This window comes from Streptomyces axinellae (genome assembly GCF_039532135.1).
Classification (GTDB): Bacteria; Actinomycetota; Actinomycetes; order Streptomycetales; family Streptomycetaceae; genus Streptomyces; species Streptomyces axinellae.
The window spans coordinates 1-230,686 of the sequence record NZ_BAAARJ010000010.1; the positions used below are offsets into that span (position 1 = coordinate 1).

The 230,686-nt window shown below is 72.2% G+C and carries 163 protein-coding genes and 6 pseudogenes (1 of these 169 cut by a window edge); 85 read left to right on the forward strand and 84 right to left on the reverse strand.

Annotation, left to right across the window (positions count from 1 at the left end; translation table 11 throughout):
• Together ABD339_RS16375 and ABD339_RS16380 are read right to left on the reverse strand one after the other, a co-directional pair.
• Positions 1-988, reverse strand: a 988-nt coding sequence (locus ABD339_RS16375; protein WP_344566701.1) for an MFS transporter, incomplete at its 3' end; no start/stop codon positions are given.
• Between the two features lie 153 nt (positions 989-1,141).
• Positions 1,142-2,599, reverse strand: a complete 1,458-nt coding sequence (locus ABD339_RS16380) for a lipase maturation factor family protein (RefSeq protein ID WP_425576010.1) — start codon at positions 2,597-2,599, stop codon at positions 1,142-1,144.
• A gap of 76 nt (positions 2,600-2,675) precedes the next feature.
• Here ABD339_RS16380 and ABD339_RS16385 point away from each other — a divergent pair, with 76 nt between their 5' ends.
• From ABD339_RS16385 to ABD339_RS16400, 4 genes are all read left to right on the forward strand, one after another.
• Positions 2,676-5,486, forward strand: coding sequence for an excinuclease ABC subunit UvrA (locus ABD339_RS16385; protein ID WP_344566703.1), 2,811 nt, complete (start codon positions 2,676-2,678; stop codon positions 5,484-5,486).
• On the forward strand, positions 5,483-6,880 hold the full coding sequence (locus ABD339_RS16390; RefSeq protein ID WP_344566705.1) for an FAD-dependent monooxygenase: 1,398 nt from the start codon (positions 5,483-5,485) through the stop codon (positions 6,878-6,880). Before ABD339_RS16385 ends, ABD339_RS16390 begins: the two co-directional genes overlap by 4 nt.
• 182 nt (positions 6,881-7,062) lie before the next feature.
• Positions 7,063-7,740 carry a response regulator gene (locus ABD339_RS16395; protein ID WP_344566708.1) on the forward strand — a complete coding sequence of 226 codons (678 nt, stop codon included), beginning with the start codon at positions 7,063-7,065 and terminating at the stop codon, positions 7,738-7,740.
• A gap of 166 nt (positions 7,741-7,906) precedes the next feature.
• Positions 7,907-8,962, forward strand: a complete 1,056-nt coding sequence (locus ABD339_RS16400; protein WP_344566711.1) for an LLM class flavin-dependent oxidoreductase — start codon at positions 7,907-7,909, stop codon at positions 8,960-8,962.
• A gap of 78 nt (positions 8,963-9,040) precedes the next feature.
• On the opposite strand, the gene ABD339_RS16405 is transcribed toward ABD339_RS16400, so the two are convergent.
• From ABD339_RS16405 to xylB, 7 genes are all read right to left on the reverse strand, one after another.
• The gene (locus ABD339_RS16405; RefSeq protein WP_344566713.1) at positions 9,041-9,811 is read right to left on the reverse strand and encodes a DUF4232 domain-containing protein; all 771 of its coding nucleotides are present in this window, start codon (positions 9,809-9,811) and stop codon (positions 9,041-9,043) included.
• Positions 9,812-10,116: 305 nt separating this feature from the next.
• Positions 10,117-11,571 carry an acyl-CoA synthetase gene (locus ABD339_RS16410; RefSeq protein WP_344566715.1) on the reverse strand — a complete coding sequence of 485 codons (1,455 nt, stop codon included), beginning with the start codon at positions 11,569-11,571 and terminating at the stop codon, positions 10,117-10,119.
• A gap of 619 nt (positions 11,572-12,190) precedes the next feature.
• Positions 12,191-12,958: a bestrophin-like domain gene (locus tag ABD339_RS16415; RefSeq protein ID WP_344566717.1), complete on the reverse strand. Its 768-nt coding sequence runs from the start codon at positions 12,956-12,958 to the stop codon at positions 12,191-12,193.
• 279 nt (positions 12,959-13,237) lie between these two features.
• Positions 13,238-13,669, reverse strand: coding sequence for a hypothetical protein (locus ABD339_RS16420; RefSeq protein ID WP_344566719.1), 432 nt, complete (start codon positions 13,667-13,669; stop codon positions 13,238-13,240).
• A gap of 730 nt (positions 13,670-14,399) precedes the next feature.
• Positions 14,400-15,080 carry an N-acetylmuramoyl-L-alanine amidase gene (locus ABD339_RS16425; protein WP_344566721.1) on the reverse strand — a complete coding sequence of 227 codons (681 nt, stop codon included), beginning with the start codon at positions 15,078-15,080 and terminating at the stop codon, positions 14,400-14,402.
• A 411-nt stretch (positions 15,081-15,491) separates the two neighbouring features.
• Entirely contained in the window at positions 15,492-16,799 is a 1,308-nt protein-coding gene (locus tag ABD339_RS16430) for an ROK family protein (RefSeq protein ID WP_344566723.1), read from the reverse strand.
• A gap of 163 nt (positions 16,800-16,962) precedes the next feature.
• Complete coding sequence (xylB, locus tag ABD339_RS16435) at positions 16,963-18,414, reverse strand: xylulokinase (protein WP_344566725.1); 1,452 nt, start codon at positions 18,412-18,414, stop codon at positions 16,963-16,965.
• A gap of 116 nt (positions 18,415-18,530) precedes the next feature.
• Between xylB and xylA the strand changes: the two genes are divergently transcribed.
• Positions 18,531-19,697 carry a xylose isomerase gene (gene xylA / locus ABD339_RS16440; protein ID WP_344566727.1) on the forward strand — a complete coding sequence of 389 codons (1,167 nt, stop codon included), beginning with the start codon at positions 18,531-18,533 and terminating at the stop codon, positions 19,695-19,697.
• 285 nt (positions 19,698-19,982) lie between these two features.
• Here the strand turns inward: xylA and ABD339_RS16445 are convergent, their stop codons facing one another.
• From ABD339_RS16445 to ABD339_RS16465, 5 genes are all read right to left on the reverse strand, one after another.
• A complete protein-coding gene (locus tag ABD339_RS16445) occupies positions 19,983-21,050 on the reverse strand; it encodes a sigma-70 family RNA polymerase sigma factor (RefSeq protein WP_344566729.1) in 1,068 nt (355 codons plus the stop codon).
• A gap of 168 nt (positions 21,051-21,218) precedes the next feature.
• Entirely contained in the window at positions 21,219-22,055 is an 837-nt protein-coding gene (locus ABD339_RS16450) for an amino acid ABC transporter ATP-binding protein (protein WP_344566731.1), read from the reverse strand.
• Between the two features lie 5 nt (positions 22,056-22,060).
• Positions 22,061-22,840: an amino acid ABC transporter permease gene (locus ABD339_RS16455; protein WP_344566733.1), complete on the reverse strand. Its 780-nt coding sequence runs from the start codon at positions 22,838-22,840 to the stop codon at positions 22,061-22,063.
• Positions 22,837-23,655: a transporter substrate-binding domain-containing protein gene (locus ABD339_RS16460; protein WP_344566735.1), complete on the reverse strand. Its 819-nt coding sequence runs from the start codon at positions 23,653-23,655 to the stop codon at positions 22,837-22,839. The genes ABD339_RS16455 and ABD339_RS16460 overlap by 4 nt, the downstream gene beginning before the upstream one ends.
• Before the next feature lie 85 nt (positions 23,656-23,740).
• Positions 23,741-24,217: an ATP-binding protein gene (locus tag ABD339_RS16465; RefSeq protein ID WP_425576016.1), complete on the reverse strand. Its 477-nt coding sequence runs from the start codon at positions 24,215-24,217 to the stop codon at positions 23,741-23,743.
• A gap of 203 nt (positions 24,218-24,420) precedes the next feature.
• Between ABD339_RS16465 and ABD339_RS16470 the strand changes: the two genes are divergently transcribed.
• The 3 genes from ABD339_RS16470 to ABD339_RS16480 all read left to right on the forward strand — a co-directional run bounded on the left by ABD339_RS16470 (position 24,421) and on the right by ABD339_RS16480 (position 26,446).
• On the forward strand, positions 24,421-25,248 hold the full coding sequence (locus ABD339_RS16470; protein WP_425576011.1) for a helix-turn-helix domain-containing protein: 828 nt from the start codon (positions 24,421-24,423) through the stop codon (positions 25,246-25,248).
• 3 nt (positions 25,249-25,251) lie between these two features.
• Positions 25,252-25,488 (forward strand): DUF397 domain-containing protein, encoded by a 237-nt coding sequence (locus ABD339_RS16475; RefSeq protein WP_344566739.1) that lies wholly within the window; start codon positions 25,252-25,254, stop codon positions 25,486-25,488.
• A gap of 112 nt (positions 25,489-25,600) precedes the next feature.
• Positions 25,601-26,446: an SAM-dependent methyltransferase gene (locus ABD339_RS16480; protein ID WP_344566741.1), complete on the forward strand. Its 846-nt coding sequence runs from the start codon at positions 25,601-25,603 to the stop codon at positions 26,444-26,446.
• Between the two features lie 99 nt (positions 26,447-26,545).
• Here ABD339_RS16480 and ABD339_RS16485 read toward each other — a convergent pair whose 3' ends face one another.
• Positions 26,546-29,581, reverse strand: coding sequence for a glycoside hydrolase family 2 TIM barrel-domain containing protein (locus ABD339_RS16485; protein ID WP_344566743.1), 3,036 nt, complete (start codon positions 29,579-29,581; stop codon positions 26,546-26,548).
• A gap of 302 nt (positions 29,582-29,883) precedes the next feature.
• Here ABD339_RS16485 and ABD339_RS16490 point away from each other — a divergent pair, with 302 nt between their 5' ends.
• Both ABD339_RS16490 and ABD339_RS16495 read left to right on the forward strand, forming a co-directional pair.
• Entirely contained in the window at positions 29,884-30,471 is a 588-nt protein-coding gene (locus ABD339_RS16490; RefSeq protein WP_344566745.1) for a hypothetical protein, read from the forward strand.
• Between the two features lie 397 nt (positions 30,472-30,868).
• The gene (locus ABD339_RS16495) at positions 30,869-31,669 is read left to right on the forward strand and encodes an SGNH/GDSL hydrolase family protein (protein WP_344566747.1); all 801 of its coding nucleotides are present in this window, start codon (positions 30,869-30,871) and stop codon (positions 31,667-31,669) included.
• Between the two features lie 137 nt (positions 31,670-31,806).
• On the opposite strand, the gene ABD339_RS16500 is transcribed toward ABD339_RS16495, so the two are convergent.
• Together ABD339_RS16500 and ABD339_RS16505 are read right to left on the reverse strand one after the other, a co-directional pair.
• Positions 31,807-33,297, reverse strand: a complete 1,491-nt coding sequence (locus tag ABD339_RS16500; RefSeq protein ID WP_344566749.1) for an SWIM zinc finger family protein — start codon at positions 33,295-33,297, stop codon at positions 31,807-31,809.
• Positions 33,294-36,332, reverse strand: a complete 3,039-nt coding sequence (locus tag ABD339_RS16505; protein WP_344566751.1) for a DEAD/DEAH box helicase — start codon at positions 36,330-36,332, stop codon at positions 33,294-33,296. Before ABD339_RS16505 ends, ABD339_RS16500 begins: the two co-directional genes overlap by 4 nt.
• A gap of 166 nt (positions 36,333-36,498) precedes the next feature.
• Between ABD339_RS16505 and ABD339_RS16510 the strand changes: the two genes are divergently transcribed.
• Positions 36,499-36,681: a hypothetical protein gene (locus tag ABD339_RS16510; protein ID WP_326686033.1), complete on the forward strand. Its 183-nt coding sequence runs from the start codon at positions 36,499-36,501 to the stop codon at positions 36,679-36,681.
• Between the two features lie 40 nt (positions 36,682-36,721).
• On the opposite strand, the gene ABD339_RS16515 is transcribed toward ABD339_RS16510, so the two are convergent.
• Complete coding sequence (locus ABD339_RS16515) at positions 36,722-37,507, reverse strand: hypothetical protein (protein ID WP_344566756.1); 786 nt, start codon at positions 37,505-37,507, stop codon at positions 36,722-36,724.
• Positions 37,508-37,656: 149 nt separating this feature from the next.
• Entirely contained in the window at positions 37,657-38,265 is a 609-nt protein-coding gene (locus ABD339_RS16520) for a class I SAM-dependent methyltransferase (protein ID WP_344566758.1), read from the reverse strand.
• Positions 38,266-39,125: 860 nt separating this feature from the next.
• Between ABD339_RS16520 and ABD339_RS16525 the strand changes: the two genes are divergently transcribed.
• Entirely contained in the window at positions 39,126-39,518 is a 393-nt protein-coding gene (locus tag ABD339_RS16525; protein WP_344566759.1) for a roadblock/LC7 domain-containing protein, read from the forward strand.
• Positions 39,519-39,617: 99 nt separating this feature from the next.
• Positions 39,618-40,607: a DUF6397 family protein gene (locus tag ABD339_RS16530; RefSeq protein ID WP_344566760.1), complete on the forward strand. Its 990-nt coding sequence runs from the start codon at positions 39,618-39,620 to the stop codon at positions 40,605-40,607.
• A 99-nt stretch (positions 40,608-40,706) separates the two neighbouring features.
• Here the strand turns inward: ABD339_RS16530 and tesB are convergent, their stop codons facing one another.
• Together tesB and ABD339_RS16540 are read right to left on the reverse strand one after the other, a co-directional pair.
• Entirely contained in the window at positions 40,707-41,615 is a 909-nt protein-coding gene (tesB, locus tag ABD339_RS16535) for an acyl-CoA thioesterase II (RefSeq protein ID WP_344566762.1), read from the reverse strand.
• A 52-nt stretch (positions 41,616-41,667) separates the two neighbouring features.
• On the reverse strand, positions 41,668-44,196 hold the full coding sequence (locus tag ABD339_RS16540; protein ID WP_344566764.1) for a DEAD/DEAH box helicase: 2,529 nt from the start codon (positions 44,194-44,196) through the stop codon (positions 41,668-41,670).
• A gap of 208 nt (positions 44,197-44,404) precedes the next feature.
• On the opposite strand from ABD339_RS16540, the gene ABD339_RS16545 reads away from it, so the two are divergent.
• The gene (locus ABD339_RS16545) at positions 44,405-45,202 is read left to right on the forward strand and encodes a metal-dependent hydrolase (protein ID WP_344566766.1); all 798 of its coding nucleotides are present in this window, start codon (positions 44,405-44,407) and stop codon (positions 45,200-45,202) included.
• A 14-nt stretch (positions 45,203-45,216) separates the two neighbouring features.
• Here ABD339_RS16545 and ABD339_RS16550 read toward each other — a convergent pair whose 3' ends face one another.
• Together ABD339_RS16550 and ABD339_RS16555 are read right to left on the reverse strand one after the other, a co-directional pair.
• A complete protein-coding gene (locus ABD339_RS16550; protein WP_344566768.1) occupies positions 45,217-47,070 on the reverse strand; it encodes an ABC transporter ATP-binding protein in 1,854 nt (617 codons plus the stop codon).
• Complete coding sequence (locus tag ABD339_RS16555; protein WP_344566770.1) at positions 47,039-48,997, reverse strand: ABC transporter transmembrane domain-containing protein; 1,959 nt, start codon at positions 48,995-48,997, stop codon at positions 47,039-47,041. The genes ABD339_RS16550 and ABD339_RS16555 overlap by 32 nt, the downstream gene beginning before the upstream one ends.
• Positions 48,998-49,224: 227 nt before the next feature.
• Here ABD339_RS16555 and ABD339_RS16560 point away from each other — a divergent pair, with 227 nt between their 5' ends.
• Positions 49,225-49,986: a L,D-transpeptidase family protein gene (locus ABD339_RS16560; RefSeq protein WP_425576017.1), complete on the forward strand. Its 762-nt coding sequence runs from the start codon at positions 49,225-49,227 to the stop codon at positions 49,984-49,986.
• Between the two features lie 103 nt (positions 49,987-50,089).
• On the opposite strand, the pseudogene ABD339_RS16565 reads toward ABD339_RS16560, so the two are convergent.
• Positions 50,090-51,491, reverse strand: a pseudogene (locus ABD339_RS16565) (Gfo/Idh/MocA family protein).
• 110 nt (positions 51,492-51,601) lie between these two features.
• Between ABD339_RS16565 and ABD339_RS16570 the strand changes: the two are divergent.
• Positions 51,602-52,101: pseudogene (locus ABD339_RS16570) on the forward strand (IS701 family transposase); the annotation flags it as partial.
• A pseudogene (locus ABD339_RS16575) lies at positions 52,070-52,632 on the forward strand (alpha amylase C-terminal domain-containing protein); the annotation flags it as partial. The pseudogenes ABD339_RS16570 and ABD339_RS16575, both read left to right, overlap by 32 nt.
• A 105-nt stretch (positions 52,633-52,737) precedes the next feature.
• Here ABD339_RS16575 and ABD339_RS16580 read toward each other — a convergent pair.
• Both ABD339_RS16580 and ABD339_RS16585 read right to left on the reverse strand, forming a co-directional pair.
• A complete protein-coding gene (locus ABD339_RS16580; protein ID WP_344566772.1) occupies positions 52,738-55,710 on the reverse strand; it encodes an FAD-binding and (Fe-S)-binding domain-containing protein in 2,973 nt (990 codons plus the stop codon).
• Positions 55,711-56,121: 411 nt separating this feature from the next.
• Positions 56,122-56,559 carry a MarR family winged helix-turn-helix transcriptional regulator gene (locus tag ABD339_RS16585; protein WP_344566774.1) on the reverse strand — a complete coding sequence of 146 codons (438 nt, stop codon included), beginning with the start codon at positions 56,557-56,559 and terminating at the stop codon, positions 56,122-56,124.
• Positions 56,560-56,774: 215 nt separating this feature from the next.
• On the opposite strand from ABD339_RS16585, the gene ABD339_RS16590 reads away from it, so the two are divergent.
• Positions 56,775-58,736, forward strand: a complete 1,962-nt coding sequence (locus ABD339_RS16590) for an ABC transporter ATP-binding protein (RefSeq protein ID WP_425576012.1) — start codon at positions 56,775-56,777, stop codon at positions 58,734-58,736.
• Positions 58,737-59,141: 405 nt separating this feature from the next.
• On the opposite strand, the gene ABD339_RS16595 is transcribed toward ABD339_RS16590, so the two are convergent.
• Positions 59,142-60,443, reverse strand: coding sequence for an exo-beta-N-acetylmuramidase NamZ family protein (locus ABD339_RS16595; protein ID WP_344566776.1), 1,302 nt, complete (start codon positions 60,441-60,443; stop codon positions 59,142-59,144).
• A gap of 179 nt (positions 60,444-60,622) precedes the next feature.
• Between ABD339_RS16595 and ABD339_RS16600 the strand changes: the two genes are divergently transcribed.
• Positions 60,623-61,138 carry an O-acetyl-ADP-ribose deacetylase gene (locus tag ABD339_RS16600; protein WP_344566777.1) on the forward strand — a complete coding sequence of 172 codons (516 nt, stop codon included), beginning with the start codon at positions 60,623-60,625 and terminating at the stop codon, positions 61,136-61,138.
• A gap of 41 nt (positions 61,139-61,179) precedes the next feature.
• Here the strand turns inward: ABD339_RS16600 and ABD339_RS16605 are convergent, their stop codons facing one another.
• Positions 61,180-61,986 (reverse strand): ABC transporter ATP-binding protein, encoded by an 807-nt coding sequence (locus tag ABD339_RS16605; RefSeq protein ID WP_344566778.1) that lies wholly within the window; start codon positions 61,984-61,986, stop codon positions 61,180-61,182.
• Positions 61,987-62,362: 376 nt separating this feature from the next.
• Here ABD339_RS16605 and ABD339_RS16610 point away from each other — a divergent pair, with 376 nt between their 5' ends.
• The gene (locus ABD339_RS16610; protein WP_344566780.1) at positions 62,363-62,617 is read left to right on the forward strand and encodes a hypothetical protein; all 255 of its coding nucleotides are present in this window, start codon (positions 62,363-62,365) and stop codon (positions 62,615-62,617) included.
• A 524-nt stretch (positions 62,618-63,141) separates the two neighbouring features.
• Here ABD339_RS16610 and ABD339_RS16615 read toward each other — a convergent pair.
• The 6 genes from ABD339_RS16615 to rhaI all read right to left on the reverse strand — a co-directional run bounded on the left by ABD339_RS16615 (position 63,142) and on the right by rhaI (position 71,186).
• The gene (locus tag ABD339_RS16615) at positions 63,142-63,834 is read right to left on the reverse strand and encodes a LutC/YkgG family protein (RefSeq protein WP_344566782.1); all 693 of its coding nucleotides are present in this window, start codon (positions 63,832-63,834) and stop codon (positions 63,142-63,144) included.
• Positions 63,831-65,330: a LutB/LldF family L-lactate oxidation iron-sulfur protein gene (locus ABD339_RS16620; RefSeq protein WP_344567037.1), complete on the reverse strand. Its 1,500-nt coding sequence runs from the start codon at positions 65,328-65,330 to the stop codon at positions 63,831-63,833. Before ABD339_RS16620 ends, ABD339_RS16615 begins: the two co-directional genes overlap by 4 nt.
• A gap of 20 nt (positions 65,331-65,350) precedes the next feature.
• Entirely contained in the window at positions 65,351-66,103 is a 753-nt protein-coding gene (locus tag ABD339_RS16625; protein ID WP_344566784.1) for a (Fe-S)-binding protein, read from the reverse strand.
• On the reverse strand, positions 66,094-67,623 hold the full coding sequence (locus ABD339_RS16630; RefSeq protein WP_344566786.1) for a rhamnulokinase: 1,530 nt from the start codon (positions 67,621-67,623) through the stop codon (positions 66,094-66,096). Before ABD339_RS16630 ends, ABD339_RS16625 begins: the two co-directional genes overlap by 10 nt.
• Positions 67,624-67,854: 231 nt before the next feature.
• A complete protein-coding gene (locus ABD339_RS16635; protein ID WP_344567038.1) occupies positions 67,855-69,876 on the reverse strand; it encodes a bifunctional aldolase/short-chain dehydrogenase in 2,022 nt (673 codons plus the stop codon).
• 98 nt (positions 69,877-69,974) lie between these two features.
• Complete coding sequence (gene rhaI / locus ABD339_RS16640) at positions 69,975-71,186, reverse strand: L-rhamnose isomerase (protein ID WP_344566788.1); 1,212 nt, start codon at positions 71,184-71,186, stop codon at positions 69,975-69,977.
• Positions 71,187-71,742: 556 nt separating this feature from the next.
• Here rhaI and ABD339_RS16645 point away from each other — a divergent pair.
• From ABD339_RS16645 to ABD339_RS16665, 5 genes are all read left to right on the forward strand, one after another.
• The gene (locus tag ABD339_RS16645) at positions 71,743-73,281 is read left to right on the forward strand and encodes a sugar ABC transporter ATP-binding protein (RefSeq protein WP_344566792.1); all 1,539 of its coding nucleotides are present in this window, start codon (positions 71,743-71,745) and stop codon (positions 73,279-73,281) included.
• 71 nt (positions 73,282-73,352) lie between these two features.
• Positions 73,353-74,327 (forward strand): ABC transporter permease, encoded by a 975-nt coding sequence (locus tag ABD339_RS16650; protein WP_425576018.1) that lies wholly within the window; start codon positions 73,353-73,355, stop codon positions 74,325-74,327.
• Entirely contained in the window at positions 74,324-75,358 is a 1,035-nt protein-coding gene (locus ABD339_RS16655) for an ABC transporter permease (protein WP_344566794.1), read from the forward strand. Before ABD339_RS16650 ends, ABD339_RS16655 begins: the two co-directional genes overlap by 4 nt.
• Positions 75,359-75,451: 93 nt before the next feature.
• Entirely contained in the window at positions 75,452-76,540 is a 1,089-nt protein-coding gene (gene rhaS, locus ABD339_RS16660) for a rhamnose ABC transporter substrate-binding protein (protein ID WP_425576013.1), read from the forward strand.
• A gap of 68 nt (positions 76,541-76,608) precedes the next feature.
• Positions 76,609-77,628 (forward strand): LacI family DNA-binding transcriptional regulator, encoded by a 1,020-nt coding sequence (locus ABD339_RS16665; RefSeq protein WP_344566797.1) that lies wholly within the window; start codon positions 76,609-76,611, stop codon positions 77,626-77,628.
• A gap of 95 nt (positions 77,629-77,723) precedes the next feature.
• On the opposite strand, the gene ABD339_RS16670 is transcribed toward ABD339_RS16665, so the two are convergent.
• Positions 77,724-78,947 (reverse strand): NAD(P)-binding domain-containing protein, encoded by a 1,224-nt coding sequence (locus tag ABD339_RS16670; protein WP_344567041.1) that lies wholly within the window; start codon positions 78,945-78,947, stop codon positions 77,724-77,726.
• Positions 78,948-79,018: 71 nt separating this feature from the next.
• On the opposite strand from ABD339_RS16670, the gene ABD339_RS16675 reads away from it, so the two are divergent.
• Positions 79,019-79,441 carry a secondary thiamine-phosphate synthase enzyme YjbQ gene (locus ABD339_RS16675; protein ID WP_344566798.1) on the forward strand — a complete coding sequence of 141 codons (423 nt, stop codon included), beginning with the start codon at positions 79,019-79,021 and terminating at the stop codon, positions 79,439-79,441.
• A 144-nt stretch (positions 79,442-79,585) separates the two neighbouring features.
• Here the strand turns inward: ABD339_RS16675 and ABD339_RS16680 are convergent, their stop codons facing one another.
• Together ABD339_RS16680 and ABD339_RS16685 are read right to left on the reverse strand one after the other, a co-directional pair.
• Positions 79,586-81,028 (reverse strand): sensor histidine kinase, encoded by a 1,443-nt coding sequence (locus ABD339_RS16680; protein WP_344566799.1) that lies wholly within the window; start codon positions 81,026-81,028, stop codon positions 79,586-79,588.
• Positions 81,025-81,801 carry a response regulator transcription factor gene (locus ABD339_RS16685; RefSeq protein WP_344566801.1) on the reverse strand — a complete coding sequence of 259 codons (777 nt, stop codon included), beginning with the start codon at positions 81,799-81,801 and terminating at the stop codon, positions 81,025-81,027. The genes ABD339_RS16680 and ABD339_RS16685 overlap by 4 nt, the downstream gene beginning before the upstream one ends.
• A 174-nt stretch (positions 81,802-81,975) precedes the next feature.
• On the opposite strand from ABD339_RS16685, the gene ABD339_RS16690 reads away from it, so the two are divergent.
• From ABD339_RS16690 to ABD339_RS16700, 3 genes are read left to right on the forward strand one after another with little or no spacing between them, the layout of a single operon-like run.
• Positions 81,976-83,352: a ferredoxin reductase family protein gene (locus tag ABD339_RS16690; RefSeq protein WP_344567043.1), complete on the forward strand. Its 1,377-nt coding sequence runs from the start codon at positions 81,976-81,978 to the stop codon at positions 83,350-83,352.
• Between the two features lie 56 nt (positions 83,353-83,408).
• Positions 83,409-83,840 (forward strand): FMN-binding protein, encoded by a 432-nt coding sequence (locus ABD339_RS16695; protein WP_344566803.1) that lies wholly within the window; start codon positions 83,409-83,411, stop codon positions 83,838-83,840.
• Entirely contained in the window at positions 83,833-84,618 is a 786-nt protein-coding gene (locus ABD339_RS16700; RefSeq protein WP_344566805.1) for an FAD:protein FMN transferase, read from the forward strand. The genes ABD339_RS16695 and ABD339_RS16700 overlap by 8 nt, the downstream gene beginning before the upstream one ends.
• 141 nt (positions 84,619-84,759) lie before the next feature.
• Here ABD339_RS16700 and ABD339_RS16705 read toward each other — a convergent pair whose 3' ends face one another.
• On the reverse strand, positions 84,760-86,031 hold the full coding sequence (locus ABD339_RS16705) for an APC family permease (RefSeq protein ID WP_344566807.1): 1,272 nt from the start codon (positions 86,029-86,031) through the stop codon (positions 84,760-84,762).
• Between the two features lie 612 nt (positions 86,032-86,643).
• On the opposite strand from ABD339_RS16705, the gene ABD339_RS16710 reads away from it, so the two are divergent.
• The 6 genes from ABD339_RS16710 (at position 86,644) to ABD339_RS16735 (ending at position 93,556) form a co-directional block, all read left to right on the forward strand.
• On the forward strand, positions 86,644-87,897 hold the full coding sequence (locus ABD339_RS16710) for a glycosyltransferase family 4 protein (RefSeq protein ID WP_344566809.1): 1,254 nt from the start codon (positions 86,644-86,646) through the stop codon (positions 87,895-87,897).
• The gene (locus ABD339_RS16715) at positions 87,894-88,889 is read left to right on the forward strand and encodes a hypothetical protein (RefSeq protein WP_344566811.1); all 996 of its coding nucleotides are present in this window, start codon (positions 87,894-87,896) and stop codon (positions 88,887-88,889) included. The genes ABD339_RS16710 and ABD339_RS16715 overlap by 4 nt, the downstream gene beginning before the upstream one ends.
• A 358-nt stretch (positions 88,890-89,247) precedes the next feature.
• Positions 89,248-90,003, forward strand: coding sequence for a (5-formylfuran-3-yl)methyl phosphate synthase (locus ABD339_RS16720; RefSeq protein WP_344566815.1), 756 nt, complete (start codon positions 89,248-89,250; stop codon positions 90,001-90,003).
• A gap of 8 nt (positions 90,004-90,011) precedes the next feature.
• On the forward strand, positions 90,012-91,415 hold the full coding sequence (locus ABD339_RS16725; RefSeq protein ID WP_344566817.1) for an aldehyde dehydrogenase family protein: 1,404 nt from the start codon (positions 90,012-90,014) through the stop codon (positions 91,413-91,415).
• Positions 91,416-91,417: 2 nt separating this feature from the next.
• Positions 91,418-92,521 (forward strand): NAD(P)-dependent alcohol dehydrogenase, encoded by a 1,104-nt coding sequence (locus ABD339_RS16730; RefSeq protein ID WP_344567045.1) that lies wholly within the window; start codon positions 91,418-91,420, stop codon positions 92,519-92,521.
• 117 nt (positions 92,522-92,638) lie between these two features.
• Positions 92,639-93,556, forward strand: a complete 918-nt coding sequence (locus ABD339_RS16735) for a class I SAM-dependent methyltransferase (protein ID WP_344566819.1) — start codon at positions 92,639-92,641, stop codon at positions 93,554-93,556.
• 82 nt (positions 93,557-93,638) lie between these two features.
• Here the strand turns inward: ABD339_RS16735 and ABD339_RS16740 are convergent, their stop codons facing one another.
• On the reverse strand, positions 93,639-94,112 hold the full coding sequence (locus tag ABD339_RS16740; RefSeq protein ID WP_344566821.1) for an NUDIX hydrolase: 474 nt from the start codon (positions 94,110-94,112) through the stop codon (positions 93,639-93,641).
• A 545-nt stretch (positions 94,113-94,657) separates the two neighbouring features.
• Between ABD339_RS16740 and ABD339_RS16745 the strand changes: the two genes are divergently transcribed.
• From ABD339_RS16745 to ABD339_RS16755, 3 genes are all read left to right on the forward strand, one after another.
• A complete protein-coding gene (locus ABD339_RS16745; RefSeq protein ID WP_344566823.1) occupies positions 94,658-94,846 on the forward strand; it encodes an NAD-dependent epimerase/dehydratase family protein in 189 nt (62 codons plus the stop codon).
• Positions 94,801-95,256 carry an NAD-dependent epimerase/dehydratase family protein gene (locus tag ABD339_RS16750; protein WP_344566825.1) on the forward strand — a complete coding sequence of 152 codons (456 nt, stop codon included), beginning with the start codon at positions 94,801-94,803 and terminating at the stop codon, positions 95,254-95,256. Before ABD339_RS16745 ends, ABD339_RS16750 begins: the two co-directional genes overlap by 46 nt.
• A 157-nt stretch (positions 95,257-95,413) precedes the next feature.
• Positions 95,414-96,715 carry a cation:proton antiporter gene (locus ABD339_RS16755; RefSeq protein WP_344566827.1) on the forward strand — a complete coding sequence of 434 codons (1,302 nt, stop codon included), beginning with the start codon at positions 95,414-95,416 and terminating at the stop codon, positions 96,713-96,715.
• Between the two features lie 51 nt (positions 96,716-96,766).
• Here ABD339_RS16755 and ABD339_RS16760 read toward each other — a convergent pair whose 3' ends face one another.
• Complete coding sequence (locus ABD339_RS16760) at positions 96,767-97,465, reverse strand: response regulator transcription factor (protein WP_344566829.1); 699 nt, start codon at positions 97,463-97,465, stop codon at positions 96,767-96,769.
• Positions 97,462-99,555: a sensor histidine kinase gene (locus ABD339_RS16765; protein ID WP_344566831.1), complete on the reverse strand. Its 2,094-nt coding sequence runs from the start codon at positions 99,553-99,555 to the stop codon at positions 97,462-97,464. Before ABD339_RS16765 ends, ABD339_RS16760 begins: the two co-directional genes overlap by 4 nt.
• Positions 99,556-99,954: 399 nt before the next feature.
• Here ABD339_RS16765 and ABD339_RS16770 point away from each other — a divergent pair, with 399 nt between their 5' ends.
• Both ABD339_RS16770 and ABD339_RS16775 read left to right on the forward strand, forming a co-directional pair.
• Positions 99,955-101,379, forward strand: a complete 1,425-nt coding sequence (locus ABD339_RS16770; RefSeq protein ID WP_344566833.1) for a GntT/GntP/DsdX family permease — start codon at positions 99,955-99,957, stop codon at positions 101,377-101,379.
• Between the two features lie 312 nt (positions 101,380-101,691).
• The gene (locus ABD339_RS16775) at positions 101,692-103,179 is read left to right on the forward strand and encodes a class I adenylate-forming enzyme family protein (protein WP_344566835.1); all 1,488 of its coding nucleotides are present in this window, start codon (positions 101,692-101,694) and stop codon (positions 103,177-103,179) included.
• A gap of 131 nt (positions 103,180-103,310) precedes the next feature.
• Here the strand turns inward: ABD339_RS16775 and ABD339_RS16780 are convergent, their stop codons facing one another.
• A complete protein-coding gene (locus ABD339_RS16780) occupies positions 103,311-104,840 on the reverse strand; it encodes a glycosyl hydrolase (protein ID WP_344566837.1) in 1,530 nt (509 codons plus the stop codon).
• Positions 104,841-105,214: 374 nt separating this feature from the next.
• On the opposite strand from ABD339_RS16780, the gene ABD339_RS16785 reads away from it, so the two are divergent.
• Positions 105,215-107,848: an MFS transporter gene (locus ABD339_RS16785; protein ID WP_425576014.1), complete on the forward strand. Its 2,634-nt coding sequence runs from the start codon at positions 105,215-105,217 to the stop codon at positions 107,846-107,848.
• A gap of 9 nt (positions 107,849-107,857) precedes the next feature.
• On the opposite strand, the gene ABD339_RS16790 is transcribed toward ABD339_RS16785, so the two are convergent.
• Positions 107,858-108,841, reverse strand: coding sequence for an Lrp/AsnC family transcriptional regulator (locus tag ABD339_RS16790; protein WP_344566839.1), 984 nt, complete (start codon positions 108,839-108,841; stop codon positions 107,858-107,860).
• Positions 108,842-109,263: 422 nt separating this feature from the next.
• On the opposite strand from ABD339_RS16790, the gene ABD339_RS16795 reads away from it, so the two are divergent.
• Both ABD339_RS16795 and ABD339_RS16800 read left to right on the forward strand, forming a co-directional pair.
• Positions 109,264-110,451 carry a cytochrome P450 gene (locus tag ABD339_RS16795; RefSeq protein ID WP_344566840.1) on the forward strand — a complete coding sequence of 396 codons (1,188 nt, stop codon included), beginning with the start codon at positions 109,264-109,266 and terminating at the stop codon, positions 110,449-110,451.
• Positions 110,452-110,532: 81 nt separating this feature from the next.
• Positions 110,533-110,727, forward strand: coding sequence for a ferredoxin (locus ABD339_RS16800; protein ID WP_344566841.1), 195 nt, complete (start codon positions 110,533-110,535; stop codon positions 110,725-110,727).
• Between the two features lie 130 nt (positions 110,728-110,857).
• On the opposite strand, the gene ABD339_RS16805 is transcribed toward ABD339_RS16800, so the two are convergent.
• Positions 110,858-111,751, reverse strand: a complete 894-nt coding sequence (locus tag ABD339_RS16805; RefSeq protein WP_344566843.1) for a LysR family transcriptional regulator — start codon at positions 111,749-111,751, stop codon at positions 110,858-110,860.
• Between the two features lie 156 nt (positions 111,752-111,907).
• On the opposite strand from ABD339_RS16805, the gene ABD339_RS16810 reads away from it, so the two are divergent.
• The 8 genes from ABD339_RS16810 to ABD339_RS16845 all read left to right on the forward strand — a co-directional run bounded on the left by ABD339_RS16810 (position 111,908) and on the right by ABD339_RS16845 (position 121,474).
• Positions 111,908-112,996, forward strand: a complete 1,089-nt coding sequence (locus ABD339_RS16810; RefSeq protein ID WP_344566845.1) for an alcohol dehydrogenase catalytic domain-containing protein — start codon at positions 111,908-111,910, stop codon at positions 112,994-112,996.
• Between the two features lie 482 nt (positions 112,997-113,478).
• Positions 113,479-114,624: an ACP S-malonyltransferase gene (locus ABD339_RS16815; protein WP_344566847.1), complete on the forward strand. Its 1,146-nt coding sequence runs from the start codon at positions 113,479-113,481 to the stop codon at positions 114,622-114,624.
• On the forward strand, positions 114,621-116,618 hold the full coding sequence (locus ABD339_RS16820) for an acyl-CoA dehydrogenase family protein (protein WP_344566848.1): 1,998 nt from the start codon (positions 114,621-114,623) through the stop codon (positions 116,616-116,618). Before ABD339_RS16815 ends, ABD339_RS16820 begins: the two co-directional genes overlap by 4 nt.
• A gap of 122 nt (positions 116,619-116,740) precedes the next feature.
• Positions 116,741-117,775 (forward strand): 3-oxoacyl-ACP synthase III family protein, encoded by a 1,035-nt coding sequence (locus ABD339_RS16825; protein WP_344567049.1) that lies wholly within the window; start codon positions 116,741-116,743, stop codon positions 117,773-117,775.
• Between the two features lie 65 nt (positions 117,776-117,840).
• Complete coding sequence (locus tag ABD339_RS16830; protein ID WP_344567050.1) at positions 117,841-118,713, forward strand: SDR family NAD(P)-dependent oxidoreductase; 873 nt, start codon at positions 117,841-117,843, stop codon at positions 118,711-118,713.
• Positions 118,714-118,717: 4 nt separating this feature from the next.
• Positions 118,718-119,809 (forward strand): beta-ketoacyl-ACP synthase III, encoded by a 1,092-nt coding sequence (locus ABD339_RS16835; protein ID WP_344566850.1) that lies wholly within the window; start codon positions 118,718-118,720, stop codon positions 119,807-119,809.
• 151 nt (positions 119,810-119,960) lie between these two features.
• Complete coding sequence (locus ABD339_RS16840; RefSeq protein ID WP_344566852.1) at positions 119,961-120,230, forward strand: acyl carrier protein; 270 nt, start codon at positions 119,961-119,963, stop codon at positions 120,228-120,230.
• The gene (locus ABD339_RS16845) at positions 120,227-121,474 is read left to right on the forward strand and encodes a beta-ketoacyl-[acyl-carrier-protein] synthase family protein (protein WP_344566854.1); all 1,248 of its coding nucleotides are present in this window, start codon (positions 120,227-120,229) and stop codon (positions 121,472-121,474) included. Before ABD339_RS16840 ends, ABD339_RS16845 begins: the two co-directional genes overlap by 4 nt.
• Before the next feature lie 154 nt (positions 121,475-121,628).
• On the opposite strand, the gene ABD339_RS16850 is transcribed toward ABD339_RS16845, so the two are convergent.
• From ABD339_RS16850 to ABD339_RS16860, 3 genes and pseudogenes are all read right to left on the reverse strand, one after another.
• Positions 121,629-122,819 carry a hypothetical protein gene (locus ABD339_RS16850; protein WP_344566855.1) on the reverse strand — a complete coding sequence of 397 codons (1,191 nt, stop codon included), beginning with the start codon at positions 122,817-122,819 and terminating at the stop codon, positions 121,629-121,631.
• 1,190 nt (positions 122,820-124,009) lie between these two features.
• Positions 124,010-125,080, reverse strand: coding sequence for a hypothetical protein (locus ABD339_RS16855; RefSeq protein WP_344566856.1), 1,071 nt, complete (start codon positions 125,078-125,080; stop codon positions 124,010-124,012).
• Positions 125,081-125,315: 235 nt separating this feature from the next.
• Positions 125,316-125,540: pseudogene (locus ABD339_RS16860) on the reverse strand (hypothetical protein); the annotation flags it as partial.
• A gap of 24 nt (positions 125,541-125,564) precedes the next feature.
• Here ABD339_RS16860 and ABD339_RS16865 point away from each other — a divergent pair.
• From ABD339_RS16865 to ABD339_RS16875, 3 genes are read left to right on the forward strand one after another with little or no spacing between them, the layout of a single operon-like run.
• Complete coding sequence (locus ABD339_RS16865; RefSeq protein ID WP_344566857.1) at positions 125,565-127,493, forward strand: SDR family NAD(P)-dependent oxidoreductase; 1,929 nt, start codon at positions 125,565-125,567, stop codon at positions 127,491-127,493.
• A gap of 37 nt (positions 127,494-127,530) precedes the next feature.
• Positions 127,531-128,403 (forward strand): alpha/beta fold hydrolase, encoded by an 873-nt coding sequence (locus ABD339_RS16870; RefSeq protein WP_344566858.1) that lies wholly within the window; start codon positions 127,531-127,533, stop codon positions 128,401-128,403.
• On the forward strand, positions 128,379-128,723 hold the full coding sequence (locus tag ABD339_RS16875) for an acyl carrier protein (protein WP_344566860.1): 345 nt from the start codon (positions 128,379-128,381) through the stop codon (positions 128,721-128,723). Before ABD339_RS16870 ends, ABD339_RS16875 begins: the two co-directional genes overlap by 25 nt.
• Here the strand turns inward: ABD339_RS16875 and ABD339_RS16880 are convergent.
• The 4 genes and pseudogenes from ABD339_RS16880 to ABD339_RS16895 all read right to left on the reverse strand — a co-directional run bounded on the left by ABD339_RS16880 (position 128,720) and on the right by ABD339_RS16895 (position 132,959).
• Positions 128,720-129,640, reverse strand: coding sequence for a LysR family transcriptional regulator (locus ABD339_RS16880; protein WP_344566861.1), 921 nt, complete (start codon positions 129,638-129,640; stop codon positions 128,720-128,722). The two genes, ABD339_RS16875 and ABD339_RS16880, sit on opposite strands and share 4 nt — an antisense overlap.
• Before the next feature lie 4 nt (positions 129,641-129,644).
• Positions 129,645-130,844, reverse strand: coding sequence for a glycine C-acetyltransferase (locus ABD339_RS16885; RefSeq protein WP_344566862.1), 1,200 nt, complete (start codon positions 130,842-130,844; stop codon positions 129,645-129,647).
• An 80-nt stretch (positions 130,845-130,924) separates the two neighbouring features.
• Complete coding sequence (gene tdh / locus ABD339_RS16890) at positions 130,925-131,953, reverse strand: L-threonine 3-dehydrogenase (protein WP_344566863.1); 1,029 nt, start codon at positions 131,951-131,953, stop codon at positions 130,925-130,927.
• A gap of 200 nt (positions 131,954-132,153) precedes the next feature.
• A pseudogene (locus ABD339_RS16895) lies at positions 132,154-132,959 on the reverse strand (SAM-dependent methyltransferase).
• 452 nt (positions 132,960-133,411) lie between these two features.
• On the opposite strand from ABD339_RS16895, the gene ABD339_RS16900 reads away from it, so the two are divergent.
• The gene (locus tag ABD339_RS16900) at positions 133,412-133,696 is read left to right on the forward strand and encodes a hypothetical protein (protein WP_344566864.1); all 285 of its coding nucleotides are present in this window, start codon (positions 133,412-133,414) and stop codon (positions 133,694-133,696) included.
• A 221-nt stretch (positions 133,697-133,917) separates the two neighbouring features.
• Here ABD339_RS16900 and ABD339_RS16905 read toward each other — a convergent pair whose 3' ends face one another.
• Together ABD339_RS16905 and ABD339_RS16910 are read right to left on the reverse strand one after the other, a co-directional pair.
• Positions 133,918-134,262, reverse strand: coding sequence for a hypothetical protein (locus tag ABD339_RS16905; protein WP_344566865.1), 345 nt, complete (start codon positions 134,260-134,262; stop codon positions 133,918-133,920).
• 433 nt (positions 134,263-134,695) lie between these two features.
• Positions 134,696-135,100, reverse strand: a complete 405-nt coding sequence (locus ABD339_RS16910) for a DUF5997 family protein (RefSeq protein ID WP_344566866.1) — start codon at positions 135,098-135,100, stop codon at positions 134,696-134,698.
• Between the two features lie 143 nt (positions 135,101-135,243).
• Here ABD339_RS16910 and ABD339_RS16915 point away from each other — a divergent pair, with 143 nt between their 5' ends.
• Positions 135,244-136,077 carry a LysR substrate-binding domain-containing protein gene (locus ABD339_RS16915; protein ID WP_344566867.1) on the forward strand — a complete coding sequence of 278 codons (834 nt, stop codon included), beginning with the start codon at positions 135,244-135,246 and terminating at the stop codon, positions 136,075-136,077.
• A gap of 129 nt (positions 136,078-136,206) precedes the next feature.
• Entirely contained in the window at positions 136,207-137,550 is a 1,344-nt protein-coding gene (locus tag ABD339_RS16920) for a DUF2716 domain-containing protein (RefSeq protein WP_344566868.1), read from the forward strand.
• Between the two features lie 292 nt (positions 137,551-137,842).
• Here ABD339_RS16920 and ABD339_RS16925 read toward each other — a convergent pair whose 3' ends face one another.
• Positions 137,843-138,562, reverse strand: a complete 720-nt coding sequence (locus ABD339_RS16925; RefSeq protein ID WP_344566869.1) for an HAD family hydrolase — start codon at positions 138,560-138,562, stop codon at positions 137,843-137,845.
• Between the two features lie 442 nt (positions 138,563-139,004).
• On the opposite strand from ABD339_RS16925, the gene ABD339_RS16930 reads away from it, so the two are divergent.
• The 3 genes from ABD339_RS16930 to ABD339_RS16940 all read left to right on the forward strand — a co-directional run bounded on the left by ABD339_RS16930 (position 139,005) and on the right by ABD339_RS16940 (position 143,582).
• Complete coding sequence (locus ABD339_RS16930; RefSeq protein ID WP_344566871.1) at positions 139,005-141,050, forward strand: oxidoreductase; 2,046 nt, start codon at positions 139,005-139,007, stop codon at positions 141,048-141,050.
• A gap of 65 nt (positions 141,051-141,115) precedes the next feature.
• A complete protein-coding gene (locus ABD339_RS16935) occupies positions 141,116-142,387 on the forward strand; it encodes an aromatic ring-hydroxylating oxygenase subunit alpha (RefSeq protein ID WP_344566873.1) in 1,272 nt (423 codons plus the stop codon).
• Positions 142,380-143,582: an FAD-binding oxidoreductase gene (locus ABD339_RS16940; RefSeq protein WP_344566874.1), complete on the forward strand. Its 1,203-nt coding sequence runs from the start codon at positions 142,380-142,382 to the stop codon at positions 143,580-143,582. The genes ABD339_RS16935 and ABD339_RS16940 overlap by 8 nt, the downstream gene beginning before the upstream one ends.
• On the opposite strand, the gene ABD339_RS16945 is transcribed toward ABD339_RS16940, so the two are convergent.
• Entirely contained in the window at positions 143,547-144,248 is a 702-nt protein-coding gene (locus ABD339_RS16945) for a hypothetical protein (protein ID WP_344566876.1), read from the reverse strand. The two genes, ABD339_RS16940 and ABD339_RS16945, sit on opposite strands and share 36 nt — an antisense overlap.
• 332 nt (positions 144,249-144,580) lie before the next feature.
• Between ABD339_RS16945 and ABD339_RS16950 the strand changes: the two genes are divergently transcribed.
• The 3 genes from ABD339_RS16950 (at position 144,581) to ABD339_RS16960 (ending at position 148,540) form a co-directional block, all read left to right on the forward strand.
• A complete protein-coding gene (locus tag ABD339_RS16950; protein WP_344566878.1) occupies positions 144,581-145,495 on the forward strand; it encodes a LysR family transcriptional regulator in 915 nt (304 codons plus the stop codon).
• A gap of 234 nt (positions 145,496-145,729) precedes the next feature.
• Complete coding sequence (locus ABD339_RS16955) at positions 145,730-147,247, forward strand: FUSC family protein (protein ID WP_344566880.1); 1,518 nt, start codon at positions 145,730-145,732, stop codon at positions 147,245-147,247.
• A gap of 144 nt (positions 147,248-147,391) precedes the next feature.
• On the forward strand, positions 147,392-148,540 hold the full coding sequence (locus ABD339_RS16960) for a lactonase family protein (RefSeq protein ID WP_344566882.1): 1,149 nt from the start codon (positions 147,392-147,394) through the stop codon (positions 148,538-148,540).
• Positions 148,541-148,706: 166 nt separating this feature from the next.
• Here the strand turns inward: ABD339_RS16960 and ABD339_RS16965 are convergent, their stop codons facing one another.
• The 4 genes from ABD339_RS16965 to ABD339_RS16980 all read right to left on the reverse strand — a co-directional run bounded on the left by ABD339_RS16965 (position 148,707) and on the right by ABD339_RS16980 (position 153,092).
• The gene (locus ABD339_RS16965) at positions 148,707-149,714 is read right to left on the reverse strand and encodes a sirohydrochlorin chelatase family protein (RefSeq protein ID WP_344566884.1); all 1,008 of its coding nucleotides are present in this window, start codon (positions 149,712-149,714) and stop codon (positions 148,707-148,709) included.
• A gap of 423 nt (positions 149,715-150,137) precedes the next feature.
• The gene (locus ABD339_RS16970; RefSeq protein WP_344566887.1) at positions 150,138-151,247 is read right to left on the reverse strand and encodes an N-acetylglucosamine kinase; all 1,110 of its coding nucleotides are present in this window, start codon (positions 151,245-151,247) and stop codon (positions 150,138-150,140) included.
• On the reverse strand, positions 151,244-151,921 hold the full coding sequence (locus ABD339_RS16975) for a uracil-DNA glycosylase (protein WP_344566888.1): 678 nt from the start codon (positions 151,919-151,921) through the stop codon (positions 151,244-151,246). Before ABD339_RS16975 ends, ABD339_RS16970 begins: the two co-directional genes overlap by 4 nt.
• 61 nt (positions 151,922-151,982) lie before the next feature.
• Entirely contained in the window at positions 151,983-153,092 is a 1,110-nt protein-coding gene (locus ABD339_RS16980; RefSeq protein ID WP_344566890.1) for a WD40/YVTN/BNR-like repeat-containing protein, read from the reverse strand.
• A 290-nt stretch (positions 153,093-153,382) separates the two neighbouring features.
• Between ABD339_RS16980 and ABD339_RS16985 the strand changes: the two genes are divergently transcribed.
• A complete protein-coding gene (locus ABD339_RS16985; RefSeq protein WP_344566892.1) occupies positions 153,383-154,183 on the forward strand; it encodes a DUF6214 family protein in 801 nt (266 codons plus the stop codon).
• Between the two features lie 107 nt (positions 154,184-154,290).
• On the opposite strand, the gene ABD339_RS16990 is transcribed toward ABD339_RS16985, so the two are convergent.
• A complete protein-coding gene (locus ABD339_RS16990; RefSeq protein ID WP_344567052.1) occupies positions 154,291-155,046 on the reverse strand; it encodes a DUF305 domain-containing protein in 756 nt (251 codons plus the stop codon).
• Positions 155,047-155,381: 335 nt separating this feature from the next.
• On the opposite strand from ABD339_RS16990, the gene ABD339_RS16995 reads away from it, so the two are divergent.
• Complete coding sequence (locus ABD339_RS16995; RefSeq protein ID WP_344567054.1) at positions 155,382-156,800, forward strand: LVIVD repeat-containing protein; 1,419 nt, start codon at positions 155,382-155,384, stop codon at positions 156,798-156,800.
• Between the two features lie 185 nt (positions 156,801-156,985).
• On the opposite strand, the gene ABD339_RS17000 is transcribed toward ABD339_RS16995, so the two are convergent.
• Complete coding sequence (locus ABD339_RS17000) at positions 156,986-157,630, reverse strand: TetR/AcrR family transcriptional regulator (RefSeq protein ID WP_344566894.1); 645 nt, start codon at positions 157,628-157,630, stop codon at positions 156,986-156,988.
• A 193-nt stretch (positions 157,631-157,823) separates the two neighbouring features.
• Complete coding sequence (locus tag ABD339_RS17005; RefSeq protein ID WP_344566896.1) at positions 157,824-158,630, reverse strand: HAD family hydrolase; 807 nt, start codon at positions 158,628-158,630, stop codon at positions 157,824-157,826.
• Between the two features lie 96 nt (positions 158,631-158,726).
• Between ABD339_RS17005 and ABD339_RS17010 the strand changes: the two genes are divergently transcribed.
• Positions 158,727-159,533, forward strand: coding sequence for an SAM-dependent methyltransferase (locus ABD339_RS17010; protein WP_344566898.1), 807 nt, complete (start codon positions 158,727-158,729; stop codon positions 159,531-159,533).
• A gap of 33 nt (positions 159,534-159,566) precedes the next feature.
• Here ABD339_RS17010 and ABD339_RS17015 read toward each other — a convergent pair whose 3' ends face one another.
• The 4 genes from ABD339_RS17015 to ABD339_RS17030 all read right to left on the reverse strand — a co-directional run bounded on the left by ABD339_RS17015 (position 159,567) and on the right by ABD339_RS17030 (position 162,756).
• Positions 159,567-160,265: a phosphatase PAP2 family protein gene (locus ABD339_RS17015; RefSeq protein ID WP_344566899.1), complete on the reverse strand. Its 699-nt coding sequence runs from the start codon at positions 160,263-160,265 to the stop codon at positions 159,567-159,569.
• Positions 160,266-160,469: 204 nt separating this feature from the next.
• On the reverse strand, positions 160,470-161,408 hold the full coding sequence (locus ABD339_RS17020) for a M56 family metallopeptidase (RefSeq protein ID WP_344566901.1): 939 nt from the start codon (positions 161,406-161,408) through the stop codon (positions 160,470-160,472).
• A 113-nt stretch (positions 161,409-161,521) separates the two neighbouring features.
• Positions 161,522-162,250: a DUF5134 domain-containing protein gene (locus tag ABD339_RS17025; RefSeq protein WP_344566902.1), complete on the reverse strand. Its 729-nt coding sequence runs from the start codon at positions 162,248-162,250 to the stop codon at positions 161,522-161,524.
• Between the two features lie 113 nt (positions 162,251-162,363).
• Complete coding sequence (locus ABD339_RS17030) at positions 162,364-162,756, reverse strand: VOC family protein (RefSeq protein WP_344566903.1); 393 nt, start codon at positions 162,754-162,756, stop codon at positions 162,364-162,366.
• A gap of 43 nt (positions 162,757-162,799) precedes the next feature.
• Here ABD339_RS17030 and ABD339_RS17035 point away from each other — a divergent pair, with 43 nt between their 5' ends.
• The gene (locus ABD339_RS17035) at positions 162,800-163,351 is read left to right on the forward strand and encodes a GNAT family N-acetyltransferase (protein ID WP_344566904.1); all 552 of its coding nucleotides are present in this window, start codon (positions 162,800-162,802) and stop codon (positions 163,349-163,351) included.
• Positions 163,352-163,385: 34 nt separating this feature from the next.
• Here ABD339_RS17035 and ABD339_RS17040 read toward each other — a convergent pair whose 3' ends face one another.
• Positions 163,386-164,066, reverse strand: coding sequence for a glycerophosphodiester phosphodiesterase (locus ABD339_RS17040; RefSeq protein WP_344566905.1), 681 nt, complete (start codon positions 164,064-164,066; stop codon positions 163,386-163,388).
• A gap of 565 nt (positions 164,067-164,631) precedes the next feature.
• On the opposite strand from ABD339_RS17040, the gene ABD339_RS17045 reads away from it, so the two are divergent.
• Genes ABD339_RS17045 through ABD339_RS17055 form a run of 3 tightly spaced genes read left to right on the forward strand, consistent with a single transcriptional unit; the run spans position 164,632 to position 167,980 of the window.
• Positions 164,632-166,035 (forward strand): DUF6421 family protein, encoded by a 1,404-nt coding sequence (locus ABD339_RS17045; RefSeq protein ID WP_344566906.1) that lies wholly within the window; start codon positions 164,632-164,634, stop codon positions 166,033-166,035.
• Positions 166,036-166,085: 50 nt separating this feature from the next.
• Complete coding sequence (locus tag ABD339_RS17050) at positions 166,086-166,868, forward strand: SDR family NAD(P)-dependent oxidoreductase (RefSeq protein ID WP_344566908.1); 783 nt, start codon at positions 166,086-166,088, stop codon at positions 166,866-166,868.
• The gene (locus ABD339_RS17055) at positions 166,865-167,980 is read left to right on the forward strand and encodes a threonine aldolase family protein (RefSeq protein WP_344567056.1); all 1,116 of its coding nucleotides are present in this window, start codon (positions 166,865-166,867) and stop codon (positions 167,978-167,980) included. Before ABD339_RS17050 ends, ABD339_RS17055 begins: the two co-directional genes overlap by 4 nt.
• A gap of 4 nt (positions 167,981-167,984) precedes the next feature.
• Here ABD339_RS17055 and ABD339_RS17060 read toward each other — a convergent pair whose 3' ends face one another.
• Positions 167,985-169,781 (reverse strand): protein kinase domain-containing protein, encoded by a 1,797-nt coding sequence (locus ABD339_RS17060; RefSeq protein ID WP_344566910.1) that lies wholly within the window; start codon positions 169,779-169,781, stop codon positions 167,985-167,987.
• A gap of 433 nt (positions 169,782-170,214) precedes the next feature.
• Between ABD339_RS17060 and asnB the strand changes: the two genes are divergently transcribed.
• Together asnB and ABD339_RS17070 are read left to right on the forward strand one after the other, a co-directional pair.
• Positions 170,215-172,056, forward strand: a complete 1,842-nt coding sequence (gene asnB / locus ABD339_RS17065; protein ID WP_344566912.1) for an asparagine synthase (glutamine-hydrolyzing) — start codon at positions 170,215-170,217, stop codon at positions 172,054-172,056.
• A gap of 30 nt (positions 172,057-172,086) precedes the next feature.
• Positions 172,087-172,521: a MarR family winged helix-turn-helix transcriptional regulator gene (locus ABD339_RS17070; RefSeq protein ID WP_344566914.1), complete on the forward strand. Its 435-nt coding sequence runs from the start codon at positions 172,087-172,089 to the stop codon at positions 172,519-172,521.
• Between the two features lie 28 nt (positions 172,522-172,549).
• On the opposite strand, the gene ABD339_RS17075 is transcribed toward ABD339_RS17070, so the two are convergent.
• Positions 172,550-173,269: a lysophospholipid acyltransferase family protein gene (locus ABD339_RS17075; protein WP_344566916.1), complete on the reverse strand. Its 720-nt coding sequence runs from the start codon at positions 173,267-173,269 to the stop codon at positions 172,550-172,552.
• A gap of 276 nt (positions 173,270-173,545) precedes the next feature.
• Between ABD339_RS17075 and ABD339_RS17080 the strand changes: the two genes are divergently transcribed.
• From ABD339_RS17080 to ABD339_RS17090, 3 genes are all read left to right on the forward strand, one after another.
• Positions 173,546-173,839 (forward strand): TlpA family protein disulfide reductase, encoded by a 294-nt coding sequence (locus ABD339_RS17080; RefSeq protein WP_344567057.1) that lies wholly within the window; start codon positions 173,546-173,548, stop codon positions 173,837-173,839.
• Positions 173,840-174,071: 232 nt separating this feature from the next.
• The gene (locus ABD339_RS17085) at positions 174,072-174,863 is read left to right on the forward strand and encodes an electron transfer flavoprotein subunit beta/FixA family protein (RefSeq protein ID WP_344566918.1); all 792 of its coding nucleotides are present in this window, start codon (positions 174,072-174,074) and stop codon (positions 174,861-174,863) included.
• 90 nt (positions 174,864-174,953) lie between these two features.
• Positions 174,954-175,916 (forward strand): electron transfer flavoprotein subunit alpha/FixB family protein, encoded by a 963-nt coding sequence (locus ABD339_RS17090; RefSeq protein WP_344566920.1) that lies wholly within the window; start codon positions 174,954-174,956, stop codon positions 175,914-175,916.
• A gap of 149 nt (positions 175,917-176,065) precedes the next feature.
• Here ABD339_RS17090 and ABD339_RS17095 read toward each other — a convergent pair whose 3' ends face one another.
• Positions 176,066-176,539, reverse strand: coding sequence for a subtilase-type protease inhibitor (locus ABD339_RS17095; protein WP_344566922.1), 474 nt, complete (start codon positions 176,537-176,539; stop codon positions 176,066-176,068).
• Positions 176,540-176,917: 378 nt separating this feature from the next.
• Here ABD339_RS17095 and ABD339_RS17100 point away from each other — a divergent pair, with 378 nt between their 5' ends.
• Positions 176,918-178,201, forward strand: a complete 1,284-nt coding sequence (locus ABD339_RS17100) for a DUF6986 family protein (protein WP_344566924.1) — start codon at positions 176,918-176,920, stop codon at positions 178,199-178,201.
• A gap of 63 nt (positions 178,202-178,264) precedes the next feature.
• Here ABD339_RS17100 and egtD read toward each other — a convergent pair whose 3' ends face one another.
• The 4 genes from egtD to egtA all read right to left on the reverse strand — a co-directional run bounded on the left by egtD (position 178,265) and on the right by egtA (position 183,132).
• On the reverse strand, positions 178,265-179,236 hold the full coding sequence (gene egtD / locus ABD339_RS17105) for an L-histidine N(alpha)-methyltransferase (protein WP_344566926.1): 972 nt from the start codon (positions 179,234-179,236) through the stop codon (positions 178,265-178,267).
• On the reverse strand, positions 179,233-179,985 hold the full coding sequence (gene egtC, locus ABD339_RS17110) for an ergothioneine biosynthesis protein EgtC (RefSeq protein ID WP_344566928.1): 753 nt from the start codon (positions 179,983-179,985) through the stop codon (positions 179,233-179,235). Before egtC ends, egtD begins: the two co-directional genes overlap by 4 nt.
• Before the next feature lie 67 nt (positions 179,986-180,052).
• Entirely contained in the window at positions 180,053-181,396 is a 1,344-nt protein-coding gene (gene egtB / locus ABD339_RS17115; RefSeq protein WP_344567059.1) for an ergothioneine biosynthesis protein EgtB, read from the reverse strand.
• Positions 181,393-183,132, reverse strand: coding sequence for an ergothioneine biosynthesis glutamate--cysteine ligase EgtA (gene egtA, locus ABD339_RS17120; protein WP_344566930.1), 1,740 nt, complete (start codon positions 183,130-183,132; stop codon positions 181,393-181,395). The genes egtB and egtA overlap by 4 nt, the downstream gene beginning before the upstream one ends.
• 454 nt (positions 183,133-183,586) lie before the next feature.
• Here egtA and ABD339_RS17125 point away from each other — a divergent pair, with 454 nt between their 5' ends.
• Positions 183,587-184,762 (forward strand): MFS transporter, encoded by a 1,176-nt coding sequence (locus tag ABD339_RS17125; RefSeq protein WP_344566931.1) that lies wholly within the window; start codon positions 183,587-183,589, stop codon positions 184,760-184,762.
• 47 nt (positions 184,763-184,809) lie between these two features.
• Here ABD339_RS17125 and ABD339_RS17130 read toward each other — a convergent pair whose 3' ends face one another.
• Positions 184,810-185,337, reverse strand: a complete 528-nt coding sequence (locus ABD339_RS17130; RefSeq protein ID WP_344566932.1) for a MarR family winged helix-turn-helix transcriptional regulator — start codon at positions 185,335-185,337, stop codon at positions 184,810-184,812.
• Positions 185,338-185,607: 270 nt separating this feature from the next.
• On the opposite strand from ABD339_RS17130, the gene aroA reads away from it, so the two are divergent.
• From aroA to ABD339_RS17150, 4 genes are read left to right on the forward strand one after another with little or no spacing between them, the layout of a single operon-like run.
• Positions 185,608-188,640 (forward strand): 3-phosphoshikimate 1-carboxyvinyltransferase, encoded by a 3,033-nt coding sequence (aroA, locus tag ABD339_RS17135; RefSeq protein WP_344566934.1) that lies wholly within the window; start codon positions 185,608-185,610, stop codon positions 188,638-188,640.
• A 41-nt stretch (positions 188,641-188,681) separates the two neighbouring features.
• Complete coding sequence (locus ABD339_RS17140) at positions 188,682-189,893, forward strand: acyl-CoA dehydrogenase family protein (protein WP_344566935.1); 1,212 nt, start codon at positions 188,682-188,684, stop codon at positions 189,891-189,893.
• Positions 189,890-190,726 (forward strand): 1-cyclohexenylcarbonyl-CoA reductase, encoded by an 837-nt coding sequence (gene chcA / locus ABD339_RS17145; RefSeq protein WP_344566937.1) that lies wholly within the window; start codon positions 189,890-189,892, stop codon positions 190,724-190,726. The genes ABD339_RS17140 and chcA overlap by 4 nt, the downstream gene beginning before the upstream one ends.
• A 15-nt stretch (positions 190,727-190,741) precedes the next feature.
• Positions 190,742-192,790, forward strand: a complete 2,049-nt coding sequence (locus ABD339_RS17150) for an oxidoreductase (RefSeq protein WP_344566939.1) — start codon at positions 190,742-190,744, stop codon at positions 192,788-192,790.
• 51 nt (positions 192,791-192,841) lie between these two features.
• On the opposite strand, the gene ABD339_RS17155 is transcribed toward ABD339_RS17150, so the two are convergent.
• The 3 genes from ABD339_RS17155 to ccrA form a co-directional block, all read right to left on the reverse strand.
• Complete coding sequence (locus ABD339_RS17155) at positions 192,842-193,228, reverse strand: hypothetical protein (RefSeq protein WP_344566941.1); 387 nt, start codon at positions 193,226-193,228, stop codon at positions 192,842-192,844.
• A gap of 162 nt (positions 193,229-193,390) precedes the next feature.
• Positions 193,391-196,261 (reverse strand): helix-turn-helix transcriptional regulator, encoded by a 2,871-nt coding sequence (locus ABD339_RS17160; protein ID WP_344566943.1) that lies wholly within the window; start codon positions 196,259-196,261, stop codon positions 193,391-193,393.
• 497 nt (positions 196,262-196,758) lie between these two features.
• Entirely contained in the window at positions 196,759-198,126 is a 1,368-nt protein-coding gene (gene ccrA / locus ABD339_RS17165) for a crotonyl-CoA carboxylase/reductase (RefSeq protein ID WP_344566945.1), read from the reverse strand.
• Between the two features lie 503 nt (positions 198,127-198,629).
• Between ccrA and ABD339_RS17170 the strand changes: the two genes are divergently transcribed.
• Positions 198,630-199,382 (forward strand): thioesterase II family protein, encoded by a 753-nt coding sequence (locus ABD339_RS17170; protein WP_344566947.1) that lies wholly within the window; start codon positions 198,630-198,632, stop codon positions 199,380-199,382.
• Here the strand turns inward: ABD339_RS17170 and ABD339_RS17175 are convergent.
• Both ABD339_RS17175 and ABD339_RS17180 read right to left on the reverse strand, forming a co-directional pair.
• The gene (locus ABD339_RS17175) at positions 199,370-200,716 is read right to left on the reverse strand and encodes an MFS transporter (protein ID WP_344566948.1); all 1,347 of its coding nucleotides are present in this window, start codon (positions 200,714-200,716) and stop codon (positions 199,370-199,372) included. The genes ABD339_RS17170 and ABD339_RS17175 overlap by 13 nt on opposite strands.
• Before the next feature lie 158 nt (positions 200,717-200,874).
• A complete protein-coding gene (locus tag ABD339_RS17180; RefSeq protein WP_344566949.1) occupies positions 200,875-202,071 on the reverse strand; it encodes a cytochrome P450 in 1,197 nt (398 codons plus the stop codon).
• 115 nt (positions 202,072-202,186) lie between these two features.
• On the opposite strand from ABD339_RS17180, the gene ABD339_RS17185 reads away from it, so the two are divergent.
• The 3 genes from ABD339_RS17185 (at position 202,187) to ABD339_RS17195 (ending at position 208,613) form a co-directional block, all read left to right on the forward strand.
• Complete coding sequence (locus tag ABD339_RS17185; protein ID WP_344566951.1) at positions 202,187-202,873, forward strand: NAD(P)H-binding protein; 687 nt, start codon at positions 202,187-202,189, stop codon at positions 202,871-202,873.
• Positions 202,874-202,983: 110 nt separating this feature from the next.
• Entirely contained in the window at positions 202,984-203,187 is a 204-nt protein-coding gene (locus ABD339_RS17190; protein WP_344566953.1) for a ferredoxin, read from the forward strand.
• Between the two features lie 248 nt (positions 203,188-203,435).
• Positions 203,436-208,613 carry a type I polyketide synthase gene (locus ABD339_RS17195; protein WP_344566954.1) on the forward strand — a complete coding sequence of 1,726 codons (5,178 nt, stop codon included), beginning with the start codon at positions 203,436-203,438 and terminating at the stop codon, positions 208,611-208,613.
• 134 nt (positions 208,614-208,747) lie between these two features.
• Here the strand turns inward: ABD339_RS17195 and ABD339_RS17200 are convergent.
• The 4 genes and pseudogenes from ABD339_RS17200 to ABD339_RS17215 all read right to left on the reverse strand — a co-directional run.
• Positions 208,748-215,338 (reverse strand): annotated as a pseudogene (locus ABD339_RS17200) (SDR family NAD(P)-dependent oxidoreductase); the annotation flags it as partial.
• 33 nt (positions 215,339-215,371) lie between these two features.
• The gene (locus ABD339_RS17205) at positions 215,372-220,903 is read right to left on the reverse strand and encodes an SDR family NAD(P)-dependent oxidoreductase (RefSeq protein ID WP_344566958.1); all 5,532 of its coding nucleotides are present in this window, start codon (positions 220,901-220,903) and stop codon (positions 215,372-215,374) included.
• Positions 220,904-221,020: 117 nt separating this feature from the next.
• The gene (locus ABD339_RS17210; protein ID WP_344566960.1) at positions 221,021-226,138 is read right to left on the reverse strand and encodes an SDR family NAD(P)-dependent oxidoreductase; all 5,118 of its coding nucleotides are present in this window, start codon (positions 226,136-226,138) and stop codon (positions 221,021-221,023) included.
• Between the two features lie 73 nt (positions 226,139-226,211).
• Positions 226,212-230,686, reverse strand: partial view of a type I polyketide synthase gene (locus tag ABD339_RS17215; protein WP_344566962.1) — the 3' end only. 5,719 nt of this gene lie beyond the right edge of the window; the window shows 4,475 of its 10,194 coding nt (coding positions 5,720-10,194); the start codon falls outside the window, past its right edge; its stop codon occupies positions 226,212-226,214.

Sequence of the window (230,686 nt, forward strand, 5' to 3'; positions counted from 1 at the left end):
TGAGCTTTCCGCCCAGTGGCGAGACGAGCATCATCATGATGCCGCCGGGCGCCATCCACAGCCCGGCCTCGACCATGGACTGGCCGAGCCCGTAGCCGGTTGCTGCGGGGAACTGGAGCAACTGCGGGATCACCAGCATGCTCGCGTACATGCCGAAGCCGACGAAGACCGAGGCGACGTTGGTGAGCAGCACCCGTGGCCGCGCTGTGGTGCGCAGGTCGATGAGTGGGTCGCGAGTGCGTATCTCCCAAGCGCCCCAGACGAGCAGCACCACGATCGCGGCAGCGAACAGACCCAGGATCGTTCCCGAAGTCCAGCCCCAGTCGCCGCCTTTGGAGACCGCCAGGAGCAGAGCCCCAAGTCCCGCCGCCAGCCCGAGTGCCCCGGGCGCATCGAAGCGCTGGCCCTTGGCGGCGGGAGGCACATCCGGGATGCAGAACCAGAGCAGGACGGCGATCACCGCGGCCAGTGCGGCGGAACCCCAGAACAGCGCGCGCCAGTTGGCGTACTGGGCGACCGCGGCGGCGATGGGCAGGCCCAGTCCGCCGCCGATGCCCATGGAGGCGCTGACCAGGGCGATGGAGGAGCTGAGCTTCTCCTGGGGCACCACGTCACGCAGCAGGGCGATGCCCAGCGGCACCATGCCCATACCCATGCCCTGCATCCCGCGCCCGACGATCATCGGGACGACGGAGGAGGAGAGCGCGCACACCACGGAGCCGGCGATCAGCGGCACCGAGCACGCGAGCAGCATCCGGCGCTTGCCGAACAGGTCGCCGAGACGGCCGAAGACCGGAACGCAGACGGCGCCCATCACGAGGGTCGCGGTGATCACCCAGGCGGCGTTCGAGGGGGTGGTGTGCAGCAACTTCGGGAGGTCGGCGAGGAGCGGGGTGACCAGCGTCTGCATGATCGCCGCGGTGATGCCGGCGAAGGCCAGCGTGATGACCACGCTGCCCGCGCGGGCTGCGGGTTGGGGAGCGTCCATGAAGGGCTTCCTCAGATCTGTTGCGGGACGGATGTGCATCGTACATGCCTCATGTATGAAGCATGATGTGTGGTGGATGCATATTTATGAGGAGGGTGCGCAAAAAGTGTCTGGTGCAAATGGCTGGTGCTATAGGGGAGTGCTGCCGGTGGCTCAGGGGCGTCCCGCGTCGTGGTCCGAGCCCGATACGACGTGCACCGGTGGCAGGAACTCCCGCACCCAAGTGCGGTGCCACCACGCCCCGTTCGCCTTTCGCTCCGCCCACGTGGTGAAGCGGTAGCTGTAGAGCACAGCGCGCACATGTGTCGGCGGCCGGTCCGGGAACGGGTTGGTGCGCAGCAGCCGCAAGGCTGCCCGGTCGTTCTCCAGCAGCCGGGCGACGAGCGGTTCGAACCAGCCGCGAGTGTAGGCGGGGGAGAGCGCGGCGAACCACATCTGCCAGTCCAGCCGCAGGTGGTAGGGCGCGAACTGCCGTGGCAGCCGCCGCACATCGCCCGGCTTGCCCTTGAACTCGTACTCCCGCCACACCGTCTCGGGGCCGACCCGCTCCGCGTCGGTGCCCTCCAGCACGATCTCCTGCCGGACCCGGGAGATGCTGCCGAAGGCACCGTAGGTGTTGACCAGATGGAGGGAGTTGAACGAGCGGTTCATCTGCTGCGTACGGCTGAGCAGATTGCGGGCCGGCCAGTAACTGAGCACCAGGATGAGGACGGAAGCCGCGCATACGACCACGGCGAACCACAGCGGCGTCGGATCGTAGGAACGGGTACCGGCGACGGGGGAGAGGTCGAGGGCGGCGAGGGCGAAGACGATCGTCAGCCAGTTCAGCCAGGCGAAGTTGCCCGAAAGGACCAGCCAGAGCTGGGTGATGACGACGATCCCCGCCGCGACGGTGGCCACGGGCTGCGGGAAGAACAACCCGAAGGGGACAACGAGCTGGGCGAAGTGGTTGGCGGCTGTTTCCGCACGGTGCAGCGGCTTGGGCAGATGGTGGAAATACCAGCTCAGCGGGCCGGGCATCGGCTGGGTCTCGTGGTGGTAGTAGAGGCAGGTGAGATCGCGCCAGCAACGGTCGCCGCGCCACTTGATCAGACCGGCTCCGAACTCCACCCGGAACAGCAGCCAGCGCATCAGCCACAGCGCCGGCACGGGCGGGGCGGTGTGCGCGTTGCCCAGAAAGATCGCGAGGAAGCCGGCTTCGAGCAGCAGGGACTCCCAGCCGAAGCCGTAGAAGATCTGGCCCACGTTCACGAACGAGAGGTAGAGGAACCACAGCAGCGCCCACATCATCATCGCGGCCCACAGCGGCACGGCGTCCGCCGCGCCCCCCACCACCGCAGCGGCGAGCGCGGCCCCCACCCAGGCACAGCCCCCGGTGAAACGATCCGAGCAGCGCCAGTGGAACAGGCTCGGCGTGGCACGGAAGGGCACGCGCCGAACGAATGCCGCCGCCGGCAGCAGCCCGCGCTCGCCCAGCAGCGCCCGGAACTGGAACGCCGCCGAGAGGAAGGCGATGAGATAGACACCGGCGAGCGCACGCTGCAGCACCAGTCGGCTCAGCCCGTACCCGGGTGCGGAGAACCACGGTGTGAACCACTCCATGGCGGCCATGGGTACCACCCGCTGCCCTCTCCCACGCACCCACCCGCTGATGCGAGCCGCCGGGCCGGTGGCCGATCATGGACGAATGAGCGATGACGGTTATGTGAGGGTGCGCGGCGCCCGCGAGCACAATCTGCGGGGCGCCGACGTGGACATCCCACGGGACGCACTGGTCGTCTTCACCGGCGTCTCCGGCTCCGGCAAGTCCTCGCTCGCCTTCGGGACGCTGTACGCGGAGGCGCAGCGCCGCTACTTCGAATCCGTCGCCCCGTACGCCCGGCGGCTGATCCACCAGGTCGGAGCGCCCAAGGTGGAGGAGGTCACGGGACTGCCGCCGGCAGTGGCCCTGGAACAGCGGCGGTCCGCGCCCACGGGCCGCTCGTCGGTCGGCACCGTCACGACTCTCTCGAATTCACTGCGCATGCTCTTCTCCCGCGCCGGAAGCTACCCGGCAGGCGCGCAGCGACTGGATTCCGACGCGTTCTCGCCGAACACCGCGGCCGGCGCCTGCCCCGAGTGCCACGGACTGGGGACGGTCCACCGCGTCACCGAGGACTCGCTGGTGCCCGATCCCTCCCTCACGATCCGGGAGGGCGCCATCGCGGCCTGGCCCGGAGCCTGGCTGGGCAAGAATCTGCGGGACATCACGGCCACCCTGGGCTACGACATCGACCGGCCCTGGCGGGAGCTGCCGAGCGAGGAGCGGGAGTGGCTCCTGTTCACCGATGAGCAGCCCGTGGTGACCGTCCATCCCGTGCGGGAGGCCGGACGGATCCACCGGCCGTACCAGGGCACCTATCAGAGCGCGAAGCGCTACGTCCTGCACACCTTCGCCGACACGAAGAGCGCGACCCTGCGGCAGCGGGTGCGGCGCTTCTTGGTGAGCGCGGACTGTCCGGTGTGCGGTGGCAGGCGCCTGCGGCCCGAAGCGCTGGCGGTCACTTTCGCGGGCCGGGACATCGCCGAGCTGGCCGCACTCCCGCTGGAGCGGCTCGCCGGGGTCCTGCGCCCCAGCGCGGAGGCAGGAGGGCCGGATCCTGGAGGGGAGGGAGGCAAGGGCGGCAAGGGAGGCGAAGGGGAGAGGCTTCGCGGGGAGGAGAGCCGGGAGATCGGGATCCAGGAGAGCGTGGCCGCCACTCTCTCCCGCGACCTCGTCTCCCGGATCGAGATCCTCACCGAAATGGGTCTCGGCTACCTGAGCACGGACCGGCCCACCCCCACCCTCTCCGCGGGCGAGCTGCAACGGCTGCGGCTGGCGACGCAGTTGCGCTCGGGTCTCTTCCGCGTCGTCTACGTCCTCGACGAGCCCTCGGCCGGTCTCCATCCGGCCGATACGGAGGCGCTGTTGACGGTGCTGGACCGGCTCAAGGCGGCGGGCAACTCGCTGTTCGTCGTCGAACACGACATGGCGGTGGTGCGGCGGGCCGACTGGGTCGTGGACGTGGGCCCGCTGGCAGGCGAGAACGGGGGAGAGGTGCTCTTCAGCGGGCCCGTGCCAGGGCTGGCCCACGTCGCGGAGTCGGCCACCCGGCGCTATCTCTTTCCCGAGCCGGCCCAGCCTGCGCCCAGGACGGCTGGGCGGGGCGCTGGGTCGGAGGAGGCCGAGGGTGCGGGCGGACCGGAAGGTTCGAACGGGTCGGAAGGGGCTGAGGGGCCGGGCGGTGCGGCACACGGGGGACCTCGGAGAGCGGAGCGCCGGCTGACCCTGGAGGGGGTGTCGCGGCACAACCTCAAGGGACTGGACGTCGAGATTCCGCTCGGGGTCTTCACGGCGGTCACCGGAGTCTCCGGTTCCGGAAAGTCCACCCTGGTCAGCCAGGTACTGGCCGGTCTCGTCGCCGATCACACCGGAACCGGAGCGAGCACCGGCACCGGCCGGGCAGGTGCCGCCCTCCGCGTGGGCGCCGGGGTGGAGGAGGACGAGGAGGCCGAGGGCGGGGCGGGACCCGGTTCGGCCGAGGACCGCGAGACGGGGACCGCCGTTGCCAAGGGACTGGAGGCGGTGGACCGGCTCGTCCGTGTCGATCAGAAGCCCATCGGCCGCACGCCGCGATCGAATCTGGCCACCTACACGGGATTGTTCGATGCGGTACGGAAGGTCTTCGCCGCCACCGACGAGGCCAAGGCGCGCGGCTTTGGCGCGGGCCGCTTCTCCTTCAACGTCGCCGAGGGCCGCTGCCCCACCTGCCAGGGCGAGGGCTACATCGCCGTCGAACTGCTGTTCCTGCCGGGCACCTACGCCCCCTGCACCGACTGTCACGGGGCCCGCTACAACCCCGAGACCCTCCAGATCACCTACCGGGGCGCGACCATCGCGGACGTACTGGAGATGACGGTGGACAGGGCGGCCGAGTTCCTCACGGACGTCCCCGCCGCCGTGCGCGGGCTGACGGCTCTGCGGCGGGTCGGGCTCGGCTATCTGCGGCTGGGACAGCCCGCGACAGAGCTGTCCGGCGGCGAGGCCCAGCGGATCAAGCTGGCCGGGGAACTCCAGCGGACCCGGCGCGGACACACCCTCTACCTCCTGGACGAGCCCACCACCGGACTGCATCCGGCCGATACCGCCGTGCTGCTGCGGCAGTTGCACGGTCTGGTGCGGGCCGGGCACAGCGTCGTGGTCGTCGAGCACGATCTGACGGTCATCGCGGGAGCCGACTGGGTCATCGACCTCGGGCCCGGGGGAGGGGGGGCGCGGCGGGCGGATTGTCGCCGCCGGGACGCCCGCCGAGGTGGCCCGCTCCACCACCAGTGCCACCGCGCCCTATCTCCGAGCCGCCCTGGGCGAAGCCTGCCGGAAAGAGTGAGCCGGGCGAACACGGGCAACCTCAGAGCTTCGAGTGAGGTCCGTAAGGTCGGACGGATCGGCAACGGCAAGGCACAGCTGGAGGCGGAATGACCCATGCCCTCATCGTCGGCGGAGGCATCGCGGGCGCGGTGACGGCGATGTCCCTGCACAAGGCGGGCATCGGCTCGACCGTCTACGAGTCCTATCCGACGGGCGCGGACGACGTGGGCGCATTCCTCGTGCTCTTCCACAACGGACTGGAGGCGCTGCGCACCATCGACGCGCACCGGCCCGTGCTGGATGTGTCCTTCCCGGCCGAGCGCGTCGAAATGCTCTCGCACACCGGAGACAGTCTCGGTATCCGGCCCGTCTCCGGCCGGGAATCCTCGCCCGGAAAGGCCGGCAAGGCGGACAAGAGAGGCGGGGCGGGCAGGGCGGACGAGGCGGGCGCGACAGATGAGGGGCGGAGTTCGGCCGGGGGCGAGGTTCTCGGACCGCGCACTCTGCGGCGGGCCGCTCTCCACCGCGCGCTGCACGACGAGGCGGCCCGCCGGGGCATCCGCATCGAGCACGCCAAGCGCCTCGTCTCCGCGCAGACGGCTTCGGACGGCCGGGTCACCGCGCGGTTCGCCGACGGCAGCAGCGCCGGGGGCGATCTGCTGATCGGGGCGGACGGCATCCACTCCGTGACCCGTGGCCTCATCGACTCCCAGGCGCCCAGACCGCGCCACACCGGCCAGACCACGGTGTGCGGCTACGCCGCGAACGTCCAGCCCGAAGCCGCTCCGGCACCGGGCACCTACCGGATGATCCAGGGAACGCGCGCCTTCCTCGGCTGCACGATGGCACCGGGAGGAGAGGTCTGGTGGTTCGCGAACACCCCGGGCCCGGAACTGGATCGCGGACAACTGGCGACGGAGACACCCCTACAGAAGGCGCGGTGGCGGGAACACGTCGCGGGCCTGTTCGCGGATGACGCCTCGCCGGCGGCCGACATCGTCCGGGCCACGGGGGACGAGATCGTCGCCAGCAACGCCTACGACATCGCCAGCACCCCGGTGTGGTCCCGGGGCCCGCTGATCATCCTGGGCGATGCCGCGCACGCCGCCGCGCCGAACGCTGCCCAGGGCGCCTCCATGGCGATCGAGGACAGCGTGGTGCTCGCCAAATGCCTGCGCGATCTGCCCGGCCCGGGCGAGGCTTTCGCGGAGTTCGAACGACTGCGCAGAGAGCGGGTGGAGGCCGTGGTCGAGCGCAGCGCCCAGTTGAACAACCGCGTGGTTCCCGGCACGCGGACCGGCCGCGAGCAAGCAGAACCAGGGAGCGCGGGCCCGGAAGCCTCCGACCCCGGCGGCTCGCCCAGCTCTGACCGCGCTTCCGAGGCTGCCTCCCAGGGCGCCCCGACGCGCGTCCCCGTGGCGGGCACCCCTCGGACCGGTGACGCCAACTGGCTGCTCCACTACCGCATCGACTGGGAGACACCGGCCGGGGCCGGCCACCCGTGAGACGCGCCCCGTTTCACGCCCGGTGCGGCGACCTGGCAGGGCCGAACCGGTCAGGACCCCGGCCGGGAGCCTGACCTCGGCTCTGGCCCCTGCCCCGGCCGTGGCCCCGCCTGGTCCGACCGGGCCGGGGGCTGAACATCCCTCCGTGGCCGGCGGTCCGCATGGCTGGCTACCGTGTGCGCATGACCCTTCGCGTGCTCCTTGTCGACGACGATGCGCTGGTACGGGCCGGGCTCCGGCTGATGCTGGACGGAGCCTCCGACATCGAGATCGCAGGAGAGGCGGCGGACGGCAGCGAGGTGTTGCCGTTGGTCGAGGAGCACCGGCCAGGCGTGATCCTCATGGACATCCGGATGCCCACCATGGACGGCCTGGCCGCGACGGAGGTGCTGCGTGCGCGCGACCAGTCGCCCGAGGTCATTGTCTTGACGACCTTCCACGCCGACGCGCAGGTGCTGCGGGCCCTTCGTGCTGGAGCTGCGGGCTTCCTGCTCAAGGACACCCCGCCCGCTGAGATTCTCGCCGCCGTACGCAAGGTCGCGGCGGGCGAGCCCGTGCTCTCACCCGCGGTGACCCGCCAGCTCATCGAGCACGTCACCCCGGCGGGCCAGGACAGCCGCCGGGCCCGCGCCCGGGAGGCCCTCGGCCGGCTCGGCGAGCGCGAGCGGGAGGTCGCGGTGGCGGTCGGCTCGGGCAGTGCGAACGCCGAGATCGCCGCGACGCTCTACATGAGCCTGCCGACGGTCAAGACGCACGTCTCCCGCATCCTGACCAAACTCGGCCTGAACAACCGCGTCCAGATCGCGCTGCTCGTCCACGACGCCGGACTCCAGGAGGACGCCGAGGCCGGAGAGAGCTGAGGGCGCGGGCGGGAGGCGGGCCCGGAACCGGCCAGGGACGCGGGCCGGAGCCGGCCCGAGCCGGAGCCCGCGTCGGGATCGGGAGCGCGGGCCGGAATCCGGAGGCCGAGGGAGCGGAAGCCCACCGGGGCGGGAATCCTGAGCGGGCTCGTTTGTTGTCACAAAGGTGACTCCACTACAAGGGCTCCCGGTGCACCTGTCGGTCCTCGACCGCTCACTCACCCGTGAGGGCGAGCATCCGGCCCAGGCGTTGCGCGAGACGGTGCGGTTCGCGCAGCAGGCCGAAGAGCTGGGATTCCTGCGCTTCTGGGTCTCCGAGCATCACGCGGTCCCAGGTATCGCGGGCTCGGCCCCGACCGTGTTGGCCTCAGCCATTGCCTCCGCGACCGCACACATCCGCGTCGGCACCGGCGGAGTCATGCTGCCCAACCATCAGCCGCTGGTGGTCGCCGAACAGTTCGGGGTGCTGGAGTCGCTCTTCCCCGGCCGCATCGACATGGGCCTGGGGCGCTCGGTCGGCTTCACCGACGGCATACGCAAGGCACTCCGTGTCGGTAAGGAGGCGGCAGACGGCTTCGGCGAGCAGATCTCCGAGCTGCTCGGCTACTTCGAAGGGACCGGCCTTGTGCGGGCCCGGCCCGCCGAGGGCTTGCGAGTGCCGCCCTTTGTCCTCGCGGTCGGCTCCGGAGCGGCCATCGCGGCGGAACACGGGCTGCCGCTGGTCATCGGGGCCTCCCGCGACGAGGAGCGCACCCGCGAGGCGGTCCGCGCCTACCGCGAGGACTTCCGCCCGCGCGAGGAAGGTTCCGCACCCTACGTCATCGTCGCGGTGAACGCCGCGGTCGCCGACACCCGCGAAGAGGCGGCACGGCTGCAGATCCCCGAGGCATGGTCCGCTGCCGTCTCCAGAACACGGGGTTCCTTCGCCCCGCTCATCCCGGCGGACGAGGTGCTGGCCCGCACGATGACGCCGAGGGAGCGCGGAGCCTTCGAGGAGGCGCGCCTCTCCCAACTCCACGGCACCGGCCCCGAAGTGACCGAAGCCCTGGCCGCGCTCGCTAAGCGCACGGGCGCTGATGAGATTCTGCTGACCCTCAACACCTACGACCCGGCCGACCGGCTCGACTCCTACCGCCGCCTCGCCCACGCGGTCGGTAGGGGAGAACAGCGAGCCGGGGCGCCAGCCCCCTCCGGCGGGAGCTGGACAGCGGCCCGGGCGTGATCGCCGCACCCGTCACGGCCCTCCCCGGAGGTGGAAGCCGCGGCCCGTCCGGCGAAACTCCTGATCCGGGCGGAACGGTCAGCCCGCGCTGACGGGATCGACCGTGACGGAGGAGCTGTCATTGTCGGCGACGGCGAGGTTGACGCTGACGGGCAGGGTCTGCGAATGCGTTTCGTTCGGCGGGGTGACCACGACGCTGTCGAACGTCACACCGCTGCCGCCGGACTCGTTGGGCGTGTAGTTCAGGCTGAAATGGGCTGACTGGCCGGGTTTGACGCTGACGGGCGTTGCCGGAAGGTCGGTGCGGCTGGCGTTGAGGGTGCCGTCGGCACCGCTGAGGTCGGCTCCGGGGAAGCCGTTGAGGGTGCAGGCGGCGGAGCCGGTGTTCTTCATGTTGACGAGGATGCTGCCCTGGCCCGCACCGTTGGAGGTGCTGAAGGCGAGTTGGGAGGTCTTGCAGGCCCCGGAACCGGACGGCCCCTCTCCGGAGCCGCCCGTTTCTCCTCCGGAGGAGCTTCCCCCGGCCTTGTCCTCCGTCGGACCGGTCGACGACGTGTCATCCCCGGCACTGCCGCCGCCGGAGGATTTCGCCGGCGAAGAGGGAGAGGCGCCGTTCTTCTTCGCCGCGTCCTTGGAGGCATCCCCGACCACGGGTGCTGCCTTTCCGACCACCTTCTTGGGTGCGGACGCTTCCGCTCCTTGTCCGCTGCATCCGGTCAACAGCGTCGCCGCTGCCAGCCCTGTGGCAGCGACTGCTGCCAGGCGCGTGTTCCTGGTGAGGCGCCGTGGGCCGGTTCGGGTCTCCTCGGATCGTCCGGTTGCCTGTGCCGCGCGCTGCTGCTGTGTCACTGCCGCCACTCTGCTCTGTTCATTTCCTCGGTCCTGTACGCCGATTGCCAGGGGGGAGCCGGGGGTGTTGGCTCGCTCGCTTCCCCTGAGCCGTACCCCGTTCGATGACCGGTCCTGCGGAAAAGTTCACGACGGATTCCGGTGGGCGGTCCGGTATGCGGCAGCCCGGTGCACCGACAGGCCCAGGCGAACGCCGCCTGCGCGCCCGGCGAATCACGAGAATGCCGAACAGGGGCGAAACACGTCCGCCTCTTGCCTTCGAACTTTGGCCTCCGGCCTCTGATCTCTGAGTTCTGACGGGAAGCTCAGCCCTGCCCCGGCAGCTCCCGCTTCTTCACCTTGCCCATGTCGTTGCGCGGCAGCGCGTCCAGGAAGCGGACCTCCCGGGGCCTCTTGTGCGGCGCGAGCTGCCGGGCGACGAGGTCGGCCAGCTCTCTCTCGTCCGGCCGCTGCTGGGCGTCGGCGGGCACGATCCAGGCGACGATGCGCTCTCCCAGGTCCTCGTCCGGTTCGCCGGTGACGGCCGCCTCCGCAACCGCCGGGTGGCCCAGGAGCACGTTCTCGATCTCACCCGCGCCGATCTTGTATCCGCCGCTTTTGATCAGGTCGGTGGCCTTGCGGCCGACAATGCGCACGTACCCGTCGGCGTCCCGTGTGGCCATGTCGCCGGTGCGGAACCAGCCGCCGTCGAAGGCTTCGGTGGTCGCGTCCGGGCGGTTGAGGTACTCGGTGAACAGGTTGGGTCCGCGTACCTGCAGCTCGCCGACGGTTTCGGTGTCCTCGGCGGGCACGCGGCTGCCCGCCTCGTCCACCGTGCGGACATCGACACCGCGCAATGGCACCCCCACCGTGCCCGGACGGGGCACTCCGTCGGCCCGCACGGTGGTGTTCATGAGTGTCTCGGTCATGCCGTAGCGCTCGATGATCCGCTTGCCGGTCGCCGCCGTGAGGCGGTCGTGGTCATGCAGGGGCAGCGCGGCGGAGCCGGAGACCAGCAGCCGCGCCCCGGCCAGCGAGGCCACCAGGTCAGGGTCGCTCTCGCACGCGTTGGCGAGGCGGTGGTACATCGTCGGCACACCGAACAGCATGGTGCCGCCGCCCGCCAGGGCCTCCGTCACGCCCCGGGTGCTGAAGCCGCCCAGGTGGCGGAGGGTGCCGCCGCGCCGCAGGGGGCCGAGCACCCCCAGGATCAGCCCGTGCACATGGAAGAGCGGCAGGGCGTGCACCAGCACGTCGTCAGAGGTCCACTGCCAGGCTTCCTCCAGCGCGTCCAGATTGCTGGCGATCGCCCGCCGGGAGAGCACGACACCCTTGGGCGGCCCGGTCGTCCCCGACGTGTACACGATCAGCGCGGCCGACTCGGCGTTCGGCTCGGGCGGCAGCGCCCAGGTGGCCTGCGTGGCCTCCTCGCCTACGTCGACGTCGGTGCGCGGCAGCGCGGCCAGCGGTTCGGGAAGCTCGGCTTCCGGATCGGCCAGCACCATCCCCGGCGTGCTGTCGGCGATGATGTGCGCCAGCTCCCGCTCTCCGCTCTTCGGGTTCACCGGTACGACGGGCACGCCCGCCAGCAGCCCGGCCACCACACCCACGGCCGTCTCCAGGGTGGGAGTCGCCCAGACGGCCACCCTGGCCGCGCTGTCGAGTCTGGCGGCCGTACCGCCCGCCGCCGCGGCGAGCTGACGGAAGCTGAGGGCCCGGTCACCGAAGCGCAGCGCGGTGTGCGAGGACGCGGTGTGCAGGGCGGGGAAGAGCAGGGACACCCGGAACTCCTTCAAGATCTCTCGCCTTCGGGACCGCCAGCATCTCACCCGCCACCGCACGCCGGGCACCGGTTGGGGGTAGCGGGCATTCCGGATAGCGCGGGGAGGGGAGACGATCTCCCGCGGCCGGTCCGTCTCCGGGCTGCCGGTGGTCGAGGAGAACACATCGCCCACGGCGTGACCCCCCCCGGGGCCCGCCTGCGGCCTCTCCGCTCCTGCGGCGTCACGGCGCGCATCGGCCCCTCGTCCCGCCGCCTGTGCCGAGGCGCTGATCAAGCCCGCGGCGGCCGGGGGTCGCGGCGTCGGCGGTCGTGACCGCGGCGGTGCCGGGCACCGCCCTTCGTGGGAGGGGAGCGCGGGCGGCTGAGCGAACGACCTCCGGTCGCGTACGTGCCGGTGGTTCCGGTTGCTGTGAACCCCTCCGCACGCTGCAACCGCCCCAGCCGGACTGGAAGGTTCACCGCACCGCGAGAAGCGGACGTCAAAACGCCATCAGCCTCCGGAAGTCGCCCCCCCTGGAGGCTGATCCGCGTCGTGTCCCGGGCCTGAAATCGGATTCCGAGAACGGTCTTCCGGGCTGCCGCCGCCCTCCCGGGGACGGGCCCTCGTGGTTCCTCCATCAGGATCCCGATGCCTTGGGGAACAAGACGGTGAACGGACCCGCCGAGTCGTCCAGACCGTGGGCGAACGGGGAGTCGAAGTGCCACACCAAAAAGAGCAGGAAGGCGAGCAGGGCGGTGAAGATTCCCGCCAGCACCAATTCTCGTCCGGAGCGCTGGATCTGGAGCACGAAGAGCATTCCCACCGAGATCACGGCGCCCGCGATGAGCCCGAACCATACGACACCCGGCATGGTCGGCTCCGCGCTCGAAGCCCGGTCGCTGCGTGCCGTATCCGCCTCCGCGACCTGGTCCACGGCCGCCTGATATGCCTGTGCCTGTTGCGTGTTCGCCGGCTCGAAGGTCATCACGCTCTGCCGCACCTTGCCGAGCAGGCGGGTGCCCTCGTCGGTGAGGGCGTCGTGATCGACCATGTACGACCACTCTTTGTCGAGTGTGTAGCGGACATAGGCGTTGACGTCGTGGCGTACCCGCTCGCGCTCCTTGGCCGGGTAGACCTGCACCCGCTCACTGACCTCGTGCAGTGCCTGCGCTTCCTGGGAGACGGCCGCGTCGGCGGTGCTGCGGGCTTCCCAGACGCCCGCGATGGCCAGACCGAGGACGATCGCATAGACGACCCCGATCATCATGGACATGTACTCGATCACGTCCGGTGTCTCCGAGGGATCGTCGTCATCCCCGGGCCTGCGCCGTCTGAGCAGGACGACAGCGATGACCACCGCGCAGGCGGCAAGTACGCCGAGGGTCAATACGAGCCAGTCGGACAAGGTGAGCCTCCAGAGATCGCGAACTGGTGAGGAGGGACGGGCGGCGAGCCGGCGCACCAGGTGCGCCGGCATGGGCCGTCGAGCGGCGGCGGCCCGGCAGCGGGTCGGCCCGCCCATCGGCGTCCGGGTCCGGGCCAGGGCGCCCGGCGCGGGGCCGGTGGACAGAGCAGGGCATGGCCGGACGGCGCGGTGGAGAGTCAGGGGCCGCCGGGGCCACCAGGACTACTCGCACCGCCCGAGCCGGACGGTTCACCGGATGCTCCGCCCGACGCCCGCCCGCTACTGGAACGGGGCCGCAGAGCGGCAGCCGCCAGCACGGCAGGCGCGATCACCAGCAATGTACGGGTGACCATCGACATGCTCCCGTCGGGCCGTTGACGCGCCGGCACCGCCTGCGCGGGCGCTGCGAAGGCGCTGTGGGAGGGCGAGGGCTTCGCCGGCGAAGGAGCGGACGAGGACCTCCTCGGCGATTTCGGTTCCGGGGGCTGCGTTGCAGGGCGCAAGAGAGGCCGTACCGGAGCGATCCGGGGAGCCGGCGGAACGGGCCGCGCGGATACCGGACTCGACGGGGGGTGTGAGGACGGCACGGGAGCCGGCGGTTCCGCAGGGGGCGCAGGCGTCGGCGTCGCTGACGGAGGCGGCGAGCTGGGAGGAGTCGGCGGCGAACTGGGCGGAGGAGTGGGGGTGGGCGTGGGTGTGGGTGTGGGACACGGATGGTGCCAGCCGGAGGTCATCTCGACGGACACGCCCTGCCCGGCTGCGACATCGAGAAAAGCTCCCCGGCACCAGTGGCCATGACAGCACCAGTGGCCATGTCCCCATGAGGCGTGCACCCGGGCATCGCCCGCCACGACGGACAGCGACTGGCTCTTCGCGGGGCGGGATCTGTGAAGCGCCGCGCCCGGCCGCCTGCGAGCCGCGAAGTAGCCCGGCGCGGGCCGCGACGCGGGCCCGGATGCCTCAAGTCCGCCGGGGTGTCCTCCGGGCGGACTCTGTCCGGTGGTGCTCGGTCTGTCGGCGGCGCCGGGGAGTCCGGGCCCGGGGCGCGGCCCTGACCGCGGCCCCAGGGGCTGTCCCCCGGCAGGTGTCTCCTCCGACGCCGCCGGTACGGCTGCGGCGAGCTTCGCCGGCAGCCGCGTCGGGGCTGCTTCCGTGGGATCCGACGGCTCTGCGCACAGAGCGGTCGTCGTACCCCCGGCCAGCCCGAAAGCCGTGCAGGCCAGTGCTGCCGCTGTCAGCCACTCGCGTCGCTTGCGTCCCCTCACAAGCTGAGCATGGGGGCGGCCGGTGTCCGGCAGAAGGCTTCCGGCCGGTAGTCACACGATGGGCTGAACGGGTCGAACGTACGGTTTGAGACCGGACTGAACTATAGGCCCGCAAAAGGCGGTTGGCCCCGACAGCTGATCTCCTGGGAACTGCCGGAGGGATGGGCCTCGGCCCGCTAGCGGCTCTGGACCAACTCGATGTAGCGGCTCCAGTCCCAGTACTGGCCCGGATCGGTGTGATCGGCTCCAGGGACCTCGTTGTGGCCGATGATGTGCGCGCGGTCCACGGGGATGCCGTGCCGGGCGCAGATGTTCGCCGTCAGCGCCGCCGAGGCTTCGTACATGGCGTCCGTGAACCACTTGTCCGGCTCGTCGATCCAGCCCTCGTGCTCGACTCCGATGCTTCGGGTGTTGTAGTTCCAGTTGCCCGCGTGCCAGGCCACGTCCTTCTCCCGCACCACTTGGGCGACATGCCCGTCGGCGGAGCGCACTACGTAGTGCGAGGAGACCTGCTTGGCGGGGTTCTGGAAGATGGCAAGCGCGTCCTCGTACGTCTCCTGGGTGACGTGGACGACCACGAACTCCACCGGATACTCGGAGGGACGGTCCGCGACGGTGAAGTTGCCCGAGGCCGCGGGCACCCATTCCGCCTCGGGGTAGTCAACGCCGTTGATGCGCGCACCCTTGGCGTGCGCCGGTCTGGGACGGGCCGCTGCGGCACCCGTGGGCAGCAGAGAGGCCCCGGCGAAGCCCGCCGCGACGGCGAGACCCACACCGCCGCCCCGCAGCAGCGTGCGGCGCGATGGCAGGCTCGGGCGTGCGCGGTGGTCCGAGGAGTTCTGGCGTGCTGAGTCCATCGTGTCTCCCGGTGGGGGAAGGGCGAGGGGGAGTGGAGGCAATGGGGCACGTGCGCGGTGAGTTGACGCGCGTTGATGATGGCAGCCCGGCCAGGGGCTGCCAAGACACGCACCCGCGTGCCATTGGGTTGACCAGTGAACGCTTCAACCATCCGGAGAAGCAGCGTACGCGTGGTGCGCCGCGCCCGGCGGGAAGCAGCCCGCAGTGACACCCGCAGCCGCACCGTCCCCGGTGCCGCATCCGTCACTGTCGCCGCGCAGGCACGCCGTAGCCGCTTCCCGGTCCCGGACACCGTCCCCGTCCCGGCTCTGGATCGGCTCTGGATCGGACCCGGGGCGGACCTGGGCGGGCTCCGGGGCGGGCCTGGTGATGGCGGGAGGGCAGGGGCACCGGCCCCCTCCCACCCGGGCTCAGCGACGCATCGCGTAGGCAGGCGGGTCGTCGAGGACCGCCCGTACGGCGGTGTGAGCGGCTCCCAGCAACGGGCCCTCGGCGCCCAATTGGGACACCAACAGCTCCGGTAGCGAGCCGGGCGCGGCTGTTCGGCACGTCAGCTGCTCTTTGAGGGAGGGCAGCAGCCAGGGGGCGAAGCGGGCCAGCGTGCCGCCGAGCACCACCGCGCCCGGGTCGAGAAGATTGACTGTCCCCGCCAAGGCGATGCCGAGCGCTTCACCCGCGCCGCCCAGAGCCCGCAGCGCTTGCGGCTCACCGGATGCCGCACGTTCCGCGAGCGCGGCGAGGGCGGTCTCCCTGGAACCCGCCTCCCTGGAGCCGGCCTCCTTGATGCCCGAGGCGCGCAGGATCGCTCTCTCTCCGGCGTACTGTTCCAAGCAGCCTTGCCCTCCGCAGGCGCAGCGTGGCCCGTCCGGGCGCACCGGAGTGTGGCCCAGTTCGCCGGCGAAGCCCCGACTGCCGCACAGAAGTTCGCCGTCGAGGACGACAGCGGCGCCTATTCCTACCTCGGCGGAGACATGGACGAAATCGCGCGGCATCCGGGCACCGCCCCGCCACAGTTCCGCCAGAGCCGCCAGGTTCGCTTCGTTGTCCACGGTGAGAGACGGCGCGGGGGCTGCTCGTGCGGCTTTCGCCTCCAGGAATCCGGCTCCGGCGTCCGGGAGCCCGGCTCCCCTGCCGGGCGGTCCGGCTTGCGTCTTGTTGACCGCCTGGGCGAGTACGGGTGCGATGTCGATGTCGTGCCAGCCGAGGTTGGGTGCGTGGACGACGGTCGAGGTCCCCCGGGCCACCAGGCCGGGGACGGCCACCCCGAGGCCGGAGGGACGCAGTTCCACCGCACGGGCGGCGCTTGCCACTTCTTCCACCAGCGCCCCCAGCCGGCCCAGTACCGCCTCGGAGCTGCTGTCACGGCTCCGGGACTCCACCCGGATGTGTGCGCGTACCTGTCCGCGCAGATCGACAGCGCACGCGGACAGGTGATCGACGCCGATCTCCGCCCCCAGCCCGCAGGGGCCGCTGTCGGTGAGCGCGAGCGCGGTTCCGGGGCGGCCCGGGCCCCCGCCGGGTGACTCGGGCCCCTGCTCGGCCAGCAGACCGCCGCGCAGCAGCTCGTCCACCAGCGTGGAGACGGCCGTCCGGGTCAGCCCCAGCCGGGCGGCGGCGGAGGCACGGGAGGAGGGCCCGTGTTCGGCGACCGAATACAGCACCCGCGACAGGTTGCGTCTGCGTATCTCCCGCTGAGAGCCGGGGGCCGGGACAGCCATGTGCGGATCCCTTCGACCGGATGGTCCGGATGATGGCCGGGAGCTGGGGCGCCGCACCGGATGGCGGGGATTTTCACCCGCCCCCCCCCACTTGGTGGCGGGCGCGGCCCTCATGCAGGGGAGCGGCGGCTGAGTGCTGCCGCTCCCCTGCGCAAGTGACGGCTCAGCGCGGCCGGTTGAGGAGTGTGTCCGCGTCGTCGAGCAGGCCCGTGAGCCGGGCGAGAGCGGCCTCGTCGCGCTCCACCGGATCGAAGGAGGGGCCTTCGGCGGTGTTCCAGCGGCGTGCGACGGCGGCCGGGTCCTCGCCCAGGAGCAGCCCGGCGGCCTGTGCGGCGGCGCCCAGCGCCACCAGCTCCTGCGCCTTCGGCACCTGGACGGGCCGGCCCGAGAGCCGGCGCACCGTCTCGCGCCAGGCGACGCCCTTGGCGCCGCCGCCGATCAGCAGCAGCGGCTCACCGGCCGGCCCTCGCGAGCCCTCCGGTTCCCCGTTCAGGACGAGTTCGAGGGCGCTCAGCAGGGCGAACACCGCTCCGTCGTAGGCGGCCTGGAGCACTTGTCCGCCGGTCGTGGAGTGCGAGAGGCCCGCCAACAGGCCCGTCGCATAGGGCAGGTTGGGAGTGCGTTCCCCATCCAGGAAGGGCAGCGCGGTGACTCCGCCGCCCGCCTCCACATCCTCCCGGTCACGGGAGAGCAGCGCGGCCATCCGGTCTACGGCCAGCGTGCAGTTGAGAGTGCAGGCCAGCGGGAGCCAGCCCGAGTGCGCGTCGGCGAATCCGGAGACCGTGCCCGAGGGGTCGGCGGGACGGCGCGTGGATACGGCGTAGACGGTGCCCGAGGTACCGAGGCTGAGCACCGGCTGCCCCGGGCGCAGTCCCAGGCCCAGCGCCGCGGCCATGTTGTCCCCGGTGCCGGTTGCGACCAGCGTCCCCGGCGTGAGGAAGCCGCCGTCGGCCTCCCGTACCGTCCCTGCCGCCTCGCCCGGCTCCAGCACCTGCGGAAGCAGTGTGTGATCCAGCTCGGCGAGCCGCAGGATCTCCTCGTCGTAGGACTGTGTGGCCGAGGCCCACCATCCGGTGCCGGAGGCGTCGCCCCTGTCCGTCGTGGCCCGGCCCGTGAGCCGTTCGGTGAGAAAGTCGTGCGGCAGACGCACCCCGGCAGCGGAACGTGCGGCATCCGGCTCGTTGTCCTTCAGCCACGCCCACTTGGTGACGGTGAAGGCCGGGGCCGGCACACTGCCGACGCGCTCGGCCCACGCTTTGGGGCCGCCCAGTTCGGCCACCAGGCGATCGCGCTGGGGTGCGGATCGCACGTCGTTCCACAACAGCGCGGGGCGCACCGGCTTTCCCGTGCCGTCCAGGGTGACGAGCCCGTGCTGCTGACCCGCCACCGAGACCGCGGCGGCCTCCAGCGCGGGGCGCCCGCACAGACCCACGGCTGTCTTGAGCGCCTGCCACCACTCCTCGGGGTCGGACTCGCGCCCCTCGCCCGTGGAGACGGTGTGCGGCGCCTGGCCCCGTGCGACGACCCTTCCGGTCGCCGAGTCCACGACGAGGGCCTTGGTGGACTGCGTGGAGCTGTCGACCCCGATGACGAGCGGCCCTTCCGGTGCGGTCATGCGGACCGTTCCCTTCCTTCGGTGCGGGTGCTGCGCGCATACTAATTTGTCAACGGCCATGACGAATAGCCTCGCGCCTGTCCGAACGGCTGTCGGCGCGGGGGAGAGGCGGCAGGATGAGCTACGAGCCGACACCCGCGGACAAGTTCAGCTTCGGATTGTGGACTGTGGGCTGGCAGGGCCGCGACCCGTTCGGCGAGGCGACCAGGGCGCCACTCGACCCGGTCGAATCGGTGCACCGCCTGTCCGAACTGGGCGCGTACGGTGTGACGTTCCACGATGACGACCTCATTCCCTCCGGTGCTTCGGAGGGGGAGCGCGACGCCCACGTCAAACGCTTCCGCCAGGCCCTGGACGCCACGGGGATGAGTGTCCCGATGGCGACCACCAACCTGTTCACCCACCCGGTGTTCAAGGACGGCGCCTTCACCGCCAACGACCGGGATGTGCGCCGCTACGCGCTGCGCAAGACGATGCGCAACATCGATCTCGCCGCCGAGCTGGGCGCGCACACCTATGTGGCCTGGGGAGGCCGCGAGGGGGCGGAATCCGGTGCGTCGAAGGACATACGGGCAGCGCTCGACCGGATGAAGGAAGCTTTCGACCTGCTGGCCGAGTACGTCACCGAGCAGGGCTACGGGCTGCGCTTCGCGGTGGAGCCGAAGCCCAACGAGCCCCGGGGCGACATCCTCCTGCCGACTGTCGGACATGCTCTCGCGTTCATCGAGCGTCTGGAGCGCTCCGAACTCTTCGGCGTCAATCCCGAAGTCGGGCACGAACAGATGGCCGGGCTCAACTACCCGCACGGCATCGCGCAGGCCATGTGGTCGGGCAAGCTCTTCCACCTCGACCTCAACGGGCAATCCGGCATCAAGTACGATCAGGACCTGCGCTTCGGCGCCGGTGACCTGCGCTCCGCCTTCTGGCTGGTGGACCTGCTGGAGACCGGGGGCTACGACGGCCCGAGGCACTTCGACTTCAAGCCGCCGCGCACCGAGGACACCGACGGCGTGTGGGCCTCGGCCGCGGGCTGTATGCGCAACTATCTGATTCTGCGCGAGCGGGCCGCCGCCTTCCGCGCCGACCCCGCCGTACGGGAGGCACTGCGCGTATCCGGTCTGGAGGAACTGTCCCGGCCCACACTTGCCCCGGAGGAGACGCCGAGGGCTCTGCTGGCCGACCGTACCGCGTACGAGGAGTTCGACATCGAGGCGGCGGCGGCGCGCGGGATGGCGTTCGAACATCTTGATCAGCTCGCCATGGACCACTTGCTGGGCGTGTGACGGCGTGTGACGCGGCGTGAGTTGCCCGGCCACCGCGTGAAGCGTCTCGTCGCGGCGGCACACCGTGCCTGGTTCCGGTCGGTGCCTCCGCTCATGGCGTGACGCGTTCGGTCAGGGTGCGGTGGTCGCGTCGGGGGAATGCGTGCGTGCTGCGCGAGTGCTGAACCCGGACCTCCGGCGTCTCTGCCCCGCCCCAGGTCCGGTCCGGCGCGTGCCCCGGCTCAGGGCACGCGCCGGACCTTCGGGAAGGAGCGCATGTCCTCGGTCCCGCAGCCGATACGGCGCTCAGCCGGGTCTGCCGGCCTTCGCGTCCTCGGCGCGCACCAGGGAGGGCAGCCCGAACTTCTCAAACAGCCTTTCGCCGAAGAACGCGCCCACATGAGAGACCTGTCCCTCGTGCAGGGTGAGCACCTGAATGTGGAACGGGCGGTAGATGCCGTCCGCATGGAGGCTGTAGAGCCCGAAAGCGGGCTGGCCGTTGGCCGAAGTGGGCAGCATAAGGCCCTCGTCGGCGCCGATCGGGCACTGAGCCGCGATGAGGCGCACGATGTTCTCCCGGCCGCGGAACCACTGCTCGAACGGAGGCATTTCCCAGACGGCGTCCTCCTTGAACAAGCCGATGATGGCGCTGACATCCGACTTCTCGAACGCGGTGGCATATCTGTCCAGCAGCTCTCTGGACGCCGCGTCCGTGGGCTCCGCAAGTTCATCCTCGACGGGGGCAACCTGTTCGAGCTGGGTACGCGCACGCTGGAGGGCGCTGTTCACACTCGCCGTACTCGTCCCCAGCAGTTCGGCGACCTCGGCGGCCCGCCACTTGAGGACGTCCCGTAGCAGCAGGACCACACGCTGGCGGGTGGGCAGGTGCTGGAGGGCGGCAACGAGCGCGAGCCGCATGGACGAGCGGGAGACCACGACGGACGCCGGGTCGGAGGGGCTCTCACCCGTGAACATCGTGTCCGGTATCGGCTCCAGCCAGGACACCTCGGGAGCTTCCGTCACGGGGCGCTCCGGGTCGTCGCTGGGGGCGCCGAGCCCCGAGGGCATGGGGCGCCGGCCCCGCTGTTCGAGGGCGGTGAGGCAGGCGTTGGTCGCGATGCGGTAGAGCCAGGTGCGCAGCGAGGACCTGCCCTCGAACCTGTCGCCGGCCCGCCAGGCCCGCAGATAGGTGTCCTGCACGAGGTCCTCGGCGTCGTGCACCGAGCCGAGCATCCGATAGCAGTGCGCCAGCAGTTCGTTGCGGTACGGCCTGGCCTGCTCCAGCAGTTCGTCCGGCGTGGATCCGCCGACCGGGGCGGATCCGCCCTCCGGGGCGCGTCCGGGTGCCTCTGCGGTGGGAGCCCTGTCAGCCATCGTCGTCGCCTTTCGTTCCGCACCGGCCATCGAGAGGTACCGATACGACACATCGATCCGATCAGGGCCCGAATGTAGACGAGGGGTCTGACAGCCGCCCCGGGGCACGGACCAGCTGCCTCGGGCCCTGACATCCGCCGCCCCGCCTCGCGCAGCCGGCCGGTCCCACTATTCCCGGCCCTGCTCCAGCACCTCGGCCGCCGCGGGATCCAGCACCCGCGACAGGAAGGCACGCGTCCGGGCCAGGCGCGGCTCGCCTATCAACTGCCGGGGCGGGCCTTCCTCCACGATCACCCCGTCGTCCATGAAGACCACCCGGTCGGCGACCTCCCGCGCGAAGCTCATCTCATGGGTGACGACCAGCATCGTCATCCCCTCATCCGCCAGCCGGCGCATCACCGCCAGCACGTCGCCGACCAACTCCGGGTCGAGCGCCGACGTCGGCTCGTCGAACAGCATCAGCTCCGGCCCCATGGACAGCGCCCGTGCGATGGCCACCCGCTGCTGCTGGCCTCCCGACAGCGGCGCCGGATAGCTGCCCTCCTTCTCGGTCAGCCCCACACGGCGCAGATTGCTCCGGGCGACATCCTCGGCCTCCTCCTTGCCGCGGCGCAGTACCCGCCGCTGAGCAATCGTCAGGTTGCCCAGCACGGTCAGATGCGGGAACAGGTTGAATGCCTGGAAGACCATGCCGATGCGGCGCCGCACCTGGTCGAGATCGACATCAGGGCCGGTGACCTCGGTGCCCGCTACCCGCACGGTTCCCGAGGTGGGCTCTTCCAGGAGGTTCACGCAGCGCAGCAGCGTCGATTTCCCCGAGCCGGAGGGCCCGATCACGCAGACCACCTCCCCGGCGCGCACCGTCAAGTCGATGCCTTTGAGCACCGCCAGTTCCCCGAAGGACTTGCGCAGTGCCGCCACCTCGATGGCCACAGTGCGGGCAGCGTGCGCCCGGTCGTCCGCATCCCCGGCGACCGGCGAGGTTTCACCGCCGTCCGTTGCCATAGTGCTCACCTCGCTCTCGCGGTACGGGACTCCAGGCGCCGCACCAGGTGGCCCAAGGGCAGCGTGATGGCCAGGTAGAACAGGCCGGCGATCAGGACCGGGGTGAGACTGCGGTGCTGGTTGAGCGCGTCCCGGCCGAACTTGGCCAACTCGTACTGATCCATGGACAGGCCGAGCAGGTAGACAAGGGACGAGTCTTTCGTGAGCAGGATCAGCTCGTTGGCCAGCGGCGGCAAAACGATGCGGAACGCCTGCGGGATGATGATGGAAACCATCGCACGCGGCTGCGACATCCCCAGTGAACGTGCCGCCTCTGTCTGGCCCTTGGGCACTGCGAGGATCCCCGCGCGAATCGTCTCCGCCATGTACGCGGCGCCCACAAGACCCAGGGCGAGCATCACCGTGACGTACTGATTGATGGACACCTGGAAGGCCAGCGGGACGCCGAAGCCGAGCGCGATGAACACCAGCAGCGCCGGGACGCCCCGGAAGAACTCGATGTAGGCGACGGCCAGCCACCGGTACGGCGGGACCTCCGAGAGCCGCATGAGGGCCAGCAGCAGGCCCAGCCCGAGCCCGAAGCCGAAGCCCAGGACGGTGTAGACGACGGTGTTGACCAAGGCCGTGGTGATGACCTCGGGGAACTGCTCCTTGGCGACATCCAGGTCGAAGAAGGCGCGGCGCAGCTCGCCCCAGTCGGCGGCCAGCGCGAACACGAGGACGGCGGCGCCGAGTACCCCGTACTGCGCGGTGCGGATGAGTCGGGTGCGGTTGCGTCGCGTCACTTCTTCGGCTCCGTACCGAACCACTTCTTGTAGAGCGTGTCGTAACGGCCGTCCGCCTTGGCCTTCTTGATGGTCCTGTCGATCTGTTTGCGCAGCGCGTCATTGCCCCGCCGGACGCCGATGCCGTAGCGCTCGCCCGTGTCGAACTCCTGCGTGACCTCGGTGTCCGGGTTCTTCTTCGCGTAGTCGTAGAGCACGCCGTTGTCGTTGATGCCGGCCCGTACCTGCCCGGTCTTCACCGCGGTCAGCAACAGGCCCAGATCCTCGAACTGGACGGCTGTCACGTCTTTGGCGTGCTTCCTCGCGTACTCCTCACCCGTGGTGGACTGCTGGACGCCCAGCTTCTCCCCCTCGAGGTCCTTGAGAGAGGTCACGCTCCTGCCCTTCTTGACGAGCAGGGCCTGGGTGGCGTCGCAGTAGGGGGCGGAGAAGTCGAGGTTCTTGGCGCGGACGGGGGTGATGGTCATTCCCGCCGCGGCCAGATCGCACTTGCCCGCGTTGAGGTCCTCGCCCGACTGGATGCCCTCGAAGGGCGTGTCCACGATCTCCTGGGTGACATCGAGGTCCTTGGCGACCAGATCCACCAGATCGACGTCGAAGCCGACGATCTTCTTTCCCTGTCTGAACTGGAAAGGCGTGTAGGGCAGATGGGTGCAGGTCTTGAGCTTGCCCGAGGTGACCAGCTCCACCTCGCCGCCGTCCCCACCGGAGGTCTTGGTGCTGGAACAGGCCGTGAGGGACACCAGGAGAGCGGCTGCGAGCGCCGCGGCCAGTGGTGTGGCGTGCTTGCGCTTGCGTGCGGATCGTGCGGACACGGCGCCTCCAGGAGGTGACAGGTCGGCAAGACAGCCCGATGAGGCTGGTAAGTGCCGTGCATCCTGCCATCGGCGAAGGGTGATGTCAGCGGGGCGTCCGATGGCATTCCAGCTCGGCCCACACCGCATGGCCCGTGATTCCTTCGGGGCCGTCGGTGCGGGCCGGGCGTATGCCCCAGTCATCTGCCAGCACGCTCACCAGCAGCAGTCCGCGTCCGCTTTCGCCTTCGCTGTCGCCAAGCGGAGTGTTCTCCACGCACTCGGCGCGTATCCGGTCGGACCCGCAGCCCTCGTCGGCCACCTCAAGTCGCAGCCGCACGCCGATGACCCACAGCTCGCAGGTGATCTTCTCGCTGTCGGTGTGCCGCACGGCGTTGGTGAACAGCTCGGACATCAGCAACTGGGCATCGGCGCTCGACTCGTCGTCCACGCACCATTCGCGCAATCGCTCCAGCACACGTGAACGTGCCGCAGCCACAGAGGTATCTCTGGCGGGAAGGTGAAAGGCGTCCCGTAGGGGACGGGTCGTCGGTGCACCGTCGAGCCGGTGGTCTAAAGGCAGGGCGTCATGGGGGGCAGCCACGAGTCCACTATGCGGTTCGCCACTCGCGTAAGGCAAGGATCAATCTGTGAATTGCAGAAGCGCGTGTGACAGGGTGTGCATGTGGATGCTGTCATGCCAAACTTCCCCTGCATAACGTCAGTTGGAGGGGAGCGACAGTGGTGGACTCGCGGACGGGCGGTGGGGCTCCCACCGTTTTGCGCATGGTGCTGGGCAAGAGGCTGCAGCACCTGCGTGAGAGCGCGGGTGTGACCTACGAGCAGGCCGGCCGGGCCCTCGACGTCACCCACGCGACCATCCGTCGGATGGAGAAGGCCGAGGTCGGCCTCAAAGTCCCGTATGTCGAGAAGCTGTTGCGCACCTACGGGGTGGAAGAGCCGGACGAGCTGGAAGCGTTCATCGCACTCGCCCGCGAGGCGAACCAGCCCGGCTGGTGGCACCGCTACCGTGACGTGCTGCCCGAGTGGTTCAGCGTTTTCGTGAGCCTGGAGAGCGAATCGCAGGTCATCCGCGCGTATGAGCCGCACTATGTGCCCGGACTGCTCCAGACCGAGAGCTACGCGCGAGCGGTGCTGCGCGCCGGGATGCCCCACGCTCCCGAGGGAGAGATCAAACGGGGCGTCGCGCTGCGCATGGAGAGGCAGTCGGTCCTCACGAGGGACGAGGATCCTCCCCTGCTGTGGGCCGTGGTGGACGAGACCGTCCTGCGCCGCCAGATCGGCGGCACGGAGGTGATGCGGGAGCAGATCGACCACCTCCTCCAGGTCACCGAGCGCACGAACGTCGCGCTGCAGGTCATGCCGTTCAGCGCCGGTCCGCATCCGGCGATGTACGGCCCCTTCCACCTCTTCCGGTTCCCGATCGACGAACTTCCGGACGTCGTCTGCTCCGAGAGCCTGGTGGGCGCGGTCTACCTCGACCAGCGCGACGACGTCTCCACGTTCTTGGAAGCGCTGGACCGGATGAGCGCCCAGGCCGTGCCGGTGGCACGGACCAGGGCGGTCCTCAGTGCATTGCGCAAGGAGTTTTGAACCATGGGCCGTATCTACAGCGGAATGCCCGCCAAGCAGCTGGGCGCCGAAGGCTGGCGCAAGCCCTGGAGCGGAGGCAACGGCGGCAGCTGCGTCGAAGCCCTCAAGCTCGCCGACGGGCGGGTCGCGCTGCGCCAGTCCACCGACCCGGACGGACCGGCCCTCATCTGGAGCCACAGCGACATCTCGCTCTTCATACAAGCCGCGAAGGCAGGCAAGGCCGACTTCCTGGTCGCCTGATCCGAGCCCGCTGCGGAACAGCACGTCCGCGGACCGGCGCCGGCGCCGCACCCGCACGAACCGGAACCACCCCACCCCCCACCAGACGCCTGGGCGTCCGCTCCTCGGACGAATGGGCGGCGATGAAACGAACGAGACGGAGAAGAGCGTGTCGGAGGCCGGCTTCACCCCGGAGCAGATTGACACCACCACCCCGCATCCCGCCCGGATGTACGACTACTACCTGGGCGGACGGGACAACTACGAAGCGGACCGGGACGCGGCCCGACGCGTGCTCAGCGCACTGCCCGATATCGGGATCACAGCGCGCAGCAACCGCGACTTCATGCACCGGGCTGTGCGGACCGCCGTAGCCGCCGGGGTACGCCAGATCATCGACATCGGCACCGGCATCCCCACCTCGCCCAACACCCACGAGGTGGCCAGGGAGGTACACCCCGACGTCCGCGTCGCGTACGTGGACAACGACCCGATCGTCGCCACCTACGCCGCGGCCAAGCTCACCAACTCCGGAAACGCCGGCATGGTGCTGGGCGACATCCGTGACCCCCAGTCGATCCTCGACAATCCGGTCATCCACAACCTGATCGACTTCGACGAGCCTGTCGCGTTGATGTTCTTGGCCGTCCTGCACTTCGTCACCGACGCCGAGGACGCGGAGGGCATTGTCAGGACCCTGACCGAGCGGCTCCCCGCCGGAAGCCACCTCATCCTGAGCCACGCCACCGACGACTTCAACAGCCACAAGGGCTTCGACCAAGTGGCCAAGGTCTACAACGAGGAGTCGACCGCCAGCGCCCAGTGGCGTTCGGGGGACGAGATCCGCCGCTTCTTCAAAGGCTTCGAACTACTGGAGCCCGGTCTCGTCCAGCTGCCCCTGTGGCGGCCGGACGGCCCGGTGCCCGCGGGTGAGGAACTCACCCACCACATGGGCTACGGCGGCGTCGGCGTCAAGTGAGCACGGGCGGGCCGGAATTGCTCCGGCCCGCCCCCCTGTCACGGCCGCCACCGGATACTGTCCTTCACCCCACCACCGGCGCTTTCGCCTCCGGATGCTTCATCCTTTCCCGGCCGGGGGAACGGCGAGGAAGGTGAAGGAGAACCGCGCCCCTGTCGCCTTGAGTCGATATTCCGGCAGCACACCCGGACCGCAGGACTGCGAGCCGATGCCGTGCATGCCGTGGTCGAGATTGACCCAGACGGTGTCGCCCGGCACCAGGTCCGTGGTGTGCTCCGCCGCATCCAGTTGCTCGCTCGTCCAGCGCCGCGCGGTGAACCAGCAGCGCTCGGCATCGGCCTCGGCGCGCAGTCCCGGCCCGCCCGGGCCCTGCGTCAGCTCGACCCACCGCACATCCGCACGGGCACCGTTTTCTTGCGGACGCACATAGGGCGTCTGGAGCGCGTCCACGGTGCTCCGCCACAGCCCGGCCCGCGCGGCGCACGTCGTGTCGGGGTAGGACTCCCCGGGGCCGCCGCCGAACCAGGTGGCATATCCGTACGCGGCGGGCAGGCCCAGGCGCAGACCCAGACGGGGCAGCGGGAAGTCCCAGACGCCCTCCGGCTCGACCGTTACGGTGAGCCGCAACCGTTCCGCGTCGCCGGTCCACCGGTAGTGCGTGCGCAAGCCGAGCGCCGAGGCGGCCGGGGCGACTCGTGAGCGGACCGTGAGGGCGTCCCCGGCGATCCGGACACCGTCGGCCCTGTGCCGCATCCGGTGCAGCCCGTGGCGGCGCCACAGCGGGCCCGTCCGGACATCGGGCTGAAAGGGCGCCCCGTCGTCGTTGTCGGTCGTCGCCCGCCACACATCCAGCTTCGGCCCTCGCAATGGGAGTGTGCCGAAGCTCAGCAGAGTGCCGTCGGCCGCGGAGAAGAGTCCGGGGCCGAGCCGGATGACCTGCCCGCTGTCCACCGCCGCCTGGGGAGCTCGGGAGGCTTCCACACGGCGGGGCGTCGCGGGGGCCGAGGGGAGCGCCCCGGCCGGAGCGCACTCGGGCTCTGGGGCGGGCAGTTGGCCCCAGGCGACCGGATGCCCCCTGCCCGCCCACGCGGTGTCGCCCGCGAGCACCGCCCGCACCGTCCACCACGCCTCGCCCGCCCTGCCGGTCTCGGGGGGTGAGGGCAGGGGCAGTTCGACGGAGCCTCCTGGCGGCACGGATGTCTCGGGCAGAGGCAGCATGCCGCCGCTCACCTGCTCCCCGCCGCTCTCGTAGGACCACTCGAAGGCGAGGTGGGACAGGTCGGCGAAGTCGTGGCCGTTGGTGACCAGCACGGTGCCCGGGGCCGTTCCGGGGGAGATCCGGACCGGCTCGATGACCTTCTTGTACTCCGTCAGGCCGGGGGAGGGGGTGCGGTCGGGGAAGAGCAGGCCGTCGCAGACGAAGTTCCCGTCGTGCAACTCCTCGCCGAAGTCGCCCCCGTAGGCGAAGAACGACCGGCCGTCCTCGGTACGCCGCGAGATCCCGTGGTCGATCCACTCCCACACGAAACCGCCCTGGCAGCGGTCATAGGTCTCGAACAGCCGCTGGTATTCGCTCAGCCCTCCGGGGCCGTTGCCCATGGCGTGGGCGTACTCGCACAGGATGAACGGCAGGGAACGGCGCCGCTCGTCCTGCGCAGGGCTCCCCATCGACGGCTCGCCCCGCCGGCCGATGGACTCGACCTGGTCATGGGGCAGGTACATGCGGGAGTAGAAATCGCTGTCCGGATACCCGTGGTCGTTCTCGTAGTGCAGGGGCCGTGAAGGGTCGCGCTCGCGGATCCAGTGCGCCATGGCCGTCAGCCCGGAACCCCCGCCGCACTCGTTGCCGAGCGACCAGATGACCACCGACGGATGGTTCTTGTCCCGTTCGACCATCCGGGCCGCACGGTCCACGAGGGCAGGAGTCCACCGTTCGTCGTCCACGGGATTTCTCGCACCATCCAGTGCGAGAAAACCGTGGGTCTCCAGGTCGCACTCGTCCACCACCCACACGCCCAGCTCGTCGCACAGGTCGAGGAAGGCGGGATGGGGCGGATAGTGGCTCGTCCTCACGGCGTTGATGTTGTGCCGCTTCATCAGCTCCAGGTCGCGGCGCATGGTGCCGGTGTCCAGCGTCCTGCCGGTCTCGGGGTGGAACTCGTGCCGGTTGACACCACGGAGCAGCACCCTGCGCCCGTTGACCCTGAAGAGGCCGTTCTCGACCGTCACGGTACGGAACCCGAGATGCAGCGGTATCCGCTCGCCCCCGGTCACGAGTTCGGCCTCGTACAGGTGTGGTGTCTCGGCGGTCCAGGGCTCCACCGGAAGGACTGCCTCCTGACCGGTGGCCAGGTCGAGGCCCAGTCCGGGCACGAGGACCCGGCCGGGTGGGTCGGATTCGACGCGGAGGGTGCCGCGGCCCGTCGTGTGGTCGTATCCGGCATGCACGGTGTGGTCCACGACGGAGCCGGGCGGCCGGTGTAGCAGGGTGACCTCGCGGAAGATCCCGGGCAGCCACCACATGTCCTGGTCCTCCAGGTAGCTGCCGGCCGACCACTGGTGGACGCGGACTGCCAGGACGTTGCCCTCGCGCCGCAGCAGGGAGCCCACGGCGAACTCATGGGGCAGCCGCGAGCCTTGAAAGGTGCCGAGTTCCCGGCCGTTGAGCCATACCCGCGCGCAGGACTCCACGCCCTCGAAGCGCAGCAGGGCCTCACCCTCGCCTCCTGCCCCACCGGCCTCCAGGGGCCAGGCATCCGGCAGACCGAATGCGTACCGGTGGTCCCCCGTGGGGTTCTCGTCCGGCGGATGCGGCGGGTCGACCGGGAACGGATAGCGCGTGTTGGTGTACGCGGGCGATCCATGCCCGTGCAGGACCCAGTGGGAGGGCACGGGAAGACCGGCCCATCCGGTGTCGTCGAAGTCCGGACGCGCGAAGTCCTCCCCGTGTCCGCCCGCGGTGGGGGATAGTCGGAACTTCCAGGCTGTCCCTGTGAGTTCCAGACGTGGTGCGTCGGAACGGGGTATCCAGGCACGCGGTGGCAGACAGCCGGTGCCGGGGGAGACATCGGCGTAGTAGGGAACGGGCGGAGCGGAGGTAGTCTGATGCGTGCCGCCCTGGTCGGGTGTGCTCATACTTCTCCTCGGTTGCGTCAGTTCCTGCTGCTTCTCTCCCACCATCCGGCACCGTGCCATGCATGAGCGGCGAGCCCAACTGCGGAGCGCGAGAATGACATGACAGGGGGGCGAACATGACGATGCCGCCGCCACCGGGTCGGCCCCCGTCGGGCACTCCGCCGCCTCCCGCGCAGCCGCCGGGGTTCGGACCGCCCGGCTCGGGTGGGTTCGGCGCGGGCGGATTCGGCCCGCCCGCGCCCGACAGCCGGCCCCCGCAGGTGCCTCCGCAGGGGCTGCGGCGGAGGAAGCTGATCGCTGCGGTGGTCGCTGCCGCGGTGGCCGCTCTCGCGCTGATCACGGCGAGCGTGGTCTTCTTGACCGGAGCGGAGGACGGGAAGGACAAGACCTCCGGCAAGGGCGGTCCGCCCGCGTCGAGCACGACGGCGGACGGTCCGGGCAAGGAGTCTTCCGACGAACCGGCGGATGACGGCGCGGCCACCGACTTTCCCGCCCCGGATCCGGGGGACGGGCTGCCTTCCCAGGAGTCCGGCGAAGGTGCTGGGGGCGCTTCGCTGCCCTCCTTCATGCTCCAGGTCGGTGACTGCTACGACCGCTCCGGCAAGGCGGGCTCGGTCGAGCCGCGCGAGTGCGACACCCCGCACGACGCGGAGGTTGTCAGCCGTAAGAAGATCACCGGCGATTACGCAACGGACAGCGCCGTGCGCCGGCAGGCCGGCTCGGTCTGCCGCAGCTCGCTGAAGAACAAGGCGGCCATGCAGCCGAGAGGCGCCGTCGGAGGCACGCTCGTCTCGTATCCCAAGGCCAAGAGCGTCAATTCCGGCATCAGTTCGGTCACATGCAGCCTGACGGCAGGCGAGGGCAAGAAGCTGTACAAACCATTGGTGTGACCTCTCGCGGGCCGCAGCTCACTTCGTGGACCTGGCGTGGGCGGCGGGTTCACGGGGCGGTGCCGGGAACGGGGCCCGGCGTCACCGGTCAGCGATCCGGTGCTGTGTTTGTGGCCCCGCGTTCGTGGAGGCGCGGTCGGCGGCGGTGCGCCGCGCTCCTGTGCGCCGTTGAGGGGCAACAAGTGGAGCGGTTCGTCCGGGGGACCGCGTGTGTAGGGATCTTATGGTTGCGGAAGATCCTCTTCGGCACGTCCCCCACTGGGCTTACCGGTGCCAACGCGGTGGTTTACGCGAGTAGTTGCGCTCCCTTTGTTTGGCATGGACACGTCCCCGGCGGGGTAAGTTGCGGTGACCGATGTGACAGGTGTTCCTTTCCATGCCATCCATGAGAGGTTCCATGAAGCTGCGCAGATGGGCGTCAACGGCCACCGCCGTCGTCGTCTTCCTCGGACTCTCGACCCTGACGGCAGCCACTTCAGCCGTCGCGGAGGAGACCACCGCCACCGGCTATGTGGCTCTGGGCGACTCCTACTCCTCCGGCGTGGGCGCCGGAGACTACGACTCCGGCGACTGCAAACGGAGCGCGAACGCGTACCCCAAGCTCTGGAGCGCCGCCAACTCGCCCTCCACCTTCGACTTCACGGCCTGCTCCGGCGCGCGCACCGGCGACGTGCTCTCCGGCCAGCTCGGCCCCCTCAACGGTTCGACCGGGCTCGTCAGCATCAGCATCGGCGGCAACGACGCAGGCTTCGCCGACGCGATGACCACCTGTGTACTCCAGGGCGAGAGCGCCTGCCTGACCCGCGTTCAGCAGGCCGAGGACTACATCTCGAACACCCTCCCGGGCAAGCTCGATTCCGTCTACGACGCCATCCGGAGCAAAGCTCCCTCGGCGAAGGTCGTCGTGCTCGGATACCCCCACATCTACAAGCTCGGTGGCGACTGCAGCGGCGGCATCAGTGAGAAGTCGCGGGAAGCCATCAACTCGGCCTCCGACGCGCTCAACGACGTCACCGCCAAGCGCGCGGCCGACCACGGCTACAGCTTCGGCGACGTGCGGCCCACCTTCAGCGGACACGAGATCTGCAGCGGCGACGAGTGGCTGCACAGCGTCACCCTGCCGGTGGACGAGTCCTACCACCCCACCGCTGCGGGACAGTCCGGCGGCTACCTTCCGGTGCTGAACGGACTCGCCTGACCTGAGCGGACATTCGAGCGCACAGTGTGCCGTCGCCCCCCGCCGGGAAGCGACGGCACACGTGCATGAAGCGACGGCACACGTGTGTTCAGGCCCCAGTCGGAAGTCTCGCGACCCCCGGATGGCAGGCGTGCCCTTCAGTGCGCTTCGGCCGGCCCCTCGTCTGCGTCGTCCTCCGCCGACGCGACAGCCCAGGAGGCCGCCGGGTCGCGCTCCGGGGCGCCGGCGGGCCACCAGGAGCGTCCCTGCTTGCGGAAGGGCCACCACAGGCCGTCCGGGCCGTAGCGCAGTTGCGCCCGCGCCCCCGGGGCCGTCCAGCGGGGGCCCGCCGCACGCAGCCGTGGACGCTCCTCGCCATCCGCCCACGCGGCGTCCAACTGGGCCGTGGCACGCGCCAGATCAGCCGACGAAGGCGACCACGTGCCATCGAGTACGACCAGCGCGTCCCGGCCCCCGAACTCCCATGCGCGCACCGCTGCCTCCAGCTCGCGCTCGCTGCGCCCGCACCCCTGTGCCAGCCGTGCTTTCATGACGTGCCCCGGATGTCCGGAGGCCAGCCGCACCGCGTCCTCCCAGAGCGTCAGCGGGCCCGGCGCGGGCCGGGAGGCGTGTCCGGGGGATTCCGCATCGATGAGGGCGCGGCGGGCTCGTGCCGCGGCATCCGAGGCGAGGAACGTGAGCGCGTCGATGTCCAGCCCCGGCGCGTCGGACGCGCCGACGTCCAATGCGGCGACCTCACCCGGCTCCCGGACCGGCGCCGGAGGGCCGGGCAGGGGAGGCAGCAACGTTTCCATGGCGAACGCCTCGGCGGCGTCCACTCCTGCCACCTCTTCGGCGCCGTCCGGGGCGGGGGACGAGCCGTGGGGATCAGGTACCGCGCGTGCGGCGCTGCGCTCTTGAAGGGCGTCCAGCAGCTCGCGCTCGCCTCTGCCGCGCATCAGCAGCAGCGCGAAGGGATCCTCGTCCAACAGCCGCGCCATCTGATAGCTCAGGGCGGCCGTGTGCGGGCAGTGGTCCCAGGCTTCGCACGCACACTCGGGATCCAGATCGCCGATACCGGGGAGCAGTTCGAGCCCGGCCCCGGCCGCGTCCTCCACCAGCCGTGGTGGCATGTCGCGGTCGAGCAGGGCCGCGATATGGCCCGCCTCGTCCACGATCAGGTCCAGCATCCGGTCCCACTCCTCCTCTTCCAGCTCGCGCAGCAGCACATCGGCGCGGTACGGCGTGCGGTCCGCCCCCAGGACGACGGCGGTGATACGGCCGGGGCGAACGGCGACGGCGCCGACCGCTCCCTGCCGCGCGAACTTTCGGCCCCGTTTGAGCTGTGCGCCGTCCAGTGCGGTGTCCTCAAGTGCCTTGAGCCACGTCTGGCCCCACCAGGTGCGCGCGAAGCCGCGGCCCTGGGCAGGTGGCAGGGGCGCGAACACCTTCTCTCGGGCCGTCAGGCCGCCCTCTCCCGCGTGCCCCGGAAGCCCGGAGTGCCCGCTGCCCTCCTCGCCGAATTCTCTGTCGGATTCGCCGTGTTCCTCCTGACCGCCGTATTCCTCGTACTCGCCGTACTCGGCATGGCGCGTTCCGGGCATCCGGTCGTCGTCATTTTCCGCGAGCATCCGGTCCTCGTCGCTCACCGCTCCACCTTCCGCAGCTCCACCAGTTCGGCCAGTTCCGCGTCGGACAACTCGGTCAGCGCGCCCTCGCCCGAGCCCAGCACGGCATCCGCGAGGGCTTGTTTGCGCCGCAACATCGCGGCGATACGGTCCTCGATCGTCCCCTCCGTGACGAGCCGGTGGACCTGCACGGGCCGGGTCTGGCCGATGCGGTACGCACGGTCGGTCGCCTGGGCCTCGACGGCGGGGTTCCACCAGCGGTCGTAATGGACGACATGAGCGGCCCGGGTCAGGTTGAGCCCCGTCCCGGCCGCCTTCAGCGAGAGCAGGAAGACAGGGACCGCGCCCTCCTGGAACCGGCGCACCATCTCCTCACGCCGGGCGACAGGCGTCCCGCCGTGCAGGCACTGCGTCGGCACGCCCCGGTCCGCCAAGTGCCGCTCCAGCAGGCGGGCCATCTGCACGTATTGAGTGAATACGAGCACACCGGAGTCTTCGGTGAGCATCGTGTCGAGCAACTCGTCCAGGAGTTCCAGCTTGCCCGAGCGGTCCGGCAGCCGTCCGTTCTCCTCCTTGAGGTATTGCGCCGGATGGTTGCAGATCTGCTTGAGCGAGGTGAGCAGCTTGACCACCAGGCCACGCCGGGCGAAGCCGTCGGTTCCGCTCAGCTCGGCGAGGCTCTCGCGCACCACCGCCTCATAGAGCCCGGCCTGTTCGGGTGTCAGCGCGACGGCGCGGTCGGTCTCGGTCTTCGCCGGCAGTTCGGGCGCGATGCCCGGGTCGGTCTTGAGACGGCGCAGCAGGAACGGCGCCACGAGCCGGGCCAGTTGTTCGGCGGCAGCGGGGTCGCCGCCTTCGGCTGCGTCGGCGTAGCGCCTGCGGAAGGAGCCGAGCCGGCCCAGGAGGCCGGGTGTCGTCCAGTCCAGGGCCGACCACAGCTCGGAGAGATTGTTCTCCACGGGTGTGCCGGTCAGCGCGACCCTGGCGCGTGCGGGCAGCGTACGCAGTGCCTTGGCCGTCGCGGCGAAGGGGTTCTTGACGTGCTGCGCCTCATCGGCGACGACCATGCCCCAGGAGCCGTCGACCGGGCTCGCCAGGCGCTCGGAATCCAGCCGCATCGTCCCGTATGTGGTCAGTACGAATTCGCCGCCGCGCAGCTCCTCCAGGCCGCGCGCCGCCCCGTGGTACCGGCGTACGGGAGTATCCGGTGCGAACCGTTGGATCTCGCGCTGCCAGTTGCCCATGAGGGAGGCGGGGCACACCACCAGGGTCGGTCCGGCTGTGGCCGGGGTGGCCTGGCGGCGCAGGTGCAGGGCGATCAGCGTGATGGTCTTGCCGAGTCCCATGTCGTCGGCGAGACAGGCGCCGAGGCCGAGTGAGGTCATCCGGTGCAGCCAGTCCAGGCCCCGCAGCTGGTAGTCCCGCAGCGTTGCTCTCAGCTGTGGTGGGGGCGGCAGCGGGGGCTCGTCGCGGCGCTCCGGGTCGGCGAGACGCTCGCGCAGCGTCTCCAGCCATCCGGTGGCCCGGATCTCGACTCGTTCACCGTCCTGCTCGGTGGCGCCGGTGAGGGCGGCCCCGAGCGCGTCCAGTGCGCGGACCTTGTGGTCCTTACGGCGGCCGGCCTTGCGGACCTCCTCGGGGTCGATGAGCACCCACTGGTCGCGCAGCCGGACCAGCGGACGGCCCGCTTCGGCCAACTGCTCCAGCTCCTGGCGGGAGATCTCCTGGTCGCCGACCGCGAACCGCCAATCGAAACTCAGGAGTGCGTCGGGCGAGAGCAGGGAGGGCAGCCCTGGGCCCTCGGCCCGACCGTCGAGGGACGCTGCTCCATCCCCCGTCTGAATGCTGCCAGGACCGACCACGGCACGGGAGCTCAGAGAGCGGGCGAACTCGCGTGGCCAGTGGACCCGCACTCCTGCTGCCGCCAGGGCCCGGGTGACCGAGCCGCTCAGCAGTTCGGCGATCTCCTCTTCGGCCAGCTCGATGGCATCGGGCACAGCGGCTGACAGCAGCGGGGCGAGCGCCTCCCAGGCCGCCGCCGCCCTGCGCAAGGTCAGCAGCGTCTCCGTGCGCACCCCCGGTCCGAAGCGTTCGGCGGTGTGCGACGTACCCGCCCAGACCTCGGCCGCATCGGCGACCAAGGTGCTGTCCGCCGCCGAGTGCAGTTGCAGTACGCCACGGAATCGGACCGGAGCATCCGCTTCTCGCTCCGCCTCCGGCGCTCCGCTTGTTTCCCTTCCCTCCTCCGGGATCGTTTCCGCCGAGGGCAGTCCGCTGACCTCGACACGGAGCGAGAGCCGTACGCCCGCGTCGATCCCGGCGGCCACATCGGCGGCCCACTCCCTCAGTTCCGAGATCTTCCGCGGCTGCTCGTCGGTGAACGCCGGGTTGCCCGCGGCCAGTGCCGCGGCGGGGGTGCGCGGCAGACCGTCGGCCACGGCATCCAGGAACGCGCGTACCAGCGGCCCGGGGGAGGGCATCCGCAGTGGACCGGGGCCGGGCAGGGGCACAGCGTGCGCATAGGGCGGCATCGCGGCGGCGAACTCCGCCAGCACGGAGTGATCCTCGGCACCGAGCGGCCCGAAGCGCCAGGCGTCGTGGCCCGACGGGCTCAGGCCGGGCAACAGCCTTCCCAGGGCGGCGAGCCGCAGCGCGTGCAAGGCCAGAGCACCCCAGAAGGCGCCGCTGCTGCCGGGGCCGCGGACACCGCCGTGACCGGCCGCGTGTGCCCGGGTGAGCAGGGGAAGAGCCTCGTGTACGGAAAGTGATACCGCGGGTACCGTGCGGAGATCGGGAGTGCCCCCGTCATCGGGGACCACAACGGTCAGCTCCTCGGGGATACCCGGGCGCCCGGATGCATGGAGTCTTTCGGGGGCGCCGGGCATCCGGCGGCTTTCCTCCTCGGCGACGGCAGACAACGGCGGCACACCGTCCGGGTGCCAGAAGGCGATCCGTGAGCTACGGGGCGGATCCGCGGGGAGGAGTACCGCCGCGCAGTGGATGAACTGCGATGACCAGGAGGGCGTTGCCAGGGTCTCTGCCACAGTCTGAAGCATTCCTCAAATTTGACTAGCGGAGCGAGCGGCCGAGGGTACCTCACACGCGGGGAGGTCGGGAAACGTGGAGGGAACCTATCCGGCCCCGATGGCGTTCAATGGAATGAGTGGTGCGAGTTGCTGTTCGAAGAGCGGCAGCCGCAGCCGCGCGGGAGGAGGGATCGAGATGACCAACCGAGGCAAGATCGCCGTCGGCGGAGTGGCCGTGGGGCTGCTGCTGTGGTGGCTGACGTCGTTCTGGATCGCGCTGCTGGTGATCGTCGGCGTGCCGGCAGTCGCCTATCTGACGCTGGACCCCTCACAGCGGCGCAGGCTGCGCAGGGTGGGCCGTAAGGAACTCGGGCGCTGAGCCCGGGGCGACTGCCTGCTCGGAGCCGCGAGAACCACTCTCACGCCGCGGGGCGTACCGCGATGTCGTCGAGGGCCGCGAGCAGCTGAGGCAGTTCGCGGCCCCGACCTACTGGCCGCACCTCGCCAGGCGCCTCGTCGAGCAGGACGAACGCGATGTCGTCCGTGCGCGCGACGACGCTCCATCCAGGGCCATCAGCACGCAGTGTGCGTGCCTCACCCGAGGCGAAGGCGGACCGGATCCGTCCGGGCGGCGGAGGGGCCTCGACATACGCGCGCACCTCCGCGAGGACGCGCCGCACCTCGCTGTCGGGTTCCTCACCCGCCTCCACGAACTCCACGCTGTCCTGAACCTGTGCCCGCCACCGCGTCCATTGGAGCGCGATCTCGTCGGCACCCAGCCGGCGCTGCGCGGGACCCCACCGGGATGTGTCCGGCGGGCAGAGCACCGTCCAGTCCCCGGTCTGTTCCCCATCGGGCGCGGGATCGTGCGGCTCGGGTAGGCCCGGTGCCGCCACCGCAAGGGACAGCGGCCACCCGGGCACGACCGCGACGACACTGTCGTCACCGGGGGACAGGTCGTAGCCCATCCCGCAGTCCCAGGCGGCGATGGCACAAGCCACCAGCGTCACATCCTCGCTCACCACGGTCCACCGCGCCCCCGCCCCGTCCTGCCCCAGGACAAGTCCGTATCCCTCGGCGAAGGGCTCCAGGCCCAGCACGGCGCAGACCTCCGGATAGTCATCGCCCAGCACACTGGGAAACTGCGCCGGGGTGAGCAGCACGGCGGTCAGCACATAGAGCGCGTCTTCCTCGTCGGCGGGCAACGATCTTCCCTTCGCATCGGATGCCGGTGACCATAGCTTCCTCAGCGGTTCCGCAACAGACTCGGGAAGCCGGACGCAATCCGGCGGGCGGGAGACAGCGTTGGGCCCAGGACCAGTCGAAGTGCCTCCCGGACCCGTTCCGCGGTGCGCTACGACTCCTGCGGCTCCCGCACAGCGAGCGCGAGATAGCGGTCGTCCTCGTCCACATACGACACCAGCCGCCACCCTGCCGCAGCCAGCAGCGGGCGCAGCACGGGCTCGGCCCGTACATCGTCCGGGGTGATCTGTCGGCCATGGCGCTCCGCGAGGGCGGCCCGGCCCACCGGGTGGAAGAGCGCGAGTTGTCCCTCGGAGCGTACGACGCGGGCGAGCTCCCGTAGTCCGCTGCCCGGACCCGGCAGGTGCGAGATGAGCCCGGCGCCGAAAACGGCGTCCAGCAGCCCGTCTCTCAGCGGAAGCTGGGAGACATCCGCCATGAGGAGGGCGGCGTCGCGGTCGCGCCCATTACCCACGGCCTCTTCCAGCATCGCCGGAGTGAGATCGGCACCCAGTACCGTGCCCTCGGATCCGACGGCTTCGCGCAGCGCGGGCAGCGCTCGCCCCGTGCCGCAGCCCGCATCCAGCACCGAGGCGCCCGGTGACAGGCCCAACTCCGCGACCGCCGCCGCGTAGGCCGGTCCGTCGTCGGGGAAGCGCGCCTCCCAGCGGGCCGCCCGCTCGGTGAAGAATTCCCGTACCGCTGCTCTGTCTTCTGCCATCCGCTGCACCATCCGGCCATCATCGTCCGCGAGGTCTTCATCTGCGAGGTGTTCACCCGTGAGGTCCAGGTAGGTAAGCACGGTGCCGGACGACGTATGTCACCCTGTCCACTTTTGACTGCTTCCGTAATGTTCTCGTCGTGCGCCCTACCGAGCCGGCGTCTCCCACCATGAGACGCCTGGCCGACTCGCATGGACGCAGAATGGCTTACGCCGGACGCGTTCTGAGGCGACAGCCATCCTCCTAGGGCAGCCTCGGCCCGGCTCGGAAAGGCGTGCCCCAAGGCTCGCCGCTTCCCCGCCGTCCTCCACCCACCCGGGCCGTTCTCGGCGCGGGGGACCGGATGCTGGCCGTCCGGTAACTCGGGGCACCCATGTATTGACACGCGGGGACCCGTCGCGATCGGCAGCTGTTCCGAGCGGTTTCGCTGGCGGTCGTCGTGTGTTCTGGCGGCCCACGCGCAGGGAGTGTTGATGCTCGTGAGGTCGGCATGGAGAGGCACATCCCGGCGATCGGCCACTTCGTGCACCGGGGGCACCCTTGGTGCTCCCGGTGAGTTACGGCGCCGGCTGCTTCCAACGGCCTGGAGGCATCGACGGTGTCTCGACGGTGTTCGGTATCGCTGCGGGACACCGTCGCTCTTGCTCCGGCGGCACGCCCCATCGCGATGCTGCCGAGGAGGTGGACGTCCGTGCGCCCGGGCAAGCTGTACGACCGCGAAGCGCGTCTCTTTTCCGACGTGACGGTGACAGAAGCGACAGGCGTGTAACCAGGCCCGGCCCAGGGATTCCAATGGTTGCTCACCGTGCTCTCGTGGGTAAGGGTGGCACGGCAGATGCCGAGGAATAGGGGGCAGCGGGTGGCACTGAACACGGGACTCGACTGGTTGCTGGACGACCTCACGAAGCGGATCTCGTCGGTCCGGCACGCGCTGGTCCTCTCGAACGATGGACTCGTCACGGGGAGCAGTCACGACCTCGACCGCGAGGACGCGGAGCACCTGGCTGCCGTCTCCTCCGGCCTCCACAGCCTGGCCAAGGGTTCAGGCCAGCATTTCAGAGCCGGCCGGGTACGCCAGACCATGATCGAGTTCGATGAAGGCGTGCTGTTCGTAACGGCGGCGGGGGACGGGAGCTGCCTGTGTGTGCTCGCTGGTGCCGAAGCCGACATCGGCCAGGTCGCCTACGAGATGACGCTGTTGGTCAACCGCGTTGGTGAACACTTGGGAGTGGGCGCGCGAAACAGCACCTGAGCTGGGCTCTACAGAGTTATCCACAGGCTCGGCGAGAGACGCCGGTGGCCCGCTATCGTCATTGCACAAGCCAGTTGGACGACAGCGGGGGATGACGAGATGCGAATGGAGTTCGCCCAGGACTGTGCCGGAAGCACCGTCGGGGACACACCGAATGTGGGGCTGCGCACGGCGGCCAAAGAGTTGGGGCTGCGCCCCAGGGAACTGGCGCTGGCGGTGCAGACGGGCGAGCTCCGTACTGTGCCGGGGGCCCCAGGAAGGCCACGTCGAGTGGCGCGGGAGGAACTCGACCGCGTGCGAGGGACAAAGGGCTTCCCCCAGAGGCTTCACGAGCGGTTGCGGGTTGTCGGGACGGGAGAGGGGTCAGCACTGCTGGGCATCAGCCCCTCCCGGTTCGTGCGCCTCGCGAGGGCCGGTTGTTTCGGTCCGGTGAAGCTCTACGTCAACCGCTATCGCACTATCGTCTGGCTCTATCTCGCCGAGGAACTGAGGGAGTTCGGGGAGAGGAACCCGGCACTGCTGGCGGGGCGCCTCCCCGAGGGGTTGCGAGCCGGGCTTGACAGCGGAGCCGATCACCGGGCGAGCCGCTGGCGCAGCCGCCGAGTCCAGCAGCTCACCTCCCAGGCGGACAGCCCGTGGGAGCGTGCGGCAGCGTGGGCCAGTGTGCTGGATGACGACACGCTGGCGCGGACCGTGCCCGATCCGGCCGAGCGCGCGCGGCTGGCGGCGCTGCGACCACCGCTGGTAGAGGGGCGCAGCGAGTCGGAGGCGACCAGGGACGCGCTGGACGAAGTCTGCTTCGCCGAAGAAGAGGACGAGATCCGCTGGTTCCGTCTGACGCTCCACGCCGCTCTGGAGGAGGCCCGCTCCGCGGACCCGTGTACGAAATCCCGGGTAAGGCCCGGCCCAGCCGCGGATGCTCCCGCACCGGTCGTCGCGGGCCACGCGCTGCCCGAGTCCGCACTCGGCGCCGGACGGCCTGACCCCGGCACACCCCATCCGGTGACGGGGCCCTCGGCAACCGGGCAGCGGCGACGCTGGTCCCTGCGAGGGCGAAGGGCGAAACCGACAGTACGCCCGGCCCGGTGACCGGTCCCGGCGTCGGGAGGGCAGCACGGGGTGTGACGCAGCGGCAGATGAAGGCGACGAGGACAGTGGCGTACCAGCAGGTCAGCCCAGGGCCCGGCCCTACTGCTGAGGCTGGCTCCGGGGATCTGTGGAGCGGCCGGGGGCGTGCGCGCGGAAGAGCCCTTCCTGCATCACGGAGACGATCAGCTTGCCCTCCCGGTCGTAGATCTGCCCCCGCGCCAGGCCGCGCGCGCCCGTCGCGATAGGCGATTCCTGCTGATAGAGGAACCACTCGTCGGCACGGAAGGGCCGGTGGAACCACATCGCGTGGTCCAACGAGGCCGTGTCGAAGCCCCTTGGTCCCCAAAGCGGCTCGATGGGGAGGCGCACCGCGTCCAGCAGTGTCATATCGCTCGCATAGGTCAGCGCGCAGGTGTGCACCAGCGGGTCGTCACCGAGTGAGCCGATGGCACGCATCCATACGGCGCTGCGGGGCTCGACGCCTTTCAGCTCGGCGGGGCTCCAGCGCAACCGCTCCACATAGCGCAGGTCGAAGGCTTGACGACGGGCCATGCGCTCCAACGGCACAGGAAGCGAGCCCAGATGCTCGCGGATCTCGTCCGCGAGCCTCGGCAGGCTCTCAGGTTCGGGCACCTGTGGCATCGGCAACTGATGCTCGAACCCGGGTTCGGAATGGTGGAAGGAAGCAGTCAGATTGAAGATGGTCCGGCCACGCTGGACGGCGATGACCCGGCGGGTGGTGAAAGACCTGCCGTCCCTGACCCGCTCCACCTGGTACACGATCGGAACACCCGGGATCCCCGGACGGAGAAAATACGCGTGGAGCGAGTGCACCGGCCTGCGGTCCTCCACCGTACGGCCCGCCGCCACGAGGGCCTGCCCCGCGACCTGTCCGCCGAAAACCCGCTGGAGGGATTCCTGGGGACTGTCGCCGCGGAAGATGTTGAGGTCGATCTCTTCAAGGTTCAGCAGGTCTACGAGGCGTTCGGCGGGACTGGGCCCGGTCATGTTGTCAGGTCCTCTCTCGCTTCAGACGCGTTCACCGCGTGCCCGCCCGTGCTCACAGCTGGCCCACGTCGGTCACCTTGACGACCGCGCGCCCCTCGTCGTCCGAGGCGACAAGGTCCACCTCGGCCGAGATGCCCCAGTCATGATCGCCGCGCGGGTCCGCGAAAGTCTGCCGGACGCGCCAGAGCCGGTCCTCCGGCACCTCCTCGATCCGCAGCAGCTTCGGCCCGCGGGCGTCGGGGCCCGTCCCCAGGTCGTCGTACTCGTCCCAGTAGGAGTCCATCGCCTCGGCCCAGGTGTCGGCGTCCCAGCCCGACTCGCCGTCCAGTTCGCCCAGCTCGGCCACCTTGTCGAGAGCGGCCAGCTCCACCCTGCGGAACATCGCGTTGCGTACCAGAACGCGGAAGGCACGCGGGTTGGCTGTGACCGGCTTGACCTGGTCGGCGCGCTCCTGGGCCTCCTCGGCCGTCTCGTCCTCCGGATTGGCCAGCTGCTCCCACTCGTCGAGAAGACTGGAGTCCACCTGCCGGACCATCTCGCCGAGCCACTCGATGATGTCCTGGAAGTCCTCCGACTTCAGGTCGTCCGGGACGGTGTGCTCCAGGGCCTTGTAGGCACTGGCCAGATAGCGCAGCACGATGCCCTCGGTACGAGCGAGATCGTAGAAGGAGACGAACTCGGTGAAGGTCATCGCCCGTTCGTACATGTCGCGGATGACCGACTTCGGCGACAGCGGGTGGTCCCCGACCCACGGATGGGACTTGCGGTACAACCCGAAGGCGTGGAAGAGCAGTTCCTCCAGCGGCTGGGGGTGGCTGATGTCCATCAGCCGCTCCATCCGCTCCTCGTATTCGATCCCGTCGGCCTTCATCTGCGCCACGGCCTCGCCCTTGGCCTTGTTCGTCTGTGCGGCCAGGATCTGACGCGGATCATCGAGGGTGGATTCCACGACGGAGACCATGTCCAGCGCGTAGGAGGGAGATTCGGGATCCAGCAGCTCGAAGGCGGCCAGCGCGAAGGTGGACAGCGGCTGGTTGAGGGCGAAGTCCTGCTGGAGATCCACGGTCAGCCGGATGGTGCGGCCCTCGGCGTCCGGCTCCTCCAGCCGCTCGACAATGCCGCCGTCCAGCAGGGAGCGGTAGATGGCGATGGCCCGCCGGATGTGGCGCAACTGCGAGCGGCGGTCCTCGTGGTTGTCCTCCAGCAGCTTCCGCATCTGGGTAAAGGCATCACCGGGCCGGGCGATCACGGACAGCAACATCGCGTGAGTCACCCGGAAGCGGGAGTTCAGTGGCTCCGGCTCGGACGCGATCAGTTTCTCGAACGTCTGCAGGCTCCAGTTGACGAAACCCTCGGGCGCCTTCTTTCGCACGACCTTGCGGCGCTTCTTGGGATCGTCTCCCGCTTTGGCGAGTGCCTTCTCGTTCTCCACCACGTGCTCGGGGGCCTGGGCGACGACGAAACCCGAGGTGTCGAATCCAGCGCGTCCAGCGCGCCCCGCGATCTGATGGAACTCGCGGGCTCGCAGCGTCCGCACCCGGCTGCCGTCGTACTTGGACAACGCGGTGAACAACACGGTGCGGATCGGGACGTTGACGCCGACGCCCAGTGTGTCCGTGCCGCAGATGACCTTCAGCAGCCCCGCCTGGGCGAGGCGCTCGACGAGGCGCCGGTATTTGGGCAGCATGCCCGCGTGGTGCACGCCGATGCCGTGCCTGACATAGCGCGACAGGTTGCGGCCGAACTTCGTCGTGAAGCGGAAGTTGCCGATGACCTTGGCGATTTCGTCCTTTTCCGCGCGGGTCGACATATTGATGCTCATGAGGGCCTGCGCTCGCTCGACCGCCTGCGCCTGGGTGAAGTGCACGATGTACACCGGAGCCTGATGGGTCTCCAAAAGCTCGGTCAGCGTTTCGGTCAGCGTCGTCGTACGGTATTCGTACGAGAGCGGCACCGGCCGGGTGGCGGACCGCACCACGGTGGTCGGCCTTCCTGTGCGCCGCTTCAGGTCCTCCTCGAAGCGGCTGACGTCGCCCAGCGTCGCCGACATGAGGACGAACTGCGCCTGGGGCAGCTCCAGCAGCGGGATCTGCCAGGCCCAGCCGCGGTCCGGCTCGGCGTAGAAGTGGAACTCGTCCATCACCACCTGGCCGATGTCGGCGTCGGCCCCGTCGCGCAGCGCGATGGAGGCCAGCACCTCGGCCGTGCAGCAGATGACGGGCGCATCGGCGTTGACCGAGGCGTCGCCCGTGAGCATGCCGACGTTCTCGGTGCCGAAGAGCTTGCACAGGTCGAAGAACTTCTCCGAGACCAGCGCCTTGATGGGCGCGGTATAGAAGGTGACCTTGTCCTGCGCGAGGGCGGTGTAGTGCGCCCCCGCGGCGACCAGACTCTTGCCGGATCCCGTCGGGGTCGACAAGATCACATTCGCCCCCGAGACCACCTCGATCAGTGCCTCCTCCTGGGCGGGGTACAGCGAGATACCGCGTTCCTCGGCCCAGCTGGAGAAGGTCTCGAAGAGCGCATCCGGATCGGCGTCGCTCGGCATCTGATCGATAAGGGTGGCTGTCACGCCCCCCATACTGCCTTCTGCGGTCGCCGATCAGGGAACCGGTGGGCTGAGCGTGATCATTCAGAGCTACGCTGTGTCGCCGACCGGGCGTCAGAATCAGCAATGCGCGGGACGCGTGTGGCGGGCGCCTCCCCCGTATCGGACGGTTCCCTGGCAGCAGCCGTACGCCCGGCGGAATCACGACAGAGGCGACATAAAGGACAGGGCGGGGATTCGCATGATGGGACCGGCGCACTCGTTGTCGGGAGCCGCTGCCTGGCTGGGGGTGGGGGCAGCGGCGGCGGCGCTGGATCATCCGATGCCGTGGCCTGTGGTGGTCGTGGGCGCGCTGATCTGCGCAGGCGCCGCCCTGGCTCCGGACCTGGACCAGAAGTCCGCGACGATCTCGCGCGCCTTCGGGCCGATCTCGCACGCGTTGTGCGGGGTGATCGACGCACTGTCCACCGCCGTCTACAACGGCACCCGCTCCAGAGGGGAGCGCCACCGCGCCGGAGGGCACCGCACGCTCACCCATACCTGGCCCTGGGCCGTTTTCATAGGCGCGGGCTTCTCGGCGGCGGCTGCTGTCTGGGACCGGTGGGCGGTGCTGATCATCCTCTTCATTCACATGGTGCTCGCCGTCGAGGGGCTGCTGTGGCGGATGGCCCGGGTCTCCAGCGACGTGCTGGTGTGGCTGCTCGGCGCCGCCAGCGCCTGGATCCTGGCAGGCGTGCTGGACAAGCCGGGCAACGGCTCGGACTGGCTGTTCACCGGGGACGGACAGGAGTACCTCTGGCTTGGCCTGCCGATCGTGCTCGGGGCGATGGTGCACAACATCGGCGACGCCCTCACCGTTTCGGGCTGTCCGATCCTGTGGCCGATACCGATAGCGGGCAAACGCTGGTACCCGCTGGGCACCCCCCGGTTCATGCGCTTCCGTGCGGGTGCCTGGGTGGAGAGCAACATACTGATGCCGGCCTTCATGCTGCTCGGCGGCGCGGGCAGCCTGGTCGCGCTGGGCCTCATAGGAGGCTGAGCCGGGCCGCCCGCTCACCCGTGCCAGGACCGCCACAAGGCGGCGTACGGTCCATCGGCGGCCACCAGATCCTCGTGGCTGCCGAGTTCGCTGATGCGGCCCTTCTCCACCACGGCGATCACGTCCGCATCGTGCGCGGTGTGCAGGCGGTGGGCGATGGCCACCACCGTCCGCCCTTCCAGGACCTGTGCGAGCGAGCGCTCCAAATGCCGTGCGGCACGAGGATCCAGCAACGATGTCGCCTCATCCAGCACCAAGGTGTGCGGGTCGGCCAGCACCAGCCGGGCCAACGCGATCTGCTGAGCCTGAGCCGGAGTGACGGCGAGTCCGCCCGAGCCCACCTCGCCGTCCAGCCCGCCTTCCAGCGCCCTGGCCCACCCGTCGGCGTCCACGGCGCCCAGAGCGGCCCACAATTCGGCGTCCCCGGCGTCCTGGCGGGCCAGGAGGAGGTTGTCGCGCAGGGAGCCGACGAAGACGTGGTGCTCCTGGTTGACCAGCGCCACATGTCGCCGGACCATCTCGGCCGGCATGCCGCTCAGCTCCGATCCGCCGAGCGTGACCTCCCCGCGCCGAGGGCCGTAGACCCCGGCCAGCAGTCGGCCCAGGGTGGACTTGCCCGCTCCCGAAGGGCCCACCAGCGCCACTCGCGAGCCCGGTGTGACCTCCAGGGTGACATCGTGCAGCACGTCGATGCCGTCGTGATAGCCGAACCGCACCTGGGAAGCACGCACCACCCTGCCCTCCGGAGAGCGCGCGCTGTCCCCGCAGTCCGGCTCGATCTCCCGCACCCCGACGAGGCGGGCCAGCGACACCTGGGCGACCTGGAGCTCGTCGTACCAGCGCAGAATGAGCCCGACCGGCTCCACGAGCATCTGGGCAAGCAGCGCGCCCGTGGTCAGCTGTCCGACGCCGAGCCACCCGTGGAGGACGAAGAAGCCACCGAGCATCAACACCCCGCCCATGATCAGCATGTTGCTGAGATTGACGACGGGGAACAGGACGCTGCGCAGCCACATCGTCCTGCGCTCCCACGCTGTCCACTCCGCGATCCGCCGCTCGGACAGGGCTGTTCGCCGACGGCCCAGCCGGTGCGCCTCCACCGTCCTGCCCGCATCGACGCTCTCCGCGAGGGCGGCGGCCACGGCCGCGTAGCCGGCGGCTTCGGCGCGGTAGGCGTGCGCTGCCCGGCGGAAGTACCAGTAGCAGCCGGGCACCAGCACGGGCAGGGCGAGCAGCACCGTCAGCGCCAGCGGTGGCGCGGTGACGCACAGGGCCGCGAGCAGCAGAGCCGTCCATACCACCGCGATGGCCAGCTGCGGTACAGCCTTGCGCATCGCCTCGCCCAGTCGGTCGATGTCGGTGGTGATGCGGGAGAGCAGGTCCCCTGTGCCTGCGCGCTCCAGCACTCCGAGCGGCAGGGACACCGAGCGGACGAGGAAGTCCTCGCGCAGATCGGCCAGCATCTCCTCGCCCAGCATCGCCCCGCGCAGCCGCACCTGCTGGGTGAAGACGGTCTGGACGAGCAGCGCCAAAGTGAACAGCAGTGTGACGCGGACCAGTTGGGGAGCGCGATGGCCGGCGGCGAGATCGTCGATCAGCCCGCCCAGCAGATACGGCCCCGCCATCGAGGCGATCACCGCGACACTGTTCACGAGGACAAGCAGTACGAACGTACGGCGGTGCCGCCGGAGCAGTTCGCGCGCATAGGAGCGCACCGTGGCGGGAGCGCCCACCGGGAGGATGGTGATGTCCTCCGGGGCGGAGGGGTCGTACTCGGGCGTGGGCACGCCGAACCAGCGGGGGCGGCGGCGTCGCGCTCGGGCCGGGCCCTGCCGCTCAGGTGCGTGCTGTGCGCTGTTCACGCTCATACGGACTCTGCTCCCTCAGACTGTGCTCCTCCCGCCCGCGACGCTCCGGGCCGGGGGATTCCGATACGTGGCTCTCCTCCGGCGCGCGGGTGACGACGGCCCGGTACGCCGCGTCCGAACGGAGCAGTTGGTGGTGGGTGCCGCTCGCCGCAGCCGCGCCGTCGAGGATGAGGACGACACGGTCGGCTCGATCCAGCAGCAGCGGACTGGAGGAGAAGACCACGGTGGTCCGGCCTGACCTGAGCCGGCCCAGCTCGCGCGCGATCCGGGCTTCGGTGTGGGAGTCGACGGCAGAGGTGGGCTCGTCCAGTACGAGTACCTCGGGGTCGGTGAGCAGCGACCGTGCGAGGGCCAGGCGTTGGCGCTGTCCGCCGGACAACGAGCGCCCCCGTTCGGTGATGCGCGCCCGCGCGGGGTCGCCCTCCGCGTCGGGGCTGCCTTGGGTGAGCGCCGTCAGGACGTCGGCGCACTGTGCCGCCTCCAGCGCCTGCTCGGCGGTCACGGTGCCGGAGGCGGGCACGTCGAACAGTTCGGCGAGCGTCCCGGAGAGCAGTACCGGTTCCTTGTCCTGGACGAGGACGTGGGTACGGGCCCGTTCCAGAGGCATCGAGTCCAAGGGTGCTCCGTCGAGCAGCACCGAGGTGCCGGTCTCCGGGGAGTGTGAGAGCGGGTGACCGCCGAGACGCTCGGCGAGGAGGCCCGCCGCGTCGGGGTCGCCGCACACCACAGCGGTGAGCCGTCCCGCCGGGGCGCGGAGACCCGTGACGGGGTCGTAGAGCCCCCTGCTGTCCCCGGCCTCCCTGTGCGCCGCCGCCTTGGTTCCGGGCGGCCCGTCAGGAGCAGGCGCTCGCCCGTCATGGTCAGGATCGGGCAGCCGCTCTTCACCGTCGGGTGACCGCGCCGCACCCTCGGATGCCTGCCCTTCGCTTCCCGGTCTGCGCAGCGCCAGTACCCGGGCCGCGCGGGCGGCGGACGGGCGGGAGAAGGAGTAGGACATGGCGAACTCGCTGAAGAGCTGGAGCGGCACCAGCAAGAAGGTCACCGCGCCGTAGACCGTGACCAACTCGCCGACGGCGACCCGCCCGTCCAGGGCCAGCCGTGTGCCGTACCACACCACCCCCACCAACAGCAGCCCAGGAAGGGCGACTTGCAGGGACTCTATGAACGACCACATGCGCGCCGTCCGCACGGCGGCGTGCCGCACCTGCTGGGAGATCGCGCGGTACCGCGCGAGGAAGAGGTCCTCGCCTCCGATGCCCCGCAGGACCCGTAGACCGGCGACCGTATCGGCGGCCAGTTCCGTCGCCCGGCCCGCCAGCTCCCGCTGTACATCGGCGCGCCGGGTGGCCCTGGGCAGCAGTGGCAGCACGGTCAGTGCCAGGGTCAGCATGCCGGCGCAGGCGAGAAGGCCCAGCAGCGGCTCGTAGACGGTCAGCGCCGCGCAGACACCGAGGGTCGTCAGCAGCGCCGCGCTGAACCGGGAGACGGCCTCGACGCACCATCCGATGCGCTCGATGTCGCCCGTGGAGACCGCGACCACTTCGCCCGCCGCCACCCGCCGGGTGAGCGTGGCGCCCAGCTCCGCCGTGCGCCGGGCGAGTAGCTGCTGGATCCGCGCGGCTGCGGTGATCCAGTTGGTCACCGCCACACGGTGCAGCATCGTCTCGCCCACCGTCATGGCCAAGGTGACGGCGAGCAGCAAAGCGCCCGCCAGCGCGAGCCGGTCGCCCGAGCGGGCCACCACCGCGTTCACCGCGAGCCCCGCCACCACCGGGAACGAGGCGATGGCGGCCAGGTGCAGCACACCCCAGGCAAGCGCTTTGAGCTGGCCGGCCAGCTGTCCGCGGCCCAGCCACAGCAGCAGCCGGAACCCCGACCGGACGTCCGGAACACCCGGATCGGGATAGGGGAGATCGCGAATCTGCATGAGGTTCCAGACCGTCTCGAAAGCGCCAGATGGTGACGTGAAAGGCTGACTTCGTGACGTGCCGAATATCAACGGGTTTTCCCGGCGTCGGCAAGCATCCGGCCAATGCGACGATGGAGGGCATGCGCATACCTGGGGCAGGACGGACAAGCGACAAGGCGGCGCCGTCTTCGGCGGCCATCGGCGAGGGCCGGGCAGCGGGAGCAGCACGCGGCGGGGCCGGTGCCATGGACGGAGGCAGGGCGAGCGCCCGGTCCAAGGCAAAGGCGGCCCTCATGGCGGGCGCGGCCGTGACGGCGCTGGCTGTGGTCCTTTCCGGCTGTGGCGCCGAAGACGGCGGCAGCGGCAGTGAGTCCTCGAGGTCGGGCGGCGACAAGTCGTCCGCGAAGGCGGAACGCGTCCAGGACCCGACGAAGATCCCCGGCGTGGGCGGCACCTACCAATCGAAGATCCCGGCCAAGAGCGACCAGGTCGTGGCCGTGGAAGGCCGGGGCAAGGATTCGGCCGACGCGACCGTGCGCCTGTACTCGCGGCAGGGCAAGAAGTGGAGCCAGGAGCGCAGCTGGTCGGCGCACAACGGCAAGAAGGGCTGGACACACAGCCACCACCAGGGGGACAAGCGCAGTCCGGTGGGTGTCTTCACGCTGTCCGACGCGGGAGGCGTACTCTCCGACCCGGGTGCCAAGCTGCCATACGCTCACACCGCGGCCTTCACACCGCCCACCTACTGGCCGAAGAAGACGCGGCACGATTTCGACCACGTCATCGCCATCGACTACAACCGCGTCAAGGGCACCAGCCCCCTCGACCCGACCCGTCCGCAGGGCCAGGCCAAGGGGGGCAGCATTTGGCTGCATATGGATCACGGCAGCGGCACATCAGGCTGCGTGAGCCTTTCCAAGTCCGGTATGACCACGCTCTTGCGCACGCTCGATCCGGCCAAGCATCCGGTGGTGGTGATGGGCGACAAGGCGTCGCTCACGGGATGAACCGTGCGGGGGCGCTCGCCGGATGAGCCCGAAGAGGCCGCTCAGTGGCTGAGCCCAAGCTCGGACCTGGAACTCTCCGGGCCCGGCACACGGCGCTCAGGGGTCATCCCTTCGGCCTGGGCGAATCCACCCCGTCGCGCTTCTTCTTCCACAGGCCCCTGGTGAAGTCCGGGATCTCCTGGGGTGCGCCGTGCGCCTTGATCGAGGCGTGGCTCAGTGGCACGGGTGAGGTCCAGGTCGCGGCGTCGTAGACGTCGAAGTACGGGACCAGCCCGAGCTGTATGCACCGCATCAGCCGGAACAGCATGATGTAGTCCATGCCGCCGTGTCCGCCGGGCGGATTGGCGTGCTCTTTCCAGAGCCAGTGGTCGAGGTCCTTGTACTTGTCGAAGTCGCCCCACTCGTCTCCGGATATCCCGGCTCCAGGTACATGCGGGGTGGGTAGTCCTCGAAGACACCCTTGGTGCCGCCGAGGACGTTGAGGCGGGAGTACGGGTGCGGGTTGGAGACGTCGTGCTCCAGTCGGATGACGCGGCCGTTGGCTGTCTGCACGAGACTTATCGACATGTCGCTCTTGATATATACGTCTCCTTCCAGCTCTCATGGTCCGGCGGCATGTTCTCCTTGCGGTAGGCGGCCGGCCCCAGGGAGGGGGAGCCGAACGTCGAGATGCGAACGGCCCGGTCGCCCCGGTTGACGTCCATGTAGTTGGCGGCCGGGCCGAAGCCGTGGTTCGGGTAGAGGTCGCCCCTCAGTCGGGTGTGCCACAGGCGGCGCCATGGGCCCTCGTAGTAGTCGGGGTCGAACATCAGCCCGCGCAGGTCGTGGAGGTAGGCGCCGGCGCTGTGCAGCAGGTCGCCGAAGAGGCCCTCGTGTGCCATGCGCGGCACGCGCATCTCGTTGTGCCCGTAGGCGCAGTTCTCCAGCCGCATGCAGTGCTTGCGGGTGCGTTCGGAGAGGTTGACCAGTTCCCACAACTGGTCCAGTTCCAGCGCGATGGGACACTCGACGCCCACGTGCTTGCCCGCCTCCATGGCCGCCTTGGCCATGGAGAAGTGCCAGTCCCACGGGGTGGCGACGTGGACGAAGTCCAAATCGCCGCGTGCGCACAGTTTCTCGAAGTCGTGTTCGTCCTTGGTGCAGACGGCGGGAGCGGGCTGGGCCGCTGCGGTGACCTTTTTCGCGGCTCGCTCGGTCTTCTCGCGCACCGGGTCGCACAGCGCTGTGACCCGTACGCCCTCCAGCGCGAGGAAGAGGTCGATCATGCTGCCGCCGCGCTGGCCCAGGCCGATGATGCCGACCCGGACGGTGCCGCGTCTCTCGAAGGGGACGCCGATCATCGTCTTGCCCTGTCGCGGCGGCACGGCGGGTGCGTGTTCCGCCTGTGGGCCGCTTGCGGGGCTGGTAGCGGCCTCGGCGGCTCCCGGCCCCAGTGCGCCGATGCCGAGCCCGGCGCCGGCCGTACGCAACGCCGAGCGGTGGCTGAATCCTTGGTCCTCGTTCATCGGGCCTCCCGCGGATCTCTGCATGCCGGAATGCGTGGAATTCCAGAACTCCGCCTAGTAGTGCTTCGTTACCTTGGGTGATCTTCCCTGCTTGTGGGCGCGCGTGGGGCATGAGGTTTGGGGAAGTCGAGCGGCTCCGCGGTGAGTTGGCCCAGTTTGTTGCCGATGTGTTCGGTTCGCTGCCCCGGAGAGGTCAGCGTCGTTGGGGCGAGTGCTATCTGCGGGGCTTGATGCTGGGAGGGCGGCGTCAGTCGGTCCAGCCGATGGCTGAGCGTCTGCCCGATGGTGACATGCAGGCGTTGCAGCGGTTCGTGAACCAGTCGCCGTGGGAGTGGGGGCCGGTGCGCCGCCGGATCGCCGAGCGGTTGTGCGAGGTGGTCCGGCCGCAGGTGTGGGTGATCGACGATGTCTCGTTCCCCAAGTGCGGCACCGCGTCGGTGGGGTGGCCCGCCAGTACTGCGGGGCGTTTGGGCAAGCGGGCGAACTGCCAGTCGCGGTGAGTGTGCATGCCGCAACCGATTCGGCGTCCTGCCCCCTGGAACGGGAGCTGTTCCTTCCCCGCGAATGGGCGGGGGATCGGCGGCGGGCTCGGCTCGCTCCAGAACATCGGGGGCGGCAAACTGGCGGGCGGCTCGGCCCGTACATTCGTCGACAACTGGGACACCGAGCGCAACGGTTCCACCCTCAGCTACAGGGACGGCGCCGCCTACGCGCTGGCGACCATCTTCATGCTGGCTCACCCTTACGGGTCGCCGAACGTGTACTCGGGCTATGAGTTCAGCGCCGGTGACGCCGGTCCGCCCAGCGGCGGCAGCGGCTGGACCGGCAACCATGCCAGGCCCGAGATCACGGCATGGTCGGCTTCCGCAACGCCGTCGGCGACGCCGGGTTGCGGGACTGGTGGTCGGAGGGGTCCGCACTCTCCTTCAGCCGGGGCGACCGGGGCTTCGTGGCGGTCAACAACGGCGACGCTGAGCTGAGCAGGACCTTCCAGACCTCACTGCCCGCCGGCACCTACTGCGACGTCGCCTCGGCGCAGGGCGGCTGCGGCCGGAAGGCGCAGGTGTCCGACAACGGCACGGCGCAACTGACGCTCCCCGCCCGCAGCGCCGTCGCGCTGTATGTGGAGGCCACCGGATAGCGAGCGGTACGCGTCGTCGCGGCGGGGCGGAAATGGCGGGGCCGCAGGCCCGGCAGCGCGCTCCGCCGCGACGGCCCCAGCAGCGCGCCTCGCCGTGACGTTGCCTCAGCGGGGCCTGGTCGCCCGCTCCAGCTCCTGAATGACGGAGTGGTAGCCGCGGTTGCCCGTCGCATGGTCGAGACCGATCTCGCAGGTGCGGTTGGCCGAGAGGTGGGCGTCGAAGGAGCGGGCGGTCACCTCCGCCGCTTCGCGAACCGTAGCGGCGGAGGTCAGCTCCTCGTGCAGCAGCCCCCGGTCGCCCGCGAAGGCGCAGCAGCCCGCATCCAGCGGGACGACGACTTCCTCCGCGCACGCCTCGGCGACCTGCCGCAGCTCCGCCTCGTCGCCCAGGTGCCGCATGGAGCACGTGGGGTGGAGGACGGCGGAGGCCACCCGCTGCTCGACCGTGAGCCGGGACAGCAGTTCCCGCGCGGCCCACACCAGGGAGTCGAAGATGGTCAGCCGCTCATGGAGCTTGCGATTGGCGGGCGTCAGATACGGGACGACCTCCTCCGCGATACCCAGGGTGCAGGAAGAGGCGTCCACGACCAACGGAAGATCACCGCCGTCCGTCCAGCGCCACGCGGCTTCGACCATCCGGTTGGCCATCAGCGTGTTGCCCGACACGTAGCCCTTGGAGTGCCAGATCGTCGCGCAGCAGGTGCCGGTGACATCGTCCGGGATCCACACCGGCCGCCCCGCGCGGGCCGAGACGATGACCATGGACTCGGGCAGCGAGAGCCCCTCGTAGCCCTCCGGATCGCCGAAGACGCGGTTGACACACGCCGGGTAGTAGACGGCGGCGGCCATCGTTCTCGCGGTCGCCGGCAGCCTCCTGGCAGCCGCTGCGGGGATTTCCGGCAGCCATGCCGGCACCAGGTCGGGGCGCAGGGCCCGGCGAGCCGCGCCCGTCATTTTGCCGAGCATCCGGTCGCCGAGATCGCCGCCCCGCCCGCGCAGGCGACCGCGCAGCTGGTCGGCGGCGGCCACCGCGAGGCGGGCCGAGCGCTCCACGCCCGCGAAGTGCCGCGCGGTGCGCTCGGCGGCGCGCTCCTCGCGCGGCGAGTGGCGGGCGTGCCGCAACTTCTTCATCAGCGCGCCCGTGTCGATGCCGACGGGGCAGTCCAGCTTGCAGGTGGAGTCGCCCGCACAGGTGTCCACCGCGTCGTACCCGTAGCTGTCCAGCAGGCTGTCGTTGACGGGGGAGCCGGGGGCCTGGCGCGTCATCTCGCGGCGCAGAACGATGCGCTGGCGCGGCGTGGTGGTCAGATCCTCGCTGGGGCAGGTCGGTTCGCAAAAGCCGCACTCGATGCACGGGTCGGCCGGCGCTTCGATGCCGGGGATGGACTTCAGGCCCTTCAGATGGGCCCTGGGATCCCGGTCCAGCAATACGCCCGGGGCCAGCACCCCGGCCGGGTCCAGCAGGCGCTTGATCCGCCACATCAGCTCCGTGGCCCGGGCACCCCACTCCAGCTCCAGGAAGGGCGCGATGTTGCGGCCCGTGGCGTGCTCGGCCTTCAAAGAGCCGTCGAAGCGTTCCACCGTCATCCGGCAGAACTCGTCCATGAAGGCGGCGTAGCGCTCGACATCGGCGGGCTCGGCCGCGTCGAAGGCCAGCAGGAAGTGCAGGTTGCCGTGTGCCGCGTGCCCCGCTACGGCCGCGTCGAAGCCGTGTGCGCGCTGGAGTTCCAAGAGGGCCTCGCACGCCTCGGCCAGACGGGAGGGCGGGACGGCGAAGTCCTCGGTGATCAGGGTCGTACCGGAGGGCCGTGAGCCGCCCACGGCGGTGACGAACGCCTTGCGCGCCTTCCAGTATCCGGCGATCGTCTTCGCATCCCGCGTCAGTTCGTTGGTGACGGACGCGACCGGCGCGACCAGCTCCAGCCCTGCGAGCACCTCGCGGACCGCCTGCTCGCACTCCTCACGCGACGAGTCGTCGGGAGAGCGGAACTCCACCAGCAGCGCGGTGGTCTCCTGGGGCAGCCGGGCCCAGTCCTGTGGCACCCCGGAGACGCTGACCGAGGCGCGCAGGGTGTTCCCGTCCATCAGCTCGACGGCCATCGCGCCCGCCTCGGTGAAGCGGGGCACGGCGGCAGCGGCGGCCGAAAGGGCGGGGAAGAAGAACAGCCCTGTCGAGGTGCGCCGGTACAGGGGCAGCGTGTCGAAGACAAGCTCCGCCAGGAAGCCCAGGGTCCCCTGGGAGCCCACCATGAGGCCGCGCAGAATCTCCACCGGCGTCGCGCCGTCGAGGAAGGCGTCCAGGCGGTATCCGTTGGTGTTCTTCAGCTCGTACTTGGCGCGGATACGGGCGACCAGCCCCTGGTCCGCCTCGACCTCGGCCTTGAGCGCCATCAGGCCCTCGCACAGCGCCGGTTCGGCCCGCGCCAGGTCCTCCTCGGCCGTCGGACTCGCCGTGTCCACGACCGTGCCGCTCGGCAGGACGGCGGTAAGGGAGGAGACCGTACGGTAGGAGTTGCGCGTGGTGCCCGCGGTCATGCCCGACGCGTTGTTGGCGACCACGCCGCCCACCGTGCAGGCGATGGCGCTCGCGGGGTCGGGCCCCAACAGCCTCCCGTACGGCGCCAGGGCGGCATTGGTGCGGAACACCGTCGTTCCGGGGCGGACCCGCACACGGCTGCCGTCGGGATCCAGGACCTCGGTGCCCGCCCAGTGGCGGCGTACGTCCACCAGGATGTCCTCGCCCTGCGCCTGCCCGTTCAGCGAGGTGCCGGCGGAGCGGAAGACAACGTCACGGCCGTTGCCTCGCGCGTAGGAGAGCACGGCCGAGATGTCCGCCACGTCCTCGGCCAGCACCACGGCCTGGGGTACGAAGCGGTAGGGGCTCGCGTCGGAGGCGTAGCGCACCAGGTCGGAAATCGTGGAGAGCACTTTGCCGGGGCCCAGCAGCCGCTCCAGATCACCCCGCAGCGGCTGGGCGGTGCCCTGGGCCCGTGCGTCGGGGACCCGGTCGGCGGCCGGGCGGTGCCCGGCGCCGGTCAGCGGGCGCAGGGTGCCCGGCTTCGGTTCGAACAGCGGCATGCCATCTCCTGGGCGCACGGCGGGACGGGGCCGGAAAACCCCGGGCGGGGGACCGGACCAGGTGTCCGCGCGCCGCACATGCTAGTGCCCCTCCCGGCAAGCTTTGCCCCGTCGCGCCGCCCGGCACGCCCGCTCGCGGCGTTGGCCGAAAGCCCTGGTAGCTCCTTCTCCAAGCTCTCGACTTCTCCCCCGGCCTTCGGCCGGGAGGGACCCCCAGAGCAGGGGAGACCCCGACCAAGGACTTCCGGCCGCCTTGCGATCGCACGCTGCCCCACGCTCGGCTCCGCTCGCGCGGGCGGTGCCCCCACGACGACGCTCCTCGACGGGCAAACATCGCCGGTCACGGCACTGGTTCGCCCCAGCGGCACGACACGGCAGCGGCCAACTGTTCCGCCAGGTCACCGGCCGGGGTCAGCGGCCCGCGTCCAGCAGCGTCAGCAGCCGGCTCAGATCTTCCCGCTGGCCGGGCGAGAGCGGCGCCAGCAGCTCCTCGGCCGCCGACCGGCGGGCCCGGCGCAGCTCCTTGAGCGCGCTGGTGCCTCCCTCGGTCAGCTCGATGCGGATCACCCGGCGGTTGGCCGTATCCGGCGCCCGGCGTACGAGGCCGCGCTCCTCCAGCGCGTCCACCAAGCTGGTCACCTGGCGGGGGACCACCCCCAGGCGCTCGGCGAGGTCGGCCATCCGGGGAGGTTCCGGGCTGTGCGAGAGGGTGCGCAGCAGCCGGGCCTGCGCGGGGGTGACGCCCACAGGGGCGAAGTTCTGCCGGTGCGCGTGGTTGATCCGCTTGGTCAGGCGCAGGAGCTGGTCCGCCAGGTCTCCGGCGGATTCGTCAGCGAGGGGATGAACCATGACCGAAGGCTATCAGGACCTGATTCATTGTGAATATAGGTAACGATGAACTATGCTCGCTCATCGTCGTCGGAAATGGGCGAGCGCCGGCGGCCCCCGCGCCTGCCTGCGTGCCGGGCTCGCGGCCACGGCACGCCGCACATGACCGCGAACCCCGCCACGTCCTGCGTACGCACACGCCTTCCCGCGTTTTCCCTCCCACCTCAAGGAGTCCCTTGCCTCATGAGAGCCCCGGCTGGACGCCGTCTCCCCCAGGCCGCACGTCCTCGACCCCACACCGCACCCCCTCACCCGGGGACCGGCCGACCACCGAGCGGCCGGCGGAGCAGCCGGCCCAGGTGCGCCGGATTCTCCGCCTCTTCCGCCCCTACCGCGCCCGCCTGACCCTGGTCGGCCTGCTCGTCGGCGCCTCCTCGCTGGTCTCTGTCGCCTCTCCCTTCCTGCTGCGCGAGATCCTCGATGTGGCCATCCCGCACCAGCGCACCGGCCTGCTCTCGCTGCTCGCGCTCGGCATGATCGCCACCGCCGTGATGACCAGCGTCTTCGGCGTGCTCCAGACGCTGATCAGCACGACCGTCGGCCAGCGCGTCATGCACGACCTGCGCACCGGTGTCTACGCCAAGCTCCAGCAGATGCCGCTGGCCTTCTTCACCCGTACGAGGACGGGCGAGGTCCAATCCCGTATCGCCAACGACATCGGCGGCATGCAGGCCACCGTCACCTCCACGGCGACCTCGCTGGTCTCCAACCTCACCAGCGTCGTCGCGACCGTCGTCGCCATGCTCGCCCTGGACTGGCGGCTGACCATCGCCTCGCTCGTGCTGCTGCCCTTCTTCGTGTGGGTGAGCCGGCGGGTGGGGCGTGAGCGCAAACGGATCACGACCGAGCGGCAGAAACAGATGGCCGCCATGTCCGCCATCGTCACCGAGTCCCTCTCCGTCAGCGGTGTCCTGCTCGGTCGCACCATGGGCCGGGCCGACTCCCTCACCACCACCTTCGCCGACGAGTCCGAACGACTGGTCGATCTCGAGGTCCGCTCCAGCATGGCGGGGCGCTGGCGGATGTCCACCATCGGCATCGTCATGGCCGCCATCCCCGCGCTGTTGTACTGGACCGCCGGAATGCTGATGGACTTCGGTGGCCCGGCCTTCTCGATCGGCACCCTCGTCGCCTTCGTCACCCTCCAGCAGGGGCTTCTGCGCCCCACCGTCTCCCTTCTGACCACCGGCGTGGAGATGCAGACCTCGCTCGCGCTCTTCCAGCGCATCTTCGAATACCTCGACCTGCCCGTGGACATCACCGAGCCGCGCCATCCGGTCGCCCTGCCGGAGGTGAAGGGTGAAGTCCGCTTCGAACACGTCGACTTCTCCTACGACTCCGGCGGCGCCACCGGGTCCGAGCAGCCCCGGGCCGTGCCGGAGAGCGGCGCCGGATACACGCTGCACGACATCGACCTGACCGTTCCGGCGGGCACCAGCTTGGCCGTCGTCGGCGCGACGGGCTCCGGCAAGAGCACCTTGAGCTACCTGGTCCCGCGTCTGTACGACGTGACCTCCGGACGGGTCACCCTCGACGGGGCCGACGTGCGCGACCTGGAGTTCGCCACGCTCTCGGACGCCGTGGGCGTGGTCTCCCAGGAGACCTACCTCTTCCACGCCACCGTCGCCGACAACCTCCGCTTCGCCAAACCGGACGCCTCCGACGAAGAGCTGCGCTCCGCCGCTCGTGCCGCCCAGATCCACGACCAGATCACCGCGCTGCCCGAGGGCTACGACACGCTCGTGGGGGAGCGCGGATACCGCTTCTCCGGTGGCGAGAAGCAGCGCCTGGCCCTCGCGCGCACCATCCTGCGCGATCCGCCCGTGCTGATCCTGGACGAGGCCACCAGCGCCCTCGACACCCGCACCGAACGCGCCGTACAGGAGGCCATCGACGCGCTCTCGGCCGGACGCACCACCTTGACCATCGCCCACCGCCTGTCCACAATCCGGGACGCCGACCAGATCGTCGTCCTGGACTCCGGCCGGATAGTGGAGCGCGGCACCCACGACGAACTCCTGGCCCTGGACGGCCGGTACGCGGCCCTGGTGCGGCGCGACAGCCGGACCGCCGACGCCGTGGCCGGTGCGGACGACGGCTTCGCGCAGCATCCGGAGGCGGGCGCCACGGTCGGGTGAGGGCGCGGCAGGATCCCTGAACGGGCCGCGGCGCTCACGGTTGGCAGCGATGTGGCGCGGACCGGATGGCGAGCCGCTGTGCCCTGCGTGCGGCTCGCCCGGCGCGAGGCTGCCTCGGTGTCGCTCGCGCTGGGACGCCGCTGCGAGTTCGCCGTCGGGGCCTGGCCCGTCCTGGTGTTCGCCGCCGCCGCCCGGCTGACCCCCACCCGCCCGACCGAGACCGCGATGGTGCTGCGGGAAGGGGAGGTCGCCGACAGGTTCGGACGGCTCGGCGGGGGTGCAAGCCCACCGAGAGCGAAAGGCCCTACAGCCTGGCCCGCGACCGCCGTACCTGGACCGGGCTGTGACGCTCGGCCACCGCTGTGCGCCGCCCCGTCGCCGGGTCAGCGGAGCCCAGCGGCCGGGTCAGCGGTAGAGCAGATACGGCCGGCGTGTCCGCTCGAAGTCGCGCACCTCTCCCCGCCACACGGCGGTGACCTCCGCCATGCCGCCCCCCGCGTCGATCATCTCGCGCAGCCGGGGTGAGCCGGACAGCTTGTCGATCCAGAACGGCCGCCCGGGGTCGGCGTCCTCGCGCCAGGCGAAGTCCTCGTATTTCCTGGCCTCCACCAGCATGGCGACGGCGGTCGGCACCGCCTCGTAGCGCGCCGGATCGGTCACCAGCAGCTGCACGCCGGCGCAGGTCCTGCCCTCGTGCTTGCTGAAGGTGGGCACGAAGTAGCCCTCCCTGAAGCGCACTCCGGGCAGCCGCAGGGCGTTGAGACGGTCGCTGTAGCGGTAGTCGAGAAACGGCGCGCCGACGAACTGGAACGGCTGCGTGGTGCCCCGGCCCTCGGAGAGGTTCGTTCCCTCGAAGTATCCGGTGCCCGCATAGGCCGTCGCCGTGTCCGGCGTCGGCATATTGGGGGAGGGCGGCACCCAGGGGAGTCCCGTCCGCTGGGCGGTCGCCTCCGGATCCCAGCCGCGCACGCGCACCACCTCCAGTTCAACCCTGCCGCCATCCCCCTCTGTCGGCAGCAGTTCGCCGTTGAAGTAGCGCGCCAGCTCTCCGACGGTCATACCGTGCTGCTGGATGATCGGCTTGAGCCCGACGCCGGATGCGAACTCCGGTCTCAGCAGCGGGCCGTCCGCTCTGCGGCCCAGCGGGTTGGGCCGGTCCAGGACGACGAAGGAGGCACCGTTGGAGCGGGCCGCCACCATGGCCTGGTACATCGTCCAGATGTAGGTGTAGAAGCGCACTCCCACGTCCTGGATGTCGAAGACCACCGTGTCCGCGCCCGCCTTCCGGAACAGAGCGGCCATCTTCCGCGCGTCGGCGCCGTACGCGTCGTAGACGGTGAGGCCGGTGCGCGGATCCTTGAACTCCGGCTCGGATTCCCCCGCCTGCGCGCTGCCCCGGAAACCGTGTTCCGGACCGAAGACCCCGACGATGTCCAGCTCCTTGTGCGCCGCCATCGAATCGACCACATGACGGGCGTCGCGCAGGATGCCTGTCGGATTGCTGATGACGCCCACCTTGCGGCCCCGCAGAATCCGCCACCCGCCGGCAGCCGCCGAGTCCGCACCCGGGGTGACCCCGTGCGACCCGCGCCCCTCCCGGCGCTGCCCCGGGGAGGCGGCAGCCGCGTCACGGGCGAGCAGCGGCGCCGTCAGAGCGGCGGCCGTACCGCCGGCCATCAGCGAACGGCGAGAGGGGGCGCTGGCCATGGCGGACCATCCTTCCGGGCGACACGGTACGGCCGCTGCCGGCGGAGACCGGCGCGGCCGGTGGGACCGGCTCCTGCGAACTGGTGGGCAAGCTAATACGAAGGTGTCACTGCCGACCAGGGTGCGTGCGGCGGGCAACCCGGGTGCGCACCGACACGCGCCGCGCGAGGATGGGCCGTATGCCGAAACCCCGTATCAATCCGGTCCAGGGCGACATCACCGAGCAGGACGTGGACGCCGTCGTGAACGCCGCCAACTCCTCGCTGCTGGGCGGGGGAGGTGTGGACGGTGCGATTCACCGCCGAGGCGGCCCGGACATCCTCGCCGAGTGCCGGAAGCTGCGTGCCGAGCGGTTCCCCGACGGGCTGCCCGCCGGTCAGGCGGCGGCCACCACCGCGGGCAGGCTGCCGGCCCGCTGGGTGATCCACACCGTCGGGCCCGTATGGAGCCGGCAGGAGGACCGGTCCGGACTGCTTGCCTCCTGCCACCGCGAGTCGCTGCGCGTCGCGCGCGAACTCGGCGCCCGCACCGTCGCGTTCCCCGCGATCTCCACCGGCGTCTACCGCTGGCCGCTCAAGGACGCGGCGCGCATCGCGGTCAGCACACTCCAGGAAGAGGGCGAGGGCTTCGCCGAACTGCGCCTCGTCCTGTTCGGCAAGGAGGCGTATGAAGCTTTCTGTGCTGCCGTGCTCTGAGGACGCGCGGGCTGCCCGGGGCCCGGCCCCGCCCGCGCCGTTCAGGAGTTGCGGCCCGAGCGGGCCAGCCAGCGGCCGTCCTGGGAGGTGACCTCGACCGGGCGTCCGAAGCACTGCGTCATCAGCTCTCCGGTGAGCACTTCGGCGGCGGGCCCGCGGGCGCACACCCTGCCCTCGCGCAGCAGCAGCGCGTGGGTGGTGCTCGGCGGCAGCTCCTCCAGATGGTGGGTGACCATGATCGTCGCCAGCGACGGGCGGTCGGCCGCCAGCCGGTGCAGCGCGTCGATCAGATCCTCGCGGGAGGGCAGGTCCAGCGCGTTGAACGGCTCGTCGAGCAGGAGCAGCGACGGGGAGGGCATCAGCGCGCGGGCGATCAGGATGCGGGCCCGCTGTCCTCCCGAGCACACTCCGAACGGCCGGTCGGCCAGTTCCTTGCACTCCAGCTCGGAGAGCAGATCGGTGGCCTGCTGCCGGGTCTCCTCGCCGTATTTGCGCCACAGCGGCTGCACGGTGCCCGTCGCGCCGGTCAGCACGACCGTGTGCGCCGTCGCGTCCTGCGGGACACGCTGGGAGCCGGAGACATGGCCGATGTGGGTCCGCAGCTCGCGCACATCCACCCGGCCGAGCCGGTTGCCCAGCACCTCGACGCTGCCGGCCGTGGGGAACATGACCGCGCCGACCAGCTTGAGCAGCGTCGTCTTGCCTGCCCCGTTGGCCCCCAGCAGGGCCCAGTGCTCACCGGCGCCCACCGACCAGTCGATTCCGTCGAGGATGACCTGGTCCGTGGTGACGCGGCGGACACCGGCCCCTTCGATCGACGCGACCTGACGGGGCGAGGGCTGGTTCATCACGGGCCTCCCGGGGACGTAGTGCGGACGGACACGGCACATGCGGAGCCACGGCGCGGCCGTGCGGGCGTACAGGTTAGCTGTATGTTGCACCGGTTCGCGCCGGCGTCTCACCACCGCCTCCGGCCGGCAGCACGGCGAAGCTCCGTGCCGTCCGGTCAGACACGGCGAGCACCCCGCCGCGAGGGCGGGGGATGTCCATGGGAGCGGAGGGAGCGGCCGGTGTCCGTCCGGATGCCTGGACGGCTGCCGTCGGCCCCCGCGGCCGACGGTCGCTGGACATCCGCATTTCCGCGTTTCCGCTCAGTGGTTCCTGAGCGCTTTCCGGCGACGACAAGCCCTCGTCTCCGGGGAGCGGCGGCATGGCCCCTGCCCCGTGCACGAGGACAGCATGGCGCTCGGTGCCGCCCGACTGCTCGGCCGCGAGCGATCCAGCGTTCAAAAGCAGCTCGACACGATGAACCGCAAGCTCGGTGAGCACTGCGGCGAGCCCCTGCCGCGCAAGCGGGTGCGTGGCGAGCGTGTGCAGTTCGCCGCCACCGGCGAGGAGTTGGCGCGGCTGGCGCGCGGCACCTCGACCAGTGGCGCGAGGGACTGGACGACGCCCGCGGACGCAGCGGTCGCAGCCTGAAGGTCGGCTCGCTCCGCTACACCCCCGGCTACCTCCTGGACGCGGTCGGACAGGTCAACGACCGGTTCGTGAGCGGGGGCGTGGAGCCGGGGATGGCGCACGTATGCAGCGGAACCCTCGTGGAGACGCTGCGCACACACGAACTCGGCCTGGTGTGCGGCGGCGTCCGCACCTCGGCGTCCGCGGGGGCCGCCGAGAACGAGGCACGCTTCGACGGCTACGAGGTCAAGGAGTGGCGGCGCAGCGGGCTGTCCCTGGTCACCGACCAGGACGACGCCGCGCTGCCCTGGGAGGGGGCCGGGGTGCGCTCCCTGGCCTCGACGCCGCCGGTGGTGTCGGCCGACGGACTGATCCGGCGACTTCCTGCGCGGCTGGTTCGGCCCGGACTACCGCCGCGGGATGCGCAGCGCAGCGGCCATGTCCTGACCCCGGTGACCGGTGCCTGTCGCAGCTCCCGACGACGGGTGCCGGTCCCGGGTGACAGACACACCGCCCGTCGTGCTCATCCGCTGCTGTCCCGGGTCCTACACGCCGGAGGTGTCCCGGTTCCCGGGTTCCTGGTCCTCGGTGACCAGGACGACATCGAGGGCGCGCGGCCCGTGCACGCCCTCCACCCGGTCGAGTTCGATGTCGCTGGTCGCCGAAGGGCCGGAGATCCAGGTCTGCGGGCGCCGGGCGTCGAGCCGTTCGAGGGCCTGCGGAACGGAGCCGACGACCTGTTCGGGCACCCGCACCACACAGATGTGGTGATCCGGTACGAGCGTGATGCGCCGGCGGCCTTGGTCCCCGGAGGCGTCCAGCACCAGGGTGCCCGTTTCCGCGATCGCCACCGCGCAGCCCGTCACCACGCTGTCGGCCCCGTCCAGGTCGCGCGCCGTCAGTTCGGCCGAGTCCGGCATGCGCCGTACTCCCCGGGGGAGCCAGGCATCCGGCACGCCGTCCGGGCTGACCACTGTGCGCGAGCCCCGTTCGGCGAGCAGCGCGGCGATGGTGGCCGGCAGTTCCCGGCGGGTGCTGTGATGAACCCGGGCGCGGTAGTCGGCCAGGTGCTCGGCCAGCAGCCGTGCCGTCTCCCCGGCGGTGCGCTCGCCGTGGACGCGCAGATAGCCGCGTGGCACCCCGGGCGCGTCCGGCTCGGGTGCGTCCGGCCGCTCCGTGCGCGGTACGTCGGTCAGTGCACGGCGCACCCGGCCGAGCACGATGTCACGGTGGTTCATCCGGCGGCCCCCTCGCGTCCGTCCGCGCCGCCCCGGCTCTGTGCGGCATCCCGCCCCGGGCCCCTCGTGCGGCGCCACCAGTCGCGGAAGGACTCCGGCGGCAGGGCGGGAAGATCCCGGGTGTCCGTCCAGGCGCGGCCCGGCCCCGGCACCCTGTGCGGCACCATCCGGCGGGCGCGCGAGGCGAGGCGCTCCCCGGCGCGCAGCACGCCCGGATGGTCGAAGGTCCAGGCCGCCGCGCGCATCGCGGCCCGTTCGGCGGCGTGGCCCCTGGCGGGCTTCACGGTAGTGCGCTGCCCGCGCACGGTGACCGTCCCGCCCTGCACCACCCGCTCGCGCAGATGCACCAGGACTTCGGGGATGTCGATGGCCACCGGGCACACCTCGTAGCAGGCGCCGCACAGCGAGGAGGCGTAGGGCAGCGAGGCGTCCAGGCCGGTCGCCATGCTGTCCAGCTGCGGGGTCAAGATCGCCCCGATCGGCCCCGGGTAGGGGGATCCGTAGGCGTGCCCCCCGGCGCGTTCGTAGACGGGGCAGACGTTGAGACAGGCGGAGCACCGGATGCAGCGCAGCGTCTGGCGGCCCACCTGGTCGGCGAGGATGTCGGTGCGGCCGTTGTCGAGCAGCACCAGATGGAAGTGGCGCGGGCCGTCGCCCTCGGTGGTGCCGGTCCACATCGAGGTGTAGGGGTTCATTCGCTCGGCCGTCGAGGAGCGGGGCAGCAGTTGGAGGAAGACTTCCAGGTCGCGCCAGGTGGGCACGATCTTCTCGATGCCCACGACCGAGATCAGTGTCTCGGGCAGCGACAGGCACATCCGGCCGTTGCCCTCGGACTCGACCACGACCAGGGTGCCGCTCTCGGCCACCATGAAATTCGCGCCGGATACTCCCACTTTGGCGTTCAGGAACTTCTCCCGCAGATGCAGCCGCGCCGCCTCCGCCAGGTCGGCCGGGTCATCGGTGAGACCCTCCGGTGCCGCGCGCCCCCAGTGGCCCATCCGGGTACGGAAGATCTCCCGGATCTCGCCCCGGTTGCGGTGGATGGCGGGGACCAGGATGTGGGACGGGTGGTCGTCACCGAGCTGCACGATCAGCTCCGCCAGGTCCGTCTCGCAGGCGGCGATCCCGGCCCGCTCCAGTGCCTCGTTGAGGCCGATCTCCTGGGTGGCCATGGACTTGACCTTGACGACCTCGCGCTCGCCGGTGTCGCGCACCAGCCGGGTGACGATCCGGTTGGCCTCCTCGGCGTCGGCCGCCCAGTGCACGGTGCCGCCGGCCGCTGTGACGGCCTCCTCCAACTGCTCCAGGTAGTGGTCGAGGTGGCGCAGCGTGTGGTCCTTGATGCGGGCGCCGGCCGAACGCAGCTCCGGCCAGTCCGCCAACTCGGCGACGGCCGTGGCTCGTTTGTCGCGGATGGTGTGCGTGGCGTGGCGCAGGTTGCCGCGCAGCCGCTCGTCCTTGGTGGAGACTTCGGCGGCCTGCGGGAAGGGCGGCATCCCCAGATAGGTCACGGTGCTCACAGCGGCGCCTCCTCCGTGCTCGCCAGGATCTCCGCCAGGTGGACGGGGCGCACCGGGGAACCGGCCCGGGAGAGGGTTCCGCCGATGTGCATCAGGCAGGAGTTGTCGAGCGCGCACACGGCGTCGGCGCCGCTCGCCGCGATGTGCCGGGCTTTGTCGGCTCCCATGGCCGCCGAGACCGCCGCGTTCTTGACAGCGAAGGTGCCGCCGAACCCGCAGCACTCCTCGGCGCCTTCCAGCTCCCGCAGCTCCATCCCCCTGACCCGCTCCAGCAGCCGCCTGGGCCGCTCGCCCAGGCCCAGCATCCGCAGACCGTGGCAGGTGGGGTGGTAGGTGACCGTATGCGGGTACCAGGCGCCGACATCGGTGACGCCCAGCACGTCCACCAGGAACTCCGTCAGCTCCCAGGTACGCGGAACCATCCGCTCCGCCACCGCCCGCAGTGCCTCGCCCCGGCCCTCGGCCACCGCCTTCGCCCCGATGCGCGGGTAGTTGTCCCGCACCATCGCGGCGCACGAACCGGAGGGCACGACGATGTGGTCGTAGCCCTCGAACGCGGCGGCGTACCGGTGGACCAGCGGCTCGGTCGCGTGCCGGTACCCGGTGTTGAACTGCGGCTGCCCGCAGCAGGACTGGGCCTCGGGGAAGTCCACCTCCACGCCCAGCCGCTCCAGCAGCGTCACCACGGCGCGGCCCGTGCCCGGATAGAGCGCGTCGTTGAGGCAAGTGACGAAGAGCGCTACGCGCACGGCGTCTCCTTCCCGTGCTCACGGACGCGGGCGGCGGCCCGCTCCCAGGCCGCCTGATCACCCGCCGGGGCATACTGTCGCAGCCGCAGGCTCTCGCGCACCAGGCCCCGGAGCGCCTCCAGTGGCCCGTTCACCACCCCGGCGGTACGGGCCTGGACCAGTACGTTCCCGTATGCCGCCGCCTCCACAGGGCCCGCGACCACCGGCAGCCCGCAGGCGTCGGCGGTCAGCCGGCACAGCAGCGCGCTGCGTGCCCCGCCGCCGACCACGTGAACCGCCTCCACCTCCTGGCCGGACAGTCGCCGTGCGTCGAAGACGGCCTGCCGGTGCGCCAGGGCGAGGGAGTCCAGGACGCAGCGGACCGTCTCGGCCGGGTCGCGCGGAACCGGCTGGTCCGTCCGGCGGCAGGCCGCGGCGATCCGCTCGGGCATCCGGTCCGGCGCCAGGAACTCCGGGCTTCCCGCGTCGATGACCGACCGGAGCCCCGGCATCCGGGCAGCGCCTTCGAGCAGCGCCTCCAGGTCGTGCGGGCCGCCTTCGGCCCGCCAGGTGCGCAGACACTCCTGGAGCAGCCACAGGCCCATGATGTTGCGCAGATAGCGCACGGTGCCATCCACGCCCAGTTCGTTGGTGAAGTTCGCCAGCCGGCTCTCCTCGGTGCGTACAGGGGAGGACAGCTCCACCCCCGCCAGCGACCAGGTGCCGGTGGCGATATAGGCGAACCTGTCACCCGTCGCCGGTACCCCGGCCACTGCCGAAGCGGTGTCGTGCGCCCCCACGGCGGTGACGGGCACCGGTCCTTCCAGGCCCGTCTCGGCCAGCACTCCCGGCAGCAGCGTTCCGGCCGCGTCGCCGGGTGAGCGCAGCGGCCAGAACAGCGACAAGTCGATTCCCGCGGCTTCGGCCACCGGCCGCGACCAGTCGCGGGTACCCGGATCGATCAGCTGGGTGGTGGAGGCGATGGTGGTCTCCGTGCCGCCGAGCCCCGTCAGCCAGTAGGAGATCAGGTCGGGGGTGAGGAGCATCCGGTGGGCCGCTGACAGTTGCCGCGATCCGCGGGCGGCTGCCAGCTGGTACAGCGTGTTGATCGGCAGGTGCTGGAGGCCCGTGTGCGCGTACAGCTCCCGTGCGGGGAGGAGCTTGTCGATCTCGGCCGCCATGCCCTCCGTTCGCGCGTCGCGGTAGTGCACCGGGTTGCCCAGCAGCGCTCCGTCCGCGTCCAGCAGGCCGTAATCGACGCCCCAGGAGTCGATGCCCACCGAGGCCAAGTCCCCGGGGGCGGTACCGGCCGAGATTCCGGCGGCCCGCAGCCCGTCCAGCACCCCCCGGTAGAGCGCGAGGATGTCCCAGTGCAGCGTGCCGTGCACCCGGACGGGACGGTTCTCGAAGCGGTGCACCTCCTCCAGGGCGAGCTTGCCGTCGGCGGGACGGCCGAGGATGACGCGCCCGCTGGACGCGCCCAGATCGACGGCGGCGAACGCGCCGTTGGCGGCGGACGCGCCGGGGCCGGAAGGCGGCATTGGCGAACCTCATGTCGTGCGGAGGGGACGGTGGGTGGCGGACCGGACGGAGGCGGACGGGGCCGACGGCGAAGGGCCAGGGGCGAGGGGCGGGCGGCCGGACGCGACATCGTGCGGGACGGTCATCCGCGGACCTCCGGTGACGAGCCCGATGTAGCCGGCGGCGGGCGGCACGACGGCTCGGCCCGCCGCCGGAGCGCGGCGGCGTGACGGTGTGACACGGTGCGCGCTTCAGCGCAGGAAGGCCGCCGCCACGCCCGCGTCCACCGGGATGTGCAGCCCGGTCGTGTGGCTGAGGTCCCCGCCGGTCAGGGCGAAGACCGCATTGGCGACATGCTCCGGCAGCACCTCACGCCCCAGCAGGGTCCGCCGCGCGTAGAACTGTCCCAGCTCCTCCTCCGGTACGCCATAGACGGCGGCACGCTGGGCGCCCCAGCCGCCCGCGAAGATCCCCGAACCGCGCACGACGCCATCCGGATTGACCCCGTTGACCCGGATACCCGACGCGCCCAGCTCCGCCGCCAGCAGCCGCACCTGATGGGCCTGGTCGGCCTTCGCGGCGCCGTAGGCCACATTGTTGGGCCCGGCGAACACGCCGTTCTTGGAGGCGATGTAGACCAGATCCCCGCCCATGCCCTGTTCGCCCATCACCCTGGCCGCCTCGCGTGAGACGAGGAAGGAGCCCCGGGCCATGATCGAGTGCTGCCGGTCCCAGTCCTCGGCCGTGGTCTCCGCGAGCGGCTTGGAGATCGAGATCCCCGCGTTGTTGACCACCAGGTCCACCCCGCCGAAGGCCAGCACGGCCGCCCGGAAGGCCGCCGCGATCTGCTCCTCGCTGGTGACATCCACCGCCACGGCGACGGCGCGGTCGGGCCCGCCCAGTTCCTCGGCGACCTTCCGTGCGCTGTCCTCGTCCACATCGGCGACGACCACGCAGGCGCCCTCAGCGGCCAGCCGCCGCGCGATCGCTCTGCCGATCCCCGACCCCGCGCCCGTGACCAGTGCGATCCGGGTGGCCAGCGGCTTGGGAGCGGGCATCCGGCGCAGCTTGGCCTCCTCCAGCTCCCAGTATTCGATGCGGAACTTCTCCGACTCCTCGATCGGCGCGTACGAGGAGACGGACTCGGCGCCCCGCATGACCCGGATCGCGTTGCGGTAGAACTCGCCGGCCACCCGCGCGGTCTGCTTGTCCTTGCCGAAACTGAACATGCCCACCCCCGGCACCAGCACGACCGCCGGATCGGCCCCGCGCATCGGTGGGGAGGAGGCGTCCGCGTGCCGCTCGTAGTAGGCCCGGTAGTCCGCGCGGTACTCCTCGTGCAGCTCCCGCAGCCGGGCCACCGCCTCCTCCAGCGGGGCGCGCGCGGGCAGGTCGAGGACCAGCGGCCGGACCTTCGTGCGCAGGAAGTGGTCGGGGCAGGAGGTGCCCAGCGCGGCCAGTCGGGGGTGCGCTTCGCGCGAGAGGAACTCCAGCACCTCCGGCGCGTCCTCCCAGTGCCCGACCTGCGCCCGGTCGCGTGAGACGAGACCGCGCACCAGGGGGGCCAGCGCGGCGGCCCGCTCCCGGCGCTCGTCCTCGGCCAGCGGTCCGAATCCCTCGCGCGGCGGCCCGAACGGCTCGGCGGCGCCCCGCTCCTGGAGGAAGCGCTCGGCGGTCCGGATGATGTGCAGCGAGTTGTCTTCGCACTCCTCGCCGCTCTCGCCCCATGCGGTGATGCCGTGGCCGCCCAGCACGCAGCCGATCGCCTCCGGACGGGCCTCGCGCACCGCCGCTATGTCCAGGCCGAGCTGGAAGCCGGGGCGCCGCCAGGGGACCCACGCGACCCGGTCGCCGAAGCACTCCCTGGTGAGTTCCTCCCCGTCGGCCGCGCAGGCGAGCGCGATGCCCGAGTCGGGGTGCAGATGGTCCACGTGCGCGACCGGGAGCAGGCCGTGCATCGCGGTGTCGATGGACGGCGCGGCCCCGCCCTTGCCGTGCAGGCAGTAGTCGAAGGCGGCCACCATCTCATCCTCGCGCCCGACACCCGGATACACGCCGGTCAAGGCGCGCAGCCGGTCGAGGCGCAGCGCGGCCAGCCCCTCGGGCCGGAGGGTGCCCAGGTCGCCGCCCGAGCCCTTGACCCACATCAGATCGACGCTCTCACCCGTGACAGGGTCGGTCGCCGTGCCCTTGGCGGAGGTGTTGCCGCCCGCGTAGTTGGTGTTGCGCGGATCGGCCCCCAGCCGGTGCGAGCGCGCCAGCAGCGCCGCCACCTCGGGATGCTCTCCCGCCTCCCGCGCGCCGTCCTCCCGGCGCCCCGCTGCGCCGCCCTGCGCGCTGCCGCGCCCGCCACTTCGCTGATCCGGCACGCTCACGCTCCCCACCCCGCCTGCTGCCCTCCGACCCGCTCGCGCACGACCGTCTCCGCCCATCCGGATGCCGCGTATGCCGCCATGGGATCGGCGTCGGCGCCCCACTCCTCGCGCACCTCGGCCAGCAGCGGCCGTACGTCCGTGTGGTACGCGTCCATGAGCACGCCGTTGGCTCCCAGCACGTCGCCCGCCCGCTGGGCCTCGGCCAGCGCCTCGCGGTCCACCAGCAGGGCTTTGGCCGTGGCCTCCTGGACGTTCATCACCGACCGGATGATGGCCGGAATCTTGGGTTCGATGTTGTGGCACTGGTCGAGCATGAAGGCGATACCCGGGCCTTCGTCACTCTGCGCGGCTCTCTCCGGTGTGCCGTCGAGGCCGCCGCCCGCGCGCACCTCGTACAGGATCCGGAAGAGCTGGAAGGGGTCGGCCGCACCGGCCATCAGGTCGTCGTCGGCGTAGAAGCGGGAGTTGAAGTCGAACGCGCCCAGCTTCCCCTCGCGCAGCAGGAACGCGGCGATGAACTCGATGTTGGTGCCCGGCGCGTGGTGGCCGGTATCCACGCATACCCGGGCCTTGGGGCCCAGCTTGAGGCAGTGCGCGTACGACGTGCCCCAGTCGGGGACGTCCGTCGCGTAGAAGGCGGGCTCGAACAGCTTGTACTCCAGTACCAGGCGCTGGCCGGATCCCAGCCGCTCATAGACGGCCCACAGCGCCTCCGCGAGCCGGTCCTGCCGGGCGCGCAGGTCGTCCTGGCCGGGGTAGTTGGTGCCGTCGGAGAACCACAGCTTCAGATCGCGGGAGCCGGTCGCGTCCATGATGTCCACGCACTCCATGAGGTGGTCCAGCGCCTTGCGCCGCACCGCCGGGTCGGGGTTGGTGACCGAGCCCAGCTTGTAGTCGTCCTCCTGGAAGACGTTGGCGTTCACGGTGCCCAGCCGCAGCCCGCGCTCTTGGGCGTAGGACGCCAGCGCGGCGTAGGCGCCGGCCCCTTCGACGCGGTCCCAGGGGATGTGCAGCGCGACGGTGGGTGCCGCCCCGGTGTGCCGGTGCACCCGGGCGGCGTCGTCCAGCTTCTCCCGCACGGTGCGGGGCACTCCGGCCTGGGCGAACACCTTGAAGCGGGTACCGGAATTCCCGTACGCCCACGACGGCGTCTCGATCCGCTGTTCGCTGAGTGCGGACTTCACGGCCGCGAGGTTCTGCTCTGGCATACGGCTCCTCGAACTCAGGGGGCTGACCAGGTCTGACATGAGACTCGGACGGATAAGTGAGAAAAGGCGCCGAAGCGGTCATGAAACGATTCAAGGCCGGGATCCGGGGCGAAACTAAGCCGGGGCCGCCACAGGCGTCAAGAGGTCGTGGGGGAGCGGGTGTTGACTTCCGCCGGGGGAGGCGCGCTCGCGTCGGTTGCGGTCACGGTTGCAGCCGCCCTCGCGCCGGTCGCGCTCGCGGTCGCGCCGACGGTGGTGGCCGCACGGGCGCTGGCTCTCGCGCCTGGCCGTGGCTGTGCCGATCAAGCGGCGGCTGCTGATCACGGTCGCCTCCCGGGCCGGAACCTGAAAACGATTCAGCCCCCCGGCACCCGGAACGAAGAGGCGTTGGACGTGAGAGGGCAAGAGCCTTGAAAACACTGGCATTTACCTGCCCTTACCCGCCTCGCACCCTCTTGACTGCCCTCGGACACAAAGCTAGCTTCCCCTCCACTGTCTTGAAACATTTCATTTCTGAACCTCAGTCAGTTCGCCTGCTGAGCACTGGAGGAGCAGCATGAGCAAGACCGCACCGGCCGGCGGAAGCCCCGTGCCGGTCCTCGCGCTGGAGGGGGTGAACAAGTCCTTCGGCAGCGTGCGCGCGCTGCGCGGTGTCGGCCTGGAGCTGTACGCCGGAGAGGCGCACGCGCTGGCCGGGGAGAACGGGGCGGGCAAGTCCACACTGATCAAGATCCTGGCAGGAGTGCACGCGCCCGACACCGGCACCGTCCTGCTCGACGGAGCACCGGCAGCCTTCGACGGCCCCGCCGACGCGCGTGACGCGGGCATCGCCGTCATCTACCAGGAACCCACGCTCTTCGGCGACCTGTCCATCGCCGAGAACATCTTCATGGGCCGTCAGCCCCGGCGCGCTCTCGGCCGCATCGACCACGCCGCCGTGCGGCGGGCCACGGCCGCGCTGATGGACCGGCTCGGTGTCGATCTCGATCCCGACCGTGCGGCGCGCGGGCTGTCCATAGCCGACCAGCAGATCGTCGAGATCGCCAAAGCGCTCTCCTTCGAAGCCCGTGTGCTGATCATGGACGAGCCGACCGCCGCCCTCACCGGGACCGAGACCGCGCGCCTGTTCTCCGTGGTTGAGGCGCTGCGTGCCGAGGGGGCGGCGGTGCTGTTCATCTCCCACCGCCTCGGCGAGATCTTCGAACTGTGCCAGCGTGTCACCACCTTGCGCGACGGCCGGCTCGTCGCCTCCGAGCCACTCGACTCGCTCACCGAGGACGATCTCGTGCGCCGCATGGTCGGCCGCGACCTGGGCGAGCTGTACCCCAAGCAGGAGGCGCGCACCGGCGAGATCGCGCTCAGCGTGCACCGCCTCACCCGCGAAGGCGTCTTCCGCGATGTCTCCTTCGAGGTGCGCCGAGGCGAGATCGTCGCCCTGGCCGGCCTGGTCGGCGCAGGGCGCAGCGAGGTCGCCCAGGCCGTCTTCGGCGTCGAGCGGCCCGACGCGGGCGAGGTGCACGTCGGCGGCACCGCGCTGCGACCCGGCTCGCCCACCGCCGCCATGCGCGCCGGACTCGCCCTCGTACCCGAGGACCGCAGACAGCGCGGACTGGTCATGGAAGCCTCCATCGAGCGCAACATCGGCCTCACCGGACTCGGTGACCTCGGCAGCGCCGGACTCGTGCGCCGCGCCAGGGAACGGGCCCGCGCCTCGGACTGGGCACTGAAGCTGCGCCTGAAGTACGACCGGCTCTCCGACTCCGCCGGCGTCCTCTCAGGCGGCAACCAGCAAAAGGTCGTTCTCGCCAAGTGGCTGGCCACCGACCCCGCCGTCCTCATCGTCGATGAGCCCACCCGCGGCATCGACGTCGGAACCAAGGCCGAGGTGCACCGGCTGCTCTCCTCGCTGGCCGCCGATGGCCTCGCCGTCTTGATGATCTCCTCCGACCTGCCCGAGGTGCTCGGCATGGCCGACCGCGTCCTGGTCATGCACGAGGGCCGGCTGGTCACCGAGATACCCCGTGAGAGCGCCGACGAGGAGACCGTCATGTCCGCCGCGGCCGGCCGTACCCGACCGGAGGGGAAGGCCGAGTGAGCGCCCGCGTGAAGGAAGCCGCGCGTCCGGCCGCCACGGCCCGTCCCGAACCCGGGCCGCCGCGCCGCTCGGTGGCCGAGACCGTGCTGCGCGTACGGGAGTTCAGCATCGGCGGCGCCCTGGTGCTGCTGATCCTCGCCACCTGGCTGGTCAACCCCTCCTTCCTCGACGACCAGGGCATCAAGGACCTGCTGCTCAACTCCTCCATACTGGTGCTGCTCGCCACCGGCCAGTCCGTCGTCGTCCTCACCCGCAACATCGACCTGTCCGTCGGCTCCGTGGTCGGGCTCACCGCGTTCGCCTGCGGATCCTTCGTCTCGGGCACCGACCGCGGTCCGGTGACCGTCATCCTGCTCGGCATCGCCCTGGGCACCGCCTGCGGGCTGGTCAGCGGGGCCCTCGTCAGCTTCGGACGGGTGCCCGCGCTGGTGGTCACCCTCGGCATGCTCTACGTCATCCAGGGCCTCGACCACGCCTGGGCACACGGCGAGCAGATCAACGCCACCGACGTGCCCGACGGCGTACTGACCCTCGGCAGCGGCAGCGTCCTGGGCGTTCCCTACCTGCCCATCCTCTCCGCACTGGTGCTGGCGGGCACCGCGTACTACCTGCGCGCCTACCGCGGCGGCCGGGAGCTGTACGCCATCGGCTCCAACCCCGAGGCCGCGCGGCTGGCCGGAATCCCCATCCGCCGCAGGGTGCTGTCCGCCTACGCCTTCTCCGGCGCCGTCGCCGGCCTCGCGGGGGCCTTGTGGCTGGCCCGCTTCGGCACGGTCGTGGCGGACGCGGCCAACGGCTGGGAGCTGACCGTCCTCAGCGCCGTCGTCGTCGGCGGCATCGCCATCACCGGCGGCGTCGGCACCGTCTGGGGAGCCGCCCTCGGCGCGCTGCTGCTCACCACCATCGGCAGCGCCCTGGTCGTGCTGAAGGTCAGCTCCTTCTGGGAACAGGCGATCACCGGCGCGCTGCTGCTCGCCGCCATCAGCACCGACCGCGTCGTACGAAGCCGCAGCACGCGGGCGCTCAGGAAGAGGAGAAGGCAGTGAACGCACCCCCCGCCACCCCCGCTGCCCGGCCCCGCGAGGCCCGCCGCGGACCCGGACGCTTTCTGCGCTGGGACACGGCCGTAGGCGCCCTCCTGGTGGCCGCCTTCCTCGTCGGCACCGGCACCACGGACGGCTTCTCCGACACGGCGAACCTGTCGGCCGCGCTCAACGACACCGCCGAAATCGCGCTGATCGCCCTGCCGATGACGCTTCTGGTCGTCGCCGGACAGGTGGACTTGTCGGTCGCCTCCATGCTCGGCCTCTCCAGTGCGCTGGCCGGCTCGCTGTGGGACGCGGGCTGGACGTTCGAGACGCTCGTACCCGTCTGCCTGCTGGTGGGGCTGCTCGGCGGCCTGCTCAACGGCTGGCTCGTCACCCGTGTGGGGCTGCCCTCGCTCGCCGTCACCATCGGCACCCTGACCCTCTACCGGGGGCTGGCCTCGGTCGTCCTGGGCAACAAGGCCGTCGCCGACTTCCCCGAGTCCTACGCCCGGTGGGCGGGCAACACCGAGACCGTGCCGGGCACCTTCGTGCCGTACCCGATCGCACTGTTCGCCCTCCTGGCGGTCCTCGCCGCCGTCGTGCTGCACTGCACCGGCTTCGGCCGGGCGCTGTTCGCCGTCGGGGCGCAGGAGGACGCCGCCTGGTTCGCCGGGATACGGGTCAAGAGGATCAAGCTCATCCTGTTCGCGGTCAGCGGCTTCGTCGCCTCGTTCGCCGGAATCGTCTACACCCTGCGCTACGGCAGCGCCCGCGCCGACAACGGTCTCGGACTGGAACTGGCCGTCGTCGCCGCCGTGTTGCTGGGCGGGATCGACTTCGACGGCGGCCGGGGCACGCTGGGCGGCGCCGTCGCGGGCGTGCTGCTCATCGGAGTGCTGAACAACCTGCTCACCCTCAACGACGTGTCCCACGAGATCCAGGTGATCGTCACGGGTGTGCTGCTCATCGTCTCCGTGCTCACCCCCCGCGTCATCGCCGCATCGACCGCACGCCGGCACCGCAGACTCGCCGTCGGCGAAACCCCCTGACCCGCCCCGGTCGTCCCCGTCCCGGCTCACGACCGGCTCATGATCAGCACGCCCGCCGGTTCCCTCCGCACACCCACCCCGAAAGGTATGTCCATGCGACCGCACCACCGCTCACGCGTCCTCGCCGTCACGGCGACCGCCTGCGCCCTGACCGTCACACTGGCGGGCTGCTCGGGCACGACGAAGAGCGACTCCGAGGACGACGCCAAGAACGCCAAAAGCGGGGCGCAGGGGGCCAAGGCGGATCCCGACGCGCCGCTCGAGAAGGGCCTCAAGATCGCCTTCTTGCCCAAGCAGATCAACAACCCGTACTTCACGGTGGTGGACAAGGCGGGCATCAAGGCGGCGAAGGAGTTCGACGGCAAGGCCAAGGAGGTCGGCCCCTCCGACGCCAAGGCGTCCTCCCAGGTCAGCTACATCAACACGCTCACCCAGCAGCGCCAGAACGCCATCTTGCTGGCGGCCAACGACCCGAACGCGGTGTGCGGCCCGCTCAAGCAGGCGATGAAGCAGGACGTCAAGATCGTCTCCTTCGACTCCGACGCGGGCAAGGACTGCCGCCACGTCTTCGTCAACCAGGCCGGATCCGTGGAACTGGCCCGCAAGATGGTCAAGGACATGGCCGAACAGATCGACCACAAGGGCCAGTTCGCGATTCTGTCGGCGACGCAGAACGCCACGAACCAGAACACCTGGATAAAGATCATGAAGGACGAGCTGAAGAAGCCCGCCTACAAGGACATGAAGCTGGTCAAGACCGCCTACGGGGACGACGTGGACCAGAAGTCCTTCCAGGAGACCCAGGGGCTGATGAAGGCGTACCCCAAGCTCAAGGGCATCATCTCGCCCACCACCGTCGGACTGGCCGCCGCGGCCCGCTACGTCAGCGGCTCCTCCTACAAGGGCAAGGTCGCCCTCGGCGGCCTCGGCACCCCCAACCAGATGCGCAAGTACATCAAGGACGAGACCGTCGAGAAGTTCCTGCTGTGGGACGCGGAGAAGCTCGGCTATCTCGGCTCCTACGCCGCCGCCGCGCTCTCCTCCGGACAGATCACCGGCAAGCAGGGCGAGAAGTTCAGGGCGGGAAAGCTCGGGAACTATACGGTCGGCAAGGACGGCGAGGTTATTCTCGGACCCCCCACGGTCTTCGACAAGAAGAACATCGACGACTTCGACTTCTGAGTCGACCTACCCGGAGGGGCTGAGAAGACAGTGCCGCGCGTGCGACCGGAAGTGACCGGGGCTCTTCGGTGAGCCGGACGGTCGGCATCAAGGAGGTCGCACGCGCGGCCGGAGTCTCCGTCGGCACGGTCTCCAACGTCATCAACCGGCCCGGCATGGTGGCCGAGGAGACCCGCCTGCGGGTGCAGTCCGCCATCACCCGGCTCGGCTACGTGCGCAGCGAGTCGGCGCGGCACCTGCGCGCCGGGCACAGCCGCATCATCGCGCTGCTGGTGCTGGACATGGCCAACCCGTTCTTCGTGGACGTCGCCTCCGGCGCGGAACGCGCCGCGCGCGCCGCCGGGTTGGGGGTGATGCTGTGCAACAGCGCTCAGAGCCCCGCCGAAGAGGCCGAATACCTCGCCCTGTTCGCCGAACAGCGCGTACGTGGCGTCCTGATCACCCCGACCGACACCACGGGCCGCAACCTCGCGGCTCTCCAGCGGCACGGCATCCCCTTCGTCTCGGTGGACCGCGTGGTGCCCAGCGCACAGGGCTGCTCGGTCTCCGTCGATGACATCGAGGGAGCGGGCCTGGCCGTACGCCACCTCCTGGAGAGCGGGCACCGCGACCTCGCCTACATCAGCGGGCCCATGCAGCTCAGCCAGTGCCGCGACCGCCACGACGGAGCGATGCGGACGCTGCGGCAATGGGGCGCGGACGCCGAATTGCGGCACATCGAGGGCGAACGGATGGACGTCGCGGCGGGGCGCGACGCGGGCGCCCGGCTCCTGGGCATGTCTCCCCGCCCCACCGCCGTCTTCTGCGCCAACGACCTGATGGCCCTGGGCGTGCTCCAGGCCCTCTACGGCGCCGGGATCTCCGTCCCCGACGAGGTGGCGCTGGTCGGCTACGACGACATCGAGTTCGCCGCAGCCGCTGCCGTGCCCCTCACCTCGGTACGGCAGCCCGCCCACCGCATGGGCCGCGCGGCGGCGGACCTGCTCATCGACGAGACCGGCCAGGACGCGGCCCGTCACGCGCACCGGCGCATCGTCCTCCGGCCCGAACTGGTGGTCCGCGCCTCCAGCTTGCCGGGGAGAGCGTGAAGGGGCCGCGACGGCGGCGGGCTGGGGGCTGAACGACGGGCCCGGGTGAGCAGGGGGCCTACCGAGTGCGGCGGCGCCGTCCCGCATGCGGACGGTCAGGCGGCGACCGGCTGCGCGGTGCGCGGTTTGGACGGCCTGGACGGTGCGGCCGGTGCGGGTGCCTTCGACGCGGCCGGTGCGGGCTCCGCCCCCGCCGCTGCCGTCCCCGCCCGGACGGGCCGTGCGGCGGAGGGACCGTCCGCGAGCAGCGCCCGGATGTCCCGCACCGCCGACCTGCCCGCGCGGTTCGCGCCGATCGTGCTGGCCGAAGGCCCGTAACCGACCAGGTGTACGCGCGGGTCACGTACCGCGCGGGTGCCCTCCAGGCGGATACCGCCGCCCGGCTCGCGCAGCCGCAGGGGTGCGAGGTGACCGATGACGGGGCGGAAGCCCGTCGCCCACACGATCGTGTCGGCCCGCGCTCGGGTGCCGTCCGCCCACTCCACACCGTCCTCGGTGATCCGCGCGAACATCGGCAGCCGCTCCAGCACCCCCCGCTCGCGGGCACGCCGCATCTGCTCCGTCATCGGCAGACCGGTCACCGAGACGACGCTGCGCGGCGGCAGCCCCTCCCGCACCCGCTCCTCGACCATGGCGACGGCCGCACGCCCCCGCTCCTCGTCGAACGGCCCCTCCCGGAAGAGAGGCGGACGCCGGGTGACCCACACGGTGTCGCGCGCGACCTCGGCGATCTCCATCAGATGCTGTACGGCGGAGGTGCCCCCGCCGACCACGACCACCCGCTTGCCCTCGAACGCCGCCGAGCGCGGTCCCGGATACCGGGAGGTGTGCAACTGCCGCCCCCGGAAGATCTCCTGCCCGGGGACGCGCGGCCAGAACGGCCGGTCCCAGGTCCCCGTCGCGCTGATCACCGTACGGGTCGACCAGTCACCCTCCGAAGTCCGCACGAGCAGCCGCCCGCCCTCGCCCGCCCCGGCCGCGCCACCCCCGCTCGCGTCCCGCACCTCCCGCACGTCCACGGGGCGCCGCACGCGCAGCCCGAACGTGTGCTCATAGGCCGCGAAGTACGCGCCGATCACCTCCGAGGAGGGCCGCTGCGGATCCGCTCCCGTCAGCTCCATACCGGGCAGCGCGTGCATCCCGTGCACCCTGCCGTAGGTGAGGGTCGGCCACCGGAACTGCCAGGCGCCGCCCGGCTGCGGCGAGTGGTCGAGCACCACGAAGTCCTCACCAGGGACGAGCCCGGACCGCCGCAGGTGGTACGCGCTGGAGAGCCCCGCCTGCCCCGCGCCGATGACCACGGCCTCCACATCGTTCATATGTGTCAGAACCACACGGCCCTCCCGAACCTTCCCGCCCTCCCCGCACAGGCCCCGTCATCATGGAGACCATGACCGACGCACTGCGCACCCACGTCCTGGACGTCACCACTGGCTCGTCCGAAACCGTCCACGACCTCACGCGGGACTGCGAGGCGTTCCTCGCCGACGCGGCGAACGGCAAGGACGGGCTCCTCAACGTGTTCGTCCCGCACGCCACCGCCGGCATCGCCCTCCTGGAGACCGGCGCGGGCAGCGACGACGACCTGCTCGCCGCGCTGCGCGACCTGCTCCCCGCCGACAACCGCTGGCGACACCGCCACGGCACCCCCGGCCACGGCCGCGACCACGTCCTCCCCGCCCTCGTCCCGCCCCACGCGACCCTCCCCGTCCTCGCAGGCCGCCTGGAGCTGGGCACCTGGCAGTCGGTGTGCCTGGTCGATACGAACGTCGATAACGCGCGGCGGCAGGTGCGGCTGAGCTTCCTGGGCTGACTCAAGACCGCTCCGGGCGTGGCCGCCATATCTCCGTACTCTTCCTCGCCCGCACTTCACGGAGGAGGAGACGTATTCCTCCCCGGCACCGTGACCTGTCTCGTCGTGGCTCGTGGCCGGAAGCGTCGCCGGTGGCAGGCGGGGTCAGGTCCGTGATCCGGTCGGGAGGCGCACCCGGAAGCAGGTGCGGCCGGGGCGGCTGGTGACCGCCACATCGCCGTGGTGTGCGGTGACGACGGCTTCCACGATGGCCAGGCCGAGACCGGTGCTGCCGGCCGCGCGGCTGCGGCCGTGGTCACCGCGGGTGAAGCGCTGGAAGACGTCCGGCCGCAGGGCGTCGGGGATGCCGGGGCCGTTGTCGGTGACCGTCAGCTCCGCGCTGCCGGGCCGCGTGGTGAGGGCGACCGCGACCTGTGTACCGGCAGGTGTGTGCCGACGGGCGTTGCCCAGGAGGTTGGCGATGACCTGGTGGAGGCGGTGCTCGTCGCCTTCGACGAGGACGGGCTCGGGCGGCAGGTCCAGCAGCCAGCGGTGATCCTGTGCGACGACGCGGGCGTCATCGACGGCGTCCAGGACGAGGCGGGTGAGGTCCACCCGCTCCTGGCCCAATGGGCGGCCCGCGTCGAGCCGGGCGAGCAGGAGCAGGTCGTCGACGAGTCCGCTCATCCGCTGCGACTCGGATTGAACACGCTCAAGAGCGTGCTGTACTTCGGCCGGCAGCGGTCCCTCGTGGCGGAGGGCCAGCTCCGTGTGGGCACGGACGGTGGCGACGGGGGTGCGCAGCTCGTGGCTGGCGTCGGCGGCGAAGTGCCGCAGCCGCTCCTCGCTGGCGTGCCGTCTCTCCAGGGCGTCGCCGACGTGGCCGAGCATCCGGTTGAGGGCGCTCGCCACCTGTCCCACTTCCGTGTCGGGATCGCCCGCCGGCAGCGGAGGGGGCATGGCCACCTGACCGCTGGCCAGCGGCAGTCGCGTGACTTCCGTCGCGGTGGCGGCGACCCGCTCCAGCGGGCGCAGCGAGACCCGCACCCACAGGGCACCCGCGACCGCCGTCACCAGGAGCGCGGCGCCGAAGACCAGCGCCTCCACCCGCTCCAGCCGGTGGACGGTCTCCTCGACGGGACGCAGCGGAAGGCCGGTGACCAGGACGTCCTCGTCGTCACCCGCCACGGCGACGACGCGGTAGCGGCCCAGCGCGCTGAGCCGGACGGTGTGGCCGCTCTCGTCCACGGGTACGCCGGCGAGGCTGCGCCGGTCGGCCGGTGTCAGGTGAATGCCGGCCTGGCCGTCGTCCCGGACCACGGCGGCTTCGGTGGCCATGCCCCGCTTCAAGCGTGCGCCGAGGGTGCCCACGGACTGCCCCCGGGTGTCGGGGCGGCCGTCTTCGTCCGAGTTCTTCCCGTGCTCCAAACTGGCCGCGAACCTGCCTCCGGAGGCGGTCAACTGCTGGTCGAGCCGTCGGGCCAGGAAGCCCTCAAGGGCGATCACCGTGGTCACCCCCACTGCCAGGCACGCCGCCGCGAGCAGCACCACCAGCCCGACGATCAGACGGGCGCGCAGCGAGCGAGGCGGTCTCAGAGGGTGCCTCACCCGCACGGCGGTTCCCCGCCGGGCGCCGGCTCGGAGGCCGGCCCGCGATCTTGTTTGAGGACGTATCCCACACCCCGCACGGTGTGGATCAGCGGCGACCGCCCGGCGTCGATCTTCTTGCGCAGATAGCTGACGTACAGCTCGACGACGTGCGCCCGGCCGCCGAAGTCGTAGGACCACACCCGTTGCAGGATCTGGTCCTTGGACAGCACACGCCGGGGATTGCGCATGAGGTAGCGGAGCAGTTCGAACTCTGTCCGGGACAGCTCCACGATCTCGCCGCCCCGGCTCACCTCGCGGGCCTCCTCGTCCATCACCAGATCCGCGAACGCGAGCCGGTGGTCACCGGGCGCGTGCGTCATACCCGAGCGCCGCAGCAGTCCGCGCAGCCGCGCGAGCACCTCCTCCAGGCTGAACGGCTTGGTGACATAGTCGTCCCCGCCTGCCGTAATGCCCGCGATGCGGTCCTCCACCGCGTCCCGCGCGGTCAGGAACAGCACGCACACCCCGGGCGAGCGCTCCCGCAGGCCCCGCAGCACAGCCAGACCGTCGATGTCCGGCAGCATCCAGTCGAGCACCACCGCGTCGGGGCGGAAAGCGCCGCCCGCCTCCAGCGCCGAGGAGCCGTCAGCGGCCGTACGGACCTCGCAGCCCTCCGAGCGCAGGGCCGCGCCGAGGACGTCGGTGAGGTCGCGCTCGTCATCGACGACGAGGACCCGTACCGGGCTGCCATCGGGCCGGTTCAGAGCGGGGAGGGGGGTCAGATCGCGCATAGTCCCTCCAGCATCCCCCCGGAGCAGGCGCGGGACCGCCCGGCGGCCCTCTGAGTTTCCTCTGAATATCCGCGGAAGCCCTCCGTTCAGAAGGTTCTCAGAGCAACCCCGGCCACCCTCGGCCACACGGACAGCCCAGCCCGACCGAAGGAAGGAGGCGCCGTGACCGACCTCATGTACCGCCCGGGCGCTCCCGCCCGGCCGCCCGCCGGCAACCGGCACCGTCGGCCCGCGCCGCGCCGGACAGTCCTGCACGCGGTCCCACTGATCGCGCAGGTACTCATCTGGGGAGGGGCCGCCGGTGTCCTCGCGATGTGGTGGGCCGATACCGCCTCGGTCGTCGGCCCGGCGGGCTGGCTGACCGGAGCGGGCCGGATCGCCGGTCTGCTCGCCGGGTACGCCTGCGCCGTCCTGCTCGCCCTGATGGCGAGGATCCCGCTGCTGGACCGCGCCGTGGGCACCGACCGGCTGGCGCGCTGGCATGCCATGGGCGGTCGATACACGATCAGTCTCGTCCTCGTCCACACGCTGCTGATCCTGTGGGGTTACGCGCTGACAGGGCGGACCGGAGTGCTGAACGAGACCGCCACGGTGGTCCTGCACTATCCCGACATGCTCAAGGCCACCGCGGGGTTCGCGCTGTTCGTGCTCACCGCGGTCCTCTCGGCCCGTGCGGCCCGCCGCCGGGTCAGCTACGAGACGTGGCACTACCTGCACTTCGCCACCTACGCGGCGATCTTCCTGGCCTTCGGGCACCAGCTGGCGAACGGCGCGGACTTCGTAGGCCACCTGCCTGCCCAGGTCGCCTGGTACGCGCTGTACGGCACAGTCGCCGCGCTGCTGTGCTGGTACCGCTTCCTGAAACCGGTGCGGGCCGCCCGGCGACACCGGCTGCGGGTCGCCGAGGTCCGCCCAGAAGCCCCCGGAGTCGTCTCGGTGTACATGACCGGCGAACGCCTGGACGAGCTGCGCGCCCGCCCCGGGCAGTTCTTCCGGTGGCGCTTCCTCACACCAGGACTGTGGTGGAGCGCGAGCCCGTACTCCCTGTCGGCGCCCGCCGACGCCCGCTTCCTGCGCATCACGGTCAAGGGCGTCGGAAGGCACAGCGCCGCCCTCGCCCGGCTTTCTCCGGGCACCCGGGTATGGGCCGAAGGCCCCTACGGCGGCCTCACCCCGGACCGGGCCCGCGCGGGCAAGTCGCTGCTGCTCGCGGGCGGCGTCGGCATCACCCCGCTGCGAACCCTGTTCGAGCTGCTGCCGGGTGACACCGAGCTCATCTACTGGGCCCGCCGCCCGCAGGACCTCGCGCTGCGCAACGAACTCGACGCCGTCGCGGCAGCCCGTGGCGCCCGCGTCCACTACTCCGTCAGCCACCCGGGCGGCCACGCGCTGCCGCTGACCAGCCAGACCCTCACCGGGCAGGTCCCCGACATCGCCGAACGGGACGTCTACCTGTGCGGGCCGCCCGGCATGACCGAAGCGGCCACCAGCGCCCTGCGGGAGGCGGGCGTCCCACGCGGCCGTATCCATCACGAGTCCTTCGCCTTCTGAGACACGGCGGTCTTCCGCCGGAAAGAAACCGCGTCCCCGACCCCGAGGAGAGCATCATGCGCCGAGCCGCGGTCACCGCCTGCGCCACCGTCGCCGGCGTCGTCCTGCTCCTGTCGTTCAAGCCACACCACAACGCCCCGCCGGCGGTGACCGCCCCGCCATCGGGCGGCGGCAGCTCCGCCGGCGCCCCAGCGGGGGCGAGCGGCCAGCGGTCCGGCACCTACACCGGCTCCGTCATCGACACCCAGTACGGGCCCGTCCAGGTCGAGGCCACGCTCAAGGGCGGACGGCTGACCGCTGTCAAGGCCGTTCGCACCCCCTCCGAGAACAGCCGTGACAAGGCGATCGCCAAGGACGCGGTACCCCGCCTCACCCAGGAGGCACTGCATGCCCAGAACGCACAGATCGACGCCGTCTCAGGCGCCACCTACACCAGCGACGGCTACATCCGCTCCTTGCAGAGCGCGCTGGACCAGGCCCATGGCTGAGACCGCGCGGACCTCTCTGCCCGGCCCGGCGGACCAGCGGCCCGGAGTGCGGCACGCGGAACACGTCATGGGGACGGTCTTCTCCTTCGACCTCCGCGATCCGCTGACCCCGGACCTCGTCCGGGCGTTGCGCTCGGCCATCGACTGGCTCCACCACGTCGATGCGCTCTTCTCGACGTACCGGCCCGAGAGCGCCATCAGCCGTCTGGCCCGGGGCGCGACCACCCTCGACGAGGAGCCCGAGGTCGTCTCCGCGGTCCTCCGCGTGTGCGACGAGGCGGAGCGCCGCACCCGCGGCTGCTTCACCGCCCGTCCCGGCGGGCGGCTCGATCCCTCCGGGCTGGTCAAAGGATGGGCCGTCGAGGAAGCGTGCCGCATCCTCAGCGTCGGTGGTGCACGGAACCTGTACGTGAACGGTGGTGGCGACCTCCAGGTCAAAGGCGAGTCCGCCCCGGGCCGGCCATGGAACGTCGGCATCGCCGACCCCCGTCACCCGGGCCGGATACTCACCACCGTCGAAGGGCGGGACCTCGCCGTCGCCACTTCCGGTACGGCGGAACGCGGCAGCCACATCCTCGACCCCCGCACCGGTGCCCCGGCAACGCGACTTCTCTCGGCCACCGTTACCGGGCCCAGCCTGACCTGGGCCGATGTCTACGCCACCGCCGCGATGGTCCTGGGGCCCGACGCCACGGAATGGATCGCGGGGGTGGACGGATACGACCTGCTGACCGTTTCGCGTGACGAAGTGGTCCCGGGGGCACCCCACGGCTGTTGAACGCGCCCTGGTGTCCTGAGCGCGTGGGTGCCGAGCCGCTCACAGCATCGTCCTGGGAGAGCGGGTGCCCCGCAGCGTCCCCGACGATTGCCCCACTCGACCGGCGGTCCCGCCAGTCGCAGTGTCATTGACCGCCGTTCGTCAACCCCGCGCGACGATGAAACGGCGGACTCCGTAGGCGGTGGCGCCCAGGGCCAGGACCGCGGCCCCAGAGATCACCGAGAAGAGCGGCAGCGCAAAGGCGAGGACCAAACAGCCGGCCAGCCCCACGACAGAGATGATCCGGGCCGGACGGCCCTCGGCAGATGTGAGTGTGAAGGCGGAGGCGTTGGCGATGGCGTAGTAGACCAGCACGCCGAAGGACGAGAAACCGATCGCTCCGCGTACGTCCCCCAGCGCCACGAGCACCGCCACCACCAGGCCCACCAGCAGTTCGGCCCGGTGCGGCACCTTGAAGCGGGGGTGGACGGCAGCCAGCGCGTGCGGCAGGTGCCGGTCGCGGGCCATCGCCAGCGTCGTGCGGGAGACGCCCAGGATCAGCGCCAGCAGCGAGCCGAGCGCGGCCACCGCCGCGCCCGCGCGCACGACGGGCACCAGCCGGCCGGCGCCCGCGGCCCGGACCGCCTCCGACAGCGGCGCGTCGGCCTCCGCCAGCCCCTTCGGGCCCAGCACTGTCAAAACGGCGACGGCCACCACGACGTAGACGACCAGGGTGATGCCCAGCGCGAGCGGGATGGCGCGAGGGATGGTGCGCGCGGGGTCGCGGACCTCCTCGCCCAGGGTGGCGATACGCGCGTACCCGGCGAATGCGAAGAACAGCAGGCCCGCCGACTGGAGGACACCACCGGCGGCGGCGTCCGAGCCCACGGCCAGCCGGGCCGCATCCGCAGTGCCTGAAGTGAGGGAAGCCACCACCACGGCGGCCAGCACGGCCAGGACCACAGCGACGATGACGCGGGTGAGCCGGACCGACTTCCGCACACCGGCATAGTTGACCGCGGTCAGGGCCACCACCGCGGCCACCGCGACAGCGTGCGTCTGCGCGGGCCAGGCGTAGGAGCCAACGGTGAGCGCCATCGCCGCGCAGGAGGCGGTCTTGCCGACCACGAACCCCCACCCGGCCAGGTAGCCCCAGAAGTCACCGAGGCGTTCACGCCCGTAGACATAGGTGCCGCCGGAGGCCGGGTAGCGGGCCGCGAGCCGCGCGGAGGAGGTGGCGTTGCAGTAAGCGACCACAGCTGCCAGCGCCAGACCGATCGGCAGCCCCGAACCGGCGGCGTGCGCGGCCGGGGCCAGGGCCGCGAAGATCCCCGCGCCGATCATCGACCCCAGTCCGATCACCACCGCGTCGGACACCCCGAGCCGCCGGCGCAGTTCGTCCGGCACCCCGGCGGCAGTCGCTGGCTCGCTCATGGCCCACTCCCTCGGCGGCACAGCCGCGCCTCACGGACTCCGGTATCGGGAGACGTTACGGGAGCGGGGCCGGACCGCCGGCTGCAACTCCGGGCCGCGAGTGCGCGACGGTGCCATTCTCCAGCCGTTCCTCGGACAGCTCTGCGGCATTTACGGCCGAACAAGAATCTGGTTCGGCCGATCATTTCGCGAACCGCTTCATGCCCCCGTGCTTCGGCCAAAGGGATGGTGAACGGACCCGGAAGGAGCCCATGGCGAAGGTGCGGGCGCCGGCGAGGTCGCCGAGGTGAGATCGACCCGACGGCGATCTCGTCCTGCTTGCCGGGCCGTTGCCAGGCGCGCAGGCGGAGGCGGAGTGCGGCATCGCTGTCGGCGTCGGTGAGGTGGCCGTCAGCGAACTTGCCGGTATGGCCCCGCGGGCTGTTACAGAGTGCGGACACGTTGCCGTGAACAAACCTCCGCCGGCCCTCATCACAGTGAAGTACCGGCCGGCGAAACCGGTCCGGGACCGATTTTCCCGACTCTCGGGATGACGTATCGCTTTGGCGCCGCGCTGAAGGGGCCGCGGCGAATGGTTGGCAACAGGCCATGGCTAGGGGTATGGGGGGCACAATGCGCATCTCGTTCTTGATCTTCAGTGCGTACGGGATGGGGGGCACCGTCCGCACCACCTTCAATCTGGCGCAGGCGCTCGCCGAGCAGCACGAGGTGGAGGTCGTGTCGGTCTTCCGCTACCGGGACAGGCCGTTCTTCGAGCCGGGCAACGGCGTACGGCTGACATCGCTGGTCGACATGCGCCGGCACAGCCCGGGCTACCAGGGCGATGACCCCGAACACGCCCGGCCGGCCAGGGTCTTCCCCGCCGCCGACGGCAACTACTCCCAGCACAGCGCGCTGACCGACCGGCTGATCGGTGAGTACCTGGGCAGCACCGAGGCGGACGTCGTCATCGGAACCCGGCCCGGACTCAATGTGCATGTGGCCCGGCAGACGCGCCGGGGCCCCGTGCGTCTGGGCCAGGAGCACCTCACACTGGCCACGCATTCCGCGAGGCTGAAGCGCGTGCTGCGCCGGACCTACCCCCGCCTGGACGCGGTCACCACGGTGACCGAAGCCGATGCCCGCGACTACCGCAGGACCATGCGGCTGCCGGGCGTGCACGTCGAGTCGCTGCCCAACAGCGTGCCCGAGCCGGATGTCCTCCCCTCGGACGGCAGCGGCAAGTGGGTCGTCGCCGCGGGGCGGCTCGCCCCCGCCAAGCGTTACGACGTGCTCGTACGCGCCTTCGGCGAGGTCGTGCGCGAGCGTCCCGACTGGGGCCTGCGCATCTACGGCCACGGCCGCGAGGAAGGCAAGCTGAGGAAACTCATCGATGAACTCGGCCTCTACAACCACGTGTTCTTGATGGGGTCGGCGAATCCCATCGAGGCCGAATGGGTGAAGGGGGCGGTCTGTGCGGTCACTTCGAGCCTGGAATCCTTCGGGATGACCATCGTCGAGGCCATGCGGTGCGGCCTTCCGGTCGTGGCCACCGACTGCCCGCACGGGCCGAAGGAGATCATCCGTGACGGCATGGACGGACTCCTGGTACCCACAGGCGATGTGAGCGCGATATCCGGTGCGCTGCTCCGCCTCATCAACGACGAGGGACTCCGTACGCGGATGGGCCGGGCCGCGCTCACCGCATCCGCGCGGTTCGATCCCGCGCAGGTGGCCGGCCGGTACGAGGACCTGCTGACCTCGCTGGTCAAACACCGGCCCGGCCCCGTTCAGCGCGCGCGGGGCACCCTGCTCGGCGGCGCGTACGCGACCAAGGACAAGATTCGACTGGGCGTGGGACACGCCCTCCAAGGAGCACGGGCATGATGCAGCACTGTCTCGACACGCCGGCGGGCCCCGTGACGGCGGCGGCCCGCCCGTACATCAGCTCTCCCCTCGCCCGCAGGGTCCACCACGCGCGGGCCGACTGCACGGCCGACAGCGCCGGCGGGCTCACCTTCGGAGTGCGGCTCTTCGACGAGAACGACAAGGAAATCGGGGCCCCCGAGGTGCCGGTGGCCGCAGCCGTGCTCCTGCGCCTGCGCCAGCAGCACGGTCCGGACGCCACTCTCCGGCTGCCGCTCACCCGTGCGGCGGCAGACCGCGGGCTGCGCGCCACGCTGGCCGGCACCGCGCTGCTCCGGGAGGGACGCTGGGACACCTGGCTCGCCCTCGCCGACGAGGAGCCGCTTCGGTTGCTGCCCGGGGTGCACGACCTGCGCTCCCTTGCCAACAGCGGGCCTGTTCACGCCCACGCGTGGCTCGGCGTCCGGGTCCCCTACACCACCAAGCACGGCAACCTCACCGTCCGTACGTGGCTGCGCCGGCCGCACGCGGAAGCAGGGGCGTTGTATGTAGGTAACAGCTCCGTAGCGTTGCGGGGCAGGCTCTATGGAGTGCGTCTGACGGCCGCCGCGTGTCTGGAGGCACATCCCCGCGACACGGAGGGGGCGCCCGTGCGGATACCCGTGGTGCCCGTGCGCCTGGACGGCGATCGGCGCTCCGGACGGGAGACGGCACCTGGGCACGGCGACCGTGACCGGCAAGCGGGGGGCGGCTTCGCCGCTGAACTGCCTCTGGATTCCCTGCTGCCCGGACACCGGACGTGGGACCTGTGGCTCCGCCCTGCCGAGGACGAGGAGCCGGTTCGGCTCGCGCGGATACTCGACGATGTCCTCGACAAGAAGCGGGTCTTCAGGTACCCGTCCCGGCGAGTGGCGAATTCCGGCGGTGCGGTCCACTCGGTGCGGCCGTACTACACGGTCAACAACAACCTCTCCGTGGACGTGAGTTACGAGGGTGCGGCGCAGGCGGAGTAAGGAGCAGGAGGCCAAGAGGCCAAGAGGCCAAGAGGCCAAGAAGGCCAGGAGGCACAGGGGCCCACGCCGCGCTCCATCGGCGTGGTCGAGCCCGTCCGCGGCCTCGGCAACTGCTCGGCGGGGGCGCGGTTTTCCGGCTCCGCCGGGCGTGTTGTTCAGAGCTGTTCAGGGAGTGTTCCGAACCGGCGTGGACGGCGCGCAGGAGGGGCGCGGACGCATCGTGACAATGCCCCGTTCGGACTCCGCACGCCCTGCCGACGGCCACGGGCTGCGGCAATGATGAGCAAATCGCACGTGATCCAAGCGACTCCGCGTATCCGCCATCCGGCGGGTGGGCATCGGGTGGAAGGAAACCACGTTGTTGCTTCTCATCTCACCGGACAGCGTCGAGGAAGCCCTCGACTGCGCGAAAGCGGCGGAGCACCTCGACATCGTTGACGTCAAGAGGCCCGACGAGGGCTCACTCGGTGCCAACTTCCCCTGGGTCATCAGAGAGATCCGCGACGCGGTTCCGGCGGACAAGCCGGTGTCCGCCACCGTGGGGGACGTACCGTACAAGCCCGGCACGGTGGCCCAGGCGGCTCTCGGCGCGGCCGTCTCCGGAGCGACGTACATCAAGGTCGGCCTCTACGGATGCACGACGCCCGAGCAGGCCATCGATGTCATGCGGGGGGTGGTCCGGGCGGTGAAGGACCACCGGCCGGACGCGTTCGTCGTCGCCTCGGGTTACGCCGACGCCCACCGGATCGGCTGCGTCAACCCGCTCGCACTGCCCGACATCGCCCGCCGCTCCGGTTCCGACGCGGCCATGCTGGACACCGCGATCAAGGACGGGACGCGGCTGTTCGACCACGTTCCGCCCGATGTCTGCGCGGAGTTCGTCCGGCTGGCCCACGAGGCCGGTCTGCTCGCCGCCCTCGCGGGCAGCGTCAAGACGGGCGACCTCGGCACGCTGACCCGCATCGGCACGGACATCGTGGGGGTGCGCGGGGCGGTCTGCGAGGGAGGTGACCGCAAAGCCGGAAGGATCCGGCCACAGCTGGTGGCGGCCTTCCGCGCGGAGATGGAGCGGCATGCCAGTGAGCACACGGCCGCCATCGCCGCCGCGAACTGACCGGCGGTATGCCGACACCTCTAGCGCGTCGCGGTCCCCGGGGCGGCGGTGAGCGTCTCACCGTCCTCGATCCGGCCACCGGCGAGGCCCTCGACGAGGTCCCCGACCAGCAACCGGACGAGTTGGACGCCGCGATCGAGCGGGCGCACGAGGCGTGGCGCGGGTGGCGGGCCGACCCCGCCGCCCGCACCACCGCACTGCACGCGGCGGCCGACGCCGTGGCGGCGGCCGGGGCCGACCTCGCTCCGCTGCTCACCCGTGAACAGGGCAAACCCCTGGCCGAGTCGCATGCGGAAGTCGCCCGCACGGTGGCCCGACTGCGCTACTTCGCCGAGCTGGACCCCGGGACCCAGCCGGTCACCGACGGGCGTCCGGTACGCAGCGAGCTCCGCTGGCGACCGCTCGGTCCCGTTGCCGCGATCGTCCCGTGGAACTTTCCCCTCCAACTCGCGTCGGCGAAGTTCGCACCCGCGCTCGCGGCCGGCAACACGATGGTGCTCAAGCCCTCCCCGTTCACACCTCTCGCCTCACGTCTGCTGGGAGCTGTCATGTCCGCCGCCCTCCCCGAGGGCGTGCTGACGATCGTCACCGGGCGCGAACCCCTGGGCGCGCGCCTCGCGTCCCACCCGGGGATCCGGCATGTGACCTTCACCGGTTCGGCTGCCACCGGACGGGCCGTCGCGGGGGCCGCGGCTGCCTCGCTGGCCAGGGTCACGCTGGAGCTGGGCGGCAACGACGCCGCCATCCTGCTGGAGGACGTGGAGGTGGAGCGGATCGCGGACCGGCTGTTCTGGGCGGCGTTCCGCAACTGCGGACAGGTCTGCATGGCGGTCAAGCGCGTCTACGCCCCGGCCCCGCTCTGCTCACAGGTGGCCGAGGCCCTCGCACAGCGCGCGAAGAGCGCCGTCGTCGGAGCCGGGCTCGACCCCGGCACGCAGCTGGGACCGGTCAACAACGCCCCCCAGCTGGCACGGATCGAGCGTTACACGGCCCGGGCCCTGGCAGACGGCGCCCGAGCCGTGACCGGTGGTCACCGGCTGGAGGGGCCGGGCTACTTCTTCGCCCCGACGATCCTGGCCGAAGTCCCGCCCCACAGCCCGGTGGTGACGGCCGAACAGTTCGGTCCGGTGTTGCCGGTGCTGCCCTACGGGAGCCTCGACGAGGCCGTCGAGGCGGCCAACAGCACCGGCTTCGGACTGGGCGGCTCGGTGTGGGGGAGCGACCCCGACCGGGCCGAGGCGGTGGCCGGCCGGCTGGAGTGCGGAACGGTGTGGATCAACCACCACGGTGAACTCTCCCTCGCCCAGCCCTTCGCGGGCACAAAGGAGAGCGGTGTCGGCATCGCCGGCGGCCCGTGGGGGCTTTACGGGAACCTCAGCCCGTTCGTCGTACACCGTCCACAGGAGGCGTGACGATGAAGTTCGGTGCGGCCGTACTGCGCTCGTACGAGAGCCGCTTCGACGTCGAGGAGGTGACGTTGCACACGGGGCCGGGCGACGGCGAGGTCCTGGTCAAGATCGCGGGCTGCGGGATGTGCCGGACCGATCTCGCCGTCCGGCGTTCGGCGGGCCGCTCACCGCTGCCGGCGGTGCTCGGCCACGAGGGAGCCGGGATCGTGGAGGCGACGGCAGGCCCCGACACCGGCCTGAGCGTCGGCGACCATGTCGTGCTGAGCTTCGACTCGTGCGGACACTGCCGGAACTGCGTGAATGCGGCCCCCGCCTACTGCGACTCCTTCGCCGCGCTCAACCTCTTCGGAGGGCGGAAGGAGGACGCGGCGCGGCTCACCGACGCGGCCGGGACGAGACTGGCGCCCCGGTGGTTCGGCCAGTCCTCGTTCGCCGAGTACGCGGTGGTCCGGGCCCGCAACGCCGTCCGGGTCGATCCGGCGCTGCCCGTCGAACTGCTCGGGCCGCTCGGCTGCGGCTTCCTCACCGGCGCCGGGGCGGTCTTCAACTCCTTCGGCGCGGGCCCCGGCGACAGCGTCGCGGTCATCGGCGCGGGCGCTGTGGGCCTGGCGGCGGTGCTGGCGGCCACCGCCGCCGGAGCGGTGGCCGTGGCCGTTGACCGGCACCCCGAACGGCTGGCCCTCGCCGAGCGGTTCGGCGCCGTTCCGCTGCACGCCGCATCGGCCGACCTGCCCGGCCGTATCCAGGGGCTGACCGATGGCGGAGCCCAGTACGCGCTGGACACCACGGGCTCCGCACCTCTGATCAACGACGCGCTCCGGGCCCTGCGCCCGACCGGCCACCTCGGCCTGGTGGCACGGCTCCACACGGCGCTGCCGCTCGAACCGGGGGCGCTGGACCGGGGCCGGAAGATCTCTCACATCTGCGAGGGGGACGCGGTGCCGGGGCTGCTGATTCCACGGCTGACCAGGCTGTGGCAGGCCGGACGGTTCCCCTTCGACCAGCTGATCCGCACATACCCGCTCACCCGCATCAACGAGGCCGAACGCGACTGCGAGGCGGGCCGCGTGGTCAAACCCGTCCTGCTGCCGGAGGGAAAGGAGCGCTGAACGGGGCGCCGGACGCCCACACCCAACTGATCGGCAGCCCGACTGATCGACCGCGATCTGACAGGCGGGCCGCGGACACCGCTGTTCGTGGCCTCTACTCGCGCCAAGGGAGCACACATGGTTGGCACAGCGCATCGGGATACCGGTGTGGAAGGTGTGGAAGGGCGCGTCGGCCGGACCGCTTTGCTGGTCGCCGCGGCACGGGCGATCGAGACCCACCGCCCCGACAGCCTGGCACGCGACATCTACGCGGAGCACTTCGTGCTCGCCGCACCGGCATCGGCGGACTGGCCGGTACGCATCCAACAGGTTCCGGACGGGGACGCGAACCCGCTGTGGGGACGGTTCGCACGCTACTTCGGCCTGCGGACGAGGGTTCTCGATGACTTCCTCCTCCGCTCCGCGCACGAGGGAGGCGTCCGCCAAGTGGTCCTGCTCGGGGCAGGACTGGATACCCGGGCCTTCCGGCTCGACTGGCCTCCCGGCTGCGTGATCTTCGAGATTGACAGGGAAGGCGTACTGGCGTTCAAACACCAGGTGCTCGACGGGCTGCCGGCCGCCCCGAACGCGGCGCGCGTACCAATCGCGGTCGATCTGCGTGCCGACTGGGCCGCATCGCTGACCGACGCGGGCTTCGACACGGCAGCACCGAGCGTCTGGCTGGCCGAGGGGTTGCTGTTCTACCTGTCCAGCGCCGCCGAGACCCACCTCATCGACACGGTGGACCGGTTGAGCACAGGCGGCAGCGCTCTGGCGTTCGAGGTCAAGCTCGACAAGGACCTGCTGGAATACCGCGACAGCCCGCTCTACACCTCGACGCACCACCAGATAGGCATCGACCTGCTCAGCCTCTTCAACAGAGAGAAGCGACCCGACTCCGCGGGCGCTCTGGTAGGCAAGGGCTGGACCACAGCGGTCCACACCCCCTTCGACTTCTCCCGCCGGCACGGGCGCGGCCCGCTGCCCGAACGGAACGACGCACTGGCCGGCAACCGGTGGGTGTTCGCGAACAAGCGTCGGCGGACCAGACCGTAGGGGGGGCGGCGGTGCCGGCCTGCACGCGCGGCGCCGCCGTGAAATCCCCGCACCGGCCTGACAGATGGCGGCGGCCGATCCTTCAGTGCTGGATCAGGCCGCCGACCGTGACTGCGGGGACGTGGCCGGTCGCCGGGCGGGTCTGCGCCGGGCTCAGGCCGACATCGACCAGCGATGACCCTCGCAGACCGGCGACGGCGGGGAGCGGAGTCCAGACCGACTCGGCGGTCTCGCCGTTCGGCTCGGGCCTCAACTCGCCGCCGGTGAGGCGAACCTGGTAGACGACGCCGACATTCTGATGCTCGCGGTCGCCCGGGACATTGCGTTCGGCTGCGGGGATCACCCTGGAGTCCACCCCCAGCAGGCGCTCGACCACCGCGTCGCAGCCGGTCTCCTCGGCGACTTCCCGGATCACCGCGTCGAACGGGTCCTCCGTGTGCTCGACTCTGCCGCCCGGAAGGGTCCAGTCGGTCTCGCCCTTCGGCGGCACATGACGGGCGAGCAGCACCCGTCCGCCGTCGGTGCACACGGCGTACGCCGCCGGCCGGAAACTCATATCGGCACCCTAACGTGACGACCAGCAGCCGAAGTTGACCGCGCCACCCGCAGCGCTCGGCGGCCCCGCCCACCCGGATGGACAACGTCCCGCCCTGGTCCGGCGGGGGACAGACGGCCTGCTCGACCCCGGCGACATCCAGGCGGCGCGCTCCACCTCCCGGCAACTCACCCCTCGGCCGCGCCGCTTGAACAGGTCGGCTGCACCTCCCGGGCGCTGTGCGAGCGCATGCCCGGCCTTGAGGTGGCCGGTGTGGACTGCGTCGGCAGTGTCCTGTTCGGACGGCCGGACGCCCCACCGCGGCTCCAAAGCGGCCTCGGCATTCCCGCACCGGGGCGCCACCCTTTCGATCTTCCCTTCGGCCTTGCCGATCCGGTCACCGGAGTGGGGGGGCTCATCTACCGCACCACATGGCGCAGGCGCTCTGACTCCGCTGCGCGAGCCGAGCGGCCCGGCCCGTTGTCGCGGGCATGGGCCCGATTCAATGGGCAGGGGCCGATCCAGCCGTCCTGAACAAGGTCCATGTGAGAATCGGGCGATGAAGAGTGAGGTGTACCGTACCTGCCAAGGTCCTGGTAACCGGTGGCGCCGGCTTCACCGGCAGCCGCACACGATGCGAACTCCTCCAGCGCGGCCACGAAGTGGTGGTGGCCGACGACTCGTCCGACAGCTTGCCGCAGGCACTGGAGTGTATAGCGGAATTCGCCGGCAACTCCCCGCACTCAGGGGGCTGAGCCCGCGCTACTTCAACCTCGTCGGCGCCCGCCCCTCCGGCCTGTGGGGCGAAGAACCCCGCGGCACCCCCGACAACCTCATGCCCTACGTGGCCCGGGTCGCCGCCGGACAGCCCGACCGGCTCAGCGTCTTCGGCGACGACTGCCCGACCGCCGGCGGCACGGGCGCGCGCGACTACATCCACGCCATGGACCTCGGCGAAGGACACTGCGCGGCCCTCGCACATCTCGGGGGCGAGAGTGGCATGCGCACCTTCAACCTGGGGACCGGCACCGGTACATCCGTCCTCCAGCTCATCGCGGCCTTGGAGGCGGCCGGCGGCCGTGACGTGCCGTACCGGATCACCGCCCGCCGCCCCGGCGACGTCGCCACCCTCGTCACCGATCCGGCCGCCGCGGCCACCGGCTAGAACCGGACCGCCGAGCGCGATCTCACCGACATGTGCCGGGACGCCTGGCACCTCCAGGTCCGCAACCCGGCCGGCCACGCCTCCTGACGCCCCCGGACGGCCGGCTCCAGCGCCGCGAGCCCACACGGCCTCCGCCTTCAACCGGAGTACAGCTGACATGTCCAGTAGCCAACTCTCCATACTCTTCCTCGACCTCGCGCTGATCGTCGTGCTGGCCCAGCTCGCCGGGGCAGCCGCCCGCCGCTGCGGACAGCCTCCCGTCATCGGCGAGATCACCGTCGGCATCCTCCTCGGGCCGACCGTGCTGAACGGACAGCTCTCGGAGTTCCTCTTCCCGATGAGTGTCCGCGGCGAGCTGAGCGCCTTAGCCCAACTCGGGCTCGCCCTTTTCATGTTCAAGCTCGGCATGGAGTTCGACTGGGCCACCGGGTGGGCGACCCAGCGGCCCTCGGCGTGCATCGCGGCAGTCGCCATGGTGGTTCCGTTCGCCGTGGGTGTCGCCCTCGGCCTGTGGTGGCGGCCGGGCGGTTCCGATGTCCAAGGGGTCGCACCGGTCCTCTTCATGGGGGTCGCCCTGTCGGTGACCGCTTTCCCCGTGCTGGCCCGGATCGTCGAGGACCGGGGACTGTCCCGTGCGCCTCTCGGCCAGACGGCACTGGCCAGCGCCGCGCTCTGCGACATCCTCGCCTGGGCCGCGCTGGGCGTCGTCATGGTCCTCTGCGGAAGGGACGCGCCCTGGCGGCTGATCTGGTTCGTTCCCTACCTGGCCCTGATGGCCGCTGTGGTGCGACCGCTGCTGCGGAGGCTGATCCGCAAGGGCCGGGCCGGGCTCGATCTCTCCCTCACCTGCACAGGGGTCCTGGCGTCGGCCGCCGCCACGGAATGGATGGGGCTGCACTTCATCATCGGCGCCTTCGTCTTCGGCGTGTGCCGCACCAGCGCGGTCAACGGCCTGCGAGAGCAGGAGAAATACGAACACCAGGAAGAAGACGGCGAGCGGTCCCGGCAGGAAAAGCGCGGTGAGGCCGAATTCCGAAGCCGCCTCGGCGTCCTGGACACCCGGCTCCTCCTGCCGGTCTTCTTCGTCGCCGCGGGCTGGCAGGTGGACCTCTCCGCACTGAACGCCTCCCGGCTGCTCGACCTGGCCTTCTTACTGGCGGCGGCCATCGGCAGCAAGTTCCTCGCCGCCGCCGGCGCGGCCCGGCTCTGCGGCTGGGGACTGCGGGATTCGGCGGCACTCGGCGCGCTCTTGAACACCCGGGGTCTGACCGAACTGATCGTGCTCACCGCGGGCCGCGATCTGGGGATGCTCGATGACACCGGCTACACCCTCCTGGTGGCCATGGCGGTCTTGACCACGATGTCCACGGGACCGGTACTCCAGCTGCTCCTCAAGCCCCGCCCCGCCGAGAACCCCGCCGAACCGGCCACGTCCGCCGAACGGCTCACCCGGCACTGAGCGCGGATGTTCCGGCCCCGGGCCGCGCGCGTTCCCGGCGCGGCCCGGGGCTCACGGTGCCCGGTACTCCTGCTCCGGCCGTCCGGCAGCCCCGTAGCGCAGGCGCATGCGGAGCAGCCCGCGGCTGACCATGTCGGCCAGGTACCGCTGCGCGGTGGCCCGCGACACGCCGACCAGTGCGGCGACCTCACCGGCCGACAGCGGACCCGCCGCGTCCTGGACGGCGCCGAGCACCAGCTCCCGGGTCACGGTGTGCGCGGCGGTGGCGGCCCGGCGGCCACCCGCGCCGGCTCCGCGCAGCGCGGCGAGCGCGTCATCCAGCGCTTCCTGGTCGAGAGTCTCCGCACCGGTCAGCTGCCGGTACCGCACATAGCCGCGCAGCCGTGCGGCGAGCGCGTCCGGTGCGAAGGGCTTGATCAGGTACGCGAGCGCGCCCGCCGCCAGCGCCGTGCGCACGGTCCGGCCCTCGGCCGCCGCGCTCAGCACGAACGTGTCGCAGGGCAGCGCGTGCAGCAGTTCCAGCCCCGGACGGTCCGGCAGGTACAGATCGACGAGTGCGAGGTCCACCGGTACCCCGGTCTGCCCTGCCGCCGCCAGCGCCTCGTCGGCCGAGCGTGCCGTACCGGCGACCGCGCAGCCCGGCGTCTCCGCCACGATGTCCGAGTGCAGCCCGGCGACCCGGAAGTCGTCATCGACGATCAGGACGGACAGTGGCCGCTGGTGGTCCGCGGCCGGACGGCTGATGCTCATGCGGGGTGCTCCGGAGGGTGGTGGCCGGCGGGGGGCGGGGAGTCGTACGGGGAGGCGCCGGGCGGGGGCTCCGGGGCGGTGGCGGATGCGCTGCCGGGTCCGGTTCCCGTCGGGGGAGGGGGCTCCGCGCCGGGGCTGCCTCCCGCCCCGGAACCTCCCTCGCCGCCGTCGGCGGTGTCGTCGCCGCCCGCCAGCACCTCGGGCAGGCGGGCCACGAAGACGGCTCCGCCCGTCACGCGGTCCTCCGCACCGGGCGGCACGGCGCCCGTGGTGCCGTGCTCCGCTCCCACGGCCGCCCCCGGAACGGCCGTCTCCGCACCGGTCCGGGGGCGGGGTTCTGCCTCTGCGGCCGGGAGCCCGCCGGCCAGGGGCTCTTGTGCAGGGGTCTCTTCAAGCGTCGCAGCTCCCGGGGGCGCCCCCGGTTCCGTGAGCCGGAGGTCGCCGCCGCGGGCGCGGGCGATCTGGCGGGCGAGGGGCAGTCCGACGCCGCGCCCGCCGACGTCATCGGCGCCGGGCTCCTTCGTGGAGACGCCCTCGTCGAACAGGTCCTCCCGCCGGGGCTCGGCCACGCCGTCGCCGCTGTCGGCGACCGTGATGAGCAACGTGTCCGCCACACCGATGAGTTCGACCTCCACCCGGCGCGGGCTGCGCTGCCCCGCGTGCGCCGCGTCCACGGCATTGTCCACGAGGTTGCCGAGCACCGTGGTCACATCGACGGGTGCGGTCACAGTCCGACGCACCCATGTGCCGCCGCCCAGCACCAGCGTCACCCCGCGCTCGCGCGCCGCCGCGGCCTTCGCCGTCAAGAAGGCGCGCAGCGAGGAGTCCCGTACGGTGTCCGGGCCGAGGTCGGGCAGGGTCTCGCCGAGCGGCCCCGAGCCGAGCAGGGCCTCCAGGTAGTCGGCGACATCCGACGGCCGCCCCGAGTGCACCAGCCCGGAGAGCACGTGCAGCCGGTTGGCGAACTCGTGCCGCTGGGCGCGCAGCGCGGCGCTCATGGTGCGAACGGCGTCGAGCTGCCGGGTCAGCGACTCCACAGCCGTACGGTCCCGGACGGTGAGCAGCGTCCCGAGCCGGCGCCCCTCGCGCCGGACGGTCCGCGCGGACACCACCAGCACCCGCTCCCGCACCACGGCCATCACGGCACGCCCGGCATCCGGCTCGCGCAGCACGTTGCGCACTCGCGGGGTCAGCCCCAGCTCACCGACAGGGGTGCCGGGGGCCGCGTCGATGCCGAGCAGCGCGCGGACCTCGTCATTGGCGACGGTCACCCGGTCCCTGGTATCCAGCGCGAGCACCCCTTCACCGATGCCGTGCAGCACGGCCTCCTGCTCCTGGACCAGAGTGGCCAGCTCCTCCGGCTCCAGGCCGAGGGTGAGCCGCTTCCAGCGGCGGGCAAGCAGTACGGACGCGGCGAGGCCGACCAGCAGCGCCGCGACGAGCCAGCCGAGACCGCCGATCAGCACCCGGGCCTGCTCGGCGCGCACGGCCCCGGCCGAGACGCCGACATTCGCCTCGCCGACGACCCGGCGGGAGCCGGGCGCGCGTACGGGGACCTTGGCCACCACCTCCTCGCCCAGGTGGGCGCGGTGCCGGGCCAGCTCTTCGTGCCCGGAGAGGGCGGTCGAGGGGTCGGTGCTCACCTTGCGCCCCAGCTGCGCCGCGTCGGGGTGGGACAGCCGGGTGCCGCGATCGTCGGTGACCACGACGAACAGCGAGCCGGTGCGCCGCCGTACTGTCTCGGCGCGCTTGTTGAGCCGGCTGTTCGCGAGCACGGAGCGGGGAGCGCGTGCGGCACCGCCCGAGCGCTCGGCGGCGGCCGACCAGCGGTCCGCCGCCGCGCGCACGCCCGGCTCCCCGGCGACCGTCCGGGCGATGGCGAGCGCTCGCTGCTGGTATTCGCGGGTGAGACGCCGCTCGCTGTCGTAGGCGAAGGCGCCGAAGGCCGTGCCCACGACCAGGGTGACCACCGCGCACTGGAGCAGCAGTGTGCGGGTGCGCAGACGGAGCCATGGCCACGCGCGGGGCCGCCGGGGGAGCGCCGCCGGGGCGCGGCGGCCGGCGGCAGGCGGGGGCGGTGCGGGTTTCACCGCTCCCACGGTAGCCCTGCCCCACGCGCTGAGCACAATGCACACAACTCACGGAACAGCGATTTCGCGGGTTGCGCACGAATGCTTCAAAGCGAGGGGGCCCGGCGGATAGCTTCCCGGCCTGGGACACACGCGACGCGGGGAGGCCACCGCTGCCCCGGGCGGCCACCGGAACGTCAACCGCACGCCGCCGGCCGCACGGTAACGGGCACAGGGCCGCCGGGCCGGGCCCCGCCGGGACGCCGGAAGTGCCCCAGCACGAGCCGCAATCTCAGGAGTCCACATGTTCATACCGCGCGCAGCGTGGCGCGACGGCACCGACCGCAGCACCGCCAACGACTCCACCCCCTTCGCCGCGCCCCCCGTGGCGCCTACCGCCGAAACCGCCGGGCGGCGGCCGTGACGGGGCACGCGTGGCTGCTCCTGGTCACGCTCGCCGTCGCCATCGGCGTGCTGGTGCTGCTGATCAACTCGCGGCTCCGGTTCCACCCGTTCGTGGCGCTGATGCTGGTCTCGGTCGGCGTAGCAGTGGTCGCCGGACTGTCCACCGAGCAGATCGCGGAGTCGGTGGAGAAGGGCGCCGGCGGCATCCTCGGCGATGTCGGCATCACCTTGGCATTCGGCGCGATGCTCGGCCGGCTGCTGGCCAACTCCGGCGCCACCGAACGGATCGCGCGGGTGATCGTGGACCGGGCCGGAACGCGCTCGCTGCCCTGGTACATGGCGGGCGCGGCGTTCGTCATCGGCATCCCGATGTTCTTCGAGATCGGGCTGATCGTGCTGCTGCCGCTGATCTTCAGCGTCGCGCGGCGGCTCCAGGACAGCGGCCAGGTCAAGGGCTCGCCCTACGTCTACCTCGCCACCCCGACCATCGCGGCACTGTGCACCCTGCACGGCATGGTGCCGCCGCACCCGGGCCCGCTGATCGGCGTCGAGGGCCTGCACGCCGACCTCGGCACCACCATCGTGACCGGACTGATCTGCGCGGTGCCCACCATCGTGCTCGCCGGCCCGGTCTACGGGCGGTGGATCGCGCCCCGGCTCGCCGTCCACCCGGACCGGGAACTGGTCGCACAGTTCACCGGCACCGGAACGACGGACACAGGCACCGGAACGGCAGGCACCGGGACCGGCACGCCGGCGTCTGAGAAGTCCGGCGGGGTTCCGCTGGGCTGGGCCCTGGCCGCGGTGCTGGTGCCGGTCGTACTGATGCTGCTGCGCACCGTCGCGGAGTTGGCGCTGGCCGACTCCAGTCCGGTACGGCACGTGCTGGCCTTCGCGGGCGAGCCGGTGATCGCGATGTTCGCCGGATTCCTCTTCGCGCTCTTCGCCCTCGGCTACCGCAGCGGACAGCCGCCGGAGAAGGTACGCGAGTCGCTGACCGACAGCATCAAATCCGTGGCCGGGATCCTGCTGATCATCGCCGGTGGCGGCGCGTTCAACCAGGTACTGGAGGACACCGGTATCGGCAAGGCCATCGAGTCGGCCGCCACCGGGGCGCATCTCAACTTGCTGCTGCTCGGCTGGCTGATCGCGTTGGTGCTGTCCTTCTCCACCGGCTCGGCGACCGTCGGCATCGTTGCCGCGACCGGCATCCTCAGCCCCATGGCGGGCACGGGCGGCGGCGTGGAGAGTTCGTTGCTCGTCGTCGCCATCGGCGCCGGCTCGATCGGCCTCAACTACGTGAACCATGCCGGATTCTGGCTGGTAAAGGAGTCCTTCGGTATGACTCTGGGCCAGGCCACCAAGTCGCACACGGCGATCCAGACGCTGGTGAGCATCTGCGGGCTGCTGATGGCTCTGCTGCTCTCGGTCTTCGTCTGACGGCCCTTCAGCACTCCGGTGGACGCCGGAGTGCCGAAGGACCAGTGCTGAACGCCGAGTGCTGAACGCGGTTCAGACGTCGTGCCGGTGCTGGTGCTCGTGTTGCTGCTCCGCCGTTCTACGGGTCCCCTCAGCCTCTCCGTCCCCTCGTCCCACAAGATCGAGGCGGTGGAACCTCCGCTTCAACGCGTGGTTATCGTACGACTGGTGCTCACGTCTTGTGGATGAACGCCGCCGGCCGTACGTGGCACCGCGAAGAATGCGGGAGTGGCCTTGAAGCGGAAGTGGCCTGTAAAGGAGCCGTCTGAAGGTATGACCGAGAACCTGACACAGCGTTTGGCCGAGCACGTAAGAGATGAGGGGTGGAGCGACCGAGCCGCCTTCCTGATAGACGACGACACCTGGACGTTCAGCCAAGTCTTCGACGGCGCGGCGCGGGCCGCCGGCGGTTACAAGGCCGCGGGTTTACAGCCCGGGGACCGAGTTCTGCTCGCCCTGCCCGACAGCATGGAGATGGTGTGGTGCCTCCTCGGGGCTTGGCAGGCCGGACTCGTCGCGGTCCCGGTGAACGTCCAGATGAGCAAGGAGGATCTGACCCGGGACATCGCCACGGCTGAGCCGGCGCTGATCGTGGTCGATCCGGAGACCGTCGGATGGCTCCACACCTCGGCGCCGGCCCCGACCACAGGCGCCGAACCGCTGCTCGCGGGAGAGCCCGACACCCGGTTCGAAGGCGGCGGGGAGGACCCGGCGCTCGCCCTGTTCACCTCCGGCACCACGGGCCCGCCGAAACTGTGCTTCTTCCTCCACCGCAACTTCGAGGGCATGAGCGGCCTGCAGAAGACCGCCGGGCCCGGCACCGTCGCGCTGTCGGTCTCGCGCATGTACTTCCTCGGCGGACTGAGCGCGTCGCTGTTCAGCACGCTGGCAACCGGGCAGACCACCGTGCTCTCCCGCCCGCGTGCGACCCCGGCGGCGGCGGTCGAGCTGATGCGCCGTCACCAGGTCACGAACCTGTTCGCGCAGCCGAGCTTCCTGGCGCGACTGCTGCTGGAGCCCGGCCACGCCGAGGTGTTCGGCCGCCTCCAGCATGTGACCTGCGCGGGAGAGGTGCTCTCCGCGCGGATGCGCGAACAACTGGTGCCGGTCCTCGGGGAGCGGCTGGTCAACGGGTACGGCGCGACGGAGATAGGCGGCATCGCCATCGGCCGTCCGGCCGCCTACGACTCGCCCTCGGCGGTCGGCCCGGCCTTCGAGGGCAGGCCGCTGCGCATTGTGGACGCCGAGGGGGACACTCTGCCCGTGGGCGAGCGGGGCGAGTTGTACATACGGGTGCCCTTCGCCACGCGCGGCGTCGTCCGGGGCAGCGACGGTCCGCACCAGCTGACCGACGTGTGGTGGGCGACCGGGGACCTGGCCTCGCTCGATGAGGACGCCATCTTGCACGTGCACGGCCGCCTCGACGACGTCGAGGTGATCGGCGGACAGAACGTGGTGCCGGGGGAGATCGAGCGTCTCCTTGAGAGCCATCCGCGGGTGCTCGAAGCGGCGGTGAGTGCCGTGCGGCGCTCGGCGGGTGACACGAGCCTGCGCGCCTATGTGGTGGCCGCTCCCGCAAACGGGTCCGGCGAGAGCACGGACACCGATGCCCTGGCGGCTGAGCTGATCGACCTCGCCCGCGCCCGTCTGTCCTGGTACAAGGTCCCGAACGACGTCGTATGGCTGGACGCGCTGCCCCGGAACGGGAACGGCAAGATCCTGCGCAGACAACTGCGCGCAGAGGGCAACCAGTTCGTCTGAGAGCCCTGCCGCTGGGCCCCCGTCCGGCCGCATGCGGGTGAGTCCGTACACAGGCGAGTCCGCCGCCCCGCGAAGGGGCGGCGGACTCTGCGAGACGGATCGGGCCGCTCAGCGTGGATCGGTGCGGAGGGTCAGTCCGCGTCGCGGTATCTCTTCCCGCTCTCGTTCGGGCTGGCGCCGTTGTAGAGGCCGGTCGGGCTGGTCTGGGTGGACAGCGCGAACCAGGCGTAGCGGTCCAGGAACGGCAGGCCGTCCAGCTTCTCCGTCGAAGCCTTGATGAACGCGGTCTGCTCCTGCTCGCTCGGGTAGCGCGGCTTGCCGTCCTTGCCGGCGAAGTCGATGAGCGCGTACTCGGTCAGCCAGACCGGCTTCTTGTACTTCTCGTGAATGCGCTGCAAGTAGCCGGCCAGCTGGTCGGCCGCGCCGGGACCGAAGTCCGCCCCGTACCAGTGCACCGGGATGAAGTCGACGCGCAGGCCGCGCTTCTCGGCACCCGACATGAAGCGGTCCAGCCAGCTGCCGGGCTTGTCGGCGTCGTAGGCGACGGCCGGGGCACCCAGGTTCAGACCGGTCTTCTCCAGCCGCGGCCACAGATCCAGGGCTTCCTCGGGCGTCATGTTGGCCTGCTGGGGCAGGTCCGGCTCGTTGAAGCCGAGGAGGTTCTTGCCCTCCTTGGCGGCCTTGTCCAGTTCGGCGTCGGTGACCGAGCCCTTGCCCCAGATCGTCGGGACGAACTCGACACCGTCCGGCTTGGCGACCCCGGCGCTCGACGCGGCCCAGTTGTGGAACCAGGTGGCGCGCGAGTCCTTCAGCGCCTCGGCGGCGCCGTCAACGGGGTTGAGCGCGACACCCCTGAGGTGCCGGGGTGCCTGGTTCTGGCCGTCGCCCGGCTTGTTCCCGTTGCCGGGCTTCGGCTCGGGGGAGGGCTTCCCGGAGGTGCCGGTGCCGTGGAAGGTGACGGTCAGTCCCTTGCACTTGCTGCACTGGCGCACGACCTGGTTGCCCTTTTCGGCGTCGTGCTTGGACCAGGAGTACGCCGAGGGGCACTGCTTGGCGAGGGCCTCGCTGTAGGCGGTCTTCGCGTCCCGGTTCGGGTTGACGCACACCAGCGGCTTGCCGTCCTTGGCCTTCGTCAGGTTCTCGGGAGGGCAATGGGACAGCAGGTCGGTGGGGCAGCCCACCGAGGCGCATTCCCCGCCGTTCTCGGGCGGGGCCACACCATCGGGAGTGATGGTGACGGGCGCCGAGACGGCGTTGACGTAGCTGATGTTGTACCAGGGCGCGAGGTTGTCGGCCGGGTCGAAGTTGAACTCGGCGAGGCTGACGGGCTGTTCGCCGGTGGTGCAGCGGTCGGCGTACGGGCCGCAGTCGCCCACCTCGCAGTGGAACGTGCTGCCGCTCTCGCCTGTGCAGCCCTCGCGGGCGAAGAACTTGCCGCGCCAGTGTCCGGCGTCCGAACGCTCGGGGATCTTGATGGTGGCGGACTTGCCCGGGTCCAGCGTCGGCAATCCGGTGAGCGAGGACGAGCCGTCGGCGTTGACCGTGGCTCCGATCCAGACGCGCTTGCCCGTCTCGTTCCGCAAGGTGACGGTGTGCTCGGCGTCACCGGCAGCTGCGACGCTCTTCCCGTCGTCGGAGCCGCTGAACTGGGCCGAGGTCACGGCCGACAGACCGGCGACAACCAGCAAAAGAGCGAACAGAAGCGGTCGAAATGATCTAAGTGATCTAAGTCTTCTCAATAGCACAGAAACGCCTCTCAGGGCCTCGCGGGTCGATAACCGTCTGCGCTCGCACGAACGGATCCGCGCGGTGGACGGTTCACTGCGCAGGGAAGAACGGCTGGAAAGGGGGCAGGGGGAGGGCGGGACGAGGATGTGGAGCGGGCGTCGGCCCGGTGGGGGATTTCCCTCGATTCCGCGCTGCGGATGTCGGTTTTCCCGGGTCCGGCGGGCCTGGCTGGTGTCGCGGGCAGACATGACCGGAGGGTGTCGGCGAGAGAAGCGAGTGCGGCCCCGGGGCCGCGAGGGAGAAATCTGTGAGCGTCACATCGACAGCGGGGGAGCCGCGCGAGCGGCGGGGGGCCACACTCGTGATGGCCTGTCTCGGGGTGTTCGTCGCCTATCTGCCCGTGACCACGGTCTCGGTGAGCCTGCCGGCCATCCAACGGGCGCTGGGCGCGTCCACTTCCCAACTCGCGTGGGTATCCGACGCGTTCGTGCTCCCCATGGCGGCGCTCATCCTGACAGCCGGGGTGTTCGGCGATGTGCACGGCCGCAAGAAGGTGTATGTGGCCGGGCTCGCGCTGGCGGGTGCGGGCGCCGGGATCGCGTTGGCGGCACACTCGGTCGAGGTCCTGTGGGCCGGTCAGGCAGTCGCCGGCCTGGGTGCGGCGGCGTTGCTGCCCACGACACTGGCACTGATCAGCCACGCGGTGCCCGACCCGCGCAAGCGCGGCGCGTTCGTCGGACTCTGGGCGGCGTCCTTGCTGGCCGCGCTCGCCATCGGTCCGATGCTCGGCGGCGTGATCCTCGAACACTTCGACTGGCGGTGGATCTATCTGCCGTCCATACCGGTGGCGCTCCTCAGCCTGGCGGTCGCGGCGCCCTTGCTGACCGACTCCCGGGCGCCCGGCACACGGCGGCTGGATTGGCCGGGGCAGATCACCGCGGCAGTGGCGATCAGTGCCCTGGTCTACGGAGTCATCGAGGGCGGGGCCGGCTCCTTCTCCGAAACCCGCGTGGTCGTGGCACTCGCTCTGGCCGTCGCCAGCGGCATCGCCTTCGTACTGGCCGAACGGCGCAGCGCATCGCCGATGCTGGACCTGTCGCTCTTCCGCAGCGCGGCGTTCAGCGCGACCACCCTGATCGCGATGATCACGTTCTTGGGGCTGATCGGTTTCTTCTTCGTCCTCAGCCTCTACTTCGGCATGGTGCAGCGGCTCGACACCCTGGATGCCGGATACCGGCTGGTGGTCATCTCCGTGGCGTGCCTGGTCGTGGGAGCGGTGGCGGGGCGCCTGATGCACCGGATCCCGCCGCGCATCATGATCACGGCTGGTCTGCTCGCCGCGGCGGCGGCACTGCTCTGGCTGACGGCGATCGACGCCGCCACCCCGTTCGGCCCGCTGGCCTGGCGGCTCGCCCTACTGGGCGTGGGCATGGGCCTGGTGATCACACCCATGACCGCGGTCGCCGTCGCGGCGGTACCGCATCACATGGCCGGTATGGCCGCGGCGGGCAACAACGCCTTCCGGCAGGTCGGCGGCGCGCTCGGCCCGGCGGTCCTGGGCACGCTGCTGACCTCGAAGGCCATGAACGCCCTGCCCGGGCACCTCGGCGACGCCGGGCTCAACGGCGCGGTGGCGCACCGGATCACCGCCACGGCCGACGCACAGGGGCTGGGCGCTGTGGCCGGGATGAAACTGGGCCCCGAGACCGGACCGGCCATGGGGGCGCTGTCCGAGGCGTTCCTCGACGGCCTTCGCCTGTGCCTGGTCGTGGCCGCCTTGCTGGCCCTCCTCGCGGCGGTCATCGGCGCCGTCATGCTGCGCCCTCCCCGGAACGCGACCGCTCCCGCCCCGAGCGCCGCGGAACACGCGGAGCGCGCGGAACACGCGGAGTCCGAGAGCACCCCGGCTCCCCGCGCCTCCGAAGTGCACGATCCGCGCCGTGTGTTGACGGGGGCGGGCGCGGGCGCCGGAGGGCATGTACCGGCACCTGGCCCTCCCTCGGGCAGTGGCGTTCCCGGCTGGGCGGCCGAGGGGGACGGCGCGGGCGCGATCGGCGCGGCGGGGAGCGGCGCGGACGGGGAGGGCGTCAACGGCACCAGCGTCAAGGGAATCAGTGCCGCTCGCCAGGGCGCAGCGAGTGCCGAGGGCGCGGGCCGTGCCGCCGCTGCCGCCAACGGCCCCGGCCTGTACGGCCGGATACGCGAGGCGGCGGGCGGCGTTCCGCTGGAGGCCACGCTGACGCTGATCTCACCCGTCGGGCGGCAGGTGGCCCGCACCCTCGCCCGGCCCGACGGACGCTACAGCCTGGCCGCGCCGCAAGCGGGAGCGTATGTGCTGATCGCGGCGGCCGAGGGCTGCCGGCCGCGGGCGTCCTCCCTGCTGCTCGGTGCGGAACCGGTGTTCCACGACATCCTGCTGCCCGCCCGCACCGGGCTGGCCGGTGCCGTGGTCGCGGCCGGGGACCGGCAGCCCGTGGAGGGCGCGACGGTGACGGTGACGGACGCGCGGGGAACGGCGCTGGCCACCGAAACGACCGACACCTCCGGCGAGTTCACCTTCGGCGAGCTGCCGGAGGGCGACACCACGGTCGCGGTGAGCGCCACCGGATTCCGGCCCGTCGCTCTCCTGGTGCCGGTGACCGGCTCCCGCACCTCCCGGGTGGACGTGGAGCTGTGGCCGGGGGCCCTGGTCCGCGGCACCGTGCGGGCGGGCGCGGACCGACGGCCGCTGCCGGACGCGCGGGTGACGCTCGTGGACCAGGACGGCAACGTGGTCGGTACCGCGATCGCCGGGCCGGATGGCGCTTTCGCCTTCACTGATCTGGACGCCGGCGACTACTCGGTGATCGCCGCCGGCTATCCGCCGGTGACCACACCGGTCGCCGTGGACGGCTCGGGATGTGCGCGGTGCGATGTGGAACTGGAACACCCGGAGCGCTGAGGTCCGCGGTCAGCGGCCGGGTTCGTAGGTGAGCTGCTTGACCTGCCGCAGGATGAACGCCGACTCGACCGCGTGGATGCCATCGAGTGCGCCGATCTTCGCGCTGAGATAGGTGTACAGCGCATCCGGGCTCCGGAAGTCGGCGGAGGCGACGACGTTGGCCTGGCCGGTGATGGCGGAGGTGAAGTTCACCTCCGGGTGGGAGGCGAGCGCCCGGCCCACCTCGGCGAGCGCGCGGGGTGCCACGGTGAGCCAGAGCATGGCGCTGACGGCTTGTCCGAGGGGGCCGCGGTCGTACTGCACGTCGAAATACAGGACACCGGCGGAGCGCAGGGCCTCCACCTTCCGTTTGACCCGGGCTTCCGACAGTCCGGTGGCTTTCTGCAGTTCGGTGAGGGTGCTCCGCCCGTCGCGGCGGAGCACCGCCAAGAGCGCCTCGTCCGCCGCGTCGAGGGGCAACGGGGCATCGGACAGCACCGGGGCCGGTGGTTGAAGCCCGGCTTCCTGCTCAGGAGTGAGCACGGTGGGTTTGCTCCGTCGGCCGAGTCTGCCGCCGTAGAACAGGTGGAGGAGGCAGTGGGCGGACACGGTGACGATCTGCCGGGTGCGCTGGAGCCGGTCGAAGAGCAGTTCGTCGCGCTCCTTGCGGCTGCGCGGTTTCATGCCGCAGACGATCTCGGTGCCACCGGAGATCAGGACGACGTAGAGGGTGTCGGGGCGTTTCGCGAGCGCTTCGGCGAGCTGTTCCGCACCGTCCGGGAGGCAGTGCAGCCGCACGATCCAGCTCTGTCGGCCCAGCAGGTTCTCGTCCGTCATGCCGAGCACGCGCAGGTTGGCGGTGTGGTGCAGCCGCCGGTAGCGCCGGGCCACGGTCTGGTCGGAGACACCGAGGACGGCGGCGATACGGCTGAACGGCGCGCGCCCGTCGATCTGCAGGGCGTGCAGGACCTTCAGATCGAGGTCGTCGAGCGGTGCGGGGGCGGGGGAGGCCACCGGTACTCCTTGGGGCGGGAACGGAATGCGGGCTGTGGGGGGAGCGGGACGTGGGCGGGGGGTGGGGCGTGGGCTGTGGGCGGGAGCGGCGGGGCGGGCGCGAGGGCGGCGCCGCGCGGCGGGGTGTGCTGCCCGGTGCCGATCACCTTCGTGACCAGGAAACCACCCGGAAGCGGAGGGGATGGTTACGGCCTCGGGCGGCGATCCGATCCGGCCGGGACCGCCGCCGGGCCGGCCCGGCGGCCGGCCGTCACAAGCGACCTGACCTGCGGGGAAACGGTAGACCCGAGGATTTCGGGGGCCAGGACCGGCCAGATCTTCCCGGAGCGATCTGGCCGGACTTCTCATGGACCAGTTAGGTGCCCAAGGCATCCAATGAGTCCGGTAAGCGGAAGCGAAAGCCCAGTATCCGGAGGCCGGCCATGACGGAGTCCATCGCTTTTCCCCAGGACCGCACCTGCCCCTATCACCCGCCCACCGGATATGCCCCCATACAGGAGAGCCGGCCACTCGCCCGCGTCTCCCTCTACGACGGACGGAAGGTCTGGGCGGTGACCGGCCATCACATGGCCCGGACCCTGCTCACCGAACCCCGCCTCTCCAGCGAGCGCGACAACGACGCGTTCCCCTCACCGACCGAGCGGTTCGCCAAGGTGCGCAAGCGGAAGATCGCGCTCCTGGGCGTCGACGACCCGCTGCACAACGCCCAGCGGCGCATGCTCATCCCCAGCTTCTCCGTCAAACGCATCGCCGCGCTGCGCCCCCGGATCCAGGACACCGTGGACCGCCTCCTGGACGCCATGACCGAGGCCGGACCGTCCGCAGAACTCGTCGAGGCGTTCGCGCTTCCGGTGCCGTCCATGGTGATCTGCGCGCTACTGGGTGTGCCCTACGCCGACCACGACTTCTTCGAGGAGCAGTCGCGCAGGCTGCTGCGCGGCCCGCTCCCCGAGGACACGCAAAAGGCACGGGACGCGCTGGATGCCTACTTCTACGCACTGATCGACAGCAAGCGGAAGGCACCGGGCGACGGTCTGCTGGACGAGCTGATCGCCCGCCAGGCCGAGGAGGGCGGCCCGGACGACGAGGAACTCGTCAGCCTGGCCACCATTTTGCTGGTCGCCGGGCACGAGACGACCGCCAACATGATCTCGCTGGGCACCTTCACCCTGCTCAACCACCCCGAGCAGCTTGCCGAGTTGCGCGCCGACGACTCCCTCATGCCGGCCGCTGTGGAGGAGTTGCTGCGCTTCTTGTCCATCGCCGAGGGCCTGCTGCGGGTGGCCACGGCGGACATCGAGGTGGCGGGGAACACGATTCGCGCGGGCGACGGCGTGGTGTTCTCGACCTCCCTCATCAACCGGGACGAGCGAGCCTACCCAGAGGCCGGGGAACTCGACTGGCACCGGCCCGTCCGCCACCACCTGGCCTTCGGCTTCGGTGTGCACCAGTGCCTGGGCCAGAACCTCGCCCGCACGGAACTGGACATCGCGCTGCGTTCGCTCTTCGCCCGGCTGCCCGGTCTGCGGCTGGCGTGCCCTCCCGAGGAAATCCCGTTCAAGCCCGGGGACACGATCCAGGGAATGCTGGAACTTCCGGTCACCTGGTGACGGCGATGGCCCCGGGAGTGGACCATGGATGGCGCAGGCCGGACGGCGAGGGCCGACGGGTGGCGGACGAGAGGCGGCAGCATGCGGATCGAGATCGACCAGGACCGGTGCGTGGGTGCGGGAATGTGCGCGATGACCGCGCCGGGCGTCTTCACGCAGGATGACGACGGGTTCAGCGAGGTGCTTCCCGGCCGGGAGGACGGTACGGGAGAACCGCTGGTACGCGAGGCAATGCGGGCGTGCCCCGTGCAGGCGATCAGCCTGGCGGAGCACTGAGCGGGAGGAATGAGCGAGGGGGGACGAGGGCGGAGGCGGCGGCGGAAGCGGGCTGACCGGGGCTGACGGCACCGGCATGGTCCGCTCCGGCTTGGCCGCCCGCCTTCGCCCGCCCCCGCCCGACGGCGGATCAGGCGGACGCGGCGAGTGCCCGGGTGACGGCCGCGACCGCCGGAGTGGGGCAGCCGGGGAGGCGTGCCACGAGAACGCGGCGTGCCTCGGGAGGCGCGCCCTCGACGTGCAGCAGGCTCACCCCGGGCGGCAGCACGGGCGCGAGCCGAGTGGGCACGCTCGTCACGCCGAAGCCCCTGGCGACCAGTTGGAGCTTCGTCAGCCAGTCGCGCGCGGAGTGGGCGACGCGCGGCCGTCCGGGCAGGCCGGGCCAGACGCCGAGCAGCGGCTCCGATCGGGACGAGGGGGTCGCGATCCACGCGGCGTCGGCCAACTCGTCGATGTGCACCGTGCTACGGCCTGCGAAGTCTCCCGTGGACGGCGCCGCCACGGCGAGTTCGGTGTCCATCAGGGTCTCGATGTGCAGGCGCGGCGACTCGCCGTCCGAGGGGCGGTGGGGCGGACGGGACGTCAGCACGGCGAGGTCGATCGAGCCGGCGCGCAGCGCCCGGATGAGGCTGGGCGTGGTGCCCTCGCTCGTCGTGACCGTGATCTGCGGCTCGGCCGCCGCGAGCCGGACGAGCGCGTCGGGCACGAGGGCCGCGCCCGCGCTCAGAAACGCCCCGAGCCGCACCGGCTCGGACCGCGGGACGGCGCCGGTGAGGTCGCGTTCGGCCGCCGCGAGGGAGTCGAGGATCGCGCGGGCGTGCCGCAGCAGGGTCAGACCGGCGGGGGTCAGCCGGACCCCGTCGGGGCGGCGCTCGAACAAGGCAGCGCCCGCGCTCCGTTCGAGCGCCGCGGCCTGGCGTGAGACCGCCGACTGCGTGTAGCCGAGCCGGACCGCCGCCGCGGTGAAGCTGCCGGACTCCGCGATCTGACGCAGGACCCGCAGGCCCGCACTGGAGATGTCCATGCTGCCTACGCATACCACTGATGCCAGATCTTCGCTTCCCGCATGCCCGCCCGGCCTTTAGCGTCGCTGGTGACGGATTCCCGGTGGACCTGCACTGACCTGCGAGGACGTGCGGGGACCGCAAGGACGGACACGGACGCAGACGGAGGTCACCACATGCGAGCAGCGGTTCTGACGGAGTTCGGCGCACCGCTCACGGTGCGGGAGGTGCCCGGTCCGGTGGCCGGGGGCGGTGAGGTGGTGGTCGATGTGCTCGCCGCCTGTGTGCTCCCCTACGCGGCCGAGGTCTTCAGCGGGGAGCGGGCCTATCCTCTCGTCCCCCCGGTCGTGCCCGGCACCGGGGGCGTGGGGCGCGTCGTCCACGCCGGCCCGGACGCCACCCGGCTGCGCGCCGGTGACCTGGTGTGGTGCGACCCGACGGTGCGCTCACGAGACGATGCGCTGACGCCCGATATCGCACTCCAGGGCTGGAGTTCACGGGGCGACGGCGGCGCGGAGCTGGCCAGGTATCTGCACGACGGATCGTTCGCCGAGCGCATGCGGGTCCCGACGGAGAACGTCTTTCCGCTGCCCGCCGCAGCCGGAGAGGACCCGGCCCGCTGGGCCGGGCTCGTCGTGCACGCCATTTCGTGCGGCGGGCTGCTGGCAGGCGGACTCGCCGCGGGGGAGACGCTGCTCGTCAGCGGGGCCACCGGGAACCTGGGCAGCAGCGCGGTCGCGGTCGCGCTCGCGATGGGAGCCGGGCGGGTGGTCGCGCCGGGCCGGAACCAGGCCGTGCTCGACCTTCTCGCCGACCGGTTCGGCCCGCGAGTGCGCCCCCTCCGGCTGACCGGTGAGGAGGCCACCGACCGTGCGGCGATGTGCGCCGCCGCCGACGGCCCGATCGACATGGCGATCGACCTGCTCCCGCCGCGCGCACCCAGCTCTGCCGTGCGTGCGGCGGCCATGAGCGTGCGCGAGTACGGCCGTGTCGTCCTCATGGGCGGTGTCGGCATGCTCGGCGGTGACGATCTCGCGCTGCCGTACCCATGGATCATGCGCAACTCGGTCACCGTGCGCGGACAGTGGAATTGCCCGCGCACGGCGAACGTCGGCATCATCCGGCTCCTCGCCTCCGGTGCGCTGGACCTCGCCCCCGAACAGGTCCGCTCCTTCCGCCTCGACGACGTCAACGAGGCCATCGCCCACGCCGCGGCGCACGGCGGCCCCTTCGAGCGCACCGCCCTCACGCCCTCCGTCCGCTGAGGGGAGCGGCCCCGGTCCGCTGACGGTGGCGGCCGGGCGGGGCGGCTCACCGGCGAAGGGCCGTTCCTGGCCCTGGCCCTGGACGTCCGGTCCAGCGCTTCCGCCCCTCTCCGTCCCCCCTCCGCCCCCTCCCAGTCCTCTCTCCCGGCCCGCGCGGGCCCTGGGCTTTCAACGCGTTCACGCCTTGGCCGCGGGCAGTAGTCGTCGCCACGCCCGCGGGTGTGTTTCGGTGGAAGCAATCCCGGACGGAACCCCCTCCGCACAGGGCCGGATGAGCCTCCGGAGCGTGCGCGTGGGAGTCCCGGCCGGGCGTTGCCCGGGCGTCCTGCGATGCCGATCCGGTCGGCGACGGCCGGCGGCCGTGTGCGCCGAAGCGGCGCGTCCCTTCCGCGTCAGAAGGCCCGGCTCCCTTGCCGCACCCAGGTGGGCGCCCTTTCCCGAGTACGGAGAGCGGCTGCTCCCTGTAAGGAGGAGAGAGGAACATGCCACGAGGATGTGACCCATCGGATGTGCCGGGGCCCCGGGGGCAGTTGCCCGGTACCGTCCTCCAGCAGCCGTCCGAGGCCGTCGTCCACCTGTTCCCCGGGCAGGGGGACTTCGCCATCTCCCCGCTGGCCCGGGCCATCCGCGAGCACCCCGTGGTACGCGCGGCCGTGACCGAGGTGTTCGCGCAGGTGGACGAGGCCAGCAGCCAGTACGGGATCCCGGCGCTGGGGGCCGCGCTGCTGGGAGACGCGCCGCCGAGCGGGCGGGAGCTGGCCGCCGCGCCGATCGGCACCCCCCAAGTGGCGCTGTTCGGCGCGTCCATGGCGATCCACCGCGCGCTGTGCGCGATCGGTGCGGCGCCCCAGCGGATGGTCGCCGTCAGCTTCGGGGAGATCGCCGCCCTCACCGCGGCGGGAGTCTTCGGCATACCCGAGGGCACCCACATCGCCTGCCGGCTCTCGCGCTACCTGAGCCGCTGCCGTGGCGGCATGACCTTGGTCGCGGCGGGACCCGCCGCAGCCGGGCAGCTGATCGCCGCAGCCGCCACCGCGCGGGTGGCCGTGGCCTGCGTCAACGACCCGGAGGAGACCGTCCTCAGCGGACCTGCCCAGGAACTCGAACGGGTGGAGGAGCACGCGGCGGAGCAGGGCGTGGACGCCGTCCGTCTCCGGCTGCCCTTCGCCTCCCACCACCCCGCGCTCGCCCACCAGGCCAAGGAGTTCGCCGCGTCGATCCGGACCCTGCCGCGCCGCCCGGCCCACACCCCGGTCCACTCGGCCGTCCACGGCGGGCCCTACGGCCGGGGCGACGATGTGTACCAGGGACTGGCCGCCTGCCTGACGAGCCCGGCCCGGCTGCCCGAAGTCCTCCGCCCCGCGGTGGCCTCCGGTCCGGCCCTGCTGCTGGAGGCCGGCACGGGAGCGGCCCTCACCCGCAACGCCCGGCGTGTCCTCGCCCAGCGGGAGCACGCCCAACGGGAAGAAACCGTCGTGGCGCGCAGCCCGCTGGGCGACCCGGACTTCCCCTGGGAGCGCCCCGAACGCCTGGGCCCGTCCGCCGCCGTCCCGTGGGCCCGGCCGCACACGGCTCACCGCGCGCCGCAGGGAGAGGCTCACCGCGCGCCACAGGGAGAGACCGCATGACCTCCACTGCCCACGCCCCGACCGCCTCCGGCACCCTGCCGCTGCTGCCCGAGCACATAGAAGATCCGTTACGGACGCCCCAGGGGCAGTGCGTCGCGGACGCACTCGGCCCCGTCCGCCCGCCCGAACCGGGGGAGGGGACGCCCCGCAACGAGACGGCACACCACGAACTGGAGCGGCTGGCCAGGGCACTGCCACCCGCCCGGGAGCTGCTGCGCGACCCCGCGTGGATGGCCGCACTGAGTGCCTGCAGCGCGCTCGTGGACCCGGCGCTGTACATGACCCTCGTCAACCACTACATCCTGTGCCTGGGCTCCGTCACCGCCTCGGCCGGTGAGCGGCAGCTGCGCACCGCCGAACTCGGGCGGGTGGTCGAAGAGTTGGAGAGCGGCCACCGCAAGGGAGTGTTCCTGGTCACCGAGATCGGCGACGCCAACAGCCACCTGGCGCTGCGTACCACCGCCCAGTACGACGCGCACAGCGGAGAGTTCGTGCTGCGCACGCCCGACGACGGAGCCCTGAAGTTCTCCAGCGTCGGGGCGGAGGGCAGGCCGCAGTCGGCGGTGGTGTGCGCCCGCCTGATGGTGGACGGGATCTGCCGAGGCGTCCACCCCTTCCTGGCCGACCTGTGCGACGAGCACCGCACCGCCCCCGGGGTCCAGATCTCCAGCGCACTGGGCGTGGAGGCCCTCCCGCTGGAGTACGCGCTCGTGCGGTTCGACGGCGCGCGGCTGCCCTACGACCGCTGGCTGCGCGGCAAGGCCCGCATCGATGCCGACGGATGCTTCCACGACCCCCTCGGCGACCCGGACCGCGCCCTCCAGCGCACGCTGGATGTCGGCCGGCGGCTGTGGGCGACGGTGCCCTCCGCCGCCGCGGCGGCGACCCGGGCCTCCGCCGTCGCTGCGCTGCGCCACTCCCAGCACCGGCGCTCCCACGGCCGGCTCGCCCCGGAAGCCCCGGTGCTGGCCTACAGCACCCAGCAGCGCGCACTCCTGGGCGCGCTGGCGGAGGCGTACGCGCTCAGCTGCGCGTCGGCCACCGCGCTGGACATCTGGCAGCGCTCGGAGGGCGCCCGCACGGACTTCGCCGCCGAAACCTCCACCGGAGGGGACCCGGCGGGGACGGCGGACCTCTCTGGGGAGAAGACCGCGGAGAAGTCCGGGGAGAACACCAAGAAGGACACCGGGCAGGACGGCGCGCAGGAGAGCGCGGCGGGGGCGGGCCCGGCGTTCTCCCCCTGGGCCGGGGTGGACCGCCGGCTGTCCGCGCTCAAGGCGATGGCGGTGGACGGCGCGGCCCGGAGCATCGCCGAATGCCGCCGCCGCTGCGGTCTCCCCGGCTACCTCACCGTCAACCGGCTCAGCGGATACGCCGGGTTCACGGACGCGTTCGGCGCGGCCGGCGGTGACAACCGGCTCATCCTGCTGGACATCGGCTGCGCCCTGGCGGACGAGGACGCCCCGGCGGGCGCCGACGCCGCTCTCCGCGCGGCCGACCCCGACGACCCCGCCTGGTGGCTGAGGACCGTCAGCGCCCTGGAGCGGCGGCTGACGGCACGCCTGCGGGCAGCGCTCGACGAACGCCGCCAACAGGGGCTCGACGGCATGGAACTGTGGAACCCGCTGCTGGAGCGGGCCCGGCAGCTGGGCGAGGTCCACACCCTCCGGCTCGCCGCGCAGTCCGTCGCCGAGGCGGTGCGCACAGCCCGGAACCCCCACCCGGCCCAAGGCACCCTGGCCGCCCTCTACGGAACGGCGCAGGCCCTACGGCTGGCCGGTCCGCTCCAGTGGGCAGGCGTCCTCTCCTGCGAGACCGCCGCCGCACTGGAGACGGCGGCGACCCGGCAGTGCGACCGACTCGCCCCGTATCTCGACGAGCTGGCCGGCGCCCTCGCCCCGCCGGACTGGATTTCCCCCACTCCGCTGGAGGCCCCCGACTACGCGGCGGCGCTCCGCTCCACCCGAACCTGGCCCGACGGAGGACGCTCGTGAACGGCACCTTTCCCCCCGACCTGCCTTCTGAGCCTGCCCCGCCTGCTGTGCCGACTCCGGCTTCCCCGCCCTCTTCCGCTCCCGCCGCACCCCGAGCCTCCGCCGCCCCCGAGGGGTCCGGCATCGGGGTGCTGGGCATGGGCACCTATCTGCCCGCCCGGCAGCGCTCGAACGAAGAGGTCGCCGCCGCGGCGGGCGTGAGCCCCGCCTGGATCTCCCAGCGCACCGGGGTGCACACGCGCCATGCCGCCGCCCCGGACGAGGCCGCCTCCGACATGGCAGCCGCCGCCGTACGCTCCGCCGTGGCCGCGGCCGGCCTCGATGCGGGCCAGTTGGACCTGCTGGTACTGGCCACCTCGACCCCCGACGAACTGGGCCCGGCCACCGCCTGCCGAGTCCAGGCCCTCACCAAGGCGCGCAACGCCGTCGCCTTCGACGTCAGCGCCGCCTGCTCGGGCTGGCTGTTCGGGGCCCGCGTCGCGCACGATCTCCTGCGGGGCGACACCGGCGCCCGCTACGCGGCCGTCGTCGGCGTCGAGGCGTACTCCAAGTTCCTCGACCCCGCCGACCGGGGCACCGCCGTCCTGTTCGCCGACGGCGCCGCGGCCGCCGTGCTGGGCCCGGTGCCCGCCGGCGAGGGGTTCGCCGACTTCCGCCTCGGCTCCGACGGGGTCCTGGCCGACAACGTGCTGATCCCCGCGGGCGGGAGCCGGACCCCGGCCGGCACCGGCACGGTCGCCGAGGGCCGGCACACCATCCGCATGGACGGGCGTGCCGTACGGGACTTCATCGTCGAGATGTTCCCCCGCATCGTCTCCGAGAGCCTGACCCGCAACCGGCTGCGGATGGCGGACATCGAGGCGTTCATCGTCCACCAGCCCAACCCCAGGCTGCTGCGCTCGGTCGGCACGGAGCTGGGCGTCCCGCCCGGCCGGCTGCCGATCGTCGCGGACGAGGTCGGCAACATCGGCGCGGCCTCGACGCCGTACGCGCTGGCCACGTCGGCCGTGAACGGCCCGCTGCGGCAAGGGGACCGCCTCCTCCTGGCCGCCATCGGCGCCGGCATGACCTGGGGCAGCGCCCTGCTCACCTGGAGCGGCGCACCTGTCATCCGTACCGCCCCCACCGCTGACCCCCTGCAAAGGAGCACGCGTTGAACGGCACACCGCAACCTGAACAGGCCCCCGAAGCAGCCCCCGCCCCCGACGCAGCCCCCGCCCACGTGCCCGCCTCCGCAGCCGCGCCCCGTCCCGGCGCCACCGCCGAGGCGTTCCGGATCGAAGGCGCCCGCGCGCTGGTGACCGGCGCCTCGCGCGGCATCGGGCGGGCCGTCGCCCTCGCCTTCGCCGACGCCGGGGCCGACTTGGCACTCTCGGCGCGGAACGAGGACGCGCTCAAGGACACCGCGGCCGAGGTCACCCGCCGAGGACGGAAGGCCGTCCTGGTGCCCGGCGACTTCGCCCGGCCCGCCGCGGCGGGCGAGGTGGTCGACGAGGCGGCCGGGGCACTCGGCGGGCTCGACACCCTCGTCCACAACGCCGGCACCCTGCCCGTCGACTCCGAGGGCGCACCGAAGCTCGCGCCGCTCCAGCACGCCCGGCAGCAGGAGTGGGACCCGGTGATCACCGTCAACCTGAACTCCACGGCCGCGCTGTGCCGCCGCGCACACCCGCACCTGGCGGCCTCCTCACGAGCGAGCCTGGTGCTGATGTCCTCGATCGCCGGAGTGGTCGGCACACCCACGATGGAGGCGTACGCGGCGACCAAGGCGGCACAGATCTCCCTGGCCCGCAGCCTCGCCGTCGGCTGGGCGCGAGAGGGCATCCGCGTCAACGCGCTGTGCCCGGGCTGGACCCGCACCGACATGACCGCCTTCGCCACCGAGGCCGCCCCGCTGTCCGACTGGCTGATGGCGCACGTCCCGATGGGCCGCTGGGCCGAACCCGAAGAGGCCGCGTGGGCCGCGCTGTACCTGGCCTCACCCGCGGCGGCCTTCCTGACCGGCCAGGCCCTGCTGCTGGACGGCGGGGTGTCCGTACCCGACGGGGGACTGGCCGGCATTCCCAAGCCCGCCTCCCCCTTCGCCGAGGCGTGAGCCGATGACCGCCCACAGCACCTCCTCCGCCGCCACCACCCGGACCGGTACCGGTGCCGGGGGGCGCGCCGCCGTGGTGTGCGGCATCGGCTCCTCGCTGCCGCCACAGGTGCGGAGCAACGCGGATGTGGCACGTGAGGGCGCGCTCGCCACCGACGACGAGTGGATCCGTACGCGTACCGGCATCGCGCACCGCCGCCGGGCCGCCGACGGCGTCGCCACCGGAGACCTCGCGGCTGCGGCGGGGCGCCGCGCACTGGAGTCCTCCGGGGGCGCGCCCCCCGACATGCTGCTCCTGGCCACCACGACGCCGGACCGGCGCTGCCCCGCCACCGCCCCCGGGGTGGCCCACAGCCTGGGCCTGGGCACCATCGCCGCCTTCGACCTGTCCGCCGTCTGTTCGGGCTTCGTCTACGCCCTGACCGTCGCCACCGGGATGGTGCGCTCCGGTGTGTGCGAGCGGCCTTTGGTCATCGGCGCCGAGACGTACTCGACCATCGTCGATCCGCGCGACCGGGACACCGCCGTCGTGTTCGGCGACGGCGCGGGAGCGGTGCTGCTGCGCGCCGGGGACCAGGGACAGCGGGAGCCGGGCGAGGTCATCGCCTGGGACCTCGGCGCCGACGGGTCGGGAAGCGACCTGATCTCCATCGCGGCAGGCGGTTCGAGCGCCCCCGACAGAGGGGCCGAACTCCCGCGCGACAAGCGGTTCTTGCGGATGCGCGGCCGGGAGGTCTACGCCCACGCGGTACGCCGGATGACGCAGTCCTCGCGCACCGCGCTGGACAGGGCCGGCTGGGAGCCCCCGGCGCTCGGCGCGTTCATCGGCCACCAGGCCAACCAGCGCATCCTGGACACGGTCGGCGACCGCCTCGGTATCCCGCCCCGCCACAGGTACGGCAACATCCGCGACGTCGGCAACACCGCCGCCGCCTCCGTGCCCCTGGCGCTCGCCGACACCGCCGCCCACGCCCGGGTACGGCCGGGCACACCCACCTTGCTGACCGCCTTCGGAGGCGGGCTGACCTGGGGCTCGGTCGCCCTGACCTGGCCCACGGCCCGCCCCGCGCACAACCCGCGGCCACCGTGTGACTGACACGCGCGCGCGGCCCACCCCGGAGGCGCCGCGCGAACGGCCCGGCCGGTACGAACACTTCGTCCGGCCCGAGCAGCCCGAGCGGCTGAATGGCCCCGACCGGCGCACCGCCGGCAGCGGACCTACGACCGAAACCAGGAAAGGAAGCCCCATGGACTCCGTCCACGGCTACGTGATCGCCGTGCTCACCGAAAAATTCGAAGTCCCCTCCGACAGCATCCGGCCCGGCCTCACCCTCGCCGAACTCGGCCTGGACTCCCTCGCCGTCACCGAACTCCTCGTCACACTCCAGGAGCACTACGGCACCTCGGCCCCGGAAGACGCCCTCAGCGCCGAGGCCACCCCCGAGGACCTCGCCGCGCTGCTGCGGGGCCTGCTGGAGGGGACGGGCCGGCCGGCCGGGCAGGCGGGGGAGGAGTGAGCGGCACGCGCACCGGCCGGCCGGCGGCGGTCACCGGCATCGGCCTGGTGACACCTGCGGGCGTGGGCGCCCAGGAGACCTGGCGCCGGGTGTGCGCCGGCCGTCCGGCCACCGCCGAGGACCCCGAACTGGCCAGGGCACCGGTGAACCTGTCCTGCCGGGTGCGCGGATTCGACCCGCGCCGCCACGTGGGCGGCACCCGGCCCTGGCAGGACGACAGGTTCACCCAGTTCGCCCTGGCCGCGGCCCGGGAAGCGGTACAGGACGCCGCGCTGGATCCGCGCGGCTGGGACGGCGCGCGGATCGCCGTCGTGCTCGGCTCCGCGGCGGGCGGCATCGGCACCTACGAGACCCAGCACAACAAGCTCATGGACACCGGCCACCGCGCGGTCTCCCCGCTCACGCTGCCCGCCTTCCTGCCCAACATGGCCGCGGGCCGCCTCGCCATCGACCTGGGCGTCCACGGGCCGGTGCTGCACACCGCGACCGCCTGCGCCTCCGGGGCGACCGCTCTGGCCACCGCCGCCATGCTGCTGGACAGCGACGCCTGCGACATCGCCGTGGCCGGCGGCAGCGACGCCATGGTGACGCCCCTGTGCGCGACCGCGTTCGCCGCCGCGGGCGCCCTCTCCCGCCACGACGGCGATCCGGCGGGCGCCTCGCGCCCCTTCGACGCCGCACGGGACGGCTTCGTACTGGCCGAAGGCGCCGGGGTGCTGGTGCTGGAGCGGGCGGCGGACGCGAACGCCCGGCGCGCCCCCGTACGGGCCCTGCTCGCCGGGCACGGCTCGACGGCCGACGCCCACCACGCCGTGGCCCCCCGGCCGGACGGCCGCTGGCTGCGCGCCGCGGCGGAGCAGGCCCTCGCCCGGGCCGGCGCCGCTCCCGCCGACGTCGATCACGTCAACGCCCACGGCACCGGCACCCAGCTCAACGACGGAACCGAAGCCGCCGTGCTGCGCGAACTCTTCGGCTCCGGCGGCCCCTCCGTCACCTCCGCCAAGGGCGTCCTCGGTCACACGATGGGCGCCGCGGGCGCGGTGGAAGCCGCGCTCACGGCCTTGACCGTGCAGCGGGCAACAGTGCCGCCGACCGCCAACTTCCACAAGCCCGACCCCGGTACCTCGGACCTCGACATCGTGTATGGGGCAGCACGGCCGCAGCCGGTGGGGCTGGCCCTCAGCAACTCCTCCGGGTTCGGAGGGCACAACGTGGTGCTCGCGTTCACCCCGTCGAACGGCTAGCCACCCCCTGGCCGCCTCCCCTGCCCGGCGACGTGGGCGGACAGCAGCCGCAGCGCGTCGGCCGAAGCGGCATCCTCCGGGTGACGCGCGGTACCGCCGGTCGCCTGCCTTGGGCCCGGAGACGGGCCGCGGCAGCGCCCGCCGGGGCCGGCGGTCACTGCCGCGGCGGACGCCTCGTCGCCCCCTTGAATCGTCCCAGCACCTGACCGAGGGCGCCGGTGGCACTGTCCGGCCGGGCGGCCGGGTCGGCGGGCGGGCCGCCCGCCGGAGCCGCGCCGCCCGCGGCGGCAAGCTCGCCGCGGGCCCGCTCCGCTTCTTTCCGGTACAGGTCACGGGATTCGGTCATGGCGTCGAGGGCCTCGGCGTACCGCTGGACCAGCCCCCGGGCGCGGATCAGTTCCTCCTCCGGGGTCAGCAGATGCCAGCGCTCCCGCAGAAGGCGCAGGGCCTGCCCGGCTTCGGCGCTCAGCGCCTGCGGCAGGGCCGCGAACGCCGTGATCCGCCAGATCAGCTCTGTCGGCTCGGAACTGTCCAGGAAGAGATTGCGCACCGTGAAGCGGTCCGCGTCATAGGAGGGGTCCGGCGGCAGCGCCGGAAGCACGACAGCCCCGCCGCGCGGTACCTGTACACGCAGATCCTTCAGCGCCCAGTTGACGATCTGGGCCTGCTCCGGGGAAGCGCGGTGCTCCACCACACGGTGGCGCAGGCTCGGCGGCAGGAAGGAGGCCATCGGACGGCGGCCCCGCTCGTCGGGGGTCATGGCCTCGTGGATGACAACGTGGATGTTCCAGCTCTCGCGGGCGCAGTCCTTGAGGAGACGCCGCATTTCCTTGTCGTCCTCCGGGAGCCGGTGTGTGGCCCGCAGACGAGGGCCCGGCACCATGTCGTGGTCCCATTCGACGAGGTCGCTGTCGGGCCAGAACATGGTGGCGGGGGACGGCCACGGCAACTCCCACGGACGCTCGGCTTCCGCAGCGAGCACCCAGTTGACCGCCTCGCCGCGCCTGCGCCGCTCCGCGACCTCGAACGTGGACAACTGGGCACGCACGGTGACCTCGTCGGCCTCATCGGCCACGCGCCAGCGGGCCTCGAAGACCCGCCGGGCTGAGGCGTCGAGGGTGGGGGCGTCCTCCTGGCCGTCGAAGGGGTCGGGGATACCGCCGACTGCCGTCGAGGCGGCGTCGGAGGGGTCGAGGTCGAGGAAATCGTCGATCACCCCGGCGGCCCGGAGCGCGATCAGATTGCGGCGGATGTCCTGCTCGGGGGTGGGCCCGAGATGGCGTCCGCGCCCCAGCCACACCGTCTCGGGGGTGATGGGGGAGGAGGCGTTATCGGTCTTCGGCATGACGTCGATCTGTGTGTGGGGGGCGCGCGTACGGTGCCCAGTATGGCGGTCCCCTGGACGGGGCGTACGGCTGTTGCGGGTGTGCGCCTCCCGCGGGCCCTTTCGTTCCGGGCTCGCGGGCGGCGCACGTGTACTCCGGAAGGAAGATCCGGGCGGCCTGGCCGGTTGACATCGGGCGGGCCCGGTCTCCGGCAGAACCGCGTACAGGCGCTCAGGTGTTCAGGCGCCTACCGTGTGTGACCACGTGTGTGTTTCCGGGAGGGAATGCTTTGCTCATGCCGTGCCGGCCGCTCCTGGCCACTGGAAGAGCTTCCGAAGGAAGAGCCCCCGGGCCGCGGCCTTGATGCGGACGGCAGCGGGCCGGAATCCCGTAAGGCACGCGCGGCGTGGGCGGCCTGCGGGACTTCCGGAGCCTGTGCGGATTGCGGAGTCTGTGCGTGTTGCGGAGTCTGTGCGGCTTGTGAGGCGAAGGACTCCCGGAGCCGGACAAGTCTCGGGCCCGGTTCCTCCAGAGCTATGGAATAGGCCGCCGAGGCCCGTTCGACGGCCCTGGCCGCCCGCTGGTCGGTGGGGACGATGCGCCCCCAGCCTTGCGGCCCCTGAGCGGCCAGCCACTCGCGTGCTTGCCGCCACACTTCCACGTTTTCCTGCGCCTGCTTACATCTTTCTAAGGCCGCGTGGGTGTTGAGCGCATCGTTCTCGGGGGTTTCGCTCAAGACGCCGGAAATCGCGGCGTAATCCTCCTGCGCATGCCGCGCCGCCTGTTGGGCCTCTAACAGCAATGAGTAAGCGACCTTGGCGGGACTTTCCGGCGAGACGTCCAGGAGAGCTTGCTCGGACGCCCTCTCCATGGCCTTGCGCCGAAGATCGTGGTTCCTTTGGGGCATCGAATGCCATGCCTTTCCGTAGCGTGCTGGGGCCTCGGGGGAGGTGCCGCATCCGGATCCGGCCCGTCCGCCCAGTTGCCCGGCCGCCCCGGCAGTCGGAGAGTGCGCAGCGGTGCGGGCTCTCCCCGAACGGGAGTAACGGATCATCGACACGAGCAGTTCAGCGGATGCCTCTCCTCCGCATTCTTTCCTCCGAGGCGACGGCCCGCCGGCCTCCGGGAGAACGCCCGCAACGGGGCGGCATCGCGCGGCGCCCACGGTGGGCGGCGGGCCGGGCGCTTCAGTGCGCGGCCACGTACGCCGTCAGGCGTGCCATGTTGGCGGTGAACGCGGAGGTGGTGATCCCCTCGGGCCGCTCGCGCGGGATGTACGGGGCCCCTCCGGCGGGGCGCGCGGGTCGTAAGGGGAGGTGTCGTAGAGATCGCCGACATGCCGGCTCATGTACGCCTTCCCGTTGTACGGAGCGGCGGGGGCCGGGCCACGGTAGGGATCGGTGACCGCGTCGATGGGCGAGAGCCAGTGGTCCCTGGTGCCGAGGCCGGCGATCAGCCCGGCCGCCTGCTCGTCGCTGACCTCGGGCAACGGCACGGTGGCCCCGCGGAAGAGGTCGTCGAGGGCGAGATCGCGGAAGGTGAAGTAGCGCGGCAGCGGTATCCGCCCCTTCGCCGTCAGGGGCGAGCGGGATTCGAGGTCCGCCACCTCGGCGGGCGTCATCGCCATGAGGCTGTCGTACGTACGGCGCAGCGCTGCCGTATCCACGCTCCGGCCGCCGGAGTAGTGGCTCAGCGTGTCGTGGTGGTCGTAGTCGTGGTAGTAGGCGCCTTTGCGGATGTGGGAGCCGAAGCGGTGTACGAACCGAGCGCGGTTGCTGCCCAGTTCGACGAAGGTCGGGTGGGTGCGGGAGGCGAGCAGCGGGTTCTCGGCCTTCTGCCGGCCGGTCAGCGGACAGCTCTCCAGCCAGGCGACGGCTTCCGGCACACGCCGCAGGAAGGCGTGGTCCCCGGTGAGCCGGAAGTAGGCGAACAACTGGTGGATGTTGGTCTGCGTGGTGTGCGTAGCCAGCGCCCGCGGCTCGTACGACCGCGCTCCCGCCGGCGCTCCGGCGGGCCTGCCACGGGCCGCCCGCGCGAGGTGCTGAAGCCCCCAGCCGGCCTGCGGTCCGGGCTGCTGCGTGCGCCGCAGACAGGCCATCGCGCGGCGCACGGGCTGTATGAGATCCGTCCTGCCCGGCGTGGATACGCACATCAGCAGGAACTTGACGTTCTCGCCGAGCACGTCGTCGCTGAAGGTGACGTGGCCGGTGTAGTCGCCGTCCTCCATGCCGTGACGGACGCCGGCGGGCAGCCACGGCGGGAGGTGTTCCGGCCACGGCATGCGGCTGACCGAACCGTGGAAGGCGGGGAAGCGCTGCGGCCGGCCCCCGTCGGCGACACCGTCGAGGAACTGGGCCTTGAGGACGAAGCCGATCGCCCGGTCGAGGGCTTCGCCGATGCGCGGATTCCGGCGCTCCTGCTAGAGCCGCAGCAGCAGTTGGGCGGCCGTGGAGGTGCCCGCGTCGTCGAAGGTGGCGTTGCCGTAGTAGTGCTGGAACTCCTCCAGCCGCCACCCGTTCGCCGAACGCGTGCGCCGCTGCCTCGTCGGGAGTGGGGAAGGGGATCTCGCTCATTCCCTTGAGGAGACCGTCCTTGCTCATTCCCTTGAGGAGACCGTCCTTGATGACGTTCATCGGCCCGGCCAGCCAGTCGGCCTCCTCCTCGGTTTCGGCGCACACCGTCTCCACGCACACCAGTACCCGGGGCCGCGCGCACCAGCGGGACGGGGTGAACGCCGCCCGGCCGCCTCGGTCACTCCGGGGGACGTGGCGCGCGCGAGGGGCGACATCGCCGTGCCGACGGACGCCGAGGGCCGCTGGCGGCCGGGCCTGGGCTGCGCCGGTGTGGTGCTCGCGACCGGGCGGGGCGTCACCGGGCTGCGCCCCGGCCAGCCGGTCTACGGGCTCGCGCCGGGAGCGTGCGCCACCCGAGTACGGGCGCGCGCCGACCTGCTGGCGCCCCTCCCGGAGGGCATGCGCTTCGCGCAGGCGGCGACCCTGCCCGTCGCGTTCCTCACCGCCCGGCGCGCACTGGACCAGCTCGCCCGGCTCGGGCCCGGCGAGACCCTGTTCGTCCCTTGCGCCGGAGGCGGCATCGCCCTCGCGGCCGTCTGCCACGCCCGGCAAGCCGGTGCCGAGACCCTCGTCGCCGCCGAACAGGAGGCCGACCGCGACATGCTGCGGGCGGCCGGTGTACGCGAGGTCTTCGACAGCGCCGATCCCGCCCTCGACCGGCACCTGCGGCTGCTCACCGGAGACGGCCCCGACGTGGTGCTCGACTGCGCCGGGCCGATCGCCCCCGACGCGGCGGAACTGCTGCCTCCAGGGGGCCGCCTGGTCCGCGTCCTCCAGGGGGCGGCAGGCGACCGGATGCCGCGTCCCCGGCACAGCGACGCCCTCCTGGCCTCGGTGGACACCGAGTGGGCCGTCACCGCACGGCCCGAGGCGGCTGCGGCCCTGTTCACGGACGTCGCCGCGCGGGTGGCCGAAGGCACCTACCGCCCGCTGCCCTTCACCTGCCATCAGGCCGCACGGGCCGCTGAAGCGTTCGAGTGGCTGCACGCGGGCTTCAGCACCGGGCACACGGTCCTGGACCTCAGCGCCCTCCCCCGTGTCCGGCAGCGGCACCGCGCCCTGACCCTCGACGATCGGGGCGGCTACCTCATGACGGGCGGGCTCAGCGGCCTCGGCGCCGAGACCGCCCGCTGGTTGGCGGCCCGGGGCGCCCGGCACCTGGCCCTGGTGAGCCGCAGCGGCCCGGCCGCCGAAGGCGCCCGGGAACTCCTCGCCGCGCTCCGCGAACAGGGCGCGCACGCCACGGCGCACGCCGCCGATGTGACCGAGCCGCGACAGGTACGCAAGCTCGTCGCGGAACTGGCGGCGGCGGGCACACCGCTGCGCGGCGTCATCCACGCGGCGGCCGTACTGCGGGACGCGCCCTTCGACGACGGCGACGAAGAAGCGGACCGCGCCCCTCTCGCGCCCAAGCTGACCGGAACCCGGGCAGTGGATACCGCCACCCGGGAATCGTGCCTGGACTTCTTCGTCGTCTACTCCTCGGTGACCCACACCATCGGCAACCCGCACCAGGCCACCTACGCGGCGGGCAACGCCGCGGCCGAGGCCGTCGTGCGAGAGCGCCGCAAGGCCGGACTGCCCGGCCTCGCCGTGCAGTGGGCGGGCATCGAAGGGGTCGGCGCGCTCGCTGACCCGGTGCTCGCGCGGAGTCTCACGAGCCGGGGCATGGGCCTGGTCACCCCGCGGCAGGCATTCGCCGCGCTGGAAGAACTGCTCGGCAGCGACGCCGAGATGAGCGCCGTCCTCAACTGCGACTGGGAGCGGATGGCCGAAGTCCGCTCCCACATCCGGGCGCGCCCCCGGCTGCGCCACCTCGCCCCGCACGCCGAGCACATCGGCCACACCACGCCGGAGGCACGGCGAGACCGGCTCACCCAGGGCCCTCTCCCGCAGGCACACAGCGTGGTGGCCGAGGAGATGCTGACCCGGCTGACCGGCCGTGTCCTGGGCGCCCCGCCCGGCGGCATCGACCGCAGCCGCACCCTCGACCACCTCGGCATCGACTCCATCATGGCCACCGAGCTGATCGGCGCGATCCGCAAGGAGTTCGGCCGCGAAATGGCCGCTCTCGAGGTCGCCTCCGGACCTCGCTCGCCGAGCTGGCCACGCGCGTGGTGACGCGGCTGCGCGAGCGCGAGGCCGCCGGGGAGCCACGATGAGGCTGCACATGAGGAGCTGGGGCCAGGGCGAGCGCACCGCGTTGCTCGTACACGGCCTCGCCGCCGACTCGGGCACCTGGGAGGACGTCGCGGCCCGCATCGCCCGGCTCGGCTACCGCGTACTCGCCCCCGATCTGCGCGGCCACGGCCGCAGCCCCCGCGGCTACTACAGCCCCCGGGCGCTCGCCGACGACCTTCGCCACACCCTGCCCACCGGCGCCGACCTCGCCCTCGGGCACTCCCTCGGCGCGGCACTGCTGGGCCTGGCGGCGGAGTCCCTGGCCGCCCGCCGGCTCGTCTTCGCCGAGCCCTACTGGAACATCGGTGCGGTCACCGATCTGCCCGACGTCCCCTCCGCGAGTCGGCTGATGGGGGCGAGTGCCGAACAGCTGACCGCCCAGCATCCGGACTGGCCGGAGGGGGCCGCCGCCGAGGCAGCGGCCAGGGAGCGCTGGGACCCGCGCGTCATGGTGGACCTGCACGCCTTCGACATGCCGCGCACCCCCCGGTCAGCTCCTGCCCCCTCGCTCGTCCTGCGTGCCGGACTGCCCAGCGTGGCACCGGAGTTGGACGAGACCCAGCTCAAGCGGCGCGGCTTCGAGGTCGTCACCCTCCCGGGGGCCGGACATCTGCTCCACCACGACCAGCCGGAGGAGTTCATGGCCGCGCTGCGGCCGTGGCTGACCGGCGAGACGGCCGCCGACCGCACCGACCGCACCGACCGCGGCCGAACGGACGGGAGTCCGAGGCCCGTTGGGCCTGCCGGACCCGCCCGCCCCACGGGACGTACGGGATTCGCCGGACGTACCGAACTCGTCGAACACCCCGGAAGCGAGGCCCCGGAATGCCGGCCACGGACCCGTCCCTGAACGCCCGACTGCGCGCGATGCCCGCCCCCGAACGGGAGCGCATCCTGCTCGACGTCGTCACCGAATGCACCGCCGGCGTCCTCGGCCACCACGATCCGGCCGAACTGGAGCCGGACCTCTCCTTCCCGGAGGCGGACGTGGACTCCCTCACCGCCACGGAGATCCGCAGCCGTATCGCGGCCCGCGTCGGCATGCCCGTCCCGCGCACCCGCTTCGACGCCCGGACGACCGTCGGCGAGGCGGCCCGGATCCTGAACAGCATGCTCGGGGAATCCGCCACCGCGCCCCCACAGGGCAAAGCTTGCCGGGAGGAGCACTAGCGTCCGGCTGCGGGAAAGGCTTCGGCAGTGGTGCGCAGAGCCTCCAGTACGGGGCTCAGCAGCGGGTGGTCCTCGGCGCCGCGACGGACAGCGGCGAAGACGCGGCGGGTGGGTGCGGCGCCGTCCACCGGCCGGACCGCCGCCTGGGAGAGGTTCATGTCGCGCAGCGCCGAGCGCGGCACCAGAGCCACCCCCGTACCCGCGGCGGCGAGTGCGACCACCGCCCGGAAGTCGTCGGAGGAGTGTTCCAGCCGGGGCTGGAACCCGGCGTACTCGCAGGCCAGCACCATGACGTCGTGGCACGGATTCCCCGGATAGGGGCCGATCCAGGACTCCTGGGCGAGAGCCGACAGCGAGATGGTGGCGGCTGCGGCGAGCGGGTGCTCGCGGGGGAGCACGGCATCGAACGGTTCGGCGTACAGCGGCACGCGCAGCAGTCGCGGGTCCGCGGCGCTCAGCGCGCTGCGGTACTCGACCGCGACGGAGATGTCCGCGCTGCCGTCGAGCACCATGGGCAGGCTCTCATCGCCCTCGGCGTCGCGGACCCGGACGCGGATGCCCGGCGACTTGAGGGCGAGCGCGCTGATGGCCGGGGCCACCACGACACCGATCCCGGTGGCGAAGGCGGCCACCGTGACCTCGCCCTCCTCGCCCGCGGTGTACGCCGCGACCTCGGCCTCGGCCCGCTCCAGCTCGGCCAGCACCGCGCCGGCATGGCGCAGCAGGATGTCCCCGACGGGGGTGAGCCGTACCCCGCGCGTGCCGCGGACGAGGACCTTGTGGCCGGTCTCCTGCTCCAGCGCGGCGATCTGCTGCGAGACGGCGGACGGCGTCAGATACAGCGCGGCTGCCGCGGCGGTCACTGTTCCGTGGTCCGCCACGGCCTGTAGCGTCCGCAGCCGTCTCGCATCGATCACGGCATCATCCTGCCAAGTCGGACCGCACCCCGACAAAAGCGTCCACCGCCCGGTTCACCTCCTGCGTGGAGTGGGCGGCCGAGAGCTGGACGCGGATACGGGCCTGGCCCTGCGGAACTACGGGGTAGGAGAAGCCGGTCACATACACCCCGCGCTCCAGCAGCAGCTCCGCCATCCGGCCCGCCCGGCCCGCATCGCCGATCATGACCGGCACGATGGCGTGCTCGCCGGGCAGGATCTCGAAGCCCTCCCCGGCCATCCGCGAGCGGAAGAGCGCGGTGTTGGCATTGAGGCGTTCCCGCAGCTCACCGGCCGATTCCAGCAGGTCGAGGACCTTGAGGGAGGCGGCGGCGATCACCGGGGCGAGGGTGTTGGAGAAGAGGTACGGGCGGGAGCGCTGCCGCAGCAGGGCGACGATCTCGGCGCGGGCGGCCACGTAGCCGCCCGAGGCGCCGCCGAGCGCCTTGCCCAGGGTGCCGGTGACGATATCGACGCGGTCCATGACCCCGTGCAGTTCGGGCGTGCCGCGGCCACCGGGGCCGACGAAGCCGACGGCGTGCGAGTCATCGACCATGACCATGGCGTCATGGCGTTCGGCCAGCTCGCAGATCTCGCGCAGCGGGGCGAGGTAGCCGTCCATGGAGAACACGCCGTCGGTGACGACGAGTTTGCGCCGCGCCCCGCCCTCGTCGGCCTCCTTGAGCCGCTGCTCCAGCTCGGCCATGTCCCGGTTGGCGTACCGGAAGCGGCGGGCCTTGGACAGGCGGATGCCGTCGATGATGGAGGCATGGTTGAGCGCGTCGGAGATGACGGCGTCCTCCGGGCCGAGCAGCGTCTCGAAGACGCCGCCGTTCGCGTCGAAGCAGGAGGAGTACAAGATCGTGTCCTCCTGGCCGAGGAACGCCGACAGCCGCGCCTCCAGCTCTTTGTGCACCTCCTGGGTGCCGCAGATGAAGCGCACCGAGGCCATGCCGTACCCCCACCGGTCCAGCGCCTGGTGGGCGGCGGCGATGACGTCCGGGTGGTCGGCGAGGCCGAGGTAGTTGTTGGCGCAGAAGTTGAGCACCTCGCCGGGCCGTCCGCCGGCGGTGACGTCCACGGTGGCGGACTGCGGGGTGCCGATGACCCGCTCGGGCTTGTGGAGGCCGGCCTCCCGGATCTCGTCGAGGGTGCTGCGCAGTTCGCCGCGTACGGAGTCGAACATGGTCACTTCCTTGGTGGGGTCGCGGTCTTGGGGGAGGGCCGGCCGGAGTCCGGCGGGGCCCGGCGGCGCGCCGGGTGCGGTCAGGCGGTCCAGTCGAGGATGACCTTGCCGCAGCGGCCGTCCGCCGCCGCGTCGAAGGCCGCTTCGAAGTCGTGGAAGGCGTACCGGCCGGTGATCACGGGGGCGAGGTCGAGCCCGCCTTCGAGCAGGACGGACATCGCGTACCAGGTCTCGAACATCTCCCGGCCGTAGATGCCCTTGACCGTCAGCATGGAGGTGACGATCCGGGACCAGTCGACGGGGAACTCCTGGGGCGGCAGCCCCAGCATGGCGATGCGTCCGCCGTGCGTCATGTTGGCGATCATGTCGCGCATCGCCTCGGGCCGGCCCGACATCTCCAGGCCGACATCGAACCCCTCGCGCAGCCCCAGCGCGCGCTGCCCCTCGGCGATCGTCGCCTCCGTGACGTTCAGGGCGAGGTCCGCGCCGACCTTGCGGGCCAGCTCCAGACGCTCCTCGCTGACATCGGTGATCAAGACCTTGCGGGCTCCGGCGTGCCGGGCCACCGCCGCGGCCATCAGACCGATCGGTCCGGCACCGGTGATCACCACGTCCTCGCCCACCAGGGGGAAGGAGAGCGCGGTGTGCACGGCGTTGCCGAACGGGTCGAAGATCGCCGCGATATCGAGATCGACGGGGGTCCTGTGCACCCACACGTTGGAGGCGGGCAGGGCGACGTATTCCGCGAACGCGCCGTCCCGGCCGACGCCGAGGCCGACGGTGGCGCGGCACAGATGCCGTCGCCCCGCCAGACAGTTCCGGCACTTGCCGCACACCAGGTGGCCCTCGCCGCTGACCCGGTCGCCCACCGCGATGTCGGCGACATCCCGTCCGGTCTCCACGACCTCACCGGCGAACTCGTGCCCGAGCACCAGCGGTGCCGTGATCGACTGCTGTGCCCACTCGTCCCAGGAGCGGATGTGCAGATCGGTGCCGCAGATGCCCGTGCGCAGCACCTTGATCAGTACGTCACCGGGGCCGATGGACGGCTCAGGAACGTCCCGCAGCCACAGTCCGGGCTCTGCCTTTTCCTTCACCAGTGCTTTCACGGTTGTACTCCCGAGCGCGAGCGGGCCCGGAGCACGCGGAAGCGGGGCCGGGCAGAAGAGCCGGCGTGATCGCTCCGGAAGGCGGGCTCCCGGAGCGATCACGCCGGACAAGGGCCAATCTGCCCGGCAGCATGCCGTCAGTCCATCGACGATTTCTTAAGTACGGCAACAGGTGGGCTTCATCCCCGGCAGCGCCGCGGTCAGGCTTCGGGGAGCCGGGCGACCGCGGCGTACATGTTCACGTGCTCGTCCGGAATGTCCGTGCTGCCCTCGTCCGGACGCCAGCGGTGCATCAGGACGACGCCGGGCTCCAGGATCTCCAGTCCCGCGTCCGTGAGCAGCGCCGTCACCTCGGTACGGGTGCGCAGATGCATGCGCGTGCCGTGCTCGGCGAACACCCGCGCCATCTCCGTCACCTGCTTCGGGGCCGTATCGGCCGTGGCCGTCGTGAGCGCGACATAGCTGCCGGGGGCCAGCGCGGCTGTCAGCTTCCTGATGAGCCCGGTGGCGTCCTGGACGTACTGCAGCATGGCGATGACCGTGACGGCGACCGGCTGCGACAGGTCGAAGACCTCCCGCAGAGTGGGGGAGTTGAGGACGAGATGGGGGTCGTGCATATCCGCGTCGATGTACTCGGTGCGGCCCTGCGGGGTGCTGGTGAGCAGGGCGCGGGCCCGGAGGAGCACGGAGGGGTCGTTGTCCACGTAGACGACGCGCGAGTGCGGGGCCTTCTCCTGGACCACCTCGTGCAGATTGGGACTGTTGGGGATCCCGTCCCGATGTCGAGGAACTGTGAGACGCCCTGGTCCGAAAGCCACCGCGCCATACGGCGCATGGTGTCGCGGTTGACCGGCATGCTGATGGCCGGCGGGGGCCAGGCTTCCAGCATCGCGGCGGCGGCCCGCTCATCGGACGCGTAGTAGTCCTTGCCGCCGAGCACGTGGTCATAGACGCGCGCCGACTGGGCCTGTTCGGTGTTGATCTGATGAGGCACGTCGTCGTGCACCTGTCCTCCCCGGGTGAGGCGACGGACTGCCGCCGTGGCGCTGGTGGTGTGCTGCTGTCCCCGCGGACGTCCGGCCCGGCACGGCCAGGGTCTCTCGTGTGGATCTCCGCGGGTCCGCGACGACAGCTACGGCACCTCGCCGCGTTGTCGGAGCATCCGAGTACGCCCAGCACGAGGAAGCTCCTCCGCCTTGCGACACACCGCATCCGACGCCGCGGCGTGATCCACGAAGACCCGAACGAGAGACCCTGATCGAGGGCCCTGGTCCAGTGGCCCGCGTCGCTGTCACGCTGTCTCAACCGGCCCCGTCGAGGTGATTGCCCGTCATGTTGCCTCCTGCGGTGCGGCGTTGAAGGGCACCCCCCCCCGGAGCCTCCTGCGGCTCAGGTGCCTCTGTGACTCATGGACGGGCCTGTGTGTTTATGGATCCCTTACCTGGCAACCCGCCCCGCATGTCAACTCGACGCGGATCCAGCCCGGCGACCGTGATCGCCGTTGTCGCTGATGTGGCCGCGCTCGTCATCGGCCTGTGGATTCTCCTCATTCTCCTCGACGCGAATCGCACGAACGACTTCGTCGATTTCGTCCACAGCCTGGCAGGGTGGCTCGCGGGCTGGTCCCGCGACATGTTCACCGTCGATCCCGACTGGTGGCGGGTGATGCTGAACTACGGCATCGCCGCCGTCGTCTACCTGCTGATCGGCAATACCGCGGCCAGGGCGGTACGGCGCTTCTGAGGAGCCGCGTACGGTTGAGGGGGCGGGGGAGAGGGGGTGTCACGGACTCAGCGCGTGCCACCGTCCCGCAGATGTGAATGCCGCAGACGTGAACGCCCATCCCTGCCGCATATCGAGCGCCCCGACTTCAACGCCCCGGCCCCGGCTCCGGAAACACGAGTGCCCGGCCGGAAGCATGGGGGCGTCCATACTTCCGGCCGGGCGGATCTATGCCGACCGGATCAGCGGTGGCAGTGGGCTCCCCTGACCCACTTGGGGGTGTTGGCGTAGCCCGAGTCACGCCCGTCCCTGGCTACACAGGTGACCTTGTGGTGGTGCCGACGACTTTCGATGGTGAACGTGCCGCGGATGTTGCCGTGACGGGGAGCTTTGAACGCGTGGCAACGACCGCTGCCGACACTCGCGTCGCGATCGTGTTCGAGTTGGTCACAGACGTAGCCGCGCTTGGGGCCGTGGCCGGGTCCGTCTCCGGCGACCGCCGAGACCGGCATGACGCCGACCAGGGCGGTCGCCATCGCGGCCAGCACCGTCAGCGCGCGTGCGCGGCGCGTCATTTCGCTCTTCATCCTGCTTGTCCTCTCAGTCACCCAGCCGCACGGCGTACAGGCTGGAGCACCGTCGATTCCTGTCCGCGGTACTCGCTCCTCGGCCTAACTCCCGCATGAGCGACTTACCGCCACGGGCAAGGACATCAGGTACATCCGACGCGTAACAGGCTTCAGGAGGGCCGTCACCCGTCGGGGAAGCTCACACCACCCTTACGGGTGGGAGATTGCGGGGCGGCGCACGAATTCCTTCTTCGGTCGCGTTCTTTCCGGCTGCGATGGTGCGTGTTCTACGGCGTAGAAGTACCGTTTCCGTTCATCGATATACGAGCTAGCGGAATGCGCTGAGGAATTCCCCCTACCGTCTGTGACACGCATCGGAAACACACCACCGGGCCACCGAATGCGTCCGCCGGCGAAAGAGGGAGAGGTGAGAGCGCGTGTGCGGGCGGGATCAGGAACGGGAGCTGCCCGGTCCCTCGTCCCCCTCCGCCTTCTTGGCCTTGATACGCGCCGTCTCCTTGCGGACCTCCGCCTGCGTGGCGCGCTCCTTCTCCAGCCACTCGGGGCGCTCGTTCTTCAGCGCCTCGATCTGCTCCGTCGTGAGGGCTTCGGTGACCCCGCCGCGAGCGAGGCCCGAGATGGAGACGCCCAGCTTCGCGGCGACGACCGGCCGGGGATGCGGACCCTCGCGCCGCAGGTCCAGCAGCCACTGGGGCGGGTCGGCCTGCAGCGCGTCCAACTCGTCGCGCGAGACGACACCCTCCTGGAACTCGGCGGGGGTGGCTTCGAGGTACACACCCAGCTTCTTCGCCGCCGTAGCGGGCTTCATGGTCTGGGTGGTCTTGTGCGACGTCATGACGTCAAGGGTATCGAGCGCCCACGGTGCCGCTGACCGCGCGGTGCCTTCGGCCCGGCGGTGTCCTCGGCCCGGCGCCGGCTTCGGTCCGGCAGTGCCCCTGGCCTGGTCGTGCATCCGGCCCCGACCGGTAGCCTGGTGAGGTGACAGGCTCGGATCTACCCCCTTCGTTCCGGCTCGCCTATGTCCCGGGAGTGACACCCGCCAAGTGGGTGCGGATCTGGAACGAACGGCTGCCCGACATCCCACTGGACCTCATCGCGGTCCCCTCCGCAGAGGCGGCCGGCCTGCTGCGGGAAGGCCGCGCGGATGCCGGGTTCGTGCGGCTGCCGGTGGACCGTACGTTCTTCAGCGCGATCCCCCTCTACACCGAGATGACAGTCGTCGTCGTACCGAAGGACCACGTGGTGACGGCGGTCGACGAGGTCACGCCGGCGGACCTGGCCGACGAGATCGTCCTGCACCCGCTCGATGACGTCCTGGACTGGGACACCCGGCCCGGACTGCCCGCGAAGGAGCGCCCCGCCTCCACGGCGGATGCCGTGGAACTGGTGGCGGCGGGCGTGGGGGTCCTCCTCGTGCCGCAGTCGCTCGCCCGCCTGTACCACCGCAGAGACCTCACCTACCGGCCGGTCTCCGACGCCCCCGCGTCCCAGGTCGCGCTCTCCTGGCCGGAGGCGGCGACCACCGATCTGGTGGAGGACTTCATCGGGATCGTCCGGGGGCGCACCGTCAACAGCACACGGGGCCGCGCCCAGGCCCCGGCGGGGCGGGGCGAGGGCGTCGGCAAGAGCGGCGGGCGAGGTCAGAGCACAGCGGGGAGGGCGCCGGGCAAGTCCGGCGGCAAGGCGGCCGGTAAGACGGGCGGCAAGGCGGCCGGCGGCAGGGCCGGCGGCAAGAACCCGCCTGGGCGCCGCGCCGGGCGCGCCGGCGGGGTGGACCGCACCAGTGGCAAGCGCGGCAGACCCCGCCGCTGACCCCGCCGGCCGAGCGCGCGACTGACGGTCCCCGACGTCCCGGTCCTGGTCCCGGTCCGGGCCACAGGCCCGGCCGCTTCGCCGAAACCGTGATGACCGCTCCGGGGGTGCTGACCTAGCCTCCGGATCATGTCTCGCTCGCCGTCCTCCGAAATGCTGGCCGCATACGACGCGCAGACGCGGGGGAGGGCACCCCGGTTCGGGCCGGCGGGCGCCGTGGTGCGGCAGGAGGGGCCGCTGGTGCGGACCCACTTCGGCACCCACGGCACCGTCGGTCACCAAGCTCTCGACAGCCTCACCGAAGCAGGTATCGACACGCTGATCGGCGAGCAGCAGACGGCGTTCGCCGCGCGCGGCGAGCCGGTCGAGTGGACGGCCTTCGCGCACGACACCGCGCCCCTGCCCGCCCGGCTGCGCGCCGCGGGCTTCACCCCGGGCTGGGAACGCTCGGTGCTGGTGGCTCCGGTGCGGGACATACCCCCGCCCGCCGCGATGCCCCCGGGCCGCGGCGTCCGGGAACTGACACGGGCGGGCAGGGAGTCACCAGCCGTGCGCGACCTGGCCGCCGGGACGGGCCCGCACCGGATCCCGCTCGCCGAGTTGGAGGCGGACGGGCGTGCCCGTCACCGGGGAGCGAGCATGCTGGCCCTGGAGGCCGACGCGCGGGTCCTGGGGGTGGGCTGGGCGGAGTTCTTCGACGGGACGGAGTTCGCTGCGATCGGCGGGATGAGCGGCCCGCACACCGAGTTCCTCCCGGTATGGGCCCGCTGGGCCCGGGAGGGACCCAGCCGCCACCGGGGCTGGAACCCGCCCGATTTCCGCTTTCTCGTCGCGGAGGCGGCGGCCGGCCCGGTGAAGGACGCGCTCGTCGAAAGCGGATTCCAGGAGATCACCAGGGCCCGGACGTACCACTGGAAACCCTCTGGGACTCCGGCCGCCACCCGGCCTGTGCGGCGCCTGTACGACGACGCGGAGCACGACGCGCTGTGGGACAGCTTCGGCAGGCAGTTCGCTTTCAAACCCAGCGTCGAGACGTATCCCGGCATTCGCGAGCCGTCCGCCTCGGTCACCTGGCACCTGGGCGCGCTCCAGGACGGCCTCGACCGCGCAGCCGTCAAACAGTTGCAGGGCATCATCGAGAGCGGACTTCTCGCCTGCGTACGCCCGGACGAGCTCCTCCACTGGCTCGACCGGCACCATGCGGGCTACCGCTTCGACCCGCGCCGGGTGGGCGGCAGCGGCCGGCCTCGGTGGCCGGGTTCGGCGTACCCGGACGGCGACTATTACCTCTACCTGACCGCCGACCTCCGCCTCGGCACCTTCGGGCACCCCTGGGAGGAATCCCTGTGCGTCTTCGGCGAGGAGCTGCTTGCGGAGGTGGAAGAGCCGCTCACCGCGCTGCTCGGTACAGTGCTGCGCCGGGGCGGCAGGCACGTGGACAACGTCCGGACGTTCGGGCCCACCGACATCTAGCGCCCCTCCCGGCAGGCTTTGCCCTGTCGCGCCGCCCGGCACGCACTCCCCCGAGCTCTACCAGCAGGGGGTGCCCCCAGCGGCGTTGGCCACAAGCCCTGGTAGCTCCTTCTCCAAGCTCTCAACTCCTCTCCCGGCCTTCGGCCGGGAGGTGCCCCCAGAGCGGGGGAGACCCCGACCAAGGACTTCCGGCCGCCTTGTGATCGCACGCTGCCCCACGCTCGGCTCCGCTCGCGCGGGCGGTGCCCCCACGACGACGCTCCTCGACGGGCGAACATCGCCGGTCACGGCACTAGCCCGCGCCCCGGTGCCGCGTTGCGGGGTCACCGTTGATCCACGCGTACGTCCGCCCCGCGTCGAACTCCCGTTGCCCGCCCACGAACAGCAGCCCCGCCCCGGCGAACGCCGGATCCGTCTCCGTACCCCGTACATACGGCACCGCGACGCACCGCATGCCCGCGCGGCGGGCGGCCTCCGCGCCCGGAGGGGCGTCCTCCAGTACGACGCAGCCGCCGGGGGAGACCCCCAGCCTGCGGGCCGCCTCCAGGAAGACGTCCGGCTCCGGTTTGCCGTGCGCCACCTCTTCGGCCGAGACCCGCAGCGGCAGCAGCCCCTCCAGGCTCGTCGCGCTCAGCACCGTGTCGATTGCGGCGCGGGAGGAGCCGGAGGCGACTGCCAGGGGGTGCCCGGCGGCGTGCAGCCGCTCGACCAGCTTCCGCATCTCCGGGAAGACCTCGGTACCCGCACGGGCCAGCTCCAGGTAGTGGCGGTTCTTCTCCGCGAGCAATTCGTCCACCGGCGCGCTCAGCCCGTGTTCCCGGCGCAGGATCTCCAGCGTTTCCCGGGTGCCGATCCCGATGAAACGCGTGTGCTCTGCCCAGCTGAAGCCGGTGACGCCGTGGGCGGCCAGCACGCGCCTGCCCGCCTCGTAGTAGTTCGGCTCGCTGTCGACGAGGGTGCCGTCCAGGTCGAAGACGACCGCGGGGGCGGTCCTGGTCTCGGTGGCGCTCATGTGTTCAAGGATGTCAAAGCGTGCCCGTCCGGTCCCGGGCGGGACGGCTTGCGCGCGTGCGGGCCGGATCGGGACGGCGAGGGGCCCTAGCAGGATCGGGACGGCAAGGGAAGTGGCGCGGCATCTGTCGATCTTGCAGGTCCTTCGCACGGTTTACTGCGACTCCGTTTGATTGTCCGTCCACCGTGCCGACCGCATGCTGGGGGCGTACCGCGCGAAGCGACGGCACAACTTCCCTGCCGAAGCGTTTTCTTGGATACGCGGCGTATCGAAGTGCCGTGCACAGGGCCGGTATCCGGCCGGCCCCCTGCTCCAAGGTTTCCGAGTAGCTGCTCTTTTCGCTCGAACCGCCGTGGCGTAGCACGCCGCGGCTGCCACAACGGACTGCAGGACACCGAGCGGAAAGTCCTCCAGGCCGTCCGGAAGGTAGACGAGGAGCGCCATGCGTACGCGAGTGACGGATCCCCTGCTCCAGCCCTTCACCATCAAGAACCTCACCTTGCGCAACAGAGTGGTGAGTACGTCGCATGAGCCGGCGTTCGGAGAAAACGGCATTCCGGGGGACCGCTACCGGATGTACCACCTGGAAAAGGCCCGGGGCGGGGTCGGGCTGACAATGATCGGCGGCTCGGCCGTCGTGTCCCCCGACAGCCCGCCGGCCTTCGGCAACCTGCTGCTCTACCGCGACGACGTGGTGCCCTGGCTGCGCCGGCTGGCTGATGACGTCCACGGTGCGGGGGCCGCCGTCATGTGCCAGGTGACCCACCTGGGGCGGCGGACCAGTAACTACACAGGGGACTGGCTACCGGTTCTCTCCGCTTCGCCGCTGCGTGAACCGGCTCACCGGGCCTTTCCCAAAGAAGCCGAACCGTGGGATCTGGACCGCGTGGTGCGGGATTACGCCGACGCAGCCGCACGCTGCGAGGAGAGCGGTCTCGACGGTATAGAGATCCAGTCCTACGGCCACTTCCTGGACAGCTTTCTGTCGCCGACGACGAATCACCGCAGTGACGAATACGGGGGAAGTCTCGTGCGCCGCTCGGCATTTCCCCGCCGGGTGATCCGCGCGATCCGCTCGGCGGTCGGCCCGGATTTCGTCGTCGGAATCCGCATGATGATGGACGAGGACCGGCCGGGCGGACTGTCCTTCGAGGAGGCGCTGGAAGCGGCCCGGCGGTATATCGAGGACGGTATCGATTTCGTCAGCACCATCCGGGGCTCGATCGAAAGCGACGCCACTTTGGCAAAGGCGATCCCGTCCATGGGGACGCCTTCGGCGCCGTTCCTGGAATTCAGCGCGGAGGTCAAGCGCCACCTCGATGTTCCGGTGATGCACGCGGGCCGTATCGCCGACGTGGCCACGGCACGGTACGCCGTACGGGAGGGGCTGCTCGACCTGGTGGGCATGACCCGCGCCCAGATCGCCGATCCGCACCTGGTGGCGAAGGTGGCGTCCGGTGCCGAGGACCGCATCCGGCCCTGTGTCGGGGCGAGTTACTGCCTGGATGCGATCTACGACTCGGGCGACACCAAGTGCGTCCACAATCCCGCCACCGGCCGGGAGCTGCGGCTGCCGCACACGGTCCCGCCCGCCGCCGGGCGGAGGAAGGCCGTGATCGTGGGCGGCGGGCCCGCGGGCCTGGAAGCCGCCCGGGTGCTCGGCGAACGCGGCCATGACGTCGTGCTGTTCGAGGCGGCGGAGGTGCCCGGCGGGCAGATACGTATCGCCGCCGCCAACCCGCGTCGCCGGGATCTCCTGGGCATCGTCGACTGGCGCGTGGACGAGTGCAAAGTCCTCGGCGTGGACCTGCGGCTCAACGCTCTCGCCGAGGCGGACGACGTGCTCGCGGAAGACCCCGACGTCGTCCTCGTGGCCACAGGCGGTCTGCCGAACACCTCCCTTCCCGGGGAGGGCGCCGCGGCCGTGACCGATACGTGGGATGTCCTCAGCGGTGCCCTGCGCCCCCGTGGCAGCGTGCTGGTGTACGACGACAACGGGGCCTACCCGGGCCTGGACGCCGTAGAGGTGATGGCGCGTCGGGGTATCGCGGTCGAGTACGTGACACCGGAGCGCACGCTCGCGCCCGACGTCGGCAGCATGAATTCTCCCGCCTACCTGCGGGCCTTCGCCGAACACTCGGTGCACACCACCCTGGCGCACCGGCTGTGCTCCGTGCGCCGCGCGGCGGACGGCCGCCTCACCGCGACCCTGCGCAGCGAGTACGCGGCCACGGAGAGGGAACGGGCCGTGGATCACGTGGTGGTGGAGCACGGCACGCTGCCCTGCGCGGACCTCTACTGGGAGCTGCTCCCCGGATCGAGCAACCTCGGGCGCGTCGGCCACCGCGAGCTGCTGGCCGGAGAGCCGCAGCGAGATGCCCCGAACCCCGGGGGCCGCTACCAGCTCTTCCGGATCGGCGACGCGGTGACCAGCCGCAACATCCACGCCGCGGTCCTGGACGCGCTACGGCTCTGCGTGGCGGTATGACCCCGCCCGCCCACGAGCCATCCACCCTGCCATCTATCGAGCCGTTCCATCGAGAGGAGCACAGCGTGACATCCCTGGGCGACACCAAGGCTCCCGAAGGGCCCCGGGTCCGGAGCGCGGTGGCCCGGCGTGCGGCAGGCCGCAGCCTGGAGGCCCCGTTCTACACCGACCGGGAATTCTTCGGTCTCGATATAGCAGCGATCTTCACCCGCCACTGGATCTTCGCGGCGGTGGACGCGGAAGTGCCGGAGCCGGGCGACTACACCACCGTGGACATCGGGCCGTACCCGGTCATTGTCCTGCGCGACGAGGAGGAGAACCTCCGCGCCTTCCACAACGTCTGCCGGCACCGCGGCGCGCGTCTGCTCGACGCGGGGCGCGGATCGGCCGGGAACCTGGTCTGCGGCTACCACAAATGGACCTACGGCACCGACGGCGCACTCCGGTACGCACCGTCCCAGCCGGCGAGCTTCGACCCCTCCTGTTTCGGCCTCAAATCGGTTCATGTGCGCAGCGTCGGCGGGCTCGTGTTCGTCTGCCTCGCCGACCGGCCGCCCGCCGACTTCGACGACGTCGCGGCGCGCATCGAGCCGTACCTCCTCCCGCACGACCTGCGCCACGCCAAAGTGGCCGCACGGTCCGACATCGTCGAGGACGGCAACTGGAAACTCGTGATGGAGAACAACCGGGAGTGCTACCACTGCGACGGCCACCCCGAATTGCTGCGCACCTTCTTCCCCACCTACGGCTACACCGAGGAGAACCTCCCCCCGCAGCTCCGCCCGGCGCACGAGCGATACCTGCGGGCCGACGCGGAGACGCGGGAGACGTATGAGCGGCTGGGCCTGCCGTACGCGCTCATCGAGGAGTTGGACAACCGCGCCACCGGATTCCGCATCCAGCGCGACGCTCTCGACCTGGCCGGTGAGTCCTTCACCGCGGACGGCAAGGCCGCGTGCCGCCCCCTCCTGGGCGGCCTGCCCACACCGCGGCTCGGGCACCTAGCCCTGCACATGCAGCCCAACTCGTGGTTCCACGTCGTCGCAGACCACGCGATCACCTTCAGCGTCCTTCCGCTCGCCCCCGACAAGACAGTGCTGCGCACCACGTGGCTCGTCCACCCGGAGGCCACCGAGGGCGTGGACTACGACCTGGACACGCTGACGAAGATCTGGACCGCGACGAACGAGCAGGACGCACACCTGGTCGCCCGCGCCCAGCGCGGGATCTCCAGCCCGGCCTATGAGCCGGGCCCGTACGCGCCGACGGAGTACCAGGTCGAGGCGTTCTGCAACTGGTACATCACCCGGCTCCGAGAGGCCCTTGACGATGACTGAGATGCTCACCCTCGCCGGCCCGGTGCCCCTCGCGTCCCCGTCCGAGCACCGCTACGGGCACCCGGCCGGAGACCGGATGCTGGTCTGCAAGCGCGTCCAGCGGGTCACCAGCGACATGAAGACCTTCGTGTTCGAGCCGGTGGCGCCGGTAGTGCCGGGTGCGCAGGCAGCGCAGGGCGGGACGACCGCGCCCCGCGATCCCGGCCGCTTCCAGTACGACTTCCGGCACGACCCGGGCCAGCACCTGGTGTTCACGTTCGAGATCGACGGTCAGGAGACCGAGCGCCGCTACTCCATCTGCTCCCCACCGTCGCGCCCGCGCCTCGTCGCGATCACCGTGAAACGGGTCCCCGGCGGACTGGTCTCGAACTGGCTGCACGATCACCTGAAGGCGGGCGACACGGTGCGCGCCCGGGGGCCGTTCGGCCACTTCTCCATGGCCCGGCATCCGGCGCCCGCGTACCTCTTCCTCTCGGGCGGCAGCGGGATCACGCCCCTGATGTCGATGACCAGAACGCTCTACGACCTCGCGTCCGGGGCGGATGCCGTCTTCGTGCACAGCGCCCGCACCCCCGAGGACATCCCCTTCCGCCAGGAACTGGAGCTGATCTCCGGCACGATGCCGAACATCCGCGTCGTCCACGTCTGCGAGGACGGCGGGGCGAGCGAGGCATGGAGCGGTCACCGGGGCCGGCTCACCGCCGGTTTGCTGCGGCTCATCGCCCCCGACTTCCTCGAACGTGAAGTCTTCACCTGCGGCCCGCCCGGCTATATGCGCGCTGTCCGCGAACTGCTCGCCGCCGCGGGCTTCCCGATGGATCGCCACCATCAGGAGACCTTCGGGGCCGCCGCCGCGCCGACGAGGCCATCGGCGGCGCCGGTTGACGCCGACGTGGCGACCGGCTCCGAGGGCGCGACTGTCGGGGGCGCGACGAGGTTCGCCGTGGAACTCTCCCGCAGCGGCAGGACCATCGAATGCGACAGCGCCACCCCCGTGCTGGAAGCGGCGGCGCGGGCGGGCATCACACTCCCCTCCTCATGCGGACAAGGGCTGTGCGGCTCCTGTATGACCACCTTGGAGAAGGGATCTGTGGACATGCGGCACAACGGCGGCATCCACCCCCGCGACACAGCCCGGAACAAGATCCTCCTCTGCTGCTCAACACCACGGGAGAACCTCGTTATCGACGCCTGACGGGCCACCTGCCCGGTCCTGGCCCTCTCCTCCACGGACTTCCCGCGCCTCCCGGACCTCACGTACGGCGCCGCCGAAGGTGGCCGACAGCGCGAACACACCCAGCGCGGCGGCGGCCCAGCTGAGCCCGGCGACGGCCGTGGGCAGCGGCATCCAGTCCGCCATCAGCCCGATGGCGACGGCCGGTGTCCCCGACCCGAGGTAGAAGAGGAGGTACAGCGCGGCCCCCGTCCCGGCGCGTTGCCCGGCCGGCGTCCGCGCGTACACCGCCCCGGTCGCACCGCTGAAGGCCAGTCCGTGACCGGCCCCGGCCAGGAGCGCGGAACCGAGTGCGGCGGGGAGCGAGGCGGCCCCGGTGGCGGCGCCCAGCGCCAGTGCCTGGCCGACCCGGCCGGCGAAGAGCCAGGCGGGGCCGTCGGCGAGGACGAAACAGCCGGAGCCGGCGGCGGGCAACACGCTCAGCCGCAGCGCGGGCCGGAGCCCCACCGCTTCGGCCGCCGGGCCGCACAGCAGCAGTGCCGCTCCGCTGACCAGGGCGAACGTGGCGAACAGCAGCGTCATCACCGAGTCGTCGAAGCCGAAGAGCCGCTGGTATCCGGGGTAGAGCGGGCTGGGCAGATAGGCGCCCGCGGCCAGCTCCACCACCAAGAGCCCTGCGGTCCGCACCGCCTGCCGGTCGGCGCGCCCCGGCGCATGGCGGACGCGCCCCGTCGGGCGGCCGACGCGGTGCACCGATCGCCGGCCGGTGCTTCCCGACTGCCGCCGGTCAGCGCGCCCTGGCCCCCCGTCGGCCGGGGCGCCGCGCCGACCCGCGAGTGGCGCGCCTGTCCGGATGGCCACGCCGTCCGGGGCGGACGCGCGAGCCGCGCATGACGTCGTGAACCTCATCCGTGCTCCGGCCCGAAACCGCTCCCTGATCAGTCACGTTCGCCAGGGTGCGGGCGGAGAAAGCCGAAGGGAATCAAACGATTATGGAGCTGATCGTGCAAACTCTTCGCATGATTGACTCCCGGCTCCGCATCCTCCAGATGGTCGCCGAGCACGGCACCGTGACCGCCGCCGCACAGGCACTGCACTACACGCCCTCCGCCGTCTCCTACCAACTGCGTCAACTCGCCGCCGAGGTCGGCGTAGAGCTGGTGGTCCACCAGGGCCGGGGCATCCGTCTGACGAACGCGGCCCGCATCCTGCTGCGGCACGCCGAACGCCTCCAAGAGCAGTGGGAACTCGCCCGCGCCGAGCTGGCCACCGCGGGTACCGAACCCACCGGCCAGGTCACGCTGTGCGGCTTCTCCACCGCTGCCAGCCGCCTGCTGCCCCCCGCGGCGGCCCGGTTGCGCGACGCCCACCCCCACCTCACCGTCCGCATCATCGAAGCCGAGCCCGACCGCTGCTTCGACCTGCTGCTCTCCGAAGAAGCCGACCTCGCGCTGGTGGTCGTCACCGCGGACTCGCCGCCCATGACCGACCACCGCTTCGATCAACGGCCGCTGCTGGACGACCCGTTGGACCTGGTCGTCGCGGAGGGCCACCCGCTGGCCCGGCGGCAGCGGGTCACGCTCGCCGACGCCGCGCGGGAACCGTGGATCGTGGGCAACCCGGGCACGACCTACCACCAGTTGGTCCTCGCGGCCTGCATGACCGCGGGCTTCACACCCCACATCGCCCACCACGCGGACGAGTGGGACACCGGCACCGCGCTGGTCGCCCACGGCTTCGGGGTGATCCTCGTGCCACGCCTGGCCCGGCTGCGCGAGGACCTGCCCGTGATGCGTATCCCGCTGCGCGGTGAGCCGGCCCCGGCCCGCCGCATCACGGCCGTCACCCGCCTCGGCGCCCGCGGGATCCCCACCCTCACGCACGCCGTCGAGACCATCACCGCGACCGCGGTCCAGTCCCTCCCCGAGTGCTGACCCGGCCCGGGGCCCGCCACCAGGGCGGGGCGGGGGCGGGCGTCGCCGGGTCCGGTGCGCCGGGACAGGGTGGGTCACCGGGGCCCGGGGCCGCCCCTCAGTTGCACGAGCGGCCTTCCAAATGCTGAGATGGGGGTGTCGATGGCGCTGCGGATCCCCGCGGCGCCTTTCTCATGCCGTGGCGCACCGCGTGCCGGAGCAAGTGCGCACCTGTGTGCGGGAAGGCGGGACACCTTGCTGAAGAGGGCGTTCGTGGCGCCGGATCCCGGGCGGATGCGGCTGCGGTTCGCATCCCGGGCCGTGCTCGGGATCGGACTCGCTGTCGCGCTGTGCGGTCTGACCGGGCATTCGCTGGCGGCGGCGATCACCGGCGGCCTGGCCGCGCTGCTCGCCCTGTTCACGGTGACGGACGCGACCGTGCGCGATCAGGCCCTCACCACCGCGCTCCTGCCGGTCGCCGGCTTGCCGGTGCTCGCCCTCGCGGCGGTGCTGCACGACCTGCCCCTGGCCCGTGACCTGGCGTTCCTCGCGGTGGTGGGGGCGGGGGTCTACGCCCGGAGGTGGGGGCCGCGTGGTCACTCGCTGGGCGTGTTCGCGTTCATGATCTTCTTCGCGGCCCAGTTCCTGCACGCCGTGCCCGGCCGGCTGCCGGAGCTGTACGCGGCCGTGCTCCTCTCGCTCGTCGCGGCCTCGGCGGTGCGTTTCGGCGCGTGGTGCTACGAGCGCCGGCTGCCGGTACCGGCAGCCGTGGCGCCGCCGACCGGGGGCAGGCGGCTGGCGCGGATCACGACACGGCAGGCGGTGCAGGCCACGGCGGCTGCGGCCTTCGCGCTCGCCGTCGGCCAGGTGCTCTCCGACCAGCGCTGGTACTGGGCGGTGGGGGCCACTTGGTGGGTGTTCGTGAACACCGCCTCGCGCGGCGAGACGCTCGTCCGCGGGTTCCGGCGGTTCCTCGGTACGTCCCTGGGGGCCGTGCTCGGCCTCTTCGTCGCCGTGCCGCTGCACGGGCAGCCGGTCCCGACCGCGGTGATCGTCGCGCTCAGCGTCTTCGGGATCTTCTACTCGGCGGCGGTGTCGTACACCTGGATGATGCTCGCCGTCACGGTCATGGCCAGCATGCTGTACGGGCTGCTCGGCGTGCTCGACCCGGCGCTGCTGGCGCTGCGGGCGGGTGAGACGGTGGTCGGCGCGCTGGGGGCGGTGTTCGCCGTGCTCCTGATCCTGCCGGTGACCACACACGCCGTCACCGACGCCTGGGTCGAGCGGGCGCTGCGCTGTGTGCGCGCCTGCACCGCGGAGTCGGCGGCCCGCCTCGCGGGCGACGCGGCTGCCGACCCGGCGCCGCGCGTCGCCGAGCTGGAGTCGATCCTCGGCCGCGTCCGCCTCTCCCTCGCGCCGCTCGTACATCCCCTCAGCCCGCTGGCGGCGCGCAGGGGCCGGGCCCGGCACGTGCTCGCGCTGCTCGACGACTGCGCGCGCGAGGTGCGCGGGCTCGCCTCCGTCGCCGCCGACCCCGTGGCATCGCACGACGCCCGCCTCGCCGCCGCCTGCGCGCGCGTCGAGACCGCCGTCGAGGCGCTCACCGAAGCGCCGACGACGGGGCCGCGCGCCCAGCCCCGTACCGCGACGGTGGCCGCAGCGCGGACCGACGTCCCCGAGCCGCACCTCGCCCACCTCCATGCCCTGGAGCAGGCCCTGCTGGAACTGGCCGTTCCGCTGCGGCGCACCCGCCCGGCGCCGACGGGCGCCTGACCCCAGCGCACGCCCCCCCCGGGGCCTCGTGCCGCACGCCCGGGGGATGGCGGAGGCGCCTGTTACGGTCGTGGCCCAGGCGGCAACGGCCCGGCCGGGGCGGCGAATTGAAACGGCGGACGGGATCGGCGAAAGGGTGGCGTGGTGACCGAGGGCACGAAGCGGCGGCAGCTGGCGTACATCGGCTCGTTCACCTCGGCGGGGGGCCGTGGCATCACCACGGCGTCCGTCGCCCCCGGGACGGGCGCGCTCACGGCGCTGCACCATACGGAAGACGCCGTCGCCGACCCCTCGTTCCTGACCCTGGCACCCGACGGCGGGACGCTCTACGCGGTCAGCGAGACCGATCCCGGCGCGGCAGCGGCACTCTCACTCGCCGTGTCGGATTCCGGCCCCGATCCGTATTCCGGTTCCACTGTCGGTGACGCTGCCGCCGCCCGCAGCGGCAGCGGCGGGCCGATGCCGCTGGGCGCCGCCGTGCCCGTGAACGGGAGCGCGCCCACCCACCTGGCGCTCGCGGCGGGACGCCTCTACACCGCCAACTACGGGTCCGGCGACGTCAGCGCGCTGCCCCTGCGCGCCGACGGCGGCCTCGACGGCCCGGCGGCCACCCACCAGCACACCGGCCATGGCCCCCACGAGCAGCGCCAGCAGGGCCCCCACGCGCACGCCGTCGTGCCGGACCCCACGGGCCGGTGGCTGCTGTCGACCGACCTGGGCACCGACTCGGTGTGGATCTACGACCTGCGCGGGGACGAGCACGGCCCGCGCCTCCACCGCGAGGCCCCCCTGCGCGCCGGTACGGGCCCGCGCCACTTGGCGTTCGCCCCGCCCTCCGCCGAGCGCGGACGGCCCACCGGCGGCTCGCGGGTCTACGTCGTCAACGAACTGGACACCACCGTGACCACATGCCGCTGGGACGAGGAGAAGGGGGTCCTGGAGCCGCTGGATGAGACCCGGCTCCTCCCGGAAGAGCACGCGGGCACGGACAACTACCCCTCGGCGCTGGCCCTCTCCCCGGATGGCCGCTTCGCCTGGGCAGGCATCCGGGGCGCCGACCGCATCGCCGTACTGGGACTCGGAACCGACGGTCCGCCCGAGCTGCTCACCACCGTGCCCTGCGGCGGACACTGGCCACGCGATGTGGCCGTACACCCCTCCGGCCGCTGGCTCTACGCCGCCAACGAGCGCTCGGGAGACGTCACATGGTTCGACGTCGATCCCACGGACGGAACGCCGCACCCGACGGGCTCCCTCGCCGCCCCGGCACCGTCCTGCGTCGTCTTCGCCTGACCGCCTGACCGCCTGACCGCCTGACCGCCGACTCCGGTATGGAGGGCGGGGCCGGGTGAGGCGCTGTGGAATCACGCTGTGCGGGCGGCAGACAGGCGGCACCGTGCCGCGCCCCTGCCACCCGCACACCGTCTCCCGCCGTCGTCCAGCGCCCCGGGAGGGCGCCTCAGCGCACCGGCATGCCCTGAGCGGCCTGCTGCTGGGCGATCCCGGCCTTCGCCGCGAAGGTGGAGGCCACGAGCTTGCCCAGGGCCGGGTAGGCCCCCAACGGCTCGGCCGTCGCGCACTCCGCCTCCTCCGCCGCCGCAGCCAGCAGCCCCTCGGCGATCTCGGGGCCGATCAGACACGGCGCGATGGCCAACTGCTGTGAGCCGGAGCCGCGCAGCTGCTCGGCGGTGTGGGTGATGGCGCCCTCGTCGTCCAGCGCCGCGGCGAGCACCGGTACGGCCAGCCGGGCCGCCAGCAGCATCCCCGTGATCCCCGCTGCCTGAACGGCCTCCTCGCCCCCTACGGTGGCCAGGATGATGCCGTCCGCCGCCGTCGCCACCGTGAACAGCCGGGCGCGGTCGGCGCGGGCCAGACCCGCCTCCGACAGCCGCACGTGCACGGCCTCGGCCAGCAGCGGGTGCGGGCCCAGCACGTCGGTCAGCTCGGCGCCCGAGCCGCTGTTGAGCACCTCCTGGCGGATACGCCGCAGCTGCGCCGCGTCCGGCCCGGCGAGCAGAGGCACCACGACGGCCGGCAGTCCGTCGTCCTCGGCGGCCCGTGCCGCCTCGGTGGCGGCGGCCTCCCGCGCTTCGGCGGCCTCCCGCTCCTCCGGGGCCGCGTCCTCCGGGACGGCGACCGGCGCCGGGGCATCCCGCAGGACCCGCAGCCGCGCCGCGCGTTCGGTGACTGCCTCGGTCAGCGCCGACCGGATGGTCGGGAACTCCTCATCGTCACCCTCGGTGAAACCAATGCGCGCGTTGAGTCCCGGCAGCTCGGAGCGCGCGATGCTCAGCGTCTCCTCGGCGAGGCTGCGGGGGGCGCTGGAGGGCGCGCCGGGCACGGCCAGTACCAGCGCGGGCGCGTTCTCGGGCGCGACGACGGGCTCCGGGCGGCGGTGCCGTCCGGGCTGGCGTGGGCGCGGCATTCGTACGGGCAGGCCATTCTCCGGCCCTGTGGGGGAGCTCATGCGCCCGCATGCTAATGCCTTGATGCGCTTGGCTGTTCAGCCGGGGGAGACCAGTGGGCGTATGTCCCGATTCGCCCACCAGCTTGTGTGATGCTGTTTGGCCGTTTCTGGCAATCGGTGCCCGACGCCTTCCGTGCCATGCCCACCGCTTGCCCACCTCGGACGCAGCCGGGTGGCTTCACGAGGGCATTGCAGCCGCGTCCGCAGCCGGTACCGAACCGCGCCACGCGCACCCAAGGCCGCGCACCAACCGTCGCGCACGCCCCCGGTGTCCCGCCCGCGCTACCGGGCCGGCTCGCTGGTGGACCGCCGTGCCATCGGACCGCCGTGCCATCGGCACCACGCCGCGCTACCGGACCGCGGTGCCACCGGATCGCGTCGAGGACGGACCGACCACCGCGCAGCCGGGCCGTCGCGAGACCGCTACAAGACAGCGAGCAGCCTCGGATCCGGCGGCAGGGCGAGGCAGTCGCCCGCGAGGCGCTCCGCGATCAGCAGTGCGCCATCCAGCGGATCACCTGCCGGCTCGGTCATCCGCGCGGTGGGCAGCAGCCGGGCGAACTCGGCGCGCAGGGGGCCGGTCAGCACCTGGCCCAGCCGGAACAGCCCGCCGGTGCAGGCGACCAGGGCCGGCCCGTCCTCCCCGTCCTCCCCCTCCTCCTCGTCCGGCCCGCGCGGGCACACGGCCGCCGCACTCTTCGCGATCTCACCTGCCGCCGCTCGCACGATGCCCCCGGCCACCGGATCGCCATCCGCCGCGCACCGGGCCACCTGCGGTGCGAACGCAGCGAGTACGGCCGGCCGGTCCGGGCGCGGATACAGCTGCCCGGGGAGGCCGTCGAGCGGGGCACCGAACATTTCCTCCGCGCGTGCGCGCAGCGCCGCCGAGCCGCCCGCGCGGCCGTCGATGCCGCGCATCGCGGCCTCCAGCCCGGCCCGGCCGATCCACGCCCCGCTGCCGCAGTCGCCCAGCAGATGCCCCCAGCCGTCCGCGCGGCGCCACGAGGCCAGGTCCGTGCCCATCGCGATCATTCCGGTGCCCGCCGCGACGACAGCGCCCGGCCGCTCCCCGAGCGCCCCGGCGTACGCGGTGACGGCGTCCGCCGCCAGCGCGATACGCCGGACTCCGAACGTGCCGGCCAGCGCGCCCGGCAGTTCGGCCCGCAGTCCGTCTCCGAGCGAGGCCATCCCGGCGGCACCCACACAGGCCGCCGCGATGTGCGCGTCCCCGGCTGCCGGTCCGGACTCCTCCGCCGCGCCCGCCTCGGCCAGCAGGGCGCGTACGGCGGGCGCCAACTGCCCCCACATGTGCGCCGCGTCGAGCCCGGTGGGGCCGGTCCGCACCGGTTCGGCGCAGCTGGTGACGGCCACCGGGCGCGGGGCCGTCCGGCCGGGACCTGCGCGCGGGCGCGCCAACGCGACCCGGAGCCCCGAGCCGCCCGAATCCACGCCCAGCACCCACGCGTCCCCGGCCCCGCCACCGGCTCCGGAGGCGGCTGCGATTCCGGCCCCGGCGCGGGCGGCCGGGCTCATGGCAGGCGCCAGTCCACCGGCTCGGCGCCCTGCCGGGCCAGCAGTTCGTTGACCCGGCTGAACGGGCGCGAGCCGAAGAAGCCCCGGTCGGCGGACATGGGGGAGGGGTGCGAGGACTCGACGGAGGGCAGATCGCCCAGCAGCGGACGCAGATTGCGCGCGTCCCGGCCCCACAGCACCGACACCATCGGCCGCCCGCGCGCCACCAGCGCCCGGATCGCCTGCTCGGTGACCTCCTCCCAGCCCTTGCCGCGGTGCGCGGCCGGTTTGCGGGGAGCGGTCGTCAACGCCCTGTTGAGCAGCAGGACTCCCTGGTGGGTCCAGGGCGTCAGATCGCCGTTGGAGGGGCGGGGCGCGCCGAGGTCGTTGTGCATCTCGCGGAAGATGTTCTCAAGGCTGCCCGGCAGCGGTCTGACTTCCGGCGCCACCGAGAAGGACAGGCCGACGGCGTGCCCCGGCGTCGGATACGGGTCCTGGCCCACGATGAGGACGCGCACCTCATCGAAGGGCTGCTGGAAGGCGCGCAGGACGTTGGCTCCGGACGGCAGATAGGTCCGCCCCGCCGCGACTTCCGCTCTCAGGAAGTCGCCCATCGCGGCGACCCGTTCGGCCACCGGCTCCAGCGCTTTCGCCCAGCCGGGTTCGACAATTTCGTTCAACGGTCGTGCTGCCACGAGCCGTCACTCTACTGGCTCACCCAGGTGCTCCGTCCGCGCTCCCGCGGTCCTCGTGCACTCAACCGATCACCGCCGCCCGCACGCACAGCACATCGGGCAGATGGGAGGCCAGCTGCTGCCAGCTGTCGCCCTCGTCGGCGCTGGCGTAGACCTCCCCGTTGCGATTGCCGAAGTAGATTCCCGCCGGATCCGCGTCGTCCGTGCACAGTGCGTCCCGCAGCACCGGGCCGTAGTGGGCCGACTCCGGCAGCCCTGCCCCCAGGGCCTCCCAGCTGTCGCCCGCGTCCTGCGTGCGGTGCACTCGGCAGTGGTGTTCGGCCGGTACCCGGTCCGCGTCCGCGTTCAGCGGAAAGAGGTAGGCCACGCCGCCGCGTCTGGGGTGGGCGGCCACCGGGAATCCGAAGTCGGACGGGAGGCTGTCACCGATCGACTCCCAGCTGGTGGCGTTGTCGTCGCTGCGGAAGACGCCCCAGTGGTTCTGGAGATAGAAGCGGTCGGGGTTCTGCGAGTCCCGGGCGATCTTGTGGACGCACTGGCCGTAGTCCGGATAGCGCCGGCTCTCCGGCAGGAAGACGGCGGAGACCCCGCGGTTGCAGGGCTCCCAGCTCGCCCCGCCGTCCGCCGTGCGATAGGCACCGCCCGTCGAGACGGCGACCGTGAGGGCGCGCGAGTCGCGGGGATCGACCAGGATGGTGTGCAGTCCCAGCCCGCCGCCGCCCGGCTGCCACTCCTCGCGTGTGGGGTGCTCCCACAGGGGGCGGACCAGCTCGAAGGACTCGCCCCCGTCCTCCGAACGGAACAGGCCGCCCGGCTCCGTGCCCGCGTAGACCACCCCCGGCTCGTCCTCCCCGCCGGGCTGGAGCTGCCACACGCGTTCCAGCGAAGCGCCTGTATCCGCCGGGTACTTGACGGGCGGCTGCTCGGGTTCCGTCCACGTCCTGCCCAGATCGTCGGAGTGGAAGACCGACGGGCCCCAGTGCGCGCTGTCCCCGCCGACGAGCAGTCGGGGCGGTCCCGAGCCACGCCGGTCGATGCTGAAGGAGTAAACGGCCTGGGCGTTGAAATGCGGGCCGGTGAAGTCCCAGCCGGTCTGGCCCCTGCGCTCCTCCTTCCGCCGTGCGAGGAACAGACCCTTTCTCGTACCTACCGCGAGCAGTACATCTGCCATGCCGGACACCGCCTTCGAGACGCCGTTGTCTGAGGTACGGCACAGTCTGCACCCGGCCACTGACAACGGACCGTGAACCACCTTGTTTACGCTGGTGGGACGGGGTGCCGGAGGCCCTGCGGCGGGGTCGTGGCCGACCGCCCGCCCGGCGAGCCCCGCCGGCCGCCCGGCCCGGCCGCCGGGTTCCACGGTGGGCCGATCGGGGTGCCACCGTCCCGCGACAGGGTGCCGTCCCGGGGACCGTGCGTGCCGCCCGGACCGGTGCGCATCGCGCGGGCTACGGTGCCGATGTGTCGGAGAGATCCGCTTACTCGTCGAATTGTCCCTACGAGACCGACGGTTTCGCGCCACGGCCGGATGCCCCGGCACAACAGCCCGGCGAACCGGTGCCCCAGCCGGATGCCCAGGCGCTGTGGCCGGTCTGGGAAGTGCGGGGCTACGGCTCCGGCGCACGCCGAGGCGCGGGCGCCGGAGCGCATGGAACCGCGGGGGAGGCTTCGGACCCCGCCCCCGGCGCGGACCCGGACCTGGACCCGAGCCCGGCCCCGGACGCGTCGGCTGACTCCGCATCCGGCCTGCCGGGCGATGTACCCCGGGGCCCGGGCAGCGGCGACGGTCTTCCTCCCTGGTTCGAGGCCGGGCTGAGGCTCCCGGACGGTGCCGGTGTGGAGGTGCTGGCCGTCGTCGTCGGGGGCGGGGTCAGGCTGGAGGAGCTGCGTGCCGACCCGCCGCTGACGCTCCGGGGCTTCGCGCGGCTCGCCGCCTGGATCGGGGAGCCGCTGGAGGACGTCTGCCCGCCCGCCATCCGTCCGCCGGAGAGGGGCCCGACCGTGTGGGCCACCGGTACGTGCGTCCTGCGGTCCGCGACTCCCGAGCCCCGCCCCAGAGCCCGTACCCGGCCTCCGGCACCCCGGGGGCAGGCCGCCCGACGTGCGGCGGCGGAGGCGTACCGCCAAGCGCAGGAGCGCGGCCAGGACCCGGTGTTGGCTGTCATGGGGGCGACCGGCCACAGCCGTCGTAAGTCTCTGCGGGTCATCGCGGGCGCGCGTGACGCCGGTCTGCTGACACCGCGCCACGCCCGGCGCCGCTGACCCCGGCGGCCCCGGCACGCCCGGCACCCCGGCGTCCGGGCCGGGCATACGGAGGTGCGGAGGGGCCGCGTCAGGGACATACGGAGACCGGGAACAGGGGGCGTGCCTCAGCGCAGCTTGCTCATCCGGGTGATCTCGGCGCGCTGTTGGGCCATGACGTCGGTCGCCATCTCCTCTATGCGTACGTCGTTGCCGTTCTCCATGAGCTGGGTCGCCATGGTGATGGCGCCCCGGTGGTGGGTGGTCATCAGGGTGAGGAAGAGCTGGTCGAACGCCTTCCCGTCGGCCGCGCGCAGCTGTTTGAGCTGCGCCGGGGTGGCCATTCCCGGCATCGTGCCCGCGTGGCCCTCGTGGCCCGCGCCTGCGCCCTTGCCCCCGCCCTCCTTCTTGTCCCCGCTCCCGTCCTTGCCGCCGGTGCCGTGACCGCCATGGCCGCCATGACCGGCGCTTTCGCCGCGTTGCGTGTGTTCCTCGTGACCGCCGCCGCTGGAAGGGCTGTCCTTGGCCTTGCGGTTTTGTTCGAGCCAGCCGTTCATGGCCTTGATCTCGGGCCCCTGGCCGGCTCCGATGCGGGAGGCGAGTTTGCGCACCGCGCCGCTGGCGGCGCGTTCGGGGGCGAGGTCCGTCATCACCACGGCCTGCCGGTGGTGCTCGATCATCATCGTCGCGTAGGCGAAGTCGGCCGCGTTCGGCCTCCTGTCGCCGCCCGACTTCTCCCGGGCCTTCTCGGGAGAGAGGGTCTCCGCCTGTTCGCCGGGCTTCCCGGGCGCGACGACAGGTGGGTGCTCCGATGCCTTCTCGCTGTCCGCCTCGCTGGTGCACGCGGCCAGCGCCGGCAGCGCGGCCAGCGTCAGGGTGAGCATGACGGCGCCGCGCGCGCTCCGGGCGCGGCGGCTGCGGGCTCTGTGACGGTCGGTCACACGGTCCTCCGGGGTGCGGATGGGGCGGGAGTCGCGGTGGCGCTGTTCCGAGAGTGGGGGGTGGAAGGCAAGGCGTAAAGAGGCCCGGGGGATCAGATGTTCGATGACCGCCTGGATTCCCTCTGTTGAGATGTACATGGCGCGCGCCATACTGCCGGAATCCGCTGCCGTCCCACCACGAACGGAGACGGGCGGATCCAAGGGAGGAAGCAGTGACCTCGACCCACAGACCCACCCGGCGCAGACGGCCGGGCGCCGTGGCCGTGGTGGTGCTCGGCATGCTGGCCGCGCTGTTCACCGCGGGCCCCGCCGCGGCGACGCCCGATCCCGGGGACTCGCCGCGCGCACCGAAGAAGGTCTCCGAGCGGGACCGGGCCCAGACCGAGGAGGCGATCCGTCAGGGCGACATCCCGGGCCAGGACGAGATCGTGCACAGCGACAACATGTCCCATCTGGCGAACCTGCCCAAGGGCGCGCTCCAGGGCACCAATTCGGACCTGGCCTTCCAGGGCGAGTACGCGTTCGCCGGCAACTACGACGGGTTCACCGTCTATGACATCAGCAGGCCCAAGTCCCCCAAGGTGGTCAGCCAGGTCCTGTGCCCGGGCTCCCAGAACGACGTCTCCGTCTCGGGGAACCTGCTCTTCCTGTCCACCGACTCCTCGCGCAGTGACAACTCCTGTGAGAGCCAGACGGCCCCGGCCACGGAGAAGAGCTCCTGGGAGGGCATGAAGATCTTCGACATCAGCGACAAGAAGAGCCCCAAGTACGTCTCCGCCGTGGAGACTTCCTGCGGCTCGCACACGCATACGCTGGTGCCGGACCGCAAGAACGTGTACATCTACGTGTCCTCCTACTCGCCCGACGCCTCCTTCCCCGACTGCCAGCCTCCGCACGACGGCATCTCCATCGTCAAGGTGCCGCGTAAGCAGCCGAAGAAGGCCAAGGTCATCGACTTCCCCGTGCTCTTCCCCGACGGCGGATTCCCCGGTGACCCGGACAAGCCCCGCGCCAGCGAGACCACCGGATGCCACGACATCACGTCCTACCCGAAGCTGAAGCTGGCCGCGGGCGCGTGCATGGGCGACGGCATCCTGATGGACATCAAGAACCCGGAGAAGCCGCGGGTGCTCGACCGCGTCGAGGACACCGAGAACTTCGCCTTCTGGCACTCGGCGACCTTCAACAAGACCGGCGAGAAGGTCATCTTCACCGATGAACTCGGCGGCGGCGGGGCGCCCACCTGCAACGCCGAGACCGGAGACGAGAAGGGCGCCGACGGCATCTACGACCTCAAGGGCGAGGGGGACAAGCGCAAGCTGGTCTTCAAGAGCTACTTCAAGATCCCGCGCCACCAGGCCGAGACGGAGAACTGCGTCGCCCACAACGGCTCCCTGATACCCGCCAAGGGCCGCGACATCATGGTGCAGGCGTGGTACCAGGGCGGCGTTTCCGTATGGGACTTCACCGACTCTGCCGAGCCCCGTGAGATCGGATACTTCGAGCGCGGCCCGATATCCGAGACCTCCCTGGTGGGCGGCGGCTCCTGGTCCGCCTACTACTACAACGGGCACATCTACTCGAACGACATGACCAAGGGCTTCGACGTCCTGCGCATCGACGACCGGCGCACCGACAGTGCCAAGGGCGTCCGGATGAGCGAACTCAACGTCCAGACGCAGCCCGACTACCGCTGATGACGCGCGCCGTGCGGCTCAGGACTCCGGCCCTGGCCGCACGGCCGCCTCTCCCGGAGGCGCGAGACCGGCCCCGGCTGAGGCCCCTTCCTGGGGCGAAGCACGATTCCCCCCGGCGCGGAACGGCCCACCGGATGAAGCGCGTTCTCCCCTGGCGGAACGGTGCCACCGGATGAAGCGCGATGTCAGCGTGGGCCGGCCGCGCCGGCCGCGTCATCCCAGGCTGCTCCGGGCGGCGGACGGCCCTGCCCCCAGTCGAGGCCGTAGCGGGCGAACAACTCGCCGCGCAGCCGCTCCAGCGGCATCTGCGCGCCGGGAAGCAGCGCCGCGACCACCGCGCCCATCAAATTGGCGCGCAGCAGCGGATAGTCGGTGTCCGGATCGGGAGAGCCGAAGCGGGTCACCGTGGCGTGCAGCAAGGACGCCAGGCGCTGCTGCTCGTCGCACTGTACGAAGCCCTCCTGCTGGAGCAGCCCGGCCATGTGCGCCCGCATGAGAACCGGCTCGTCGCGCGCCAGGCCCAGCACCGCGTCGATCGCGCGGGCCAGCAACTCCCGCCCCGAGCCGTTCCCTTCGGGGCGTGGAGGGCGCTCCAGGGCTTCGGCCAGGGTCAGGTGCATCAGACGGTGCACGGCGGACTGGAAGAGCTGGCGCTTGCCCGGGAAGTAGTAGGAGATCAGCCCGCGCGCCGACCCCGCTCTGTCCGCGATGTCGCCCAAGGTCGTCGCCTCGTAGCCGCGTTCGGCGACCAGCTCGACGGTCGCGTGGAGCAGACGTTCGCGCGACCGTCGGCGCAACTCTTCATTGACCGATGGGCTCCGGGGGGACATGCTGTAACTCCTGCGTTGACTGGCCGGCAGCCAATATACTCAGCACGACTTCGGGCATCCGCCTCCGCGCCACGGTTCAGGTGCCCGGCGCAGCGGCCGATATCGGGGCGACGCGGGGGATCGTCCCGGTATCGGCTTCCGGGCGCCCCCCGCGGGCACGCCAGGGAAGAGCCCGAAGGCACCAGGGCCCACCTCAACCGGCCCCCTCCGGCTCCGGCGCCGCCTCACCCCGCCCCGCTGTCATCACGTCGCCGGCGGCCTCCCGCGCCCCGTCCCGGGATCGCCAGGCGCCCTCCAGTGCCGACCGGAGCCCGGCGGGGCGCTCATCGACGGGCAGATGACGCACCATCCGCACCGCGCAGCCGATCCGTGCCGCGCCCGTGTCCGTACTCTCGTCGTCCCCCACCATCAGCGTGTCCTCCGGGGCGCTTGCCAGCGCCTCGCACGCGATGCGGAACAGCCGCGGGTCCGGCTTCTGGAAGCCCTGTTCGCAGGAGAGCACATGTGCGCTGATGTACGGATCCAGTCCGTGTGCCCGCAGGACGGGCCGCAGGTCCCAGCCGATGTTGCTCACCACGGCCACCGGAACCCCGTGCGTGTGCAGGGACTTGAGTACCTCGGCCGTATCCGGGTAGGGCTGCCAGGCATCCGGCGACATGTGGCGGTCGTACAGCGCATCGTACAACTGGGGCTCGGGCAGGGGTACTTGTCGGGCCAGCGAGGTGTAGGCGGCCCGGTGCTGCCGGGCTCCGAGATCGCGCGTCTCCCACGACTCGCGCAGCCCCTCCGGGATCTCTCGGGGGTTCGGGCCGCCCGGCAGCGCCCCGGCCTCCTCCAGCAACTGAGCGCAGCGCCCGAACCGTTCGGGGGACATCTCGACCCCCTCGCTCGTCAGCACCCCCATCAGCCAGTCCGCCACCGGCTCCACCCGCATCAGCGTCCCGGAGAAGTCGAACATGACCGCTGACGCCTTCCGGGCGCCGCTCTGTAATGTCGTCATGATCGGGAGTATCGCAGCCCGCCCGGCACTACGTTGTGCGCGACGGCAGGCGGCGGCAGACGACAGGCGGCAGGCATGCGGAGGTCGGAAAGACCCATGACGGACAGTCCGGAACCGAACACCCGGGAGATCGACGAGACCGTGCCGCACTCGGCGCGGATCTGGAACTACTGGCTCGGCGGCAAGGATCATTACGAGGTGGACCGTCAGGTCGGCGACGGGATCGCCGGCCAGAACCCCGGCATCGTCAAGACGGCCCGCGCCCAGCGTGCGTTCCTCTGCCGCGCCGTGCGCCTCCTCGCCGGAGAACTGGGCGTGCGGCAGTTCCTCGATGTGGGAACGGGGCTGCCCACGGTGGACAACACCCACGAGGTCGCCCAGCGCGTCGCACCGGAGTCCCGGATCGTCTACGTGGACCACGACCCTCTCGTGCTCACCCACGCCCGCGCCCTGCTGACCAGCGCCCCCGAGGGCATCACCCACTACATCGACGCGGACCTGCGGGACCCCGACGCGATCTTGAGGGGCGCGGAGCGGACCCTTGACTTCCGCGAGCCCGTCGCCCTGATGCTGCTCGGAGTCGCCGCTCATCTCACTGACGACAGCGCCTACGACGTGGTGAGGAGGCTGGTGGACGCGCTGCCCGCCGGCAGTTATCTCGTCTTCAGCGACTCCGCCGAGATCGTCAATCCGCAGGCCGTGCGCGAGATGGTGCGGCAGTGGAACCACACCAGTGACAACCCCCGGGTCAACCGCACGAAGGAGCAGATCGCCCGCTTCTTCGACGGCCTGGAGGTCCTGGAGCCCGGACTCGTCTCCGTTTCGCGCTGGCGGCCCGAGGCGCTGCCCTTCGGAGATCCGGACGAGGTGGACAACGTGGGTGCCGTGGCACGCAAGAACTGACCCCTACGGGGCCCGGCGCCGTGTTGCGGCCCGTCAGCCCCGGTCCTGCGGCTCCGGGTGCGCCGCCTGTCGCGCATCCGGCCGCAGCGACGTCCATCCCGCTGTCGCAGCCAGGCCGATCGCCGCGCCCAGCGCCACCCCCACCACGGTGTCCGTCAGCCAGTGCACGCCGAGCCACAGACGGGTGAAGGCCACACCGGCGACGGACACGCCGGCCAGCGCCACCGCCGACCACCAGAGCCCCGCCGGCGGAGTGCTTCTGGTACGCAGGAGCCACAGCAGCAGCACACACACCAGCGCGGCCGTCAGCGCGTGCCCGGACGGCATCGCGGCGTAGTGCGCCGAGTCCACCGGCTCCCGCCAGCGGGGGCGCTCCCGGCCGATCGCGGCCTTCAGCGCCTGCTGGAGCGCCGAGCCGACCAGCGCCGTGCCTGCGAGCCACAGCGCGAGCAGCCGCTCCCTGCGCCACCACAGCCCCACGGCCACCACCGCGAGCAGCAGCCGGAAGGTCCACGGGTCCCACACCCAGTCGGTGAAGACCCTGGCCGTCCGGGTCATGCCCGGGTGGGCGAGCGCGGAGGAGTGCAGTCCGGTCGCGACATCGGCGTCGAGAGCGTGCAACGGATGCCACTCGGCGATGACGAGTGCCATGACGAGGACCGCGAGAACGCCGAGCGCGACGGCGGTCCGCAGGTGCCACGCTCCTGCCGGGGGCGGGGTCGGACGGTACATGTACTCGATCATCACCCGCCCGCCCCGTCCCGGCACAAGCCCCGTGCGCACTTCGGCCACCCGGACCCCGCACCCCGCTTCCGGCCATGCGGACGGCCGCCCCGTCGGCAGCGTCCTCGCAGGACCTTCGGCGGGTTTACGTGGCGACGCTCATTCGCCTGCCCGAGCCTCTCGCTCGTCGGTCATGACCCGGTACGCCAGTGCCTAGTGGAGCGCCGACAGCCCGGGGGCGAAGGCCACCAGCAGCGGAACGACCGGAACCAGGGAAGCCACGGCGGTCATACGCAGCCTGCGGCCGACCGGGAGCCTCGAGGGGGGTGCGAGCAGCCGGTGCACGCGTTGGGGTACCAGCGCCAGGGGCGCGGGGCAGGGACCGAACACGCCCCGGTCCTCGTTGAGCCCGACCAGGGCGAGGGCGATCGTCAGCCGGCCGTAGCGGCGGGACGCGGCGTCGTCGGCGGCCAGCTCGACCAGACGGTGCACCTGATCGCGGAAGCCCGCGAAGACCGGCACACGGGAGAAGCCGGTGGCCAGCGCCGAGGAGCAGTGCAGCAGCCAGTCGTGCCGGGCCCGCGCGTGGCCCTGCTCGTGCTCCAGCACCGCGTCGAGCTGCCGGCCCTTGAGGCGGCGCAGCGCCGCCGTGGTGATGACGAGCTGCGGCGCCGTTCCCGGCAGCCACCAGGCATCCGGCTTCTCGCCTTCCAACACCACCAGCGGGCCGCCCGACTGGGCCTCCTCGCCCGGCAGTCGGGGCGCGCGCTCACGAAGGTCGGTGCGGCGCCTGCGGCGTCGGGCGCGCGCGTCCCTGATCTCCCGCAGCAGCATCGCGCCGGTCCACGCGCCCCCGCACGCCAGCAGGAGCGACAGGGCCCCGGCCCAGGGGGCGTAGGCGCCGGAGGTGTACGCCTCGACGACGCCGTGGGGGGCGCCCGCGAACACATGGCTGCGCACGACCGCGAACGCGGCGGCACCGGAGAGCGCCATCGCCAGCAGACAGCACAGCAGGACGGCCCCCACCACGCACTGCCACACCCACAGCGCGAGCACCGGCTCGCGATCCGGCCACGAACTGCGGGTCAGAACGCGGGGCGCGAGGCCCGCGGCGAGCAGGGCGAGCGCCATCAGCGCGAGCGGGACCATCATGGCCACAGACTAGAAGGCCAGCTCGGCGGGGTGATACATCCTGTCGAGCAGAAGTGACGTGCCTCACGCGCCGGGTGGCCCCTGTCGCCGCAGCGGATCGGCGCGCGGCCCGCTCACAGCGTCAGCAGCATCGCGAACATGCCCACACCCATCGCCACCCGGCACCCATTGGCCACCCCGCCCCAGTGGGCAACACCCCCTGGGCAGGCCCCTCTTGACCCGGCACCGGGCCCCGCGCCCGCCGCCGCGACCGCGCCGACTCCGGTCTCCGGCGCGCCCGCCACCACGCCGGAGGGCATCATCCGGGCCCCGTCCCACAGCACATGGACCGCGAAGTACGCCAGCAGCGCGCCCGTCAGCAGGGGCACGCCGCTCGTGCCGGTGTGGTGCTCCGGGCCATGGGGTGCGCTCGCCGGTGCGCCGGCCGCCATCGCGAGCGCCATGTAGACCATCGCCAAGGCGCCCACCACGTGGTGCAGATGGGCCGGGCCCGCTCCCTCCCGGCTCCACCGGACCCCGCCCCGCTCGCCGTGCCGCCGCTCCTTGCGGCCCCGCCCGCTGGGCGCCCGGCTGCGCCGTAGGCCGGGCAGCCCCAGTTCACGGGCCGCGAGTGCGCCGAAGCCCGCGGCGAAGAGCCAGGCGAGCGGCGTGGGGGGCAGGACCCCCGTGCTCCACAGCGCGGGGACGGCCATGAGCGCCATGCCGAAGCCCATCAGCGCCTCGCTCACCGCCTCCGCGCGCGGCTGCCGCCCCGCCGCCGTCCGCGCGCGCAGTACGCAGGAGGCGCCCGTGACCGCGCAGAGCGCCACCAGCAGCCAGCTGGTCATGGCAGGGCCGTGCATCGCCCACCTCCTGCTCGCGTGTGCGGGAGGCTGCCCGCCCCCGCCCGGCATACGGGAGCGCACAGGCGCAACGGGGGAGCAGGGGAGCGGTCACACGCCGGACCAGGGAGCGCTCAGATGCCCGGCCGGGAGCGCAGCGGATGGTCCGAGGGGATCTGCACCAGCACGATCCGGTGCCCGTCCGGGTCCGCGATCCACATCTCGATCAGGCCCCACGGCTCCTTGACGGGCTCCCGCAGCACCTCGACGCCCGCCGCCGTCAGCTCCGCGTGGGCCGCTGCCGCGTCCGCGACCTGCATCCAGAGCTGGAGAGTCGGGGTGGGCTGCTCGCCGGAGCGGCCCGAGACCTCCAGGAAACCGCCCCCCAGGAAATAGACGGTCCCGCGCTCGGGTCCTGTCCCGAACTCCCGGAAGATCTCCAGACCCAGCTTCTCGCCGTAGAAGGCCCGCGACCTGTCGGGGTCGGCGGGCCTCAGCAGCACTCGGCTGCTCAGTACATGCACCATGCCCCCGCACTGTAGTTTCCGCGTCCGGATAGGGTCCGCAGACATGAGTGAGACCGCACAGCGGGGCAACGCGCCCCTCACCTTCCGCAGGGCCGCCGAGGCCGACATCGCGACGCTCGCCGCGCTGGTCGAATCCGCCTACCGGGGCGAGACCAGCCGCACCGGCTGGACCACCGAGGCCCACCTGCTGGAGGGGCAGCGCACCGACCCGGACGGGGTGGGTGCCGTCGTCCGGGACCCCAAGAGCATCATGCTCGTCGTCGAGCGCGAGGGCGCGACGGTCGCCTGCTGCCAGCTCGAACACCGCGGTCCTGACGCCTACTTCGGCATGTTCGCCGTCCGCCCCGGCCTCCAGGGCGGCGGCCTCGGCCGCGCGGTGCTGGCCGAGGCGGAACGCACCGTGCGCGCCGAATGGGGATCGGAGCGGATGCAGATGCAGGTCATCCGGCAGCGGGAAGAGCTGATCGCCTGGTACGAGCGGCGCGGCTACACCCGTACGGGGCAGTTCAGCCCGTTCCCCTACGGTGACGAGCGCTTCGGCATCCCGCAGCGGCCCGACCTCGCCTTCGAACTGCTGGTCAAGCCGCTGAGCTGAGTGCCGCCCGGCCGGACCGGCCGGGCCGGGGGGCTTACGGGAGGGCGGCGGCCCGGCTGATCGTCGGCATGTCCGTCACCACACCGTCCAGTTCCAGCTCGCGGGCGCGGGCGAGGTCCTCGTCCGTGTTGACGGTCCAGCTGATCACCTTGATGCCGCGCGCGTGGGCCCGCCGTACCACGTCCGCGTCCGCGTGGCGCAGCTCCACCGAGATCATCTCCGCGCCCAGTTCCGCTGCCCGCTCGGGCGCCGTCGGCGTGGAGCGGCCCGCGACCAGCACGAGCGGGATGCCGGGCAGGTGTTCGCGAGTCTCGCGCAGTGCGTCGGCGTGGAAGGAGATCACGGTCACCCGCTCGTGCAGGCCGCGCTCCTGGATGGTCCGGGCCAGCACCTGGGCTGCTGCCCTGTCCTTGATCTCCGCCTGGAGTGGGCTGCTCACCGCATCGACGACCTCGTCGAAGACCGGCACCCGTTCGCCCTCGCCCGCGTCCAGCTCGCGCAGCTCGGCGAGCGTGAAGTCGCCGATGAGCCCGCTGCCGTCGGTCGTGCGCGCCACGTCGGCGTCGTGCATCACCACGAGTTCCCCGTCCTTGCTCAGATGCAGATCCAGCTCCAGGACGTCGAGTCCTTCGCGTTCGGCGCGGACGAAGGAGCGCAGGGTGTTCTCGGGCTCGACGCCCATCACCCCACGGTGTCCGACGGTGAGCATGGGCACGGGGCGCTCTCGCTTTCGTGCGGCGGCCAAGAGACAGTGCGCCGGTGTGCCGCCCGAGGGGCCGCACACCGAGCGCGCCGCCAGACTAACGGCACAGTACGGCGGCTGCCGTCGCCGCGTCCGGCGGTGACGGCCCGCCGCCGGGGTGTTTCGCGGACACACCTCCGGACCCGTACTTCACACCCGCCGGCCGGCACCTCGCACCGGCGTACGCCGAAGGCGGCGGGCGTACGCCGCGCGGCTGCCCAGGGCCGCGTGCTCCGGCCGGGCAGCTCGCGGGCGGCCGGAATCCGGGTTGCCGGGAGGCGCCGGGGGGTCGCCGTGCGCCTGGGGGGGGTCGCCGTGCGGGGAGGCCCAGCGCTCCCGGGGCCGGGCACCGCTTCCTGACGTGGCGGAATCCAGACGAGAGCGGGTGGAAAGACCGCCGTCGAGGTCGTCATCGGCAGGAAGAATGGCGGCGGTACCCCCGATGAGGCCGCATAATCTCCTGACACTTGCCCTTGAGTGGAGGACGCTTTCCCGTATACGGTTGATTGACGCGAGTTTCTCTTGTGGAGGGGACAGCATGACGGAAATTCTTTCGCCAAAGCCCGCTGCGGGTGGTGTTTCACCGTCCGGCAGCGTGGTCGCGCACCCTTCCTGGGGCACGTTGAAGGCGGCTGTCGAGGCGATCCGTCCCGCCCAGTCCAAGGACGGGTCCATCGACTTCGAGGCCGAGGGCGCGCCCACGCCGGAGGCCGTGCGCGCCGAGCTGGAGCGGGTGACCGCCGCCGTCGAGGAGCTGTCACCGCTGCTGCCGCACGACGCCGCCTACCACCGCGCGCTGGTGGCCGACCTGCGCCGCTGGGCCGACGGCGGGTTCGGCGTCCCCGACTTCCTGGACTCGCTGCTCGCCTTCCATCCGGCGCAGGGGCGGGCCGACGGCCTCCAGCACCTGGTCGTCTTCGCCATGTACACCCAAAACGGCAATCCGGACCGCAACCTCGAAGCCGTCGTGCTGCGCATGGTGTGGCCGGACTGGCTGGCCGAGCTGGAGCGCACCCGCTACGACAACCCGCTGTTCTGCGGCATCTCCTTCGAGGACTTCACCTCGGGCTACGACACGCACTCCGCCGTGCTCTTCCCGGAGACCATCTCCGTGCGCGAGGCGCCCGAGCGCTTCAGCTGGGGCGGCATCTTCTGCGACCGCGAGGCGGCCCGCTTCCGCCGCGTCGTCCAGGCGGCCTGCGAGGTGACCAAGCTCGAACTGCCCCAGGACGCCCAGGAGATGCTCGCCGACCAGGAGCGCTGCCAGCAGACCTTCGTGCTCTGGGACATGGTTCACGACCGCACCCACAGCCATGGTGACCTGCCGTTCGACCCGTTCATGATCAAACAGCGCCAGCCGTTCTGGATGTACGGGCTGGAGGAGCTGCGCTGCGACCTGACCGCTTTCCACGAGGGCGTGAAGCTGGAGGCCGACGGCTTCGGACAGGGCCGCGACGTGCAGTACGCGATGATCCTGGAGCGGCTCTTCCGCTTCCCCGTGACCGGCGAGCGCAAGCGCAACTACGACGGACTGGGCGGCCAGCTGCTCTTCGCCTACCTCCACCAGCATGACGCGCTGCGCTGGACCGACAACAGCCTCAGCATCGACTGGGACCGCGCCCGCCAGGTCACCGTCGCCCTGCGTGAGGAGATCGAGACGCTCTACCGCGCCGGCATCGACCGGCCCAAGCTGGTCCACTGGTTCAAGGCGTACGAACTGGTCTCCACCTACCTGGCGCCGCACCCGGGCTCCACCTGGGCCAAGGGCCCCGACGCACTGGATCTGACCCTTCCGCCGCGCAAGCTGGTGGACGAGGTGCTGCCGGATGAGTTTCCGCTCAGCATGTTCTACGAGGCACTCGCGAAGAAGCTGCGGAGTGTGATCGCATCGACTCAGGGGATCACCGCCCACAGCAGCCCGGTCCAGGCCGCAGCGGCGTGAGCGGAGGAGCCGTGGGCGGAGATGACAGTGCCGGGCGCGAGGAGGCGACCATGACGGACACGACGACCAGGCGTGGCTACGAGGGAAACGGCGAGGGCAGGCTCCAGGGAGCCGTGGTCGCCGTCGCCGGCGCGGCGGGGCCCGCGGGGCGCGCCATGCTGCTGCGGCTGGCCGAGGAGGGCGCTGTCGTCGTGGCCTCCGACGCGGACGCCGGACGGCTGGCCGACGCGGTGGATGCCGCGCGCTTCGCCCACGGCGGGGCCACGGTCACGGGCGACACGGTCGATCTGCTCAGCCTGGAGGCGACCAGGGCCTGGGCGGACAAGACCGAGAAGGAGTTCGGCCGGATCGACGGCCTCGTGCACCTGGTGGGCGGCTGGCGCGGCTCGGCGACGTTCGCCGAGACCGATCTCGCGGACTGGGACACGCTGCACAGCCTCCTCATCCGTACGCTCCAGCACACCTCACTCGCCTTCGAGGGACCGCTGGAGCGCTCCGGGGACGGGCGCTTCCTGCTGGTGAGCGCGGCCGGGGCCAGCAAGCCCACGGCGGGCAACGCCGCCTACGCCGCCTCCAAGGCGGCGGCCGAAGCCTGGACGCTCGCGCTGGGCGATGCCTTCCGCAAAGCGGGGGGCGAGAGCGGGCCGCCCGCAGCCGCTGCCATCCTGGTGGTCAAGGCGCTGGTGAACGACCAGATGCGGGCCGACCGGCCGAACGCGAAGTTCGCCGGTTTCACGGACGTCAAGGACCTGGCGGAGGCCGTAGCCGGCACCTGGACCAAGCCCACCGCAGAACTGAACGGAACCCGCCTGTGGCTGACGCCCAAGCCCTGAACCGCTCGTCCGTACCGGCCGCGCCCGCCCCGTCGCCCGGGGAGGCCGGCGCGGTCACCGACGCACGGCGCCGCCACGACCCCGGGGCGCGCGGCTTCGCCAGCGACAACTACGCGGGCGCGCACCCGGAGATCCTGGCGGCGCTCGCGCTCGCCAACGGCGGCCACCAGCCCTCCTACGGCGCCGACGAGTACACCGAGCACCTCCAGAGCGTCATCCGCAGCCACTTCGGACGGCGCGCCGAGGCGTTCCCCGTCTTCAACGGCACCGGCGCCAACGTGGTGGCCCTCCAGGCCGTCACCGACCGCTGGGGCGCCGTGATCTGCGCCGACTCCGCACACATCCACGTGGACGAGTGCGGAGCGCCCGAGCGCGTCGGCGGGCTGAAGCTGCTGACCGTGCCCACCGAGGACGGCAAGCTCACCCCCGAGCTGATCGACCGCGAGGCATACGGCTGGGACGACGAGCACCGCGCCATGCCGCAGGTCGTCTCGCTCGCGCAGAACACCGAACTGGGCACGCTCTACACCGTCGAGGAGATACGTGCGCTGTGCGACCACGCGCACGAGCGGGGCATGCTGGTCCACCTCGACGGCGCCCGCATCGCCAACGCCGCAGCCGCGCTGGACGTCCCGATGCGCGCGTTCACCAACGCCGCGGGCGTGGACATCCTCTCCCTCGGCGGCACCAAGAACGGCATGCTCTTCGGCGAGGCCGTCGTGGTGCTCAATCCCGACGCCGTCCGCCACATGAAGCACCTGCGCAAGCTGTCGATGCAGCTCGCCTCCAAGATGCGGTTCATCGCCGTACAGCTGGAGGCGCTCTTGGCCGGGGACCTGTGGCTGCGCAACGCACGGCATTCCAACGAGATGGCCCGCCGGCTCGCGGAGGGCATCCGCTCCCTCGACGGGGTGGAGATCCTGTATCCGGTCCAGGCCAACTCGGTCTTCGCCCGGCTCCCGCTCGATGTGAGCGAACGCTTCCAGAAGCGCTACCGCTTCTACTTCTGGGACGAGGCGGCCGGTGAGGTGCGCTGGATGTGCTCCTTCGACACCACGGAAGCGGACGTCGATGAGTTCCTGGCCGCGCTGCGCGAGGAGATGGCCCGATAGGTCCCTACCCGTCCGCCTCCGGTGTGGCGCAGAGGGTGACGGAGGAGAGCACGATGCGCTGGGCGGTGAGTGCGCAGCCTTGTGACGCGGGGGAGTCGAGGCCGGTGCCGCTGCTCGTGCCCGAGCTGCTGCCGGAGCTGGTGGTGCCGGTGCTGCCTGTACTTCCGGCGCCGGTGTCGGTGCGTGCCGGGCCGTAGAGCCTGCCTGTCACCTTGTGGGTGGCCGCCGCCGACCAGCAGGGGACCTCGACCCACTCGCGCCAGGGCTTGTTGTCCTTCTCCCAGGAGCCGTAGAGCAGACAGTCACCGACGTCCGCCTTCGCCGCGGGGTCGTTCAGGTACTGGCTGAGGGCGCTGGAGAATCCCGCGTTCTGGGTGTAGAGCAGCAGCCCCAGGAGCAGTGCTCCCACCACGACGAGCGCGCAGCCGCCCTCGGAGGACGAACTGTTCCCGCCGACGGGCGTATCGGCGGGCTTCTTCGCGGGTCCGGCGCCAGGCGTGCTAAGGGTCTTCTTCGCGGGGGCGCTGCCCGAGGGCTTGGCAGGTGACTTCGGCGCGGGCGCCGGCCGCCTGCCGCCCGGCTGCTTCCCCCGCGCCTGCTGCTCCTTCTCCTTCCGCTTCTTCGCCGCCCGCGCGTCCTCCAGGACCGGTTTACCGCCCAGCCGCCGGGCCACCAGGCGCAGCGTGGCTCCCGGCTTGAGGCGGAAGGTCCGCGGGTCGCTCGCCTCGCCCCTGGAACGTGTCTGGATGCTGTGTACGCCAGCGGAGGCGCGGAAGGTGCCGGTCACACCGGCATCGACCGTGCCGCGGTCCTGCCCGGCGATCAGCACGCGGACGGCTACCGAGCCCTTGTTGCGGATCTCGACGGTCGCTGTGGTGACCACGGTCGGGGCGGGGAAGTGGACGGAGGTCAACAGGCGGGTGCCGCTGGGGGTTTCGCGCCGCCCGGTCCCGTCTTCGGCACCGTCGAGGTCGGGGCCCTCGCTGTCGGTGACCACCGCCTCCGGCGGGAGCAGCGACCTGGCCGCGGCGACTGTCGGGCGCGCCTTCGGATCCTTCGCGAGCAGGGCTGTGATCAGCGGTGTCAGCGCGCCCGCGCGGCGCGGGGGCGGCGGGTCCTCGTAGGCGGCGGCGTGCAGCGAGGCCGCCGGGGTCTCCCGGGCGAACGGGGAGGCGCCCTCCACGGCCTCGAAGAGTGTCGCGCCGAGTGCGAACAGGTCGCTGGCCGGGGTCGCCCGGTGGCCCTGGACGCGCTCGGGCGCGAGGTAGGGGGCCGAGCCGAGGACGGCGCCGGCTGCTGTCGCGTCCCCGGCCGCACCGGGCTCCGTGCCGGACGCCGCGATGCCGAAGTCGGTGAGGAGAATGCGCCGGTCGCCGGTCACCATGACGTTGGCGGGCTTGACGTCGCGATGCACGATGTCCTGCCGGTGCGCGGCCTCCAGCGCGTCCAGCAGCGCCGCCGCCAGTCGCCGGGCGGCCCACGGTGGCAACGGCCCACGGGCCAGCCGCTCGTGCAGGGTGCCGCCCGTGACGAGCTGCATCACGATCCACGGCCGCCCGTCCGCGACCACCACGTCGTGCACCGTGACGATCCGCGGGTGGTCGCGCAGCCGGGCCGCGCTCAGGGCCTCGAACTCCGCCCGCCGCAGCCGCTCTTCGTGCTCCTGGGGTGTCAGTCCGGAGGGCAGCCACAGTTCCTTGAGGGCCACGTGGGTATCCAGCCGCGCGTCGTGCGCCTTCCAGACGCGGCCCATGCCGCCTTGTCCGAGTACGCTCACCAGCCGCCAGCGGCCCTCGATCATGTCGCCAGGCTGTGCGCTGTCCTGTGTTCCGCCCGCCACGGCGCCCCCGTTCCGCTTCCCCCGTCGGCTCTCCGGCCCGCCGCCCGGCGGTATTCCGTGGGGGAGCCGTCACCGACAGCGATCCTGCCCGAGGGGGACGGCGCGGGCAAGGGGCGCCGCCGGGGGCGGTCCGAGGCATCGCCCCGGTCACCGGGGCGGCCCTCGTGGGGGCCCGCGCAAGTGGCTTGATTCCGGCTGTCGGAGCGCTGGGATTGTTTCAACGACGTTGCCCGCGTGAAAGATGGCGAATGCATAGATGGTCGATACACGTGACCTTTGGTCAACTCTGCATCGCGGACAGTCATGATCGGTCGCCCGTTCCGTCAGGCGTCGTCAGTGCCGTCCCCTCAAGGCGTCATCGCAGAGGTGCCAGAGGTCGGAGCCGGAGGAAGACATGTGCGGAATCACCGGATGGGTCTCCTACGAGAGGAACCTGGCGGCCGAACGGGCGGCCCTCGACGCGATGACGGAGACGATGTCCTGCCGGGGCCCGGACGACAGCGGCACCTGGATATCGGGCCCGGCCGCGCTGGGACACCGCAGGCTGGCGATCATCGACCTCCCGGGCGGCGCCCAGCCCATGAGCGCCGAAACCGGCGAAGGCCCCGTCGCCCTCGTCTACTCGGGGGAGACCTACAACTACACCGAGCTGCGCCGCGAACTCGGCGGCCGGGGCCACCGGTTCGCCACCGACTCCGATACCGAGGTCGTGCTGCGCGCCTACCTGGAGTGGGGGCCCGCGCTCGCCGAACGCCTCAACGGGATGTACGCGTTCGCCATCTGGGACAGCCGCACCCGCAAGCTCGTCATGGTGCGCGACCGTATGGGCATCAAGCCCTTCTACTACTCCCCGACGCCCGACGGAGTGCTGTTCGGCTCCGAGCCCAAGGCGATCCTCGCCAACCCGCTGGCCCGCCGCGAGGTCGGCCCCGACGGACTGCGCGAGCTCTTCGCCTTCGTCAAAACCCCCGGACACGCGGTGTGGGAGGGCATGCGCGAGGTGGAGCCCGGCACGGTCGTGACCGTCGATGAGACCGGCTTGCGCACCCACACCTACTGGGAGCTGGAGACCCGGCCGCACACCGACAGCAAGGAGGAGTCCATCGCCCGGGTGCGGGAGCTGATGGACGACATCGTGCGCCGCCAGCTCGTCTCCGACGTGCCGCGCTGCACCCTGCTCTCCGGCGGCCTGGACTCCTCGGCCATGACGGCGCTGGCCGCACGGCAGCTGCGCGAGAGCGGGGAGACCGTACGCAGCTTCGCCGTCGATTTCGTCGGCCGGACCGAGAACTTCGTCGCCGACGAACTGCGCGCCACCCCCGATACGCCCTTCGTGCACGATGTCGCCCGGGACTCCGGCACCGAGCACCAGGACATCGTCCTCGGCTCCGGCGAACTCGCCGATCCCGAGGTGCGCTCCAAGGTCATCAGGGCCCGCGACATCCCCGTGGGCTTCGGCGACATGGACGCCTCCTTGTACCTGCTGTTCAGCGCCATCCGGCAGCACTCCACGGTCGCCTTGTCCGGAGAGTCGGCGGACGAGGTGTTCGGCGGCTACAAGCAGTTCTTCGATCCGGAGGCGCACAAGGGGGAGACCTTCCCCTGGCTCGTGCGCCTGCCCGAGCACTTCGGGGACGACGGGAGTGTGCTCTCCGAATCCATGACCCGCACCCTGGACCTGCCCGGCTACATCCGCGACAGCTACGCCACGGCCGTCTCCGCTGTCCAGCGGCTGGAGGGGGAGAGCGACTTCGAGTACCGGATGCGGGTGATCTGCAACCTCCACCTGACCCGGTTCGTCCGCGTCCTCCTCGACCGCAAGGACCGCGCCAGCATGGCCGTCGGCCTTGAGGTGCGGGTGCCGTTTTGCGACCACCGGCTCGTGGAGTACGTCTACAACACGCCCTGGGCGCTGAAGTCCTTCGACGGGCGCGAGAAAAGCCTGCTGCGGGAGGCCACCGCCGATGTCCTGCCCCGCTCCGTCTACGACCGGGTCAAGAGCCCCTACCCCTCCACCCAGGACCCGGCCTACCACACCGCGCTCCAGGACAACATCAGGGAACTGCTGGCCGATCCCTCGCACGAGGTCTTCGGCATCGTCAGCAGGCCGTGGCTGGAGCGTGCGGTGAAGGTGGACACCCCGCAGATCACCCAGGCGTCCCGGCGCGGCCTGGAGCGCGCTCTCGACCTGGCGCTGTGGATCGACATGTACCGCCCCACGCTTACACTCTCTTGATCTGATCAAGGACGAGCGGGTGGGGGGCCGATGGCGGCCAGGCAGGAAGCGGCGCTCGAACTGGTCCTGTCCCTGCACCGGTTACTGCGCTCACTGCGCAGGGCGAGCCCGACCGGCGGGCTCCAGCCCACCCAGCTCATCGTCCTGTCCCAGCTGACGGAGGCGGGGCCCAGCCGCATCGGCGTCATCGCCGAACGGGTCCCGTGCTCCCAGCCGACCGCGACCGCCGTCGTCGCCGAGCTGGAATCCCTGGGACTCGTGCGCCGGGAACCCGACCCGACAGACGGCCGTGCCACCCGCGTCGCCGTCACGGAGGAAGGAGCCGGGGCGCTGCGCGGGGTGGCCTACGGCGAGGCCGAGGCGCTGTTGGAGCGCCTCGGCTCGCTGCCGCCCCAGGACGCGGCCCGACTGCTGGAGGCGGGGCCGCTGCTGAGGCTGTTGGCCGAGACCCGGGGGACCGGCTGAGCCGGCCGCACCCGGCGGGCTCCTGCGCTCAGAGTGCTCTGGCCTGCGCCGGGGTCGGGGCCGTGCCGCCCAGGTGGGCGGGCTGCCACCAGGAGTCCGCCGCGCCCTTGGGGACGGCCGGGTAGGCGCGCTGGGCGGCTTCCAGCAGTTCCTGGACGCGCTCGCGCAGCCGCTCCGTGACCCCGGCGGCGGGCTCGTCCTGGTCGGTGTTCATCGGCTCGCCGACCCGGATGGAGACCGGCAGATGGTTGCGCCCGAAGTCCCGCTTGTGGCCCTTGGTCCACAGCCGCTGTGTGCCCCACAGGGCCATGGGGACCAGCGGCACCCGGGCCTCCTGCGCCAGCCGGGCAGCGCCCGACTTGAAGTCCTTGAGGGTGAAGGAGCAGGAGATGGTCGCCTCCGGGAACACTCCGATGATCTCGCCGGAGCGCAGTGCCTTGAGCGCGTGCGCGTAGGCGCCCTCGCCGCGTGAGCGGTCCACCGGGATGTGTTTCATCGCGCGCATCAGCGGCCCGGAGACCTTGTGCCGGAAGACGGAATCCTTCGCCATGAACCGGACCAGGCGCTTGGCGGGCCGCGCGGCGAGCCCGGTGAAGATGAAGTCCAGGTAGCTGATGTGGTTGCTCACCAGGACGGCGCCGCCGCGGGAGGGCACATGTTCGGTGCCGTGGATGTCGAAGCGCAGGTCGAGAGCCTTGAACCACGCTCGCGCGGCGCCTATCACCGGCGGGTAGAGGAGATCTGCCACGTCGGGGAACCCTTCGTCTCGGTACCTGGGAGGACTTTCCGCCAGGCAGTTCCAGCCGTTCAGGAGACCGGAACCTACGCATGCGTAACCTCTGGCTCCAGCAGATCGTTCCCCAAAGCCCTGCGTCTGGCTACCCTCGCGGCACACTTGTCCATGAGCGCGCGGGAAGGGAGGGCTTTCGTGGACAGGCGGGATCGGGCCGGAGCCGAGGAGTCCGGAGACCGGAGCGGGGCATCCGGCCCCCGCACGACCGCCCCCCGGGCAGTCGGGGCCGGAATGCTCGGGGTGGCAGCACTGGGGGAGCGGGCGACGCTCGTGCAGTTCTCCAGCGCCTTCTGCCAGCCGTGCCGCGCCACGCGGCGCACCCTCTCCGACGTCAGCGCCATGGTCGAGGGTGTGGCACACATCGAGATCGACGCCGAGGAGCACCTGTCCCTGGTGCGCGAGCTGGAGATCACCGCCACCCCCACGGTGCTGGTGCTCGACGCGGCGGGCCGCGTCGTGACCAGGGCCTCGGGCCTGCCCCGCCGCGCGGATGTCATCGCCGCGCTCGGGCACGCCATCGACTGAGCGGAGTCAGATCTTCCGATTGGCCGGGCGTGATCCAGATCCCGCCCCATGGCTCTCGCGTCGCACCGCCCTGCGTGATGGAGTTGGGGCGGTCACTCTCCCCGTTGGGAACGTCACAGTCCGACGGCCTTGAGAACGGGGAAGACGCTGGGTGTACTGACGAGTAATATTGTGGACGGACGCCGGTCCACCGGACCGGGACCCTGTAAGTCGAAGCAGTAGGAGAGCCGGCGTGAGCTTGAGGATCGTTGTCTGTGTGAAGTACGTGCCCGACGCCACCGGTGACCGGCACTTCGCGGAGGACCTGACCACCGACCGCGAGTCGGTGGACGGCCTGCTCTCCGAGCTGGACGAGTACGCGGTCGAGCAGGCACTCCAGATCAAGGAGTCCGACGGGGTCGGGGAAGCCGAGATCACGGTGCTCACCGCCGGTCCGGAGGACGCCAAGGACGCCCTGCGCAAGGCGCTGTCCATGGGCGCCGACAAGGCCGTGCACGTCGAGGACGACGACCTGCACGGCACCGATGCCCTGGGCACCTCGTACGTGCTCGCCAAGGCGATCGAGAAGACCGGATACGACCTGGTGGTCTGCGGCATGGCCTCCACCGACGGCACCATGGGCGTCCTTCCCGCCATGCTCGCCGAGCGGCTGGGCGTCCCGCAGGTGACCCTGCTGTCGGAGGTCTCGGTCGAGGGCGGCAAGGTGACCGGCCGCCGCGACGGCGACGCCGCCACCGAGCAGCTGGAGGCGCAGCTTCCGGCGGTCGTCTCCGTCACCGACCAGTCCGGCGAGGCCCGTTACCCCTCCTTCAAGGGGATCATGGCCGCCAAGAAGAAGCCGGTCGAGTCGCTGGACCTGGACGACCTGGACATCGAGGCGGACGAGGTCGGCCTGGAAGGCGCCTGGACCAAGGTTGACAGCGCGACCGAGCGCCCCGCGCGCACCGCGGGCACCGTCGTCAAGGACGAGGGCGAGGGCGGCAAGCAGCTTGCCGCCTTCCTCGCGGAGCGCAAATTCGTCTGAGAAGACAGCCTGGCGGGGCAGAAGTTCATCCGAGCCTCGGCCGTCCCGCAAACCGCCCAACTCTTCGTCACCGCAGGAGATTGAAGTCCCATGGCTGAAGTTCTGGTCTACGTCGATCACGTGGACGGCGCCGTCCGCAAGCCCACCCTCGAACTGCTGACCCTGGCCCGGCGGGTCGGCGAGCCGGTCGCCGTGCACCTCGGCCCCCACGTCGAGGACGCCGCCAAGACCCTCGGCGAGTACGGCGCGACGCGCGTACTGGCCGCCGACGTGCCCGAGTTCGCCGACTACCTGGTCGTCCCCAAGGTCGATGCCCTCCAGGCCGCCTGCGAGTCGGTCTCGCCCGCCGCCGTGCTGGTGCCCTCCTCCGCCGAGGGCAAGGAGATCGCGGCGCGGCTCGCCGTCCGCCTCGGCTCCGGCATCATCACCGACGCGGTGGACCTGGAAGCCGGTGACGAGGGCCCGGTGACCACGCAGTCCGTGTTCGCCGCCGCCTTCACCACCAAGTCCCGCATCAGCAAGGGCACGCCGGTCATCACCGTCAAGCCCAACTCGGCCTCTCCCGAGGCGGCGCCGGCGGCCGGCGCCGTCGAGCAGTTCACCGTCAGCTTCGGCGAGGCGGCCACCGGCACCAAGGTCACCTCGCGCGCCCCGCGCGAGTCCACCGGCCGGCCGGAGCTGACCGAGGCGGCGATCGTCGTCTCCGGCGGCCGTGGCGTCAACGGCGCGGAGAACTTCCCGCTGATCGAGAACCTGGCCGACGCGCTGGGTGCCGCCGTCGGCGCCTCGCGCGCCGCGGTGGACGCCGGCTGGTACCCGCACTCCCACCAGGTCGGCCAGACCGGCAAGACCGTCTCGCCGCAGCTCTACATCGCCACCGGCATCTCCGGCGCGATCCAGCACCGGGCCGGCATGCAGACCTCGAAGACCATCGTCGCCATCAACAAGGACGCCGAGGCGCCGATCTTCGATCTGGTGGACTACGGCGTCGTCGGCGACCTGTTCGAGGTCGTCCCGCAGCTCACGGACGAGGTCAAGACCCGCAAGGGCTGAGCGCGCCGCTTCGTGCGCACGCCGGCGGGCGCGGCGCACGGGCGCTGTGCGCATGGATGAGGGGCCCCGCACCAGAACCCGAGGAACCCGGTGCGGGGCCCCTCCGCGGGCGGGCGGCTCCTGGGCGGCAGCCGGTGTGCCCGCTCCGGTCAGAACGAGAAGACGGACGAGCCCTCGACGTTCTTCACGCACGTGTTGGCGTAGGTGCGCTGGTAGTTGACGCGCTTGCCCTCCCACACGCCCTGGGCGGTGACCACGACCGGCCGCCACTCCTTGGTGCAGTACAGGTCGCCCTCGCTCTTCAGCTTCTCGAAGTTGCCGCCTGCGGTGCGGAGTTGGGCGCAGGCATTACTCGCGGCCGGGTGCGTGCCGGTCGCGGTGGGCTTGCAGCTGAGAGTGACGGCGCGCTCCGGGGCCGCGTCGGCTCTCTCGCCCCGGGTGACCGTGAGGACGAGGGCCGAGGGAGCGTAGAGCGAGGTGGTCTTCGCGGGCGCGCTCTTGGCGGGCGCGGTGTTCGACGGTGCGGCCTGGGCGGGTGCGATCGTGAGCGCGAGCGCGCCGAGGGTCCCCATCGCAGCGGCTGCCAGGGTGAGGGCGGCGCTTCGGGATGCGGTCTTCCGCATTGTGTGCTTCCTTCCGCTTTCAAGGTAAGTGCCGGATCGGCGAGCGTGAGTCTGGCGAGTCCGGCAGCGGAAAGCACATCGACCCCCCGCATTTCAGTAACTTTTCGCATTGAATCAGTGGCGCAAAGTGACGTTCTCGTTCTCCCCGGCCTGCGGTGATGCCCGCCGCGGCTCCCCCGCCCGGCCGCCGTGGCCGGATCGCCGGGCCTCACAGCTCGACCGGAAACCGCCGAAAGTCGCGGGAATCCGCCGGAATCCGCTGTATGGGGGTCGCCGGGACGCCTCTTGACTCCCCGGTGGCGGAGCCATAGCGTCACCAGCGCCTTTCAACGTTTTGTTGAGGGCGGATCCGGCGCGCAGGGCGGAGAGGGAGCGCGAATGTCGCAGGGCGGTACGGTCAGCACCAGCTTCGGCACATCCGTGGTGGAGGAGATCTCGCGGGCGCTCGCGCCAGTGGACGCCGACCTCGCCCGGCGCTACCCGGGGGAGCCCCCCACCCGCCAGCCCGTGCACACCGTCTACGTCCCCGCCGACACCATCACCGCGAGCACCGTGCGGGAGTGGGGCGAGGGGGCGCTCGCCCTGCTGGACGCGCACGCGCCCGACGCGGGCGCGCTCGCACAGGTGCTCGGGATGGACGAGGGGTTGGCCGGCCCGGTCCACGAACGGATACGGGAGAAGCTGCGCCGCGAGCCTGTAGAGGACCTGCGCATCGACTTCGAGGACGGCTACGGCCCGCGCCCCGACGACGAGGAGGACGCCGCAGCCCTGCACGCCGCACACCTGGTCGCCGCCGCGTTCGCCCCCGGCGCCGGGGGCCCCGTCCCCGCGTACGCCGGCATCCGGATGAAGTGCATGGAGGCGGCCGTCCGCGACCGGGGCATCCGCACCCTCGACATCTTCCTGACCACCTTGGCCGAGAACGGCGGACTGCCCGGCGGGCTGGTGCTGACGCTGCCGAAGGTATCCTCTCCCGAGCAGGTCGGCGCGATGGTGCGGCTGTGCGAGGAGTTCGAGAAGACCCACGGACCGGCCGGCCGGCTCGGGTTCGAGATCCAGATCGAGACCACCCAGTCCATCCTCGGTCCCGACGGCCGCGCCACCGTCGCACGGATGATCGAGGCGGCGGGCGGCCGGGCCACCTCGCTGCACTACGGCACCTTCGACTACAGCGCCGCATGCGGGATCAGCGCCGCCCACCAGTCCCTGGACCACCCCGCCGCCGACCACGCCAAGGCCGTCATGCAGGTGGCCGCGGCCGGGACCGGGGTGCGGCTCTCGGACGGCTCCACCAACGTGCTGCCGGTGGGTGGCCGGGAGCAGGTCCACGGTGCCTGGCGGCTCCATCACGCCCTGGTGCGTCGCTCGTTGGCGCGCGCCTACTACCAGGGCTGGGACATGCACCCCGGCCATCTGCCCACGCGTTATGCCGCCGTCTACGCTTTCTACCGCGAGGGCCTCGCCCGCGCGGGCGAGCGCCTGGCCGCCTACGCGGGCAACGCCGGCGGCGACGTCATGGACGAGCCGGCGACGGCCCGCGCGCTGAGCAACTACCTGCTGCGCGGCCTGGAATGCGGCGCGCTGTCACCTGCCGAAGTGGCGACGGCCAGCGGAATGGGCCGTACCGCCCTCGACACCCTCGCGGGGCGCACCCAGGGCTGACGAGGCAGCCATATGGCCCTCTTCCGCCCCGCGCAACGACCCCGCGCGGCGCGCGGATGCCGCTCAGCTCTCGGGAAAGGCCAGGCTCAGGGCGAAGCGGCCCCCGGCGTCGGTCCAGAATCCGTCCGTGCGCCAGCCCGCGGCGGCGAGTTCCGAGTGCAGCCCTCCGGGGCGGAACTTCGCCGAGATCTCGGTCCGCAGGTCCTCGCCGGGCTTGAAGTCGATGCCGGTGCCCAGGGCGCGGATCTTCACCGTGAGCGCCACCCGCGCCCGCAGCCGCATCTCCATCCACTCCCGCTCCGGATCCCAGAGCGCGACATGGTCGAAGTCGGCCGGATCGCAGTCGGCGTCCAGTTCGCGGGCCAGGACCCGCAGCACATTCTTGTTGAACCGCGCCGTCACGCCCCGCGCGTCGTCGTAGGCGGCCAACAGGACCGCCGGGTCCTTCACCAGGTCCGTGCCGAGCAGCAGCGCGTCGCCCGGCGCGAGCAGCGAGCGCAGGGACTCCAGGAAGCGGGCGCGTTCGGCGGGCAGGAGGTTGCCGATGGTGCCGCCGAGGAAGGCCACCAGGCGCGGGCCGGGACACTCGGGCAGCTCCAGGCCGCCTTGGAAGTCGGCGACCATGGCGTGCACCCGCAGCTGCGGGCGGTCGGCCAGCAGCCCCCGCCCTGCTGCCTCCAACGCGCTCGCGCTGACGTCCACCGGCACATACGACAGGTCCGGCGGCAACGCGTCCAGCAGCAGCCGCGTCTTGGCCGAGGAGCCGGAGCCCAGCTCGATGAGGGTGCGGGCCCTCGTCAGCGAGGCGATGTCCTCGGCGCGCCGGGTGAGGATCTCGTGCTCGGCCCGCGTGGGGTAGTACTCGGGCAGCGTGGTGATCTCCTCGAACAGGGCGCTGCCGCGCTCGTCGTAGAACCACCGGGGCGGCAGCGACTTCGGGTCGGCCGACAGGCCCTCGGTCACGTCCGCGGCCAGCGCGGCTGCGGTGGCCCCGGGCGGCAGGGCACGGGTGAGCGTGAAGCGGGACGTGCTCACAAATCCTCCAGTAGGGCCAGTTCGACACGGGTGGCGTCGCCGGTGAGGACGTGTCCGTCGGGCACCTGCCGCCACTCCGGGTCGGTGTCGTACGGCTCCGAGGCGACCGTCAGGGACGCGTGCGGCCGTGGCAAATACCACAGCGATTCGCCCACCGCCGTACCCGCCAGGGTGTGGCCGTCGGTGAGCAGGAAGTTGAGCCGGGAGCCGGGCGCGGCCCCGGACAATGCGGCGGCTACCCGCGCCAGCGCGGTGGCCGCGGCGGCATCGGCGCGCAGGTGGTGCAGAACCAGGGCCCAGGCCAGCGCGGCGTCGCTGTGGGCCTCGATGTCCAGCAGCTCACCGGGGGTCAGTGTGCGGGCGGCGACGTGGGCCACGGACGCGGGCCAGCCGGCGATCGCGCCGTTGTGACTGAACAGCCAGTTTCCTGCGCCGAACGGGGCGATGGCCGCCTCCCCGCCCGCGCAGCCTTCGGTGGCATCCCGGACGGCGGCCAGGATCCCGGCCGAGCGCACCACCCGGCACAGATCGGGGAACGAACCGTCCGCCCACACCGGCCCGGTGCGGCGATAACGCGCCGGATGCGGGTCGCCCGCCGCATACCAGCCCACCCCGAAACCGTCCGCGTTCACCGTCCCATGCCCTTGACGGCGCGGCGCCCACGACTGCCGCACCAAGGAGAACTCCGGCCGTATCAGCACCTCGCCGAGCGCGCGGACCGGCCCCACATAACCCAGGTGACGGCACATCAGCCACATCCCTCCGCTCCCGGCCCGCCCGCCGGGCGGGGCCTGCCCGCCCCTGGCGCGGTGCCGTTCATCCGTCCTCCGCGGAAAGGGAGCGCGCCGTGCGGAAGCCGGAGAAGATCTGCCGGCGCACCGGATAGTCCCAGTTGCGGAACGTCGCGCGTGCGACGACCGCCCCCACGCCGAACCCCCCGCCCCGGAGCACCTTGTGGGCCGGGCCGAAGAAGACTTCCGAGTACTCGCGGTAAGGGAACGCGACGAACCCCGGATACGGGCCGAAGTCGCTCGCCGTCCACTCCCACACATCCCCCAGCAGCTGACGGCCCCCCGTCGCCGAGGCACCGTCCGGGTAGCTGCCCGCCGGGGCCGGACGCAGATGGCGCTGGCCCAGGTTCGCGTGCCGCGGCCCGGCTGGCGTCTCCCCCCAGGGGAAGCGGCGGCTGCCTCCGGTCGCCGGATCGTAGCGGGCCGCCTTCTCCCACTCGGCCTCACTCGGCAGGCGCCGCCTCGCCCACCGGGCATAGGCGTCCGCCTCGTACCAGCTCACGTGCAGCACCGGCTCGTCATCGGGCACCGGCTCGGACACCCCGAATCGGCGGCGCCACCAGCCGCCCGCGCCGTCCTCGCGCCAGAACAGCGGCGCCCGCCACCCGTTGCTCCGCACCTGCTCCCAGCCCGCCGGAGCCCACCAGCGCGGGTCGCGGTAGCCGCCGTCCTCGATGAAGAGCCGGTAGGCGGCGTTGGTGACCGGCACGGTGTCGATCGCGAAGGCGGGCAGCCGACGGCGGTGGGCGGGCCGCTCGTTGTCCAGGGCCCAGGGCTCGTCGTCGGCTCCCATGGTGAACAAGCCGCCGGGCACCACCACTTCGGCCGGGAGCAGGGCCGCGTCGGGCGGCGCCGGCGGGGGCGGGGGAGCGGTGAGCGCGGCCGGGCCGCGGCGCAGCTGATGGGTGATGAGCATCGTCTCGGCGTGCTGCTGCTCGTGCTGGGCGATCATGCCGAAGACGAAGCCGTCCGCGAGGAGCCGGCCGGCGCCGCTGAGCCGCGCCGTCTCCAGGACATCGACGGCGCGCCCCCGCACCTCGGCCAGGTAGCCGCGCGCCTCACCGGGCGGGAGCAGCGGCAGGGCCGGCCGCTCGGCGCGGGGGTGTTCGAACGCGTCGTAGAGAGAGTCGATTTCGGGCCGGATCGCCGCCAGCCCGCCGGCCGCGCGCAGCAGCCACTGTTCCTCCTGGTTGGCGATGTGCGCCATGTCCCATACGAGTGGGGACATCAACGGCGAGTGCTGTACGGCCAGTTCGCGGTCATCGAGGCAGGCCGCCAGCCCGAGGACGCGATCGCGGGCCAGCCCCAGCGCGTCCAGAGCACGGGTGCGGAGCGGCGCGGTGGCGCCGTCCGCTGTGGGGGGATTCAGTTGAGGTTCTCCTTGTCGGCGGCGCGCGGAGAAGCGTCGTCCGCGGCAGGTGGGGGAGCGTCGGCGAGCGCGGCGCCGTCGGAAGACGCGGTGCTGGAGGGGCCGCCGCCGGGCGGCGAGCTGTCGCGTGGTGGTGCGCCACCGGACGGCGTGCCCTCGGGTGATGTGCCGGCGGCGCGCGGGCCACTGAGCGGTGCGGCGCCGCGTGAGGGGGCGTTGAACGGCGCGGCGCTGACGCGCGCGGAGCCGGGTGGCGGGGCGCCGGGCGGGCCGGTGCCGGGGCCGGGTGGCGCGGCGCGGTAGTCGCCGAGGACGTCGTCGGCCGGGCACCGGCCCCGGGCCACATAGCGCGCGGAGAACTCCTCGACGGCCGCGCGGACTGCCCGCCCGGCGCCCAGCCTCGGCAGCGCCTCCCGGGCCGCGGCGAAACACCTCACCGCGGCGGCCCGCAGCTCCGGATCGGCCAGGCCGTCTCGCGCGGCACGCTCCCACAGCGCGTTGCGGGGGGCCGGGCCCCCGCCCGCAAGGCGGGCCAGCGGCCGTACCGCACGGAAGGCGGCTTCGGCCGCGACCACGTCGTTGAACAGCGCCATCGCCACGGCGAGCGGCACGATCCAGCCGTCCGCACCCGGCTGCGCGTCGATCATCCGCAGCTCCAGATAGCCCTGCGGCCGGACCGGGGGGAAGAGCGTCGTCAAGTGGTAGTCCAGGTCGGCGGGGCCCGGCGGCCGGCCGGGCGCGCCCGCTCGCCCGGCGCGGCGTCCGCCGGGCCCGCGCGGGGTGTGCGAGCGGGTGATCCACTCGCGGAAGGTCATGCCGTCGCCCGGCACCGTCCAGGGCCCGTCCACGGACCGTACGCACAGCACCGGGGCGTCGAGTGCGTGCCTGGCCCACACGGTGCGCGGATCCCCCCGGCCCAGGTGCGCCGGGGCCAGGTTCCGGTAGCCGTCCAACGCCGTCCACACCGCCTGACGGCCCGAGCGCCAGCCGGCCCACGGCCCCTCGGTGAGCGGGGAGTTCGCGAACGCGGCCGTGAACACCGCGCCGAGCACATGCGCGAGGAACCAGCGGCGCCCGAGCCCGAACGGGCCCCGCCCCGCCACTCCCGCGTCGAGGCAGACCTGGACCGAGGCCGAGGAACACATCATGATCCGCCCGGCCGGGCCCGTACGGTCGAAGAAGCTCTCCATCGCGCGGTAGCGGGGATCATCCAGGAGCCGCCGGGCCGAGCGATCGTCCAGGCCCTGGCCCACCAGGCGCATGCCGTGGCGTCTCAACAGTGCGCGTGCCGCGGCCAGATCGGTGCTGACGGCTTCGACGCAGGCGGGGAGGGATGTCGCGGGCGGGGAGCTGAACTCGACCTGACCACCCGGTTCGAGCGAGACCGCCGAGGACAGCGGCAGTTCGCGCATCGCATCGACCGCCGCCCGCAAGGCGGTCGCGGAAACTGCCGCGGGCGTCGCGGAGACCGCTGCGGGGGCGGTCGGCGAGGTCGCCCCGGCGGGAGTCGCATCCCCCGCTTCTGTCGTACCCGCTGTCCGCGCCGCTTCCGCGTCCCCCGTTCCGGACCCCGCCCGGGACGCCGCGGCAGCGCCGTCGAGGGGGTACACCAACCACTCCAGTTCCACCCCGACGCGGCGCGGCGGGCCGGTCTTGAAACAGACGCCTCGGACCCTGGCCAGTGCGGCCTCCTCGGACAGCAGTTCGCGTGTTTCCCCTGACTCGATGACGGTCATCGCCCGCCCCCTTGTGTCAAGTGGTCAAGCACTACTACCGGTTATGCGCTCTTCCGCTCCACTGAAAACCGCGAGCGGCCGGCACCACAAGACCGCCCCGCCCGCCGCATCGTCCGCCCGGCAGTTCTCGGCCACGTCGCGCCCCACCGCGCCCGCCCTGCCCACCGCGCCCGCCTGCCACCGCGCTCACCCGCCCGGTTCGCCGCCGCACCCCCGGAGAACCGGCGCGCTCCCGCGCTCGCCCGCCCGGCGGCCGGGGCGATCAGGCAGCTGAATCCCTCCACGGCGGACCGACCGGAATCCCGGCGGAAAATTCTTCCCATCCTTTCTTCCCACCCCCAACGAAGCGCTCTGGAATGGAACTTCTCCTTATCATCCGTCAATTCCCGGAAAAGCCCCGGTCCGAGTAATTCCCCGTAATGTGGAAAGTTGCCTTACGGGAGGTGGTCGCACCATGCCAGGACTCCGCTCGGCGGCTGCGCTCGGCAATGCGGACTGGCATCTGGGTGCTCCTCTGCTCGCCGCGCTCGCGACCGCCTGGCACACCGACATCGCAACGGTCACCGAAGGGATCGCCGCCTATTCCCTCGGCCAGGGAATCGCCCTGCCGTTGTGGGGCTGGTTCGCCGACAGATACGGGCCGGGGGTCAGCCTGCGCGCCGGACTGCTCCTCGCGACCGCGGCGTCCGCCGGGCTCGCCCTGTGCCCCGGCCCCACTTGGTGGGTGGCTCTGCGCGCCGCCGCCGGCGCGGGCTTCGCGACCGTCACCCCCTCGATCTCGCTCTCGTACGAGTCGCTGCGCCCGGCGCAGGTGAGACAGCGCGCCTTCACCATGCTGACCACCGCGACCGGCGCCAGCGCCATCGCCTCGCCGGTCCTCGCCGAGGTCGCGCTGGGCTGCGGCTCGTGGCGGCCCGCGTTCGCCGTCATCGCCCTGCTCACGATCGTGACTCTCTTCCGCGTCCGGATCACCTGCCCCGCCCCGTCAGGAGCCGGTGCCGAAACCCGGCCGGAAGCTCCCGCGGAATCCTCACCGGCCGGTACGGGTTCTCTGCCGGCGCACTCCCACCGGGCGGCGCGCGCGACGTGGTCCGGATATCCGACCCTGATCGGACTCGGTATCGCCGAGGGCATGGTGATGCTCGGGCTGCCCGCGCTCCTGGCGCCCGCGCTGGCCGTCACCGGCGGCGGCACATCAGCCACCACCGTGGTGGTCACCTACGCGGCAGGGGTACTCGGCAGCACCCTGCTGATGCGGCGGCGCAGCCGGCTGTGGAAGCCGCAGACGCTGCTGGCGACCGGCGGAGCGCTGGCCGCCATAGGCGCGTTCCTGGCGGCGACGCTGCCCGGCACCGCCGTGCTGATGCTGTGCGCCGCGCTGCTGGGCACCGCTTGGACCTACCTGCACACCACGCTCCAGACCTGGATCCCGCGCCTGCTGCCCCCCGCAGCACGGGCCCGCGCGGCCTCCCTGTTCTCCGCGTCCGCGATACTGGCCAGCTCGGTGACGGTCGCGCTGGCCGCCTCGCTCCTGCAAAAGGGGCTGCACTCCACGGTGTTCGCCGCGGGAGCCGCGCTGTGCGCGCTCTTCACCTGCTGGACGGTCCTGCTCGCGCGCCGCTGGATGTGAGCCGCGCCCGCCCCGCGCGTACCAGGCCGGCCTACCCGCCCTCGCCCTCACCCGCCTTGCGCGGACGGCCGGCAGGAATGGATCTGATCCTCCGCACCCAGGCGCTCCCAGTCGTCGGCGAGGGCGGTCAACTCCCTCCGGAGCCGCACGCGGTCGGCGGGTTCGTGCCGCCCCAGTAACCGCTCATCCAGCTCCCGCACCCGCCCGCGGGCCTCGTGGAGGACGCGCTCGCCCTCGGGCGTGAGGTACAGCAGCTTGCGGCGGCCGTCCGCGGGCGCCGTCCGACGCTCCAGCAGCCCGCGCGTCTCCAGCCGCCGTGCGACGTCGGCCATGGTCGAGGTGTCCAGCGAGACGGCCGAGGCCAAGGAGGTCTGGTCGCTGCCGGGGCGGGCGTGCACGGTGGTCAGTACCGCGAACTGCGGCCCTGTCAGCCTCGGATCGACGGTGCGCGCCCACACCGCCAGATACGCCTGGTAGAGGCGCCGCACCTGGTAGCCGGGCGCGCTTGTCAGCGCGTCGGGTGCGACGGGCGGGGCGCTCGCGTCTGCGTGGGCGGAAGGGGTCGTGTCAGTCATGGGGCAGTTTAAGCACGGCAGTTGGGAGCATCGCGCGCTGGGCCCGACCCCAGGTATAGGGGCGGTTAGGGGCTGCTGAACTTCCCATGCCGCGAGGAGTATCGGCGGTGCGGCTTTGTCACGTGGTCGGGTCCCCTCAGGGTGCGATTCCCGGGACCGGGCTGCTTTTCGGAGAGTCCGTCACGAGGAGCCGATGCGCGTTCTCCGGTGAAATTCCCGGTGCCGTGCCGAACGCAGCCGCGCACCACAGCCTAGGAGTGACCACATTCCATGCATCTCCTCGTCAGTGGAATCCAGCATCGGGTGACCGGCGAGGTCCTCGTGCCGAACTCCAAATACCATGCGCACCGGGCGTTGATCCTCGCCTCGCTCGCGGACGGCGAGAGCCGCGTGCACGGGCTCAGCGACGCCCGGCACGTCGCCTACACCGTGCGGCTGCTGCGCGGTCTCGGGGTGCGGATCACCCGCGCCGGTGACACGTTCGTGGTCCGGGGCCTCGGCGGACGCTACCGGCCGGGCCGGGCGGGGGTCTCGGCCGGGAGTTCCGGCACCACCCTCTACTTCATGGCCGGGCTCGCCTGCCTGTCGGACCGGGAAGTCTCGATCACGGGCCAGCGGTACTTCAGCCGCCGCCCGATGGGGCCCCTGCTGCGGGGGCTGGAACAACTGGGTGTCGCCGTGGAGGCGGCGGGCGACCGTCCCCCCGTCCATGTCCGCCCCGGGCGGCCCACCGGAGGGCGGGTGGTCATGCCGGGAACCCTGTCGCAGTGGATCTCCGGATTGCTGCTCCTGGCGCCGTTCGCGACGGGGCCCACGGTCATCGAAGTGTCGGGGGAGCTGAACGAGCGCACCTACCTTGAGCTGACCGTGGCGATGATGCGGCGGTTCGGCCTGGAGGTGGCCGTCTCGTCCGACTGGCGGCGCTTCGCGGTGGCCCCGGACCAAAGAGCGCGCCCCACCGAGCTGACGCTGCCGCCGGACATCGGCTCGGCCGCCTTCGGCATCGCGGCGGCGGCGCTGCACCCGTCCGATGTGCTGTTGCGGGGGCTGACCCGTCTGGAGGGCGGGCCCGCCGACCACCCCGAGTTCCACTTCCTGGACGTCGTGCGGGGAATGGGGGTGCCCGCCGAGCAGGACGAGGCGGCGCGGGGCGTACGCATTCGGCAGGATGCGCCGCTGCTCAAGGCCGTCGATGTCGACTGCCGGGAGGTGCCGGACATGCTGCCGGTGCTCGCCGTCCTCGGTACATTCGCGCACGGCGAGTCCGTCTTCCGGAACGTCGCGCACACCCGGCTCAAGGAATCCGACCGCGCCTCCGCGGTCCTCCAGCTCAACGCGATGGGCGGCGACCTGGCACTGACCGGCGACCTGCTGCGGGTGAACGGCGTGGAGGGCCTGACCGGCGCCCGGCTCTCCACGTACAACGACCACCGCATCCTGATGTCGCTGGCCGTCGCGGCCTCCCGCGCACGGGGCCGCTCCGCCCTCACCTTCCCCCACGCGTACCGCATCTCCTACCCGGACTTCCTCAGCACGATGAACGCCATCGGGATCCCCATGACCGTGGAGGAGGGCAGCGCACGCCCAGCGCGCGGCATCCGTAGGGCCCCCGTCCGGCGGGCGCGGCCGGAGGCGGGGCGGCCGGAAGCCATGGCCCGGACCACACTGCCGCAGTGGCTGGCCCGGCACGCCGCATCCCGTCCCGGCGCCCCCGCTGTCGTGGACGTCACCGAGGACGGCCCACACGTGATCACCTGGCGTGAACTGGCCGAGCGGGTCGAGCGGGTGGCCGCGCTGCTGCTGCGGCTCGGGGTGCGGCCCAGGGAGCACGTGGCCTACCAGCTGCCGAACCGCACGGAGTTCGTGGTGCTGTCCTTGGCGGTGCTGCGGATCGGTGCGGTCTGCGCTCCGGTCATGCCGTTCTTCCGGGAGCGCGAACTCGGCTTCGTGCTGCGCCGGTCCGCCGCGCGCGTCCTGGTGGCCATGGACGGGCACCGCTCCCGCCGACCCGCCGAGGAGGCGCTGGCCCTCGCCGCCCGGCAGGCGCCGGATACGGGGCCGGGGCCCGGCCCGCTGCGCCACCTCGTGGTGCTGGCCCGTTCAGGGGGCACGGCCCGGCTGCCCCGGACGTCCGCCGGCGGTGTCACGGTCCACGACTGGCGGGCCGCGCTCGCGGCGACGGAGGTGGACCGTGCGGCGCTCGACGCCATCCGGCCGACGGCGGGGACGGCGGCGCAGCTCCTGTTCACCTCGGGCACGACCGGCGAGCCCAAGGGGGTCACACAGACCTCCGCGACGCTGGTCTCAGCCGTGGCGATGGAGGCCGGACAGCTCGGTCTCGGCGACCGGGACAGCATCTGGGTGCCCTCGCCCCTCGCGCACCAGACGGGATTCCTCTACGGGATGGTGCTGGCCCTCGTGTTGGGAGCGCCGCAGATCCTCCAGGCGGAGTGGAACGCGGAACGTGCCCTCGCCTCGCTGAACGACCACCGGGCGACCTTCGTCCAGGCCGCGACGCCGTTCCTCTCCGACCTGGTGACGGCGGTCGAGGCGGGCGGAGAGGTACCGCGGCATCTGCGGATCTTCGTGGCCACCGGGGCGACCGTGCCCCGTGCCCTGGCGGAGCGCGCCGACCGGGTGCTCGGCGCGAAGGTGTGCGGGGCCTTCGGTACCACCGAGACCTGCCTGGGCGCGCTGTCAGCGCCCGGCGACGCGCCCGCGCGGCGCTGGGGCACCGACGGGCGCGCGCTGGACGGCGTCCGGCTGCGGGTCACCGACGACCGCGGGCACGTTCTCCCAGCCGGGATCGAAGGCAACTTCGAACTGTCCTCGCCCACCGTCTTCGACGGCTACCTGGGCCGGCCCGACCTGACGGCTGAGGCGTTCACACCGGATGGCTGGTACCGCACCGGGGACCTGGCCGTGATCGACGCGTCGGGTTTCGTACGGATCACCGGACGGGTCAAGGACGTGATCAACCGTGGCGGCGAGAAGATCCCGGTCGCCGAGGTGGAGCAACTCCTCTTCGCACACCCCCGCGTGGCGGATGTGGCGATCGTGGCGATGCCCGACGACCGCCTCGGGGAACGTGCCTGCGCGTTCGTGGTGACCAGGGACGGTGCTCCGCTCAGCTTCGCCGGCCTGCGCGGCTATCTGGACGCGCACCAGGTGGCGAAGCAGTACTGGCCCGAACGGCTCGAACACCTGCCGGCCCTGCCCCGCAACCCGGCCGGGAAGGTCCAGAAGTTCCTGCTGCGTGCCAGGGCCCGCGAGCTGCGCCCGCACGACGAGGACGCCGGGTGACCCCTGCCGGCGCACCCATGGAGGGAAGGCGGAAACAGCAGATGATGGACGAGCAGCGGTTCGGCGGCCTCCGGCGTGAGGCCGAGCGGTGGGTGACGGGAGCGGGCGAGCGCTGGGCCGAACGCATCGAGGAGAGCGGAGAGGTGCCCCGCCGGCTGTGGGACGAGCTGGGCGCCCGCGGCTTCCTGCGCGTCACCGCACCCGAGGAGTACGGGGGACTGGGCCTCGACTTCCCCAGGTGGATGGAGCTGATGGAGATCTTCTCCCGGTCCCACGGCTCGATCCGCATGATCGTGCACGTGGTCAACGGGATCTGGCGCGCGATGGACGGGCACGCCTCCGAAGAGCAGCGCAAGCGGTTCGTCATCCCCTCGGTCACGGGCGAGATCACGGTCGCCTTCGCCCTGACCGAACCCGGCAACGGCACCGGGGCCGACATCACCACCTCGGTGGTACGCGACGGCGACACCTATCTGCTCTCGGGCCGCAAACACCTGATCACCTTCGGAATGCGCTGCGACTACTACCTGCTGGCCGCGCGAGTCCAGGGCACCACCGGGCACGCGGGCACCGTCGCGCTGCTCGTCCCGCGCGACGCGCCCGGCGTACGGGCCGAGGACACCTCCCGCACAATGGGCGTCAGCGGCACGGACCACGCCTCGCTCGGCTTCGACCGGACTCCGGTGCCGGTCGGGCACCGACTCGGTGCGGAGGGCGAGGGGCTGGAGGTCTTCCTCGGCGGGTTCCTCACCCCCTCGCGCATCTCTGTCGCGATGAGCTGCGTCGGGCTGGCCCAGCGCGCCCAGCAACTCGCCCTCGACCACGCCCGCGCCCGGGTGACGTTCGGCAAGGCCCTGAGCGGGCGCCAGGCCATCCAGTTCATGCTCGCGGAGAACGCCGCCGACATCGAAGCGAGCAGGCAACTGGTGCTGCATGCCGCGCGCCGCTTCGAGGCGGGCGGGGACGATGCGGCGATGTGCTCCTCGCTGGCGAAGATGCACGCGGTGACGATGCTGACCTCGGTCACCGACAAGGCCCTCCAGATCCACGGCGGCCCGGGCTACTGGAAGTCCCAGAAGATCGAGCGGGTCTACCGGGACGCCCGTGCGCAGCGTTTCGAGGAGGGCACCAACGAGGCGCAGAAAGCCGTGGTCTTCCGGGAACTGCTGCGGCAGGCCGGGAGCAGCGGAACGGAAGCCGGGGCCCACGGAACGGAAGCCGGGCCCGACGGCGCGGAAGGAGCCGGGCGATGAGCGCCGGAGGGCGGGACGCGCACCCCGGCACCGTCTCCGTGATCACCGGAGCCTCGCGCGGCATCGGGCGGGCCACGGCGCTCACCCTCGCCGCGCAGGGCGGGACGGTGATCGTCAACTACAAGAAGAACACCGGCCCGGCCGAGAAGACCGTCGCGGACATCGAGGAAGCCGGCGGCCGGGGCTTCGCCGTCCAGGCCGACATCGAGACCGTCGAGGGCGTCACCGCGCTCTTCGACGAGGTGGCGCGGCGCTGCGGGCGGCTGGACCACTTCGTGTCGAACGCGGCGGCCGGCGCCTTCAAGAACATCCTCGACCTCGGCCCGCACCACCTCGACCGCTCCTGCGCGATGAACCTGCGGCCCTTCGTGCTCGGAGCCCAGCAGGCGGTCGAACTCATGGACAACGGCGGGCGCATCATCGCCCTGTCGTCCTACGGCTCGATCCGCGCCTACCCCACCTACGCGGCACTCGGCGCGATGAAGGCGGCAGTGGAGGCGTATGTGCGGTACATGGCAGTGGAGTTCGCCCCCTACGGCATCAACGTCAACGCGGTGAACGGCGGACTGATCGACTCCGACTCGCTGAGCTACTTCTACGGCATCGAGGGCATGCCCGACATGCGCGGCGTACTCGACCGCATCCCGGCCCGCCGCCCCGGCACCGTCCAGGAAATGGCCGACACCATCGTCTTCCTGCTCGGCAGGGGGGCCGGATACATCACCGGGCAGACCGTGCGGGTGGACGGCGGCATGAGCGTCGTCGCCCCGCCGTTCTTCGCCGACGCGGGCGAGGCGCTGCGGCTGCCGCCCCGCCCGGCCCGGGACAGGTGACAGGGAGGTCCTGGCTTGCTCGCCAACGTCTTGCGCCCCGGCGCCATCGGTACGCTCACTCTCCCGCACCGCGTCATCATGGGCGCCATGCACCTCAACCTGGAGGTGACGGGCGATCGCGGCGCGGCACTGGCCGCCTTCTACGCGGAGCGCGCCCGCGCCGGGGCGGCCCTGATCGTCACCGGCGGTATCGCCGTCAGCCCCGCCGGCGCGGGCGGCCCCGGCTACGCGGTACTCGGGGACAGCACGGACGAGGCGGCGCTCTCGGCGGCGGTCCGGGCCGTGCACGGCCATGGCGCTCTGATCGCCCTCCAGCTCTTCCACGCCGGCCGGTACGCGCTGCCGGGCCGCTCGGATGGCCCCCCGCTCGCCCCGTCCCCCGTCCACAGCCGCTTCTCCCGCAGCACTCCGCGAGAGCTGACCGGCGACGAAATCGACGCGACGGTACGGGACTTCGCCTCCGGCGCCCGAACGGCTCGGGAACTGGGGTTCGACGCCGTGGAGGTGATGGGTTCCGAAGGCTATCTGGTCAACCAGTTCACCGCGCCGCTCACCAACCGGCGCGACGATGGCTGGGGCGGTGACAGCGAGCGCCGCCGCCGGTTTCCGGTGGCGGTGACGCGTGCGGTCCGCGCCGCCGTCGGCCCCGGCTTCCCGGTGCTCTTCCGGATGTCCGGAGCCGATCTGGTGGAAGGCGGCACACCGGCCGAGGACTTGGACCCGCTCGCGGTCGCGCTCGCCGGGGCCGGAGCCGATGCCCTCGCCGTCGGCGTGGGCTGGCACGAGTCCCCGGTCCCCACGGTGCAGGCCCAGGTGGCGCCGGGCGCCTGGGCGGGCGCCGCCGTGAACGTGAAGAGGGCCCTGCGGGAAGCCGGCCGGGGTGCGCTGCCGGTGATCGCGTCGCACCGGTTCAACCGGCTGGCACAGGCCGAGAAGGTACTCGCGGGCGGCGAAGTGGACTTCGTGGCGATGGCACGACCCTTCCTCGCCGACCCGGAAATCGTCGCCAAGTCGGCCTCGGGCCGCGCCGAGGCGGTGAACCTGTGCGTCGCCTGCAACCAGGCGTGCGTCGACCGCTCGTTCGGCACCCAGCGCGTCTCCTGCCTCGTCAACCCCCGGGCGGGGCACGAGCGGGAGTTCCCCACCGGCCCGGCGGCGGGCACCGGGCGGACAGGGAAGCGCCCCGCACGCTACGCGGTACTCGGCGCGGGCATCGCGGGGCTGGAGGCCGCGCGCGCCCTCGCGGCGCTCGGTGGGCACGTCGAGGTGTACGAGGCGACCGCCGAGCCGGGCGGCCAGTTCCGGATGGCCGCCCAGGCCCCCGGCAAGGCCGACTTCGCGGCGACCATCCGGCACCATGTGCGCGAACTGCGGGAGAGGGGCGCCGTACTGCACCTCGGCCATCGGGTCGTGCCCGCGGACATCCCGGCGCTGAGCGGACTCGACGGGGTCGTCCTGGCCACCGGGGTGCTGCCGGCCCGGCCGGTCCTGCGGGGAGCGGCGCTGCCCCATGTGCTCGGCTATCACGAGGCGTTCGCCGACCCCTGGGCGCTCGGGCCGCGTGTCGCGGTCCTCGGTGGGGGAGGCATCGCGGTGGACCTGGCCCACCTGCTCGTCACCGGCCGGGACCCCCGGCCCGCACCCGTATCCGCCCCGGCCCCGGAGCGGCAGGCACGGCCGCGGCGTGCGGCGGCGCGCGAGGTGACGCTGCTACGGCGGGGCCGCAGGATCGGAGAGGGCATCGGACCCAGCACCCGCTGGGTCGTGATGGGGGAGCTGCGCGCCGCCGGAGTACGGATGCTCACGGGCGTGACCTACCGGGAGATCACCCCCGGCGGCGTCGTGCTCGCCGACTCCGGGGGAGAGCGGCTGGTCCCGGCGGACCATGTGGTGCTGGCCGTCGGCCAGCGGCCCGTCGCGGACCTCCTCGGCCCGCTGCGCGCGGCCGGAGTGCCCTGCGCCGTCGCGGGCGGCGCCGCCGGCACCCAGGGGCTCGATGCCGTACGTGCCACGGCGGAAGGGCTGCGGGCCGCACACCGCCTCGCGCGCGCGACGGCGGGCTGAGCGCTCACCCGAGGCCGGGTCCGGCGGCGGCCACCGGGCCGTCTTCTCGCGTCACGACGGCCACGGAAGCGGAGGCGGACCGACGGCGTCCGACCGGCTGACGATCTTTCGCAGTTCGCGGGCACTCCGTGGCGACAGGGCCTGCATCACGGTGTCGAGGAGGGCTCGGGCTTCGAGCGGGTTGCCGCAGCAGTACCCGTGCACGTTGCCCCCTTCGTCGTCGTGCCACAGCGCACGCTCGGGCTGGTGGACGTAGTCCTTCCACAGGCGCGCGGCCGTGCTGACGTCGCCCGGCCGCAGATAGTTGCGCGTGCGCTCAAGACGGATGATCTCGGACAGCGCACCCGAAGACAGGCCGTCGATGACTGGCCCTGCCTGTGCGGCCCGCCGGCTGCCGGGAGCGCCGGCACGGAGGTGTCCTGGCCGTCTACGCGGCATGGACCTTTCGGTTCGTCGTCATGCGGCCCATGGTGCCACGGTCTCGGACGGAGTCCGACGGTCCCGACCGCGGCCGGATCGATGGCGGCAAGCCCGTCCAACACCCCTGGACCCTCAAGGGCGTCGGCGAGCCTCGAAGGTCCTGGTGGGTGATGAACCGGCTCAGACGCGAGCGCCGAGCACCACGAAGACCGAGGAGAACCGGTCTTCGAGTTCCTGCCGGTGCCGGACTCGCAACTTCCGGTAGATCCGCGTCAGATGCTGCTCGACCGTGCTGGGGGTGATGAACAACCGCGCGGAGATCTCCCGGTTGGTGTGGCCCTGAATGGCCAGGACGGCGACGCGCCGTTCGGCCGAACTGAGCTTGCCCAGCTCGGCGTCGTATTCGAGCGGTACCTCCTCCCGGGCGGCGGTGGCCGTGGTGTCCACCGTGATGAGCTGCTGGAGACGGCCTGCCGCACACTGCTGTGCCATCCGCTGGGCCCGCTTGATCGTCGTACGGGCGAGGCCCAGGCGCGAGGTCTCCCGGTAGGCGGCGGCCAGATCGGTCAGGGTGTAGGCGAGCTGGAGGCGGCTGCCGCACCGCTCCAGACGGTCCGCCGACGCTTTGAGGAGGGAGATGCGCCGGTCCGCCGCACCGGCCTTGGCGAGCAGGCGCAGCGTCATGCCCTGTACGGCCGTTTCCTCCTTGGGGAGCAGGCCCAGCTGTTCCTCCAGGAGGGGACGGGCGCTCCCGGCGTCACCGACGTGGAGATACGCCTCGGCGAGGTCGCAGCGCCAGGGCACCACCGTGGGCAGGTCGGCGTCGAGGTATGCGGACATGTCCCGGCAGTTCTCGAAGTCGGCCACAGCCGCGTGCAGCCGGCCCACCGCCAGGTGGTGCCGTCCGCGAGCGCGCGCGTACAGCAAGCCGCTCACTCCCCGGAAGACCGCGGGCGGTACGGGACGGTCCAGCACCTCGGCGGCCTCTTCGTACCGCCCCGTCTCCGTCAGCGTCTCGACCAGGACGGCCGCGACGGACCCCACCCCCGAGCCCCACTCCTGCCAGGGCTTGTGCGCCAGCGCCTCTCTCAGGCAGCGGCGCGCTCCGGCGAGGTCGCCGAGGGCCATCGCGATCCTCGCCTGAACCGCGGCCAGCAGCGACCGCCACAGCGGCGAGGGGAAGTCATCCAGCGCCGCGGAGAGCGAGACGCACCACTTCCGGGCCACCGGCAGGGAATTGACGGCGTCCAGCACCCAGCAGGCGAAAAGGAACGGCTCCACCTCCGAGGTCTTGACCCGGATGCCTTCGAGCAGTTGCTCCGCCGCGAAGATCGCTCCGGCCCGGTCCCCCCGGCCCAGCAGATCGGGGATCTTGTGCAGGACGGTCGGCAGCCACGAGTGGTTGCCGATCACCACGCACCGGTTCGCGTCGCCGGGCACCCGCGGCCCGCTCAGCTCGACGGGGGCGCGGTGGGGCGGAACACCGTGCCATACGCCATACAGCACCTCGGCCAGGGTCACCTCGGCCTCGTCCTCGGGAGCGTGCGGCTCCTGACGCAGCGCGGTCATCAGCTCCCAGGCCCGGCCGGGATGTCCGTGCAGCAGCATCGCCCGGACGAGAAAGGCGGCATCGGCGGGGCGCAGCGCACCCTGCCGGGCGGCACCGCTCAGCGAGGGCACCAGCGAGGACACCAGCGCCGGGTTCGTCAGCCATTCGCTGCGCAGCAGGAGCATCTCCGCCGCCGCGCGCTCCTCCGCCGTGCCGGCGGAAGCCTGTACGAGCCGGAGCAGTGCGCCCGCCGGCTCGGTGCGCCCCTCCTCCAGCGCCCGGCTGACCACTTCCATCACCAGCGACAGATCCCAGGGCGGACCGATCCTGCCCGCGGCCTCCAGCTTCCGTGCCACATGCCGCACCGGCACGCCGTCGTCGAACAGGACGCGGGCCGCCGCGAGATGGACGTCGGCGCACTCGGTGAAGTCCGGATCCTCCAGCAGCGCCTGGGCTATGTGCTGCCGCAGCCGCGGCCCATGGGTCATGCCCAGTTCACGGAGCGCGTCGAGTACCCGGTCGGCCAGGCCGGTGTCCCCATCGAGCAGTCGGCTCAGGCGCTGCGCGGTGCACAGCGGACCGAGGACGGCGGCAGCGCGGGCGCCCCGGCTGAACCCGGGGGTGTCGCTGCCGTCGATGATGATGCGGACGGTGTCGTAGAAGTCGGCGTCCACGCTCAAGGCGCTCCCGCCCTGTTCGACCGAAGCCAGGTACTTCGCCACGAGCAGTCCGGAGAGAGGGATATTTCCGCCGCTGAGGTCGTGCACTCCGCCGGCGATCTGCTGCACGGTAATTTTCACCGCGGGATCGCGAACCGTCGCGACGCGTTCGGCGATCCAGTCCGCCAGCCTCTCGCGCGAGAGGAGATTCAACCGGACCAGCCGTGTGTGCGGCAGGCGGAGAATATCGGTACGGAAATCATCGCAGCGCGTGACGACTTGCCCCGTTCTTTCGCTCAGCACCATCCTGATGCGAGTTCCTTTGAGGCGCCGGGCGAGAAAGCGGAGGAAGCCCTGCGAGGGCGGATCGACGAAATTGATGTCATCGACCGAGATGAGCAGCGGGCGCCTCGCGGCGGCGGAGACGAGCCGGTGGAAAGCACGCTCCTGCACTTCGGCGTGCTCCCGCGCCCCGGCGCGCTCGGGCGAGCCCGCACGGGAGGACGGATCTCCTTCCGCGGGACGCATGAGTTCCGTGAGTTCTGCGGGGTCCGCTGCCGACGGTGGCCCGGCCCGGTGGACGGCCGTGTCGTGCGGCTCCTCCAGCTGCCTCAGGACCTGGCGCAGCACGCCGAAGGCGGACTGCTGCTCGCTCGGCCACCCCGTCGCCGCCAGCGTCAGTGCGCCGGATTCGGTGGCCGCCTCGCCGACCGCGTTGAGGAGAGTGGTCTTGCCTGACCGCTTCGGGCCCCGGACAAGGAGGAGAGCGCTGTCGGCGTGCCGGGTCTCGAAGCCCGGGATGAGCACGTGGGGCGGTAGTGCCTGCTCAGCGGACGGTGTCACCGTGACGGGGCTCCTCTCGCAAGGGCGGCACAGGTCGGCCGGTCGCGCGTTCGGCGCCGCCCGTCGTAGTGCCGGGGAATGTCATGCCGGACAGGAGTGCAAAACCGTGTGCCGTTCGGGCGGAGCCCTGGTTGTGTGCTCGCCCGAAACTGTTCACCCATGTTGTGTCCTGAATTTAGCCGGCCTGCGTTTCCTATTCTTGCTGTCGTGAAGCCTCGTGAAACCCCGTCAAGTCCTCGCGCAGGACCGCGTGGAGGTCTTCGGGCGTTTCCTTGAGTGCGCCGGGGCCCGTGGGGGAGTGAAAGCCCTGGCCGGGGGATAGCGGTAGGTCCATCCCAACGGGGTTAAGGCGTTGCCTTTCGACTGATCGCCGGGGAAGTGTTCGCACCGGGCGCTGACATTCGCCCCACCGGAATCCGGCCCGTCAGCACATTCGAGTGGAGAGCGGCGCCCTGGGACTCGGAGGGCGCGTGCCGGGCGCCTTTGGGCGCCCCCGGTCAGCCTCCGGCACGCGGGGCCGTTCCGCCCGCCGCCCGGAAGCGGTTGATGGCCGCCAGATGCCGCGCGCGCAGCTGTTCGTCGCGTACTCCCAGCCCTTCCTCCGGCGCCAGGCACAGCACCCCCACCTTGCCGGAGTGCCGGTTGCGGTGGACGTCCTGCGTCGCCTGACCCACGGCGGACAACGGGTACACGGTCGAGAGCGTCGGATGGACCATGCCCTTGGCGATGAGCCGGTTCGCTTCCCATGCCTCGCGGTAGTTGGCGAAATGGCTGCCCACGATGCGCTTGAGCGACATCCACAGATAGCGGTTGTCGTACTCGTGCCGGAACCCGGAGGTGGAGGCGCACGTGACCACGGTGCCGCCGCGCCGGGCCACGAACACACTGGCTCCGAAGGTCTCCCGGCCGGGATGCTCGACGACGATGTCCGGATCGTCGCCCCCGGTCAGCTCCCGGATGTGGGACCCGAACCGTTTCCACTCCTTCGGGTCGGGCGTCACCTGGTCCTTCCAGAACCGGTAGCCCTCCTTCTGCCGGTCGATGACCAACTCGGCGCCCAGGGAGCGCATCAGCTCGGCCTTGCGCTCCCCGGAGACGACGCACACCGGGACCGCACCCCCGTTGAGGGCGAGCTGCGTGGCATACGAGCCCAGCCCGCCGGCGGCGCCCCAGATCAGCGTGGTGTCGCCCTGCTTCATCCGGGCACCGTTGCGGGCGACGAGCTGCCGGTAGGCGGTGGAGTTGACCAGGCCGGAGGCCGCCGCCTCCTCCCAGGTCAGATGGCGGGCCATCGGCATGAGCTGATTGCCCTTGACGAGGGACAGCTCGGCCAGGCCGCCGAAGTTGGTCTCGAAGCCCCAGATGCGCTGCTCCGGGTCGAGCATGGTGTCGTCGTGCCCCTCGTGCGCGCCCAGTTCGACGGACAGACAGTGGGCCACCACCCGGTCGCCCGGCCTCCAGCGCCGCACGCCGGACCCCGTGCGCAGCACGACACCGGCCAGGTCGGAGCCGAGCACGTGGTACGGCTGGTCGTGCCGGGCCGCCGAGGGAGCGCCCGAACGTCCGTACCGCTCCAGGAAGGTGAAGGTGGGGATCGGCTCGAAGATGGCGCTCCATACGGTGTTGTAGTTGACGGCGCTGGCCATCACGGCGATCAGCGCCTCGTCCGGGCCCGGCTCCGGGGTGGGGACCTCGCGGACGTGGAGGGACCTCGACGGCGACTTCTGCGGGCCGGCCAGCCCCTCGAACATGCCCACGTCCTCCCGCCGGATCACCGCACCGCGGTAGGAGTCCGGGACGGGCAGTGCGGCGAATGCCGCGCTGTCCACCCCGTCCGAAAGGGCAGCGCTGACGATCTCCCGCATGACGGATCCTCCGAAGACGCGCGATGGCCGAGGCGGCCTAAGCCTTCTGGCCTCGCGGTGGGCGGCGCCGGCCTCGGCGAACGCCGTGCCGGTGGCCCCCGGTCCGAACACCGCGAGGGTGGAAAAGCGCCGCCGGCAGCGGACCGGCGCGCGGACCGGCGGACCGGACAAGCGGACAAGGGGTGAGTGGTCACCACGCTAGGGGCCCCGCTCCTCGGGGAAGAACCCCTATCGCCCCCTTCGGGACCGGGCGGTGCCTGCTACGGCCTGTCCGGCGGATCCGAGACGGTCGCCGGCAGGGGGTGGACCCGGCGTCGTTAGAATACGATTCTCGGCGTGCCCTGGACGTGAGCCCCGCTCGCGGTCCGGAACCGTATTCGTCCACGGCCCGGGACAGCACAGCACAACGCCCGGCAACGCCGGTCGTGTCGTGGGTACTTGAGCGAGGGGCGGGACACCGCCCGATGCCGGGGGAGAAGCCGAAAAGTGCGAGGGGGCAGTCGATGAACACGGCCGAGCGGTGGATCCGCCGCTACTCACCCGAGCTGCCCGGGGCGGCCCAGCTCGTCTTCTTCCCGCACGCGGGCGGATCGGCCAGCTACTACCGCCCGTTCTGTCTGGCTCTCGCCGACCGGTTCGAGGTGTCCGCACTCCAGTACCCGGGCCGGCAGGACCGGTTCGCCGAGCCGTGCGTGACCGACCTGGACAGCCTGGCCGATCACGTCTTCGCCCGGCTGCGGACGATGACCGGCCGTCCCCTCGCCTTCTTCGGCCACAGCATGGGCGCGCTCCTGGCGTATGAGACGGCGCGGCGCTTCGAGGAGGAACTCGGCATCTCACCGGTACGCCTCTTCGCCTCCGGCCGGAGCGCACCCTCCCGCCCGGGGGAGACGGCCGTGGACCTGACGGGCGACAGGCTGCTCACCGAGATCCGGGCACTGGGCGGCACCGACCCCCAGCTCCTGGACGACGAGGCCATGCTCGAACTGCTTCTCCAGCCGCTGCGCGCCGACTACCAGGCGCTCCAGACCTACCGTTTCTCTCCCGGGCCCCCGTTGCGCTGCCCTGTCACCGCCCTGTCCGGCGCGTCCGACCCGCGCACGCGCGAGGACGGGGTGGCCGCCTGGCGGGAGCACACGCAGGGGGAGTTCGACATGCGGGTCTTCCCCGGCGGCCATTTCTTCCTCAGCGAGCACGTCGAAGATGTCACCGCGCTCGTCACCGAACGGCTGTCCGGCGTGTCTCAGTCCGGCTGAGCGCTGATACCCGGCGCGGCTTCCGGCCCCGGCCCGGCGCCCGCCCGCGCCGCTCGGCGCGGGGCACGCGGCAGGAGCAGAGCGATGAGCGCCAATCCCGTGCCCGCACCGATGGCCGCTGCGGGGCCCGCGGCATCCAGCAGCGCGCCGGAGAGCATCATGCTGAGAGCGGACCCGCCGGTCGTCGCCGTCTGCAACCAGCCGAACGCCTCCGTCCGCCGGGCCGCGGGGGCCACCTCGGCAACCCGCGTGTTGTTGGCGGCCAGGTTCGGGCTGATCACCAGGCCCCCGGCGAACAGCACCGTGCCGATCACCGCGACCGGTGTCGCCTCGCGTACCGGAGGCAGTACGAGCGCGAGCGCGGCCATGCCCGCCGCCAGCCCCAGCAGCAGCACGGTCTGGCTGACCTTCCAGGACGTAGCACCGAGTACGAGGCCGCCGAGCAGCGAACCGACCGTCCAGATGGCGACGAGCACCCCGGAGAGCCCCACGCTCCCGGCGTCTCCGGCGTAGGCCACGAGGGAGAGGTTGATCGTGAAGACCGCCCCCATCACGCACATGGCGACCACCAGGACGGGCAGCAGCCCCGGTTCGGCCGGCAACGGACGCCTGCGCCCGCCCGCCAGGGAAGCCCCGCCCGCCGGCGGAGCCCCGGCCGCCCAGCCCGCCGCCGGCTGCCCTGTCTCTCCCGCCGGCTCCGCGTTCCGCTCGCTCTCCGCACTCCGTGACGGTCTCTCGGCCAGACCCGAGCGCCGGTAGGCCGCCGCGAACACCACCGAGCCGCCGAGGGCCAGCATCGCGCACACCCCGACCGACCAGGCCGGGTTGAGCGCGGCGGCCGTCAGCGAGGCCAGCAGCGGGCCCAGCGTCGCGACCGCGTCCTGCCCCACGGCCTCCAGCGTGTAGATGCTCGCCCGCTGTTCCTCGGCGACCAGCACCGGCAAGGCCGCCCGGCTCACCTGGGGGATCGGTGAGGTGCCACACCCGGCGAAGGCAGCCACCAGGAGGGCCAGCGGCCAGTGTCCGGGCGGCAGGAAGACCGTGAGGGCGATGAGCAGGGTGAGGCCGAGGGCGAAGGAGAGTCCGGTGACCATCACCAGCCGGGGCACCGAACCCCGGTCCGCGGCCCGCCCCCGGTAGGGCGCCGAGAGCGCCTGCGCCACGGCCTGCACTCCGATGAGCACGCCCACCTCGCCGAACGAGCCGGTCCAGTGGGACAGGAGCACTGTGGACGCGATCGGCAGTGCCATCACACTCAGCCGGCTGATGAGGGAGCAGACGAAGAGCGAAGGCAGGTGGGGTACTGCGAGGAGGGAGCGATAGGCGTTGAGCACGCGCCGCTGCTTTCTGTCGGCCGGAGCACTGCTTGGGCCGGCACCACGGTATGCACCATTGGGGCGTCCGGGGCGCGGATCGTCCTCCGGCGGGGTGACGGCCTCTCGGATTCCGCCCGCTCGCCGGCTTCGGGCCCGCCTCCGCGTCCGCGCCCGCCTCACCAGGCCACCGGAAGCTCCTTCACGCCGTAGGCCACGGAGTCGTCCTTGAAGCGGACCTCCTCGGGCGCGATCGCCGGGCGAAGGGTGGGGAACCGGGCGAACAGCAGGCCGAAGGAGACCCGCAACTCCACCCGGGCGAGCTGCTGGGCGATGCACTGGTGGATCCCGTGACCGAACGTCAGATGGTGTACGTCCTTCCGGGCCAGATCCAGCACATCGGGGTCGGGATACCGGTCGGAGTCCCGGTTCGCCGAGACCATCGATCCCTTGACGGTCTCCCCTGGCCTGATCAGGTGTCCGGCGAACTCGACTTCTTCCGTTGCCGTGCGGATGAACTCCAGGTGCACGATCGACAGATAGCGCAGCAACTCCTCGACGGCGTTGTCGATGAGCGACGGGTCCGCCCTGAGCTTGGCCAGCTCCCCGGGGTGGCGGAGCAGGGCGTAGGCGCCGATGCTCAGCATGTTCGACGTCGACTCGTGCCCCGCGATCAGCAGCAGGACGCTCACCCCGATGATCTCCTCCAGCGTCAGCCGGTCCTCGGCCGGTGAGTGGAGCAGGCCGCTGATGATGTCGTCGTGCGGATGCCGCTGCTTCTCGTGCACCAGGTCGGTGATGAAGGCGAAGAGCTGCTCCTTGGCGCGGTGCACCTCCGCCAGGGGCAGGTCCACGTTGAGCACGGTCTGTGCCCAGCGCTGGAAGTCGTGCCGGTGACGGGACGGCACCCCCAGCAGATCGCAGATGACGAGAGAGGGCACCGGCAGCGCGAACGTCTGCACGAGATCGACGCCGGGCCCCGCCTCCGCCATCGCGTCGAGCTGCTGATGGACGTATCCGGCGATCTTCGGCTCCAGCTCCCGCACCCTGCGGACGGTGAACTGACCGGCGAGCATCCGGCGGTAGCGGGTGTGTTCGGGCGGGTCCATGCTCACCATGGCGCCGGCCGGCAGCTTCGGCTTCTCGTGCGTGTGCCTGGTGCGCGCCGCGCGGTTCCGGTCCGAACTGAACCGGCTGTCCAGCAGAAAGTCCCGTACGTCTTTGAATTTGGTCAGCAGCCAGCCCTCCTGGCCATCGGCGAACCGTACGCGGCTGACCGGTTCCTCCTCCCGCAGTCGTTTGTACTCGTCCGGAGGATCGAAGGGGCAGCTTCGGTGGAGGGGCAGATTCCGCGCTTCCGGCTGCGATTCCGACACGTTTTCTTCCTTCTCCTCGGTGCTCGGTCCAGTTGGTGAGCGGAACTTGCCGCGAGTGATGCGGAATGAATTCTCGCGGGTTTCCGGTGCGTTCTCGGCGCTCATACTGACCAGCATGCGAATGGTGATTCTCGGGGCCTCGACTCCCCTGGGGAGTGCGCTGGTCGCCGCGTGCGCGGCCGGTGGCGGCCGGCCGGTCGCGCTGGTGCGCACAGCGGCGCCCGCGGACCGGCTGCGCGCGCTGGGCGGTGAACCGGTGATCGTCGATCCCGCTCAGGGGCCGCGTGCGGTACGGGCCGCGCTCGCCGGGGCCCTGCGGCAGGCCGACGCCCTCGTGCTCGCGGCCGGAACAGGCGGCGGCGCGGGCTCCCCGCCCCGCCCGGGACCGGACGGGAGACCCGCCGCGCTGTTCGCCGGGGCCGGCGAGCGGGCCGGGGTGCGCCGCTACCTCATGGTCAGCAACTGGCACGGCGCCGAGGGGCAGCCCTGGTCCGAGCGCGAGAGGGCCGCCTACCTCGCGGCCAAGACCGCCGCCGAGGACGATGTGCGCGGCCGTGACCTGGACTGGACGATCGTGCGGACCGGAAGACTCACCGACGCGCCGCAGCGGGGCCGCGTGCGGCTTCGCGCGGCCGTCGCGAACGTGGCACCCGGGGGCGAGATCGGCCGGGCGGACGTGGCCGCCGCGGTCCTCGCCCTGCTCGACCGCTCCGCCGGCTTCGGACGGACGCTGGAACTGACGTCCGGGAGCGAGCCGTTGCGCCCGGCCGTGGACGCCGTGTGCGGTCCGGGGGGCGACTGATTCCCTTTCCCCGCCCAACCGGGGAAATGCGCCGGACCGCCGGGTCGGTGGTGCGCTGCGGTATGAATTCCCGTATTGCATCGATGTGTTGCCGCGGATACGTTCAGAGAATGCGCATCAAAGTGGACCGCGAGAAATGTACATCCAGCGGAAGCTGTGCGATGTACTTTCCCGGGCTGTTCGACCAGGACGACAAAGACGGTCGGGTTCGGCTCATCACGGAACATCCTTCCGGGGGCCAGGAGGCCGAGGCGAGAGAAGCGGCATCGCGCTGCCCGACGGGTGCTATCAGCGTGCTGGAGACATCCGGGTGAGCAGGCGGAACCTGGGACGAAGGGCGGAGGCACGGCGGCGGCGCCACCGGCACCGCCAGCTTCCCCGGGCGTCCCCGTCGCGGGGCAACCCCCTGACCGCCCCCTAGCGGCCCCAAGGGGCGGAACAGTGGGGCCCGGCGGCCGGTGACAGGGGGGTTGAGGGGGAGAGCGGCGGCCGGTCCCGCTCGCAGAATGGACGGTGGTGGGCACTGCCCGGTGACTTTCCCCTCCCGAGGAGCCGACGATCCATGACCGACAGCGAAGACAGGTTCCGTACGTACCTCAAGAAGATCACCGCCGATCTGCGCACCACCCGCCACCGGCTCCATGAGGTGCTGGAACAGGCGAGCGAGCCGATCGCCGTCGTCGGTATCGGCTGCCGGTTCGCCGGCCGTGTCGACTCCCCGGACGGGCTGTGGGATCTGGTGGGCGGCGAAAGCGACGCGATCGGGCCGCTGCCCTCCGACCGGGGTTGGGACGTGGACGCCCTGTACGACCCGGACCCCGCGCGGCCCGGCACCAGTTACGTGCGGTCCGGCTACTTCCTGCACGATGCCACCGCCTTCGACGCCGGCTTCTTCGGGATCTCCCCACGGGAGGCCACGGCCATGGACCCTCAGCAGCGGCTGCTGCTGGAGACCGCCTGGGAGGCGGCCGAACACGCCGGACTCGACCCGCACTCGCTGCGCGGCAGCAGGACCGGCGTCTACGTCGGCACGGCCGCGCAGAACTACGGGGTGGGCGGGGAACACGATCCGAGCGAGGCCGAGGGCTACCTCGCCACGGGCACCTCCACCAGCGTCGCCTCGGGCCGGATCGCCTACCTGTTCGGTCTCGAAGGGCCCGCGGTGACGGTGGACACCGCCTGCTCCTCGTCCCTGGTCTCCCTGCACCTGGCCGTCCAGGCACTGCGCCGCGGGGAGTGCGACCTCGCGCTGTGCGGCGGCGCCACCATCGTCCCGGTGCCCGGAGCGCTGGTGGAGTTCAGCCGTCAGCGGGGACTTTCCCCCACCGGGCGCTGCCGGGCCTTCGCCGCGGACGCCGACGGGTTCGGCATGGGCGAGGGCGTCGGAATGCTGCTGGTGCGCCGGCTCTCGGACGCCCGGCGCCGGGGACAGCGCGTGCTGGCAGTGGTGCGGGGTTCGGCGGTCAACCAGGACGGGGCCTCCAACGGCCTGACCGCGCCGAGCGGCGCGGCCCAGCAGCGGGTGATCCGCGCCGCGCTGGCCGACGCGGGACTGGCCCCGCAGCAGGTGGACATGGTGGAGGCACACGGCACCGGCACCCGGCTGGGGGACCCCATCGAGGCGCGGGCCCTGCTGGCGGCATACGGGACGGACCGCCCGGCGGACCGGCCGCTGTGGCTGGGCTCGGTGAAGTCGAACATCGGGCACGCCCAGGCGGCGGCGGGAGTGGCCGGGGTGATCAAGGCGGTGATGGCGATGCGCCGCGGGGTGCTGCCCCGCACGCTCCATGCCGATGTGCCGACACCCGAGGTGGACTGGTCGCCCGGCACCGTACGCCTGCTCGACGGGGCGCGGCCCTGGCCCGGGGAGGGCGGCCCCCGGCGGGCGGGCGTCTCGTCGTTCGGCATGAGCGGGACGAACGCGCACGTGATCCTGGAGGAGGCCGAGGAGGCCACGGCGGGGACCGGCCGCGGGGACGGACCGGACGCCGCCGGGCCGCGAAAGACCGAGCCCGCCGCCGAGGAACCCGCCAAGGACCCCACCGAGGACCTCGCCAAGGGCTCCGACGCGTACCCCACCGAGCACTCCGGCAAGGACCGCGCCCCGGCCTCCGGCCTCCCGGACCGCGCCCCGGTCCCGTGGCCGCTGTCGGGCCGGGGGCCGGGAGGACTGCGGGCACAGGCGGCGCGACTGGCCGCCGTGGTGGAGGGCCGGGGCGGGAGAGCGGACGCGCTGGGGGTGGCGAGGGCGCTGGCCGCCGGGCGCGCGCAGTTGAGCGAGCGGGCCCTGGTCCTCGGCGATGGGCTGCCGGAGCTGCTCGCCGGGCTGCGGGCGGTCGCGGGGGCGGACCCCGCCACGGGCACGGCACCCGGCGTCGTGCGGGGGAGCGGTGGCGCGGAGTCCGGACCGGTGGTGCTGGTCTTTCCCGGGCAAGGCCCCCAGTGGCTGGGGATGGGCGCCGAACTGCTCGGCTCCTGCGAGGTGTTCGCCGCCGAGTTCCGGCGGTGCGCGGAAGTCTTCCGCGACCAGGTGTCCTGGTCGGCGCGGTGGTCGCTGGACGATGTCGTCAGCGGCCGGGCCGGAGAGGAGTTCTGCGAGCGGATCGACGTACTGCAACCCGCGCTGTTCTCGGTCATGGTCTCGCTGGCGGCGGTGTGGCGGTCCTGGGGCGTCGAGCCGGCCGCGCTGGTGGGCCACTCGCTGGGGGAGATCGCCGCGGCGTACGTCGCGGGAGTCCTCACGCTGCCCGACGCGGCCAAGGTGGTCGCCGTACGGTCCCGGCTGCTGCGGCAGCTGTCGGGCACCGGCGGGATGGTCTCGGTCGCGACCAGCCGCGCGGAGGCCGAGCGGCTGCTCGCGGAACGCGGCGGGCTCTCGCTCGCGGTGGTCAACGGCCCCCGCTCGGTGGTCGTTTCCGGGCCCGTCGCCGATCTGGCGGAACTGCGTGCCCGCTGCCAGGAGGACGGTGTGCGCACCCGCGCGATCAAGGCGGACGTCGCCGGGCATTCACCGCACATGGAGGCGGTCCGCACACAGCTGGAGGCCGAACTGTCCGGCATCCGCCCCCTCGCGGGGACGACGCCGCTCTACTCCACCGTGGACTCCGCCCTGGTGGAGGGCACCGGACTGGATGGCCGCTACTGGTTCCGCAACCTCCGCCACACGGTGCGCCTCGCGGAGGTGATCACCGAACTGACCCGCACCGGCACCAGGTTCTTCGTCGAGGTCAGCGCCCACCCCGCGCTCATCGTCGGAATGCAGGAGACCATCGACGAACTGGACGAGCCGGCCGTGGTGCTGGGCTCACTGCGCCAGGGCGAGAGCGCGCTGCGGCAACTGACGCTGTCGGCGGGCGAGGGCTGGACGAAGGGACTGGAGATCGACTGGCCGGCGGTGCTCCGCGACCGGACGGGCGGGGAGGGGGGCGGCCCGGGATGGGTGGAACTGCCGACCTACGCGTTCCAGCGGCAGCGCTACTGGCTGCCTGCCGCGAACCGTCCCACCGGAGACGGCAGCCGGGCCGCCGCGTCGCCCGACGCCGAGTTCTGGACGGCGGTCCACGCGGCGGACGAGGACGCGCTCGCGGACGAACTGGGGGTGGCGCAAGGAGCGCGCGACGCGCTGCGCGAGGTGCTGCCCGCACTGGCCGACTGGCACGCGCGGCGGGAGCGGGCGGCGACGCTGGACGGCTGGCGCTACCGGGAGGCATGGAAGTCCTGGTCCCCGCCCCCGGGAGGCGGCCCCCCGGCCGGGCGCTGGCTCGTGGTGGTGCCCGAGGGGCACCTCCCTCCCTGGATGGAACGGACCATCACGGCGCTGGCGGCCACCGGCGCGCGGATCGACCGGCTGGCGATGGCTCCACGGACCACCGACCGGACGGCGCTCGCGGCCCGGCTCGCCCGGCTCGCGGCAGCGCCGTGCGAAGGCCCTGACGCGCCCGAGCCGGTGGAGTCGGAGCCGGTCGCCGGAGTGCTGGCGCTGGTCACCGCCGGACCGGAGGAGGAGGCACTGTCCGGCGGGGTCGCCGGCGGTCTGATGGCCGGACTGCTGCTGACCCAGGCGCTGGGGGACGCGGATATCGGCGCACCGCTGTGGCTGGCCACCTCCCGAGCCGTGAAGGTGACCGACGACGAGCCGCCGGCCTGCCCGGGGCAGGCCCAGGTGTGGGGGATGGGCCGGGTCGTGGGGCTGGAGCATCCCGGCCGCTGGGGCGGTCTGGTGGATCTGCCGCCGAACCCGGACGAGCGCGCCACCGCGTGGCTGATCGAGGTTCTGCGTGCCTCCGGCGACGAGGACCAACTCGCCGTCCGCCCTTCCGGTGTGTACGTCAGGCGCCTGGTACCCGCGGGGGCGGGGCCCCGGGCGCGGTCGGCCGGCGCCGGATTCCGGACCGGGGGCACGGCCCTGGTGACGGGAGGGACGGGCGCGCTCGGCGCCCATGTCGCGCGCTGGCTGGTCACGGCCGGTGCGGAACGGCTGGTGCTGGTGAGCCGCAGCGGCCCGGCGGCAGCGGGCGCCGGGGAGCTGGAGAGCGAGCTGCGGGAGGCCGGGGCCGCGGTAGTGGTGGCGGCGTGCGACGTGTCGGACCCGGGCGCTGTCCGCTCGCTGCTCAAGGACATCGAGTCCGAGGGGCCGCCGCTGCGCACGGTGGTGCACGCCGCCGGAGTGCCGCAGACCACCGCGCTGTCGGAGATGACGTCGCGGGAGTGCGCGGCGACGGTCGCGGGCAAGGTGGCGGGCGCCGTCGTGCTGGACGGGCTGCTCGCGGAACGGGAGTTGGACGCGTTCGTACTGTTCTCCTCCGCCTCCGCCACCTGGGGGAGCGGCATGAGCGCCGCGTACGCCGCCGGGAACGCCTCGTTGGACGCCCTCGCCGGGCAGCGCCGGGCGCGCGGTGCGGTGGCCACCTCGGTGGCCTGGGGCATGTGGGGCGGCACGGGGATGATCGGGGAACACGGCGAGGAGCAGCTGCGCCGTCGCGGCCTGTGCCCGATGGAACCCGGGGCCGCCGTACGGTCGTTGGAGACGGCTCTCCTGCTGGACGAGACGTGCGTGGTCGTCGCCGATGTGGACTGGGAGCGGTTCCTTCCCGGTTACACCGCCGCCCGTGCCCGGCCCCTGGTGCACGACCTGCCGCAGGTACGCCTCCTGATGTCCCAGGAGGCACGCACCGGAGCCGGGAACGGCCCGGACGCCGACCCCGGTACCGGAGCCGCCGCCGAGCACCGCCGCATCGCCGCGCTGCCGGCGGACGAGCGGGCGCAGGCCCTCCTGGACCTGGTGTGCGCCGAGGCCGCGGCCGTGCTGGGCCACGCCACGGCCGACGCCGTCGAACCGGACGCGGCCTTCCGGGAGATGGGCTTCGACTCGCTCGCCTCGGTCGGACTCCGCCGACGCCTCCAGGCCGCCCTCGACGTGCGCACACCCGTCTCACTGGCCTTCGACCACCCCACGCCGCGCAAGGCCGCCGCGTATCTGGGCACGCTGCTGGCCGGCGCCGATGCCGCGGCCGGCTCGACGGTCGAGGAGCATCTGCGGGCCCTTGAGGCGGGAGCGGAGGACCTGGCCTCCGACGAGCCGGCGCGGGCGATGGCCGTCATGCGGCTGACCGCTCTGCTCACCCGGTGGAAGGAGGCGGGGGACTTCGGCAGGCTTCCGGACGGAGGCCGGGAGGACCTCGAAGCGGCGACGGACGAGGAGATGTTCAGCCTCATCGGTGAGGAGTTCGGCATCTCCTGACCGGGACGCCCCGGCCGGCCTCCGCAGATCGGGGCGGCGGTCCCTCCAAGGGCCCCGGGTTCGTCCGTCCTTCCGTCCTTCCTCCCGCCCCAGCCCGCCCCTCCGTCTGCCCGTCGCCGCGCGAGCGGCGCGGCTCAGGCGGAGCCGAACTCCTGGTCGATGAGGCGGAACATCTCCTCGTCGTCGGCCAGCTCGATGTCGGAGCTGTCGCCGTCCACCGGCCGCGTGGACATGCGGTGCCGGTCGGCCCAGTGCCGCGTCAGCGACCGCAGACGCGAGGTGACGCGGTCGCGCTCGGCGAAGTCCTCCGGCAGCGCCGTCAGCCGGGCCTCCAGCCGGTCGAACTCCTCGTCCAGGCCGCCTCCCGGGGCATCGGAGCCGGCCGGTGCCAGGCCGGTGTCGAGCCGCTCCGCCAGGGTGCGCGGGGTGGGGAAGTCGAAGACCAGCGTGACGGGCAGCAGCAACCCCGTAGACCGGTTGAGTCGGTTGCGCAGTTCCACGGCGGTCAAGGAGTCGAACCCCAGCTCCCGGAACGCCTGGTCGGGCTCGATCGGGGCATCCTCCCCGTAGCCCAGCACCGTGGCGGCCTCCCGGCGGACGAAGTCCAGCAGCGTCTCGCGGCGCTGGGCCGCGGCGAGCCCCGCCAGCTTCCGGGTCAGGGACCCGCCGGTGGCGCCGGCCTCCGGCGCCCCGGCGGCGGTGGGCAGCGAACCCACCCCGGTCAGCCGGTGGAACAGCGGCGGCAGCGCGCCGGTCTCGGCCCGCGCGCGCAGCGCGGGAAGGCTCAGCCGGACCGGCGCGAGCAGGGCGTGGTGGTCGGCGGCGAGTGCCGCGTCGAACAGTTCCAGGCCCTGCCCCGAGGGGATGGGCAGCACTCCGTCCCGGGCCAGCCGCCGCAGCCCGGCCTCGCCGAGGTGTTCCGTCATGCCGCTGGCGACCTCCCAGAAGCCCCAGGCCAGGGAGAGCCCCGGCAGGCCCTGGGCGCGGCGGAGCTGGGCCAGCCCGTCGAGGAAGGCGTTGGCCGCCGCGTAGTTGCCCTGCCCGGGCGCGCCCATCAGCCCCGCCGCCGAGGAGAAGGTGACGAAGGCCGCCAGGTCCGTGCTCGCCGTCTCCTGGTGCAGTGCCCAGGCAGCGTCCGCCTTGGGGCCGGTGACCCGGCGCAGCCGCTGGGGTGTGAGCGCGCCGACGAGCCCGTCGTCGAGGACACCGGCCGCGTGGATGACCGCGGTGAGCGGGTGCGCGGCCGGGATGCCCGCCAGGACCTCCCGCAGGGCCTGCCGGTCGGCCACGTCACAGGCCGCGACGGCGACCTCGGCGCCCAGTCCGGCCAACTCCCGCCGGAGCGCGGGCAGACCGGGCGCTTCGGGCCCGCTCCGGCTCACCAGCAGCAGGTGCCGTGCGCCGTGTGCGGTGACCAGGTGCCGGGCGGCCAGACCGCCGAGCGTGCCGGTGCCTCCGGTGATCAGTACGGTGCCCTCGGGCGCGGGGGCGGCCGGCACGGTGAGGACGACTTTGCCGGTGTGGCGGGCCTGGGAGAGGCAGCGAAACGCCTCGGGGGCGTGCCGGATGTCCCACACCGTGACCGGCGGCAGCGTCAGCGCACCGGTGGCGAACAGGTCCAGCAGGATGCCGAGCAGCTGCCCGATGCGGTCCGGGCCGGCTTCCATCAGGTCGAAGGCCCGGTAGGTGACAGGCGGTCCACCGAGCGTGGCCGGGTCGCGTACATCGGTCTTGCCCATCTCCACGAACCGGGCGCCCGCCGCGCACAGGCCGAGGGAGGCGTCCACGAATTCGCCGGTGAGCGAGTTCAGTACGACGTCCATCCCGCCGCCGGACACCTGGCGAAACCGTGCGGCGAACTCGGTGGTCCGCGAGGAGGCGATGTGGTCGTCATCCAGCCCCGCCCCGCGCAGCGCCTCCCACTTGCCGGGGCTCGCCGTCGCGAACACCTCCGCGCCGAGGTGGCGGGCCAGTTGCACGGCGGCCGTGCCCACACCCCCGGCAGCGGCGTGGACGAGTACAGAATCCCCCGGCCGGGTGCGGCCCAGGTCGGCCAGCCCGTAGTAGGCCGTCAAGAACGCCACCGGGACGGCGGCGGCCTGCGCGAAGGTCCACTCCGCCGGGACCGGGGCCAGGGTGCGCTGGTCGGCGGTGACGCGGGTGCCGAAGGCGTGGGGCACGACGCCGAAGACGCGGTCCCCGGGGCGGAACCGGGCCACATCCGCGGCACACTCCACGACCACCCCGGCCGCCTCGCTGCCGAGGATCCCGCCCCCGGGATACATGCCCAGGGCGAGCAGCACATCCCGGAAGTTGAGGCCCGCGGCCCGCACGGCCACCCGCACCTCGCCGGGGGTGAGCGGTGCCGCTGAATCAGGGGCCTCGGTGAGCGTCAGGCCGTCCAAGGTGCAGTCCCCGCCTGCCGTGAGGCGCCAGGCGGGCGCTTCCGGAGGGGGCGCGAGCACACCGCGCGGGTCGGGCCGGACCAGCCGGGGGACGTGGACGAGACCGTCGCGCAGCGCGCACTGGTCCTCCCCGGCCGCCAGTGCCGCCCCCAGCGCTCCCGCACCGGGCCGGTCGTCCACGTCCACGAGCAGGAAACGGCCCGGGTTCTCCGACTGCGCCGAGCGCACCAGCCCCCACACGGCCGCCTGTACGGGATCGACCGGCCGCGGGTCGGCACCGGCCAGGACCGCGCCGTGGGTGAGCACCACCAGGCGGGAGGAGGAGGACCGTTCGTCCCGGAGCCACGCCTGGAGCAGGGCCAGCGCGGTCTCCAGCGTGTCCCGGTCGGGATCCCAGCACGCCACCACGTGCGCCGGCCGCGGAGTGCCGGTCTCCAGCGCGGCGAGAGCGGCGTCCAGGTCCGCGTACACGGGTGCGTCCCCGGCCCAGGCCCCGGCCGGTCCGCCGGCGAGGAAGACGGCCGACGGCGGCGGTGTGGCGGACCCGGCTCCGGTGGGGCAGGGCTGCCAGGCGAGGCGGTAGAGCCCCTCGGGCACGGCGGCAGCACCGGAGGGGGGCAGCTCGGCGGAACGGGGCCGCACGGTCAGGGAATCGACCGACAGCACGGGCTCTCCCGCCGGATCCGACAGGTGCAGCGCGAAGGAGGTCCCGCCCTTCCGGGACAGCCGCACGCGCAGCGTGGACGCGCCGATCGCGTGCAAGGCGACCCCCTCCCAGTGGAAGGGCAGCAGCACACCGGAATCCGGTGTCTGCTCCGGAAGGAGGGCGATCGTGTGCAAGGCCGCGTCGAACAGCGCGGGATGCAGGGCGAAGGCGCCGGCGCCCGCCGCTCCGGGGGCAGCTGCCCCGGCCCGTGCCGCTTCGGGCAGCGCGACCTCGGCGTAGATGTCCTCCCCGGCCGCCCACGCCGCGCGCACCCCCTGGAACAGCGGCCCGTAGGCGAGCCCCGCCGCGGCGAATCCGGTGTAGAGGCTGTCCGTGGCCAGCGGGACGGCGCCCGCCGGCGGCCAGTGCGCGGGGCCCGGCGCAGGGGTGCCGGTGACGGGCGAGAGGACGCCTGTGGCATGCCGCGTCCAGGCCGGGCCCGGGGCGGCGCCCTCCGGCCGCGACCACACCCGCACCTCGCGGCACCCGCTCTCGTCCGCGTCACCGGCCTCGGCACACAACTGGCGCGCGCCGTCCGTCAGATCCAGCGGGGCCTCCAGGGTGAGCTGCCCGATACGCGGACAGCCCGTCAGCGCGCCCACGTGCAGGGCCAGTTCGACCAGCGCCGTGCCGGGCAGCAGTACCGAGGTGCCGACGATGTGCTCGGCGAGCCAGGTGCGGCCGGTGCGGGAGAGCCGCCCGGTGCACCGCACACCATCGCCCCCGGCCGACGGCAGCACGGCACCCAGCAGCGGGTGTGCGGCCCGGTCGAGCCCGGCGGACGTCACATCGCCGGGTCCGGCTACGGCGTCGGGCCAGTAACGGCGGTGCTGGAACGGGTAGGTGGGCAGTGCTGCCCGGCGCCCCGCGCCGCCGGGCAGCGTGCCGGCCCAGTCGACGCGCACGCCGCGGACCCACGCCTCGGCGAGCGAGCGCAAGAACGTGTCCCAGCCGCCCCGGCCGCGCCGGAGGGTGCCGACGACGGCGAAGGGCCTGCCCGGCCCGTCCTGCCGCAGCGTCTCCTCGATGCCCGGGAGCAGTACGGGGTGCGGGCCGACCTCGATGAAGGTGTCGTGCCCGGATTCCGCCAGCTTCTCGACGGCGGGCCCGAACAGCACCGTGCGGCGCAGATTGCGATACCAGTAGCCCGCATCGAGCCGGGTGCCGTCCGCCCAGTCGCCCTCCACGGTCGAGAACATCGGTGTGCCGGCCGGGCGTGGCCGGATCCGGGCCAGCTTCGCGGCCAGCTCCGCCTCGACGGCCTCCACCTGTGCCGAGTGGGAGCCGTAGTCCACCGCGATCCAGCGCACCTGTGTCCCGGCGGCCTCCCGCTGGGCGGCGAAGCGCCGCAGCGCGGAGATCTCCCCCGAAACGACCGTGATCTCCCGCGCGTTGACGGATGCCGTCGCCAACTCCCCGTACCCCTCGGACAGCCACCGTGCCACCTGGTCGGCGGAGGCCGGGACCGACAGCATGCCGCCCGTTCCCGACAGCACCCGCAGCGCCCTGGAGCGGGTGACCACCACCCGCGCCGCGTCCGGCAGCGACAGCGCCCCCGCCACACACGCGGCGGCGATCTCCCCCTGGGAGTGGCCCATGACGGCATCCGGTACCACGCCGCAGGAGCGCCACAGCCCGGCCAGTGCCACCCCCACGGCGAACAGCGCGGGCTGCACCACATCCACCCGGTCGAGCGAAGGCGCGCCGGGCCCGCCCGCGAGCACGTCCAGTAGCGCCCAGCCCGTCATCGGGTCGAGCACGTCGGCGCATTCGCGCAGCCGGGCCGCGAACAGCGGTGAGTCGGCCAGGAGTTGCCGCGCCATGCCCTCCCACTGCGCGCCCTGGCCGGGGAAGACGAGGACGACGCGCTCACCCGCGTCGGCCGGGCCGGATACCGGCCGCATGCCGCGCGCGGGCCCGTCCCCGGGTCCGGTCAGCTCGGCCAGCCCCGCGCGCAGCGACTCCCGGCTCTCGCCCACGACCACGGCACGGTGCCCGAAGACCGTTCTGCCACCGGCCAGCGCGGCGGCGATGTCGCGCTCCGAGGCGCCCCCGGCCCCGGCGTCTGCCGTCTCCCTCTCGTCTCCCGTGCCGTCGGTCCACGACAGCAGCCGGGCGGCCTGATCCCGCAGCGCCCGCGGCGACCTGGCCGACAGCACCCACGGCAGCGGCGGCGCGCCGGCCGGTTCCGGGGACGCGGGGCCGGCCGCCACGTCGGGCGTCTCCGGCAGGTCGCGGGGCGCCTCCTCCACGATCACGTGGGCGTTGGTGCCGCTGACACCGAAGGAGGACACCCCGGCCCGCCTCGGCCCCCCGTCCTTGCGGCCGGGCCACTCGCGCGCCTCCGTCAGCAGGGACACCGCCCCGGCGGACCAGTCCACATGTGGCGTGGGCGCGTCGATGTGCAGCGTCCTGGGCAGCACGCCGTGGCGCAGGGCAAGCACCATCTTGATGACGCCCGCCACTCCGGCCGCCGCCTGCGCGTGGCCGATGTTGGACTTGAGGGAGCCCAGCCACAGCGGCCGGCCACCGGGCCGGCCCTGCCCGTACGTGGCCAGGAGCGCCTGTGCCTCGACGGGATCGCCCAGGGCCGTGCCGGTGCCGTGGGCCTCGACCGCGTCCACCTGCGTCTGTGAGAGCCGGGCGGCTGCCAGTGCCTGCCGGATGACGTCCTGCTGGGCCGGTCCGCTGGGCGCGGTCAGTCCGTTGGAGGCGCCGTCCTGGTTGACGGCCGAGCCGCGTACCAGCGCCAGCACCTCATGGCCGTTGCGCCGGGCGTCGGTGAGCCGTTCGAGCAACAGCAGCCCGACCCCCTCCGCCCAGCTGGTGCCGTCGGCCGCGGCGGCGAACGACTTGGCCCGGCCGTCGGGCGCCAGCCCCCGCTGGGCGCTGAACTCGACGAAGACCTCGGGGCCGGCGAGCACGGTCACCCCGCCCGCGAGGGCGAGTTCGCACTCGCCGCGCCGCAGGGCGTGGCACGCCTGGTGCAGGGCCACCAGCGACGACGAGCATGCCGTGTCCACCGTGACGGCGGGCCCCTCGGTGCCCAGTACGTAGGCCAGCCGCCCCGCCAGGACGGCCAGCGCGTTGCCGGTGGCCAGATACCCGGCCGCCTCGGCCGAGGGCCGCACCAGCGCGGCGTAGTCCTGCATGCCCGCGCCGACGAAAACCCCGGTGCGGCTGCCGCGGAGCGAGAGCGGGTCGGCTCCCAGCCGCTCGACGGTCTCCCAGGCGACCTCCAGCAGCAGCCGCTGCTGCGGGTCCATGGCCAGCGCCTCCCGGGGTGAGATGCCGAAGAACTCCGCGTCGAACCCGGCGACGTCCGCGAGGAAGCCGCCCGCACCGACGTAGCTGGTACCGGGCCGTGCCGACTCAGGATCGAAGAGGGCGGCCGTGTCCCAGCCCCGGTCGCCGGGGAACGGGGAGATGGCGTCGCCCCCGCCCGCCACCAGCCGCCACAGCTCCTCGGGCGAGGACACGCCGCCGGGCAGGCGGCAGCCCATCGCGACGACCGCGACAGGCTCGTCGAAGACCGCTTCGGCCTCCTCCAGCCGCTTGCGCGTGTCGTGCAACTCCGCTGTGACACGCCTGAGATAGCCCAGCAGTTCCTCTTCAGCGACCACGGTCAGCGCCTTCCGGTGTGCGGTTCAGACCTTGCCGAGCCAGTCGTGCACGGCCTCGGCCGTCCGGGCGGCGTGCTCGGCGACGATGGTGCAGTGGTCGCCGGGCACGCCGACCCTGGTGTGCGACAGCGGCCAGCGGGACCGCCACTCCTCCGCGGCGGGCGGGGGAGCCGCCGGGTCGCCGGGGATGCGCTCCTGCGGGGCGACGAACAGGGTGGGGGCGCTGGTCGCGGCGGGTGTCCAGGGGCGGAAGAGAGCCCGGTAGGTGCCCAGCGCCGTCAGCGTCGTGAAGTTCATCGTGGTGAACCGCGCACGCCGCTCGTTGACCTCGTAGTTCATCGCCTGACGCAGGCTCAGGGGCATGCTGTCCGGCAGATAGGTATCCAGCAGCACCACACCGCTCGGCCGCTCCCCCCACTCCTCCAGCCGGGTGGTGACCGCCTGTGCGAGCCAGCCGCTGGAGGAGTAGCCCAGCAGCGCGAACGGCCCCCCGCCGGTACAGCGCAGCGCCTGCGCCGCCATGGCGTCGATGAGGGTCTCCAACGAACCGGCGAGGGCCGAGCCCGGCTGGAAGCCCGGGACGTGCACGAGGAACAGGTCCCGGCGGTCGCGGAAGAACATCGCGAGCCGGGCGAACTGCAACGACTGCTCGACGGGCGCGAACGGCGGAAAGGCCACCACCGCCGGCCCCTCCTCGCCGGCTGCCAGCCGGACCCGCCCCGCGTCCGCCTCCGCCGGATCATGGAATCGGCGGCGCACCCCGGACGCCCCGGTCAGCAGCGCCTCCACCTCCGTCATCCGGCCGCGCAGCGCGACAGCCCGGTAGACGGCCGCGAACGTCTCGTCGTCGGCGGCCCGTCCCCCCTCGGGGGCCTCCCGCGCGAATCCGGCCTCATCCAGTGCACGGCCAAGGAACGCGCACACCTCGGGCACGGTCGGATGGTCGAAGACGAGCGTCGCCGGCAGCGCGAGCCCCGTCGTGCGGCCCAGCCGGTTGCGGATGCCGACCGCCGAGACGGAATCCAGCCCCAGCTCGACCAGCGGGCGGTCATCACCGATCGCGGACGGTCCGGCGTGGCCCAACTCCTCGGCCGCCGCTTCCCGTACGAGCGCGCGCAGCGCCGACTCCCGCTGCGGGCCGGTCAGTTCGGCGGCGGTGCGGCCCGAGCCCCCGGCGCCGCCGCCGGTCCCGGCGGCTGGAGCCGCCGGCCGGCCCTGCCGCACGGCCTTCACCTGCGGCAGATCCTCCACCAGCGGGCGCGGTCCGGCGGCCGTGTAGCCGACCAGGAAGGACTCCCAGTCGATGTCGGCGACAGCCAGCGCGCTCTCGCCTTGGGCGAGCACGTCATCGAGCACGCGCATGCCGTCCTGGGCGGCCATGGGAAGCAGCCCACGGCGCCGCAGCTCGCGTTCACCGCCCGGATCGAGCATGCCGGATCCGGCCCACACGCCCCACGCCACCGCCGTGGCCGCCAGCCCCCGTGCCCTGCGCTGTTCGGCGAGGGCGTCGAGCCAGGCGTTGGCGGCGGCGTAGGCGCCCTGGTGGCCGCTGCCCCAGAAGCCGGAGATGGAGGAGAAGAGGACGAAGGCGTCGAGCGGCGTGTCGGAGAACAGCTGGTCCAGCACGCGGGCGCCCACGACCTTGCCGGAGGTGACGGTGCGGAACTCCTCCACCGTCATCTCCTCCAGCGTGGTGTTCTGGCCCACCCCCGCGGTGTGGAAGACGGCGCGCACGGGTTCGCCCGCCTCCGCGAGTCCGGCCACCAGCTGGGACATGCCCGGCCCGTCCGCGACATCGGCGGCCACGATCCGCACCACGGCGCCCATGGCCTCCAGTTCGGCGGCCAGCTCCCGGGCACCGGGCGCCGCGCGGCCACGGCGGGAGACGAGCACGAGGGAGCGGCCGCCGCGCCGCGCCAGCCGCCGCGCGAGCAGCGCCCCCAGCGATCCGGTCCCCCCGGTGATGAGGACACTCCCGCCCGGTTCCTCCCACCCGTGCCCGGCCGGTCCGGCGGGAGCCCGTTCGGCCACCGGAGCACTGTCGGCCGGAGGCTGTTCGGCCGCCGGAGCCTGTGTGGTGGCCGGGGCCTGTGCGGCTGCCGGGGCCTGTGCGGCCGGGGCGGGGCCGACCCGGCGCAGCCAGACGCCGCTCGCGCGCAGGGCGATCTGGTCCTCGTGCCCCTCGCCGCTCAGCGCCCCGGCGAGCCAGCCGCCGACCCGTTCGTCGATCCGCGCGGGCAGATCGACCAGCCCGCCCCACCGGTCCGGGTGTTCCAGACCTGCCACCCGGCCCAGCCCCCATACGGCTGCCGCTTCGAGGTCCGCCGGCGCCTCCCCGGGGCCGACCCCGACCGCACCCTGAGTGACACACCACAGGCGGGCGCCGACCCGTGCATCGCCCAACGACTGGACGAGAACGAGCAGTTCCTGGGGCTGGTCGAGCAGGCTCACCACGCCGGACAGCGCCGGCAGCCCGGCGACGACGGCACCGAGCGCCGCCCCGGCCTGCTCGCGGTCGGTACCGGTCCGGACCGTCACCACGTCGGACAGCGACCTGGCCAGAGCCCGCAGCCGCCCGTCGCCGCGCCCGTCGTCTTCCTGGGGCAGGACGATCAGCCAGGTGCCGGGCACCTGGGCCGCGCTGCGGGGCTGCGCCGCCGGACGCCACACGACCCGGTAGCGCCACGCGTCCAGCCTGAGCCGCTCGCTCGCCTCCCGGTGCCAGCGGGCCAGGGCCGGGAGCACCGGGACCAGTTCGGCCGGGGCGCCGAGCGGGCCGGTCAGCTCCCGTGCGTCGCCCTCTTCGACGGCCGCCCAGAACCGCTCCTGGGCACGTGACGGCGCCGTGGCCGCCGGCCGGCCGGCGGCCGGGAGCCAGTAGGTGGCGCGCTGGAACGCGTAGGTGGGCAGCGGGACATGCCCGCCCTCGCCCAGCAGCACGCTCCACTCCACGTGCGCGCCGTGCGCGTGTACGCCGCCCAGGGCCGCCAACACGGTGCGGGTCTCCGGCCGGTCGCGCCGCGTCGAGGCGAAGACCGGCCGCCCGTCACCGGCCAGCGCGGTCAGCGCCGCGTCGGGACCGAGTTCGACCAGCACGTCGGCGTCGGACATCTTCCGCAGCGCGTCGGCGAAGCGCACCGGGCGCCGGGCGTGCGCCACCCAGTAGTCGGGGGAGGAGAAGGGGTGCGCCGTCGCGGCCGAGGGGCTGACCGGAATCGTCGGCGGGCGGAAGTCCAGTGCGGCGACCGCCTCGGCGAACCGGCCGAGCATCGGCTCCATGAGCGGCGAGTGGAACGCGTGCCCGACCCGCAACCGCCGTGTGCGGCGGCCACGTTCGCGCCAGTAGTCGCCGACGCGCAGTACGGCGGCCTCGGCGCCGGAGACCACCACGGCCTCCGGCCCGTTCACCGCGGCGATCACCGCCTCCGTCTCGCCCTGCAACATCGTGGCCGCCTCCGTTTCACCGGCGGCGACCGCGACCATCGCCCCGCCCGGCGGCAGCTCCTGCATCAGCCGGCCCCGCGCGACCGCGAGCCGCGCCCCGTCCCGGGTGGAGAGCACCCCGGCGACCACGGCCGCCGCGATCTCCCCGACCGAGTGCCCCGCCACGGCGGCGAACCGCAGCCCCCACGAGGCCCACAGCCGCGCCAGGGCCAGCTCGAAGGCGAACAGCGCCGGCTGCGCGAACTCCGTACGGTCCACCAGCTCCTCCTGCCCCCACATCACGTCCGTGAGGGAGCGCCCGAGCAGCGGATCGGTCTCGGCACAGACCTCCGCCAGCGCCTCGGCGAACACGGGGAAGGCGGCGGCCAGTTCGTGCCCCATCCCGGGCCGCTGCGCCCCCTGCCCGGAGAACAGCGCCCCGACCCGGCCCCGCCCCGAGGCCACGGGCGCCACCCGCGCGAGGGCCTCGGCCGGCGGCACACCGTCCTGCGTCAGGACCACCGCCCGGTGGGCGAACCGGGTCCGGGTCGCGACCAGCGACCGCGCCACCTCGGCCGGCGCCAGCTCCGGGTGCGCCGACAGATGGGCGCGCAGCGCCGACGCCTGCCCCCGCACCGCTTCCGGTGAGGTTCCCGACAGCACCAGCGGGACGGGGAGGGCCCCGGCCGGCGCCCGCTCGGCAGGCCGCGCACCGGACTCGGCGGCCTCCGGCTCGTCCTCCTCCAGGACGATGTGCGCGTTGGTGCCCCCGATCCCGAACGCCGAGACCGCTGCCCGGCGCGGATGCCCGTCACGTGGCCAGTGCCGGGCCTCGGTCAGCAGTTCCACCGCGCCCGAGGACCAGTCGATCTCGGGGGAGGGGGTGTCCGCGTGGAGGGTCCGCGGCATCGTGCGGTGTCGCATCGCCTCCACCATCTTGATCACCCCCGCGGTGCCGGAGGCGGACTGGGTGTGCCCGAGGTTGGACTTCAGGGCGCCCAGCCACAGCGGCCGGTCCGTGGGACGACCCTGCCCGTAGGTGGCGAGCAGGGCCTGCGCCTCGATCGGGTCGCCGAGCCGGGTCCCCGTGCCGTGTGCCTCCACCACGTCGATGTCCTCGGGGGTGAGCCCGCAGTGGGTCAGGGCCTGCGTGATCACCCGTTGCTGCGACGGGCCGTTGGGCGCGCTCAGGCCGTTGGAGGCACCGTCCTGGTTGACGGCCGAGCCCCGGACCAGCGCCAGCACCGGATGCCCGTGCCGCCGCGCCGCCGACAGCCGCTCCACCACGAGGAAGGTCACCCCCTCCGACCAGCCCGTACCGTCCGCGTCCGCCGAGAAGGGCTTGCACCGGCCATCCCGTGCCAGCCCGCCCTGGCGGCTGAACTCCACGAAGGTGCTCGGCGTGGGCATCACCGTCGCCCCGCCCACCAGCGCGAGGTCGCTCTCGCCCCGGTGCAGCGACTGGCAGGCCAGATGCAGGGCCACCAGCGAGGAGGAGCACGCGGTGTCGATGGTGACGGCCGGGCCCTCCAGCCCCAGGGTGTAGGCGATCCGGCCGGAGAGCACCGAGGTGGACACTCCGGTGATCCCGTAGCCCGCCACACCGACCCCGCCGGAGGACACGTCGAATCCGTAGCCCTGAGTGGCGGCGCCGATGTAGACACCCGTGCGGCTGCCGCGCAGGTCGGCCGGGAGGATACCGGCGTCCTCCAGCGCCTCCCAGGAGGTCTCCAGCAGCAGGCGCTGCTGCGGGTCCATGCCCAGGGCCTCGCGCGGTGAGATGCCGAAGAACTCCGCGTCGAACGCGCCCGCGCCGTACAGGAACCCGCCCTCGCAGGTGTAGGTGGTACCCGGCCGCGCCCCGCTCGGGTCGTAGATCCGCTCCGTGTCCCAGCCACGGTCTGTGGGGAAGGCGGAGATCGCGTCCGTGCCGTCCCGGACCAGCTGCCACAGCTGCCGCGGGCTGCTCACGCCGCCCGGCAGCCGGCAGCTCATGCCGAGGATCGCGACCGGCTCCGTGTCGCGGGCCTCGTGATCGGCCAGCCGCTGCCTGGCCTGGCGCAGCTCGCCGGCCAGTTGCTTGACGAAATACCGCAACCTGTCCTCGGCGGAGGGGGAGTGTGCTGTGGACACGGGGAGCCTTTCGCGGGGAGATGCGCCGACAGGCGGGATGAGAGGGGCAGGTGGGACCGGAGGAGGTGCGGCAGGTCGGGTCAGGCCGGGTGCGGGTCGCGGCTGCCCGGCCCCGGCTCATGGCTTTGGCCGGTCCGGGCCGGGGCCGAGGGTGATGCCGAGCTGCCCGTTGATGAAGCCGACGACCTCCTCGGCAGACGCCTGGGTGAGGGCGGCGGACCCGCCGTCGGCCGGTCCGTCGTCGGCGGGTCCGGCGGACCAGTTCTTCAGCAGCTCCCGCAGCCGGGCCTCGACCGCGCCACGGGCGGCGCCGTCGAGGCAGGAGGCGGTGGCGAGCACGCTCTCCAGCCGGTCGATCCCGGCGAGCGCGGTCTCCGGGCCCACCGTGGCCTCCTCCATCAGTTCGGCCAGCAGGAACGTGGCGAGGGCTTCGGGGGTGGGGTGGTCGAACACCAGGGTGCTCGGCAGCTTCAGGCCGGTGACGGCGTCGAGCCGGTTGCGCAGTTCGACAGCCAGGAGAGAGTCGAAGCCGAGGCTCCCGAACGCCCGGTCCGGAGCCGGCCGCCACTGGGGGCCGTGCCCGAGGGTGGCCGCGACATGTTCCCGCACTACGCCCAGGAGACGGGCGTGCCGCTCGGCCCCGGGCAGCCCCGGCAGCTCGTGGGCGAGCGTCGGCGCCGGGCCCCGGGGTCCGGTTGCCGAGTCGGTCAGTTCGGCGAGCTGGGGGCTCGGGCGGAGGGCCGTGGTCCGTGCGCCGAAGGTGTCCCAGTCCACGTCGGCGACCAGCACCGTGGGAGCCCCGTCGCCGACCGCGTCCCAGAGCGCGTCCAGGGCCGGCTCGGGTGCCATGGGCCGCAGCCCGCTCTCGCGCAGCCGGCCGGTGGCGAGGCCGTGCGCCATGCCGTCCTCGGCCCACGGCCCCCACGCCACGGACGTCGCCGGGTGCCCCAGCGCGTGCCGGTACTCGGCCAGCGCGTCCAACTGGGCATTGGCGGCAGCGTAGTTGGCCTGCCCGGGGGTGCCGAGGACACCCGCGACGGAGGAGAACAGGACGAATGCGTCCAGCTCGTGCCCGCACGTCAGCTCGTGCAGATGCCGTGCCGCCACCGACTTCGCCGCGAGCACGGTGGCCAGGCGCTCGGGCGTCTGGGCGTCCAGGATCCCGTCGTCGAGCACGCCCGCCGCGTGCACGACGGCGCGCAGCGGCTGCGCCTCCGGCACCTCGGCCAGCACCCCGGCGAGCGCCGCGCGGTCCGAGACGTCACAAGAGCGGATCGTCGCCGTGGCGCCGAGCGCTGCCAGCTCCTCCCGCAGCCGCCTGGCACCCGGCGTCTCCGGACCCCGGCGGCTCACCAGTAGCAGGTGCCGCACCCCCCGGGCCGCGAGCGACCGGGCCACGTGCGCACCCAGCCCCCCGGTCCCGCCGGTGACCAGCGCCGTTCCCGACAGCCGGGGCTCCGCCGCGATCGTCGCGTGCCGAGGCACGACCCGCCGGGCCAGCAGGCCGCCCTCCCGGAGCGCGAGTTGGTCCTCGGCGCCGGTGAGGGCCGCGCCGAGCAGCGGGTCCTGACCGGCGGGTGCGGCGGGCGGCAGGTCGATCAGCCCGCCCCACCGGTCGGGGTGTTCCAGCGCCGCCACACGGCCCAGCCCCCATACGGCGGCGCCCGCGAGATCCGGGGTCTCCTCCTCCGACACGGCGACGGCGCCCCGGGTCAGGCACCACAGCGGGGCCGTGGTCCCGGTGTCGCCGAGTGCCTGGAGCAGCGCGAGGGTGGCCGCCAGAGCCACGGAGCCGTCGGCGTCCGGGTCGGCGGGTGCGAGTGCCAGGGTGGAGACGACACCGGCCCTCGGTGGCAGGGCGGCCAGCAGCCGGGCCAGTTCGGCCCGGTCGGCCGGTCCGGTGACCGGCAGGCGCGTGACCTCGGCGCCCTGCCGGCCGAGAGCGTCCCCGATGCCGTCCTCGTCGTCGCCGACGACGAGCCACGTCCCGGCCAGGACGCCTCCCTCGGCACCTGCGAACTCCCCGGCACTTGCGGCCCCTTCGCCTCCGTCGGCTCCCTCGGCTCCCGCGGGGGCTTCGGCGTCCGGTACTGGTCGCTCCGCTCCCGGTACCGGACGCCACACGACCCCGTACCGCCACCCGCCCGAGCCCGCGCGCCGTGTGGCCCCCTCGCGCCGGCGGCGCAGCGCGGGCAGGAGGTCGGGCAGCGTGACATCGGGGGCTACGCCGAGTTCGGCGGCCAGTGCGTCCGGGCCGGAGGCGGAATCGTCGACCAGGGACCAGAACCGGCGGTCCTCGGCCGTGCCGGGGTGATCTTCCGGCTCCAGCCAGTACCGCTGCCGCTGAAAGGGGTAGGTCGGCAGGTCCAGCTGGGGCCCTTGGCCCGGCAGCAGCGCCGTCCAGTCCGGTTCGATGCCGTGGCAGTGCAGCCGGGCGAGCGCCGTGACAGCGGAGCGCGCCTCGGGGCGGCCCCGGGGGAGGAGCGCGACATGCAGCGCCGCGGCGTCGGCCCCGCTGTCGGCGGCCATGCTGGTGAGGGCGCCGCCGGGACCCAGTTCGAGGAAGGCGCTCACCCCGTCGGCGCGGAGCGCGCACAGGCCGTCGTGGAAGCGGACGGTGCGGCGTGCGTGCGCCACCCAGTAGCGGGGGTCGGCCAGCTCCCGTTCGGTGGCGAGCGTGCCGGTCACATCCGAGACGAGGGGAATGGCCGGCTCGCCCCACTCCACGGCGGAGGTGACCTTGAGGAAGTCGTCGAGCATCCCGTCCATGCGGGGTGAGTGGAAGGCGTGGCTGACGTCGAGTCGCTTGATCCGCCTGCCCAAGCCCTGCCAGTGCGCGCACAGTTCGGCCACCTCGTCCTGGTCTCCGGCGACGACGACCGAGCCGGGCCCGTTGACCGCCGCGAGAGCGGCCCGGCCCTGATGACGGCTCAGCAGCGGGAGGACCTCCTCCTCGGCGGCCTGGATCGCGGCCATGGCTCCGCCGGGCGGGAGCGCCTGCATCAGGCGGCCACGGGCGGCGACGACGGCGCAGGCATCGGGCAGCGACAGCACCCCGCACAGGTGGGCGGCGGCCAGCGCGCCCACGGAGTGGCCCAGCAGTCTGTCGGGCCGCACCCCCCACGCCTCCAGCAGCGCGAACAGCGCGACCTCGACGGCGAACAGTGCGGGCTGCGCGAACTCGGTCCGCTCCAGCAGCGCCGCCCCGGCCGTGCCCGCGCGCGCGAAGACCACCTCGCGCAGCGGCTGGGGCAGCCGCGGGTCCATGTGCGCACAGACCGCTTCGAAGGCCGCCGCGTACGCGGGGAACTCCGCGTACAGCTCCCGCCCCATTCCCGGTCGTTGACTGCCCTGGCCCGGAAGCAGGAACGCGAGCCGGCCGGGGTCGGCAGCCTGCCCGTACACCAGATCGGGGCTCGGCCGGCCGGTAGCCAGCGCACCGAGCGCGGCGCGGAGCGGCGCTGTGCCGTCCGCCAGCAGCACCGCGCGGTGTGCGAACCGGCTCCGGGTGCGGACCAGTGCCCGCGCGATGTCGGCGGGCCCGGCGGCGGGTTGCCCGGCGGTCCAGGCGAGCAGGTTGCCGGCCTGGGCCGCCAGCGCCGGGGCCGAGTGCGCCGACAGCAGCCAGGGCAGCAGCGGCGGATCACCCGGCACGCCCGCCTCGCCTGCCGCCCCGGCCGCCGCGGTCCCGCCCGCACCCGCACCCGCACCCGCACCCCCGGCCGCGCCCACGGCGGCCTCGTCCGCGGGCCGCGCGTCCGTGGCGCGCCGCGCGCCCGTGCCGGGTCGTGCACCCACGGCGGGTCGCGCGCCCGCGTCGCGTCCCGTACCCGTCCCGGGCGCCTCTTCCACGATCAGGTGGGCGTTGGTGCCGCTGATCCCGAAGGCGGAGACCGCGGCCCGTCCGGGCCGCTTCCCACCCGGCCACTCCCGGGCCGCCGTCAGGGGCAGGACCGTGCCCGCCGACCAGTCCACCTCCCGCGTCGGGACCTCGGCGTGCAAGGTGGGCGGAAGGGTACGGTGCCGCAACGCCAGCACGGCCTTGATGACCCCGGCGACACCTGCGGCGGCCTGCGTGTGCCCGATGTTGGACTTGACCGAGCCCACCCACAGCGGCGCATCCGCGCCCCGCGCCGCCCCGTACACCGCCATCAGCGCCCGGGCCTCGATCGGGTCGCCCAGCCTCGTGCCCGTACCGTGCGCCTCCACGAGATCCACCTCGCCAGCGGCCACCCCGGCGGCGGCCAGCGCATCGCGGATGACGCGTTCTTGCGAGGGGCCGTTCGGCGCGGTGATGCCGTTGGACGCCCCGTCGGAGTTGACGGCCGATCCCCGGATGAGGGCGAGCACCCGGCGCCCGTGGCGGTGCGCGTCGCTCAACCGCTCCAGGAACAGCATCGCCGCGCCCTCCGCCAACCCGAACCCGTCGGCATCCGCGCCGAACGCCTTGCACCGGCCGTCCGGGGCCAGTACGCCCTGCCTGCTGAACTCGCTGAACGCGCGGGGGGTCGTCAACACCGTGGCGCCGCCCGCCAGTGCGGCCGAGCACTCACCGGCCCGCAGTGCGCGCACCGCCAGGTGCAGGGCGACCAGCGACGAGGAGCAGGCCGTGTCGATCGTCTCCGAGGGCCCGGTCAGCCCCAGCACGTAGGAGATCCGGCCGGAGACCATGGCGCCGGTGGTGCCGGTGACGACATGCCCCTCGGCGGCCTCCGGGGCTGCCGCCAGCACATGGGCGTAGTCCTGGATGTTCGAGCCCGCGAACACCCCGGTCCGGCTGTCCCGGAGGGAGTGGGGGGCGATCTGCGCGTTCTCCACCGCCTCCCACGAGGTCTCCAGCAGCAGCCGCTGCTGTGGGTCCATCGCCTGGGCCTCGCGGGGCGAGATGCCGAAGAACTCCGCGTCGAAGCGGGCCGCGTCGTAGAGGAACCCGCCCGCCCTGGTGCGGCTGCGCGCGGGGGTGTCCCCGTCGGCCGCGAAGAGCCCGGCCACGTCCCAGCCGCGGTCGGCCGGCAGCCCCGAGACGGTGTCGCGGGTCTCGCTGACCACCCGCCACAGATCACCGGCACTGGTCACCCCGCCCGGGTAGCGACAGCCGATGCCCACCACGGCGACCGGCTCGGTCCACTGCCCCTCCAGCTCCCCGACGCGGCGCCGCGCGGCCCGCAACTCGCCGCTCATCGTGCGCAGATGCCGTACGAGACGCTCCTCGTTGCCCGGCCTCGTGTACGTCACCGCTCGGCCCTCCCGCGCGTGTCGCCGCCCCTGCCGGGGATGTGGCCGGTCTCCGCGTACCGGCTCGTTCCGCTCATGACTCCCCGTACCGGCCGTCGAGGAGGTCCAGCAGTTCCTCGGTGCTGCCGGCCGACTCCAGGGCCGGGGCTGGCTCCTGCCCGCCGGTCCCCTCGGTCCCGCCGCCGCGCAGCGTGCGCAGCAGCGCCTCCACGCGGGCCGCCAACCGCCGCCGTACCGGGTCGTCGTCGGCCCACAGCGCCCGCACCTGCGTCTCGATCCCGTCCAGTCGCGTCAGGACACCGTCAGGGGAGCTGTCTTGACGCTCCGTCAGCTGTTCGAGGAGGTGCGCGGCGAGCCGCGCCGGGCAGGTGTGGTCGAACAGCAGCGTCGAGGGCAGCGTGAGACCGGTGGCGCGGTTGATCCGGTTGCGGAAGTCCACCGACAGCAGGGAGTCGAAGCCGGCCTGGCGGAAGTCCTGTTCGGCGGGCAGCCGCTCCTCACTCCCGCGCCCGAGCACCACCGCGCCGGTCCGCCGCACCAGGTCGAGCACGGTGCGCTCCTGGTCCCCGGGGGCCATGCCCGCCAGCCGTGCGCGCAACGCGGGACCCGGAGCGGTATCCGGCGCGCTCCCCGCCCCCCGCCCGTGCCCGTCCCCTGCGGCGTCCTTGGCGGCGTCCTCGGCCAGGTCGGCGAGCAGAGAACTGGGGCGTACCGAGGTGAACACCGGCACGAAACGCGACCAGTCCACATCGGCGACCACATGGCAGGCCCGGTCGGTGGCCAGGGCCTGGTACAGGCCCTCGAACGCCGTGTCCCGGTCGAGGAACGGCAGCCCGCGGCGGATCACCAGGTCGGCATCCGTGCGGTCCTTGGTGATCTGCTCGTCCCAGATCCCCCAGGCCACCGACGTGACGGGCAGACCATCGGCCCGGCAGCGCTGCGCGTACGCGTCGAGGCAGGCGTTGGCCGCCGCGTAAGCCCCGTGGTCCGCGCTGCCCCACACCCCGGCGATCGAGGAGAACAGGACCAGCTCGCGCAGGTGTTCCGGGTCGAGCAGTCCGGCCAGGTTGACCGCGCCGGCGACCTTGGCGTCCACCACTTCGGCGAAGTGCCCGAGGGCCGTGGACTCCAACGAGGCGATGTCCAGATGCGCGGCGGCGTGCACCGCCGTGGCCACCGGGCGGCCCGCGTCCGCCAGCTCCCGCAGCACGCCGCGCAGCCGCTCCCGGTCCCGCACATCGCAGGCGTACGCCTCCGCCGGACACCCCCGCTCCCGCAATTCGGCCAACAGCTCCGGCATTCCGGGCGAGGAGGCGCCGCGCCTGCTCAGCAGAGCCAGGTGCGGCGCGCCGCGCTCGGCCATCGACCGCGCCAGGTGCGGGCCCAGCGAACCACTGGCACCGGTGATCAGCACCGTGCCGCCCGGCTGCCACGCGCCGCCGCCCGCCGGGGCGGCGGCCGGGGAGCAACGCACCAGCCGTCGCACGCGCGTTCCGGTGTCGCGGACCGCCCACTGGTCCTCGCCGTGGCCGCCGCCGGCGAGGATGCCGAGCAGCGCCCGCACGGCCGGTCCGTCCGGCTCCTCGGGAAGGTCGATCAGCCCGCCCCACCGTGCGGAATGCTCCAGCCCCACGACCCGGCCCAGCCCCCATACCTGGTGCTGCCCCGGATGCCGGGGCGGGTGGCCCGCATCCGTCGCACCGCAGGTCACCGCCCACAACGGGGCCTCCATGCCGAGGTCGCCGAGCGCCTGTACGGCGGCGACCGTCAGCGCGAGTCCCGCCGTCAGCCCCCGCAGCGACGGGTGTGGCCGCTCGTCCAGCGCCAGCAGCGACAGCACCCCGGCGAACTCTTCGCGCCGCTCACCGGTCACCTCCTGGATCCGGGCGGCCACCACGGCCCGATCGGCGTCCTGTGCCGCCAAGACGACCGGCGCCAACTCCGCGCCCCGCTCCGCCAGCAGGGCCCGCACCCGCTCCGGCTCCGTGCCCGCGCCCGCCAGCAGGAGCCACCGGCCCCCGGGTACGGCGTCCGCGCCGAGCCGGTGCGGGCGCCAGATCACGTCATAGCGCCAGGAGTCCAGCTCCGCCTGCCGCCTGCCGCGGCGGCGCCAGGCCGCCAGCGCGGGCAGCACCTGGCCCAGCCCCTCGGCCGGACCGATCTCGCCCGCCAGCTCTTCCGCGTCCTCGCGCTCCACCGCCGCCCAGAACCGGACGTCCGCGCCGGACGGGCCGGTCCTACCGTTCGCGCCGCCCGGTGCTGCCGGGGTGTCGAGCCAGAACCGCTCGTGCTGGAAGGCGTAGGTGGGCAGCGGCACTTGACGCCCGCCCTCCAGTACCCGGCGCCAGTCCACCGGCAGCCCCTCGGCGTACCCCTCGGCCAAGGAGCGCAGCATCCGCTCCCGGCCCCCGTCCCCCCGCCGCAGCGACCCGGTCACCGTGCCCTCGGCGCCGAGCGCCTCCAGGGTCTCCCGCACGCCGACGCCCAGCACAGGGTGGGGGCTGCACTCCGCGAAGAACGCGAACCCGTCGGCCGCCAGCGCCCCGACGGAGGTCTCCAGCCGCACCGTCTCGCGCAGGTTGCGGTACCAGTACTCGGCGTCCAGCTCGCCGCCGGACAGCCGGGTGCCCGTCACCGTCGAGTACAGCGGCACCGAGCCCTCCCGTGGCGCGAGCCCCGCCAGCTGGGCCAGCAGCGGTTCGCGGACCGCCTCGACGGCGGCGGAGTGCGAGGCGTAGTCCACCTCGATCCGGCGGACGTGGACGCCGTCCGCCCGCGCGGCGCCGATCAACTCCTCCAGCGCCTCGTCCGGGCCGGAGACCACGACCGAACCGGGCCCGTTCACCGAGGCGATGGACAGCCGCCCCGCCAGGCGGCCCCGCACCTCGGCCTCGGGCAGCCCCACGTGCACCATCCCGCCCGAGCCGGCGAGCCGGGCCAGCAGCCGGGAGCGCGTGGCGACCACCCGCGCCCCGTCCGGCAGGGACAGCGCACCGGACACGCAGGCGGCGGCGATCTCCCCCTGCGAGTGCCCGACCACCCCGTCCACCGGGACGCCCCAGTCCTGCCACACCCTGGCCAGCGAGACCATCACCGCGAACAAGGCGGGCTGGACCACATCGACCGGCGCCTGCACGGCAGCGTCCGCGCCGCACAGCACCTCCGGCAGCGACCATGCGACGAAGGGCGCCAGCGCCTCCTCGCACTCCTTGACGGAGGCCGCGAACACCGCGCTCCCGGCCAGCAGTTCGCGGCCCATCCCCAGCCACTGCGAGCCCTGCCCCGGGAACATCAAGGCCACCCGGCCCGCTCGCACCGTGCCGGTGCGCACCGTGTCCGGGGTGACCGCGGCGGGGCCTTCGCCCAGCGCCGCGAGCCCGCCGAGCAGCTCCTCCCGGCCGCCGGCGACGACCACGGCGCGGTGCGCGGCGGCCGAACGAGCCGTGGCCAGCGACCACGCCACATCTCGCAGGGCCGGTTCCGGGCGGGCCACCAGATGCGCGTGCAGCGCCCGCGCCTGCCCCGGCAGCGCGCCCGGCGTACGGGAGGCGAGGACGAACGGCACGGGCACCACCGGATCCCGCGGCGGCTGCGCCGGCTCCGGCGGCAACGGGTCGCCCTCCTCCAGAACCACATGGGCGTTGGTGCCGCTGATACCGAACGAGGAGACCCCCGCCAGGCGCGGACGGTCGGTGCGCGGCCAGGGGCCGGCCCGGGTCAGCAGGGCGAGCGATCCCGCCGGCCAGTCGACTTCGGGCGTGGGGGCGTCGGCGTGCAGGGTGGGCGGCAGCGTCTCGTACCGGAGCGCCTGGACGGTCTTGATGACGCCGCCGACACCCGCCGCGGCCTGGGTGTGGCCGATGTTGGACTTGAGGGAGCCGAGACGAAGGGGGCTGTGGGGCGGGCGCTGATGGCCGTAGACCGCCTGGAGCGCCTGGGCTTCGATGGGGTCGCCCAGGCGGGTGCCGGTGCCGTGCGCCTCGACGGCGTCGATGTCGGCGGGGGCGACGCCTGCCCGGCGGAGAGCGGCTTGGATGACACGCTGCTGTGCGGGGCCGTTGGGCGCGGTCAGCCCGTTGGAGGCACCGTCCTGGTTGACGGCCGAGCCGCGCACCAGCGCCAGTACGTGATGGCCCAGCCGCCGCGCGTCCGACAACCGCTCCAGCACAACCACCCCCACACCCTCCGACCAGCCCGTGCCGTCCGCTTCGGCGGAGAACGGCTTGCAGCGGCCGTCCTTGGCGAGCCCGCCCTGGCGGCTGAACTCGACGAAGATGTTGGGCGTCGCCATCACGGTGGCCCCGCCCGCCAGCGCCGCGTCGCACTCCCCGTTGCGCAGCGCCTGACCGGCGAGGTGCAGCGCCACCAGCGAGGAGGAGCAGGCGGTGTCCACCGTGACCGCCGGTCCCTCCAGCCCGAGCAGATAGGAGATGCGCCCGGACATGACGCTGTTGCTGTTGGCGAGGCCGAGGATGCCCTCCAGCCCGTCGGGGGTGCCGTTGAGTCGGGAGTAGTAGTCGTTGTACATCACCCCCGCGAACACTCCGG

Bases quoted from the DNA above. Each gene is read 5' to 3' on its own strand.
- ABD339_RS16380 (WP_425576010.1), bottom strand. From the start codon at position 2,599: ATGGCCGCCATGGAGTGGTTCACACCGTGGTTCTCCGCACCCGGGTAC.
- ABD339_RS16385 (WP_344566703.1), top strand. From the start codon at position 2,676: ATGAGCGATGACGGTTATGTGAGGGTGCGCGGCGCCCGCGAGCACAAT.
- ABD339_RS16390 (WP_344566705.1), top strand. From the start codon at position 5,483: ATGACCCATGCCCTCATCGTCGGCGGAGGCATCGCGGGCGCGGTGACG.
- ABD339_RS16395 (WP_344566708.1), top strand. From the start codon at position 7,063: ATGACCCTTCGCGTGCTCCTTGTCGACGACGATGCGCTGGTACGGGCC.
- ABD339_RS16425 (WP_344566721.1), bottom strand. From the start codon at position 15,080: ATGGACTCAGCACGCCAGAACTCCTCGGACCACCGCGCACGCCCGAGC.
- ABD339_RS16430 (WP_344566723.1), bottom strand. From the start codon at position 16,799: ATGGCTGTCCCGGCCCCCGGCTCTCAGCGGGAGATACGCAGACGCAAC.
- xylB (WP_344566725.1), bottom strand. From the start codon at position 18,414: ATGACCGCACCGGAAGGGCCGCTCGTCATCGGGGTCGACAGCTCCACG.
- xylA (WP_344566727.1), top strand. From the start codon at position 18,531: ATGAGCTACGAGCCGACACCCGCGGACAAGTTCAGCTTCGGATTGTGG.
- ABD339_RS16445 (WP_344566729.1), bottom strand. From the start codon at position 21,050: ATGGCTGACAGGGCTCCCACCGCAGAGGCACCCGGACGCGCCCCGGAG.
- ABD339_RS16450 (WP_344566731.1), bottom strand. From the start codon at position 22,055: ATGGCAACGGACGGCGGTGAAACCTCGCCGGTCGCCGGGGATGCGGAC.
- ABD339_RS16470 (WP_425576011.1), top strand. From the start codon at position 24,421: ATGGTGCTGGGCAAGAGGCTGCAGCACCTGCGTGAGAGCGCGGGTGTG.
- ABD339_RS16475 (WP_344566739.1), top strand. From the start codon at position 25,252: ATGGGCCGTATCTACAGCGGAATGCCCGCCAAGCAGCTGGGCGCCGAA.
- ABD339_RS16480 (WP_344566741.1), top strand. From the start codon at position 25,601: ATGGGCGGCGATGAAACGAACGAGACGGAGAAGAGCGTGTCGGAGGCC.
- ABD339_RS16485 (WP_344566743.1), bottom strand. From the start codon at position 29,581: ATGAGCACACCCGACCAGGGCGGCACGCATCAGACTACCTCCGCTCCG.
- ABD339_RS16495 (WP_344566747.1), top strand. From the start codon at position 30,869: ATGAAGCTGCGCAGATGGGCGTCAACGGCCACCGCCGTCGTCGTCTTC.
- ABD339_RS16505 (WP_344566751.1), bottom strand. From the start codon at position 36,332: ATGCTTCAGACTGTGGCAGAGACCCTGGCAACGCCCTCCTGGTCATCG.
- ABD339_RS16510 (WP_326686033.1), top strand. From the start codon at position 36,499: ATGACCAACCGAGGCAAGATCGCCGTCGGCGGAGTGGCCGTGGGGCTG.
- ABD339_RS16520 (WP_344566758.1), bottom strand. From the start codon at position 38,265: ATGGCAGAAGACAGAGCAGCGGTACGGGAATTCTTCACCGAGCGGGCG.
- ABD339_RS16530 (WP_344566760.1), top strand. From the start codon at position 39,618: ATGCGAATGGAGTTCGCCCAGGACTGTGCCGGAAGCACCGTCGGGGAC.
- tesB (WP_344566762.1), bottom strand. From the start codon at position 41,615: ATGACCGGGCCCAGTCCCGCCGAACGCCTCGTAGACCTGCTGAACCTT.
- ABD339_RS16540 (WP_344566764.1), bottom strand. From the start codon at position 44,196: ATGGGGGGCGTGACAGCCACCCTTATCGATCAGATGCCGAGCGACGCC.
- ABD339_RS16545 (WP_344566766.1), top strand. From the start codon at position 44,405: ATGATGGGACCGGCGCACTCGTTGTCGGGAGCCGCTGCCTGGCTGGGG.
- ABD339_RS16550 (WP_344566768.1), bottom strand. From the start codon at position 47,070: ATGAGCGTGAACAGCGCACAGCACGCACCTGAGCGGCAGGGCCCGGCC.
- ABD339_RS16555 (WP_344566770.1), bottom strand. From the start codon at position 48,997: ATGCAGATTCGCGATCTCCCCTATCCCGATCCGGGTGTTCCGGACGTC.
- ABD339_RS16560 (WP_425576017.1), top strand. From the start codon at position 49,225: ATGGACGGAGGCAGGGCGAGCGCCCGGTCCAAGGCAAAGGCGGCCCTC.
- ABD339_RS16580 (WP_344566772.1), bottom strand. From the start codon at position 55,710: ATGCCGCTGTTCGAACCGAAGCCGGGCACCCTGCGCCCGCTGACCGGC.
- ABD339_RS16585 (WP_344566774.1), bottom strand. From the start codon at position 56,559: ATGGTTCATCCCCTCGCTGACGAATCCGCCGGAGACCTGGCGGACCAG.
- ABD339_RS16595 (WP_344566776.1), bottom strand. From the start codon at position 60,443: ATGGCCAGCGCCCCCTCTCGCCGTTCGCTGATGGCCGGCGGTACGGCC.
- ABD339_RS16600 (WP_344566777.1), top strand. From the start codon at position 60,623: ATGCCGAAACCCCGTATCAATCCGGTCCAGGGCGACATCACCGAGCAG.
- ABD339_RS16605 (WP_344566778.1), bottom strand. From the start codon at position 61,986: ATGAACCAGCCCTCGCCCCGTCAGGTCGCGTCGATCGAAGGGGCCGGT.
- ABD339_RS16615 (WP_344566782.1), bottom strand. From the start codon at position 63,834: ATGAACCACCGTGACATCGTGCTCGGCCGGGTGCGCCGTGCACTGACC.
- ABD339_RS16620 (WP_344567037.1), bottom strand. From the start codon at position 65,330: ATGCCGCCCTTCCCGCAGGCCGCCGAAGTCTCCACCAAGGACGAGCGG.
- ABD339_RS16630 (WP_344566786.1), bottom strand. From the start codon at position 67,623: ATGCCGCCTTCCGGCCCCGGCGCGTCCGCCGCCAACGGCGCGTTCGCC.
- rhaI (WP_344566788.1), bottom strand. From the start codon at position 71,186: ATGCCAGAGCAGAACCTCGCGGCCGTGAAGTCCGCACTCAGCGAACAG.
- ABD339_RS16645 (WP_344566792.1), top strand. From the start codon at position 71,743: ATGAGCAAGACCGCACCGGCCGGCGGAAGCCCCGTGCCGGTCCTCGCG.
- rhaS (WP_425576013.1), top strand. From the start codon at position 75,452: ATGCGACCGCACCACCGCTCACGCGTCCTCGCCGTCACGGCGACCGCC.
- ABD339_RS16670 (WP_344567041.1), bottom strand. From the start codon at position 78,947: ATGAACGATGTGGAGGCCGTGGTCATCGGCGCGGGGCAGGCGGGGCTC.
- ABD339_RS16675 (WP_344566798.1), top strand. From the start codon at position 79,019: ATGACCGACGCACTGCGCACCCACGTCCTGGACGTCACCACTGGCTCG.
- ABD339_RS16685 (WP_344566801.1), bottom strand. From the start codon at position 81,801: ATGCGCGATCTGACCCCCCTCCCCGCTCTGAACCGGCCCGATGGCAGC.
- ABD339_RS16690 (WP_344567043.1), top strand. From the start codon at position 81,976: ATGTACCGCCCGGGCGCTCCCGCCCGGCCGCCCGCCGGCAACCGGCAC.
- ABD339_RS16695 (WP_344566803.1), top strand. From the start codon at position 83,409: ATGCGCCGAGCCGCGGTCACCGCCTGCGCCACCGTCGCCGGCGTCGTC.
- ABD339_RS16700 (WP_344566805.1), top strand. From the start codon at position 83,833: ATGGCTGAGACCGCGCGGACCTCTCTGCCCGGCCCGGCGGACCAGCGG.
- ABD339_RS16705 (WP_344566807.1), bottom strand. From the start codon at position 86,031: ATGAGCGAGCCAGCGACTGCCGCCGGGGTGCCGGACGAACTGCGCCGG.
- ABD339_RS16710 (WP_344566809.1), top strand. From the start codon at position 86,644: ATGCGCATCTCGTTCTTGATCTTCAGTGCGTACGGGATGGGGGGCACC.
- ABD339_RS16715 (WP_344566811.1), top strand. From the start codon at position 87,894: ATGATGCAGCACTGTCTCGACACGCCGGCGGGCCCCGTGACGGCGGCG.
- ABD339_RS16725 (WP_344566817.1), top strand. From the start codon at position 90,012: ATGCCGACACCTCTAGCGCGTCGCGGTCCCCGGGGCGGCGGTGAGCGT.
- ABD339_RS16730 (WP_344567045.1), top strand. From the start codon at position 91,418: ATGAAGTTCGGTGCGGCCGTACTGCGCTCGTACGAGAGCCGCTTCGAC.
- ABD339_RS16735 (WP_344566819.1), top strand. From the start codon at position 92,639: ATGGTTGGCACAGCGCATCGGGATACCGGTGTGGAAGGTGTGGAAGGG.
- ABD339_RS16740 (WP_344566821.1), bottom strand. From the start codon at position 94,112: ATGAGTTTCCGGCCGGCGGCGTACGCCGTGTGCACCGACGGCGGACGG.
- ABD339_RS16755 (WP_344566827.1), top strand. From the start codon at position 95,414: ATGTCCAGTAGCCAACTCTCCATACTCTTCCTCGACCTCGCGCTGATC.
- ABD339_RS16760 (WP_344566829.1), bottom strand. From the start codon at position 97,465: ATGAGCATCAGCCGTCCGGCCGCGGACCACCAGCGGCCACTGTCCGTC.
- ABD339_RS16775 (WP_344566835.1), top strand. From the start codon at position 101,692: ATGACCGAGAACCTGACACAGCGTTTGGCCGAGCACGTAAGAGATGAG.
- ABD339_RS16795 (WP_344566840.1), top strand. From the start codon at position 109,264: ATGACGGAGTCCATCGCTTTTCCCCAGGACCGCACCTGCCCCTATCAC.
- ABD339_RS16800 (WP_344566841.1), top strand. From the start codon at position 110,533: ATGCGGATCGAGATCGACCAGGACCGGTGCGTGGGTGCGGGAATGTGC.
- ABD339_RS16805 (WP_344566843.1), bottom strand. From the start codon at position 111,751: ATGGACATCTCCAGTGCGGGCCTGCGGGTCCTGCGTCAGATCGCGGAG.
- ABD339_RS16810 (WP_344566845.1), top strand. From the start codon at position 111,908: ATGCGAGCAGCGGTTCTGACGGAGTTCGGCGCACCGCTCACGGTGCGG.
- ABD339_RS16815 (WP_344566847.1), top strand. From the start codon at position 113,479: ATGCCACGAGGATGTGACCCATCGGATGTGCCGGGGCCCCGGGGGCAG.
- ABD339_RS16820 (WP_344566848.1), top strand. From the start codon at position 114,621: ATGACCTCCACTGCCCACGCCCCGACCGCCTCCGGCACCCTGCCGCTG.
- ABD339_RS16835 (WP_344566850.1), top strand. From the start codon at position 118,718: ATGACCGCCCACAGCACCTCCTCCGCCGCCACCACCCGGACCGGTACC.
- ABD339_RS16840 (WP_344566852.1), top strand. From the start codon at position 119,961: ATGGACTCCGTCCACGGCTACGTGATCGCCGTGCTCACCGAAAAATTC.
- ABD339_RS16850 (WP_344566855.1), bottom strand. From the start codon at position 122,819: ATGCCGAAGACCGATAACGCCTCCTCCCCCATCACCCCCGAGACGGTG.
- ABD339_RS16855 (WP_344566856.1), bottom strand. From the start codon at position 125,080: ATGCCGTGGCCGGAACACCTCCCGCCGTGGCTGCCCGCCGGCGTCCGT.
- ABD339_RS16870 (WP_344566858.1), top strand. From the start codon at position 127,531: ATGAGGCTGCACATGAGGAGCTGGGGCCAGGGCGAGCGCACCGCGTTG.
- ABD339_RS16875 (WP_344566860.1), top strand. From the start codon at position 128,379: ATGCCGGCCACGGACCCGTCCCTGAACGCCCGACTGCGCGCGATGCCC.
- ABD339_RS16885 (WP_344566862.1), bottom strand. From the start codon at position 130,844: ATGTTCGACTCCGTACGCGGCGAACTGCGCAGCACCCTCGACGAGATC.
- ABD339_RS16900 (WP_344566864.1), top strand. From the start codon at position 133,412: ATGTCAACTCGACGCGGATCCAGCCCGGCGACCGTGATCGCCGTTGTC.
- ABD339_RS16905 (WP_344566865.1), bottom strand. From the start codon at position 134,262: ATGAAGAGCGAAATGACGCGCCGCGCACGCGCGCTGACGGTGCTGGCC.
- ABD339_RS16910 (WP_344566866.1), bottom strand. From the start codon at position 135,100: ATGACGTCGCACAAGACCACCCAGACCATGAAGCCCGCTACGGCGGCG.
- ABD339_RS16920 (WP_344566868.1), top strand. From the start codon at position 136,207: ATGTCTCGCTCGCCGTCCTCCGAAATGCTGGCCGCATACGACGCGCAG.
- ABD339_RS16925 (WP_344566869.1), bottom strand. From the start codon at position 138,562: ATGAGCGCCACCGAGACCAGGACCGCCCCCGCGGTCGTCTTCGACCTG.
- ABD339_RS16930 (WP_344566871.1), top strand. From the start codon at position 139,005: ATGCGTACGCGAGTGACGGATCCCCTGCTCCAGCCCTTCACCATCAAG.
- ABD339_RS16940 (WP_344566874.1), top strand. From the start codon at position 142,380: ATGACTGAGATGCTCACCCTCGCCGGCCCGGTGCCCCTCGCGTCCCCG.
- ABD339_RS16950 (WP_344566878.1), top strand. From the start codon at position 144,581: ATGATTGACTCCCGGCTCCGCATCCTCCAGATGGTCGCCGAGCACGGC.
- ABD339_RS16965 (WP_344566884.1), bottom strand. From the start codon at position 149,714: ATGAGCTCCCCCACAGGGCCGGAGAATGGCCTGCCCGTACGAATGCCG.
- ABD339_RS16970 (WP_344566887.1), bottom strand. From the start codon at position 151,247: ATGAGCCCGGCCGCCCGCGCCGGGGCCGGAATCGCAGCCGCCTCCGGA.
- ABD339_RS16980 (WP_344566890.1), bottom strand. From the start codon at position 153,092: ATGGCAGATGTACTGCTCGCGGTAGGTACGAGAAAGGGTCTGTTCCTC.
- ABD339_RS16990 (WP_344567052.1), bottom strand. From the start codon at position 155,046: ATGCTCACCCTGACGCTGGCCGCGCTGCCGGCGCTGGCCGCGTGCACC.
- ABD339_RS16995 (WP_344567054.1), top strand. From the start codon at position 155,382: ATGCTGGCCGCGCTGTTCACCGCGGGCCCCGCCGCGGCGACGCCCGAT.
- ABD339_RS17000 (WP_344566894.1), bottom strand. From the start codon at position 157,630: ATGTCCCCCCGGAGCCCATCGGTCAATGAAGAGTTGCGCCGACGGTCG.
- ABD339_RS17005 (WP_344566896.1), bottom strand. From the start codon at position 158,630: ATGACGACATTACAGAGCGGCGCCCGGAAGGCGTCAGCGGTCATGTTC.
- ABD339_RS17010 (WP_344566898.1), top strand. From the start codon at position 158,727: ATGACGGACAGTCCGGAACCGAACACCCGGGAGATCGACGAGACCGTG.
- ABD339_RS17015 (WP_344566899.1), bottom strand. From the start codon at position 160,265: ATGTACCGTCCGACCCCGCCCCCGGCAGGAGCGTGGCACCTGCGGACC.
- ABD339_RS17020 (WP_344566901.1), bottom strand. From the start codon at position 161,408: ATGATGGTCCCGCTCGCGCTGATGGCGCTCGCCCTGCTCGCCGCGGGC.
- ABD339_RS17025 (WP_344566902.1), bottom strand. From the start codon at position 162,250: ATGCACGGCCCTGCCATGACCAGCTGGCTGCTGGTGGCGCTCTGCGCG.
- ABD339_RS17030 (WP_344566903.1), bottom strand. From the start codon at position 162,756: ATGGTGCATGTACTGAGCAGCCGAGTGCTGCTGAGGCCCGCCGACCCC.
- ABD339_RS17035 (WP_344566904.1), top strand. From the start codon at position 162,800: ATGAGTGAGACCGCACAGCGGGGCAACGCGCCCCTCACCTTCCGCAGG.
- ABD339_RS17045 (WP_344566906.1), top strand. From the start codon at position 164,632: ATGACGGAAATTCTTTCGCCAAAGCCCGCTGCGGGTGGTGTTTCACCG.
- ABD339_RS17050 (WP_344566908.1), top strand. From the start codon at position 166,086: ATGACGGACACGACGACCAGGCGTGGCTACGAGGGAAACGGCGAGGGC.
- ABD339_RS17060 (WP_344566910.1), bottom strand. From the start codon at position 169,781: ATGATCGAGGGCCGCTGGCGGCTGGTGAGCGTACTCGGACAAGGCGGC.
- asnB (WP_344566912.1), top strand. From the start codon at position 170,215: ATGTGCGGAATCACCGGATGGGTCTCCTACGAGAGGAACCTGGCGGCC.
- ABD339_RS17070 (WP_344566914.1), top strand. From the start codon at position 172,087: ATGGCGGCCAGGCAGGAAGCGGCGCTCGAACTGGTCCTGTCCCTGCAC.
- ABD339_RS17080 (WP_344567057.1), top strand. From the start codon at position 173,546: ATGCTCGGGGTGGCAGCACTGGGGGAGCGGGCGACGCTCGTGCAGTTC.
- ABD339_RS17090 (WP_344566920.1), top strand. From the start codon at position 174,954: ATGGCTGAAGTTCTGGTCTACGTCGATCACGTGGACGGCGCCGTCCGC.
- ABD339_RS17095 (WP_344566922.1), bottom strand. From the start codon at position 176,539: ATGCGGAAGACCGCATCCCGAAGCGCCGCCCTCACCCTGGCAGCCGCT.
- ABD339_RS17100 (WP_344566924.1), top strand. From the start codon at position 176,918: ATGTCGCAGGGCGGTACGGTCAGCACCAGCTTCGGCACATCCGTGGTG.
- egtC (WP_344566928.1), bottom strand. From the start codon at position 179,985: ATGTGCCGTCACCTGGGTTATGTGGGGCCGGTCCGCGCGCTCGGCGAG.
- egtA (WP_344566930.1), bottom strand. From the start codon at position 183,132: ATGACCGTCATCGAGTCAGGGGAAACACGCGAACTGCTGTCCGAGGAG.
- ABD339_RS17125 (WP_344566931.1), top strand. From the start codon at position 183,587: ATGCCAGGACTCCGCTCGGCGGCTGCGCTCGGCAATGCGGACTGGCAT.
- ABD339_RS17130 (WP_344566932.1), bottom strand. From the start codon at position 185,337: ATGACTGACACGACCCCTTCCGCCCACGCAGACGCGAGCGCCCCGCCC.
- aroA (WP_344566934.1), top strand. From the start codon at position 185,608: ATGCATCTCCTCGTCAGTGGAATCCAGCATCGGGTGACCGGCGAGGTC.
- ABD339_RS17140 (WP_344566935.1), top strand. From the start codon at position 188,682: ATGATGGACGAGCAGCGGTTCGGCGGCCTCCGGCGTGAGGCCGAGCGG.
- chcA (WP_344566937.1), top strand. From the start codon at position 189,890: ATGAGCGCCGGAGGGCGGGACGCGCACCCCGGCACCGTCTCCGTGATC.
- ABD339_RS17155 (WP_344566941.1), bottom strand. From the start codon at position 193,228: ATGCCGCGTAGACGGCCAGGACACCTCCGTGCCGGCGCTCCCGGCAGC.
- ccrA (WP_344566945.1), bottom strand. From the start codon at position 198,126: ATGCGGGAGATCGTCAGCGCTGCCCTTTCGGACGGGGTGGACAGCGCG.
- ABD339_RS17170 (WP_344566947.1), top strand. From the start codon at position 198,630: ATGAACACGGCCGAGCGGTGGATCCGCCGCTACTCACCCGAGCTGCCC.
- ABD339_RS17185 (WP_344566951.1), top strand. From the start codon at position 202,187: ATGCGAATGGTGATTCTCGGGGCCTCGACTCCCCTGGGGAGTGCGCTG.
- ABD339_RS17190 (WP_344566953.1), top strand. From the start codon at position 202,984: ATGCGCATCAAAGTGGACCGCGAGAAATGTACATCCAGCGGAAGCTGT.
- ABD339_RS17195 (WP_344566954.1), top strand. From the start codon at position 203,436: ATGACCGACAGCGAAGACAGGTTCCGTACGTACCTCAAGAAGATCACC.